Here is a 230,686-nt window from a genome sequence, read left to right as displayed (position 1 = left end):
ATCTCTACGAAACCAAAGCCTTTGCTTCTTCCAGTAAATTTATCAGTGATAATTTTAACTGAATCTACTGCTCCATAAGCCTCGAAAGACTCTCTTAAATCTGCTTCCTCAATACTGAATGGAAGGCTTCCAACAAAAATGTTCATATGTACTTATTTATAATATGTAGCAAATGTAGTCTTATTTTTCTGTAATCTACTATATATTAGTTTATTTATGTTTTTATTTAGATTTACAAATGATCCACTAAATAAAAACAATTGGGCACAAAGGATAAATTTAATATTCTAGCGTTGGCGTAAGAGGAATTTTATAGAACACCCCTTCTGTAAAAGTAACTTTAGGATTTTCAGCATCAGCCGCATCACTATTTATGGCAGTAAACTTAAATGTTCCGGAGATCGTGTTTTCGTTTCCAATATTCGTAACTAAAATCTGTCCGCTCCCTTTGTTTGCCCCTGTATTAAACTCTGCTAATTTACCAGGAAACGTATTTAAATAAGACGCTGTGGTCACATTATCAATTCCAAATACTCTAGTCTTACCTGGTTCTCCGTCATAAGATAATCGCAATATTACTTTTTCATAACCTAATGCTCCTTCAATCACTATATTCCCATTTGTTGTCATACTTGCTTTATAAGTCGCTGCCCTCCAGAATACATTATCTTTCAAGCCTTGAAATGCAGGATTATTAAATTTCACATCTTCTGTGCATGAAGTAGCAACAATAAGAAGCAATAAAAAATAAAAGTATTTTTTCATATTTCGTGGATTTGATGCAAAAGTATTGCATTTGAAATAAATATTTAAAATTTCGAGTCAAAAACAATAAAAAAACAGCCGAAATCTGGATCAACAATATTTAATATTATTTGGAACGTATATTTCATAAAAAAATCATATCTTTGCGCCCTTAATTAACAGAGGTCGAGTACCTCAAAATTTTAATCATAAGATTATGTCAGTAAAAATTAGATTACAAAGACACGGTAAAAAAGGAAAACCTTTTTACTGGGTTGTAGCTGCAGATGCACGCTCAAAAAGAGATGGTAAATACTTAGAGAAAATCGGTACTTACAATCCAAACACAAACCCAGCAACTGTTGAGTTAAACCTTGACAGCGCAGTTAAATGGTTGCACAATGGTGCTCAACCAACTGATACTGCTAGAGCAATCCTTTCTTACAAAGGTGCTTTATTGAAACACCACCTTGATGGAGGTATCCGTAAAGGAGCTTTAACTCAAGAGCAAGCAGACGCTAAATTAGCAGCTTGGTTAGAGGCTAAAGCTGGAAAAGTTGATGCTAAAAAAGATGGTTTATCAAAAGCGCAAGCTGATGTTAAAGCTAAAGCTTTAAAAGCTGAAAAAGAAGTTAATGCTAAGCGTTTAGCTGCTGCAGCTCAGGCTGAAGCTGATGCTATTGCTGCTGCACAAGCTACTGAGGCTACTGAAGAAGTTGCTGAAGTTGAAGCTGCTACTGAAGAAGCACCAGCTGCTGAAGAGAATAACGAAACAACTGAAGCATAATTTTACTTAGCGATAATGCGTAAAGAAGAATGTTTTTATTTAGGTAAAATCGCTAAAAAATTTAGTTTCAAAGGTGAAGTTCTGATCTATCTAGACACAGACGAACCTGAGTTATACGAAAATTTGGAATCAGTGTTTGTTGAACACAACAAACACTTGGTTCCTTTTTTTATTGAAACTAGTTCTTTACATAAAAACGACTTTTTGAGAGTTCGTTTTGAAGATGTAAATACTGAAGAAGATGCAGATGCATTAGTAGGAAATGCCATTTATCTTCCTTTAACTATGTTGCCAAAACTTTCCGGCAACAAATTCTATTTCCACGAAGTTATTGGTTTCGAAATCGAAGACCAGCGTTTAGGTGTTTTCGGAAAAATTACTTCAATTAATGACTCTTCTGCTCAACCTCTTTTTGAAGTTCTAAATGGTGCAGTAGAAATCTTAATTCCAATGATTGACCATTTCTTGGTGAAAATTGATCGAGAAAATAAAAAGGTAATCATGAATCTGCCTGAAGGATTGGTAGAAATGTACTTGTAAAAAGTTGATTTGTTTAATCGGTTAATTGTTTAATCGAAGACCAAACTTCATCTCAAAATTCTCCCGACATAAATCAAAAAATCTTATGTTTCAGTTTAAGCAATTTGCAATTAATCAAGACCGTTGCGCAATGAAAATTGGCACAGATGGAGTATTACTTGGTTCCTGGGCTCCTGTTTACCATAATCCGTTTAGTGTTTTAGACATAGGTGCTGGAACCGGAATTATAGCTTTGATGTTGGCACAGCGAACTCCTGCTGAACAAATTGATGCGCTTGAAATTGATGAAGATGCTTATGAACAAGCCGTTGAAAATTTTGAAAATTCACCTTGGGGCGATCGCTTATTTTGTTTTCATGCTGGTTTAGATGAATTTATTGAAGAACCGGAAGATGAATATGATCTGATTGTTTCAAATCCTCCTTTTTATGCTGAAGATTATAAAACAGAAAACGAACAAAGAGATTTGGCAAGATTTCAAGATGCAATGCCTTTTGAAGAAATTGTTGAAGCTGCCGATTTGTTACTTTCTGAAAACGGAATATTAGCCCTAATTATTCCTTTTAAAGAAGAAGAAAAGTTTATTGCTTTGGCAAAAGAAGCAGAATTATTTCCAATCAAAATTACGCGCGTAAAAGGCACTCCAAAATCCGAAATTAAAAGAAGTTTACTAGCTTTTAGTCGAAATGAAGTTTCTGAAATTGAAATTGATGAATTGACAATCGAAATTGATCGACACGTTTATACGCCTGAATATATTGAGCTGACAAAAGATTTTTATTTGAAGATGTAAAAAACATCTTTGTCAAAGCTTGAACTTTGACAAAGATTTACAATTTATTATTTGCCATTTTTAGCAAAAAGAATCGCTCTATCCAGAATTTCATCTTTTCCTTGCTGAATACCTAAAATTGTCGGTTTTACTTCGATATCTGGAACAATCCCGATACGCTGAACTTCTTTTTTATTTGGATAGAAAACGCCATAACAAGTAAACGTTGAAGAAAACCCTTTAATGATCAAAAATTTAAAATTCGAACCATCTGCCCCTCCAGTCTGAGAACCAATAACAGTCGATTTAGGCACAGTCTGCAATGCCATTGCTGAGTGTTCGGCATGGCTAACCGCGTTTTCGTCAACTAAAACAATTACTTTGCCTTTATAATTATCTGGGTTAACCTTTCCTATTTTTTCTTCACTTTTTCTCCAAATATAACGACCTGGGTAATAAACATCTGGATCAATATATTTACAATATTCCAAAGTTTCAGGATTTAACCAGTTTGCAAGAGAATATATAATATCATGAGGTCTTTTCCTGTCATCAAAAATTATAGCCTTTGTATTTTTAAGCGCGCTTATCAAATTTGGAAGATCTTCTTCGTTAACTCCTCCAAAATTCACATAACCAATATTTCCATCCAAAATTTTCCATTTTTCCTGCTCAGGAAATTGAACTTTTAAATCTTGATATTTATATCGGTTTATTGTTTTTACTGCTGTTTTTCCATCTCTTATGAATTCAATTTCAAAAGCTGCTGTTTTTCCATTAAAGATTGCCCAATAAACATTCCTTAAAACCGAAGGCTCATTTGATCCTTCAACATATTTTGAATTTTCTTTTAAAAGCTGAGCAATCGTTTTTCCTTCTACTTTTGTAATTACATCTCCAATTTTAAGATCATTAATTTTTGCCAAAGAGTCATTTTTCAAACCTATAACAACGGCTTTTTGATCAATAATTTTAACATCAACAGGAATAAATTTATCTCCAAAATAGTCAAACAATTGAGCCATACTAGTCGAAGCATGAGTATCATTTAACTTTACAGAGATCTCGCGCATTGCCAAATTAAAATCCTTTTCAGATTCTGGTGTATAATATCTTGGTAGCATTTCATTTAATACTTTATCCCAATTTTCATCCATTTGATATTTATATGGAAAGAAATATTCGACGTAATTCCAATATCTAAAAAGAGCTAAAAGACGTAAGTTTTTATCACTCCACTTAAAATCAGCATATTTTACTTCATTTTTAAATTGTAATGGAGGCCCGTTACTGCCAAATTCATAGGCAACATAATACTGTTTTTCCTGAATTCTATTTTCTTCAATAAATTTCAATTTTTTCGAAAGTGATTTCGAGAATAATTCATTTTTATTGATCCATGATAAATCGAAGTTTTTATCAAAATAATCTTTTTTAGAAATCGGTTGTACTGTTTTCTCGGCTTTAATTTCTCCCAATGAAGTCAACCAGTTTTCGATTACTAATGAAAATGCTTCTGCAGATTGCGCCTCTTCAATTTTCGGTAAAATCTGAAACAATTGTTCGTCCCAATTCTTACTTCCGTCAGCAACATTCGGATGATAATATTTTAAAAATCCCCAGACTTTGCAGGTTGCTGCTAATTTTTGAGTCTCTGTTATGGATTTTGAAAAAGAATTTTGAAACAATAATAAAAAAACGACAAGAAGAATTTTCTTCATTTAATGAGTGGTTTAGGTTAATTGATAGTTTTAGGTTAAAGCTAAACTTGTTCAAAGATGCTTTTGAACTGATATAATATTCGTTCGATTAAGCGTAAATCTTCGGTCACGATTTCGGCTCTTCCTTTCATTTCCTGTTGAAATACAATTTGTTTTTTGTAGGAAGTTTCTAATCCGTTTGGCAAAGCAACGTCAATAAGTAAATTTCCATCTTTGTCTGGAACCAACGAAATATTCCTTATTTCTCCTTTCAAAACTCCAAATTCTCGATCTGGATAATTTGATAAACGAATATTGACGCGCTGACCAACTTTTATTTTACCCGAATTTAATGCCGGAGCTTTTACTTTCCCGATAAAACCATTTTTTGCATCAGGAATAATTGAAAACACATTGTCGCCCACATTAATGGTCTGATTTTCATTCCAAACTTGTAAAAAAGTAACTACGCCACTAATAGATGATTTAAGCGTATAGGCCAATTCCCAATCTTTGATTACTTTTTTGAGCTGAAAAAAAGACTGCGCCATATTCCGACCTAGGTTTACCTCTTCTTTTGTACTGCTTATTTGCGAATTCTGACTCAATTTTGTGTTGTCAATCAAAGCCGATTTTAACTGCGAAATTGAAGTCAAAAGCCCTTTATAATTCTTTTGCGCCTGAAGATAACCCAGTTTTTTAGCTTCCATTTCCTGAGCCGAAATAATGCCTTTATTGAACAAAGTTTCAAATCTGGCTATTTCATTTTTTTGAAGCTGAAGCTCACTTTCATTAAGCAACTTTTGCTGCTGCAGAATTTCTAATCTTTCTTTTATCTGTACTTTTTCAGAAATCTGTGCTCTGCTTTCGACTTCAAAAGGCTGAAGATCTTCGTTTAATTGTTCAGCTTCATAATCTTTCTGAAACACAGCGTAAGCATTTTCAATTTCGCCCAATTGCGAATTCTTTAGTACTGCAAAAGGAAATGCCTTTTTTGAATCATTAATATTATAGCCGTCAACAATGGTTTTCAGCAAAAAAACATCTTTATAATTGGCCGTATTTTCAATTACAGCAAGCGTTGTGTTTTTTGAAATCGTGGTTTTGTCCTTAACCAAAATAGCTTCAATTCGTCCCGATGATTTAGAAACTATTTTCTCCGGCGGAATATTAGTTGTAATAACAATTTCAGTGTTTACAACATCGGGATATTTTACAAACCAAGAAACAAAAAACAGCATTATGATGATAATAAAAATAAGGACAGTTCCCCATCTGATCATCCAGTGCGGTACTTTAGTGAGAATGTCTTGAACTTCTTCACTTCTTAATTCTAAAGTATTATGATCTTCTGCCATAATTTAATTTCCTAGTTGGAGCTGGTTTTTAACGAGTTCAAAATAATTTCCTTTTTGCTCAACAAGAGCCGAATGATTTCCAATTTCAATGATTTTTCCTTTATCTAAAACCACAATCTGATCTGCATTCATCACAGTACTTAATCGGTGCGCAATTACGATAACTGTTTTGTCTTTGAAGAAGATATCCAGTTTCTGCATGATTTCTTTTTCATTATTAGCATCTAACGCCGATGTTGCTTCATCAAAAAACAATATTTCTGGATTTTTATAAACTGCTCTGGCAATCAATAATCGCTGTTTTTGACCTGTACTCATTCCTATTCCTTCAGCACCAATTTTTGTATTATAACCAAGTGGGAGCTCGCTTATATATTCTTTAATATTAGCAACATCTGCTGCATAAATGAGGCGTTTTTTATCAATTTTATCAACTCCAAAAGCAATATTATTGGCAATTGTATCACTAAAAATAAAACCTTCCTGCATTACCGCGCCAATATTTGATCGCCACGCTTTCTGCGAAATATTTCTAAGTTGTGCATTTCCTATTGTAATTTCGCCTTTTTCGGGTTCGTAGAATTTTAATAATAGTTTCATTAAAGTTGTTTTTCCGCTACCGCTCGTGCCTACAATTGCGGTTACTTTATTGGCAGGAATTATCAAATTTAAATCCTTCAAAACTGGAATATCTGATCCTAAATAACGAAAACTTACATTTTTGATCTCAATAGCAGCATCATACGGAACATCATTCGACTGATGACTTTCTTGCTCTGTTTCGTCTTCTTTTTCATGAATTTCAGATAATCTTGCCAAAGATATTTTCGCATCCTGAAGCTCTCTCACAAATTCAATAAGCTGTGTTATTGGTCCGTTCAAACTCCCCACAATCGAACTAATCGCTAGCATTACCCCCAAAGTTATTGAACCATCGATCACCAACTTTGCTGATAAAAATATAATGAAAATGTTTTTCAGCTCATTAATTACAGATGAGCCAATCGTTTGACTTTGCTCTAAAACCAAACCTTTAATCGAAACCCTGAAAAGTCTGGCCTGAACATATTCCCAGCCCCAACGTTTTTGTTTTTCGGCATTATGAAGCTTGATTTCCTGCATTCCGTTTATCAGCTCTATAACTTTGCTTTGCTCTTGTGAAACCTCAGCAAAACGCTTGTAATCCAAAACTTCACGACGTTTTAAGAAAAGTGTTATCCATCCAAAATAAAGCAAACTTCCAGCAAAAAAGACCAAAAAAATCTTCCAATTAAAATACGCCAAAACTCCACCTAGAACAAACATATTGATAACTGAAAACAAGACATTTAAAGAAGATGTAGTCAAAATTTTTTCGATTCGGCGATGATCGTTAATCCGCTGCATAATATCTCCTGTCATTCGAACATCAAAAAAAGATATCGGCAGATTCATCAGTTTGATAAAAAAATCGGAAATAAGAGAAATATTGATTCGGGTAGAAAGATGCAACAAAATCCAACTTCTGATAAGCTCTAAACCTGTTCTTCCTGCAAAAAGAAATAATTGCGCAAAAAGAATCAGATAAATAAAATGAATATTTTGATTCTGAATTCCGACATCAACAATACTTTGAGTCAAAAAAGGAGCAATTGCCATTATTAAACTGCTTGCCAATAAGCCAATACTCAACTGTAACAAATACGATTTGTATCGCAGTAAATATTGTGCCAATAAGCCAAATCCTACGCCTTTATTGTCTTCTTTATCAAAATCAGATTGAAAAAATTTTGGGGTTGCTTCCATCAATAATGCGACACCTTCTCGAGTCTGTTCGCCGGCATTATTTCCGATCCATAATTTTAAAAAATCCTGTTTATTATATTCCAATAAACCAAAACCAGGATCTGAAATGTAGAAAGTTCCTTTTTTAATTTTGTAAAGAACCACATAATGATTTTTGTTCCAATGCAAAATGCAGGGCAAAGGCGCTTCTTCTAATCTTTCGACACTTAATTTTACACCCAATGTTCTAAACCCGATTTTCTCGGCGGCATCGCTTAAAAAAAGCAAATTGCTTCCTTCACGAGTTGTTTCGCTTGTATCGCGCAACTCCTGAATATTGATTGTTTTTCCGTAATGTTTAGCTATTATTTTTAAACATGTTGGGCCACAATCTTTAATATCGGTCTGTTTATAATGGGTGAATTTTTTCAATTTTTAATCATTTTCTAGCTTTAGTGGTAAATTTTGGCTTTGCTAATGTAATATTTATCGCGCACTTTAAGAATTTTTTTATTTCTCAAATTGTGATTATTCAAAGTATTTAAAAATAAGTGAAACCAATCTCAAATACTATGTAAAAGTAAAAGAAGAAAATCGTCTTTTGCGAAAACAATTGTGCACAAAAAAAATAGAGAGGAAAAATTTTCCTCTCTGTCAAATTTGTAAAAACATGTCAAAAAAAGAAAAGATAATACTCTTTCATTAATCAACAAGTTCATTGTATTTAAAAATGTCTATTCACATGGTTCGTTGGGATCTGTCACGCAAATCCAATACGCTGGCGAGGTTGCTGTTCTCGGACATCTTTTAGCAGTTGTATTTTCTTCACAAACCGGCGCATTACCACCTTTAATTCCTCGTTGCTCTTCTTTACTTAGCTCAGCAGCTCCATGTAATTCAAAAATTTTCTTTAACATAATTGTGGGTTTTTTGGGTTTTTGTTAATGCTCCAATCGTTTTAAGACATTTGAAGCTTCTGTCTTTTCTTTTATATTGTATTTAAGGTAATTTTAAAAAAAAAGCAGTGAGAAAATGTCTTTCTTACTGCTCATAACTATTTCAATTATTTAATAACTTAATTTCTCTAGGATCTGCCACTGGTTAACCTAACCAAATAAAATCAACACAGCGGCCATTTTCCTGAGAATCCCGACACCAATCATCAATGTTGGGATATTTGCTCAATGTTCCACGATCGAGCGCCTACAAGTTCAAAAAAAACATGACTAAATTTTTGATAAGGCTATATTATACTACTTCTGTCAATCCTTTTAGGATATGTGAAGTTTACTTCTATTTAAAAAATAAGAAAAACAATTTTCTCTAGGAGATCTGCCACTGGTTAACCTAACCAAATAAAATTAACACAGCGGCCATTTTCCTGAGAATCCCAACACCAATCATCAATATTGGGATATTTGCTCAATGTTCCACGATCGAGCGCCTACAAATTCAAAAAAAAACATGACTAAATTTTTGATAAGGCTTTATATTGTTTAATCTTAAAACTTACTATTTAGCAACACAAACGTCCGCTGCTACAAATTCCCGGTGTGGTATCCATTGGACAAACACCTCCGGCTGGTATTAAAATGCATCCTGCTTCTATCGCCTGCACCCAGCATTCTGGAATACCTTTTATTGTTTTTTGCTCACTTTTACTGATTTTTTGAGCATGTTCCAGATTTAAAATTTTCTTGATCATAAATTTTCAAATTAATCTTTGTCGTTTCTAAAACATCTCTTACTTCAAAATCACTTCATTTAAGCCTTTTTCCGGTCCAAAAAATGTTATCCCGCAACAAGTGCGTCAGAATAATTCATTTCTAGTGCAAAATAGTCCGTACAGTCCTCATACGACATTGATGACACATAATCCCATGCATTGCATCTCGAAGCTGTTTCTTTTACGTAATTGCCCATGATCAATTTTTGCTCGCTTGCACTTACTTCCTGCGCTCCCTCTAGATTTAAAATATTTTTTAACATAACTCTGAATTTTTAGTTTTGGGGGTGTTTATTCAATTTTTTAAGACTATTGAATTCAAGTCTGTTTCTTTAAATTCTAAGCTGTTTTCTCTAGAATTTCAACTTCTTCAGTAAAATCATTCAAGAAATATTTTAATTCACTCAGCTCATATTCGTTTGGAAATAATTTTTCGTTTACGATTTTAACTGGTGTGTAATTAAAATTATTCTTAGAACACCATTCATACTGTTTATTAATCTCTTGGCTTATCATAATGCTGACAGGCTCAACGTGCCATTTTTTAAGCCATTTTTTAAGGTTCATTTTCTTAATATGCCAGTCTGAAATTGCTTCAACAGTTTTTCCTGGCGTTGCTCTGTTTATTGTTAAAATTCTTTCAACAATTATTTTATATGGATTTTCAGTATTTTCTGGATTGATATTAAACAATACGTTCAAATAAATTTTATCCGGAAATCGTAAAACAAGATCGAATGCTTCGTGAAATGTTTTATGGCAATGTTCACAGCTTGGACTTATAATTACTGATAATTTTATTATAGCGTTACGATTTCCAAAATTCAATCCTCTCAATTCTTCCAACCCATCTATATCAGGTACTTTTTTTGACAAGAAGTTCAATAATGAATAATTTCTCTTGAATTTTTTTAGCTCTTTTAATGAATTTTCGCTGCCTAAAACATTTTTAATCATTGGTTTTACCGCCAACCAAATTGGTATAAGAAGTGCCAATGAAAAAACGAACGGAAAAATACTTTCAAAACTAAAAGACAAGGTGAACAAATCTGATGAAAACCAAATACTGCTTTGTATAAAAATCAATGCCGAAACCACCAAACACATTACACACCACTTTTGAAGTTCAAATTTTTGAATCCAAATTGACGAAACCACAATAGGAATTGCCAGCAAGCTCAAAAATCCAATAAAAATTGCCGAATCTAATGGCTGAATTAACATTGCTATAAAACTTGACGTAAAGAACAGCAATGGCAAATCAGAAAAATTAAACAATTTGTTTTCAGTTCCTTCTGTAGCATTTATAACCGAGTTACAAGACGAATTTGTACTCAAATTGCAAAACTTTGCTATAATGCTGTTTTTGAAACCTAATTTTTCCTGAACAATAAAAATGCTAACGATAAATCCTAGTGTTGATGTTATTAAAAAAACCGTACTAAATAAATCGTATGTGTTATAAAAGAACGACAACCCTATTAATAGTATAAATGGCAAACCATATTTTACCCAGCTGTATTCAACTTTTAAATTATCTCTAGCGATAACATTATTAGGTTCTATAGCTACAATTACTCCATTCCAATCTAAAAGGAATTTTTCGTAAGATATTTTTTGAGCTCCTTTTTTAATAGTTGTAATTCGAACATCATTTTTAGCTTTTTCTACTAATGTAAGTTCATCATTATAGTAAGCTAAAAAGTTTGAAGGCAAATCAACTATTTGTTCTTTCGGAACTCTGATTGCTGCATTCTCTATTGATAATAAATCTAGCGAATCTGTTATCGCAAATAAACTTGGATAATTAGGATGAGAAAGAAACAAATCCTTAAACTCATTTTTTATATCTGAGTATCTATTTATACGTAGAAATTTTTGGACTAGTTTTAACATCTTTTTAGACTGCTTTAAATCATAATTACAGTACAAATATTGTGGTTTTTATCGAGAAAAAACGACTGTTGGTAGACATTTTATCAATTATACTACATACAATTTATAAATTATACCAATCTAACTACGAGTTGTAATTGCTTGAAAAACAATTATTTACACTGAAATTTTTCTTGACAAAAGTGTCAAAACCCAAATCTCGACGAAAGGTTTTGCATTTTGTCTAGCTTTGAATATCAATAAACATAATAAGTAAAATCATGGCAAATAAGACATTAAAATTTGAAGATTTCGAAGCTGAAAAATTAACTAGAATAGAACAAAAATTTGTTCGTGGCGGTGATGGTGAAACCGATCCTCCATATGATCCAAGCAAAGGAAAAGGAGGAAACGGAGATGAAGAAGAACAAGCTTTAAGAATTTCACTACCAAAAATATCCATATCAATATCACTATAAACCTAAATATATTTAATTATGAAAACGATAAAAACAAAATTCGAAGATTTCGAAGCTGAAAAGTTAACTAGAACAGAACAAAAAATTGTTCGCGGCGGAGATGACGGCGACATCACTCCTCCATATGATCCAAGCAGAGGAAAAGGAGGAAATGGATAAATTCTTGAACTAAGAATCAATTTAGCTCTAGAGTTTAAATAGTTTTTTACCACATAAATTCGCAAACTAAACAATTATAAAATCTGCTTAGTTTGCGAATTATTTTTTACATTAAATTCTATATTTCAGTATTGGAACGCTAATAATTCTGAGCTAAAAAGAAATTTATTCCCTTTTAAAAAATGCTCAATCAACAATTTAAATATTACTAGCAAATTGAGCTGGAGAAACACCCGTTCTTTTACGGAATGATTTTGCAAACGAAACGGCATTTTTAAAACCAACACTTTCGGCAATTGCCTGTGTTGAATATTTTCGATACATATGATTCGTAATCATTTGGTTGATTACATAATTGATTTTAAGTTCATTCGAGTATTCTCCAAATGATTTTCCAAATCGTTTGTTTACAACGTAAGACAAATAAGTGGTATTGGTTTTAATTTTCTTGGCCACATACGGCAATGTAAAATCCGCATTTAGATATTCGAGCTTGTTTTCAAGTGCCAATAATTTTTCGACAATCTTATTTTCCTTAGCTTCATCGATACTTAAATTGACATTTTCCTTTTTAAGCTGAATCTCTTCTTCTTCTAAAACTTCGGCCGCCGCAAGGATTGGAGGATTTTCTTTTTTCTCAATATTAGCTTTAAACTCTTCAATTAAAGCATTCATTTTTTTATGCGCTTTGTTTTTGTCTCTGATATTTTTGATCAGAAAAAATACAATTCCCAAAACAAGAACTACATAAAATACTTTTAAAGCTTTGTTTATTAAAACATCATATTTATATTTTTCCTGAATATTAATCATTTCAGTACTCAAATCTTCAACGCCTAATTTATAGTTTACCTCCTGTGCCTCGTCTCTCAATTTTGATTCAGATTTCTCATAAGCACTCAAATAAATTTTTGAATGTTTATAGGCTTCATCTGGTTTATTCATTGCGCTATAAATCTTAGCCTGCAAATAATTAGATTTCAAATAACTATCATCTAGAACTTTGTTTTTAAGTGAAATAGAATCAACTTTTTTCAAACAAACTAAAGCCTTGTCATACTTTTTATTGTAAAAATATAAATCACCTAAATTGTAATTTGCCATTTTATATAAACCTTCTGAATTATTTTGCTTCGATAAAAACAAAATATCATAATATGTTTTTTCAGCATTCTCTTTATCATTCTTCATTAGGTAAATATTCCCTAAACTCATTTTTGCAGCAATTTTATTATTGGTGAAATTTTGAGAATAAGTAACTGCTTTTTTATAAAAAAATTCAGCCGAATCAAGTAAATACTTTTTATCTCGGTTTTTCATATAATATCCTTCATATGAACCGCCTAAATCTAAATTGATATTGCTTTTGCTGTTTTGAAATTGCTCCTTCGGATAAACCCTTTCATTTTTATCAATGAAATCGTTATTTTGTCTTAAATTTTTAATCGCCAACTGATAGTTCCCCACTTCTTCATTAATAAGAGCAATGTTGCTTTTAAACTTAACGACCTGAATAACATCTTCAACTTCTAAAGAAAATTTAACACCTTTTTGATAATTTTCAAGCGCTTCACTTAAGTTGCCTCTTTTCCATTCGGTTAAACCTCTGTAATTATATAGATAGCCTTTTAATTTGGTTTTTTCTTTAGATTCTGGCATTTTGTCTAAATAGAGAAAGGACTTTTTAGATGTTTCTTCAGATTTAGGAAGATTGCCATCCATTTGATACAAATAAGAAGCTGCGCCATTAGCAAAAGCCAAATGCTTGTTATTATTAGATTTCATCAATTCTTTAGCGTATACGATTCCCTGTTCGACATTAGTATTCATACTAAATCGAATTTTATCCTGCAACGCTAAATATTCTTGTTCATTAATTTGAGTCTTTTGGGCAAAGCTCGTATTAAAAACAAAAAGAATTAAAAAAGAGATGATTAGCCTCATTAATATGTTTTTGGATACCAAAAATAGCTTATAAATTTTCAATAAACTAAAATTTATTTACTATAGTCTTGTTAATTTTGCAACAAACCTAAAAAAATATAACAATTTAGCTTTGTTTTGTTATATTTTTATTACGTAAATTTGTTTCTGTAAAACATATCAAAAATGAAACCAGATTTATTTCAAGCTCCAGATTATTACAACCTTGACGATTTATTAACTGACGAACATAAATTAGTTCGAGAGTCGGCACGTGCATGGGTTAAAAGAGAAGTTTCTCCCATTATTGAAGAATATGCTCAAAAAGCAGAATTTCCAAAACAAATTATTAAAGGGCTTGGAGAAATTGGCGGTTTCGGACCATATATTCCTGTGGAATACGGCGGTGCTGGTTTAGACCAAATTTCATACGGTTTAATTATGCAGGAAATCGAAAGAGGCGATTCAGGCGTGAGATCTACTTCATCTGTGCAATCTTCATTAGTAATGTATCCAATCTGGAAATATGGAAATGAGGAGCAACGTATGAAATATTTGCCAAAACTGGCAACAGGAGAATTCATGGGCTGTTTCGGTTTAACTGAACCGGATCATGGTTCTGATCCAGGAAGTATGATTACAAATTTTAAAGATATGGGTGATCATTATCTTTTAAATGGTGCCAAAATGTGGATTTCAAATGCTCCTTTTGCTGACATTGCAGTAGTTTGGGCAAAAAATGAAGAAGGAAGAATTCACGGTTTAATTGTAGAACGTGGTATGGAAGGTTTTACAACTCCTGAAACGCATAACAAATGGTCACTTCGTGCATCATCAACTGGAGAATTGATTTTTGACAACGTAAAAGTTCCTAAAGAAAATCTTTTACCAAACAAATCTGGATTAGGCGCACCGCTTGGCTGTTTAGATTCAGCTCGATACGGAATTGCTTGGGGTGCAATTGGCGCTGCAATGGATTGTTATGACACGGCTTTACGATATGCTAAAGAAAGAATCCAGTTTGGAAAACCAATTGGAGGAACGCAATTACAGCAGAAAAAATTAGCCGAAATGATTACCGAAATCACAAAAGCACAATTATTAACTTGGCGTTTAGGCGTTTTGAGAAACGAAGGAAAAGCAACAACAGCTCAAATTTCGATGGCAAAACGTAATAATGTTGATATGGCGATTCATATCGCACGCGAAGCCAGACAAATGTTAGGTGGAATGGGAATCACAGGCGAATATTCAATTATGCGCCATATGATGAACCTTGAAAGTGTCATCACATATGAAGGAACACACGACATTCATTTATTGATTACCGGAATGGATGTGACTGGAATTCCAGCATTTAAATCATAAACAACTATTAAATTATATACAAAATCAATTTAAAAAGCTTCTTCTAATCGAGAAGCTTTTTATCTTTGCACAAAATTTACATAAATGAATATTGAAACTATAAACAATAGCATTCAACCTCAAAAAGACCAGCTTTTAAACCACTCTTTATACGGCAAAATTCAAAATATTGATGACTTGCATAGTTTTTTAGAAAATCATGTTTTTGCTGTTTGGGATTTTATGTCATTGTTAAAAGCTTTACAAGCCAAATTAACTTGTACAACAACACCTTGGTTTGCCACTAAAAACCCAGAAACAAGATATTTGATCAATGAAATTGTTCTTGCTGAAGAAACCGATTTAACGATTGACGGAAGAAGACAAAGCCATTACGAAATGTATCTTGAAGCAATGGAAGACTGCGGTGCTGATACAACAGGAATCAATAAATTTTTAGCCGAAGTACATTCGCTTCACAATATTTTTGTTGCGATTAAACAGAGTTCACTTCATCCTGAAATAAAAGCTTTCTTGGATTTTACATTTAGAGTTATCGAAGAAGGAAAACCGCATCAAATCGCTGCTGCTTTTACTTTTGGAAGAGAAGATTTGATTCCGAGCATGTTTACTGAAATCTTGAAAAACTTTCAAAAAAATCTTCCAGAAGTTGATTTAGCAAAACTGCTTTATTACTTTGAAAGACATATCGAACTTGATGCAGATGAGCACGGACCAATGGCCATGCAAATGATCACCGATTTGTGCGAAGACGATGCTCAAAAATGGAAAGAAGTGGAAGAAGTTTCTATTTTAGCTCTTGAAAAACGTATCGGGCTTTGGAATGCCATTGAGGAAGAAATTGCCTTAAAAGCAGAAATGGTCTAAAACCGAACACAAATATTTAACGTAACTATTTGTTTAAAATGACTTCAAATTTAATTTGTCAAAATTATGAAACCGCATTTCAAACAAATAGTTATTGTTATACTCTCTATATTCCTATTGAGTTGCAGCGCTGAACAATCAGATTCTGAAAATACTGCAGTACCTCAGCCCACACCTCCAACTTCAGAAGTTCCAACAACTCCAATCGCCTCATCCATAAATTATCTGGCTCTCGGCGACAGTTATACTATTGGTCAAAGCGTTTGCGAAACTTGCCGTTATCCTGAACAGCTTAAAACCAAACTAAAAACAATTTATCCCGAAACTGCTTTTTCCTTAAAAATTATTGCTCAAACCGGATGGTCAACGAGCGATTTAATTTCGGCAATAAACACTCAAAATCCCGATTCCAATTATGATTTAGTGACACTTTTAATTGGCGTAAACAATCAATATCAGCATCAGGATTTCTCGGTTTATGAAAAAGAATTTCCACAATTGCTCACAAAAGCAATTGCATTAGCGAAAGGCGACAAAAAAAATGTAATTGTACTTTCGATTCCAGATTATGCGTACACTCCATTTACCAAGAATTATACGAATGAAAACCGCATGAAAATTTCAAATGAAATAAATCAGTACAACACTTTTGCAGAAAATCATTGTATAGCAAACAATGTTACTTTTATTTCTATAACCGACATTACAAGATTAGGATTAAACAACCCGAATTTAGTCGCTTCAGATGGCCTTCATCCTTCTGAAACAGCTTATAAATTGTTTGTTGATCGTATGTTGCCAAAGGTAAAAATGGCTTTGCAGGATTAGATTTTTTAGAAGCAGAAAAATCAGTTTTCAAAACACGTTTAGTCCCGCTATCCGCTATATTCCCGATAAACAAAAACTACGGCTAAAAAGCCTTATTTTTCTAAATCGGGAGATACCGCTTCTATCGGGGCTAGACTAGATGTTTTCGTTTTTTCATGAAGTTATGAGCCCGGCTTCTTAGATTTCCAGATAAAACCATCCAGCAAATAATGTGTAAACTGCGGCACACTCAAAAGTGGCACCAATAAAAATTGCCAACTAGAAAAATCAAAATTGGTTATCGAAATATTCTCTTTCCAAACAAAAAATTCCCACAGAAATTCTTCTGAAAAAGCAATTATCAATAAAATCAGCACATATACAAATACCGCATTATAACTTTTAATAAAGCTAAAAATTCCTTTTTCGCTATCCGATCTTTTTTCAACTTCTCTAAAATAAATCAATGCCATATACGGAATTCCGTGCGATACAACATTCAGCAAAGTAAAAATTAGATCATCATTAAAATAAACAATCCCAAAATACCACGAAAGCGCAGTTCCTAAAATAATAGCGTTTTTAGGAATATTGAAAAACTGTTTTTGAAGAGAAACAACTATTGTTCGCACGATATATAACGCAAGAATTGCAATATAAATCCAAAACAAAACATCTAAAAGCGCTTTATTCTCAAAATGAAAAAATTCATCTTCAACAAACCAGTTGAACTTTCTTTCAGGTGATAAAAACCAAAACAACATTGGGTAACCCGTCGATGCATAAATTGCAAGATTATCTATCAAGGCCGAAAAGGTCGTTTTCACTTCATTTCTGACATATAATCGCATAAAACCATATTGTTGCCTTATAAAATGAAAAACAGCAACATAAGCCAGAAAAGACCAGAAAACCAAACTTCCAAAAAGAAACAAAACCATACTTATTGCAAAACAAATAAGAGGCAGAAGAATTAGCAATTTCTTCCTTTTTTGAAATTCGTCTTTTACGAAATACGTTTTAAACAAAGTCGCGTAAACGTGCGCCACATCAATAAAAACAATCAAAAAAAGCCAAGTATAAAACGAATAATCATTTTCGATTTTTATGATAGAATCCTGAAAAAGCAAAACAACAGCCAACACAAAAAATGATGGCCCAATTATAAACAGAAAATCTGTTTTGGCTTTATGAATCCACGGTTGTATCATTCAAAATGTGTTTTACGGCATTAATTCCCTGGTGAAAAGCTTCTTCAAAAATCGAAATTCCTGATAAATCAGTATGGGCAAAATAGATTCTGTTTTCAATATTTTGCGCCGCATTTTCTTTGGCTTGACCAAAAATAAAATCAGGAACCGGCGAAATCATTCCGTGTCCTAAAAGAAAAACTTCCATGTCTTCTGTATACTGTTCAATATCCGGATGTGCAATTTTTAAATCAGTAAAAACAAGCTGTTTCCAGTATTCTTTATCTTTTTTATAAATTTCTTTTCGCGTTTTCTTCAAATCTCCAGACGAAAAACTGTAATAATACGTAATCACTTTTTTGTCCTGAATTTGATTCAAAGTCTGATTTTGCGCATAAACATAACCTAAACCTTTTGCATCATAAATTACATTATCCCAAGAAAGCGGAAAACTAAAATTATCCGGCAAATCATTGACAATCAAAGTTGCCAAAAGCCAAGGCGTGTAATGAAACTCTTTTGTAAATTCTTTTCGGTCTTTTATAAGATATTGATTTACAAATTGTGGTGTCGCCATAATTGCTTTGTCAGCAATAATTTCTACAGAAACTTTTCTAACGTCGTCAAAAACTTTTGCCACAACTTTATTGTTTTCAACCTTTACGTCATAAACCAAATGATTTTTTAAGGTTTTCTTTTCGGTATATTTTTTAAGATGAGTTGCTAATCTTGCATTGCCTTCCGGCCAAGTTAAGACGCTGTCATTTTTATCTGAAGCGGCATTCTGTTTCCTTCCGGCAAAATAATGAATTCCCGCCCAGGCCGAAACAAATTCGATTCCTAAACCAAAGTCATCTTTACAGCAATAATCAATATAATTGAACAAAGGTTTTGATTTGAAATTGTTGTTTTCAAACCATTTTTGCATCGTTATTTTATCTAAAGCTCTTGCACTTTGATCTTTAGAAGAAAGTGAAATCGGAATGTCGAATAAGTACTTTTGATCTTCTCCTTTTCCCGCGCGAAAGGCATCCATTTCTTTAAAGAATCTTATAAATTCTTTATCGTCTTCAGCCGAATTTCCTTCTTTCGGAACAACACCTTCCTGCCAATTATTTTTGTAAAACAATCTTTCGTCAGGTGCAAAAGTCAGTTGTAATTCATCAAAAACAGGAAACCCTTTTTCGTTGTAACCTTTGATGATCTTTTCTTCTTCAAGAAAGGCAAGAAGTTCTTTATCCTCCATATTTGGAAGTGGTAAATAATGTGCTCCCAGGGGATATTTAGAATATTTGTTCTCACCATTTGAGGAATTTCCGCCTAAATGATCTGCCATTTCAAGTAATAAAAAATCAGATATTCCTTTTTTATGAAATTCACGCGCAGCACTCAATCCTGATATTCCTCCGCCAATAATTAAATACGGAATCTGGATTTGTTCCGTTGGTTTAGGAAAATCTTTAATCCATAACCGATGCCCCAAAAGATGATTGGTTCCCGATAACCGAAGCATCAAAACGGCTATTTTATCAGAACAAAATTGCAAAAACGGAATCAAAAGCAAAGAAGCTGTAATTCCTTTTACGAAATTTCGTCTTCCTTTATTGTAGTTTTCCCCACTCTTCATCAAAATAGCGTACTAAAATTTGGTTATCCAAACGGTTAATTTCTACTTGATTCGAAACCATATCGGTGGTAAAATAATTAAATCTGTCAAACTGGTAATTGTAGAATTTCAGCCCTGAAGCTTTTCTGTTTACTTCGTTAAAAGTAGTTCCAAAACCATTTATAGCAATCGTATAACCCCATTCTCCAAAAGACGGAACATAAGCATGATAGGCATCAACTTGCGGAAAAACCTGCATTACCGTTTTATTTATGCACCAAAATGATTTTGGAGCAAAATAAGGTGAAGTCGTCTGAATTACAACTGCGGCATCAGGCTTTAAAATCGTTTTTATTGTCTGATAAAAATTCAGAGAATACAATTTTCCTAAACTGTAATTTGACGGATCTGGAAAATCGATAATTGCCACATCAAATTTTTCTTTACAGCTTTTTGCCCAAATATAAGCATCGGTATTAATCACTGTAACTTTGGCATTATTTAAAGAATTCTTATTGAAATTCGTTAATACCGTATTGGTCTTAAAAAGCTTTGTCATTCCAGCGTCAAGATCGACCAAAGTTATTTTTTGAACGTCCTTGTATTTTAGTATTTCACGAACAGCTAATCCGTCGCCTCCTCCTAAAACCAAAACACTTTTTACATTTTTAGCAATCGACATTACCGGATGAACTAAAGCTTCATGATAACGATATTCGTCGGCCGAACTAAATTGAAGATTGTTGTTTAAGTACAATCGATAATCGCTTTTATTATGCGTTAAAACAATTCGCTGATAAGGAGTTGAATTAGTATAAATAATATTTTCGCCGTATAATTTTCCTTCTGAGTAGGCTAAAATTTTATCTGAAAAAATAAAAACAGCAAGCAGTAATAAAAACGAAAAAACAGCTTTTGCTTTTAAAAGTGATACTTTTTTTAATTCATTTTTCAATAAAAAACACAAAGCAATTGCAATACTCACATTAATCATTCCGAAGAAAAGAGAAGTTCCCATGATTCCTAACTTTGGCACTAAAACCAAAGGAAAAAGAATGGAAGCCAGCAATGCTCCGATATAATCAAAGGTAAAAACATTTGAAACCAGATCCTTGAATTCAACTCTGTCTTTTAAAATGTTCATTAAAAGCGGAATCTCCAATCCAACCAAAAAACCGGTTACAAAAACAAATAAATATAAAATGAACTGAAAAGAACCGACACTCTCAAACAACAGAAACAAAACCACTGAACTTAAGCCACCAATGAGCCCAACGAGTATTTCAATTTCTACAAAAGTGTTCAGTAAGTTTTTATGAAAAAACTTCGAAAAAAAAGAGCCAATACCCATTGAAAACAGGTAAACTCCAATTATAAATGAAAACTGTTTTACTGAATCGCCTAATAAATAACTTGCCAAAGTACCTGCAACAAGCTCATAAATAAGGCCACAGGTTGCAATAATAAATACAGCAAACAGTAAAAGAAATTCAAACCTAAAAAATTTTTTACCCATGAATTGCTGCGCTAACAATCATTGAAATTCCAATGATAAATGCTGCCAAAACAATTGCAACAGCAACATTACTTTTTTCTACGACTTCTTTCCATGTATTTTCAGGTGTAATCTTTTCGATAATAAAATAACCTATTAACAAAATGACAATTCCTAAAAAAGAATAAATAATTGAATTTACTATTGGCTGAGCATGAATTAATTCCATATTAATTGATTTTTTATTTGTGATAAAAACGGTTATAAGATGTTCGGCTTCCTGCCGTGCTATATTTTTCGGTTGTTTCGCAATCGCAGATTCTATTTCCTGCGAGAGCAAAGTACATATAAACTCCAAAGCAAAAGAATCCAATTGCTAATGAAGCCCAGTTATTACTAAAGAAATCAGAAATTTTATTCATAGTCGTAAGTTGAATAGGAACTATCTGCCCATCTATTTTTTTCGAATTGATTTTTAAAGAATCTTATAATAAAGAAAATTACAACCATTGCGATAATAACCAGCCAAACATTTCTGCTTGAGGGTTCGTTCCAAACAACATTAATACGCATTTCATTATTACTAGTATCTTCAGGAGCTTTCATTGGCGTTAATAAAAGATGGTATTTTCCTTCCTTTACGCCACAAATATTAAACTCCTCACTTTCACTTCCTTCTCTCCACGATTCTCCGCCCTCATAACCATGATAGAATTCTATATCTTTATTTGCATAAATCTCATCATTAGTTTCTTCATTAACCAAAGCGACATTTAGGTTTGCCCAAGAATTATTGACATCTGTTGAAACTTTAATTGTCATTGGCGCTGAGCCACCTTTTAAGACAAAAGCGTCACTTGTAATTTCTTTATTGTCAAATTTGCTAAATTGTATTGTTTTCGAAAAAACATTCTGTTCAAATTGATCTTTATATATAAACCAGTTAGCGGTAATAATTAGTAAAGCAACACAGCAGAAAATAATAGCTGTATTTTTAAGATCAAAAAGTGACGGCTGAATCATACCTGTTCCAAACTGATACGGAAGCTTTATTCCTGGAAATGCTTTTCTGATTTTACTTTTACTGACATATTCGCCATGAAATGCAGTCTGAACATTATTCACTTTTTCTACCGAAACAATGTACGGTGGGTTTATAAATTCAGCCAAATGCGTTTTTTTGTTTGGAAGCTGAAAATCAAAAAATCCTTTTGCATCGATTATTTCAGCATCTGAATGTTCGAAAAGATCATAATCCAGACCATCATAATCCAGAACTTTAACTCCTTTTTTAAGATCGTCAATCTTTTCCATTTCGGTAAGCATCATCCAATGTCCATTTGAAAGGGACAGATAGAGAAATTCTTTTGCTTCATTTTGCAAAATAAATTCTGTCCATCTATAATCAGGATGTACTTTTTTTCTCAGGATACCAGTTACCTTATATTCGCTTCCTTTTAAGAAACCCTTTTCGCCAATAACTAGCGGATACGTTTCTGTTTCTGCTTTATATTTTGATTTCCTGCGAAATTTTCCTTCATCGTCGGCTTCATATAGACTTCGACATATAGGACAAACAAAATTTACTACTTCAAAACCAACCTCTAATTCGGTTTCTACATTACAATCGTAACAAGGAATCTTCATATCTTAACGGTTAATTTCAAAATCTTTAATAATTTCTGCTTCAAAATAAGCAATATAATCTGCCATTACAGCACGCACTTTTTCTGAATTATCTTGAAGATAATTGCACAAATAAACATCTAAAGTAAGCTGATTATATTCTGGCCAAGTATGTATGCAAATATGAGATTCTTTTAAGCAGAATGAAATGGTAAAACTATTGTTGTCAAAATCATGAACAACTACGCCCACTTTTTCAAGTTCATACTTTTCTAAAATAGATTCAGTTACAGCAACAAAGCTCTGACTGTTGGTTAATTTAGAAATTTCATCGACATGTAATGTTACCAGTTTATGAAGTCCTGGCGAGTAAGGAGGCAAATCCATTTAAATTTATATATTGACAATTGGGCCAAATATATAATAATTTAATTAATATAATAATGTGGAAAACCGTAATGCAAACTTATTTTTTCAAACAAAAATCCCCAACTTCATTACATGAAATTGGGGATTTTATTTCGCAGAAAGGAAGGGATTCGAACCCTCGATACAGTTACCCATATACTAGCTTTCCAGGCTAGCTCCTTCAACCACTCGGACACCTTTCTTTGTTGGTCTGCAAAGAACACAAAAAAAAATGAGTTTCAAAAGTAAAATCAAATATTACTTTAAATGCTTTTTCGAAATTCTTCCATAAACAATTTTACCGCTTTTTTCTGGTAACCGCCTATCGTCAACATAAAAGCTTCTCTTTTAGTTGCAACACCCGTAATTTGTATTGATTTAAGCTGATCCCAGCCTTTTAGCGCCATTTCTGCAACAATTGTCGCCCAATCACTGTTTTCTACCATTTGCAATAATGCATGTATCGAATGCAGTTCTATTGAAATTTTGGGTTTCATATTGAATTTTTGAAATAACTCTTCGACAAATTCTCTCGAATTCGATCCTTTTCCAGGCAATACCAACGGAATTTCCTCTATTTTTTTAAAAGCTATTTTATCTAAGGCTGCCAAAGCATGCGTTCTCGAAACCGCCAAAACCATGTGAGAAGTAAACAAAGGTATTTTCTTAATGGGCAATTCAATTTCATGTGATGAAATAACCAAAACGACATCTAATTGATTATCTAGAAGTTTTTGTTCCAAAGCTTCTGTTGTTCCATATTCAACAACAATTTTTAGGTTTTGATATTTTTTAGCAAATGTGTTGACAACCGGAAGAATCAGTAAACCAAAAATATAAGTGACGCCAATTCGCAATTCACCACCAATCATTTCATTTAAATCTTCGATTGCCTGTTTACCATTCTCGACATTTTCGACCACTTTTTTGGCGTGAATTAAAAAAACCGAACCTGCTTCTGTCAATTGGACTTTTTTGCCAATTCGCTTAAACAAAGGCAAACCAAGTTCTTCTTCCAATTTTTTGATTTGTTGCGAAAGCCCTGATTGCGTTACAAAACACAATTCGGCTGCTTTAGTAAAATGCAATACCTCAGCCGTTTTTATAAAATATTCAAGTTGATAAATCTCCATATTGATAAGTTTTATTACTTATTATCAGTAAAATTATTAATTTTTCTAATGTAATCATAATCCCGACCTTTGTATTAAATATTTCAAGTCATGTTTAAAGCATTAAAATCTAAAAATTTCAAACTGTTTTTTTATGGACAATCTGTTTCTGTTATCGGAACTTGGTTGCAGAAAACTGCGGTAAGCTGGATGGTTTACAGCATTACAGGTTCGGTGTTTTTATTAGGTCTCGCTACATTTTTAAGCATGATTCCGTCTTTGTTTCTCGCGCCTTTGGCCGGAAGTATTATTGGAAGATATGACCGTCACAAAAGCATGATTTTATTGCAATCTTTAGCCATGCTTCAGGCCGGACTTTTGGCTTTGTTGCTGTATCTAAAAATTTATAACATCAATTTTATTTTAGCTTTAAGTCTTTTTCAAGGAATTATAAATTCATTTGACATGACTTGCCGACAAACCATGATGATTGACATTGTTAATGATAAAGAAGATTTGCCAAACGCCGTCGCTCTAAATTCAACTTTGAATAATTTCGCCCGAATTGCCGGTCCAGCGCTTGCCGGAATTATTTTGCACAATTATGGCGAAGACATTTGTTTCATTGGAAATTTCCTAAGCTATATTCCGGTTTTGATTTCGCTTTTTATGATGAAAATCACACCACACATTAAAGCAGAAGATAAATTTAAAATGCTTGATGATTTTCTTGAAGGTTTAGATTATGTCAAAAAAGAAACCGAAATGGCAAAAATGCTTTTAATGCTAATGTGCAGCAGTTTATTTGTAATTTCTTTCAACACTTTGATGCCGGTTTTTGCCAAAGATATTTTTAGCGGCAACGCACAGACTTTTAGCTGGTTTGAAAGTGCTGCCGGAATTGGTTCTATTGTATCGGCAATTTATCTCGCTAATCTAAAAAGAGCTGACAACATGAACAAAATAATGATCGCTGCGAGCTTATTATTAGGTTTTAGCATTATTATACTTGCTTACTCAAATAGTTTGACTATCGCACTTATTTGCATGGCGCTGAGCGGCGTAGGAATGATGGCGCAAACCTCTGCTATAAATATTTATGTTCAAACACAGAGTTCTGTAAATATGCGTTCCAGAAGCATCAGTTATTATTTGATGGCGTATCAGGGAATGATTCCTGTAGGAAGTTTACTTATTGGGTATGTTTCTCACATTATCGGAACTAGAAATACGGTTGCGATTCAGGGAATTATTTGTATTGTTTCGGTGATTGTTTATGTTTATTATAAAAATCGCAGTACTTCTGAAGAATTAGAAACTTGTCCGGTTCAGTATAGAAATTCGAAAAATTAAAATTACAAATTCCAACTGTGCACAATCTTGTCATTTCGACGAAGGAGAAATCTTCGTTAGAAACTCTACAAAGACTGATGTCTTTAGGAACGGAGTTACTTGCGAAGATTTCTCCTTCGTCGAAATGACAAACTTTGCTTAAAAACAATTCTTTGTCGAGTTTCTAGTGTGATTTCTCCCTTCGGTCGAAATGACAAAAAAGCTTAATTAAATGAACTTATATCACTTATATGGTGAAACTCTTACAGTGAAATCTCACCGCGAAGTGCCGTTTCAAAAATATCTTTAAACTCCTTTTGTGGAATATTATGTCCAAGCAAATACATCAATTTTGTAATTGCGGCTTCAGTAGTAATGTCTTTTCCTGAAATAACGCCTAGCGATTTTAATGCTGTACTGGTTTCGTATTGTCCCATGTTTACGCTTCCGCCAGAACATTGTGTTACGTTAACAATGTGCATTCCGGACTTGATTGCTTTTTCAATTAATTTCAAAAACCAATCTTCGGTTGGAGCATTTCCAGAACCATAAGTTTCTAGGACAATTCCTCGCAAACCTTGAGTTGCTAAAATCGAAGCCAAAACAGCTTCACTCATACCCGGAAACATTTTTATAATCGCTACGTGATTGTCTAATTTTTTGTGGACAATCAGTTTAGCATCTGTTTTTATTGGAAGAAATAAATGCTTGTTTAATTTTAAATGAACGCCAGATTCTACCAATTCAGGATAATTTGGCGCTGTAAAAGCTCTAAAATGTTCTGCATTTACTTTTGAAGTTCGGTTTCCTCGGTACAATTTGTATTCAAAATAGAGGCAAACTTCTTTGATAACCGGTTTTCCGTTTTCCTGAAGAGAAGCGATTTGAATAGCCGTAATCAAGTTTTCTTTTGCATCGGTACGCAAATCACCAATTGGCAACTGCGATCCTGTAAACACAACTGGTTTCGCTAAATTCTCCAGCATAAAACTCAATGCCGAAGCCGAATATGACATCGTATCTGAGCCGTGAAGCACTACAAATCCGTCATATTTTGCATAATTATCCTCAATAATTGTGGCAATTTTGGTCCACATTTCAGGATTCATATTTGAAGAGTCAATTGGATGTTCAAATGAAACCGTTTCGATTTCACAATCCAATTGTTTGATTTCAGGAATTTTTTGAAGTAGTTTTCCAAAATTGAACGCTTTAAGCGCGCCTGTTTCAAAATCTTTGCTCATACCGATGGTTCCTCCGGTATAAATTAAAAGTATTTTAGCTTTAGATGACATCTTGGTATTTCAATTTATTGACAACCGGATTCGCGTACATTGATAAAAATCCTTGTCTTGTAACCGGATTATCACTGCCAATTCTCATTTCTAAACGACGCTCAAAAAGTGATTTTTCGCTTTCTTTATACTTGTCGGCAAATCTGTCGGTTTCGTTTAAAATATCGTACGCAATAAAGTTAGTTGGCCATAATTGATAGTTTTTCAAAATGACATCATCAATTGTTTGTGCCAAAGCCTGAACTTGTTTGTTTCCATTGTCATTTTCGGCCACAATTTGATCAATTTCTGTATCAAGAACATCTCCAACAGAAATATGTATTCTTTTTTTAGTTCCCATGATACCACTCAAAATGGTCATGAAATCTTCGTTTTTATCTTTAACATAAACCTCGTTGTTTGCTTCTGCCATTAATTGTGGCATTTTCAAAACATCTGTCGGATCATATTCATAAGAAATAGAAACTGGAACGATTTTTAATTTTTTGAAATAATCCATCAAATTAGGTTCGTCTGATCCCATTCCAATCATTTTTAAAACGCCTGGATTGGTTTCGTCATTTCCATCTTTTGTTCTTCCTTCTCTCTGAGCAATCCAAACCGAACGATTTTCGCGAAGCAATAATTGCCCCATATATTCAGCAAGCAACTTAGAACTTTGAAGCATTTCACGAGGCGTTAATCCTCTTAAAACCAAAAAGTTTCTGTTCAATTTTGCTAAAGTTGCCAAGAACGCTTTTTTAACCAAATTATCACCAATTGCCGATGCCGTCATTACCAAACCATGTTCGAATAAGCAAACATTCAACAAAGTAGTGTCTAAAAGAATATCTCTGTGATTCGAGATAAATAGATAAGAAGTATTTGGTTCCAGTTTTTCAAAACCTGAAGTCGTTAGACCTTCAGAGCTTTTTTCTAAAACTTTTTGGATTGTATTGTAAATAAAATTACATTGAAAATCACGAATCGAATGTGTTTTTCTCAATTGATCCTTCCAAACCTCATCTTCTACTTCCGGAAAAGTAAAGTTCATCATGGTTTTCATCATAGGATGATTTACTACATCATGAAGGGCTTCATTTATTTCGGAATCATAAAACGGTCGAATGGCATCAAATCTCTGCATTATTTATTTGGGTTTAAGTGGGCAAAAGAACAAAAAAAAAATCAAACTTTTGTAAGGCTTGGGTTAAATCCCAAAAACGTCCTTTGAATTTTGTGTTGTAATTGCTGCAATTTCTTCTTCAGAAACTCCGTAAATGTCGCTTAATTTAGCAATAACATTAATCAAATAACTGCTTTCATTTCGTTTTCCTCTATACGGAATTGGCGCTAAATAAGGCGAATCGGTCTCTAATACAATATGTTTTAAATCGATTTGGTTTAAAAACTGATCTATTTTTCCGTTCTTAAAAGTGACAACTCCACCTATTCCAAGCTTCATTTTGTAAGAAATCGCACGCTCTGCTTGTTCTAAAGTTCCGGAAAAACAATGGAAAATCCCAAATAAATCTTCAGATTTTTCTTCTTCCAAAACTTCAAAGATTTCGTCGAAGGCTTCTCGGCAGTGAATTACAATAGGAAGTTTGTATTGTTTTGCCAGTTGAATTTGTCTTTTAAAAGCAATTTGTTGTTCTTTTAAATGGGTTTTATCCCAATATAAATCAATCCCGATTTCTCCAACTGCATAGAATTTTCGTTTTGATAATTCGGTTTCTACATGCGCCAATTCTTCCAGATAATTATCTTTTACATAAGTTGGATGCAAGCCCATCATTAAAAAGATATTTTCGGGATAATTTTTCTCTAAATCGTACATAGACTGCGTTGCCGCTGCATCGATTGCGGGAATAAAAAATCGCGTGATTCCGGCATCAATAGCGCGCTGAATCATTTGGTCACGATCTTGATCAAATTCTTCTGAATATAAATGAGTGTGTGTATCGGTAATTATGGGTGCTGCATTCAATTGTCTAATTTTTAAAGATGTCAAAATTACGACAATATTAAAAGAATAGCAATTTTGAAGGGAATTGGCACACGGATGACACGGATTCACTTCGTGAAAACACGGATGAAAACGGATTTTTTTTCTTAAAAAGGGAAAACCTTTGTCAAAGTTTAAAACTTTGACAAAGGTTTTCCCTTTTATTTTTTTAATTTATCATCCTGATGAACGAAGGACCTCACAAGAAGCTTCGCAGAGAAAACCCCCATTTTTTCTTACGATCACCTAGTGCGATCCCTCGTTCTTCAGGACGAAAAATAATTTTTACTTTCCTGTTTCAATAAAAACCAAAGCGCGGTCTAAAACCTCATCTTTTCCTTCTTGAATTCCTTTTATTGTTGGTTTCACCTCAATATCTGGTACGATTCCAATTCTTTGTGTTTCTCTTCCATCTGGATAATAAACTCCAATTCCTGAATATCTTGTATGAAATGCTTTAAAATCTAATTCTGTTACATTTCCATCTGCACCAGCAGTTTGACTGCCAATAATTGTTGTATTACCTGCCGTTTGGAAACACATTGCAGTCCACTCTGACTGACTTAAGGAATCTTCATTTAGCAAAACAATAACTTTCCCTTTGTAATTTTCCTTATTTTCAGAACCGCACACTGATCCTTTTGTCCAATAAAATCTTCCTGGATAACTAAAATCAGGATACGTATAAATTGCAAAAGTTTTTTGTTCCGCATTTAAAAATTTGGCTATTTCTGCATACGTTCCCTTAGGGTAATTTCTTAAATCAAAAACAATCGCTTTAGTAGATTTTAATGCTTCAATCATACTAGGAACATTTGCGGATTTTAGTATTTCCATATCGACATATCCGATATTGTTGTCTAAAAGCTTAAATTTTTCTTTCTTTTTCTTTGCTCCTTTTTTAAATTCATTGCGATGTGAATCATGAAAATCATGCCAAACCATCGCTTTTGTTGTGTACTTCCCCTCTTTTAAAAACTCAACATTTACATTGTCTGAAGTAGAAACCAAAATTTCCCTAAGTACCTTCTTTAAATAAAAAGACTCATTAGACGCACAAAACAAATCCCTGTATTCTGTAATTAACTCTTTTACTGTTTTATCATTTATTTTGGTTATTACATCTCCCACTTTTATATCATCTGCTTGTGCAAGACTGTCCGCTAAGATTTCAGTAACAACTATTTTGTCCTCAATTATTTTGCATCTTGCCGGAAAAAACTTTCCGTCTCCTTCATATTTTTTATTATTATAAATAAAAAATTCAACGTGACTATCATCCAACTTTGATGACATTTTCCTTACAACTTCGTAAAACTCACCTTCGTTTTTTACATCAAGAACGAGAGGAAGCGTTTTATCTAAAGTAACATTCCATTTCTGATCCATTACATATTTATATGGAAAACGATATTCGATCAAATTCCAATACATAAACAGCCATAATATTCTTGAGTCTTTATTGTCAAACTTAAGATTAAAATAATCTCCATTTTTTAGAGGATTATATCCCGGGCCAATTTCTTCAGTTGTTTGAAACCTGTTTTCTTCAATGAACTTTAATTTCTTCGAAAGTTTTTTTGAAAACACTTTATCATTATTGATCCAAGACAAATCGAAGTTTTTATCAAAAAACTTCTTGTCTTTTGGTTCGGGAATTGGCGCAATTTCTTTTACAGGACCAAGGTCATCAATCCAGTTCTCAAGAATCAATGAGAACTCTTCTTTGGTTTGTGCCTTTTCTATTTTAGGAAGTTTTTCTAAAAGCTGTTCGTCCCAATTTGTTTTACCGCCTGCAACAACTGGATGATAATATTTCAAAAATCCCCAAACTTTGCAGGTTGCTGCAAGTTTTTCGGTTTCTGTGATTTTTGTGGAGCTAAAAATGGTTTGAGAAAAAATAAGAAGTACTACTAAAGTAATTTTTTTCATTTTTGGTTTAGGTTAAAATAAATAGTTTTTGGGGCTATTTCTTTAAAAAAGAAAACCGAATTTAGAACTAAAATTCTAAACTCGGTTACGGTTTTACGTAAATGGATAAAAATTTTCTTAATAATTGAAATTAATCCAATTCATCCAGAAGCAGTTGCACTTCATCATAATCTTCATAATCCTGCGAAATTGTCTGCAATATTTCTTTACATGATTCGTAATCTCTTTGTTTCAATTTTGATAACGCGAGATACCAAATCGCTTTTTCTTTATAAACCGAATTGCCTGCTTTCACTTCATTAAAAACAGCTTCGGCTTTTAAATAATGGCTTTCTTCTAAAAGAGAAACTCCATAATAATATTGAATTTCTGGTGTTTTTCCTTTTGCCAAAACTTCTTCAAAAAACGGAATTGCCAATGAATATCTTTTGGCATTAAACTCTTTCTCAGCATTTTTTAAAGGACCGTCTTCGCTTCCTCTTTCAGCAAATGAAGCTTGTTCAGGATGATTATAATCGGCGAAAACTGGATTCTGATTGTAATTAAAAAAGAATAATCCAAACATTACGGCAACCGAGGCTGCAACGGCAAGATACCAAGGTTTAAGGCCAATAACTTTTGGCTTTTTGTTGAAATATTCTTCGGAGATTTGATTTAGATTTTCTTTGAATGCTTCTCTTTCTTCTTCAAATCCAAATTTATTTTGCAATTGAAGTTGCACTGATTTAAAAGTTTCAAATTCTGAAGCAAATTGAACATCATCTTTCAATTGCTTTTCAAAGTCATTTTTTTGTTCAGCAGTCAGTTCGCCTTCCAGATATTGATCAAATAATATATAGCGTTCTTCGTTCATGACTAATTATTTTTTTAGAGAATTAAAATTTTTGGCTTCTTGAATCCACTGCGTTAACTGACCAATGCATAACGATTTTTTTTTGCGCACATAACCGTAAGTTACATTTAGTTTTCCAGCAACTTCTTCCATCGATTTAACAGAAAAACTGAGTTTTAGCAGCTCTTGGCATTTGTCTCCCAATTTTTGAAACATAGTGTCAAAAAGTTTCTGTTTTTCATCAAATTCTTCAGTCTGAGCAATTAATTCTAATGCAGATTCATTTATAGATACCACGTCTTCATGAATTGTTACCCCTTTATTTGATATTTTTTTGAATTCGTTAAGCCATTTTCTTTTGCACAATAAAAAAAAGTAGGCATCAAAAGGGCAAGTCAATTTTAATGTTCCTGCTTTTGCCTGATTGTAAAGCAATATCATGACTTCTTGAACAATATCCTGCGCCTGCTCTCTATCGCCTGAATTATTCAAGACAAAAAAAACAACTTTGGGAACGAACTTTTTGTAAATAGATTCAATAATCGCCGAATCATTTGCTGCAAGTCCGTCAATATACATTTGGTCATGATGTATTTTAATTTTCTCCATAAAAAAACTTTTGATTAGTTAAAGTTAAAAAAGAATCTCAAATAATTTAACTATCAGGGTAACAATTACAAAATCAATTTGATATAAAACTGTAATACACTTTTAAACTAAAAAAATTAAAAGGAATGGAAACGTATCAATTTACTAAAGAAAAAAGTCTGGAGCAATTTTACGAAATGATTTCGGTCAAAAAACGAAATGGTTTTGTAATTGTCGAACACAACGAAAAATTGCCGTATGTGGTTTTATCCAAAGAAAAAAAAGCCATCAACCATTTTTTTCATCTCTTTCTTACCTGCCTCACATTTGGGCTTTGGTCGATTGTCTGGCTGTATTTGATTGTTACGCTTTCGCGAAAGAAAAGCATTTTAGTCGCCGTAGATGAAGATGGAAATCTTTTTGAAGACAAATGTTTATCGGCCTAAATAAAAAAATCAAAAATAGGGGTAACAAATTTTTAAGCGAATTGATATAGTGTTATACAAGCCTGAAAAAATATTTTGAAAACAAGGGTAACAAAATCAAACCCAAATTGATTTAAGAATATAAATAACAACCAGAATCTGAAAACCACTTGAAAACAATCAAGACAGATTTATAAAAACTAGAAATCATGAACAAAAAATTTAAAACTATCAGTCTATTATTTTTATTATTAATCTCTTTAGTAAGTTGCGACAACAGCGATGGAGACGATATTAAAATTACACCGCCAACAGCGGCAGCTTTTAAAAGCATTAGTGAAAAAGGAGTTAAAGGAAATACCCAAAAATTTACTGTAACAGCCGGAACCGGAATGATAACAGTAACATCGGCAAAAGGAGTTAAACTAAACATTAACGGAAACTGTTTGACCAAAAACGGAAATGCTGTGACAGGACAAATTGATATTGAATACATCGAGCTTTTTGACAAAGGAAATATGCTGATTACCAACAAACCAACAATGGGAATTACAGCAGACGGAAAGAAAAACTTATTAATTTCTGGTGGAGAATTCTTCATCAAAGCGACTCAAGGCGGTGTTGAACTTCAGACTTCTTGCTCGATGAGTATGATTGTGCCTGCGACGCTTACAGACGGCGTAGACAATGCTATGACGTTATGGACTGGCGTAATTGATGACAAAGGAGAATTGGCTTGGAGAGAAGCAAAAGCTGATGCAAACGGCGCAAACGGAAAAGGTGGTGTTCAAGGCGAAGGAACAAATTATTATGTAACTTTTGGAAACTTTGGATGGACAAATGTGGACCGTTTTTACAGTGACCCAAGACCAAAAACTACTATTCTTGCTGATGCTCCTGATGGTTATGACAATAACAACAGTGCAATTTATTTATCCTATGACGGCGAAGGAACAAATGCTCTTGCAAAGTTAGACACTTATACAGCAGCCGGATTATTTACTGAACATTATGGCCAAATCCCGATTGGTCTTAAATGTCACGTGATTTTTGTTACCGAAGACAGTGGTCAATGGCGTTATGCGATTAAAGCTGTAACCGTTGCCGCCAATGACGTTTACACTTTTACGCTTGCCGAAACTACTCTTGGTACCGAAGCGCAATTGGTCGCAGCAATTAATGCGATCCAATAACTTAGAAATGCTTTTTTAAGAAAAAGTGGTGATTTGCTCATCACTTTTTTTTACATTTAATCCTGTTTTAAAATTGATTACTAAGATTTTAGAACCCAAAACTATCTAGTTATGAAACCACAACTGTCTATTTTCTTTCTTCTATTTTCTATTTTTTCAATAGGACAAACCAAAGTAAAAGACACCATAACCCGAAGAGCCAATATTGGTTTTATCCAAAATGGAAATGCCGTCAATTATAAACCTGAAACACCCCCTTTGATTCCAATTGCGGGTGCGCCAAAACCTAGTTATTCGTATTTATGGGAACTCGGCGACGGTCATTACAGCAAAGAAGCGGAGCCTAAACATGTTTATAAAAACAAAGGAACTTTTACCACGCGCCTTGCTGTGACTAACAATTACGACAATGGAAAACCTCCGGCAACACGTCCTAAAAAAGTGGTTGTAAATGATATTACTGACAACAATTATAAAGACATTGCATCAATTGCGGATCAAAATGGTTTTGCCATTATTAAGAACTGTGATCCTATTCCAGATCAGGAAATGATAGTTGTAGTAAGTTATCAAAATTTGGAAAAATACGTTTCAAGCGGCAAACTGTATTTGTTCTTTAATGAGAAACAATTCAAGAACAATAATTTCGAATTGACTGATTTTAGAACCTATGCAAACGAACGTGAAGTAAAGGAAAATCTTGTGGCTTCTGCCGAAGATCTTGACGATTCGAATAATTTTTTGGCTTCCACCGAAGGGAATTTCAAACCTAAAAAATACCGAAATACAACAACCGAAGAAGATCTTGATGCATCGCTTTCAGAGGCTAATAAAACGTATCATAATGTATCTATTTTAGAATTTGACCAGGCTAATCCGGGGGAAACTCGTAATGTTTTTTATACGTTTAAAACTACTCCCGAAATGATTAAGGACACCAGCGCAACGGTTACCATGCGTGGGATTTTTGTTCCGAATCGAAGTTATAAAAACCATAAAATCAAAAACCTTGAAATGGAAATTGTGACTTCTCACGATCCAAATAAAATGGGATCGAACGGAAGTTTTATGAATTACAGATTGGTGCGTTTTAAAAGAGTGAATTTTAAAACCCGTTTTCAAAATAATGGTGAAGGTCCGGCACGAAAAATTCGGTTAGAAACGGATGTTCCTGATATGTTTGACAAAAAAACATTTCAGATTGAAAGCATGTATCCGGAATGCCCGATTTGCCCAAAAGACGAAGAACCAACCGTTAGTTGTCTCGACACGATTATCAAACAAAAACAGATTATTTTTACTTTCAAAAACATTTATTTGCCAGGAAGCGAACAGAAAAATGTTCAGGAAAAAGATTCTACAAAAGGTTTTGTAAAATATTCGATGAAGTTTGCTGAAGATTTTCATAAAGTAAAAACCAAAAGCCGAACGGCGATTATTTTTGACAAAAACGAACCTATAATTACAAACTACGCTACTACCCGATTTCTTCCGGGAATTTCGATTGGTGCAAAAGCGGGTTACAATATCTATCCTGATCTTGACAAATCGACAAGTTATTTTGTTGGAGCCACTATTTCGCCATTTAAATCGTATCGCTTTTATTGGCAGGCCGAATGGCTAAATGCATTAAACCAATACAACAGCGAGGTTAAAGTTGAAGAGGAATTTTTAACAAATCCAAATGGAGTACGACAATTACAACGCACTACAACGACAACCGAAAACAAAAATATCAATTGGGAAATTCCACTTTTGATTCGCTATAACATTAATAATTATATTGGCGTTGGTGCGGGAGTTCAGGTAAATGTCAATGTTTCTTCGGAACAAAATCAGAATATTCAGGTAGATCTTTATGAAGGTGATAAAGGAAATTTTTTAATTGATTCCAAAACAACTCAAAATACTGTAAAAAATTCTTTTACTGATTTTAAAACGGGACTCTTATTTGATTTAACGGCTGGTTTTGCGAGAATTGGGCCGAGTTTAGGCGCACGTTATGTGATTAATTTTGAACAGAATTTCAATTATATTCAGCTTTATGGAATATGGAAGTTTTAGCTTTTTCACCATATAAGTGATATAAGTTCATATTAAAAAGCTGGAGTTTTGTTTTCTCTCCTAAAAACAAGTTCAAGTAAGCTTATATTGCTTATAATGATTTAACTTTAAAACTATACGCAACAAATCAATATGAACTTATATAACATATATGGTTTAATATTCCTTTTTATAAATCTGAATGTTTTTGGACAGCATCAGGAAGATAAAATTTATACTGCAATTGATAGTTTTGTGGCTCATCCTTCCGCGAAAGCGTTACAAAATTTAAACACTATAGAAAGTGATTTTTGGAAAAATCCGAAACCAAAAACCAAAGATGAATTACTAGCAATTGTGGTTTTAAACTGCAATAAGGCGTATTATGAAAATCAATTTGGGCAAACTCAAAACGCGATTTCGAGTTATGAAAAAGCTTGGCAGATTTATCAGAAACAGAAACTTTCCCAATATGATATAGTTGAATTTTGTTTGAAACCTTTGGGAAATTTATATACCGTTTTGGGCGATTATGATAGTGCCGAAAATACTATAAAACAGTATTTTTTTATTGCGAATACGTCTAAAAATTATCCTGACGCAGAAAAGCAAAAGTTTGCGGCGATTCTGAATTTATCAAATGTTTATCAAAATACAGGCAGAATCATGGTAGCAATTGAACTTTTGGAAAACACTCTAAAAACAGAGAAATTATCGCATTCGGAGAAAGGGATTTTATTGAATAATTTAGGAAATAATTATCTGCTGGGTTTTAAAGGAAATATGATGACGCAGCAACTTTACAAAAAAGCCGAAAATGCATTCAAATCAGCCATTACCTATTTAGAAAACGACCAAGATCATATCGAGAATTTATCTAATTCTTATCGAAATCTTGCAAACGTGAGCAGGCAGACACACCGATTTAAAATTGCCGATTCTTATTTGGAAAAAGCAACAGAACTCTTTCTGAAAATCCCAAATCAGCAACCACGAAAAACGGCAAAACTGTACTATGAAAAAGCATTACTCCTTTGTGATGAAAAAAAGTATGTGGAAAGCACAAAGCAAACGACGGCAGCTTTTAAAATTTTAATTCCAAATTATACTGAAAAAAACATCTTCCCAAACGAAAATCAATTATATTCAGAAACCGTTTTAATGGATATATTAGATTTACAGGCTGCAATTTTTACACATCAAAATCAACTAAAAAAAGCACTTGAAGCCTATAAACTCTCTTTTCATATTGAAGATTTATTAATGAACGGTTTAGTGTATGAAAACTCCAAAATCATTTCACAAGTCCGTGCCAGAAATCGTACTGAAAAATGCATCTTGATTTATGATCGATTGTATAAAAAGGAAAACAAAATTGAATATTTAGAAGACGCTTTTCAATTGGCAGAAAAAACAAAATCAGGGATTTTGAAGAGCCATCTTTCAAATATAAAAAAAGCCTTTGCAGAAGAAAAGCATCTTTTGCAGGAATTTCAAAATGCTAATAATTCAATTTTAAAAGAACAGCAAAAAGGGAATTTGGCGAATATTTCAACTATTAATTCGGCCATAAAAAAGCAAAATGAATTGATGCTTTCGTTAAAGAAAATTCAATCTCAAAATCCAAATTTAATTTCAGAGCATTTCGATTTAAAAACTTTATTTTCAAAACTAGAAAATGACAAAGCGATAATGGTCTATTATTTTATGGGTGTTGAAAACCTGTACTATTTCACCATTCAAAATAACCGAATTATCTTAAATCATTTTGATGTTACTAATAATCCAATTCCAAAAGTTTTAAAATTTCTGGATTATTTCAAATCAGCAGATGCCATTACAAATGACATTGTCGGATATAATTATTATGGGAAAAGTGCCTATGATTTATTAAAATTACCGGCTAATAATGTTTATCAAAACCTCATCATTGTTCCAGACGGAATTTTGAATTTTCTTCCTTTTGAAGCTTTGATTACCAAAGAATCTTCGACAACAAATTTTGCCAAAATGCATTATTTATTGAATGATTTTAAGATTGCTTATAATACATCGGCAAATATTTATCTGAACTCAAAACCGATTTCAAAATCAGAAAAAACGGTTTTAGGCGTATTTCCAGTTTTTGAAAATACTGCTTTTGAATTGAGTTATTCTAAGAAAGAATTGGAATTTATCAGAAGTAATTTTAAAGGAAAATATTTAGAAAATTCAGATGCTAGTTTTTCTAATTTCAGAAATAATGCTTCAAATTATTCCATTTTACATTTGAGTATGCACGCATCGTCTGGTGATATTGAAACGCCGGCAAGCATTAAATTTTATGATCAGGAAATTTTGTATTCTGAATTGTACAATCTGCATATTGATCCCGATTTAGTGGTTTTAAGCGCCTGCGAAACCGGAATTGGAAAATTGTATAAAGCCGAAGGCGCAATGAGCGTTGCAAGAGGTTTTCAGTTTGCCGGCGCACAAAATTTATTGTTTTCTTTATGGAAAGTAAATGATTTCACTACCTCAGTTTTTATGTCTGATTTTTATAAAAACATTAAAAACAAAACTTCCTATTTTGAAGCAAATGCCAATGCAAAACTGGATTACTTAAAAGACAAATCAATTCCGAATGCCAAGAAATCACCTTATTACTGGAGTTCTTTTGTCTATTATGGGTCAATTTCAAAAGAAGATCAATCTGGAAATTATATCTATTATGTAATTAGTTTATTGGCTTTAATTGGCTTATTTTTGATAATCAATCGATACCAAAAATGGAAAATCTTCACGAAGTTCTCAGAGAAAAGGGCTATAAAAAAATAAAATTCAAAGTTATCAAAACCCAACATCTTGCTATAAAAGCAAAAATCAACGGTATTGCTGGAAATTTCATTTTAGATACTGGAGCATCAAATTCCTGTGTTAGTTTTGAATCTATCGAACGCTTTGAATTGGCCGCAAAAAAATCAAAAACAAGAGCATCTGGTGCGGGCGGAACAGGAATGAAAACTCAAATTTCGTCGGAGAATAAATTGCAATTAGGGAGTTGGAAAAACAAAGATTTCAGCATTGTTATTTTTGATTTATCACATGTAAATCAAGCTTTGGAGTCGCATAAAGCAAAACCCGTCCACGGCATTATTGGCGCTGATGTTTTATTAGAAGGAAAAGCGATTATTGATTATTATAATCATTATTTGTATTTAAGATAGAATATTAAAACTTACCCTTTTTACGAGAAACCGTAATTTTAACAATATTTATATTATTATATTTGTTAGGCCATTTTAACAAATCTAATACTATGAAAAAAACTCTACTTTGTTTTCTTTTATTGTTTTCCAATCTTTTTTATGCTCAAGTTGCCTTTATTTCTGTCTGCGAAGGAACATCTTTTAATCTGACTTCTCTTAAAACCGACTTTATTGGCAATTTAAATCCAGCAGAAACAACTGTAACTTATTTTTTAAGTGAGAATGATGCTTTAAGTAATACAAATGCAATTGTAAATCCAACAACTTACAAAGGCTCTGTTGGTACAATAAAAATTTATGGCCGAATTGATAATAATGGCACTATTACTTCCAATTATTTTAATCTGACTACATTTCCCGCTATAAATGTAACTGCTTCACATAAACCAATTTTATGTAAAGGCGAGACTACAGCTTTAAGTCTTAGTTCTTCTGGAGGAAATGCACCTTATCTCTATTCTGTAAACGGAAGCGCTTTTACAACAAATGATTATTACAATAATTTACCTGCTGGAACATATAACATAGAAGTAAAAAGTCAAAATGCTATTTGCCTAAATACTAAACTTACCTATGTTGTTCCTGAACCTACAGCTTTAGTGGCAACATATTCAATTGTGAACCAAAACGTAATAATTGTTACGGCCAACGGAGGAACAGGCCCTTACCAATACTCATTAAATGGAGTAGATTATCAATCTAGTAATGTTTTTTCAAATGCAATTCCTGGAAATTATACTATAAGAGTACGCGATAGTGAAGGTTGTGGCACAACAATAAATGCAACTGTTGTTCCTTTTTTAAATGTAACTGCATTTATCACCAAAGATTTAGATTGTTCCGGCAATGGCAATAATGGAATAATAACGGCAACTGCGACAGGTGGTCAAGGACCTTATACGTATTCAATTGATAACGGATTTAACTATCAGTCATTTAACGTTTTTAATAATTTAAGTGCAGGGACTTACACTATAAAGGCCAAAGATGCTTTAAATTCAGTTACAAATCCATTTGCAATAACAATTGCACCACTTATAAATGTAACAGGTGTTGCGTTAGTTACTAACGCTACTAGTTGTAGCAATGCATCAATTCTTGTTCAGGCAACTTCTGGTCAGGCGCCATTTTATTATTCGATCGATAATGGCCAGACTTTTACCAACAGTAATGTTTTTAATAATTTGGCCACTGGCAATTACGTTTTTTTAATTAAAGACAGTAGAGGCTGTGTTTCAGCTACAATATCTAATACCGTCATGCCTCCATTGCCACCGCCAACAATAACAGCAGCAAACACTCCAGTATCATGCAAAGGTGGAACAACGACTTTAACAATTACTGCTACAGGTGGACGATTACCTTATCAATATTCCATAAATAATGGGGCTTACACTAGCAGCAAAGTTTTTGCCAATCTTCAAGCAGGAAATCATATAATTAAAGTAAAGGATGATACAGGCTGTGCAAGTACGCTTCCTTATACAATTACAGAACCAACAGCTGTAAATGCAGACATGGTAATTGACGGAAATAAAATATCAATTCTAAACGTAACTGGAGGAAGCGGATCATATCTTTATTCGCTAGATAATGGTGTTTTTCAAACCAATAATATTTTTACAAATATTGTGACGGGATCACATCTGGTGAGAGTAAAGGATTCTAATAATTGCGAATCGGGCAGTTTTTGGGCGGAGATTACTAGTCCAATTAGTGCTTCTATTGCAATTACAAAACCCCTAGATTGTACAAGCAATGCAGAAATTGCGGTTACAGCAACTGGCGGATTTACTCCTTACGTTTATTCTATCAACAATGGAACAACATTTCAGACAAGTAATATTTTTACTAATCTAGTCGCTGGAACTTATACTATTACTGTAAAAGACAACGATAATAAATTATATACAAAATCGATAACAATTAGTCCGTTAACGCCAATTTATGCCGATTTTTTAATCGACAAACAAACTTTGACTATTAATGGACAGGCTGGAACTGCGCCTTACCAATATTCTGTAGACGGAAGTTCGTTTCAGGCAAATAATGTTTTCACAAATTTGAGTCCTGGCCAACACCAAGTTTATATAAAAGATTCTAAAGGCTGTCAATCTTTCGCCTTTTTAATAACTATTGAAAATGCAAATCCATTAATCGCTAGCGCTGCTCTTACAAAAGAAGCAGATTGTATTAGTAATGCGAATATCGCTGCTACTGCTACTGGAGGAACGCCTCCATACACTTATTCGATAAATGGAGGAGTGACTTTTCAGTCCACTAATGTTTTTAACAATGTAAATGCAGGAACCTATTCGATTGTGGTTAAAGATGCTAACAACAATTTAGCAACTTCAAACAATTTAACTGTTTTAGCCGTAAGCTCTCCTACAATTTCGGTAACCCAAAGAAATATAAGCTGTTACCAATCCAATGACGGTAGTATAAACATAATTGCTCAAGGAGGAAAAGCACCTTATGTGTACTCAATCAACAATAGTACTTTTGTTGCAACAAATGTTTTTACAAATTTGTTCGCAGGTGTTTATAATGTAACAGTGAAAGATGCAAATGGATGCCTAAATTCCTATTTCATTAATATAGGCGAACCTGATCCTATAGCAATTAATTTAAGCACTACAAAGTCGACTAACGGTAACAATGGAAAAATAACCGTTGACGCAACAGGCGGAGTCGCTCCATATAAGTATGCATTGACAAGTAACGGAATACCATCTAACGTTTTTCAATCTTCAAATATTTTTGACGGTTTACAAACTGGATCGTACAGCGTACAGGTTAAAGATGCCAATGGATGTATTGCAATGCAAATGATTTCGATTATTGATGGGCCACCTCAACTTTTAGTAACTGCTACTGCAACTCAAATTACCTGTACTAATACGGCCGGAAGTATAACAATGAATGCAACAGGCGGAACACCTCCTTACATCTATTCTTTTGATAACGGAACTACTTATACCGCTTCGAATACTTATTATGGATTTCAAGGAACTTATTTAATTAAGGTTAAAGATGCTGAAAATGTTGAAGCAACTACAACAGTTGACTTAGTTGCTCCAACTCCTATTACGGCAACAACCGCAACGCTTATAAAAGCAATAGATTGTACAAGCAATGCAACGGTAATAATAAATGTTGTAGGCGGAACAGGAGCTTACGAATATTCTATTAATGGAAGCGTATATTCACCTAGCAATATTTTTACTGATTTAGGTCCAGGAACATATCAATTTTCGGTAAAAGACGGCGCTAGCTGTATTTCACTTACAAATAATCTAGTCATAGAACCACTTGTTCCCTTAACAGCCAGTGCAACGAATACTGTGTTTTGTAGATCGGAATATGGATCGGTAACTATTACTGCCTCAGGAGGTAGAGCTCCTTATCAATATTCTCTAAAGAATGATATCTATACGAGTAGCAACACTTTTGACCAAGTTTCATCAGGAAATTACACAATCAAAGTCAAAGATGCCAATGATTGTATATTCATTTTACCTTATACAATAATTGAACCAGCAAATATGATAGGACGATTAGTTGTAGAAGGAAAAACCGCAAGTATTGTTGATGTAAGAGGTGGCAGTGGCTCTTATCTTTATTCTCTAAATGATGGTGAATTACAGTCCAGTAATGTTTTTACTAACCTCAGTGGTTCTAATTGGATACTGGTTTATGATTCTTTAGGCTGTTTTGGATTTGCACATTCATTTGTTATTGAAGATCCTACTGCTCTTAAAGCCAAAATTACTATTACAAAACCAATAGATTGCACAACTAATAGTGGTACAATTTCCGTTGCTGCTTCTGGAGGTCAGTCACCATATGAATATTCTATCAATGGAGGAACAAACTACCAAACAAGTAATATTTTCAGTAATCTAACAGCAGGAACTTATACTGTTTGGGTAAAAGATGCCAAAGGCACTGTCAATTTAGAAAACAGTATAACTTTAACATCTACCTCACCTATTATTGCAACAACAACTATTACAAAAGCAATAACCTGTATCGAAAATGCTACTGTTACTGTTACTGCAACTGGAGGAGTTTCTCCATATACTTACTCATCAAATGGCAGTGCTTATCAAACCAACAATATTTTTAATAATCTTGCTGCTGGAAGTTATATTTTTTACATAAAGGATGTTAATGGTTGTATTACAGCAAAAAGTATTACCATATTACAGCCCGAACCGTTATCTTTAGCAAATACCGCTACAAATAGTACAACTGTTAATAGTAATGACGGAAAAATAACAATTACTGCTTCGGGTGGAACCGCTCCTTATTTTTATTCGCTTAAAAATGAATCGGGCATTATATTAATTGCTCCTCAAAGCTCCCCTATTTTCGAAGGTTTATCAGTCGGGAAATATACAATTGAAGTAGTTGATGCAAAAGGATGCCTTGCAAATAAAACAGGAATAACAATTACTTCATCAACTCTTTTTGGTAGCCTTATCATAAAACCTATTACTTGTGCAAGTTTAGGAAGCATAACTGTAAATGCTGCGGGAGGTAAATATCCTCATCAATATTCTTTTGATAATGGCGTTAATTATAGTTCATCTAATATCGCTTCAAATTTACAAGCAGGAAATTATACGATAAAAGTAAAAGATGCAGGAGGAGATATTCTTACCCTTTCTGCTTCTCTAACTGCTGTAAGTCAATTGATCGCTACTACGGCCATTACTTCTCCTATACATTGTAATGGAAGCAAGGATGCTGTGATTCAGGTTACAGTTTCTGAAGGAAAAGCTCCATATGCCTATTCGTTAAATGGAAACGCTTATCAAACTAGCAATATCTTTTCTAATCTGTCTGCTGGCACTCATACAATAGCGGTAAAAGATACTAATGATTGTTCTACTATTATGGCGATTACTATAACTGAACCTAATGTATTAATTTCTACGGCTGAAGTTATTAATCAAACCATTAAGGTAAATGCTACTGGCGGAAGTGGAGGCTATAGATATGCAATATCTCCTAATTTAAATCAGTTTTCAGTAAACAATACCTTCTCTAATTTGACACCGGGAACTTATAGCATTATTACTTCCGATCTAAATGGATGCATTGTAATAATGGATGCTGTTGTTGATCCAATTGCGCCAACAATAAATGGACAAAATAAGTCGACAGTAGAATTTAAAGCAGGACAAACATTGGCAGATTTAGTTATTGACGGGCAAGACATTAAGTGGTACAGCACTCCCGGAAATTCTTCAAGTGGTAAAACAAGCAAATCTACCGCTGAAACTCCTTTGCCTCTAACAACCGTTTTAGTTGATGGAACTACTTATTATGCTTCGCAAACTATTAACGGAATTGAAAGCAAAGAACGTCTTGCTGTAACGGCTAAAGTAAATGGTTCGCTTTCGGCACCTGATTTTAATTTGACTGCTTTCCAGTTTTATCCAAATCCTGTGCAGGATATATTGACAATTAAAAACAATTCTATAATTAATGATGTCGAAATTATTGATGTAACTGGAAAATCTGTTGTCTTCAAGAAAATCAATGATCTGCAATCTGAAATTGATTTATCAAACCTTTCTAGCGGAGTTTATCTGATGAAAGTAAAGTCTGAAGGCAGAGAAAAAACAATAAAAATCATTAAGAAATAATATTTCAAAAGATATAAAAAAAGCCTTCATTTTAGATAATGAAGGCTTTTTCTTTTTATTCTGTCTGATCAACTTCCACTTTTGGAGCTGAATGTTTTTTCAACGAAAAATAAGCAACTACAGTACTCAATAACATTAAAAAACCACCTAAAATAAATGGTGCTCCGGCAAATTTAAATGGCGCATCGCTATGGGTAAAAAAGTAAAATGTGTTGGCCATCATTGGCGGACCAATGATTGAAGACGCACTCATTAAACTTGTCAATGTTCCTTGAATTTCTCCTTGTTCGCTTGGCAATACTTTGCTTGAAACGACAGATTGAAGCGCTGGACCGGCGATTCCGCCAAGGCAATATGGAATCAAAAACACAAACATCATCCAGCTTTCTGTTGCGAAAGCAAACAACAACATTCCGATTGTGTATAATCCCAAACCAATATAAATACTCTTTTCGTTTCCTAATTTCGGGTTAATAAAACGAATCAATCCGCCTTGAACAACTCCAACTAAGAGACCGATTATTCCCAATGAAATTCCGATCATTCTTTCATCCCAATTAAATTGGTAAATAGTAAAAAAACTCCAGTTGCTCTGAACGGCATGCGAACCTACATACAAAAGAAATATCGCTGAAATCAATCCAATTAATTCTGGATGCTTTTTTAATCCTAAAATTGCTCCAACCGGATTAGCTCTTTTCCAGTCAAAAGGTCGGCGGTTTTCTTTTTTAAGTGATTCAGGTAAAATGAAAAATCCGTAAAGGAAATTCACCATACATAAAACTGCCGCTGCATAAAAAGGAACTCGAGAACCATATTGACCTAACAAACCGCCAATAACTGGTCCGATAATAAATCCTAGTCCGAACGCTGCGCCAATTAATCCAAAGTTTTTTGCTCTGTTTTCGGCAGTACTTACATCGGCGATATAAGCAGAAGCTGTCGTAATACTTGCTCCTGTTACTCCAGCAATAATTCTTCCAATAAAAAGCCAAAGAATTGTTGGTGAAAATGCCAGCAGAATATAATCCAATGAAAATCCGAAAAGAGAAATCAAGATTATGGGCCTTCTTCCGAATTTATCACTTAAATTTCCAATGACAGGCGCAAACACGAATTGCGTTATCGCATACGCAAAAGTCAGCCAACCGCCAATTTTTGCCGCTTCACTAATGTCGCCGTGAATCAATTCTTCAATTAATTTCGGAATTACTGGAATAATAATTCCCCATCCCGTAATGTCAATTAACATGGTTATGAAAATGAAACCAATCGCCGCAGATTTATCTTTTTGTAGCATCGTAATTTTAGTAAGTTGATACAAATAAACAGATTTTCGATTAACAATATGAAAACTGTCTATAATTTTTTCACGCAGATTTAATAAAGATTTAAGCAGATAAGCGCAGATCTATTTTAATTGAATCTGCTAAAATCTGCAAAATCTGCGTGAAATATTTTTTACTCTTATTCACAAATAATCAATAAAAAAATCCCAAATTCCAATTAAGGAATCTGGGATTTACAAATCAAAAAATTAAATCTATTAATGCGTATGTTTCGGATTAAAACCGTCTTCGCTTAATTCAGTATGCTCATAATCAGCAACCATTTCAGCTTCGTAATCGATTTTTTCTCCTTTAGAGAATTTCTGAATCAATTTCTCCATGATGTTATAAATTACAGGAACCACGATCAAGGTTAAGAATAATGAAGAAATTAATCCTCCAATAATTACCCAAGCCAATCCGTTTTTCCACTCAGCTCCTGCTCCTTTTGCCAATGCAATTGGGAACATACCAAATACCATCGCAATTGTTGTCATCAAGATTGGACGTAAACGAGCGTGGTTCGCTTGAATCAAAGCAGTTCTGATTGATTCTCCTGCTGCTCTTCTTTGGTTGGTATAATCGACAAGCATGATCGCATTCTTACACACAAGACCAATCAACATGATGATACCTAATATAGTAAAGATATTCAATGAGTTGTTTGTCAACGCCAGTGCTAGCATCGCCCCGATAAACGAAAGCGGAATCGCAAACAATACTACAAATGGGTGCGCGAAACTGTCATACAAACTCACCATTACAAGGTAAACCAAAATAATAGCGGCCAATAAAGCGATTCCTAAAGTACCAAATCCTTCAGATTGGTTTTCTTGGTCACCACCCCAAATGTAGTTTACTCCAGCTGGTTTTTTCAATTTATCCAATTTAACTTGCCATTGTTGTACAATTGTTCCAGATGGTACACCAACGTTTTGTCCTTTTACAGTTACAGACGCCGATTTATCTCTACGCTCTAACTGGCTAGGTCCAGAACCTTCAGTAATATCTGCAAATTGAGACAATTTAATTTGCTGACCAGCATTGTTGATGAAAATCAAGTTGCTAACGTCAGTAATACTTTTTCTGTCGAATGCATTGTATCTAATGTTGATATCGTACTCGTATTCTCCAGCTCTGTATTTACCATCTGTATTTCCGCTAAAAGCAGTTTGCATTGTTAAACCAACAGTTTGAAGTGTCAATCCTAAAGCAGCCATTTTATCACGATCCACTTTTACGTTAATTTCAGGGTTTCCGTCTTCAACAGTTAATTTGATCTCTGTTGTTCCAGGAATTGTACGTAATTCTGCTTCAGCTTGTTTCGCAAAAGCCATTGCAGCTTCTGTTGACGGACCTGTTACAATTAATCCTAAAGTTGCATCTTCAGCAGTACCCAAGATACCAACTGGAACCGTTTTTACTTTTGCTCCAACTAATACTTTTTCTAACTTACGTTTGATTTTTGCTGCATAAACATTCGCGTCATCTGTACGGTCTTTTTGTTCGATCATTTTTACGTCGATCTCTGCTTTGTAAGCAGTAGCTTGAGATGCTCCAAAACCTTCAGAAGTTTGTCCTACAGTTGTAATTTGGCTGTGAACATATTCCTGCGCTTTTAAGTACGCTTCGGCTTTTTGCGTCATGAAGTTCGTTTGTTCTAGCGAAGCATCTTTTGGCATTTCGATTTGTACCAAGAACTCTCCACTATCAGAAGAAGCAAAAAACTCTCCTCCAATGAAACCTCCACCCATTAATCCAACAGTCGAAGCAAAGAATAATACAATTACAACAATAAAAGTTTTAATGTAGTGATCTAAACACCAAGTCAATAAATGAGAAACCCAGTCAGTGAAACGTGTTAAATAGCTTTCGAAACCAAGAATGATTCTTCCAAATAAATTCTTTCCTTCAATATGCTCTAATTTCCCGAAACGAGAAGACAACCAAGGAATAATAGTAAACGAAGCTAATAATGATAACATCGTTGAGATAATTACCGTAACACAAAACTGCGTAATGATGTTAGAAACCAATCCAGAACTCATCGCGATAGGCAAGAATACTACAACAATTACTAATGTAATCGAAGTTACTGTTCCACCAATTTCTGCAGTTCCATCATACGACGCACGGATTCGGCTTTTACCCATTTCCATGTGCCTGTAAATATTCTCCAATACCACAATCGCGTCATCCACAAGAATACCAACAACAAGAGATAAACCAAGTAAACTCATTAAGTTTAATGTATATCCCATTAAATAAATTCCGATGAAAGTTGCAATTAACGATGCAGGAATCGAAACCATTACAATTAATGAGTTTCGAATACTGTGCAAGAAGAACAACATTACAAATGCTACCAGAATTACCGCAATCAATAAATCGTGAACAACAGAATCTGCTGCTTCAAGCGTAAAGATTGTACTGTCTTTTGCAACTTCAAGTTTTAAGCTATTTTCTTTATAGTCTTTTTCAAGTGTTGCAATTGTTTTTAATAATTGCTCACTTACCGCAACCGCATTTGCATCAGATTGTTTGATGATTTGCAATACGATTGCACTTTTTTGATCTACACGAGAGATTTTTTCAGCTACTTTTTGAGTATCCTGAACATCGGCAATATCACTTAAACGAATTTGGATTCCGTTTTGAGAAGAAACCACCAAGTTTCTTAATTCGGCAACACTTTTATATTTACCTGCTAAACGAATTAATATTTTTTGATTTCTAGTTTGAATGTTTCCTGTTGGGAAATCCAAGTTTGAAGTCAAAATATTTTGCTGTACCTGAGGAATAGATAATCCGTAACCTTGCATTTTTACAGCGTCAAGGTTCACCTGAATTTCACGCTCAGAACCACCAATAATGTTTACCTGCGCCACACCTTGTACACGAGATAAAATAGGCGCCACTTTTTTGTCAATTAAGTCATAAAAGGCAGCTTCGTCCATTTTTCCGTTGGCACCAAGCGTCATAATTGGTAAATCACTCAGTGAGAATTTGGTCAATGCCGGCGTTTTTACGTCGTCTGGCAAATCACTAATAATCGCGTTGATTTTTCGCTGTGCATCATTCAAAGAGAAATCGACTTTCGCATTTGATGTCAGCGTGATCGAAACAATCGACAAACTTTCATACGACTTTGAGTCAATCTTTTTTACGTTCTCTAAAGATGCAATCGCATCTTCTATTTTTTTGGTTACGGTATTTTCTACCTCACTTGGAGAAGCTCCAGGATAAACAGTAGAAATGGTAATAACGTTTTGTTCAAATTTTGGGATCAGCTCATAGCCTAATTGGCTGTAACTGAACAATCCACCAAGAGTCAGAATTGTAAACAATACAATTACCAGCGACGGACGTTTTATGGATATTTCGGCTAATTTCATATTTTTTTTATTGCTATAGGCTTTAGGCTGTAGGCTTTAAGCTTTAAGGTTTATGTCGTATTTTTTTATTGCTGTAGACTTTAGGCTGTAAGCTATAGGCTTTTGAAAAAGCTTATTGCCTAAAGCCTATAGCTTAAAGCTTAAAAAAGCTTACTTAATAATTTCTACTGTATTACCGTCTTGTAAGTTGATTTGACCTGTAGTGATAACTTTTTCTCCGTCAGATAATCCGCTGATGATTTCTACTTGATCTCCTAAGATTCTTCCTGCTACAACTTTTTTCAATTTTGCAACACCGTTTTCAGCTACAAAAATTTCGTTACTGCTCACACTTCCAACAAATGCATTTCTAGGAACAACTGTTAAGCTTTGTTTTTGCTGTTTAGATGCAAAATTTGCAGTTCCGTACATACCTGCTTTTAAGTCGTTGTTAGTATTGTTTGCAATTTCAATTTCAACAGGAAAGTTTAAACTTGCATCTGCTTTTGCAGCGATAAAAGTAATTTTCCCTGGGAAAGTTTTATCAGGATAAACACTTGCAGTTACGTTGATATTATCATGTAATTTCAAGCTTGCAACTTGATTTTCGTTTACAGTAACTGTCAATTTTAATTTTGCAGTATTTACAATATCAAATAAAGCAGTTGCAGGCATTCCTGTTAAGATAGAACCTGGCTCAATGTATTTTTTATTGATAAATCCGTTGATTGGTGCCTTTACTTTTGTATCACCAACATTAATATTTGCCTGAGTTAAGTTTGACTGAGCATTTGTTAAAGCCAGTTTTGCCTGATCCAATTGTTGTTTTGTAACACCACCTGTTTTAAAAGCATTCTCATATCTTGCATAATCAGATTTTGCATTATTATAAACGGCTTGAGCTTGTTGCGCATTTACATTAATGATATCACCTCTCATTGTCAATAAAGTCTGACCTACTCTTACGTAATCACCTTCTTTAGCTAAAACACTAATTACTTTTCCAGATTTTTCAGCAGAAAAAGTCAATTCCTGAGTTGGAGCAAAGTTTCCGTTAGCAACGAAATCTAATGAAACTACTTCTGTTTTTACAGGAGTAACTTTTACCGAAACTGCAGCATTTTTTTCCGCTACGATATCTGTTTTTGCCTTATTTTCTTTCTTATTGTTATTTAAAACATATCCAATCACACCCAAAGCTGCGATTATGATTACGATTGTTATAATAGTTTTCTTCATTGTAATTAGTTATTTAATAAGAGTTTTAAGTTCGCCTTTTGATTTGATTAATGCCACTTCGGCAATTTTATAATTTAATACCGCTCTAGTGTAATTGTTTTGAGCTTCTTGATGTGCATTTTCAGCATCTAATAAATCTGTTAATGATGCTAAACCTTGCAGATAATTATTTTTTGTATTGCTCAAAATTTCACGAGCCAAACGCATATTTTCTTGTTGGTTTTGGATGGTTACCATATTATTATCGATTTGCGCCATTGCATTTCTATAATCCAGATCAAGAGAAAGTTTTGTGTCTTTGATATCTTCTTGAAGCGTTCTGATATCTACATCAGCCTGTCTTACTCTGGCACGTGTTCCGAAACCAGTAAAGATTGGTACACTTAAGTTTAATCCAATTCCCGAATAATCAGACCAGTAAACGCCTGAAGATGGTTTTGCAAAAAGAGGAAACTCCGGACCTTGACCAATATAATTGTAACCAGCACTCAAAGAAAGTTTTGGATAATATTCAGCCATAACTGCTTTCTTTTGAAACACTAACAATTCTTCTTGTTTTTTCAAAAGCAGGTATTCTGTTCTGTTTTCTACATTCGGAACTTCAGTTAAAGATGCTGGTACAGCTTCAAATTCTTCTTTTGGGATCACGATTTGAGTTTCAATTGGCATACCCATATAAAACTTCAAAGCATTTTCTTGCAATTCAATTTGATTTTTAACTTGCTGACGATCAGTATCAATGTTTGACAATTTTACAATAATACGGTCTAAATCAATTTTCTTAGCTAAACCATTATCAAATTGACCTTTTACAACATCATGAACTTTTGTAGTATTAAAATAAGTACTGTCTAGTAATTTTAATCTTTCACGCTGTACGTATACAGAATAGTAGTTATTTGCTACTCTTTCAATAACTTGTTCTTCTGTTAATTGATCGTTGATTTGATAAAATTCACGAGTTGATTTTGCTGCTCTCAAACCTGTAAATACAGATTGATCAAACAACGCCTGAGTCAAGTTAATTCCTGCTCCCGAAGTCCATTTTTGACCAAAAGTAGCCTGAATACTAGTTCCTGGCTGACCAAAAGATCCTCCATCAATAACACTTGTCTGCAATATTGGATTGTAAGTTAAGTTTCCGTTTGCATGAATTTGTGGTAAAGCTCTTGAACGAATTTCCTGAATTTGATATTCGCTGTTTTCAACCTGTAATTTTGCCTTTTTGGCTTCGGCTTTATTTTGAAGCGCATAATTAAGCGCGTCTTTTAAGGTTAAAGTTACTTGTGCATTGGCTGACAGGCCAAGAGAGCACAAAAGTATTACAATTATTTTTTTCATAAATTATAGATTGACGATTAAGCGGTAATTTTTTTAAGTTGTTTTTCCAATTCTTCTATTCCTTTTTCTGTTGCCATTGCTCTAGTGTGATATTCCAAAGCTTCTAATTCAATTTTTTGTGCTTCTCTTTCAGAAACCGTAGTTTCATTAATATGAAAAATCAAAGTGTAATAAAATTTCACATAGAGATCAATATTCAAATCAGTTCGATATAAGCCTTCTCTAATTCCTTTTAAAATATTGTCTTTAAAATAATGATTGCATTGATCGATTTCGTGCATCATTACATTTTGATAAATCTCTGGGTAATGTTTTTTGAGCTGATAAAGAGGCGAAGTGTCTGTAGCATTTTTAAACATATCACGAAACATTTCTCTAATTTCAAAATTCTCATGAATTGCATTATGTTTTTTCGCCACAATAGTATCGATAACTTCATGCACCTGTTTATGAACCATTGATGTACTCTCTTCAATTAAAACTTCTTTATTACAGAAATATTTGTAAATCGTTTTTTTCGAAATACACATCTCTCCTGCAATATCATCCATCGTAACACTTTTAAAACCGAGTCTTAAAAACAACTCACTCGCTTTTGATATGATTTTCTCTTTCATTTTGATTTTCAGATTGTTATTATAAATATAATTAGAAAACTGAAGCCATAAAAATAGTTTCCGTTATATTTGTAATAATTTTACATTATTATATTCATTGTGTAAGATTTATATGCTAAATTCTAAATTGGCAATAAGTTTAATATCTCTTCCAAGTGCCAAACCTCCGTTATGATTAAATGAATTATAATCTAAGCCAAAGTCCTGACGCTTAATATCTCCCTTAATTTCAAAAGCAACTTTTTTCTCGCCATTGTAGTTGTTAACGCCAATAAATTCAGCATCAAGCTCTACAACTTTGGTAACATCTTTTATTGTTAAATCACCTTTAAAAAAATTGATATTGTTATTCACTTTTTGAAAAGAAGTCGATTTAAAACTAATAATAGGATGCTCATCTACATCAAAAAAATCTTGAAGTTGCAAGTTTGTATCAATTTGCTGAAAGCTTTCGTTTTTATTATTAATATCAAATGAAAACTCTACTGATGCATCTTCAATTTCATTGTCTTCGATATTCACATAACCGCCAAATTTATTTGTAGTTCCTCCTAAATAAGCAATTATCGAATGTCTCATTTTTATTAAAACATCTGATTGTGTAGAATCTAAAGTCCAAGTTGTCTTCATAAATACCTGATTTTGCTGAGCTTAAAAACCGCTCAAATTCTTAAGGAAACTTTTTTAGTGTTCCGAGTTTCCGATTATCGGTGCAAATATAGACAGGAAACTATGAGAACCAAAAAAGTTTCCAAGTTTTTTTTAATTTTTTTTGACATATTTTTTTGATTTCATTTAAAAGCAATCATTAAATGTTTCTTAGCATTTCGTATTTACAAAGCAATTATTCATAATTGAATTGTATCTTTGAGCCTCGTAAATCAGAATTTCATTTTATGCACAATATAAGTCAGTACCAAGATTTTTTTATTAGTTATTTAAAAAAACAAAGCATACAAAAAGAACCCAAAAATCTTTATGAGCCTATTGAATACATATTAGGACTTGGCGGAAAAAGAATGCGTCCGGTGCTGACATTAATGGCTTCGGAGGTTTTTGATACCGATTATAAAATTGCACTTCCGGCTGCAATGGCCGTTGAAGTTTTCCATAATTTTTCGCTTGTGCATGATGATATTATGGACGACGCTCCACTGCGAAGAGGAGAAGAAACGGTTCATGAAAAATGGAATATCAACACCGGAATTTTATCTGGTGACGCCATGCTGATTCTGGCTTATCAATATTTTGAACAATACGAGCCAACTGTTTTTAGAGACTTGGCAAAATTATTCAGCAAAACAGCGCTTGAAGTTTGCGAAGGACAGCAATGGGATGTTGATTTTGAAGAAAGAAAAGATGTTACGATTCCTGAATATCTAAAAATGATTGAATACAAAACAGCCGTTCTAGTTGCAGCAGCAATGAAAATGGGCGCAATTGTTGCCAAAACTTCAGAAAAAGAAGGTGATTTAATTTACGATTTCGGATTAAATTTAGGTTTGGCTTTTCAATTACAAGATGATTATCTAGATGCATTTGGAGATCCAGAAACCTTTGGAAAACAAGTTGGAGGAGATATTATTGAAAACAAAAAAACCTATTTATATTTAAAAGCCTTAGAATTTTCATCTCCTGAAAAAGCTTCAGAATTAGAAAATTTATTCAGCTTACAACTAGAAGACAATTCAGAAAAAATTGAAACAGCCAAAAGCATTTTCAACGAATCTGGCGCTTCAAAAGCAACGCAAGAAGCCATAGAAATGTACACTTTTAAAGCTTTTGAAACTTTAGAAAAAATGGATATTAATTCTGAAAAGAAAAATATTCTGAGAACATTTGGTGAAAATTTAATGGAAAGAAAAGTTTAGTATTCAGTTTTCAGTGTCAGTATTCAGTAAAAAAATCTACAATCTAAAATCAGCAATCTAAAATCAAAAATCAAATGTTTGTAGCACCAGTAAGCACCGAATCACTTTTAGAGCAAGCGCAAGCTGAGACTTTATATTTAAGTTTGATTGAGCAGATTAATAAAGATTTTAATTTGGCCAATGAAGGAATTGATTTCCCATTAAGCATTTCTCCAGAAGAGTTAAAGATTCAGCTTCACGAGAAAATCTACCGAATGATTCAGTACAAATTTGCTGAATATTTGAATCTGCTTTACATTATTGATGTTTCTGAAATCGAAATCAAAAAACTCGATGGTTCTGATTTAGTTATTCTTGCTGAACAAGTTGCCTTTTTGATTTTAAAAAGAGAATGGCAGAAGGTTTGGTTTCGGAAGAACTTTAAATAAAATTAGGTACAAAGTGACAAAGATGCAAAGTGACAAAGGCTTTCTCTCTTCGCGATCACTTTTAAAACATTTTACAAAACCTTTGAACCTTTGTTACTATGAGCCTTTGCGCCTCTAAAAATAAACTCTCACAAAAGGCATAAATCCAGATCCATAAAGACTCTTATTAGGATCGTACAAAACATCGTAACGCGCTCCAATTGTTACATTTCCGGTTCTGTAACCAGCTCCGAGATATAAGGCGGTATTCCAATAAGCATCGGAAAAACCGGGGTGATAATAATTTTCTTCATAATCTGTATCCACACGTACCTGCTCTAATTCGGCAGATAATTGAAGCTGCGGAATTGGGTTCACAAGCGTGATAAAACTTCCGCCATAAACAAAAGATTCATAGTAATCTTTTTGATACAAATAACCAAACTGCAATCCAACACCCATCGAAACTATTGGATTAATGTTATAAATAGCACTCGGCATAACCGAAATATTGGTGTATCCAGATCCGAAACCTAATCCTAATCCTCCTCCAAACTGAACTTTATCCCAAAAATGATTGCTGTTGTCAATGACATAATTTTGTTGTGCGTTTCCAGAGTTGGAAAATAAGACTGTCAAAATCACAAAAAAAGATTTGAAAACGATTGAAATTTGATTTTTATTCATAGTTAAGTCTATTTTTAACAAATTTTTACGTAAAAGTACGTAAAAAAAAGATTTAAATAAATGTGATTGTTGTACTTTTGCGATTCTATTTAACAAAAAGTATATTCACTAATATTATGGATAGGTTTTCATTTTTAAATGCAGCGCATACAGAGTTTTTTGCACAATTATACGATCAATATTTAGTAAACCCAGACAGCGTTGAGCCTAGCTGGAGAAGTTTCTTTCAAGGTTTTGACTTTGGACAAACTGTTTATAATGACGAAAATCCAGTGCAGACAATCGTTGAGTATGTGACTAGCGATAACGCAGATTACAGTCAGATTTCTGAAAAACTAAAAAAAGAATTTAATGTTCTTAAATTAATTGACGGATACCGTACGCGCGGACATTTGTTTACTAAAACAAACCCAGTTCGTGACCGCAGACAGTCTTCTCCAACTTTAGATATTGAAAATTTCGGATTATCAGCAGCAGATCTTTCAACTGTTTTTGACGCAGCACAGACAATCGGAATTCCACCTTCTTCTTTACAAGATATTGTAAATCGTCTTAAAGCTATTTACTGCCAGCATATTGGAATTGAGTATATGTACATCAGGAATCCTGGCGTTGTAAAATGGATTCAAGATAAATTAGCTGTAAATGTTAATCAGCCAAATTTCTCTACAGATGAAAAGAAAACGATCTTAAATAAATTAAACGAAGCTGTTTCTTTTGAGAACTTCCTTCATACTAAATATGTTGGGCAAAAACGTTTCTCATTAGAAGGTGGAGAATCAATCATACCAGCTCTTGACGCTTTAATTGAGCAAGCTGCTGAAAAAGGTGTCGAGCAATTCGTAATGGGAATGGCGCACCGTGGTCGTTTGAACGTTTTGGCAAACATCTTCGGAAAATCAACTCAGGATATTTTTGGTGAGTTTGACGGAAAAGATTACGATCAAGAATATTTTGATGGTGACGTAAAATACCACTTAGGTCTTACAGCTGACAAAAAAACAAGATCAGGAAAAAGCATCAATATCAATTTAGCACCAAACCCTTCTCACTTAGAAACGGTTGGAGCTGTAATTGAAGGAATCACGAGAGCAAAACAAGATAAATATTATGCTGATGATTTCTCTAAAGTATTACCAATCGCCGTTCACGGAGATGCTGCAATTGCAGGTCAAGGTATTCTTTATGAAATTATTCAGATGGCGCAACTTGACGGTTACAAAACTGGAGGAACAATCCATATTGTAATTAACAACCAAGTTGGATTTACAACAAACTACCTAGACGCTCGTTCATCTACTTACTGTACAGACGTTGCTAAAGTAACTTTATCGCCAGTATTACACGTAAATGCTGATGATGCAGAAGCTGTTGTACACGCTGTATCTTTTGCATTAGACTACAGAATGCAGTTTGGACGTGACGTATTTATCGATTTATTAGGATACAGAAAATACGGTCATAACGAAGGTGATGAACCTCGTTTCACGCAACCAGTTTTATATAAAATCATCGCTAAACATAAAAACCCAAGAGACATCTACGCTGAGAAATTATTATCAGACGGTGTAATTGATGCTTCTTACGTTAATGCTTTAGAAAAAGAATACAAATCTGCTTTAGAGGAAAATCTAGAAGCTTCTCGTAAAAAAGATTTGACAATCATTACTCCATTCATGAAAAACGAATGGGAAGGATTTGTTCAGGTAACTGATACACAAATGCTTCAGAAAGTAGATACTACTTTTGATAAAAAAGGATTGGATTCAATCATCAATACCATTTCAACTTTACCATCAGACAAGAAATTTATCAATAAGATAACTAAAATTGTTACGGATAGAAAAGCTGGATACGACAATAATACACTAGATTGGGGAACTGCAGAAGCACTTGCTTACGGATCGCTTTTAACAGAAGGATTTGATGTTCGTATTTCTGGTCAGGATGTTGAAAGAGGAACTTTCTCTCACCGTCACGCTGTTGTTAAAGTTGAAGATTCTGAAGAAGAAGTAATTCTTTTAAATGGTATCGAAAACAAAAAAGGAAAATTCGGCGTATTCAACTCTCTTTTATCTGAATATGGAGTTCTAGGTTTTGATTACGGATATGCATTAGCAAACCCTAAAGCCTTAACAATTTGGGAAGCACAATTTGGAGATTTCTCTAACGGAGCTCAAATTATGATTGACCAATATATTTCATGTGGAGAAGATAAATGGAACAACCAAAATGGTATTGTTTTATTACTGCCTCACGGTTATGAAGGACAAGGTGCTGAACACTCTTCTGCAAGAATGGAACGTTACTTACAACTTTGCGCAAGACAAAACATGTATGTTGCTGACTGTACAACGCCAGCCAACTTCTTCCACTTGTTGAGACGACAAATGAAAACAAACTTCCGTAAACCATTAGTAGTTTTCTCTCCAAAAAGTTTGTTACGTGATCCAAGATGCGTATCAACTGTTGAAGAATTAGCAACTGGAAGTTTCCAAGAAACAATTGACGATAATACTGTAGATAAAAAAGGTGTAAAAACTTTAGTTTTCTGTACAGGTAAATTCTATTACGATATTGTTGCTGAAAGAGAAAACAACGGAAGAAATGATGTTGCAGTGGTTCGTATTGAGCAATTATTCCCTTTCCCAGCAGAACAAATCAAAGAAATCATTGCAAAATATCCAAATGCTGATGATTATGTTTGGGCACAGGAAGAACCTAAAAACATGGGAGCTTACAGCTTTATGTTAATGAACTTTGATCTTGTAAAATGGAGATTAGCTTCATTAAAAGCTTACGCTGCTCCAGCATCTGGAAGTTACACACGTGCAAAACGTCGTCATGCAGATGCAATTAGAATGGTATTCGATAAAAATTTATTTAGATAAAAAGAATGTTTCAAGTTTCAATCCCGATAGCTATCGGGACTGAAACCATAAAAACCTTAAACAAAAACAAAGATGATTTTAGAAATGAAAGTCCCATCACCAGGGGAATCAATAAAAGAAGTTGAAATTGCAACTTGGTTAGTAAAAGACGGAGATTATGTAGAAAAAGATCAAGCTATTGCTGAAGTTGATTCAGATAAAGCTACTCTTGAGTTACCTGCTGAAATGAGCGGTGTAATTACACTAAAAGCTGAAGAAGGTGATACAGTAGCCGTAGGTGCTGTAGTTTGTTTAATTGATACAGATGCTGCAAAACCAGCAGGAAGCGCTCCAGCTGCACCAGCAGCAGAAGCACCAAAAGCAGAAGTAAAAGCTGAGGCTCCAAAAGCGGCTCCAGCTCCAGCAGCAACAAGTTATGCGGCTGGAACTCCATCTCCTGCAGCAAGAAAAATATTAGATGAAAAAAATATTGCTCCAGCAACAGTTTCAGGAACTGGAAAAGGAGGAAGAATCACTAAAGATGACGCTGTAAACGCAGTACCTTCAATGGGAACTCCAACTGGTGGAAGCCGTGGAACTGAGCGTACAAAATTATCTATGTTACGTCGTAAAGTAGCAGAAAGACTAGTTTCAGCTAAAAATGAAACAGCTATGCTTACTACTTTCAACGAGGTAAACATGACGCCAATCAACCAAATTCGTAACGAATACAAAGATGCTTTCAAAGCTAAACATGGTGGTTTAGGTTTAGGGTTCATGTCATTCTTTACAAAAGCAGTTACAAGAGCTTTAGAATTATATCCAGATGTTAACTCAATGATGGATGGTGATTACAAAATCGCTTACGATTTTGCTGATATCTCAATCGCAGTTTCTGGACCAAAAGGATTAATGGTTCCTGTTGTACGTAATGCTGAATTATTAACTTTCCGTGGAATTGAAGCTGAAATCAAAAGATTAGCTTTAAGAGCTCGTGACGGTCAAATTACAGTTGACGATATGACTGGAGGAACTTTTACAATCACAAATGGTGGAGTTTTTGGAAGTATGTTATCTACTCCAATCATCAACCCTCCTCAATCAGGAATTTTAGGAATGCACAACATTATTGAGCGTCCGATTGCTGTAAACGGAAAAGTTGAAATTCACCCAATGATGTACGTTGCCCTTTCTTACGATCACAGAATTATTGACGGACGTGAGTCTGTTGGTTTCTTGGTTGCTGTTAAAGAAGCTTTAGAAAATCCAGTGGAATTATTAATGAACGGCGATGCTAAACGTGCTTTAGAATTGTAATTTCATTAAAAAATCAATACTCAAAAAAAAACCTGTTCATCAATTTGAACAGGTTTTTTTGCTTAAGATTGGCTTAATTTTAGCTTAAGATGTTAATTTTTTGAACAAATGTAAATTTTACCCTTTAAAAAAATTTTATTTAGAATAAATAAGAATAGCTTGTATAGTTGAGATTCAACACTTAAATTTGCGCTATTAAAATCAATTCTAAATAAAAATGAAATATAAATTTACAATTTCTTTTTTAAGTTTTTGTTTTTTCCTTTTAGCGAGCACAACAATCTCAGCACAAGAAAAAGCAACAATTAAAGGTAAAATATCTGTAAGCAATAACGAATCTCCAGAAGGAATTTCTTTAGCTTTAAAAGGCACAAGGTTTGGAACTATCACAGATGACGAAGGTAATTACAAAATAAAAAATGTAAAACCAGGAACTTACACATTAAAAGTTTCAGCTGTTGGATATACCTCCAAAGAAAAAAAGATTACAGTTACTGAAGGACAGGAATTAACTGAGAATTTTAGCCTTACTTCAAACTCAGAAGAATTAACAGAAGTTGTTGTTAATGGCCGTAAAAATCAATTTGTACGCAAAGACAACCAGCAAGTTTCAAGATTGCCTCTTAAAAACCTTGAAAACCCACAAGTTTACACTACCATTACTGGAAGCATTTTAAAAGAACAAGTAGTTACAACATTTGATGATGCATTAAAAAATGCACCTGGTGTAACACAGCTATGGGCTTCAACAGGACGTGGAGGTGACGGCGCAAGTTACTATTCTTTAAGAGGATTTCCAGTTCAGGCAACAATTGTTAATGGTGTTCCAGGTTTGACAAACGGAAGTTTAGATCCTGCAAACATTGACAGAGTTGAAATTATTAAAGGGCCTTCTGGAACTTTATTTGGAAGTAGCTTAATCTCTTATGGAGGATTAATTAATACGACTACAAAAAGGCCTTATAAAGGATTTGGCGGTGACGTAAATTACACCGTTGGAAGTTATGGATTGAATCGTGCAACTGTAGACCTTAATACATCACTTAACGATAAAAGAACACTTAATTTTAGAATCAATTCAGCTTACAACAAGCAAGAAACTTTTCAAGATGCTGGTTTTAGAGAGTCGTTTTTTATTGCTCCATCATTATCTTATGAAGTAAATGACAGATTATCATTCTTAATAAATACTGAATTCATGACTAATGAAACAACAAACCCAACAATGTTGTTTTTAGACAGAGGAAATCCTTTAAGAGTTCACAATATTGCTGAATTAAAATACGATAACAAACGTTCTTACACGAGCGACGAATTAACAATCAAAACGCCTTCTTACAACATTCAGGCGCAAATGAACTACAAACTTTCTAGCCAATGGACTTCGCAAACCATTTTCTCTACAAGTAATGCTAAGTCGACTGGAAATTATGCTTATTTATATGAAGGAACTGCTTATACACCAATTACAGACGGAATTGTATTAGCAAGATATTTTAATTATCAAGATAACAAAAACACCACTTTTGATGTACAGCAAAACTTTATTGGCGATTTTAAAATTGGAAGTTTGAGAAACAGACTTGTAGTTGGTTTAGACTATTACAATAGAGTCGCTCTTGATCGAGGCTCAAGTTACTTCGCAAACGGATATGTTTATGTTGGAGATAATTTAGCACAGTTCAACGCAGTTTTCGGGCCTTCAAATGGCGATACAGGAGATTTAACAAAAGCTGGATCTGACGCGATTGTAGGTGACAGCCCAAGAAACAATAATAAAACAAAACAAGAAGTTTACAGTGCTTATTTCTCCGATGTAATCAACATTACTCCTGCTCTTTCTGCAATGGTAAGTTTGCGTGCAGATCGTTTCATGAACGCTGGAGATGTCTCAACTGACGCTGACGACTATAACCAAACTTCTTTTTCACCAAAATTCGGATTAGTTTACCAGCCAATTATTGATAAGGTTTCGATTTTTGCAAATTACATGAATGGTTTCACAAACGTAGCTCCTGGTGAAAACGTAAATGGAACAGTAAGAACTCCCGTAACTTTTGATCCTGAACACGCGAACCAAATCGAATTTGGAACAAAATTGAACATTTTTAAAGACAAAATATATGCTACTTTAAGCTACTACGACATTAAAGTTACTAATATGGCTTACAGTATTAGACCAAACGCAACTGACGTAATAAACCACCAAGATGGAGGACAACACAATAAAGGTTTTGAAGCTGAATTTATTGCAAATCCAGTTTCTGGCTTAAATATTATTCTTGGATATAGCTATAATGATGCAACTCTTACTCAAGGAGATCCTGATTTTGTAGGATTCAGACCTGAAAGTTCAGGAGCATATAACTTAGCGAACTTATGGGCTAGCTACAAATTTACTTGCGGAACTCTAAGAGGTTTTGGTTTAGGATTTGGAGGAAACTATGTTGGAGATAACAAAATCATGAACAGATCTGTTTCAGGAACATTTACAATTCCTGAATATACAGAACTTAACTCTTCTTTATTTTATAGTACTGAAAGATTTGGCATAACGCTAAAACTAAACAATATTACAAACAAAGAAATCTATGACGGATGGTCAACGATCCACCCGAAAGATCCTAGAACTTTTGCCGCAAGTTTCACTTATAAATTCTAGAAAACTAATAAACAAAAACACCTTTCTAATTAAAGTAAGGTGTTTTTAAATTCTATAAATTATGATAACAATAGCTAGTCTTATCGTTTTTTTAGCTTTTTACACGCTTTATTACACTTCAAAAAAAGCTGTTTTATCGTATGATCTTGGGTTTGAAAAATGGATGAAGAAAAATCCAAAACAAACTAAAATCACAGGATTAATATTGCTTGCTACTGCTTACGCAATGTGGCTTTTTACAAAATCTTTAGGTTGTGGCACTTTAATGTTTTTCATCCAGCTTATGACTGTTGGAAGTCTGATAATTATTCTGACTCCATTAAAAAAAGTAAACAGCAAAGCACTTTTAGCGTTGCTGCTTTTTATTGCAATTTTAGAATTTTACTACAACTAAAACCTGTTTTAACCACGATATGCCAGCAAATCCAAAATATTTAACTCCTGCCTTTTGGCCTCGCTTTTCCAAAATTACAGCTGCTATTTTAGGAGGCTACTTTGTTTCTATCACTTTTCATTTGGCATTAGCTGCTTGGTTCAATCGTGCTGACGTCTTGATCACAATGGCTTTCACTGGATTTATTCTTTGGACAGCATTAATGGTAATCGCTTTTTTAGCAAAAAGTGGCTTGAAAATCTGGGGCATCTACATTCTACTGAGTTTGCTTTTTTGTCTTTTTATCTACCTTGGTCAAACCTATAATCAACCGGCGCACTAATTTATGAACAACCGTAATTATAATATCTATTTTCATACGCATACTGTCAGCGGCATTGTCATAAGTGTGGCTCTATTTGTAATTTTCTTCGCTGGATCTTTTTCTTTTTTTAGAGATGAAATCATCAATTGGGAAAGAAGTGAATCTACAGCTTTAACAAAAGAAATCCAATTAGATTACAACAATGCACTGCAACATCTTGATAAAAAATATATTTTACACGGAAGAAATATTACGATCTCTAAACCTTCTACAGAAGAAAGAGTAGCTGTTTATATGGAAGGAAGTAAAGATACTTTAACTCCAAAAAAGCAGCAAGAAGGACAGTTTTTTTATCTTGATAATAAAAATTACAAATCCTATACTTACGAAGAATCTTATTCGCTAGGCGAACTTTTGTACCGTTTACACTTCTTTGCTCAAATCCCTTATCCTGTTGGATATTATCTTTCTGGATTTACAGCTTTGTTTTTCTTATTTGCAATTATAACGGGAGTTTTGCTTCATTGGAACAAAATTGTATCCAACTTTTATATTTTCCGTCCAAAAGAAAAATTAAAAACACTTTGGACAGATGCGCACACCGCTTTAGGAATGATTGGTCTTCCTTTTCAATTTGTTTACGCTGTTACTGGCGCATTTTTTATGATTAAACTTTTAATCGTTGCACCTGCAGTTATGGCATTATACGGAGGCGATCAAAACAAATTATATAAAGAACTGGAATACACCGATGCCGATTATAAATTTGAAAACAAAAAACTGGCAAATCCTTTTGATATAAATGCAATTGTAGTAAAAGCAAAAAACAATTGGACTGATTTTGAAATAACGCGCGTTTTTATTCAAAACTACGGCGATACGAATATGCATGTTTTGGTTGAAGGCGAAATGCTCAGCCACAAAAAATTTACCGGAATAGGAAAAATTGATTATCGTGTTGCCGATGAAAAAGTAATTGCAAAAAAAGATCCTATTGCACAAACCAGTTATTTAGATGTTGTAAAGAATGTTTTGTACCGAATTCATTTTGGCGATTATGGTGGTTATGCATTAAAAATTATCAGCTTTATTTTAGGAATAATAACGTGTTTCGTAATTATTTCAGGCGTTATGATTTGGTTAGTGGCTAGACAAAAAAACAATCTGCCAGAAAAGAAAAGAAAATTTAATGCTGCTGTTGTCCGAATTTATTTGGCGATCTGTTTGAGCATGTATCCAATTACAGCTTTGGCTTTTATTGGAAGCAAAATATTTTATCCTCTAAGTCAATCTAATTTATTTACACTTTATTTTGGCGGATGGCTGTTACTTACCATCTTTTTTATCATCAAGAAGAATGATTCGTTTACCAATAAATTCTGCTTGATTTCAGGAAGTATTTTAGGTTTCTTAATTCCGGTTACAAACGGAATTGTGACCGGAAACTGGTTTTGGAATTCCTTTATGGAAAACAAAATTCAGATTTTCTTTATCGATGTTTTCTGGATTTTCTTGGCTTCAATATCTTTATATGTTGCTTATCATTTAAAACCGAAAAAAGCAGTTTCTTAATAAGAAATGAAAGTAATTTTTCACGCAGATTCCGCAGATTGAGCACAGAGTATTTTAAAAAAATCTCTCAAATCTGCGGAATCTGCGTGAGAAAAAAACTTTACTATAAACAAAATAATTAGAATTATTTGTCCCATATGAATTTTGCGTATAATTTTACGCTTTTAATCAAAAAATGGGATTTACAACTAAAATACGTTTTCTGCATAAATGGCTCGGTTTAATTTCTGGGCTTATTGTTTTTATTGTCTGTATTACGGGCTGTATTTTTTGTTTTCATGATGAAATAAAGGATATTACCCGAAAAGAATGGCGTTTAGTAGAACCTCAGAATAAACCTTTTTTATTGCCTTCGGTTTTAAAAGAAAAAGCAAGCGAAATTGTTCCAAAAAACAAAATTAGCATGGTCGCTTATTACGGAAAAAATCGTTCGGCCATAGTTTATACTTATTCTGATACAGAAAATCTATATCTTTATTTTAACCCATACACCGGTCAATATTTAAAGACCGAAAACCCGAAAACTGATTTTTTCATTATAGTCGAATACATTCATTTGTATTTGCTTTTGCCTGATTACATTGGAAAGCATATCATTGGAGGCGCAACAATCATTTTTATTTTATTACTGATTTCTGGAATTATTCAATGGTGGCCAAAACGAAAAAGCGATATTAAAAGAAGTTTCACCATTAAATGGAATGCGAAATGGCGCCGCGTAAATTATGACTGGCACAATACATCCGGATTTTACATTGCATTGATAGCTCTTATTCTCGCCATTACAGGTTTAACTTTTACCTACGAATGGGTTGGTGACGGAATTTATAAAAGTTTTAATTTTGGTGGAGACAAAGCAGCCGAAACAAAATTACCAGTAATCGATACCACGAAATTCAAAACAATTTCAGAAACTGCAATTGATAAAGCGTTTATTCAGACCATGAAACTGCAACCAAAAGCCGAAATGTTTTTTGTCATGGTTCCGCAACAAAAAGATGCAATTGTGAGTACGGGCGCGTATCCGCATACACTACGATACGACCAACAGAGCAATTATTATTTTCATCCTTCTGATGGAAAATTAATTCAGAGCCAGACTTTTGATAAAAAAACACTCGGACTGCAAGTTGTCGAAATGAATTATGGAATTCACACCGGACAAGTTTTAGATCTGCCAGGAAAAATAATTGCATTTACCGTCAGTCTACTTGCATCGGCATTGCCTGTAACGGGTTTTATAATTTGGTTTGGACGCCGAAAAAAGTCAAAAAAGAGCATAAAAAAACCGTCTCGTTAAAAACGGGACGGTTTTTTTATAATTTGTCGAAATCAATTAATTTCTGTTTGCTAAAGCATTTTTCTGTAAACTTTTCACTGAGCTAACTTTACTGTCAACATAAGCTACTTCTTTTAGACTGTCTTCATTAAAGAAAATCCATTTTCCAGTTTTCACTCCGTCTGTGTATTCTCCAACGGTTTTTTTATTTCCTTTTTCGTCATAAGATACCCAAACACCATCCAACTTACCATCCTTAAAAAAGCCTTCTTGCTGCACTTTACCATTTTCATAGTAATAAGTAGCTTTTACCTTGTTTCCAACGGCTTCTAATTCAGGTTTAGTTTCCTGCGCAATTAACATTCCAGAGAACAACAACGCAGCTAAAATTACACTCTTTTTCATATCTGTAGGTATTTAATGTTAAGAAATCTTTATCAAATATAGTCAAATGTTTACATTAAAAAAACTTTTGCTTAACAATTTGGTAACATTGAGTAAAAACTTAACATTGGAAATTTCTTCAAAACAAAAAAACCAGTGCTTAAGCACTGGTTTTACTGGTATTTTATGAAAATCAGACGGTTACGATAACGTTATCGATTTCGTAAATAAATTAGTTCAATAATGAATCTAACTGCGTTTGAAGCGCTTGATCAGAAGGTCTTGTAGCATTTGAATTTACAACTTTACCTTGTGGATCAATTAAAATAAATCGTGGAATGGAAACTACATTATAACTTGTTGCGAAATCAGATTTCCACTCATTATCAGCCATAAGTTGGATTCCTCCAAGCTTTTTATCAGTTACAAATTTTTGCCATTTATCATGATCTTTTGGAGCATCTATTGAAACACTTACAAATTCAATATTTTTTCCGTGATATTTCTCTTCTATTTTTTGAAGAAAAGGAATTTCAGCACGACAAGGCCCACACCAAGTTGCCCAAAGATCAATGTAAACATATTTTCCTTTTAATTCTGAAAGTTTGGTTTTTCCTCCTTTGTAGTTTTCAAATTCGAAATCTGGAGATACTGTATTATTCAATTTCGCCATTTTCAACACTTGATCACGATGCTCTGTAATTTCAGCAATCGCTTGTTGTCCATTTTCAGTTTCAATCTTCACAAAATCAGGATCTAGTTTCTTATTACTTAATCGTACTGCATCAGCTGCTTTTTTTTCATCAATCAATTTATTAAAAGCTGCATCATCTAAATTTACAACACTATTATCATAAAGTTTCTCATCGGCCAGAATACGTTGTGCCAAAATATTGTTTTCTAAACTTCCTTTACCTTTATAAACAATTGATTCATCAAATTGCTTAGCGTCCATTTTAAGTTTTAGATCATAGCCATTTTTCAAAAACAATTCGGTTGATTCAACACCATCATACATTTGCCCTCTTCCTCCGTTCAATACTAAAGTATCTTTAAAAATACCTTTTGCATTAACATTAATGGTCTTAACAACTTTTCCGTCATTAATAATTTTGATAATGTCGCTATTTCTATTAGCAATATTGGCTTCAAAAGTGACATATTTTTTAGATTGCGCATTGATATTCAACGCACTGAAAAGAACTAAGCTGGCAATAAAAAGTTTCTTCATAGGTAGCAAGGTTTGTTTTGAGTGTATCAAATCTAAAGAAATTAGAATTGCAAAATTTAACTATTAACAAAATATTTCAAATTTATATGCAGCAACTTAGCACTTTACTATATTATTTTATTTTTTGTGTTTACTTTTGCAGTCTAAAATTGAGATCATGTATAGAAGTCATAATTGCGGCGAATTAAACGCTTCAAATATTAATACCGAAGTTACGCTTGCGGGCTGGGTTCAAAAATCACGCGATAAAGGATTTATGAATTGGGTCGATTTACGCGACCGTTACGGAATTACGCAACTTATTTTCGACGAAAGTCGTACCGATAAAACTGTTTTTGAATTAGCTAAAACACTTGGACGTGAATTTGTAATTCAGGTAAAAGGAACTGTTATTGAACGTGAAGCCAAAAACAAAAACATCCCGACTGGTGAAATCGAAATTTTAGTTTCTGAATTGACTATTTTAAATTCGGCATTAACTCCTCCATTTACAATTGAAGATGAGACTGACGGTGGAGAAGATATCAGAATGAAATATCGTTATTTGGATATCAGAAGAAATCCGGTAAAAAACAGCTTATTGTTTCGTCATAAAGTAGCGATGGAAGTTCGTAAATATCTATCTGATTTGGATTTCTGCGAAGTTGAAACACCTTACTTAATCAAATCAACTCCAGAAGGAGCGAGAGATTTCGTTGTACCAAGCCGTATGAACGAAGGACAATTTTATGCATTGCCACAATCTCCACAAACTTTCAAACAATTATTGATGGTGGGCGGAATGGATAAATATTTCCAAATAGTGAAATGTTTCCGTGACGAAGATTTACGTGCAGATCGTCAGCCTGAATTTACTCAAATTGACTGCGAAATGGCATTTGTTGAACAAGAAGACATTTTGAATGTTTTTGAAGGTTTGACAAGACATTTATTAAAAGAAATCAAAGGTGTTGAAGTAGAGAAATTCCCAAGAATTACCTATGACTATGCCATGAAAACATACGGAAATGACAAGCCAGACATTCGTTTTGGGATGAAATTTGGTGAGTTAAACGAATTTGCACAGCACAAAGAATTCCCGGTTTTCAATTCGGCTGAATTAGTTGTCGGAATAGCTGTTCCTGGAGCAGGAAATTACACTCGTAAAGAAATCGACGGATTAATTGACTGGGTAAAACGCCCTCAAGTTGGCGCATCTGGAATGGTTTACGTAAAATGTAATGAAGACGGAACATATAAATCATCAGTAGATAAATTCTACGACAATGATGATTTGACAAATTGGGCAAAAGCTACAGAAGCAAATCCTGGCGATATGATTTTTGTACTTTCTGGACCTGCAAATAAAACACGTGCACAACTTTCGGCACTTCGTATGGAATTAGCAACTCGTTTAGGATTGCGTAAACCAGAAGAATTTGCTCCATTATGGGTTGTAGATTTCCCATTATTGGAACTTGACGAAGAAAGCGGTCGTTACCATGCAATGCACCACCCATTTACATCTCCAAAACCAGAAGATATGGCTTTGTTAGAAACAGAACCAGGAAAAGTTCGTGCAAATGCTTACGACATGGTTTTAAACGGAAACGAAATTGGCGGTGGATCTATTCGTATTCATGATAAAGCGACTCAGCAGTTAATGTTCAAGTATTTAGGATTTACTGAAGAAGAAGCAAAAGCGCAATTCGGTTTCTTAATGGATGCTTTCCAATTTGGCGCTCCGCCACATGGAGGATTAGCTTTTGGATTGGATAGATTAGTTGCAATTTTAGGAGGTCAGGAAACGATTAGAGATTTTATTGCTTTCCCTAAAAACAATTCTGGACGTGATGTTATGATCGATGCTCCTGCAGCAATTGATGATGCACAATTGAAAGAATTGCATATTAAAATTGATGCTATTTAAGCTTTAAAAAATTAAATCATACCAAAAAAGCAGCTGAAAATTTCAGCTGCTTTTTTTATTTCTATTTTTTTAAGAATAATTGCATTTTTTACACTTATAGAAATAAAAAATTCCTACAATTCCGTTTTTCGTATATTCTTACAATAAACGATTCTCAAATTAGGGTATTTCATATAAAATTTGATGCAATAAACCACGTAAAAACACTGTAAATCAATAATTTTTACAAAAAATTAACACGTACATGTCTTTTGTATTAGTTAATATGTTACATTTGCTTTATTATAAATTATTATTACAATTACAATGCGTACAGGTACAGTAAAATTTTTCAATGAATCTAAAGGTTATGGATTCATTACAGACGAAGAAACAGGAAAGGACATCTTCGTTCACGCTTCAGGAATTAACGCGGAAGAATTACGCGAAGGTGACCGTGTAAGCTATGAAGAAGAAGAAGGAAGAAAAGGGAAAGTTGCTGCTAAAGTAGCAGTAATCTAAGAAAAATATAGCAATTTATTTTTTTTGCCTCTGAATGGTTTTAAAAACGTTTCGATTAATTTCGAGACGTTTTTTTTTGCTCATTTCTTAAAAAAATATTAAAAAAACCAATCGTTATTTATAATCAATAAAAATTACACACAAACAAGGTTTCATAGCATACTTATATCCCCCTTTAGTTTGTGATTTACATAGTTGAAAGTTATCTTTGTGGCTTATTCTTTAAGTAAAAATCACAAGTTTATGCAATCTGATCAATACAGTTACATTCCTATTTTAATGCAGTTCATTCTGGCTGTTGGTTTTGTGGTAGGAACAATCATTATTTCTGGAAAATTAGGCCCTAAAAGAACCTCTGAAGTTAAAGATAAAAACTTTGAGTGCGGTATCGAATCTGTAGGTAATGCCCGTATTCCTTTTTCGGTAAAATATTTTCTAGTTGCCATTTTGTTTGTATTGTTCGACGTAGAGGTAATTTTCCTTTACCCGTGGGCGATAAACTTTAAGGATTTAGGAATTGAAGGAATGTTAAAAATGATTGTTTTCATGGCTTTGCTTTTAGTTGGTTTTTTCTATATCATCAAAAAGAAAGCACTAGAGTGGGAATAAATTGATTTTAGATTCCAGATTTTAGTCCCGATAGCTATCGGGATAGATTTGAAAGATAATTTCTCAACATAAAATATTGAATTTTAAAATATTGATTTCGGTTTCAAGATCAAAAATCTAAAATCAGAAATCTACAATCTAAAATTAAAATGAGCGATTCAAATGTAAATATGGTTGCGCCACCTGAGGGAGTTGTAGGAGAAGGTTTCTTCGCTACAAAACTAAATGATGTTGTTGGTTTGGCACGCGCGAATTCTCTTTGGCCTTTACCATTCGCAACATCTTGTTGTGGAATTGAGTTTATGGCAACAATGGCTTCACATTACGATTTGGCACGATTTGGATCTGAGCGTGTGAGTTTCTCTCCTCGTCAGGCTGATATGCTTTTAGTAATGGGAACGATTTCTAAAAAAATGGCTCCAATTTTAAGACAAGTTTACGAACAAATGTCTGAGCCACGCTGGGTAATTGCTGTTGGAGCTTGTGCTTCTTCTGGCGGTATTTTCGATACTTACTCGGTGTTACAAGGAATTGATAAAGTAATCCCGGTTGACGTTTATGTTCCAGGATGTCCTCCTAGACCAGAACAAATCGTAGACGGTGTAATGAGATTACAAGATTTGGTAAAAAGCGAATCTGTTAGACGCAGAAGCTCTCCAGAATACCAAGAATTATTAGCTTCCTATAACATTTCATAAGATGGCTTTAGAAAATACCCTGATTCAAGATAAACTTATTGAAACATTTGATACAAATGTTTTCAACTTTCAACAAGAAAGAGATATTTTTTCAATAGAAACAACTGCTGACAAAATCACTGCATTGATTCTATTTTTAAAAAATGATGCTGATCTTCAATTTAACTTTTTAACAGATTTATGTGGCATTCACTATCCAGATAACGAATTAGATCGTCAATTTGCAGTAGTGTACCACATGCACAATTGGATCGAAAACAAGCGCATCAGAATCAAAGTTTATTTAGATGGTGAAAAACCAGAAATCAAAACTGTTTCAAATATCTTCTTGAGTGCAAACTGGATGGAGAGAGAAACATACGATTTCTTCGGAATCAATTTTATTGGTCACCCACAATTGAAACGTATTTTGAATATGGATGAAATGGTGTCTTTCCCAATGAGAAAAGAATTCCCAATGGAAGACAGTGGAAGAACTGATAAAGACGACAGATTCTTTGGAAGAACAACAACAAATTGCTAAAAAATAAATAATTCAACATTATAAAATGTCAGAACTATTATTACCACCAGAGCATCGTTATGCTAAAATAATTAAAGAGAAACTAAACGAAGACGGAAGCGAGCTTTCGGTACTGAATTTAGGTCCAACTCACCCTGCGACTCACGGTATTTTTCAAAATATCCTATTAATGGATGGTGAAAGAATTCTAGAGGCTGAACCAACTATTGGTTACATCCACAGAGCTTTCGAAAAAATTGCCGAAAATCGCCCTTTCTATCAAATCACACCTCTTACAGACCGTATGAACTATTGCTCCTCTCCTATTAACAATATGGGATGGTGGATGACATTAGAGAAACTATTAGGTGTTGAAGTTCCAAAAAGAGCACAGTATTTAAGAGTTATTGTAATGGAGCTTGCTCGTATTACAGATCACTTAATTTGTAACTCAATTCTTGGTGTTGATACTGGTGCGTATACTGGTTTCTTATACGTTTTTCAATTTAGAGAAAAAATCTACGAAATCTACGAAGAAATTTGTGGAGCTCGTTTGACTACAAATATGGGAAGAATTGGTGGTTTTGAAAGAGACTGGTCTCCAGAGGCTTTCAAAAAACTAGATGCTTTTCTTGAAGAATTTCCAGTTGCATGGAAAGAATTCGAAAACTTATTCGAAAGAAATAGAATTTTCCTTGACAGAACTGTAAACGTAGGTGCAATCACCGCTGAACAAGCTATGGCTTACGGATTTACAGGTCCAAACTTGCGTGCTGCCGGAGTTGATTATGACGTTCGTGTTGCACAGCCTTACTCATCTTACGAAGATTTTGATTTTATTGTTCCTGTTGGAAAGTCAGGTGACACGTATGATCGTTTCTGTGTTCGTAATGCTGAAGTTTGGGAAAGTTTAAGCATTATTCGTCAAGCGTTGGATAAAATGCCAGCTGGAAACGAATATCATGCAGAGGTTCCTGATTACTACCTTCCTCCAAAAGAAGATGTATACAATTCGATGGAATCATTAATCTATCACTTTAAAATCGTAATGGGAGAAGTTCCTGTACCAGTTGCAGAAATTTATCATCCTGTTGAAGGAGGAAACGGAGAGTTAGGTTTTTATTTAGTTACTGACGGAAGCAGAACTCCATATAGATTACATTTCAGAAGACCTTGCTTTATTTATTACCAAGCATATCCTGATATGATTAAAGGAGCTTTATTATCTGATGCAATTGTTATCCTTTCTAGTTTAAATGTAATTGCAGGAGAATTAGACGCCTAAATGATTGCAGATTTTAGAATTTAGATTTCAGATTGGAAAAATCTAAAATTTAAAGTCCGAAATCTAAAATTTTAAAAGAATGCCGATTATAGATTCAGATTGAAAAGTCTAAAATCTAAAATCTAAAATCCAAAATAAAAAATGGAACGTAAACATTACAAACAAGAAATAAATATGACTGAGGCATTGATCGCTCGTATCAATGAATTAATCAGTCATTATCCGGAAGGCAAACAAAAATCGGCTTTACTGCCTGTTTTGCATGAAGTACAGGATGCTCACAACAACTGGCTTAGTACTGAATTGCAAGATAAAGTTGCCGAAATTCTTCAAATCAAACCAATTGAGGTTTATGAAGTGGTTACTTTTTATACCATGTTCAACCAAAAACCAATTGGAAAATACATGTTTGAGTTTTGCCAGACTTCTTGCTGTTGTTTAAATGGTGCCGAAAATTTAATGGATTATACTTCTGAAAAATTAGGCATTAAAATGGGCGAAACAACTCCAGACGGAATGTTTACCATTGCTGGTGTAGAATGTTTAGGTGCTTGCGGATACGCTCCGATGATGCAGTTAGGAGATTTCTACAAAGAAAAATTGACAGAAGAAAAAATAGATCAGTTAATCGCTGATTGTAAAGATGATAAAATAATATTACACGATAAATAAGATGTCACAAAAAATATTATTAGATAAAATCAATATTCCTGGAATTAAAACCTACGAAGTTTATCGTCAAAATGGCGGTTATGCTTCTGTAGAAAAAGCTTTAAAAACACTTACACCAGATGAAGTTACTGAAGAGGTAAAAAAATCAGGTCTTCGTGGTCGTGGTGGCGCTGGTTTCCCTGCCGGAATGAAATGGAGCTTTATTGATAAAAAATCAGGAAAACCAAGACACTTAATTTGTAACGCTGACGAATCTGAACCAGGAACTTTCAAAGATCGTTATTTGATGGAATTTATTCCTCACTTATTGATCGAGGGAATGATCACTTCTAGTTACGCTTTAGGCGCAAACTTATCATATATCTACATTCGTGGAGAATATATGTGGGTTTTCAAAATTTTAGAAAGAGCAATCGCCGAGGCTAAAGCTGCAGGTTGGTTAGGAAAAAATATTTTAGGTACAGGTTACGATTTAGAGTTACACGTTCACTGTGGAGCTGGAGCTTATATTTGTGGAGAAGAAACTGCACTTATTGAGTCTTTGGAAGGCAAAAGAGGAAATCCTCGTATTAAACCACCTTTCCCAGCGGTTTCAGGACTTTGGGCAAATCCAACAGTGGTAAACAATGTTGAAACTATTGCAACAGTCCCATGGATTGTAAACAATTCTGGTGACGATTATGCTAAAATTGGAATTGGACGTTCTACAGGAACTAAATTAATTTCTGCTTCTGGACACATCAAAAATCCTGGAGTTTATGAAATTGAATTAGGTTTAAGTGTTGACGAATTCATGAATTCTGATGAATATTTAGGAGGAATGTCTTCAAGCCGTCCATTAAAAGCATTTGTACCTGGAGGTTCTTCTGTGCCAATTTTACCAGCTGAATTGATTTTCAAAACAGCAAACGGCGAAGATCGTTTAATGACTTACGAATCTTTAAGTGATGGTGGTTTTGCTACCGGATCGATGTTGGGTTCTGGAGGATTTATTGTTTATAACGATACTGCTTGTGTGGTTAGAAACACTTGGAACTTTGCTCGCTTCTACCACCACGAATCTTGTGGACAATGTACACCTTGCCGTGAAGGAACAGGATGGTTGGAAAAAATCTTATGGAGAATTGAAAACGGTCAAGGCCGTGAAGAAGATATTGAATTATTGTGGAGCATTCAAAGTAAAATTGAAGGAAACACAATTTGTCCTCTTGGTGACGCCGCTTCTTGGCCGGTAGCAGCAGCGATTCGTCACTTTAGAGATGAATTTGAATATCACGTTCGTTTCCCTGAAAAAATAAAAAATAGAGATCACTTTGTTGCTGAACCTTTTTCACAAGTAAAGCATTTAGTAGGCGGTAAAGTAATCGTATAAAAATAAAAAGCAGAAAGTTATAAAGTTCATAATGTTAAAAAGGACAGCAATTCTTTTCAATATTCCGACTTTCAACAAAAAAGTTTAAAATAGTTTAAAGTTTCAAGTTTTTTTAGTTTCAAGTGAAAACGTGAAACCTGAAACCTGAAACTAAAAAAACAAAATAAAGAGATGAAAGTAACCATAGACGGTCAAAGTATAGACGTAGAGCCAGGAACAACGATCCTGCAGGCTGCACGTATGATTGGTGGAGATTTGGTACCGCCAGCCATGTGCTATTACTCAAAATTAAAAGGGAGCGGTGGAAAATGCCGTTGCTGTTTAGTTGAAGTTTCTAAAGGTAGTGAGGCTGACCCAAGACCAATGCCAAAATTAATGGCATCTTGTGTAACAGGATGTATGGACGGAATGGAAGTAAACAGTAAATCTTCTGACAGAGTAACGGAAGCACGTAAATCTGTAACTGAATTTTTATTGATCAACCACCCATTAGATTGTCCAATTTGTGATCAGGCAGGTGAATGTGATCTCCAAAACTTAAGTTTTGAGCACGGAAATCCGAAATCACGTTTTATTGAAGAAAAAAGAACATTTGAACCGGAAGATATTGGTCCAAATATTCAACTGCATATGAACCGTTGTATTTTATGCCAAAGATGTGTGCAAGTTGCAGATCAATTGACAGACAACAGAGTTCACGGAGTATTAGATCGTGGTGACCATGCTAATATTTCAACTGGAATTTCTAAAGCAATCGACAATGAGTTTTCTGGAAACATGATTGACGTTTGTCCGGTTGGAGCTTTAACAGACAAAACTTTCCGTTTTAAATCAAGAGTTTGGTTCAACAAACCTTATAACGCACACAGAGAATGTACTACTCCAGGATGTTGCGGTAAAACTACTGTTTGGATGTTTGGTGGAGAAATTCAGCGTGTAACTGGTCGTAAAGATGAGTATCATGAAGTTGAAGAATTCATTTGTAATTCTTGCCGTTTTGACCACAAAGATGTGAATGATTGGGTTATTGAAGGACCAAGAGAATTCGAAAAAGATTCTGTAATCAACCAAAATAACTACACTCAAAAATTAGAGAAAGTACAAATCGATACGGAAAAGAATATTCTTATGGGTAGAGATATTGACCGTAAAAAAATTAGTATGGCTGAAATTCCATTAAACACTAACAACAAAAATTCTTAATGATGGTAGATGGTGCGTTTATTATAGAAAAAAGTGTTGTAATTGTTGTGGTTTTTGCTGTAACAATGATTATGGCGATGTATTCTACTTGGGCTGAACGTAAAGTTGCTGCTTTCCTTCAGGATCGTGTTGGACCAAACCGTGCAGGTTGGGGAGGTTTATTACAGCCACTTGCTGACGGTATGAAATTATTCTCAAAAGAAGAATTTGAGCCAAATACACCTAATAAATTTTTATTTGTTGTAGGACCGGCAATCTCAATGAGTACAGCTTTGATGACAAGTGCTGTAATTCCATGGGGAGACAAACTTCACGTTTTTGGAAGAGAAGTTATTCTACAAGCCACTGATGTAAATATTGCTTTATTATACATTTTTGGAGTTCTTTCTGTTGGAGTTTACGGAATCATGATTGGTGGATGGGCTTCTAACAATAAATTCTCATTAATGGGAGCTGTTCGTGCAGCATCGCAAATGGTTTCTTATGAAGTTGCAATGGGATTATCAATGATTGCATTATTGATGATGACTGGAACAATGAGTTTAAAAGAAATCTCTTTGCAACAACAAGGTATGAACTGGAATGTTTTCTATCAGCCTTTATCTTTCTTAATTTTCTTAATTTGTTCATTTGCAGAAACTAACAGAACTCCGTTTGACTTAGCAGAATGTGAAAGTGAATTAATTGGAGGTTATCATACTGAATATTCTTCTATGAAAATGGGATTCTATTTATTTGCTGAATATGCTAGTATGTTTACTTCTGCAACTATTATTTCTGTATTATTCTTTGGAGGTTATAACTATCCTGGAATGCAATATATAGTTGAGAATGTTGGTGTAAATACAGCTAACTTATTAGGAATTGCAGTATTGTTTGGTAAAATATGTTTCTTCATATTTTTCTATATGTGGGTTCGTTGGACAATTCCAAGATTTAGATATGACCAATTAATGAACTTAGGCTGGAGAATTTTGATTCCGCTTTCGATTATTAATATTATGATTACGGGTGCTGTAATATTAAGACACGATATCGCAGCAGCATTAGGATTCTAAGAAACGTAATTAGCTTCAAATAAAAAACAAAATAGATTTAAATTTGACTGATCAAAATTTGAATCATAAATTATAATAGTAAAAATGTCAATAGAAACTATATCATTATCGGGTAGAAAAAAGGTGGTCTCTAACAAAGAGATGACTTTTATTGAGCGATTGTATCTTGTGGCGATTGTAAAAGGTTTGGCGATCACGCTTAAACACCTTTTTAGAAAAAAAGTTACGATTCATTATCCTGAACAGGTTAGACAAATGAGTCCGGTTTATCGTGGTCAGCACATGCTGAAACGTGATGAACAAGGTCGTGAAAACTGTACTGCCTGCGGATTATGCGCATTATCTTGTCCAGCTGAAGCGATTACAATGAAAGCTGCTGAACGTAAAGCAGATGAAAAACATTTGTACAGAGAAGAAAAATATGCTGAAATATATGAGATCAATATGCTTCGTTGTATTTTCTGTGGTTTGTGTGAAGAGGCTTGTCCAAAAGATGCTATTTACCTAACTCAGTCTAAAGTTTTAGTTCCTGCCAGCTACGAAAGAGAAGATTTCATTTTTGGAAAGGACAAATTGGTGATGCCTTTAGAAATGGCAATCAAAAATGCTCAACTTAATAACGCTAACTAATGATACATATTCCTGATTTTGCACACGCAACAACTGTACAAGTTATATTTTGTTTCTTAGCGTTTATCACGGTAATTACCGCTTTCTTGACCATTTTTAGCAGAAACCCAATTCACTCAGCAATTTACTTAGTGATTTGTTTCTTCTCAATTGCTGGTCACTATTTACTATTAAATTCTCAGTTTTTAGCAATTGTACATATAATAGTCTACTCCGGAGCCATTATGATTTTGTTCCTGTTTACGATTATGCTTATGAATTTGAATGAACAAAAAGACGTTCACCGACCTAGAATTACGCGTTTAGGAGCTATTGTTTCGTTCTGTTTGATCGTAATTGTTTTGATTACAATCTTCATTAATTCTAAACCAATTGTTGGTGAATACGATTCAACTGGAGAAGATTTCCAATCTATTAAAGTATTAGGTAAAATATTATTAAACGAATATATGGTACCTTTTGAATTTGCTTCAGTTTTACTTTTAGTAGCAATGATTGGAACTGTATTATTGTCTAAAAAAGAAAAATTAAATAAATAATGGGTAATATATTAAATCAAATAGGTATTGAAAATTACATCTTTTTAAGTGTTGTACTTTTTTGTATTGGTGTTTTTGGTGTATTGTACAGACGAAATGCTATTATCGTTTTCATGTCTATCGAAATCATGCTAAATGCTGTAAACCTTTTATTTGTTGCATTTTCAACTTATCATCAAGATGCTCAAGGACAGGTTTTCGTATTCTTTTCGATGGCTGTAGCTGCTGCCGAAGTAGCAGTTGGATTAGCAATTTTAGTTTCTATTTTTAGAAACATTGGCTCAATTAGTATCGATAACTTAAAAAACTTAAAAGGATAAATAGAAATGGATACCAATTTAGCTTTACTTTTAGTACTAACTCCTTTTTTAGGATTTTTAATCAATGTTTTCTTTGGAAAAAGCTTAGGAAAAACAGTTTCTGGAGCAATCGGGACTGTTGCTGTAGCGATCTCTTTTATAGTTACGCTTGTTCTTTTTAATCAAATTACTTCAACTGGAAAAGCAATTGAAGTTACTTTATTTGATTGGATCCAAATAAGCAATCTTAAAATCAATCTTGGATTTTTATTAGATCAATTATCTGTTCTTTGGTTATTGTTCGTAACCGGAATTGGATCTTTGATTCACTTATACTCTATCAGTTACATGCATGATGATGAGAATATGCATAAGTTTTTTGCATATTTAAATCTGTTCGTGTTCTTTATGATCACGCTTGTAGTTGGAAGCAACTTATTAGTTCTTTTCATTGGATGGGAAGGTGTTGGACTTTGCTCTTATTTACTTATCGGATTTTGGCATAAAAACCAAGATTATAACGATGCTGCAAAGAAGGCTTTCATTATGAACAGAATTGGAGATTTAGGTCTTTTAATTGGTATGTTCATCATTGGTTCAATGTTCTCCACTTTAGATTATGCAACTTTAAAAACTGCAATTGCTGGAGCTACTAATTTAAACATTTCTCTACTTTCAGTAGCTGCATTATGCTTATTCATTGGAGCTTGTGGTAAATCTGCACAAATTCCATTGTATACTTGGTTGCCTGATGCGATGGCTGGACCAACTCCAGTTTCGGCATTAATCCACGCTGCTACGATGGTAACAGCAGGTATTTTCATGGTAACAAGATTAAATTTTGTTTTTGATTTAGCTGTTGATGTACAAACTGTAATTGCAATTATTGGAGCTATAACTTCATTAGTAGCTGCAACAATCGGTTTAGTTCAAAATGATATCAAAAAAGTACTGGCTTACTCTACAGTTTCTCAATTAGGATTAATGTTTTTAGCATTAGGATTTGGCGCTTATGAAGTAGCCGTATTTCACGTAATCACACATGCTTTCTTCAAAGCTTGTTTGTTCTTAGGATCTGGATCTGTTATTCATGGTTTACATGGAGAACAAGATATGCGTAAAATGGGTGGATTGCGTAAAGCAATGCCAATCACTTTCTGGACAATGTTAATTTCTTCATTGGCAATTTCAGGAGTTCCATTTTTCTCAGGTTTCTTCTCTAAAGATGAAATTTTAATGACAGCTTTCCACCACAGTATTCCATTATACGTTGTAGGATCTATTGCTTCAATCATGACAGCTTTCTATATGTTTAGATTGATGTTCTTGACTTTCTTCAAAGAATTTAGAGGAACTGAAGAGCAAAAACATCATTTACATGAAAGTGGTGCATTAATCACTATTCCACTTATCATTTTAGCTATATTGGCAACTTTTGGCGGATTAATTAGTTTGCCAGGAAACAGCTGGTTAAATGAATATCTTGCTCCTCTTTTCACGAAAGTAGCTGGCGAAGAACACCATCTAGGAACAACAGAATATACTTTAATGGGTGTTGCTGTTTTAGGCGGATTATTAGGAATTCTAATTGCTTATGTGAAATATTTCAAACAAGACAATGTTCCTGAAGCAGATGAAAACATTACAGGCGTAGCAAAAGTTTTATATAACAAATATTATGTTGATGAAGCTTATGATGCAATATTTGTTCGCTCTATAAACGGATTATCAAGATTCTTTAGAGACTATATTGAAACTGGTTTATCAGCTCTTGTTTTCGGATTAGGAAAAGTAACAAATGAATTAGCTTTCCAAGGCAAAAAACTACAGACTGGAAGTATCGGATTATATCTTTTTGCTTTCGTTATTGGTCTTTGCGCGATTGTTTCTTATATATTTTTAGCTCAATAATTTTATAACTATGAACGTTTCTCTTATATTAATTATTCTTTTAGTTGGTGCATTTATCACCTATTTTGTTGGTGACAAACTCGCTTCAAAAGTAGCTTTGTTCTTTAGTTTGGCAGCTTTGGGCTGTTCGGTTGTATTGTTGAATCATTTTAATGCTGGTGAAAGCATCAGCTTAGTAAATGCTTGGATCAATCAGCCTAAAATTTCATTCGCTTTAAACGCTGATGGATTGGCAATTGCAATGCTTTTATTGACTACAGCTTTGACCCCAATTATTATATTTTCTTCTTTTGGAAATGAATATAAAAACGCAAAAGCTTTTTATGCATTAATTCTATTTATGGCTTTTGCAATGACAGGAACTTTCCTTGCTGCAGATGGCCTTTTATATTATATTTTCTGGGAATTAGCACTTATTCCTATTTATTTTATTGCTCTTATCTGGGGCAATGGAGATGCTGAAGAACGCAGAAAAGCAGTTGTAAAATTCTTTATTTACACACTTGCAGGTTCTTTATTCATGTTAACTGCTTTCATCTATTTATATACAAAAGCACACAGTTTCTTGATTGAAGATTTATACAAATTAAATCTTTCTGCAGATGAACAGCTTTGGATTTTCTTGGCTTTCTTCTTGGCTTACGCAATTAAAATTCCAATTATCCCTTTTCACACATGGCAGGCAAATGTGTACCAAAAAGCACCAACTGTTGGAACAATGCTTTTATCTGGTATCATGTTAAAAATGGGATTATACAGCGTTATTCGTTGGCAATTGCCAATTGCTCCTCTTGCAGCAAAAGAATACATGAATATTTTTATTGCTTTAGGAATTGCTGGCGTAATCTACGGTTCAATCGTTGCTTTAAGACAAAAAGATTTAAAGAAATTATTGGCTTATTCATCTCTTGCTCACGTTGGATTAATTGCTGCAGGAACTTATACTTTGACAGTTGATGGTTTCCGCGGAGCAGTTTTACAAATGATCGCGCACGGTTTTGTGGTAGTTGGATTATTTTATGCTGCAGAAATTATCTACAGAAGATTTGAAACAAGAAATATTTCAGAATTAGGCGGAATCCGTACGCAATCTCCAAAATTCACTTCAATGTTTTTAATTTTGGTTTTGGCTTCTGTTGCTTTGCCAACTACATTTAACTTTGTTGGAGAATTTACAGTATTATACAGTCTTTCTCAAATTAATATTTGGTTTGCTGTTTTAGGTGGAACAACTATTATTTTAGGAGCTTACTATATGTTGAAAATGTTCCAAAACGTAATGTTAGGTGAAACCAATTCTAAAACTTTTGCAGATGTTTCTGTAAACGAAGGAATTTCTATGGTAGCAATTATTGCTGTTTTGATTTTCTTTGGATTCTATCCAAAACCAATAACAGATTTGATTACACCAAGTTTAGAAACAATACTAAACATTATCAATAAAAACTAAGGTTTTAGAATGCAGATTAACGAATTTTGATTTCAGATTTATCCGAAACTAAAAGAGTTAAAATGCCAAAAAAAATAAAACATATTTTAAATAAAATAAATTAGGGCGTTTTAGATTTCCTAAATCAAAAAAACAAAAATGAATACATTAATAGCTATAACAGGATTGGGTATTTTTTGCCTATTGTTTGAAATTCTAAATTTTAGAAAAGGCATTGTTCCGTTTACCATTTTAGGTTTATTGGGCGTTTTGGCACTTAACTATTATGAATTTGGATCAACAGCAAGTTATTACAATAATATGATTACAGTGAGTAAATTCTCTACTGCCTTTTCATCATTATTCATTATTCTAACTATTTTCCTTGTAGCATTAAGTCACAATTTCTACGAAAATCATCAAACAAAAATCTCTGATTATATTGCTATAAAAATCTTTTTATTAGCTGGAGCAGTTGCTATGGTTTCTTTTGGGAACTTGGCAATGTTTTTCTTAGGAATCGAAATTTTATCAATCGCATTATATGTTCTTGCTGCGAGCGATCGTTTGAATATCAAAAGTAACGAGGCTGGTATGAAATATTTCTTGATGGGATCTTTTGCATCAGGAATTATCTTGTTCGGAATTTGCTTGATTTACGGAGCAATGGGAACTTTTGATGTTACTGAAATTTACGAAAGTTCTTTATCTGCTGAATTGCCAATCTGGTTTCCTATTGGAATGATTTTAATGACAATTGGAATGTTTTTCAAAGTTGCTGCTGTACCATTTCATTTCTGGGCTCCAGATGTTTATGAAGGTTCTCCAGCTTTAACGACTGCTTTAATGAGTACATTGGCAAAAGTTGTAGCCATAGCAACTCTTTATAAATTAGTAGCTGGCTTAAACTTAATTCCGTCTTTAGAAAACCAAGATATGTTAGGAACATTTGAACATATTATTGTAATCATTTCAATTGCTTCTATGACAGTTGGAAATATAATGGCTTTGCGTCAAGTAAATGTAAAACGTATGTTGGCATTTTCAGGAATCTCTCACGCAGGTTTCATGTTAATGACATTCTTATCAATTGCAACATCTGCAGGAGTTTTATTGTATTATGCTGCAGCTTATGCATTGGCGGGAATTGCTGCATTCAGCGTTATCTTATACGTTTGTAAAAATCAAGATAACGAAGATATTACGAACTTTCATGGTTTAGGAAAAACAAATCCGCTTTTAGCTGCGATCTTAACAGGTTCATTATTATCAATGGCCGGAATTCCAATTTTCTCTGGATTTTTTGCTAAATTATTTTTATTCAATCAAACTATTCAATCTGGTTATATTGCTTTAGTTATTGTTGCCGTTATCAACTCTATTATAAGTGTTGGTTATTATTTCAAACTTATATTGGCAATGTACTCTAAAGAACCAAATGAAGAACGTACAGGAAAACCATTTCTTATTTATGCAGTTGCAATCATTTCAATTACTTTAAATATTGTTTTAGGTTTATTTCCATCTTTAGTTTTAGATTTATTAAGCTAAAAAATAGAATTCTATATATAGAAAACCATTCGTTTGTTCGGATGGTTTTTTTATTTTAAATCCGTTTTATTTAGAAGAAAAAATCATGTTAAAAATTTAACTCAAATTGTTTCAGATAAAAAAAACTCCATATATTTGAGTTCACTAAAAGCATAAAAAACTATGGCCTTCAATTCAAAAAATCCATTTTTAAGCAGCAAACGTTTTTCATCAAATGCTGTTTCTAGAGCTGAAGAAGTACACGAAGCGCAAATTATTGACTACAATCAAGAAATGACTTTGTCTGGTACGATCAATAAAACAGCTATTTTATTTTTAATATTATCTGCGGCATCAATGATTACTTGGTGGATGGCGTTTAATGGAATGAATCCTATTTTGCCTGCATTCGGTGGTGCAATAGTAGGCTTAATTCTAGTTTTAATTGCCTCTTTCAAACCTCAGGCTTCTCCATATTTAGCTCCAGGTTATGCCTTTTTTGAAGGTTTATTCATTGGTGGAATTTCAGCAATATTTGAAGCGAGATATCCAGGAATTGTGATTAATGCTGTTGGTGCAACATTAGTAACTTTTTTAGTTTGCCTTGGCTTATATAAATTCAAAATTGTAAAAGTTAATGAGCAATTCAGATCAGTTGTTATTGCAGCAACGTTAGCAATCGCAACGTATTATTTGATTTCTTGGCTAGCTTCTTTGATCTTTAACTTTACTCCTGTTCATTACGGAAACGGAATGATGAGTATTGGAATCAGTGTTTTTGTAATTATTATCGCTGCCTTAAACTTATTCTTAGATTTTGATCAAATCGAACAAGGAGTTCAACAAAGAATGCCAAAATTCATGGAATGGTTTGGTGCGATGGGACTAATGATCACATTAGTTTGGTTATATGTAGAATTCTTAAGATTACTTGCTAAACTATCTTCTAATAAAAATTAAAAGATTTATAAAATATAAAAAAAGCCTTTTTGAGTTTTCAAAAAGGCTTTTTTTTTTGCCTTTATATCTTCTGAAAGCTTGACTAAAAACTTTCAGAAAATAGCTTTCTTTTGGGAACTTAATCAAAAGAAATTAAATCTATTTTAAATCATTCAATTATGCTTTTTCAAGCAAAAAGAAATCCCAAACTATTTTAAGGAAAGGTAAAATTCTCATCATTATTTTTAAAAAGTAGTATATTTCTTATTTTTGTAAAGTAGGCTAAAAAAATTTTAAAATTCCTTAGAAATTTAAAAATCTTAATAATCTATCTTTTCTCGTTTAAGGAAAACGTAGTAAAATTAAGACTTAACGAAACTTACTTTTATTATGTAATAAATTACAATTAATGCAATTTATTACATAATACTAAAAATTATAGCTAATTTTTTATACAATTATATTTTTATTATCCAAATAATTATGAATATAAAAAATTTATATATTTTTGTGTAATCGATTACAATTAACCAATGTAAAAGATATTTCAAAACCACAAATTACTATTACTAACTTTTTAACCTAAACAATTATGAAAAAAAACCTACTTTTCATTTTCATTTTACTTGCGAGCGTTCAAATGTGGGCGCAACAAGTTTCAATCACAGAAGCATCAGGGTGGCTTGAATCTGCTTTTGTAAAATGGCAGCCAGTAAGTGGCGCACAAACCTACAATGTTTATTATTCTGGAAATGGAATCACTGATCAAAAAATTGACGACCAGCTTATTAGAAGCTACGGAAGTTATTTTCGTGCTGACATTCCAGGATTAAAAGCTGGATCCTACACGATCAAAGTAAAACCTGTAATTTCTGGAGCAGAAGGAACGGGATCAACAACAAGCGCTTTAAATGTTATTGCACACGACAGAAATGGATTTGCATTCGAAAGCGGAAGAGTTCCAGGCGGGTACAAAGCAGATGGAACTCCAAAAGACAATGCGGTAATTCTTTACATCACGCAAAACACAAAAAACACCATTTCGATGAATATTACGGGAGCAAGCGCAAATCCGTGCGTGGGTCTTCAAAATATTTTATACGCAATTAAAAAAGGAAAAGATACGCGTCCGTTTATCATCAGATTAATTGGGGATATTACCGATATGAGTGTTATGGAAGGCGGTGATGTTGTTATTGAAAATGCAAACAATGTATCAAGTTATGTAACAATCGAAGGAATTGGAAATGATGCCGTTGCTAATGGTTGGGGCGTACGTCTTAAATCGGCTTCAAATATAGAAGTAAGCAACCTTGGTTTTATGAACTGCAATAGTACCGCAGGAGATAATGTTGGTATGCAACAAGACAATGATCATATTTGGGTTCACAACTGCGATTTATTTTATGGAAATGCAGGAAGCGATGCCGATCAAATTAAAGGCGATGGAGCATTAGATAATAAATCTTCGACTTATATTACATTGTCATACAATCACTTTTGGGACAATGGAAAAGCAAGTCTTTTAGGTTTAAGCGAAGGAACCACAACTGGTTTATACATAACGTATCATCACAACTGGTTTGATCATTCTGATTCTCGTCATCCGCGTGTTCGTTATTATTCTGCTCACATTTACAACAATTATTACGATGGAAATGCAAAATATGGCTCTGGATCAACAATGGGATCTTCACTTTTTGTTGAAGGAAATTATTTCCGTAATGCTAAACATCCAATGCTGACTTCGTTACAAGGAACAGATATTTGGGATGAAGCCAATCAGGTTAATAATGCCGGAACAATGGGAACATTTTCTGGTGAAGCTGGCGGATTTATTAAAGCTTACAACAATACTTTTGATGCTTCAAACGGAACAAATAATATGCGTTTTGTAGCTTATAATGATCCGAATCCATTATACAATATTTCTGGAAAAATAAGTTCCGCAACAGATTTTGATGCTTACGTGGCAACAACAAGAGGAGAAACTGTAAGCAGTTCTATCAAATCAAAATCGGGTGCAAATTCGTATAATAATTTTGATACTGATGCTTCTTTATACGTAAAAAACCTTGTAATTGATCAGCCTGCAGCGGCTAAAACAAAAGTAACACAATACGCAGGACGCGTTTCTGGAGGAGATTTGCAATGGACATTTAACAATAGCGTTGATGATACTTCATCGCTTGTAATTACAGCATTTAAATCGGCACTTACAAACTATAGTGGCACTTTGGTTGCTGTTCAAGGCGAAGGAAATCCTCCCGCGAGTTCTCAGACACTTACTTCAACAGGTAATCAAAACCAAACAGTAACAAGCGGAACAGCAATTGCTTCTATTGTATTCACTTGGGGCGGAGATGCTACTGATGCAACTGTAACTGGATTGCCTGCCTCTGGACTTAGCTTTGTAAAAAATACTGCAGCAAAAACAATCACGATTACAGGAACTCCAACTGCAACGGTTTCGTATTCAATTGCAACAACCGGAACTGGAACACCTGCAACAGGTTCAGGAACAATAACTGTCACTACAGCGGGAAATCAAACTTTGACTTCAACTTCAAACAACAATCAGACCGTTGCCAGCGGAACTGCAATTAGCTCAATTGTATTTACCTGGGGAGGAACAGCCACAGATGCAACAGTAACAGGTTTGCCAGCATCGGGAATTAGTTTTGTAAAAAACACTACTGCAAAAACAATTACGATTACAGGAACTCCAACTGCAACAGTTTCCTATTCAATTGCAACTTCTGGAACTGGTACAATTGCAACTGGTTCAGGAACTATTACAGTTACTACAGGAACACCTAGCGGAGATGAAATTCACAATTTCACAACCTCTGGAAAAACAAGTTCATTTTATAGTATTACAGGAAATATGAATTCAACAGCTGGCTCTGTAACCTATAACGGACTAACATTGACTGCGCGTTTAAAAATCGAATCAAGCACCTCTATAACTTATACAACAACAAGTGCATCAACACTAACCTTAGTATTTGATTCTAATTTTACAGGAACAATCAAAGTTGACAATGTTTCTTATACGGCTTCTGCAGGAATCGTGACGGCGTCAATTGCAGCGGGTTCGCACAGTATTACAAAAGGTTCTGTTGCAAATCTATTTTATATTAGTACAGCGTATAATTCAGGAAGTACTTTACGAATGGCTAAAACAACCGAAGTTACTGCAGAGCCAGAAACTTCAAAAGTTCTTTTATATCCAAATCCAGTTTCTGACGTTTTATATATTTCGAAATCAACTCAAACAATAGAACAAGTTTTTGTCTATAATATGTCTGGAATTTTAGTAAAAAGCGCGGGCAAAAATGCTGAAAGTATTGATTTAAGTCAATTGATTTCGGGAACTTATTTGATAAAAGTTTCCACAACCGACGGTTCTATCAATCAAACTATTTTGAAAAAATAAACTAACTAACCTAACTTAACTAACTTAATTCTAAAAGCAAAAGGCTTCCCATATCAGGAAGCCTTTGCTATTTAATCTTTTATTTAAAGAAATATTACAAATCGAATTTGATTCCTTGTGCCAATGGAAGATTCGTTGTATAATTGATCGTATTAGTCTGACGTCGCATATAAATTTTCCATGCATCAGAACCTGATTCACGGCCTCCTCCAGTTTCTTTTTCTCCACCAAAAGCACCGCCGATTTCTGCACCAGAAGTTCCGATGTTTACGTTTGCAATTCCGCAGTCAGAACCAGTAACTGATAAAAATCTTTCGGCTTCACGTAGATTATTCGTCATGATTGCAGAAGACAATCCTTGAGCAACTCCATTTTGAATTTCAATTGCATTATCAACTTCTCCAGAATATTTAATTAAATATAAAACCGGAGCAAAAGTTTCGTGCTGTACGATTGCAAATGAATTTTCAGCCTCAGCAATTGCTGGTTTAACGTAACAGCCACTTTCGTAACCTTCGCCAGAAAGAACACCGCCTTCAACCAAAACTTTTCCACCTTCGGCCACTACTCTATTTAAAGCGACAGCGTACTGCTCAACTGCGTGCGTATCAATAAGCGGTCCAACGTGATTATTTTCGTCAAGCGGATTTCCAATTCTTAATTGTTTATAAGCAGCAACCAACGCTTCTTTTACTTTGTCATAAATACTTTCATGAATGATCAGTCTTCGAGTTGAAGTACAACGCTGCCCAGCAGTTCCAACAGCTCCAAAAACAGCACCGATAACCGTCATTTTAATATCAGCATCAGGAGTTACAATAATGGCATTATTTCCTCCTAATTCTAATAATGATTTTCCTAATCTTCCGGCAACGGCCTGCGCTACAATTTTACCCATTCTGGTAGAACCTGTTGCAGAAATTAGAGGAATACGAGTGTCTTTTGTCAATAACTCTCCTACTTGATAATCTCCATTTATTAAACACGAAATTCCTTCAGGAAGATTGTTTTCTTTGATAACCTGAGCGATTATGTTTTGACAGGCAATACCACAAAGTGGCGTTTTTTCAGAAGGTTTCCAAACGCACACATCTCCAGAAATCCATGCCAAAGCCGTATTCCAAGACCAAACCGCAACCGGAAAATTAAATGCCGAAATAATTCCGACAATCCCTAACGGATGATATTGCTCGTACATTCTATGTCCAGGTCTTTCAGAATGCATTGTCAGTCCATGTAATTGACGTGATAAACCAACAGCAAAATCACAGATATCGATCATTTCCTGAACTTCACCATAACCTTCCTGCAATGATTTTCCCATTTCATAAGAAACCAGTTTTCCTAAAGCTTCTTTATTCTGACGTAATTTTTCTCCAAACTGACGTACAATTTCACCACGTTGCGGTGCAGGAATTAGTCTAAACGTTTTAAAAGCTTCTGTAGCTGAACGCATTACTTTTTCGTAATCTTCAAGCGTTGAAGTTTTTACTGATGCAATTAGTTTTCCGTCAACAGGCGAAAAACTATCTAAAATCTCTCCTGATGAAAAATTTTCTGTTCCAGTTGAAGTACCGTCGTTAACCAGCTTAATGCCAAGTTTTTCGAGCGCTTCGTTCATGCCAAATTGTGATGCTATTGTTGTCATTGTAACTTTTTTAGTTAAAATTGTTATATTTTTTTATGTAAAGATATTCTTTTCGAATTAATTTCAAACTCAAAATAAAATCCTAAGCGAGAGTAAATTTAAGATTAATTAATACTAATAACAGCTTTAAAGCCTTATTTATTGGATTTATTTGATGAAATTTGCACTTCTAAATATTTCTAATATGACCAATTTAAGTCGCCTTTTACTTTGTTTTGTATTAATTTCCTTTAACGCATTTTCTCAAAAAGAACAGAAGCCATCTTTTCAAGTTGTTCCGCTAGGAATAAAAGGGGGAATTGACGAAAAAAATCTATCAGCTTATTTACTAGCTCCAACTAATACTAAAGATTTTATTTGTTTGGATGCTGGGACAGTAAATACTGGAATCGAAAAAGCTATTGAAAATAAGGTTTTCAAAGTTTCAACAAGTGAAGTTTTACGAAAATACATTAAAGGATATTTAATTTCGCATGCCCATTTAGATCACGTTTCAGGATTAATAATTAACTCTCCTGCCGATTCTTCTAAAACGGTTTATGCTACTGAAAAATGTATGGAAATGATGGAAAACCATTATTTCAACGATCAAACTTGGGCAAATTTTGGAGATAAAGGAGTAGGTTTTCCATTAAAAAAATATCATTTTCAAACTTTGAATTTAGGTGAAGAAACTCCTATTTCAAACACAAAAATGACGGTTAAAGCTTTTCCTTTAAGCCATGTCAATCCGTTTGAAAGCACTGCCTTTCTAGTTAAAAGTGAAGATTCTTATGTTTTATATTTAGGTGACACTGGCTCCGATTCTGTTGAAAAAAGCGATAAATTGAAAGCTTTATGGACTGCTATTGCGCCGTTGGTTCAAAGCAAACAATTGAAAGGGATTTTTATTGAAGTTTCTTTCCCTAATGAACAACCAGACAAATTTTTATTTGGTCATTTGACTCCAAATCATTTAATGACTGAACTTCACATTTTAGAAGATTTAGCTGGAAAAGGTTCTTTGAACAACTTCAAAATTATTATTACGCATTTGAAACCGCCTGCTAAAAATATTGCTAAAATTAAGGAACAGTTAAAAAATCAGAATGATTTAGGCTTGAAGATTATTTATCCTGAACAAGGGAAAAAGTTTGAGTTATAGATATTATTTTGTAAGTTATTTTTTATATTTTAGCCGAATAAATTTTTAAAAATGAAAATTGTTTGGTCTTCACAATCTAATTATACATTTAATTCCACACGAAATTATTTAATACATTATCGCACTATTGAAATAGCTGAAAAATTTGTAAATGAGGCACTTATTACTATTGACTTAATTTCAAAAAATCCGCATTTAGGAAAATTTAGAGATGATTTAACTTGTAACGAAATATTGGTATGGAAACATATATCACTTTATTATATAATCAATGATAATTTTATCCATTTAATTAGGTTCTATGATAATCGCCAAAGGCCTCTGACAATTTTAACTCTTTAAATTATTTTTTTTCTTTTTAACTCAAGCAACATTTCTTCATGGGTTATAAAATTCCCTTCTTCATATTCTCTTTTTGCCTGTTCAATATCAGCTTTTAATTCTAGTCTAAAATTTTCTTCTGGAGAAAGTATTTTTGCTATTGAAAGCATTTCGTCTGCGGAAAAAGTTTGAGTTTTTAACTTACGATAAAATGTTGGGCTTGGAATACCTATTTGCTCAATAATATAGCTTTTTTTAAATGGAGACTTATTCATTAAATCTTCAATATCATTAACGATATTTTTATAAGCAATAATTTCCTGTATCATAATTGAATTGTTTTTATATCATTTATGATACAAATATACATCAAAAACAACACAAAATATATTATTTGAATGAAAATTCATAAAAAAACCCGACAAGCTTTAAAAAACCTGTCGGGTTTGATATTTGTACTCCGACTCAATAATATTATTTCTTAGCTGTGAATCTAGGATCAGTTTCCATTACAGTTCCGCATTTATCACAAGTTCTCAATTCTTCTGAATTGTAAAAATGCTCGAAATGAGGAAGAAAGTCTTTCTCTATATTATGCAATTCAAAATACACTTCGTAAAGTTTATGATTGCAATTGTCACAATGCCAAAGCAGTCCATCAGTATAGCCTTTTCCAGCACGTTTACGCTCAATAACCAATCCGATTGAACCTTCGGAACGAACAGGAGAATGCGGAATTTTAGCAGGATGCAAATACATATCTCCGGCTTTTAATTCCATTTCCTTGCGCTCGCCATCTTCCTGAATTACAACTTTTATACTTCCTTCTAATTGATAAAAAAGCTCTTCGGTTTCGTTATAATGATAATCTTTTCGTGCGTTTGGTCCGGCGACAATCATTACAATATAATCACCTGAATCAACATATAGATTTTTATTTCCAACTGGCGGTTTTAGTAAGTGTCGGTTATCTTCAATCCATTTTGTTAGATTGAATGGTTTTGTTATAGCCATTTTTATTAGATTTTATGAAAAGCTAAGGTAACGAAAAGTTTTCAGTCGCAGTCTCAGTATTCAACTGAAAACTGAGACTGAAAACTGCGACTCATTTTAATTCGCGTATTAAATAAATATAAACTGGAAAATGATCGCTAAATCCAGCTTCTGTCAATGAATTTCGCAACGGATATCCTTTGTACTTTCCTGAAGCCTGAATTAAATATGGCTTGTTAAAAATCCCTGCTTTCCAAAATTCATAACTTGCAAAATCGGGTTCAATAAAAGATTTCGTCAATATAATTTGGTCAAAAATATCCCAGGAATCACGGAAAGCGAGAGTCCCCATTCCTCTTCCTGCCATTTCTTCAAATGGATTATAAACGCCAAATTCAGGAACTTCAGCCTTTTTTGCTTTTGCTCCCAATGCCATTTTTACGCTTTTATTAAAAGGTCCGTCGTTTAGATCTCCCATAGTTATAACTTTCGCATCTGGGTTTATTTGCTGTAAGGAATCAATTATTTTTCGGTTTAATTTTCCAGCCGCTTCACGGTACGGACTGCTGGCTTTTTCCCCTCCAGATCTCGAAGGCCAGTGATTAACGATAATGTGAATTTCTTCATCGTCCAAAAAACCCGTTACCAAAAGCTGATCTCTCGTAAAAACTCGGTTTTTAATATCAATTTTGACTTCGACATCTCCTAAATCTTCATTGTTATTTTCCTGAAGAACAGATTTATTTTTATAAATTAATAATGGAATATTAGAAAAAGAAGTCGGTCTGAAATATTTTTTTTGATACAAAAGCGCTACGTCAATTCCACGCTGATCAGGTGAATCAAAATGGATAATTCCGTAATCATATCCGGCGATTTTTTCTTGTTTTATTAAATCTTCCAGAACGCCTCTGTTTTCAATTTCAGAACAGCCAATTAAAGTTGGTGCAGTCGAATTTTCAGGAGTTCCAATTTCAGAAAGAACTCGGGAAAGATTTTTCAGTTTTTGCTCATACTTTTCTTTTGTCCAATGCTGTGCTCCTGTGGGAGTCCATTCATCATCATTTGTATTTGGGTCATCAATAATGTCAAAAAGATTTTCGAAGTTGTAAAAAGCAACAGTATGAATAGCATACTTTTTAGATTGAGCGTTTAGAATATAAATTCCAAAAAAAGCAACCAAACAAAAATGAAATTTAATAATTTGCATAACTTTAAAAATTAAATGCCCAAATTAAACAAATTGTAAGAAAATTCAATACTTTTATTGCTATGAATACTTAAATTTGTTTCTGACTAATATTAAACAGCAAAAGAAAACCATGAGCAACCTCTTTACTATCAAGAAACGTTTTACCTTTTGTAAAATCGCATTTCTTACTTTTGCTTTACAAACATTCAACTGTCAATCTCAACAAATCATGATTACACCGCCTTATTTACAAAAAGGAGATACTGTAGCTCTTTTAGCAACTGCTAGAAAAAATATCGATGACAACTTAAAACCAACTATTGATTTACTACACAGTTGGGGATTAGAAGCTGTAGTTGGAAGCACTATTGGGCTTGACTATCATCAGCTGGCTGGAACAGATGAACAGCGCGCTGTCGATTTTCAAAAACAATTAGACAATCCTAATATCAAAGCTGTTTGGTGTGTTAAAGGCGGATACGGAACTGTAAGAATGTTAGATTTATTAGATTTTACCAAATTCAAACAGCATCCAAAATGGATCATTGGATTTAGTGATGTTACCGTTTTGCATAATCATTTAAACACAATGGGCTATAAATCAATTCATGGTATTATGCCAATTACAGTTGCGCGTGCGACTCCTGCGGCGGTTAGTTCTATGAAATCGAGTTTGTTTGGCGAACCTATTTCCTACTCTATTGGTCCTGATAAAATGAACCGTTTCGGTAAAGCAACTGGTGAATTAGTTGGCGGAAATCTTTCTATTTTATATAGTTTGTTAGGTTCTCCTTCGGCAATTGACTGTAAAGACAAAATCTTGTTTATTGAAGATTTAGATGAATATCTGTATCATATTGATCGTATGATGATGAATTTAAGACGTAATGGTTGTATTGAAAACCTAAAAGGAATCATTATTGGTGGCATGACTAAAATGAAGGATAATGAAGTGCCTTGGGGTAAAAATGCACTAGAAATCATTGATGATGTTACTAAAAAATACAACATTCCGGTTATTTTTAATTTTCCTGCAGGACACATTCAAGATAATCGTGCTTTAATTATGGGAAACACAATTTCTATTGATGTGAATGCATCTGGAAGTATCGTTACTTTTCAAAAATAAATGTCCATTTTCCTTGAAGTAAGGAAATAATACCACATAAAAATCTCGCAAAGACGCGAAGTCGCAAAGTAGAATAAAACTTTGCGACTTCGCGTCTTTGCGTGCAAAAAACTTGATCCCGTCCCGAAATTTCGGGATCGGGAGAAACCTGAAACTTGATACTTGAAACAAAACTATGGCAGAACATAATGAACTAGGAAAAAAAGGAGAAGAACTGGCGGTAGAATTTCTTCAACAAAACGACTATAAAATTTTAGATCGAAACTGGACTTTTCAAAAAGCCGAAATAGATATTATTGCACAAAAAGATTCCATTCTAGCCATCGTTGAAGTTAAGACAAGATCGAGTTTAGATTTTGGTTCTCCACAAGATTTTGTCAAGCAAAAAAAGATTCAGCTACTGATTAAAGCAGTAAATGCCTACATAAACGATAGGGAAAAGGATTTTAATGATGATCTAAATATTCGTTTTGACATAATTGCGATTCATAAAACCGAGGAAACATTTGCTATTGAGCATATTACTGATGCTTTTTATCATTTTTAACATATTTTTTTATTGTTATAATTGTAACATTTTGTTTTTTTATTTATCTTTGTCAAGATTTATAACATCAAATTAACTAAACCAACACAATTAAGTTACAAAAAAAAAGAAAAAAAATTATGAAAACCGTTTCATCAATCGTCGAAAATTACATTAAAACAAAACCATTTTTATTGAATGCATTATCGCTCGGGATTATCAACCTAACTTCTCTTTCTCGGAACATTATGACCGAGCTGGAAAGTGAGTTTGGAAAAGAGGTAAAACAAGGTGCTGTTGTAATGTCTCTTAAAAGGCTGACTGAAGAATTAGATTTCAAATTAAACCACAAAATCAATAAAGTAATCAAGAATATTGGTGAAATTACGGTTCGTTCTGAATTGACAGATTACACTTTTGCAGCATCTGAAACTGTTTTAAACAAACAAGCCGATTTGATTTCTGACATTAATGCTTTATCTGATATTTTTTATACCTCATCTCGTGGCGTGAATGAAACAAATATTGTAGTGAGCAGCAGCGTTAATCATTTGGTTGAAAAACACTTTATGCGTGAAAAACTAATTCAGAAACTAGATAATTTAGCTTCAATTACTGTAAAACTTCCTAAAGAAAATATTGTAGTTCCAGGTATTTATTATTTCATTTTCCAACGTTTAGCTTGGGAAGGAATTATTATAAATGAAGTAATTTCGACTTCAAATGAATTTACAATTTTAGTTGGAGAAGATCAAGTTGATGTTGCTTTTAAAGTAATCAAAGACCTGAAAAACTAATGAAATAAAATTTAATTTTTAAATCTTATTAATATTCAATTTCTACAAATCCTTCTGAGTTTTTTAATTAAAACACAGAAGGATTTTTTCATTTTTATGAATTGAAAAATCTTCAATTCATTTATATCAAAATAAGAATATTCTCAAAAAGAGAAATTCACAATAGTTAATTTTTAATATTTCTGCCAAAAAGTTATTAACTTGATAAAAAGCATTTTACCTCTTTATTTATTGACATTTAAACGATGCACAATTTGAAAAAAAAGAAATAAGTGTAATTTTTGACTTTTTTATGCGAATAATATTTTTATATATTTGCTAACCACTCAACACATTAGAGTATCTATTTTGATAGTATCGTAATATAATTAGATTTAAATACAAACTAATTAATTTAATGTTGGAAGCCAAAGATCATAGCGACAAATTATTGGTAAGCGAACTTAAAAATGGCAGCGAAAAAGCATTTCGTGCTCTTTTTGATTTGTATTACCAAGATATCTATGGCTACAGCATAAGTCTTTTAAAGTCGAAGGAAGCTGCCGAAGAAAATGTTCAGGATGTTTTTATGAAAGTTTGGCTGCATCACCAAAACCTAAATTTGGACCAGTCGTTTAAAGCTTTCATTTTTACAATTGCGAGAAATCAGGCTTTCAATACACTAAATAAGGCCGCAAATGATAAGGTTTTAAAAGAAGCTGTTTTTTATGAGAGTCAGAAATCTCATGAATATGGCGATTATTCGATTCGCGAAGAAGATTGCAAAAAACTTCGCAAACAAGCTATAAAACAATTACCCCCCAAGCGAAAGCAAATTTTTAAAATGTCCAGAAAGAAAGGCATGAGTTACGAAGAAATAAGTCAGGAACTCGGCATCTCTATAAGCACTGTCAAGAACCAAATGAGCAAAGCACTGGAATCCATGCGAGTCTTTTTTCAAGTTCATGATGAGATTATCTAAACCAAAAAACCATAAACCATTAAAATCACTCTTTCGGAGTGATTTTTTTTTGTATTTAACCGTAAATTCAAAACTTACACCAATCTTGTCATTTCGATTTTTGAAAAAAAATCAAAAAAAATTAGCTAAAAAATCTCAACAAAATCAGTACTTCCCGTGTTTTTCATTTTACAAAACTGTTAAAATTTAAAAATTTACAACGTTTGAGTAGTACTCAACTTTCATTGAGCTGTATTATATCAGAACCCCGACTTAAAAACAATTCGTAATGAATTCAAATTCTGAAATAAAAGGCCTTTTACAAAAGTTTGTTTTGAACCAATGTACACTCGACGAAACAAACGAGGTGATCGCCTATTATAAAAAAAATCAGCTTACAGATGATTTTCCAACGGTAGAAGATGTTCAAAATCTTTTGGATGAAATGCCAAAAATGGACAAACAAACTGCTGATGATATTTTCATGAATATTTTATCTACTTCGAAAGAAGAAAAAGAGGAATCTGTAATTGAAATGCCAGCAAGAAAATCGAATTATAGAAAATACATTTCGATTGCGGCTTCGGTTGTTGTTTTATTAGGAATTGGCTTTTTCTACAAGCAAAGCCTTTCAACTAAATCAGCTGAAAAAGAATTCGACTTCAAAAGCAATGACATTGTACTGCAATTAGAAAATGGTGACATTCAGGTAATTTCTGAAAAAAACTCATCAATTGTAAAAGATGCTAACGGAAATATTGTTGGAAATCAGAACGGAGATAAATTAGTTTACGAAAACAGTTCAGATCCTGAAAAATTAGTTTACAATACAATCAAAATTCCGTATGGCAAAAAATTCCGCCTTCAATTATCTGACGGAACATTTGTTCACTTAAACTCGGGAACAACTTTAAAATATCCTATAAAATTTATTGCCGGCGAAAACAGACAAGTATTTCTTGATGGAGAAGCTTTTTTTGAAGTTGCCAAAGACAAAAAACATCCGTTTATCGTAAACGCTGACAATTTAAATGTTCGAGTTTTAGGAACGCATTTCAACGTTTCAAATTATCCAGAAGATGCTTTAACCGATGTTGTTTTAGTTGAAGGTTCAGTAGGAATGTACAATTCAAATGAAGAATTTGATGCCCTTAAAAACACCATTTTGAAACCAGGATTTAAAGGAAGCTTCAATAAAGAAAATGCTAAAATTTCGACTAAACCTGTAATCACAGATATCTATACTTCGTGGATAAATGGCGGTTTGACGTTTAGAAATATGGCTTTCAAAAACATTATTACAAAACTGGAAAGACGCTATAATGTTACAATTGTAAACAAAAATGAAAAACTAGCCAACGAAAAATTCAATGCTAGCTTTAAAGAAGAATCTATTGAAAATGTTATGAGCTACTTCAATGATATTCACGGCATTAATTACACCATAAAAAACAATCAAATACTAATTAAATAACCACTAAAACCAACGAAAAACTTATGAGGAACTAAATTACGGGAATAAAAAAATCGGAAAGAGCTGCGAACAATTTCCGATTAACTAAGTGATTGAATATAACGAATTAACTACAATCAATTAACAAAATTATGAAAAAAAAATCAAAGAATACTGGGTTTTTATACCGAGTGTTCCAAAATGACCTAAAATTGAAACTAACTACACTACTTATTTTGGTCGCCATGTTCAATATCAGAGCAAATACTTATGCCCAAAAGACAAAAGTAACGCTGGAATTAAACAATTCAACAATCGAGAAGGTTATTGAGACCATAGAACAAAAAACAGATTTCAGATTTATTTACAAACTGAATGATATCGATCTAGATCGAACAATTTCAATAAATGTAAAAGATCAATCGATTTATGTTGTTCTAGATAAGCTATTTAAAGGAACTCCAACCGAATTTAAAATTCGTGATACCCAGATTATCTTAAAAAAGCCGGAGCTTAAAACACAAATTATTGAATTTCAAAAACAAACCGTTTCAGGAATTGTCACCGACGAAAAAGGGATTCCGCTTCCGGGTGCTTCTGTAAATGAAGAAGGAACAAAAAACGGAGTTGCTACTGATTTTGACGGAAAATTTTCGATTACTGTTGCAAGTAATCAATCTGTAATTGTGGTGTCATTTGTTGGTTACAAAGACAAAAAAGTAACGGCAAACCAAAGTTCAATTACTGTTCAGCTTGAACCAGATGCAACAAATCTGCAGGAAGTTGTTTTAATTGGATATGGTTCTTTATCTAAAAAAGATGTAACAGGTGCGGTTTCATCAATAACTTCTAAAGACATGAATCAGGGGGCAATTGTAAATCCATTGCAATTAATTTCTGGTAAAGCTGCGGGTGTAAACATCAATCAAATTGGTAGCGAACCAGGTTCAGGGCCAAGTGTTCGTATTCGTGGAATTTCGTCATTACTTGGAGGAAATGATCCTTTGGTTGTTGTTGATGGTATACAAGGAGGTTTGGATTTATTAAACCAAATTCCACCAACAGAAATCGAAAATATTGACATCTTGAAAGATGCATCAGCTACTGCTATTTATGGTTCAAGAGGTGCTGCTGGTGTACTTATTGTTACCACAAAAAAAAGTAAAGCAGGAAGAACTACTATCGAGTATATCGGGAATGCTTCAATCGATTTTATTCCGAAAAAATTGGATATGCTAGACTCAAATCAGTGGTGGGAAGCTGCTCAAAAAGTAGGTGTTCCAGCTTCTGCAAATCATGGTTCAGATACAGATTGGTATGGAATTTTAACTAAAACTGGTGTAACTCAAAATCATACTTTAGCATTTGGTGGCGGTGCAGAAAACTTTAATTACAGAGGGTCTATCAGTGCTATTTTGCAAGATGGAGTCGTAATTAACTCAAACAATAAAAAATATATTGCTCGTGTTCAAGCAACTCAAACTGGACTTGATGGAAAATTAAAATTGACTTACAACTTAAACAACGGAACGAGTTATACAGATAGCAGTATTCAAAGTATTGGTCGTGTAAACACGGTTTCAAACTTAATTACAAATGCATATTTAATGCGTCCAACAGATCCTGTTTTTAATACTGATGGAAGTTATTTTACTGATCCTGCAATCTTTCAATATTTAAATCCTTATGCAGCTGCAGAAACGGTTACAAATGAAGGTCAATATGACAACTTATTTGCAAGTTTAAAAGCTGATTTAGATTTATATGACGGATTAACGGCAAGCTGGTTTGGAAGCTGGAGAAAAACAAATAATACAATTGGTTTTTACATGCCGGCAGAATCAACATCTTCTAAAGCTATTGATGAAAAAGGTTTTGCTAACATTAAAAATGACAGACAAAACGAAAGATTAATGGATATTAGTCTTAACTATAAAAAGACTTTTGGAGCGCACTCGATAAATGTTTTAGCATTGTACGAATGGCAAAAACAAGTTTATCAAGGAGATTATGCACAAGTTCGCGGTTTCATTAGTGACATGACAACTTACAATAATCTTGAATTGGGAGACATGTCTAAAGTACTTCCTGGAGACATGAAATCATACAAAAACGACAGGACTTTAGTTTCTTTCTTAAATCGTATCAACTACTCTTACATGGATCGCTATATGTTGACAGCAAGTCTTAGAAAAGATGGTTCATCTGTATTTGGAACTAATAACAAATGGGGTTACTTCCCGTCTGCATCTGTTGCTTGGCAAATTACGAAAGAAAATTTCATGTCACAACAAACGCTGTTTAGCGACTTAAAATTACGTGTTGGATACGGAGAAACGGGTAATCAGCAAGGACTTAACCCACAAGGTTCATTGTTATTAGTTGGAGGATCAGGAACTACTTATTTTGGAGGTTCACAAATTACCAATTTCAACACTACACAAAATGCCAATCCTGATTTGAAATGGGAAACTAAAAAACAAACCAACATTGGTCTTGATTTCGCCCTATTAGATAGCAGATTGAGAGGAACAATCGATGTATATACTTCTACAACTGACGATTTATTATTTGATTATACTGTACCTCAGCCTCCTTATCCTTATGATAAAATTAAAGCAAACGTAGGAAGCATTAGAAACAAAGGTTTAGAAGTTGCTTTGGGCTATGACGTAATCAAAAACGAAAACACTACGCTGACTTTAGCCGGAAACGTTTCTTTAATGAAAAACGAAGTACTTAATTTAAGTGGAAGCATCAACGGAGTTCCTTTAAATACAGATTATGTGGCTTGGGGGGCAAGTGGTTCAAATTCTTACTTGATAAAAGGACAACCAGTTGGAACTTACAATATTTTACATCACACTGGCGTAGATGCTGCAGGTATTGAAACTGTTGAAGATCGTGATGGAAACGGTATTATTGATCAAGGTGACAGAAGTCCAGATAGAGTTATTAGAGGATCTGCTTTACCAAAATATACTTATGCATTTAACCCAACATTTGTTCACAAAAATTTTGATGCTTCAATGTTATGGAGAGGTTCTGGAGGAAACAAAATCTACAATCAAGTGCGTGCTAACATTAGCCGACTTGAAAACATTGGTAAGTCAAACATTTTAGCAAGTGCTGTAGAAGAAGGAATTTATTCTTCTCCATATGCCTCTGACATGTATTTAGAAGATGGTTCTTTTTTACGTTTAGAGAATGTTACTGCTGGATATAATTTTCGTTTCAAAGATGTTAAATACATCGAATCTGTTAGATTATCGCTTACCGGAAACAATCTTTTACTTATTACCGACTATTCTGGTATAGACCCAGAGGTAACCTTAAGCGGAAGTGGAAAACCTGAAGATAATTTTGCGTCAGATAAAGGAATTTATCCTCGTACAAGAAGTGTCGCTATAGGTTTAAATGTAAAATTTAAATAGTAAAAAGAAATGAAAATCAAAAATATAGTATTATTAGGAACCTTAACTTTCCTATCTCTTGTTGGCTGCACCAATGTCGATGAGAATGTTTACGACAAATATCCAGCAGAAGACTTTTACGGAAGCCCAGAAGGTGCTGATGTTGCACTTGCAAGTGTTTACGCACAAGTTGGCGGAAACTGGAATGGTGTAGGTTATGCTGGAGCAGATAACGGTTGGTATGATTTAAACTGTATGTCTGCAGATGAGCAGGTTATTCCGCATAGAAATACAGGTGACTGGCAATTGGATTTTGCTCGTGTTTATACACATAAATGGTTGCCAACAGATTTAATGGTAAACAATACTTGGAACTGGCTTTACAAATCTATTTTTAATGCCAATCTTGCGGTTTCTCAATTAGAAACTGCAAAAGCTGATGCTTCAAAGATTGCCGAAGCTAAAGTTTTGCGTGCCTTTTTCTATTATTTATTAATGGATGATTATGGAAGCGTTCCTTTCTACACAGACAATAATACTACAGTAGACAAAATTCCGCAGGCTAGCCGTAAACAAGTATATGATTTTATTGTAAAAGAATTGACTGAAAATGTTGACTTGCTTTCTGGAGAAAAAGGAGGGAACTATTACGGAAGATTCAATAAATGGGCAGGTTACACTTTATTAGCAAAAGTATATTTGAATGCTCAAGTTTACACTGGCGAAGCAAAATGGAATGAATGTTTAGCTGCTTGTAACAAAGTAAACGAAGGCGGATTTAGCTTGCATCCAGCAAATTCAAATGCTGCAAGCGCACTTGGAAATACGTATTATGATTTATTTGGAGACGTACTTCCTACTGATGAAACAATCCTATCTATCTACACTACTGTAGATATTGTTTCTCGTAACATTTTTACAGTTCGTAGTTTATTTGGTCCACATTGTCAGGCTTTATTTGGCTACAGCGGATGGAATGGGACTATTGTTCCTAAAGATTTTTATCTAAAATATGCTGACAGTGATATTCGTAAAAAGCAGTTCTTAGTTGGTGAACAGCCAGGAGGAACTAACTACACACTTGACATCAGTTCTTTGGATAATCCTGGTGCTGGTGCTCAGGAAGGTGTTCGTAATGTGAAATTCTACCCTGTAACGCCAAGAAACGGTGGAGGTGCATCAAACGATTTTCCTATTTACAGATACGCAGACGTGCTTTTAATGATTGCTGAATGTAATGTTCGCTTAAATAATGCTGGAGCTGCAAAACCTTTTGTAGATCAGGTAAGAACTCGTGCGGGTGTTGCAGCTTTAGCAGGAAATCCAACTCTTGACGATATTTATACGGAAAGAGGTCTAGAATTGAACTGGGAAGGTCACAGAAGACAAGATATGATTCGTTTTGACAAATTTTTACAGCCAAAACAATTCAAAGAAACTTCAGAAGCTTATAGAAAAATATATCCTATACCAACTTCTGCTTTGAATGCAAATCCAAGTCTGAAACAAAATCCAGGTTATTAAAAAGATAATGATTATGAAATCGTCATTGCTATAAATCAAAAATGACGGTTTCGTATTTCTTAAAAAACAAATAGTAAAGACATATGAAAAAATATATAAGTACATTATTTGCGCTTGGCTCCCTGCTTTTTTTGGGCGTATCTTGCGATAATGATGCCGAATTGACTTACTTGAAAGAGGTTAATTTTCCGGCAGACATTAAAATTGCACCTAGCACTACCATCGTTTTACTCGAAGATAATGCCGATAAAAATGCAATAACCATTTCATGGGATGCTGTTACTTTTCCTATTGAAGCTCCGGTTACATATGCAGTACAATTTGATGTTCCTTCAGATATTACAGGTGCAAATGCTTGGCTAAAAGCAACTCGTATAGAAGTTGGTCAGGACGTTTTAACCAAATCTTTCTCTGTAAGAGACTTAAATAAAATTGCAACAGATTTAGGAATGCAACCTAGCAAAGCCAATAAACTTGTTGTTCGTGTTGAAGCTCAAATGGACAGAAAAGTATTTTCTAAAAATGTCGAACTAACGGTTACACCTTATGAAAAAGCAATTGCTTTTGGCGAAATTTATATGCCCGGAGATTATCAAGGTTGGGCCGTTGAAACTGCAGCAGCTTTACCTGCAATTGAAAAAGGAATCTATCAAGGATATATGACTGCTGAAGGTACTGCACTAGCTTTCAAATTAAATACTGCCAGAACATGGGCTGAATTTTATGGTGCAGGTGCTACTAATGAAGATTTAGTTAGAATGGATGATGATAATTTATTTCTTCCGAGTGCAGGTTCATACCAAATCAAAGTAAATCTTAACACCTTGAAATGGTCTGCAACGCCTTATTCATGGGGAATTGTTGGTACAGCTCAATCTGGAGGTTGGGATAACAGCACTCCTATGAGTTATGATCATAAAACAAAAACATGGAAAGTGACTGCCGATTTAGTTCCGGGAGCTTTAAAATTCAGATTAAACAATAAATGGGACGTTAATTACGGACCAAAAGATGCAACAACAAATACAATTAATCGTGACGATCAAGGCGCTTACACAATTACTGAAGCGGGAACTTACAACGTTACGTTCACTATAGAAGAAACTGATCCGGCAACAAAAGGTTATCCGGCAACAGCAACTTGTACTATAGTTAAAAAATAATCTAACCTATATTCATATAAGCTAGATTAGTTTGAGTGATACCTGCCTTTTTTGAGCGAAAGGCAGGTTATCTAAAAAATGCTTCTAAAAAACTGTATTCTAGTCTTGAAAAATTTAATTTCTAAAATCATGAAGTCTAAAACCAACATCGTTTTTATTTTGCTGTTTGCTTTGGCATTTATTTCCTGCAGTTCATCCGATGACAATCCTAAAACTGATCCAAAACCGGATCCTGGAACGGGATATCAACAATACGGAACTGCTTTTGACAAAGTTCCTGCAAACGAAGATGCTGTTATTTATCAAGTAAATATCCGCTCTTTTAGTCCGGAAGGAAATCTGAAAGGAGTTCAAAACCGTCTTGATTCTATTCGGAAATTAGGTGCGAATGTAATTTACTTAATGCCTATTTATCCTGTTGGACAGGTAAAAATGGCTGGTAAATTAGGTTCTCCTTATTCTGTAAAAGATTACAAAGCCGTTAATGCTACTTTTGGAACACTTGACGACCTGCGCTCTTTGGTTACAGAAGCGCACAGTAAAAACATGGCGGTCATTTTAGACTGGATTGCCAATCACACTTCATGGGACAATCAATGGATTACAGCACATTCGGATTGGTACCAAAAAGATGCAAACGGAAATATCATAATTCCGCCGGGAACCAACTGGCAAGATGTAGCGCAATTAAACTACACCAACAATGACATGAAAAAAGCCATGATAGACGCAATGTCATATTGGGTTTATAATGCTAATATTGATGGTTTCAGATGCGATGCTGCCGATTTTGTTCCGCAGGCATTTTGGTCTCAAGCTATTACTGAAATTCGTAAAATCAAAAACCAAAAAATGATCATGATGGCAGAAGGTACAAGAGCCAATCATTATGATGCTGGTTTCGATTATACTTTTGGTTTTTCTTATTTTGATGCTCTAAAAAAGGTATTTTCAGAAGCGCAGCCTGCTTCGTATTTGCAAACTGAAAGTTCTAAAGAATATGGTCAATTAGACAGTTCAAAACGTATTGTTCGTTATATAACAAACCATGACGTGAATCTCTCTGATGGAACTCCGCTGGAACTTTTTGGAGGCAAAAAAGGATCTTTAGCAGCTTTTGTGATTGCTTCAAGCATGAAATCTGTACCAATGATTTATGGTGGGCAAGAAATTGGTTATGCAAAACGAATCGATTATTTTGATAAAATTGCAATTGATTGGTCAACCACCGATTTTGAAATGCTGAAAGAATATAAAAAAATCATCGCTTTCAGAAATACAAGTGAAGCACTCAGAAAAGGAAAAATTACAGGATACAGCAGCAATGATGCGACTGTATTTACTATGGAAACAACTGCTGACAAAGTTTTAATCGTAGCAAATGTTAAAAACAAAGCGGTTAAATATACAACTTCAACTGCATTAGCAAATACAAGTTGGGTTGATGCCTTGACAGGAAGTCCAATAACAATTGGAGCTGAAATAAACTTAGCTGCTTATCAATATTTAATACTCAAAAAGCAATAAAAAGCCTCTAATAGAACTAGATTTGCACAAAACCAAATAACATGAATTTTCAATCCAAAAAAATCCTGCTTCAAATTAATTGGGGCAAAAAAACTGCGCTCTTATTTTTTGTATTCGCAAACACCTTTTGGCTTCAAGCACAAGAAATAACTTCGCCAGACAAAAACCTTTCTTTAAAATTTGAATTAAAAGAAGGCGGTGTTCCATCATATCAATTATCATACAAGCAGAAAGCAGTTATTAAACCGAGTACTTTAGGTTTAGAACTTCAAAATATGGCTTCGTTTATGGACGGTTTTACGGTAACAAATACAGCACAATCTTCTGTTGATGAAAGTTGGAATCCTGTTTTAGGAGAAGAAAAAACAATTCGAAATCATTATAACGAATTGGTTGTCACTTTGGCTCAGCCAAAAAACAACAATAGATTTATCAGAATCCGTTTTCGTTTATTCAATGACGGATTAGGTTTTAGATATGAATTTCCGAAACAAAACGATCTGAGTTATTTTGTAATTAAAGAAGAGCGCTCTGAATTTAATTTGGCTGGAAATCATAAAATTTTCTGGATTCCGGGAGATTATGACACAAATGAATATGCTTATACAACGTCTAAAATTTCTGAAATTCCTTCGTTGATGAAAAAAGCAACGATTGAAATCAATGCGCAATGTCCGATAAAAGAATTGTCAGTACAGACGCCTTCAATGATGAAATCTGATGACGGTTTATACATCAACATTCACGAAGCTGGATTAATCAATTATCCGGCAATGTATCTGGAAGTTGATGCTGCAAACAATAAAATGATAAGTCATTTGGCTCCAGACGCACTTGGAGCAAAAGGTTATATGCAGACGGATGCGCAATCGCCTTGGCGAACTATTGTAGTAAGCGATAAAGCGACAGATATTTTGGCTTCAAAACTAATTCTAAATCTTAACGAACCAACAAGTTACAAAGATGTTTCATGGATTAAACCCGTAAAATTCATCGGAATTTGGTGGGAATATTTTGTGGCTGGAAGAAGTACATGGGCTTTTGGAAAAGAAAATAATGTAAAACTGACCGATGATTTCACAAAACTAACTCCAAACGGAAAACATGGAGCTACAACAGAAAGAGCAAAAGAATATATTGATTTTGCTTCTAAAAATGGTTTTGATGCAATCCTAATTGAAGGCTGGAACATTGGCTGGGAAGACTGGATTGGAAACTGGAAAGAAGAAGTTTTTGATTATGTAACTCCTTATCCCGATTTTGATGTAAAAGCCGTTCATGAATATGCCGCTTCAAAAGGTGTAAAAATCATCATGCATCACGAAACTTCGGGATCTGCAACGAATTACGAAAGACGTTTAGATCGTGCTTTTCAGTATATGAATGACAACGGTTATGATGCTGTAAAAACCGGTTATGTTGGAAAAATTATTCCGCGTGGCGAACATCACGACGGACAATGGATGGTGAATCATTATATCAACGTAGCAAAACGTGCCGCTGATTACAAAATCATGATTGACAGCCACGAAGCAGTTCGTCCAACAGGTTTAAATAGAACGTTCCCAAACTGGATCGCTCAGGAATCTGCACGCGGAACAGAGTTTGAATCGATGGGAGGTTTAGCGCCAGATCATACAACTATTTTACCTTTTACAAGATTAATGGGCGGACCAATGGATTATACACCAGGAATTTTCCAAACTGATCTTTCATATTACGGAACTGGAAGTTCACAACGCGTTAATACAACCTTGGTAAAACAATTGGCTTACTATGTTACCATGTACAGTCCCTTGCAAATGGCGGCTGATATTCCGGGGAATTACGAGCGTTTTCCAGACGCTTTTCAGTTCATTAAAGATGTGGCTGTAGATTGGGATAACAGTTATATTTTAGAAGCTGAACCAGGAGATTATATCACGATTGCGCGTAAAGCAAAGGGTAAAAACGAATGGTTTATTGGCGGAATTACAGATGAAAATGCAAGAACAGCAAACATTTCTTTTGATTATTTGCCAGCTGGAAAAAGTTTCATCGCCACAATTTATGCTGATGCTAAAGAAGCAAATTGGAAAGAAAATCCACAAAAATATACGGTTACAAAAGTTATTGTAAACTCAAAAACTAAATTGAAGCAATATCTAGCTCCGGGTGGAGGTGTTGCAGTCAGTATTAAAGAAGGAAACAATTCTGAATTAAAAGGATTGAAGAAAATATAAAGATTTGGTTAGTTAGTAGTAAGTAAAAATGGCGCATGAAATTTTCGTGCGCCATTTTTTAAATATAAAATAAGCTATAAATGAGGTTTCCCGTATAGATTACTCCATATAATTTCATTTTTTTACAGGAGAAAATCTAATTCCTAAATAATGAAAAGAAAATTACTTTTAATCACCATTCTCTTAGTCGGAGGATTATTTGTTTCGTGTTCTAGCGATGAATCCGGTGAAAAAAAAACCGAAACTCCTGTTAAAGCTGCTCCGTTACCAATTACAATTACAAGCACTTCTTCAGAATTCCTTATTAATGGAGAAAATTTAGAAATTAATGGATCTAACTTTGTCAATAAAGATTATCCAACTAAAATTTTTCTTAATGGTATAGAAATAACGGCTAAAGAAATTACAACCAATAAAATTACATTATCAAGTCCTAATGTAGCTTATGGTGTTAATACTTTAAGAATACAAATTCAAAATGTAGAAAGTACTCCTTTAAGCTTTTTTGCTATCGCAAAAGGATGGAATACACTAAATGTGTTAGGAACTGCTGAAATTACTTCATCTTCCGTATTTGACGACAGTAAAACTATATTTTCGCTTATCGACTCTGGTTCTCCTAAAAAACTAGAAGCTAAAGCAACTGGGTACACACAAACTTCACTAAATATTGGTAATTTCTTTGGAGATTTTAAAATGTTTGATGAAAAAACTGGTGTAATAACAGCTACTTATCGAGTTCTCCACACAGATAATGCTTTTGAAACTATTAATGAAACTGTAGCAGATAATGCTTTTACTAAAGAAATAAATGGACTGAATATTGGCTATCAAAATGGAAAAAGCTCTATTCTATACACCATCGTAGGAAGCCAAATTTATACCGGCGACAATGGCAAAACTGTTATAAAAAATCCTCCTCCTGTATGGTGTACTGGTGTTAATGGCAAACAAATTAGATTAAATGTTGGGGCTTTTGGTAAATCAACTTCCGATGATAAATTTTATCAATTGGGTATTATAAATGATTCTAAAAAATATGGCAACAATAAATATAAAAATGTTGTAATGCAATCTGCAACCGGATACAGCGATTGGATAGTAAAAGACACAATTTCTGATATCGTTTTGAACCAATCTTTTTATTATAAATTTCAGAACATTAACCGTATTCTTTCAATTGGCACAAATAAAACACTGGTTGAATCTACAGATATGTTAAAAACATGGAATGTAATAAAAACAGATGTAAGTGCGGTGTTTCTTAGAACTGAAACGCAATGGTACATCCAGTCTGGAGATAAATTGTTCGTAACAAAAGATTCTGGAAAAAACTGGGAATTTGAATTAGAATTACCAACAGGCTCAAAAGTGAATGACATATCTTTCTCTAAAAACAAGATAATTGTTTCAGGAAGTAAGGGTTTACATTATCTGAAAATAGAATAGTTTTCAGAACTATAAAAAAGGCGCCTGAATTTTCATGCGCCTTTTTGCTTTTTTTATTGTTTTTCCTCAAACAACTCCATCAATTCCAACGCACGTTTAATCGACTTCACATTTTCGAAAGTCAATAATAAACGTAATCCATTAACGGTTTGTTTTTCTTTCATTTTACAGATATTGCTATGCTTCTGAACAAAGTTTAAAACATTCCTAAACTTCACCGATTGGTAATAATCAGATTGTTGATCTGAAACGAAATAACCAATCATTTTGCCTTGTTTCAAGACTAATTTCTCAATTCCGACTTTCGTTGCTATCCATTTTATTCGGATACTGTTTAATAACGAAACAGCTTGTTTTGGCAACGGACCAAAACGGTCAATCAGTTTCTTTTCGAATTCTTGTAATCCGGCTTCGTCTTTTATCGCGCCTAATTCGTTGTATAAAACCAAACGTTCTGAAACATTATTGATGTACTCATCTGGGAATAATAATTCAAAATCAGCATCGATTTGAATGTCTTTTACATATTCTTTGGTATCGATATCATTTTCTTCAGGATATAAATCTTTGAATTCGTTTTCCTTCAATTCTTCAATCGCTTCGTTCATGATTTTTTGATACGTATCAAAACCAATTTCGTTGATGAAACCGCTTTGTTCTCCTCCCAATAAATCTCCTGCACCACGAATTTCAAGATCTTTCATGGCAATATTGAAACCACTTCCTAATTCGCTGAATTGTTCCAATGCCTGAATACGTTTTCTAGCATCTTCAGTCATTGAAGAATACGGTGGACAGATGAAATAACAGAATGCTTTTTTATTGCTTCGTCCTACTCGACCGCGCATTTGATGCAGATCTGATAATCCGAAATTATTGGCATTGTTGATGAAAATCGTGTTGGCATTTGGAACGTCCAAACCGCTTTCGATGATTGTAGTTGCTACCAAAACATCAAAATCTCCGTTCATGAAACCTAACATCAATTCCTCAAGTTTGGCACCGTCCATTTGTCCGTGACCAATTCCGACTCTCGCATTTGGAACCAAACGCTGAATCATTCCGGCCACTTCTTTTATATTTTCGATTCGGTTATTGATGAAGAAAACCTGTCCGTTTCTTTGAATTTCATACGAAATCGCGTCGCGAATAATCTCTTCATTAAAACCAACAACATTTGTTTCAATAGGATATCTATTTGGCGGAGGCGTTGTAATTACCGATAAATCGCGCGCCGCCATCAAAGAAAATTGCAAAGTTCTCGGAATTGGCGTTGCCGTCAATGTCAGCGTATCAACATTCGCAGCAATCGTTTTTAATTTATCTTTTACGTTAACGCCAAACTTTTGTTCCTCATCAACAATCAATAAACCTAAGTCTTTAAAAACTACATTTTTGTTTACCAATTGATGTGTTCCAATAACAATATCTAGTTTTCCTTCGGCTAAATCTTTTAAGGTTTGCGTTTTTTGTTTTGCGGTTCTGAATCGGTTTAAATAACCAATTGTAACTGGCATATCTTTTAAACGTTCTGAAAAAGTTCTATAATGCTGATACGCCAGAATCGTTGTCGGAACTAAAACCGCAACTTGTTTACTATTATCAACTGCTTTAAAAGCTGCACGAATCGCAACTTCTGTTTTTCCAAAACCAACGTCGCCACAAACCAAACGATCCATTGGGCGATCGCTTTCCATATCAGCTTTTACTTCTGCGGTCGATTTGGTTTGATCTGGAGTATCTTCATAAATAAAGGAACTTTCTAATTCGTTTTGCAAATAACTATCAGGTGCAAATTGAAAACCTTTTTCTAATCTTCGTTTTGCATACAACTGAATTAAATTGAATGCAATATGTTTGACACGCGCTTTGGTTTTTTGTTTTAAAACTTTCCAAGCGTTCGAACCTAGTTTGTAGATTTTTGGAGGCGTTCCGTCTTTTCCGTTGTATTTCGAAATTTTATGAAGCGAGTGAATACTTACGTATACAATATCATTATCGGCATAAACCAATTTTATGGCTTCTTGTGTTTTGCCTTCCACTTGAATTTTCTGCAAACCGCCAAACTTTCCAATTCCGTGATCAATATGTGTTACATAATCGCCAACAGAAAGTGCGGTTAATTCTTTAAGCGTAATATTCTGTTTTTTAGAATAGCCGTTTTTGATGTTGAATTTATGATAACGCTCAAAAATCTGATGATCTGTATAAGCCGTAATCTGATTTTCTTCGTCAATAAATCCTTGGTACAAAGGCAATACAATTGTGTTATATTGTTTGCGGATATTCTCTGAATTGGCTTCGTCTAAGCTTTCAAAAATATCATGAAAACGTTTTGCCTGTGTTTCATTCGAACAGAATAGGTAATTTATATATCCATTAAAATGATTTTCACTCAGATTATTCAGCAATAAATCAAATTGTTTATTGAAAGATGGCTGAGGCTGAATATGAAATTCGAACTTTTTAGTGGTTTTAAAAATGGGTCTTGAAGCCAATTCTACAACCGAAAAATCCAAAGATCTTTTTATAAATGATGCCTGATTTAAGAATAATTGTTCTGGCGTGGCATGTTTTATTTCTTTCGACAATTTCTCAAAAGCTTCTTCTGCTCTTGCAAATTGTTTGTCCAACTGACTAAAAAGTCCTTCGGTATTTTGGATAAAAATAACTGTTTTCTCAGCAATATAATCTAAGAAACTTTCACGGTTTTCCTGAAAAAGTTTGTTTTCGACATTCGGGATAATCGTGATTTTTTTATGCGTTTCGACAGACAATTGCGTTTCAACATCAAAAGTTCTGATGCTGTCTACTTCGTTTCCGAAAAATTCAATTCTATAAGGATGATCATTTGAAAAAGAGAAAACATCGACAATTCCTCCACGAACCGAAAATTCTCCAGGTTCAGTAATAAAATCAACTCTTTTGAATTCATATTCGAACAAAACTTCGTTGATAAAATCAATCGAAATTTTATCATTCAAAGCGACTTTTAAAGTATTTTTATCTAGTTCTCTTCTCGTTACTACTTTTTCAAAAAGTGCTTCGGGATACGTAACAATTACGGCTGGTTTTTTTCGGGAATTAATTCGGTTTAAAACCTCAGCACGAAGGAGAACATTGGCGTTATCGGTTTCATCAATTTGGTACGGACGTCGAAATGAAGCCGGATAAAACAAAACATCCTGCTCGCCAATCATTTGCTCCAAATCATTTAAATAATAAGCCGCTTCTTCTTTATTGTCTAAAACAATCAAAAAAGGCAGTTCGGTTTTTTTGAAAACAGAACGAATTATAAATGAAACGGCAGATCCCAGCAATCCGTGAAGGTTCATTTTTATCTGATTTCCTTCTAGCAGACTTGCCGCAATCTGCTGCGCTTTTGGCAAATTGTCGTACGTTGTATATAATGCGTTTTTACTCAACTTTCGGTAAATTTTTATCTAATGGCGGTGCCGAATTCGGGATGGCACGCGTTGTATCTAACATTCTTAAGAAATCTTCTTCTCCCTGTTCTTTCGGGATTTTGGCTTTCTCAACAATTTTATCCATTTGTCTTTCCAGTGAAATAATTTCTTTATTGATTTCACCAATTAACAAAGCCACTTTATCATCTGGAACGGTGCTCAGATTAATAAATAATTCCATCATTTTGATTTTTGTAATCAAAATTGATATTCGGCTTTTGATTGCAGGCTGGTTAAGTTCGGCCGGAATATTATTGTTTAAAGCCAATGCTTTTTTTGAAATTGCTTTTGACTTTTTTTGAAATGCTCCGATTGTTCTTCTAGGCTTGTCGCCAATTTCTTTTAAGAATTCGCGCCACTCTGTCCATGTACTCGCATTCTTCTCTGCAGCCTCATTAATTGGCTCATCGATAAAAGTCCAAGCTTTATTTATATTATTGAAGATTTTCTCATTCTTTTTGGCTACTTTTTCTTGTTCTGCAAGGCGTTTTGCATTTTCATCCTGACAGGATTGCAGTACAAAAATCAAAAGTAAAAAAAGAGATATTTTATATTTCATCTGATAAAACATTAAGCTGCAAAGTTACGAAGTAAATTTACAATTTCGAATTCTGATTTTTGCCAAAGATTCTCTAAATCATTGTTGTTTTTTTGCCACCGATTAACTGAATAAAAATGATTTTCTTTTTACGATTTAACCGAGAAAAATAAACTTTTCTGTCAATTTTTTCAAAGGCACAAGGGCACACTCTTGCAGACACAAAGACACACCTCTGAAAAAGAGAATTATCCAACAAACAAACTTTTTCGTTATTGAATTTATAATTTATGATTCTAAAAAACGTACGTAATTGCGAAAACGTTATATTTGTCTCTCTAAAACTCACACAAATGAATCCGAAAATATTGATCATTGGCGCTTGCGGTCAAATTGGGACCGAATTGACCCAAAAATTACGCAAGCTGTACGGAACAGAAAATGTTATTGCTTCTGATATTAGAAAATTAAATACTGATGTTGTTAATTCAGGGCCTTTTGAAGTGGTCAATGCTTTAGATTTTAACCAAATCGAACATCTTGTAGAAGTACATAAAATTACTGATGTTTATTTGATGGCAGCACTTTTGTCTGCAACTGCTGAAAAAAATCCTGCTTTTGCTTGGGATTTAAATATGAATTCTCTTTTTCACGTTTTGAATTTGGCGAAAGCAAAAAAAATTAAAAAGATTTTCTGGCCTTCAAGTATCGCTGTTTTTGGCCCAACAACTCCAAAAGAAAATACACCACAATATACTGTAATGGAGCCTTCAACTGTTTACGGAATCAGCAAACAAGCGGGAGAAAGATGGTGCGAATACTACCATAATATTTATGGTGTTGATGTACGCAGTATTCGTTATCCAGGTTTGATCAGCTGGTCAACTCCTCCGGGCGGCGGAACGACAGATTATGCTGTTGATATTTTCTATAAGGCTATTGCCGATAAAAAATACGAGTGCTTTTTATCATCTGAAACCAAAATGCCGATGATGTATATGGATGATGCAATTGATGCAACCATCAATATCATGAAAGCGCCAGTTGAAGAAATTAAAATTCATTCTTCATACAACTTAGCCGCAATGAGTTTTACTCCGACAGAAATTGCTGCTGAAATCAAAAAACATATTCCAGATTTTGAAATTACTTACAATCCAGATTTCCGCCAGAAAATTGCGGACAGCTGGCCGGCAAGTATTGACGACAGTTCTGCCAGAGAAGACTGGAACTGGAAACATACTTTTGATCTTGAAACTATGACAAAAGATATGATTGAGCATTTGAGTTAAAGCTTCTAAAATATTTTCAATTAAAAAAATTAAAGCATTTCTAGATTTTTAGAAATGCTTTTTTATTTAAAATAAAACTTATATTTGAAAGAAAAAACTTTCAAATAATAATGAAGCGCTACATTTTCATTCTTTTTTTCACTTCTGCAATTTTATTTGGCCAAACTGAGATAGACAATAAATTAAAAGATACCCTTACTTCTCAAATTCTTGATCCACTTCGTCCGGCAAAAGCAGGTTTCTATTCTGCGGTCTTACCTGGACTTGGCCAAGTCTATAATAAAAAATATTGGAAAGTTCCATTAGTTTATGGAGCAATTGGTACAAGCATGTATTTCTATATTGATAACAAAAAGCAATACAATATTTACAGAGATGAATATAAAAACAGACTTGCCGGAAATAAAAGCAATTCAGAATATTTGTCGAGATTAAGTGAATCTCAACTTATGTCAGCACAAAAACAATTTAGGCGAAATAGTGATTTGTCTTTATTATGTGCTGTTGGGTTTTATGCTTTAAATATTATTGATGCAAATGTTGATGCTTCTTTATCACAATTCAATGTAAACAATCAATTAGCATTTAAACCTCTTATTATTAAAGACACAACTTTAAAAAATGATTTAATAATTAGTTGTATTTATACATTTTAAAATAAAAAAGTCCCGTTTAAATTAATAAACGGGACTTTCTTTTTATTCTTTTTTGAAAATTACTTCACTTCAAAAACATTATTTGTCTGCTTAACATCCGCCATTAATCCACTTGGATCGATGATGATTTTTTTGATTGCTGTTTTGTTTTTATCAATTGAAAAACTGTAGTTTGACTGCGCCCAAGCCCAATCTTCCAGAACTGTTCTTTTTTCGTTTGGATTTGGATTTGGTTTGATGAAATTCATCATTCTTAATGGAATGTAGAACGTTTCAGAAGTTCCGTCAGTGTAATCTACTTTCAAGTCAATTGGCATTGGCATTCTTCCAATTCTTTCTAAAGTAACTGTTGTTTTTCCTGCATTATCCGCAACATCTTTGATTCCGTAATCAATTGTGTTTGCTGTTTGTGCCCAATCTACTAAATACCAATCTAACTCAGCACCAGAAACTCTTTCTGCAGTTCTTTTGATATCGTTTGGAGTTGGATGTTTAAATTTAAAATCGTTGTAATATCTTTTTAAAGTTGCATCAACATTTTCTTTTCCAATAACATATTCTAACTGCGAAAGGAAAATACTTCCTTTTACATAAGATGAAATACTGTAAGGACGGTTTTCATCGTAACGATCTCCGTGCGTAGTTTGTGGTTGTTCTTTTCCAGAATTTACTAAACTGTAATAAGCAGTATAATTTCCTTTAAATGGATTTACCTCTTTTTTATCGCCTTTTAATTCGTTCAAAGCACTGTCTTCAATGTAAGTTGTAAAACCTTCGTCCATCCAAGGATGTTTCGATTCGTTTGAAGCCAAAATATGTTGGAACCAAGAGTGTCCTAATTCGTGCGTTGCAGTTCCTAGAATTCCTTCAAGTGTGCCGCTTCCAAGCATCAAAGTACACATAGCATACTCCATTCCGCCATCGCCACCTTGAATAAATGAATATTGTTTGTACGGATATTGTCCAACTCTATGATTGTAATATTCCATAACTTTTACCATTAAAGGCTCTAACTGTTTCCAGTTTCCAGTTGTTTTTTCATCATTTTTATAGAAGAAATGCAAATCAACATCGTTTGGTCCTTTTACAATATCGTGCGTGTATGCTTTATCAGCTGCCCAAGTAAAATCGTGAACATTTGGCGCGATAAAGTGCCAAGTCAAAGTTTTTGCTTTTTTTGGATAAATCACTGTTACGCCAGCATCTTCATAACCGTGACCAATTGAATTTTTATCCTGAAGATATCCTGAACCACCAAGCGTATAGTCTTTATCGATTGTGATTTTTACATCAAAATCACCCCAAACACCGTGAAATTCTCTTGCGACATAAGGATCTGCGTGCCATCCTTCAAAATCGAATTCGGCTAATTTTGGATACCATTGTGACATCGAAAGTTCAACACCTTCTTTGTTATTTCGTCCAGAACGACGAACTTGAACTGGAACCTGACCGTCAAAATCTAATGTGAAAGAAGTTTTAGATCCAGGCAAAATTGGCTTAGCCAAAGTAACTTCTAAAATAGTTGAAGAAAGTCTTGTTTGAGCTACAACTCCGTCTTGTTTAAAATTAGTCACTTTTAAGAAACCAATTTCATTCGGCTTTAAAGTTTCAATTCGGCTTTGTTTGATTTCTTTTCCATCAGCATCTTTGGTTTTATTTACCATTCTTGCATCTGGATCTTTTATCGAATGCAAACGAGCATCCATTTCACTTCCAGGCTGAAAAGCATTTGGATATAAATGATAGAAAACCTTTTTTAAAGTATCAGGAGAATTATTAGTGTAAACTAATTCTTGTTTCCCTTTGTACTGATAATTTTTTACATCCATCGATACTTCCATTTTGTAATCGACGTGTTGCTGCCAATAAGGAGCGCTTTGTGCAAAAGCTGAGTTTAAACCCAAACTCAGAAAGGATAATAGTATTATTTTTCGCATGGTTATTTTAATAAAAATGGAAGGGCTGCCGCCCTTCCACCGGATTAGTGTATTTTATTTGATTATTTTTTAGACATTTTTTCGGCCATCAATAAAGCATTATATGCGTTTACCATTTTAGCCGTTTTTGAAGATTCTGCTGATGAAACTACTGCAGGTTTTTCGCCTGTCTCTTCGTTTTCACCCAAAACAACTTTTGAAGGAAGCGCCACACCAGAATCCATTAAAATTTGTTTCACCTGAGCTGCTTTTAATTTTGGATAATAAGAACGGATCAAAGCTGCTACTCCTGCAACGTTTGGCGCTGCCATTGAAGTTCCCTGCAAATATTTGTATTTATTGTTTGGAACTGTTGCGTAAATCTCTTCGCCTGGAGCAAAAACGTCAACATTTATTTTTCCGAAATTTGAGAAACTTGCCACTACATTTTCGCCATATTCTTTTTTGATTGCGCCAACAGTGATTACATTATTTGTAAATTCTTTTACGTTATCTTTAGAATCATTTGGATAATTGATGTTTTTAGTTTCATCAATATTGTATCCGTCATTTCCTGCTGCATGAACAATTAATACATCTTTTTTTGCTGCATATGCCAACGCTTCATAAACCCATTCTTTATGTGGCGAAAAGCTTTTTCCGAAACTTCCGTTGATTACTTTTGCTCCGTTGTCAACTGCATAACGAATTGCCAATGCGATGTCTTTGTCATATTCATCTCCATCAGGAACCGCTCTTACCGTCAAGATTTCAACATTATTTGCTACACCGTCGCCACCTAAATTATTGCCACGAACTTGTGCAATAATTCCAGCAACGTGTGTTCCGTGCAGTGCTTTTTCTTTATCTGGACCGTAAACAACATTATTTCCGTAATGATTGTTTTTGATATCATCAGGATTGTCACCTACGACTTTTCTTCCGTCATAATCTTTATTTAGATTATAATCTATTTCGTCATAAACTTGTTCTCTGTATTCTTCAAAATCAGCTTCAGGATCAAAAGTTGGTCCTGCATTTGTAAAAATTTGCGTCATGACCATTTTAGATCTTGCTACTTTTGGATCTGTAGAAGTCAAAGTGCTTAAATCCTCAATTTTATATGTTTTTTTATTAAGCTCTTTTTGAATGGTTTTATGAACTTCCAATAAAAAATCAACTTGTTGTTTATTTTTTAAAGCCTCTTCATATTTCTCATTGTATTGTGCTAATGCTGCTTTGTATTGTGCTGAACCATCATCGCCTTTTCTAACAATACGTGTCAATTCAAGGTTTTCATGAACAGCATTTCCTAGAAAATTCCATCCGTGTACATCATCGATAAATCCATTTTTATCGTCATCAATTCCGTTTCCAGGAATTTCTTTTGCGTTTGTCCAAATTTTTCCTTGTAAATCTTCATGCTCAATATCGATACCAGAATCTACAATCCCTACAATTACTTTTTGACCCGTTTTGCCTTGTAATAATTCGGCATACGCTTTGTCAACACTCATTCCCGGAATAGAATCTTTTATTAAATCAAGATGACTCCATCTTTTCAGTTCATTTTCAGTAACAGGTGCCTTTTTAACAACTGCCAAAGGTGCTTTGATAAACTCTTTAGAAGCAGCTGATTGTGCTTGCAAAGTTGTTCCGCAACCTGCCAAAACCAATAAAGCAAAAGCAGATAATTTAATAGGTTTAGTATAACTCATGTAATCTTAATTTAATATCAAAGTTAAAAGATGGGCCTAAATTAGGACTTTTTGTTACAAAAAACTAACGATTAACACTGTCTTATGATTATTTAAATTTACTTTAAGGAAACTAAAAGCTAACAAAAGAAGCTTTGTATCAAATAGTTAAAAATATTCTTATAAAAAACAAACACTGTTATCATAGGTAAATTTTCAAGGAATTAGAAAAAAAACGCGCCATTACGTTTTTCCGTAAGGAAACTCGGCTTAAAACAGGTATTATTGCGCGACGTTATTTCTAAAATTATTCTATGAAAACAAAACTACTCTTGTTGCTGTTTCTGGCAAATTTTTCTCTTTATGCGCAGATTAACCTTGTTCCGAACGGTGATTTTACTGCATCGAACGGAGTGATACAAAATTGGACCATAGCGAATGTTGTTAATTCAAGTTATGATTATACGACATTACAATATAGTGCAAGATTGTATTACACAACTAAATCTCCTAAAATTACCACCCAAGTACCAATGAAGGCTGGTGTAACTTATACTATAAAGTATAAATACAAATATGTCAGTGCAAATTACAGTGGAGACCATCCTATTGCGCTAAATATTTCGCAAACAGGGAGCGCAGCCACTTTGTCTAGCAGCACATTTGCAACAAACAATTTATGGACAGAAAAAACGGCTACTTTTACGGCGGATAAAGATTTATCATACGATTTATCGCTTTCTACTTTTAGCTTTGACAGTGCATCTTTCGAAGTTTTGATTGATGCAGTTCAAGTCTATGTACAAGGTACAGAACAATACACAAAAATTCCTAATCTTAATTTTGAAAAAAAATTAATTGCGCTTGGTCTTGATTCTGGTACTACAGATGGTCAAGTCCCAACAATAAACATCAACTCACTAACATATCTGGATGTTTCAAATAGCTCCATAACTGATTTGACTGGTATTGAAGATTTTACTGCTTTGACAGCTTTAAATTGCAACCAAGCAGGCTTAACAAGTCTTGATCTTAGCAAAAATCTTAATTTGCTTAAATTAAATTGCGGGGGCAATTACAATTTAGCAAAGTTTGACGCAAGCAAAAATCCTAATTTGGTTTATCTAAACTGCAGTAATCTTAGTTTATCGACTTTGAACTTAACTTCGAATACGGCTCTTCAATATCTTGACGCGTCAAATAACAGCTTAACGACTTTAGATCTGTCAAACAATACAAATCTTCTGGAAATACAAGTAAGAAGCAATAAATTAACGACTGTAGATCTATCTAAAAATACAGCTTTAAAACAAATAAATTTCACAAGCAATCTTATTACATCTTTAAATGTATCTAATAATACGGCATTAACTGTCTTGGAATTAGGCACTAATCAATTAAAGAGCATTGACCTTTCAAAAAACAAATTATTAACAGATCTAGGCATCTACACGAATCAATTGACTTCTTTGGATCTTAGCAATAATAATGCACTTGTTACCTTGAATTGTAGCGCTAACAAACTTAGCAGTCTGAATTTAAAGAATGGCAATAATTCTAATTTTTTATTAAGTCGTAATATTGGCTACACTAATATTAATGGCAATTTAACCGGTGGCGGTATTGAATTATCATTTGCAAGCAATGCATTAAGTTGTATTCAAGTTGATAATACTGCTTATTCTAATACGAACTGGTCAACACTAAAAGATAAAGAAGCGAATTTTACTTCATTAGATTGTTCACTTTCAACTCTTATTCCAGATCCAAAATTCGAAGATCAGTTAATGACTTTAGGCATTGATACTGATGGAAAAAATGGTGCAGTTCTAAACTCTAGCATCAAAACGGTTACCGTATTAGATGTTTCGACAAAAGGAATTACAAACTTAGCAGGAATTGAAGGTTTTACGGGATTGACAAATTTAAATGTCTCGGGCAACACTTTAAAAAGATTAAATCTTTCTAAAAACACAGCGTTGACGACTTTAAATACGTCAAACAATCCAGCATTGACTTGTATTGAAGTTCCAGATCTTGCTCTTGCTGCTACTTGGATTGTTACTAGAGATGCAACAACAAGTTTTAGTTTAGACTGTAATGTTTACACGCTAATTCCAGATCCTAAATTTGAAGATTTTTTGATCAATAATAATATTGATAAAGATGGTAAAAACGGAAAAGTATTAACAGAAAATATTGACAAAATCACTATTTTAAGTCTATATAATCTGGGTATTTCAGACATAACAGGAATCCAAGATTTTACTTCTTTAGTCCAACTACAAGCTTATGGCAATGGTATACAAACAATAGACGTTTCTAAAAACATCGCTTTGACAAGTCTTGATCTTGGCAATAATAAAATATCAGAAATTAATTTGTCAAAAAATACGGCATTAACCTCTATCGATTTAAGCAATAACCTTATTTCAGATATTAATCTGACAAATAATTTAAACCTAAAAAGTATACGAGTTGGCGGAAACAAATTAAGCAAAATTGATGTCTCTGCAAATACAAAACTAGGTTACATCCTTGTTAACAACAACAAATTAACCTCTTTTGATATCTCAAAAAATCCAGAGGTGTATCAAGTTTGGTGTCAAGACAATCAAATCAGAAATTTAGATTTCTCAAAGCATCCAAAACTTACTCAAGTATTAGCTAGTAACAACAAACTTGTCAATCTAAATTTCAAAAATGGAGCCAATAACTTAATCGACGTTTCATCAGGAAACAATGGAGGTGTGCGTTTTACAGGAAATCCAGACTTAAAATGTATACAAGTTGACGATGTTGCTTATTCTGATACAAATTGGGGAGCAAAAAAAGATGCATCTGCAACATTCTCTTCAGTTGCATGTCCAGTCGTGATACCTTATACTTTAATTCCTGATGCCAATTTTGAAGCTAAATTAATTGCATTAGGCATTGATAAAGATGGAATAGCAGGAAAAGTTGAAACCATGAATATTATTGCATTGACAAGTTTAAATGTGTCAAATAGTAACATTAAAGATTTAACAGGAATTGAAGACTTTACAGCCTTGACTTCACTAAATGCTAGTACAAATAAATTGACCGCGATCAATGTTTCTAAAAATATTGACTTGAAAACATTAAATGTCAGCGATAATCTATTGACTTCTCTAAATGTTGAGACCAATCTATCGCTAAACACTTTAAATTGTGCCTACAATACTATTACTGCTTTAAATGTTACAAAAAATACAGAATTAAGCAGTTTAAGCTTTAATTCTAATGCTATTGCAACAATTGATCTTTCAAAAAACACGAAACTTACTTTGTTGAGCTCTAGTTTTAATAAATTACAATATTTAGATGTTTCAAAAAATACGCTTTTGAAAGAAGTAGATTGTGCATCTAATGATCTTTATAATCTTAATTTGAAAAACGGTAATAACGCAAACATGCAACGAATGACTTTTGGTAATTTTACCTTAAATCCACATTTAGTATGTATTGAGGTTGATGATGCTGTATTCTCAAAAGATAATTGGATTGCAAAAGATGCAACTGCAAATTATTCATCACAAGCTTGTCCGTTAAACGAACAGCAAACATTAATACCTGACGTAAGTTTTGAAAGAATATTAATTGCTCAAGGTTTAGACAAAGATGGTGAAAATGGAAAGGTTCGTACTGCAAACATTTCAAAATTAACATCTTTAACATTAAATGACAGCAAAAACAAAGTTTCTGATCTTACAGGTATTGAAGATTTTAAAGCCTTAACTTCATTAAATGCAAACAGCAATACTCTTAAAACTATTGATCTTTCCAAGAACACGGCGTTAACCAATGTAAGTCTTAACAGTAATCAATTAACGAGCGTTGATTTTTCAAACAACACTTTGTTATCTGTTTTAACTATGACAAACAATCAGTTAACCACTCTTGATTTTTCAAAAAACTTAGATTTGAATTCGCTAACTATTGACCGTAATCAATTGACAGCTCTTAATGTTTCGAAAAACATTAATTTATATCGTTTAGACGCCGGTGACAATAAATTCAAAAGCATCGATTTATCTCAAAACACAAAATTGGATTATTTAGCTATTTATAACAATTCATTAGCTTCTTTAGATCTATCAAATAATCCGCTTTTACGCGTATTGTCGTGTTCTCAAAATCAGATCAACACTCTGGATTTGTCTAAAAACAACAAACTTTCTCAATTAAATCTGTCTTACAATAAACTGTATAATTTAAATTTGAAAAATGGAGCTAACGGTTTAATAAATATCAATTATACTAGCTTAAGAGACAATAAGTATCTAACTTGTATTGAAGTTGACGATGTTGTTTTTTCAAATGCAAATTGGAGCACAATCAAAGATGTAACGTCAAATTTTTCAGCAGAAGCATGTCCAAATGGAGAACCTTTCACATTAATTCCTGATGTTAATTTTGAAAACAAATTAATAGCTTTAGGAATCGATAAAGATGGTCCAAACGGAAAAGTGGCAACATACAGCATCGATAATGTAACTTCTCTAAATGTAGCCAAAAGCAATATTGCTGACTTGACTGGAATTCAAAATTTTGCTGCTTTGACTACATTAGAAGCAGCTGATAACAAATTGACAACAATTGACGTTTCGAAAAACCGATTCCTGTCTAATTTGAATGTTAGCAAAAATCAATTGACTTCTCTTGATGTTGCTGCAAATCCAAACTTAGTAGTTTTAAATTGTAGCACAAATGCAATTGCAACTTTAAACGGTCTTTCTAATACAACCTTATTAAACAATTTCAATTGCAGTAACAATGCAATTAAAACGTTAGACGTTTCTAGACTTTTACAATTAAACACTTTAAACTGTAGCACAAATGCGCTTACTGTTTTAGATGTTTCTAGAAACACAAAACTAGTAGTCTTAAGTGCTAGTATCAATCAATTAGAGAATTTAGATATTTCTAAAAACATACTGGTAAAAGAAATTGATTGCTCCTCTAATAATTTGTACAACTTAAACTTGAAAAACGGAAACAATGTGAACTTTGAAAGAGTATTTTTTGGAAACTTCACACAAAATCCAAACTTGCTATGTATTCAAGTTGATGATGCTGCTTTCTCAAAAGATAATTGGATTGCAAAAGACGCAACTGCTACATATTCATCTGAAGCTTGTCCTGTAAACGGAAAATACACATTAATACCTGATGCAAATTTTGAGAAATTATTAATTGCCCGAAATATCGATAAAGATGGTGAAAACGGAAAAGTATTTACCTCTAGTATTTCAAACGTAACCTTCCTGAATATAAACGATACTAAATTAAAAGTAGCTGATTTAACAGGTATTCAAGACTTCACTGCATTAGAAACTTTATACTGTTATTCTGCCGCGTTGACAACTTTGGATCTTTCTAAAAACGTAAATTTAACAGCTCTTGACTGTTCAGGCAATAAATTAACTTCTTTAGATCTTTCAAAAAACAACAAGTTAAAGTCATTGAATTTTTCTTATAATGCTTTAACAGCAATTGATCTTTCTGCAAATGTTAATTTAACTAGTTTATCTGCTTACGGCAATGAGCTTTCAACATTAGATCTTTCAAAAAATACAGCTTTGCTAACAATGTCAGCAAATGCTAATAAATTAACAAGTGTAGACATTACTAAAAGCATCAATTTAACTAGTGTATCGGTTTCAAATAACCTTTTAACATCTTTAGATGTTTCAAGCAATACAAAATTAGCAGCCTTAACAATTGCTGAAAATCAACTGACAACTCTTGATCTTTCTAAAAATTCATTGTTATCCTCATTGTATGCAAATACAAACAAATTAGAAAGTTTAGATGTCAGCAACAATACTTTGCTTGGTACATTGGAGTTAAAATCTAACAAATTTACGACGATAGATCTTTCCAAAAATACAGCTTTGAAATATTTAGTTTTGGCTGATAATAAGCTTACGACGCTAGATTTATCTCAAAATCCAGCGTTAATCAACTTGAATTTGAATACCAATCAGCTAACAAGTCTGAATTTAAAGAATGGAAAAAACACGTTAATAAATTCTTCTTACTTAGATTTCTTCGGAAACCCAAAATTATACTGTATCCTTGTTGATGATGTAGTATATTCTAATACTAATTGGGCTTCTGCAAAAGGCGTAGTTTCGAAATACAACACAGAATGTACTGGCGAACTGACTTTACCTGCAAACAACTTTAGTATAACAACTAAAGGAGAGTCTTGTTTAGGAGAAAATAACGGAGAAATTAGTGTTATTGGAGTTGCTACATTTGCTTATACTGCAACAATAAACAATAAAACTTACGCTTTTACAAACAATTCTTTAAAAGTTACTGCTCTAACTCCAGGAAATTATGCCGTTAAAATTACTATCCCTGGTGAAATTTTCGAGCAAAATTTTAATGTAACCATCCAAAAAGGTGCAACTATCACTGGAAAATCTAGTGTAAGTGCTAAAAAAGTTGATGTTGAAATTACAGAAGGAACTGCACCATTTACCGTATTTATTGACGGTCAGGCACAGTTTGAAACAAGTGACTCTAATTTCTCTTTAGATTTAGAAAAAGGCAGTTTATTAGAAGTTGTAACATCAAAAGCCTGCGAAGGAGTTTATTCTAAAAAAATCGCAACATTAGATCTTTTCGGAACTTTAGCAGCGTATCCAAATCCAACATCTGGAAGTTTTGAAATCGAAATTCCAACACAGGATAAAGAAGTTACAATTGAATTGTACAACATCGGTGGTCAATTGGTTTCGGCTAAAAACTATAGTATCGAAAATGGAAAAGTGCAGTTGAGTCTTGAAAACCGACCTTCAGGAATTTATGCTGCTAAAATCTATTTTGAAACTCCAGAATTCATTAAAATTATAAAAAAATAAAAATGAAGAATTTTATATATCTCTCAATTATCAGCTTAGTTTTTATTTCTTGCGGAGGTGGTTCAGATGATCCGGATACACCAACACCTAACCCGCCATCAGCAAACACAGCTCCAACTGTTCCAACGCTAGTTGGTCCGGTTGATAATAAATTATGTCTAGACAATACTGTTTCGTTCCAATGGAATAGAGCCACAGATACAGAAAACGATGCAATAACGTATCAAATACAAGTTGCAAAAGACAATGCTTTCTCGCAAATTGAAAAAACTTTTGATGGTGCAGACAACACGGCTTCTTTTGTATTAAGCAAAAACACTGCTTATTACTGGAGAATAAAAGCAACAGATGCTAAGGGTCTTGCAAGTGCTTATTCGTCTACTTTCAAATTTTATACTTCTGGAGATGCCGTGGTAAATCATCTTCCATTTGCGCCAGATTTAGTTGCGCCAGTTTTAAATGCTGCTTTAAATGCTGGAACTGTTTCTTTAAAATGGACAGCTTCTGACGTTGATGCTACTGATGTTCTAACGTATGATATTTATTTTGGAACAACTAATCCACCAACAGCAAAAATTAGCGAAAACAAATCTGAAAAAATGCTTGATACTGCAATCGAATCTGGCAAACAATATTTCTGGAGAGTTGTCGCGAAAGATGGCAAAGGAGGTGAAACTATTGGCCAAGTTTGGAAATTTAAAACCAACTAGAATTTCAAAAAATTGAATTAGTAAAAAGATCCCATTTTCGATAAACTGAAAATGGGATTTTTTTTATAATGCTTCTTTAGTTTTCATTTTTATTTCTAACTTTAATCTTACAAGTTGATTGCCAAAGAAATAAAACCAATATGAAGAAAATCATACTTCTATTTTTTCTTTTATTTTTCTTCAAAACTAGTGCGCAGACTTCTGACACATTGGTTCTAAAAAACAATGACATTCTTGTTGGTAAAATAAAAATGATGAATAAAGGTGTTGTACAAATCGAAACCGATTACAGCAAAGATGACTTTAAACTGGAATGGAAACATGTAAAAAACATAGGATCAGAAAGAATTCATATTATAAGTCTGACCAACGGTGTTTTACTGAATGGAAAAATATCGAATGTAAAGGCTCCCAACAAATGCGAAATTACTAACATAGAAACGCAGACCAAATCTATAGTTGATCTGACAGATATTGTATACATTAAACCTGTTGATGAAAGCTTTTGGGACAGACTCGATGCCAGTTTTGATGTGGGAATAAAATTGACTAAAGCGCAAAACTTACAGCAATTAACGGTAAACGTAAATTTAGGATATACTGCAAAACGTTGGTACGGAACCGCAATGTACAAACAAATCCAGTCCGTTCAGGATGATAGCGATCCCATTCGCAGGATTGATACAGAGTTGAGCTATGTTCATTTACTCCCGAAAGATTATTTTGTACCACTTTCAGTTACCACTTTATCTAATACCGAGCAAGATATCGAATTGCGTATCCTTTCAAAAGCAGGATTCGGAAAATATCTTATGCACAGCAATAAAAAATATTGGGGAGTTGCCTCAGGATTATCTTTTAACCACGAACGTTTTACAGAAACTACAGAAGCCAATAAAAGTTTGGAGCTTTTTATTGGAACCGATTTTAACTTGTATGATATTGGCGATTTCAGCATACAAACAAAAGCTACTGTTTTTCCAAGTATTACAGAAAGCAAAAGGGTTCGTACCGATTTTTCTTTAGACACAAAATACGATTTGCCTTTAGACTTCTTTATCAAGCTGTCGTTTGTTTACAATTATGACAATAAGCCAAAACCGGGAGCTTCAAAAGACGATTATGTTTTCCAGACTACCTTTGGCTGGAAATTAGATTAAAAAACTTTAGAATAAAAAAAGGGCTGTCAAAATTGACAGCCCTTTCTTCAAATTGTAATTAAACAGTAAATTATGAGTTACCACATAATTTAGTGTAATCGTCGAACATTTTGATGTACGTTTCTTTGTTTTCAAAATCGTAATCTCCTTTGTCAATACCCTCAATCATTTTAGGGCAATCAGAGAAATATTCTTTTAATGCTTTTCTTCTTCCTAAGAAAACTGGAGGCAAGAAGAACTCATCTTCAATTGATTTTTTCAAAGTATAAGCATCTTGTGGGAAGAACTCATGATATAAAGAAACTTTTCCTCCTTTTTTAACTTCTTCGAACATTGAGTATCTTTTTGAGCTTGTTTCTTGTTTGTTCATGTCAAATGAAACCAAAGAAACTCCTCTTCCTGTTTTACCTACAATGTACATTCTTCCTTCTTCATCCTTGATGTTAACCACTTTTTTCAAGTTAGTTCTTTCAGGTTTTTTCTGTCCTTCAATATAAATGTAAACGCTGCTTTTTTCAGAACCAATACCATCCATCATAGATCTTAATCCAGATACTGTTTGCTCTGTTCTTAAATCTACCAATTCAGGATAATCACTTATAATTCTAACTTTACCTTTCCAAACTTTTGAATCTGTATCTAAAACTTCACCTGGAAATTCTGCATATCTAAACGCTGTTGGCGCTTTTTTGTATGATGCTAAAACAGGTTCTTGAGGTATAGCTTCGATAGTAAATGTCTTTTCAGTAAGTTTTTTGTATTTTTCAATATCCTCAACCAAAGTCGACATGTATGGATAATCATTTCTCATACCCAAAAAGCTTTTTTCATTTTCTTTTATTCCTGGTAAATATTTTGAAGCTTCTTCAACATTTCCTAAAAGGATATAAGTAGCTGCTAAGTTGTAGTTAGCACTAAATCTAATTTGTTTTGCTAAATCTTCATCATCTTTATCTTGAAAATTTACAAGATCTTTCCAGAATTTTTGAGCTTCTCCAAACAAATCTGCCCAGTTTTGTCTGTCTACATCAACTAATGTTGGCATTACTTGAAGCGACTGATTGTATTCTTCTATATTGAAAGTAGATTTTGATTTTTTCTTCTTTTCAATATCAGAATATCTCATTTTTGTGATTTTTGGTCCGTACAAATAGAAACCTTCAAATTCCTCAATCATGCTGTAGAAATTGTCAGTCAAAATTTTATACGTCAAATTCTCATAAGTCTCTGTTGGGTTTGTAACATACATACAAACTTTAGGAGTTGTATATCTTTTATAGATTACTTTTCCCGCTTTATCTGTAATTTCCAAATTAGACTCTAAACCAATATAATAAGCTGGTGCTTTTTGGTAGTACGTCTGTACATATTCTTCATCGTTTACAAGTTCAAAACGAGTCAAGTTGTATTTTACTTTAAACTCACCTTCTTTTTGTTTTTTCAATCCTGAAATCGAAAAAGCTTCGTAAAACTTCTCTGAAGAGTAAGGCGCTTTTTTGTTATTCATACTACTTTCCAAACCTGGTGCAAGATTCAAAATCATTTCATATGATTTGTAATTTCCGTATTCAGGATTTGTTGGAGGCACAGGACCTCTTAAATTTAGTGGATTACTTATAGTAGCTTTACCAAACCAACCAGTAGATTGACCACTAGCAATTTGATTGATACCTGTAAGCATTAACAATAAAACAACTTGTGTAATTTTTTTCATAGTATATTATTTAAGAACTGGATTATGCGTAGTATTCGTTTTCGCCGCTTTAAAACTTGCAATTAATTTATTCGCTTTTTCAATTATTGCTTTTCCATCATTTTTGTCATAATCATTCTCGATTAATTTTTCAGATTCAACAATAGCTTTATCTGGCTGATCTAACATTAAGTAAATAACAGCTAAATTAAAGTAAGCTGAATATCTCATTTTTCGAGATGCTTTATTGTCCTCCGTATATTTTGTTTTCAATGAATCAAAATACTCAATTAAAGGTTGCATATTAGATTTCAAGTCATCTATTGGCTCATCAGCTTTCATGGTAGCAAATAAAGCTTTCACAGCCTGAATTGCTTCAATTTGTGTTTTTCCTTCATCACTTTTAGCATCTAAAATCCAAAGAATTTCATTGTCGCTTTTAGCTCTATAACCATAAGTTGAATTAACATTATAACTGAAAGTGCTCAATGAATTATCTGAAAAACTTCTCAGCATTTGATCACGAATAGCGCCTTTATTGATATAAAAATCTTTTAATGCAGCTGATGAAGTTTCATATTCTGAAGATTTATACTCCAATTCTCCATTAAAGCTCAAGTTAAAACCTTCCGTTGCTGCAGCAACTACTGATGCTGAAGTGGTATCTTTTTTGATTATGGCATTTTTCAAAAATCTGTTTGTTGTTGGTGGTGCTTCTGCTGGTTTTGCCAGCTCAACCGGCTTTGCAACTACAGCTACTGGAGTAACTGGTCCTTTTACCTTAGCATAACCTCTAGTTGCGTATTTTGCTGTAACAAAATGGAAATCTCTTCTGCTGATTACTTTACCATCTTTATCTTTTTTCTCCTCGGTTCTTACTCCTGGAGTAGCTCCTTTTTCAACAAAATCTTCTAGATTAAGTTCAATTTGTACAGTACCGCCGCTCTCTACTTTTTTCCAGCCAGCGATATGAATTTTATCATTAAGAGTAGCCGGATCAACGTAAGATTGTATTGCGCCTCCACATTTTACTGTTGAAGAATAAGTTCTTTTTTCATAAGGAACTCCTTCTTTAGGAAGAATTTGATAATTCACATTAAAATAAAAACGATCCAAATCTACTTTTTGTGCTTTTACGCCAAAAAAAGACATGAACAAAACGAAAAGTATTGCTTTTTTCATAGGTTAAGTATTAATAAATTTTGATGCACAAACCTATTTATAATATTTCTAAAAAGCAACTTTATATGACTATCAATTGAAGAATATTGTGTTAAATTTCACACATACTAAAACTTTGAGGCAATGACACTTGTAAGAATTTACCTTGCTAAAACCATATTCAAAAATTAACCAAAAATAACTTACTATGGAGCTATGTCGCTACAGACTTTTCTTAGTTAAAAAACAATAAAAAACTCCTGCTCTTTCGATTCAAAAAGCAGGAGTTTTACTTTTATAAAATAGTTTAAAAAATATCTTCGCAAGTATATACTTCTTTCAAACGAACTCCTTTTTCTGTGTGCTCAACCGTTATAATTTGGTTATGAGCATCATGTTCTAAAAATAAATAATAATTCTGATCAGCCGCCGAGTTCAGTAGTTTTGCTTTTTCAGGCATTGTTAATAATGGTCGTGTGTCATAACCCATTACATACGGAAGCGGAATATGTCCGGCTGTCGCCAATAAATCAGCACAAAAGACAATTGTTTTGCCTTTATATTTAATATGCGGAATCATTTGTTTTTCGGTATGGCCATCAACATAAAAAATATCAAAACCAAGTTCATTCGAAAAACCAAAACCATTTCCTGGCCTTTCAACAAAATTCAATTGTCCGCTTTCCTGCATCGGCAAAATATTTTCTGCTAAAAAAGAAGCTTTTTCTCTTGGATTTGGTTTTGTTGCCCATTCCCAATGATTTTCATTCGTCCAGAATTTTGCATTTTTAAAAGCGGGTTCATAACCCGTTTTATCTGAGTTCCATTGAACACTTCCTCCACAATGATCAAAATGCAGATGCGTCATAAAAACATCAGTTATATCATCTCGGTGAAAACCATACTTTGCCAATGATTTATCGATAGAATGCGAACCCCAAAGTGAATAATAACCAAAAAATTTCTCTGATTGCTTGTCTCCCATTCCGGTATCAATCAAAATCAAGCGGTTTTCATCTTCAATCAGAAGACAACGCGCTGCAATATCAATTAAATTATTAGCATCGGCAGGATTGGTTTTGTTCCAGATTGTTTTAGGAACAACGCCAAACATTGCGCCACCATCTAACTTAAAATTTCCAGATTCTATTGGGTAAAGTTTCATAAAAAATAATTTCTAGTAAAGAAACAAAGCTAGCAATTCCTGCTGCTTTAAACTAAAAATTCTTTTTAAAACTTTTGCAAAAACTATTCTAAAGTAATCGAAGAACTGCCCATTATTTCTTGTTTGTCGAAGAAGTTGACAAAATATGTTCCTTTTTTGAACTTCGCTAATTCATCATTTAAAACACCATAAACATTGGCCATTTTGCCTTGATAATCAACCCCAACTAAAAAGCTGTAAACTAACGCCTTGTCATTGCCAAATTCGATTAGCCTGTTCTCTCCTAACACCGTATTTTTTTGATCTAAAACCTGAACGTAATAGACTCTTTTTCCTGTTTTTGCAGCCGAATTTCCGTTAACAGAAAAACTAATTTTGAGTTTATCTGTATTTTTTGCTTTTGTAGTTTCTTGCTCTTTTCCAGAACTTTTTTCGTTTAGAGCCGTCACTTTAAAATTCCCCAAAGAAAGTCTTGAAGCATCTTTTAGGGTAGATTCCAGTTTTCTCTGTTTTGATATTAATGTATCATTTTCGGCCTTTTGCTTGTACATGACAACATTTTGGCTTTCAATTTCATTTAACAGATTTTTATTCTGGGATTTTAATTTTTTAATCTCAGCTATTTTCGTGTCTAATGTAACTTTCAGATCTGAAAGCTGTTTTCGATAAATTTTAATCTGTTCGCCCGATGGATTTTTAGAAGCTTTAATGATTTCCATCAAATTTTCAATATTCTTTTTTTCTAATTCCAACTCTTGAGAAAGCGCTGTTTTTTCGAAAATAGCAACATCATAAGCTAATTTCAAATTATTCAAAGAATCTAATATATTTTCCTGATCAATTGACTCTGAAACAGGGTCAACGATTTCTAATTTGGAGGCAGAAGACTGATCAATCACGTCATTTGGCTCGTTGCTAAAAATCAAGTAGGTCGCTCCAACGCCAAAAATAAAAATTACTGCAAAAAGTGCTTTGATCCAGCTATCTTTGTAATTTTTTTTCATAATTACTCATAATTTTCTGCAAAAATAATACAAATTTAAAACTACAAGCAGGTAAAACTACGGGATTTTAACTCTTTTATAGTGTTTTTAATGATTTGATAACAAGCGAATTAATTTTTTGTAAGTTTCTTTTTATTTCCTAAAAAAACGCACCATTCTAAAAGATTTTTAAGCAACAAAATAACTTCTATCTATTTTAACATTTGTTATAATAATGTGAACCGTTATGGAAAAAGGTTTTTAAGTCGTATCTTTGCAGACAATTTCATTTCAACATTGACAGACAGCACTTTAAAATGTAATAATTTAATTACTTTTTAATAAATATTAAAGGAATGTTGAAAAGATAAATACCATAAAAACAATGATAAAAGTTTCTGATACAGCCAAAAAGAAAATCATCGATTTGATGACAGACGATGGTTTTGATGCCGCTCACGATTACGTACGTGTTGGAGTGAAAAGTGGCGGATGCTCTGGTTTGTCATACGATTTAAAATTTGACAAAACCAAAGGAGATGATGACAAAATTTTCGTAGATAATGATATCCAAATAGCAGTTGAAAAAAAATCATTCCTTTATTTAGCCGGAACAATTCTTGAATTTTCAGGCGGATTAAACGGAAAAGGATTTGTTTTCAACAATCCAAATGCAAGCAGAACTTGCGGATGCGGAGAATCATTCTCTCTTTAGTCAAAAGCCGAAAGTCGTAAAGTCATAAAGACTAAATTGACTTCAAACTTTGGACTTTAAAACTACTTAGACAATAAAAAAATAATGAGCAAATACACAGAAGACGATTTAAAAATCGAACTCGAAACTAAAGAATACGAATACGGATTTTACACCAATATAGAATCTGAGACGTTTCCTATTGGCTTAAACGAAGATATCGTGAGAGCTATTTCTCTTAAAAAAGAAGAACCTGAATGGATGACCGAATGGCGCATCGAGGCTTTCCGTGCCTGGAAAGAAATGATCGAGCCAGAATGGGCAAATGTTCGTTACGAAAAACCAGACTTTCAGGCGATTTCTTATTATTCAGCTCCAAAACAAGTAGATCCTAATAAAACTTTGGATGATGTAGATCCGGAATTGTTAGAAATGTACAAAAAACTTGGAATTTCTGTTGATGAACAAAAAATGATGAACAATGTCGCTATGGATATTGTGGTCGATTCTGTTTCTGTAGCTACAACTTTCAAGAAAACATTGGCAGAAAAAGGAATTATTTTTTGTCCAATTTCTGAAGCTATCAAAGAACATCCTGAATTAGTAAAAAAATATTTAGGAACTGTTGTACCTCAAAAAGACAATTTCTATGCAGCGTTAAACTCAGCCGTTTTCTCTGATGGAAGTTTCTGTTATATTCCAAAAGGCGTTAAATGCCCAATGGAACTTTCAACTTATTTCAGAATCAATCAAGCAGGAACTGGACAATTCGAAAGAACTTTGGTAATTGCAGATGAAGGAAGTTACGTTTCTTACCTTGAAGGGTGTACAGCACCAAGCCGTGATGAAAACCAATTACACGCTGCTGTGGTTGAATTGATCGCTTTGGATGATGCTGAAATTAAATATTCTACCGTTCAAAACTGGTTCCCTGGAAACAAAGAAGGAAAAGGTGGAGTTTTCAACTTTGTAACGAAAAGAGGTTTATGCGAAACAAACGCTAAAATTTCTTGGACACAAGTTGAAACTGGTTCTGCAGTAACTTGGAAATATCCTTCTTGTGTACTTAAAGGAGATAATTCGGTTGGAGAATTCTATTCAATCGCTGTAACCAATAATTACCAGCAAGCTGATACGGGAACTAAAATGATCCATTTAGGTAAAAACACTAAATCGACTATTATTTCTAAAGGTATTTCGGCTGGAAAATCACAAAACAGTTACCGTGGTTTAGTGCAAATCTCGCCAAGAGCAGAGAATGCAAGAAACTTTTCGCAATGTGATTCATTATTAATGGGTAACAATTGTGGTGCGCATACTTTCCCTTATATTGAAAGTAAAAATCCATCGGCTAAAATTGAGCACGAAGCAACTACAAGTAAAATTGGAGAAGACCAAGTTTTTTATTGCAACCAAAGAGGTATCCCGACTGAAAAAGCGATTGCCTTAATTGTAAACGGTTTCAGTAAAGATGTATTGAACAAATTGCCAATGGAATTTGCTGTTGAAGCTCAAAAATTATTAGAGATTTCTTTAGAAGGTTCTGTAGGATAATTTGACGATGGAAAATAAAAAAGTCATCATTTTAGGTTCTTCAAGAAAAAACGGAAACACAACTAAAATTGTGGATGAAATTTCTAAGGAGCATCACATCGATGTAGTGAATCTAAGTGATTACAATATTTCGTATTACGATTACGAAAGCAAAAATATAGACGATGATTTTCTTCCTTTAATAAGAAGAATATTGGAAGAATATGACACTTTACTTTTTGCAACGCCGGTTTATTGGTACAATATGAGCGGTATTATGAAGGTCTTTTTCGATAGGATTTCAGATTTGATCCGAATTGAAAAAGAAACCGGAAGAAAACTAAGAGGAAAGAAAATTGGAGTGATTACAAATTCACACGATAATGAAATCGAAGATAGTTTTTACATCCCGTTTCAAAAATCAGCCGATTATTTAGGCATGGAATATTTAGGACATGCGCATTTTAATGCCAACATCCTAAACCAACAAACAAAAATAGAATTGACATTTATATAAAATAAAAAACAATGTTATCAATAAAAAACCTTCACGCCTCAATTGGTGATAAAGAAATCCTGAAAGGAATTAATATAGAAGTTAAAGCTGGCGAAGTACACGCTATCATGGGACCAAACGGTTCTGGAAAAAGTACACTTTCTGCTGTTATCGCAGGAAACGAAAACTACGAAGTTACAGATGGAGAGGTAATTCTTGACGGAGAAGATCTTGCTGATTTAGCTCCTGAAGAAAGAGCGCATAAAGGTGTTTTTCTTTCGTTTCAATATCCTGTAGAAATTCCTGGAGTTAGCGTAACTAACTTTATGAAAACGGCGATCAACGAAACTCGTAAAGCAAACGGACAAGAAGAAATGCCGGCAAACGAAATGTTGAAAGTAATTCGTGAGAAATCGGAATTATTAGAAATTGACCGTAAATTTTTATCTCGTTCTTTAAATGAAGGTTTTTCCGGAGGAGAGAAAAAAAGAAACGAAATTTTCCAAATGGCAATGTTAGAGCCAAAATTAGCAATCCTTGACGAAACAGATTCTGGTCTTGATATCGACGCTTTAAGAATTGTGGCTAACGGAGTGAACAAATTAAAAAGCGACAAAAACGCTATTATCGTTATCACGCATTACCAACGTTTGTTAGATTATATCGTTCCTGATTTCGTTCACGTTCTTTACAACGGAAGAATCGTAAAATCTGGCGGAAAAGAATTGGCATACGAGCTAGAAGAAAAAGGATACGACTGGATCAAAGCAGAGAACTAAAATTTGTTTCAGGTTTCATGTTTTTTTAGTTTCAAGTTAATTTACATTTTGTAAGTTTAAACTTAAAATTATTAAACAGGAATTATGGCTACAATAACTCGATTTGAGGATTTAGAAATCTGGAAAGAAGCTCGACGATTAGCAAAAGAAATTCATCTCATTGCAGTTCATACAGACTTAAGATCAGATCTCAGATTCAAAAATCAAATAAAAGATTCTTCGGGTTCTGTAATGGACAATATTGCAGAAGGTTTTGAAAGAGATGGAAATTTAGAGTTTCGACAATTTTTATCTATCGCAAAAGGTTCCGCCGGAGAAACAAGATCTCAGCTATATCGCGTTTTTGATTTTGAATATATTTCAGAAGAGAAATTCGAAGCTTTAAAAAAGGATTATGAAAATTTAAGCGGTAAAATAAAAAACTTTATCACTTACTTAAATAAAAAAGATTTCAAAGGGAATAAGTTTCATTAGAAAAACATGAAACAAAAACCTGAAACAAAATGGATTTCAAAGGAATTAAGTTCCAACAGGCAACCTGAAACTTGAAACCTGAAACACCGAAGGAAACAAAAGAACAATGGATTTAAAAGAAAAATTAGTATCGTCTTTTATGGCTTTTGAAGAGCGTGTCGATGTACATTCAGATTTACATGACATACGCACAAATGCTTTAAAAAACTTCGAAAATAAAGGTTTCCCAACCAAAAAAGAAGAAGCTTGGAAATATACATCGCTAAATGCCATCTTAAAAAATGACTTTACGGTTTTTCCAAAGCAGGAAAATGCAATCGAATTTAATCAGGTAAAAAAATACTTTTTACACGAAATTGATACTTACAAATTAGTATTTATCGACGGTGTTTTCAGTTCGCATTTGTCTTCTACAACGCATGACGGAATCGATGTTTGTTTGATGTCATCGGCATTGACCAAACCAAAATATAAAATGGTTATTGATACGTATTTCAACCAAATTGCAAGTAAAGATGACAGTTTGACTTCATTGAATACTGCTTTTGCAATGGAAGGTGCATTTATCAATATTCCGAAGAAAAAAGTGGCTGACAAACCAATCGAGATTATGTATTTCTCAACTGGAAACGAATCGGCTTTAATGGTTCAGCCAAGAAATTTGGTTATTGTGGGCGAAAATTCACATGTTCAGATTATTGAGCGTCACCAAAGTTTGAATGAAAATCCGGTTTTAACCAATTCGGTTACAGAGATTTTTGCTCAAAAACGTGCCATTGTTGATTACTACAAAATTCAAAACGACAATAGTGAAGCCAATTTAATTGACAACACTTACGTTTCGCAACAACAGGAAAGTCATGCTTATGTACACACTTTCTCTTTTGGTGGAAATTTAACTCGTAACAACTTAAACTTTTACCATTTCGGAGAAAGATTGACAAGTACGTTAAACGGAATTTCAATTTTGAATGATAAACAACACGTTGATCATTATACTTTGGTAAACCACGCAACACCAAACTGCGAAAGTTTCCAGGATTATAAAGGAATTTTTTCTGATCGCTCAACTGGAGTTTTCAACGGAAAAGTTTTGGTAGAAAAAGAAGCTCAAAAAACAAATGCTTTCCAAAAAAGCAACAATATTTTATTGAGTGACAAAGCTACAATCAATGCAAAACCACAATTAGAGATTTTTGCTGATGACGTAAAATGTTCTCACGGTTGTACAGTTGGACAATTGGATGAAACAGCAATGTTCTACATGCAGTCTCGTGGTATTCCTCAAAAAGAAGCTAAAGCTTTATTGATGTACGCATTCTCAAATGCTGTTATCGAAAGCATTAAAATACCGGAATTAAAACAAAGAATTACTAAAATCATTGCCATGAAATTGGGTGTGAATTTAGGATTTGATTTGTAGATGATTTAACCGCAAAGAGCGCAAAGAATTACGCAAGGTTCGCAAAGTTTTTATATAAGCTTTGCGAACTTTGCGCTTTTATACCTTGCGTTCTTTGCGGTTAAGTCTACTTCCCAACAGAAGCAATAACTTCTTTCAAAAACCCATTAAAATCAAATCCAGGTTCTTCTTCCTTCACTCCCATTCTCACTATTACCATATCCAAAGACGGAATAATCGCCACCATTTGACCTTGGTAACCACTGCAATAAAACATATCACGAGGAACATCAGGAAATTTTCCTCCTGCGTTTAGCCAAAATTGCGCTCCATATTTTCCCTCAGAAGTATTGGTTGGTGTTGCTGTGTATTTTACCCAGCTTTCATCTAAAATTTGTTCGCCATTCCAGTTTCCTTTATGAAGATACAATAATCCAAATTTTGACCAATCTCTTGGTGTAGCCCATCCGTAAGATGAACCTACGAAAGTTCCTGACATATCTTGTTCGACAATCATCGAGTTCATTCCGATTTTGTCGATTACAGCGCTGTACCAAAAATCAAGATATTCTTGTTGGGTTTTAAATTGACCTCTCAAAATTCTCGATAATAAGTTTGTCGTTCCTGACGAATAATACCAATGTGTGTTTGGTTTATATTTTGCTGGTTTGTCCATTTGCACTTTTCCCATATCTTCAGACTGAAAAAGCATTTGAGTCGCATCACAAATTGTGCTGTAGTTTTCTTCCCATTCTAAACCAGAATTCATGTGAAGCAAATCATTCACAGTAATATTTTTGCGTTCGTCATTTTGCCATTCTTTGATTGGCGCGGGTTTATTAATATCAATTTTTCCTTGTTTCGCTAAAACGCCAAAGGCCGAACTGGTGATACTTTTTGTCATCGACCAACCCAGAATTTTACTGTCTTTATTGAATCCCGTATCATATTTTTCGCCGATTAATTTGTCTTTGTATAAAACGACAACGGCGCGCGTGCGTTTTGCTTTTCCGCCATCTTTATCAAATGAGTCATCAATTGCTTTTTTTAGTTTTGCGTAATCCACATTCGCGAAAGCGGTATCTTTTGGTTCGTTATTTCCATATGGAAAAGGAAGATTATTAACCAATTTTGTTCTTTTTGGAAGCAAATACGGTTTCGAAATATCATAATCGTCATTAATTAATAAAGCACCCAAACCATCTCTGTAAATCGCTTTTCTCTCTTTCAAACCGTAAACTGCCGATGTCGCAAATTTTCCCGCATCATCAATAGAGTTTGTCGCAAGATCTAATAAATGAATATCATTATCAGTTTTTTGGATTAAATCCAGTGATCGATGATCCATAAAATGTCCAGATGCGACACTTTTAGCAGAAAAACCGGAAATCAAATCCAATTTCGGATACGTTGTAAATCCGAAATACAAGAAAGCAAGAACCAAAACAAGCGCCAATACTTTGAGAAACTTTTTCATAATGATGTTAGATATTTTTAATGCAATATAAATAATTTATGTTCACGTTTTTAGAACTCAAATTACAAATACAATTCGGATACTGCAGAAAACCTTGTCAATTTTTAAGGATTCAGCATTTACGCCTTGTAACAATGGCATCATAAAAGGAAATTATAGAATTGCCGTGGAAACAAATTTAGTTTTAGTACTTTTGTAAATAGATTTTTTCTAAATAAGACATGCTAGATATTCAAAAAATAAGAGCTGATTTTCCTATACTTTCGCAAACTGTAAACGGAAAACCTTTAGTATATTTCGACAACGGAGCTACTTCGCAAAAACCGCAAATCGTGATTGATGCTGAAGTAAAATATTATCAGGAAATAAACGCCAATATTCACCGTGGTGTTCACACTTTAAGCCAATTAGCGACTGATGCTTACGAGGTTTCTCGTGGCAAAGTGAAAGATCATATCAATGCAAAACATGCGCACGAAGTCCTTTTTACTTCGGGAACGACACACGGAATCAACTTGGTGACAAACGGTTTTGCTTCTGTTTTAAAACCGGGCGACGAAGTAATTGTTTCTTCATTAGAGCATCATAGTAATATTGTGCCTTGGCAAATGTTATGCGAAAAAACCGGAGCTACTTTAAAAGTAATTCCGATGAACGAAAACGGCGAATTGATTTTGGAAGAATTTGATAAGCTTCTTTCAGAGAAAACAAAAGTCGTTACGGTAAATCATATTTCAAACGCACTCGGAATCATCAATCCGATTAAATATATTATTGATAAAGCACATGCTGTTGGTTCTGCAGTTTTGATTGACGGCGCACAGGCTGTTCCGCATTTAAAACCAAATGTTCAGGAATTGGATTGCGATTTTTATGCTTTTTCAGGACATAAAATGTGCGGTCCAACTGGAACTGGAATTTTATACGGAAAAGAAGAATGGTTAAATAAACTTCCTCCTTATCAAGGTGGTGGCGAGATGATCAAAGAAGTGACTTTCGAAAAAACAACTTACGCTGATCTTCCGCATAAATTTGAAGCTGGAACTCCAAATATCGCTGGCGGAATTGTTTTAGGAACTGCTATCGATTATTTGAACAATATTGGTTTCGACAATATTCAGGAATACGAACACGAACTTTTAGAATACGCGACAAAACGTTTATTAGAAATTGAAGGTTTGAGAATCTATGGAACCGGAAAAAATAAAGCATCGGTAGTTTCGTTTAATATTGATGGAATTCATCCTTATGATATTGGTTCGATTATCGACAAATTAGGAATTGCAGTTAGAACCGGTCACCATTGTGCACAACCTATTATGAATTTCTTCTGTATTCCGGGAACGATTCGTGCTTCTTTTTCTTTCTATAATACAAAAGAAGAAATCGATCAAATGGTTGAAGCCGTTAAGAAAGCGCAAACAATGCTAAGCTAAAAAACACTTTTATGAGAATATTATCTTTATTGCTCTTAACTATTTTTATTGGAACGAGCTGTTCTAGTCAAAAAAAAGCCGACATGACTTCAGCACAAATTGAATATTCAGCAGTTTCCAGAGGAGTTTTTAAAAAGATAATTGTTCAAAATAAAATAGCAACAGTTACAAACAGCAGAAATGCTGAACCTGTAGAAAAGAAAATTGACGAAACAAAATGGAAACAAATTGTAGCTGAATTTTCAAAAGTGAATTTAGATAATATTCCAAATTTAAAAGCTCCGACAGAAAAACGTTTTTATGACGGTGCCGCAATTGGAAATTTAAAAATAACTCAAAATCAAAAAACCTACGAAACAAAAGGCTTCGACAATGGTTTTCCTCCAAAGGAAATAGAAAAACTGGTAAATTTGCTGGTTGATTTTGCTAAAGAATAATTATGACAATTAAAGAAATACAAAACGAAATAATAGACGAATTTTCAATGTTCGACGACTGGATGCAACGTTATGAATACATCATCGAACTAGGAAAAACGCTTCCGCTAATAAAAGAAGAATACAAAACCGATGAAAATTTAATCAAAGGTTGCCAATCGAAAGTTTGGTTGCAAGGTGAGCAAAACGATGATAAAATTGTTTTCACAGCAGACAGCGATGCTATTTTGACTAAAGGAATAATCGCAATTTTAATTCGCGCTTTCTCCAACCAAAAAGCATCTGATATCATAAATGCAGATACTGATTTTATTGACGAAATTGGATTAAAAGAACATTTATCAGCAACACGCGCCAACGGATTGGTTTCGATGATCAAAAACATCAAAATGTACGCTTTGGCTTTTGATGCAAAAAACAAAAATTAGAAAATTTTAAACCATATAAGTTATATAAGAAAATTTAAGTATTACGCCTAAATTAATTGTGTTGATAAGCATAAGAAATATAAGTACCTATTTAAATGAACTTATATAGTGAAAAATAAATATTGTAAGCTTTATCTTTCTTTTTTATTTCTTATTATTGCTAAAAAAGCAGATGATGACAAAGAAATATTTGACGGATTTAATTTATCAAGTTAACGGAGCGGCGATTGAAGTTCATAAAAGTATTGGGTCGGGACTTTTAGAAAGTATTTATCATCAATGTATGATTAAGGAATTATCATTACGAGGAATTAATTTCAAATCTGAGTTAGTGATTCCTGTGGAATACAAAGGATTAGAATTAGAGTCAGATTTAAGATGTGATTTGTTTATTGAGAATTGTTTAGTTCTAGAATTAAAATCAGTCGATCAAATTATACCGATTCATGTTGCAAAACTGATGTCTTATATGAAACTTTTAAAATCACCAATAGGTTTAATGATAAACTTCAACGTAACAAATATTTATCAAGAAGGACAAAAAACATACGTCAACGAATTATACCGCTGGCTAGAAGATTAAAAACAAAATTAAATTTAAAACCATATAAGTAATATACGAAATTATAAGCGCTGTTATCCACACAGTAAACACAATGTTTAAATGAACCTATATAACTTATATGGTGGAAAAAATAAAAAACAATGGAACAAGAAATAGACACAAATGAATTAGGAGAATCAATCGTAAGAGTTTTAAAAGGAATTTACGATCCTGAAATCCCTGTTGATATTTATGAATTAGGATTAATTTACGACGTAATGGTTAATACTGATTATGAAGTAAAAATCTTAATGACATTAACATCTCCAAACTGCCCGGTAGCAGAAAGTTTACCAAGAGAAGTAGAAGAAAAAGTAAAAACTATCGAAAACATCAAAGATGTTGACGTAGAAATCACTTTCGATCCACCTTGGAGCAAAGATTTAATGAGCGAAGAAGCGAAGTTAGAATTAGGAATGCTTTAATAAAAAGTGTTCAGTATTTAGTTTTTTAGTGGTCAGTTATTAGCTGAACACTAAAAAACTGAACACTGCTTACTACAAAAATCATGGAAGAAATCATCAATAAAGTTGCCAATAGTGCTTTAGAAGTTTTTGATCTTGAGGATTATTATCCAAAAGGAATGCGTGTTCAGATTGACATTTCGCAATGGCTTTTGGAAGGATTTTTATTGAAGGAAAAAGACTTTAGAGAACATTTAAAAAATCACGATTGGTCGCAATATCAAGATCAATATGTAGCTGTACATTGCAGTACAGATGCTATTGTTCCGGCATGGGCATTGATTTTAGTAAGTGTTCATTTAGCGCCTTTTGCTAAAAAAGTAGTTAACGGAACTATTGAGGATCTTGACGCTAGTTTGTACGAAGAAATCTTAAAAAATATAGATTATTCAGCGTACAAAAACAAAGCTGTTATTGTGAAAGGATGTTCAAGAAAACCTGTTCCTATGCGTGCTTATATTTTAGCAACAACCTATTTACAGCCATTTGCAAGAAGCATAATGTATGGCGAAGCTTGCTCTGCAGTACCTTTATATAAAGAATCTAAGAAATAACCTGCTATTACAATCAATTAACACTTAAGCTTTTATCGGTTTTTAGTATATTTGTTTATATACTTCTAAACTAAAAACCATGAGAAAGCTAACCTTATTACTTTTCGTTTTAGTAAATTTCACATTTGTACAAGCCCAAAATTCTGAAAAAGAATTAATCACAAACACTGAAAAAGCAGTAAAAAAAATTAACGACACCATCGAAGGCGAAGGCTGGAAAACAAAAGGAACAGTCTCGCTTTTATTAAATCAATCGAGTTTTAACAACTGGATTGCCGGTGGAGAAGACAGCTTTTCAGGAACTTTAGGAATCAATTACGACTTCAATTATAAAAAAGACGACGTAACTTGGGACAATAAAATCCTTGCATCATATGGACTTCTGCAAACCAAAAATGATGACTTCACAAAAAAAACCGATGACCGTTTAGAATTCAACTCGATAGTCGGAAAAAAAGCTTTTGGGCAATGGTACTACTCTTACTTCCTCAATTTTAGAACGCAGTTTTCTACAGGTTACATTTATGGTCAGGATCCTAACGGAAAACAAATCAGGACGGAACAAACTAAATTTATGTCCCCAGGTTATCTTACTACGGGTCCAGGTATTTATTGGACAAAAGATGCCAATTTAAAAATAAATTTTGCGCCTCTAACCTCAAAATTCACTTTTGTAGACAACGCCTATACAACTGGAATCGATAGGTTTACAGGACTTCCTTATGTTGATGGTGCTTATTTTGGAGTTGATGAAGGCAAAAGCATGCGTTACGAACTGGGTTTCTATGCATCGGTTTATTACAAACTAGCTATTATGACCAACGTAACAGCCGAAAACACTTTAAATTTATATTCTAATTATCTTGAAGATCCACAAAATGTCGACATCGATTATTCCTTAAATATTGTGATGAAAGTAAATAAATTTTTATCAGCCAATTTATCTTTCCAAGCTATTTATGACGATAATGCTTTTGAAGGATTACAAACCAGAGAAGTTTTTGGTTTAGGAGTTAACTTCGGATTTTAATTTGAAATTGTAAACCGCTTATATTTTAACGCAAAGAACGCTAAGTTTTTTATAAATTAGATTTTATATAAACACAAAGTTCGCAAAGCTGTATGTAGATTTAGCTTTGCGAACTTTGTGTTTTGTAAAGACATTTTAAATATAATCTTCGCGTTCTTTGCGTTAAATTAATTTATTCCTGCTCCTCTTCTTTTTCGATTGCATCTTTATAATCTGGATACAAAAACTTATTGTACGGAAATCTCGTGATATGAATTTGACGAACAGCTTCATAAACCATTTCTCTAAATTCCTCAAAATTTTGTTTTTGTGTCGCCGAAATAAACAATGTTTTATCATGACCAACATTGCTCATCCAGGTTTGCTTCCATTCGTCTAGCGTCCAGTGTTTTCTGGTTTTCTCTGTAATCAAATCATCTTCCTCTATTGTCAAATGTTTGTAGGCATCAATTTTATTAAAAACCATAATAACCGGCTTTTCATGTGCTTTAATATCCTGCAAAATCTGGTTCACAGATTCAATATGATCTTCAAAATCTGGATGCGAAATATCCACGACATGCAAAAGCAAATCGGCTTCACGAACCTCATCTAATGTACTTTTAAAAGAATCTACCAATTGTGTTGGCAATTTTCTAATAAATCCAACCGTATCTGAAAGCAAAAATGGCAAGTTTTTAATTACCACTTTTCGAACTGTTGTATCTAAAGTCGCAAACAATTTATTCTCAACAAAAACTTCACTTTTACCAACAGCATTCATCAAAGTCGATTTCCCAACGTTTGTATATCCAACCAAAGCTACTCGAACCATTGCACCGCGATTGCTTCGTTGAATACTCATTTGTTTGTCAATCGTTTTGATTTTATCTTTCAATAACGAAATTCGGTCACGCACAATACGTCTGTCCGTTTCAATCTCCGTTTCACCAGGTCCACGCATACCAATACCCCCTTTTTGACGCTCAAGGTGTGTCCATAAACCGGAAAGTCTTGGTAATAAATAGATACACTGCGCAAGTTCAACCTGAGTTCGTGCATAAGAAGTTTCGGCTCTTTGCGCAAAAATATCTAAGATTAAGTTGGTTCTGTCTAAGATTTTTGCATCAATAATTCTTGAAATATTTTTTTGTTGTGAAGGTGTTAATTCATCATCAAAAATAACTGTCGATATTCCGTTTTCTTTTACAAAAAGATTGATTTCGTCTATTTTTCCCGTACCCACAAAAGTCTTCGGATTCGGGCGTTCCATTTTTTGCGAAAAGCGTTTAATAACTTCACCTCCAGCGGTAAAAGTCAAAAACTCTAATTCGTCTAAATATTCGTGAAGTTTTTCCTCACTTTGACTTTGAGTTACGATACCAACAATGGCCGTTTTCTCAAAATTTATAACTTCTTTCTCTAACATATCTTAAAATAAGCTACAAATTTAATCATTTGTAAACTACTTACAATTATAGAATTCCAATTTTAAATTCGATTTAAAAAAATAAACCATTTATAAATCAGGCACAAAACCTAATTTATAAATGGCATTAAAATTTATTCTAAACAATTTATTCGTAAATAAATGTTGATTCTGTTTTTACAATTCCGTTTTCTTCAATTTGAGAACATGAAATTGGGAAGTTCAGTTTGTTGTATTTGTACTTTCTGCTTACGGCAACTAATGCAGTAGATGACGGACTAAAATTCATTTCGTTATTATAAGAAATCGATTCAAAAGCAAATTCTTCTTCATGATACGAAATCATTGGTACAATAATCTTATAATTGTCACCAAAAAGATTCTGAACAATTAATTGATCAACCGACTTTTTATCATCATAAGTGAATGATTTTGAGATTTTATCTCCAACCAAACCTTTATGCTTTGAAACATTATCGTTTACATAAACGTATTCGATTTTACCAATAATCTGCTTGTTTCTATCGCGCGAAGTACGTCTCACAATAATTCCGTTTTCAACAATATATTCAATATCATCAACTAAATTTTGGTGATTTGTACTTTTTTTAGTCGTTACTTTTACTCTAGCTCCTTCGTAAAAAAACGTTACCACTTTTGTAATATAATCTGGTCCTTCTTGATATTTTTTTACAAATTTGATGATATTGTTATCGGCATTATACGTGTAGTTTACAATTTCTTTCCAGTCACTTCCTATTTTATCTTTTACGGTCATGTCCAGAAGGCCATTTTTATTATACGAAAAATGCTGTACAACATCTGAAGTCGTAATGGTTTGAACTTTACCATCTTTAAATACAAACGTTTTGTTTACAATTTCACCATCTTTCGAGTTTTGGTAATTGGTTTTTACAACGTTGATTTGCTTTAATTTAACCGCATCGGGCTGATCCTGGCTGTGCATCAGGAATGGAGATACCATCATCAAGATGGCGATAAAGTAGGTTTTCATTTTGTTTTTGTATTGATTTGGGATGACCAAAATACAAAATTCTGACAAATTCTAATCGTTTAAAATCTCAAAATTTGTAACCAATAAAATTATAAGCTAAAAACCAGAAAAACTTGACTGAATTTTACAAAATAAAATCCCCTACTTTTCACCATAAAATTTAAACTCCTTTTCTAAAATTTATTATAGTGTATTTCATTTTATATTCGATTATTTACACAATCATCTTATAAAAATTTAAATAAACTATATCTTACTTTTTTTGATTGCAATATAGGTTTTTTATTACAATATATCATTTTTTTATTGAGATCTTTATACTATTACAACCCTGATAATTTGTCGAAAAACTTCGATTATATAGTAGAAAGAACCTAAGAACTGATAAACAACATTTAAAAAAGAATACTAGTCCAGAAGAGCTTGTCTAATAATTAAAAAAAACGTCTTATTCAGACGGTTTTGCTTTAAACATTTTTATTAATTATAATTTTCCTAAAAGTAATACTAAATCTTTCATTCTTTTCACCAATATCAACTGGTAAAATAGAATGCAACCATTCTTTTTGAATTTCTTGTGACATATAGAGATAACTATTATTTTCTAATAGGATATCATAAATAATATTAAAATCACTTTTATTTTTGAATCTCATTGTCCTTGATGATCCAAACGAGAAAATAGCAATCCCTGTATTTTTATACAAGATATCGATTTGATCAGAATGAAATCCCATTTTTGAATTACTATCATAATAAAAGTTTATCAAACAATTATTTGGCATAAATCCATTTGAAGATTTTACCACATTAATTAAAACTTCAAGAAAATCCGGAATTTCATTTCTTGCATAATATACATTGGAATAATTGTATGGAATACCAAAGCTTGCTGTTTTACGTGAAATCATAGAATTATCCCAATCAATGTTATTTTTTAAATGATATAACATTGTCGTAGAATCTTGCAAAATATTGTTTTTCACAATAATTTCATCTCTTAATTCCTTGATTTTCATTTTATAATATTTGTTATCTAAATTAATAAATAATTAATTAGATTTGTTCAAATATATTTAATTATGCCAATATTAGATAAAAACGGAAATCCAATTGCATATCATGAAATTTTCCCCGGTGACGTGGAAGTTAATAACATTGAGTTTGGTGCCGGTAGAAATAACTACGGTAAAATAGAATACCCTAATTGCTACGTTACGGATTTGTCCTATCCCGCTGAACTAAAATCTTATTTTCAAGAGTATGAAGATGATAATACAGATTATCATTATTTAGACAATATATGCGATTTTTATAATACTAACTTCGGAAGGCAATTTGAAAATATTATTTTATGTAATCCATATGGCTATGGTTTTTACGGATTAGCAGCTGCGAAGAAATTTTTTGATCGAGCTGGAGAAATATTAATTGAAAATGGCCTTATACATATCTTAGGAAAGAATAATAATAAATGGTCTAAAAAAGAATCATTTGACAAGTTTATTAAAAATGATGTAATAACGGTTTATCAATCCAAATATGATTTCAAATTAGAGAGTTTTGAAACATTAGATAGTGAGCATGATATAAATGTCAAATATAAATTCTATACGACAGGCTTATTAACAGAAACAATACCAAATGAAAGATTAATTATTAAAAAGTTATAAAAATGGAACAATTAAATATATTTGAAGATATTTCATTAACTAACAGTTATAATAAATTATCATACAGAAATGATTTTAATAATCATATTGTTTCAGTTTTAGATTTTGCACTAGAAAATACAGGATCTGAAGTTTTAAAAAATAAAGATTTAAAATTTAGTAAAGGATTATATTGGGAATGTTTAAATTCAATATACGAAAATAACCCAATAATTAGAAACGAAGAGGAAAAAGAACAAAACAGGTTATTTGAGCAAAGTTTGTATCTAAATATTATTACTAAGTTAGATGGTTATTTTGACGAAGATGATGATTTACTTCTTGAGAGTATCGATTTTACCATTAGTAATTATACCGATGATCTTAATTACGGACAAAGATTAGATTTTAATCCTTGGAGTTACAGTAATAAGATTTTCACGGAAGACAATTTATTATATACATTTACCGATAATAAAGATGAGTACAAACATCTTTTGAAGCATAAAAAGAAGGAAAGCGAATTGTCCAAATATTTAACAATTGGAGTATTAGGAAAAGGTCAAAGGAAGGATTATGCACAATCTTACATCAAAGATATTTATGCATTAAGGACATTGTTTTTAAATTTATTGGAAGAAAATAAACATGATAGCGACAACCCTATAAAATTTTATAATATAATTAAACAATTTAGAGATTTAGGAATTTCAAAAACTGATTTAACAGACGGTAATATAAAGTATTGGATTGTAAAACCGCTTAAAAATAGTGTGAAAATTGGTTCTAATAAAAACGGATATTTTGCTATCCTAACAGAAGCTGATTTATACGAATCCTATAAAAGCCATTACAGTAATTTTATTGGATTTCATAAAACTTTAGAAAAACATAAAAAACATTCCATTTCAACTTTCTTATCTTTAGATGAAAAATTTAATAAACATAATAATTTTTTAAAATAAATGAGATTCCATGATATTACATATTGATCTAAAAAAATCGGTCTACTTTTAAGTAGACCGATTTTGTATTTAATAACATCTTTATTCTTTTTTTATTATACAGTACAACCCTAATGATCTCATATATCTGCCTACTGTTGTAGATGAAATATTATATCCTCCTTTTTGAAGTTCTATACTAATCCGTTTCGCTCCATAGCGTTGCTTTACATTGAAGAATATTTCAATTATCTTGCCTTTTATTAAGAACTTTTGCTTCTGAGTTTCTGAAACAAACTGATTTTTCCATTTTCGATAAGTATTTGGACTCACTCCTAAAACTCTACACATTTGCCTTATAGAATACACTTTTTCATTCTTCGCAATAAAATGAAAAACACCCTTTTTTTCTTGATTAAGATAGCAAATTGATTTTTTTAAAATCTCAAAATTTAAATCTGCATTTTTAATTTTTTTTTCAAGATCATATATTTTTTTCTGGTTTGGATCTAATTTTAAGTTACCTCCTCCAGGGAAACTTCCACTTCCATATTTATTATAATCCTGTCTCCATCTATTTAATAATGACTTTGTTATTCCAAGTTCTCTTTCTACTTGTTCAATATTATCTTTTTCAAAACTAATCAAGACAGCTTTTTCTTTGAAATCACGATCATATTTTTTTAATTTCTTTTTCATATCTAAACATAATTTCCGTTTTTATGTTTCACCATTTATATTTAAATCAAGAGAATATAAACAAATTGAAGTGAGTTAAGACTTAAATTTATCAATTGCATTAAACTCTTCAATTGTTTTATAATTCAAGGTTGAATGTATTCTTTGTTTGTTATACCAATTTTCTATAAATTCAAACATTTCTTTTTTTATTTGCCCCTTTTTCAGAAGCTTATTTTGTTTATATATAAATTCTCTTTTTAACGTACAAAAAAAACTCTCCGCTACTGCATTGTCAAGAGAATTGGATTTTCGGCTCATGCTTCTTACGCAATTATATGAGTCAAGCTCCTCAGTAAATATTTTGTTAGCATACTGAACCCCTCTATCAGAATGAAAAACTAATCCATCCAAAACTTTTCGGTTAATTATAGCCATTTCCCAAGCTGCTAAAGTTGTTTTTTGAGTAGTAAGTCTTGAACTCAAACTCCATCCTATTACTTTTCTATCATACAAATCCATAATAATAGTAAGATACATAAATCCTTTATGAATCTGTATATAAGTAATGTCTGAAACCCACACTTTAGAAGGTTTACTAATTTTAAATTTTCTATCTAAAACATTTGAGGAAGTGTAGTAATTATGCTTTGAATCAGTTGTTATCTTAAATCTTCTTATTGGCTTATATTTTAAATTTAACTGTTTCATGTAAAAACCCACTTGCGCATCAGATATTTTATAACCAATTGCATGAAGTTCTTTCGCAATTTTAAATCTGCCGTAATGTTTTTTAAAATTATAAAATATTGAAGATATTTTTTCTTTTAGAAGTATTATTTGTTTTTGTTTATTGGAAATACCAGAGTTTTTCCATCTTCGATATTTTCCCTCTCCAACGCCTAACACTTTACACATTCTCGTTATGGTGTGTTTTTTTTCATTATCCTTTATGAATTGAAAAATAGCTATATCTCCTTTTAAAAGATGCTTAATTCCATCCTTTAAAATTTCAAATCTAAGGACTGATTCTTTTAATCTTTTTTCAAGTTCGACAATTTTTTCTTCTTCAGGATGCACTCTTACATTTCCTGACCCAAGAAAACATCCATTTCCAAATTCTTGATATTCCTGACGCCATCTGGTAAGAAGACTGGAATCTACACCTATTTCATTAGCAAGTTTTGATAGATTGGGATTTTCATAACTCGATATTACCGCATTTAGTTTAAAAGTACGGTCATATTTTTTACGTTTCCCTTCCATAACTTAAACTTTTTCATATTTAAATAACAGACTCTTAAAACACCAAAGCTACTCCGCAGTTCTAATTTTAGAAACCATAAAAGCAATTAAAACACCAAAGATTCCGATAAAAGCAAAAGAGAATTGAAGTCCAAAATTCTCTGCAATGTGACCAATAACAGGCGGTCCCATTAAAAACCCTAAGAAACTTACGCTGGAAACTATTGTCAAAGCTTCACCTGGAGGAACTGTTGGGTTTTTTCCTGCCATACTGTAAACTGTAGGAACAATAGTTGCCACGCCCAAACCAACTGCCATAAAAGCAATGGTACACGGAATTAAATAAGGAAGAAAAACAGCTGTGAAAAGTCCGCCGGATATCATGACACCGCTTATCTGCATGACGCGCTCACGCCCGAATTTATTGATTAATCCGTCGCCTAAAAATCTTCCGCTCGCCATCATGATCATGAATGAAGTATATCCTAAAATCACCAATGGCCCAGGAGCTTTTACAATATCTTTAAAATAAACACCACTCCAATCAAACATTACGCCTTCGCTGGCCATACTGCAAAATCCAATTACGCCAAGCCAAATTAAAGTGCTGTCTGGTTTTGTGAATAATTTTTTCTTCTCGCCTTTATGTTTGATTTTTTCTTTGGCTTTGACCAAAAACTTAAAATTAAATACAATCATTAAAAGCACTATACCAGCTACAATCATAAAGTGATGCAATGGCGACAAATTTAAAGCTAACATTCCTAGTCCAACCAAAGCACCAGTAAAACCAGCAAAACTCCACATTCCGTGAAACGAAGACATGATTGTTTTTCTAAAAAGTACTTCGGTATAAACACCTTGAGTATTTACCGCGATATTGGCCAAGTTTCCGAACAAACCAAATAAAAATAAACCCAGTGACAATTGAAGCGCTGTTGTTGCCAAACCTAAATTAATCAGACACAAAACATACATAATTAGCGAAAAAACTAAAATGCGATGGCTTCCAAATTTGGTCACCATTTTCCCTGAAAAAGGCATGATGATCAATTGTCCCATTGGCAAAGCAAAAAGTATCGAACCTAGATCGCCTTCACTTAAATGCAAAGCGGTTTTTATATCTGGAATTCGGCTTGCCCAAGTAGCAAAACTTAATCCCATTCCGAAATAAAACATTCCCACTGCAAAACGAATTCGGTTTAAATAAGAAGCCTTTGCTTCTCTAAAAACTTTCTTGATTTTTCCTTTTGTCTGAAAAAGTTCTAGCGGATTGAAATTTATCAAAATAGATGCGTTTTTGGGATTATACTATAAAAGTACAAAAAAGCTATGTATTTTTTTCAAGGTTCAAATTGTTCCTTTATTTACAACGTTATTGTTTATAAATTGCTGTGTTTTTGGCCCACGGATTAGACTGATTAAACGGGTTTAAACAGATTATAATTATTCTTTGACATAAAAAAAGACGCACTGCTGTGCGTCTCTACGATTTATATTATTTCATTTTTAACCGCACATTATAAAATTAAAACCAGCGAAAACCCGTTTAATCCGTACAATCAGCGGGCCATAATTTCTACAAATTAATTACAGTTCTCTGCGCATTACTTGCGATTGCAGCTTCAATAATTTGCATAACTTTTACTCCGTCTTGGCCTGTAACGGGTTCTGTTGTATCGTTTATAATCGAATTATAAACTCCGTCAAAAAAGGAGAAATAATTCCCTTGTAATGTCGGTACTTTTTTGCGAATTATTTTTCCATCGATTTCAGTATGTAGAAGGCCTTGAAGTTCTTCCGGTTCTGTTCCCCACGATTCTAAATTTGGTTTTTTGCCAATTTTCAATTCGTCTTCTTGTACATCGCCTCTTGGTTTTAAAAATGAACCTTTTTTACCGTGAATCGTATAAGCTGGATTGGCTTCTCTCACAAAAAAACCAGCTTTTAAACGTACTCTGACATTCTCATAAATCAATAGCAAATCAAACCAGTCATCGACCAAAGAATTTTGTCTGGTATAACGAATATCCCCAAAAACTGATTTTGGTGAACCAAACAAGCAAACCGCTTGATCAATTAAATGCGGACCTAAATCTTTCAGAATTCCGGCTCCGTCATTGGCTGTTTCTTTATGAGCTTTTGGGCTCAATACAGGATTGTAACGGTCAAAATGAAATTCGGCTTCGACCAATTCTCCTAAAGCTCCTTCATTAATTACTTTTTGAATAGTTTTAAAATCACTATCCCATCTTCTGTTTTGAAAAACGGCTAGTTTTAATCCTTTATCTTTTGCAATTTGAGTCAGCTCTTCGGCCTCTGCAACTGTTGTTGTGAACGCTTTTTCGACAACAGCATGTTTCCCTGCCAAAAGTACTTTTTTAGCATATTCGTAATGCGTACCAACGGGTGTGTTTACGATTACCAAATCAACATCATCGGCCAATAAATCATCAATTGAAGGATAACTTTTAACGTATGGATAATCTTCCTGAATTAAATTTTTAGTTCTTTCCCAAGAACCTAATAATTCAAATCCTGGATGAATATCTAAAAACGGAGCATGAAAAACTTTCCCCGACATTCCGTATGATAATAGTGCTGTTTTTATTTTTTGCATGTTGTTTTAGTTTTTTTTTTGCCACAGATTATTATGATTGAAAGGATTTTTCTTTTTGCCACGACCCGAGCGATAGCGAACAGGCGAAGCAATTTCACTAATTTACACAAATCAGTGCGTTTGAAAAGCTTTAAAATTCGTGAAAATTCGTGTAATTCGTGGCGACAAAATCTGTTTAATCTGTAAAATCTGTGGCTAATAAATTATAGTTTAGCTCTTTCGTATTGTTTTGGCCAATGAATATCGTCGTTTAATTCCTTGGCGAAATCTAAAGGCAAGTTCGGATTTCTTAATGATTCTCTGGCAAACAAAATTAAGTCGGTTTGACCATTATTCAAAATTTCTTCTGCTTGTTTTGCGTCTGTAATTAAACCTACAGCTCCGGTCAAAATATTGGCTTCTTTTTTAACTTTTTCTGCAAAAGGAACTTGATAACCTGGTCCAATTTCAATTTTTTGATGCGAAACCAATCCGCCTGACGAAACATCGATTAAATCTACTCCTTTTTCTTTTAATATTTTAGAAAGCTGCACTGATTCTTCTGGATTCCATCCACCTTCTGCCCAATCTGTTGCCGAAATTCTAACAAACAAAGGCAAACTTGAAGGCCATTCGGTTTGAACCGCTTCTACAATTTCTAATGTAAATCTAATTCTATTTTCAAAACTTCCTCCATATTCATCGGTTCTCACATTTGTTAAAGGCGATAAAAATTGGTGCAGTAAATAGCCGTGCGCCGCATGAATTTCTAAAACCTGATATCCCGCTTCAACAGCTCTTTTTGTCGCGATTTTAAAATCAGAAATCACTTTTTGAATTCCGTTTTTATCTAAAGCTTCAGGAAGAAACGGTTCGCCATCGTGATACGGAATCGCACTTGCGGAAACGGTCTGCCATCCGCCTTGAGCGAAATCTAATTTTTTATTTCCTTCCCACGGAGAAGAGACACTTGCTTTTCGTCCTGCATGTGCTAATTGAATTCCGGGAATGGAATTTTGCGAAACAATAAATTCGTTGATTTCTTTCAGTTTTACGATATGCTCGTCTTTCCAAATTCCGAGATCAGCAGGAGAAATTCTGGCCTCTGGAGAAACGGCAGTTGCCTCTTGAATAATCAATCCGGCGCCTCCACTTGCACGACTTCCTAAATGAACGAGATGCCAGTTGTTTGCAAATCCGTCTTCCGCAGAATATTGGCACATTGGCGAAATGACAATTCTATTTTTTAAAGTGATATTTTTTAATGTTAAAGCAGAAAATAATTGTGAAGCCATAATTGTAACTTTTAATGGATTTAGACTACCAATTGAAGAAGGCAGCCTTATAAAAAGTAAAGTTACGGCATCCTTATAAAAGGAGAAATCTAAATGTTTATTAATTAACAAACATTTAAAACCTTAAGTATTATATTGCGGTCTTAAATTAAATAAGAAAACGTTACTTTTGTGCGTTAAATACGAACTAAAATTATAAAATGGATATAGTTATCAAACTCTCTCAATTTCTATTGAGTTTATCTTTACTTATTATTCTTCACGAATTAGGGCATTTTATCCCTGCAAAATTGTTTAAAACAAGAGTCGAAAAATTTTACTTATTTTTTGATGTTAAATATTCTCTACTAAAAAAGAAAATCGGCGAAACAGAATACGGAATTGGATGGCTTCCATTGGGAGGTTATGTAAAAATCTCTGGTATGATCGACGAAAGTATGGACAAAGAACAAATGGCTTTGCCACCTCAGCCGTGGGAATTCCGTTCTAAACCAGCTTGGCAACGTTTGATTATTATGCTTGGTGGTGTTACTGTAAACTTCATCTTGGCTTTTATAATATATATAGGAATGGCTTTTGTTTATGGTGACAATTATATTGCAAATGCTGATTTGAAAGATGGTGTATGGGTAACTAATCCTGCAATTGAAAAAGCTGGAGTTCAAACTGGAGATAAAATTATTGCTGTTAATGGCAAAAAAATGGATCGATATGATGATATCGCCAAAAATTTGTACATGGCAAATGAAGTTACTATTGAAAGAAACAACGAAGAGAAAACAATTAAGTTTCCTATCAATATCATTAACAAAATCAGCAACTCTGGAGTAAAACATTCTTTAGTTGAAATGAGAATTCCGTTTATTGTTTCAGGATTCGAAAAAGATTCTCCAAACAATAAAGATTTAAAAACTGCTGATATTATCACACATTTTGATGGCGCTCCTTTAAATTATGCCGATGAAGCTGCAGCAAGATTTAAAAATCATGAAGGAAAAATAGTTCCAATTACAATTAAAAGAGGTGATAAAATCATTCAGACTACTTTAAAATTTAACAACAAGTCTAAATCTGGAGTAGCTTACGCAATGAGAATACCTTATTCTAATATTGAAAAATTGAATATCTATAAAGTAAACCGTCAAAAATTTGGCTTTTTTGAATCAATTCCAATTGGAATCAACACAGGAATAAACGGCCTTATTGATTACGGAACGCAACTTAAAAAGATATTTAATCCTAAAACCGAAGCTTATAAAGAAGTGGGTGGTTTTGCGGCTATTTTTAATGTTTTTCCAGATTCTTGGAGCTGGGAAGCTTTCTGGTCGATCACTGCTTTATTGTCAATTATGCTTGGTGTAATGAATTTATTGCCAATTCCGGCTCTTGATGGAGGTCATGTGATGTTTTTATTATACGAAATTATCAGTGGCAAAAAACCAAGCGATAAATTCCTTGAAAACGCCCAAATGGTTGGCTTCGTACTACTTATAGCGTTACTTTTGTTTGCAAATGGAAACGACATTTATAAGGCAATTATGAAGTAGAAAAAAAAATGAATAAAAAGAGTTAAAATATTTTTGAGAAACTAAAAATTCGATTATATTTGCACTCGCTAAAAAGAGCAACACTTTCCTCCTTAGCTCAGTTGGTTAGAGCATCTGACTGTTAATCAGAGGGTCCTTGGTTCGAGCCCAAGAGGGGGAGCAACTTTTTTTAGCAAACATATTTACCTTTAAGGTGATTCCTCCTTAGCTCAGTTGGTTAGAGCATCTGACTGTTAATCAGAGGGTCCTTGGTTCGAGCCCAAGAGGGGGAGCTTATTAAATACCACTTACAAATTGTAAGTGGTATTTTTTTTGCTGTTAATCAGAGCCCCGATGGCTATCGGGGTTGGTTCGAGCCTCAGAAGGAGCTTCAAAAAGAAATATCAAATTGTAAATCGTACTATGAACGTTGTTTATATTATTTTTTCTCCCAAATTAGATCGATACTATATTGGATTTACATCTAATTTTGACACTCGAATGGAATTTCACAAAAATGCTGAATCAAGAAAATTTACAGCAAATGCTCAAGATTGGGATTTATTTTTCAAAATAGAATGCGAAAATAAATCGCAAGGCTTAAATATTGAAAAACACATTAAAAAAATGAAAAGCAAAACCTATATTGAAAATTTAACTAAATACCCAGACATTATTCTAAAACTTAAAGAAAAACACAAATAAAACTGTTAATCAGAGCCCCGAAAGCCTTCGGGGTTGGTTTCTCCCGATAGCTATCGGGACAAGAGGGGGAGCTTAAAAAAAAAAGACTATCATTACGATAGTCTTTTTTTTGTTTTATATCAAAAAAGTAAAGTTCATTCCTTCATTCTTTCTGCTTTTTATTGTTTAGCTACTTTATTTGCCAAGTTTTTACTTTCAAACAATACCATCATCTCATTTGCTTTTTCGGGCTTGTTAATCGCTTTTAATGATTCTGCACAGCGATAATAGTAAATAGGATCTAGATTTTTGCCTACTTCCAGAAGTTCTGAATAATATTTAGCTGCCGATTCCATGTCACCTTCAAAATACGATTTGTCTGCTACTTTTTTAAGCATATCAGTATTTTTATATCCTTTATCCACCACTTTTGTGTAGGTTTTTGAGATATCGATATCAATGTATTTTGTAGTTTCTGCAGGGCGTGCTACCGCAACTTTTACTGGTTCTACTTTTTCGTCAGGAATATCGATAACTACTTTTGACATTAACGGCACTTCAGTTTGTTTCAATTTAGGTTTTCTGTAAATTGGAGTTACCGTTCTGGTATTATTTGGACCGAGATCGTACGTATTGACCATGTCTAGTTTTGAAACTTCATATTTTGTAACTCTTCTTCCAAAAGTCATATTGATTGTTTCTTCAACGTAGTAAGCTTCTATGACAAGACCATCATCTATTTTCTTGTCTGACTGTAAATGTGTACTTCCAGCTGCTGCAATGACAGGAGCTTTTGAAGCCGCCCGCTGTGCAAAACAGCAAAATGGAACCACACACACAATTGTCATAAAAATTTCTGCATAATTTTTCATGATAAATTGATTAAGTTGCTGTTTATTTCAAAAAACTATAGTAAAGTTAGTCATAGTTCCATTTTTATGTTTATTTCACCCGTAAACAACCTTAAAAGACGTTTAAGTACGGTTTTTATACAATAGAAGTGGCAAAAAATCAAAAAAAAGCGCCACAATCCAAAAATTGCAGCGCTTTCTTATTTTATTAAAAACGACCCTAAACTTACACCCCCAATTTCTTAGCAATCTCAGCAGGAATTCCGCCTTTGTTTACCATTAAGGCAGTTGTTTTGTATTTTACGAAATTTTTGGTTACAAACAAGAAACCTTTGTAATCATTTGTTTCTCCCCAAGAATTTTTTACGATATAATATTCCTTTCCGGTTTGATCTTTTGCAAGACCAATAATGTGCATTCCGTGGTCATCCGTTGTTGTGTAATTATCAAACGCTGCCTGACGCATTTCTGGCGTAATTTCTGGCTCTGCTTTTGGTCCGTTAAACATATCTGCTTTTTCTTCAGCCGTCATGTCATCGAATTTTTTTGTCGGAACATAAGCAACACCATTTTTCCAGCTAAAGCTTTTCTCGCTTACGTCTGTTGCCCAAGCTACAGTGTATCCTTTTTTCAAAGCATTATCGATAACATCAGTCATGTCATTTACTTTTACATTGTAAACTTGATCTAATGACCAGTTGTCCGGCACCATTAAAGTTGTTTTTTGGTAATATGGAGAAGTTGTAAAAGAAGACATTTCAACATATTCATCTGGGTTGATTCCTACCACTTCTTTTGCAAAAGATTGTGGCGTATAATTTTTCCCTTTGTAAGTGAAATTATCCGGCACTTTTCCTAAATAAGAATCAATAACTGCAGCATACGCTTTTTGCCAGTTTGGAGTCAATTCTCCATTTGGATTTTTAACAACCGCTGCAAGAACACCTTCTATAAGTGCAGCCATTTCGGCAAATTTATTTTTATCTGTTCCGTAGTTTAATCCTGTATAAACTTCTCTTGGAACAGTACCGTATTTTTTATACATATTGATTACATCATGAAGTGAACCTCCGTCACCTAATGTAGTTGCACCGTGCATACGCACATAATTTACCCCTTTGTCAACATATACATTTCTTGCAGAAAAAACCTGAGACAACTCGACTGGCTGTTTTCCTAAACGAATCATTTCTGATTCTAAAAATGAGTTTGAAGCATAACTCCAGCAAGTTCCCGAAGATCCTTGAGCCTTTACTGATGTTGTTCCTAAGTTAACTACTTCGGTGAATTTAAAGTTCTCTTTACTTTTATCACTTGCATTTAACTTTAATGAGTTTACCAAAACGTCTTGTGCAAAACAGCCGCCCACACCAACTAAAAAAGCAGATGCTGCAAAAACTGATTTCATTGTATTTTTATACATAATCAAAAGATTTAAAAAGTTAACTTATTAGTAGCCTAATTTTATTTTTGTTACAAATCAATTAAATATCAGGTAAAAAAACTATTGTTTTTGCGTTAATTTTTATACAATGTTTTTATTAAGCATCAAAACCTTACAAATAATGCAATCCGATTTTTTTTTAATTGGATATTGTGGCAATTAGATAATTAGATAATTTCCTTAAAATCTTAATTTTAAAATATTCATTATTATTTGCAAATAAGTAGTATTTTGGTTTATGTTTTTGACACGCAAAAAACAGAAAATGTACGAACTGGAAAAAGAAACTTATTTAGGAAATACTAAAAACATCTTCAATACTCAAGAGGGAATTGCGGTTGTTGAAACGGAGTATCAAAACAAAGTTTACGAAGGCTGGCATTCGCACAACAACGCACACATCACACTTTTCTTGAAAGGCGGTACAACCGAAAAAAGAAAAAATTCAAGCGAAACCCTTGGCCCTGGTTCTTTATTATTTTATCACAGCGACGAACTGCATCTGAATCAAAATACGCTTTTTCCTTCCCGAAATATTAATATTGAAATTGAAGAAAACCTTTTAAAGGAACTTTTTATTAATGAAGCCGAAATTGAAAAATCAATTCAGAATAGTGTTTATGCTAAATCGTTGATTCTGAAAATTTTCAAAGAAACTCAATCTGCAGATAGTTTTACGAATGATAACGTCAAGATGTTATTCTCTCAATTATCAAATTCTAATGTGCATTTAGAACGATTTGAGAAAAGTCCGTTTTGGGTAAAAAGTTTAAATGAATTGCTCAATGATTGTTGGAATGAAAATCCGAATTTAAAAGATCTTGCTCAGGTTTTAAATCTTAATCCAATTACTATTTCGAAGCATTTTCCAAAATATTTTGGCTGTACTTTGGGCGAATATATGCGCCGAATTAAAATCAACCGTTCGCTTTCGCTGATACATTCGAATGAAATTAATTTAACCGAAATTGCTTTAGAATGCGGTTTTTCAGATCAAAGTCATTTTATCAGAACGTTTAAAAACCAAACCGGATTTCTGCCCAAACAATTTCAAAAATTATAGCAGAGGCAAATTTCATTCTATTTTTTGTTTTTGATGCCACCTACTTTTGTCTCATCATAAATCACTAAATACAATCAAATGGAAACGCTTACTTTAAAACAAAAAACGTTTAATTCTCCTATAACAAAGATCATTCTTGCCTTGCTTACTTTTATGGCAGTTGTTATTATAAGTCAACAAATTGCTGTAAAATTACTAGCCTTAACGCCGCTTGAAAAAGAGTACCGAAATCTTTTAAAAGGGCTTTTTGTTTCTGCTTTATGCGTTTTCAGTTATATTCTTTTCTTTAAAAAATACGACAAAAGAACAATTACAGAGTTTTCGACAAAAGGACTTGCAAAAAATCTTTTCATCGGTTCTCTGATTGGTTTTACTTTACAATCTCTCACTATTTTAGTAATCTATCTTAACGGAAGTTACAGTGTTTTGAATATCAATCCAATTTCATTTATTCTGATTCCGTTTACCATTATGTTTACGGTTGCTATTATTGAAGAAATATTGGTGCGTGGCATTATCTTTAGAATAGTGGAAGAAAAGCTTGGAAGTTACATTTCGCTTACTATCTCTTCAGTACTGTTTGGCATTTTTCATTTGGCAAATCCAAATGGTACTTTGATTTCATCAATATGCATAACTATGGCTGGTTTTATGCTTGGAGCTGCTTTTATTTACAGTCGTAATTTATGGCTTCCAATCGCTTTGCATTTTGCTTGGAATTTTACACAATCGGGAATTTTCGGAGCAATAACATCTGGAAACGAAAAAACAAATAGTTTATTGGATGCCAAAATACAAGGTCCAGAATTCATTACTGGAGGTGAATTTGGTCCCGAAGGTTCTATTCAGGCTATTTTATTTTGTACCGTTGGAGCTCTTTTACTCTTGGTTTTAAGCCATAAAGAAAACAAAATTATTAAGCCTTACTGGAAAAAATAAAAAAGCAAACTCCCGACAATTATTGCCGGGAGTTTCACTTTTTATTATTCACTCTTTACTGTTTACTCTTTACTAAAAAAGCTATCTCATCCAATTGCTTCCAAAAACAATGTAATACGCCCAATCTTCATTTCCTTTTGCAACATCAACTCCCATTCGAAGTTTAAATTTTCGGGCTATTAAATACCTAAAACCTGTTCCGTAACTGTAAACAACAGGTTTAGCAAATGCCTTATCCCAATCATCAAATGCACTAGCAAGGCCTCCAAATCCCATTAAACTCCATCTTCGATATAAATCCCAGCGAAACTCAAGTTCATTTACAATACTGGTGTTTCCCATATATCTAGCTGTCGGAATTCCTCTTAAATTAATTCCTGGTTTAAGATAAAAAGGCGGACTCCCCAACGCCTGTTCTCCTTCAATCCTTAGTCCGCCAATTAATTTATCAGTGATTGGGTAATATCCTATTGCAGACAAATTAATACGCCAGGAATTATAATCACTGCCTATTGCTTTATCTGACCAAAAGAAATCGGATTGAATTCGGATTCCTTTATCTGGTGTAAATATATTATCGCGCCCGTCAAATTGAAGTGCTCCTCCTAACTGACTTACAGTACTTTTAATATCGCCCGGCTTAACAAACGGAGGCGGAAGATTTAAGTCGGGTAAATTTATTTTAGAATTTAAAAACAAATATTGCGGTCCGGCGCTCCATTTTGCATTGTTAAATTGCTTGAGCCATTGTGTGTAAAAAACAGAAGTTCTGAAGTTCAATTTAAATTCCTGATCATTTCCAGTTGGGAGATTATTAGCATAAAAAGACAAATTGACATCTCCGTAAGCCGCTCCAACACGGTATAATATTTTTGGTTTTATTAAAGTTGCAGAACGAAACGCTCCGGCCATCCAGCTGTTATTTGCCGTATACATTCCAAATCCTCCTGTTATATCTGGATTTATAAAACGTTTTTTTCCATCTTCATCGATTACAGGGGCGTGTTTTTTAAGAAATATTGGCGCCAAAGCACCTCCAAAACCTCCTAAAGCTGGCTCAGATATAATAGCAGGAACTACAAGAAAACCATTTGCATAAATTAAAAAATTACTCAAATCGATCGCTCCATCAAGAGAATCTTTGAAGCGCATATTTTTAGGTGTCGATGTTGTTGCTGTAGTTGTTTGTGAAGTCATTCCTGTATAAGACAAGAGAAACACCACAATAATCAATCTGGTTTTCCAAATACTTTTACGATTAAAATGGCGCTTTTTTTTCATTGCAAAATTGTTTTTATCTGTAAATAGAAAATTGATTATTTAGGTTGCTCTTTTTCAAAACTAAAAACATGCGCAAGTGTTATGAAAAATGTATTTCCCTGAAATCTATTTATGGCATCAACCTCAGCTATCCATCTAAATCCTGCCGAAGTTTTGCATCCAATATGAAAATAGTTTACCTCGGCTCCAATACCTCCAACTCGGTCTTTCTCACCTTCAACAACTCCAATAACAGGAACAGGAATTTCATCGTGACTTACTTTGTATTGCAAGTAATAAATCAAACCGGCATTAAAAATTCCGGCTGGTGCTGTTTTTTCAGCATTCATTTGATAGAATGTTTTACCTAAACCTCCTTCAATACTTAAAATATCTCCGGTTTTAATATCGGTATCTTTCTTTCTTCCATTTATTTCGTAAGACGCTAAAGCTGAAAAATGAAAGGTTTTTTTATCATTAAAATATAAAGTTGTTCCGGCTGAAAATTCATTCATAAACATTCCCAAACCGCTGTTGTCTGGAGCTCCAGCTGTAAATTTTCCTGTTGGAAGATAAAGTTGATAACTAAAAACAAAATCGGCTTTTTTATGATGCCAACCTAACTGCACTGGAACAATGTACATATCTGTAAATGCCAATGAATTGTCAATGTTTGCATTGTTTCCTTGAATCGTGTTTTTTGCAAAAGCAAGCAGAATCGTAGCTCCATAATTGGCACCCAAAATTTTAAAATCACTTACGTACGATGCTCCTGCTCCAACCAAATACATTGTCAAATCAGGATTTGTAAGCGCTTTGTCGCCATCAGCATCACGTAATGTTGAAGCGGTGTAAATGTAATTTGGAACATAAACACTAAGCGTATTTGCTGGCGTTTGCGTTCCAGATTGCAATCCCATAGCGCCCAGAATATGTCCGCCTTTGAGCTGTGCATAGCCTGAAAAACACGATATCATTATTAAAAATATACCAACTGATTTTTTGATAGCGCTATATTGATAAAATTTTATTTTCATTGTCTTTCTATTTAAAAATTAATGAGTCATTACAATCGTATCTATAAACTACCTGGCTATTTGCATGTTGCTCTTTTTAAATGATACGAATGTGTTTTTCTGGATTCAATCTAATTACTTTAAAATATTCTGAAGGCGATTTCCCGGTGTGTTTAAGAAAAGCTCTAAAACAGGTTGTTCTTGATTTAAAACCAGAACCCCAAGCCATTCCTTCTAACGAAAGATCTTTCCATTCTGGATCATTAATTTTTTCTTTAAAATATTCGATTCTTTTCAAGTTTACATAATCTTGAAAATGAAGGTTAAATTCAGAATTAATTAAATTGGAAAGGTGGTGTACCGATATTCCTGTTTCATCAGCAATGTCTCTGATCACCAAATCTTTTTTTAGAAAAAGTTCTTTTGCAGTAAAAATTTCCTCCAATTGAAGCAAGTACTGATGTTTTTTTTCGTTTGTCAATTCTTTGATTAACGGCAATGCATTTTTCGATTCATCTTCTTTAATCACCAGTCTTTTTTCTTCAACAATCTGAAAGTTGTCATTAATCTCATTTGTGTTTACATCATAGAATATTTGAGGCTTAAAATAAAGCGACCCAACTGTAAAAATAAGCACAAATGAAATTAGCACATAACAAGATAAATCGATTGTATTGACACTGCTAACTAAAAAATAATGAACAAAAAGAGCCGAAAACAAGAACAAAATCATCAGATTATAAATTCGGATCCAGTTTAAGATTTTAATTCTGTTGAAATGATTTTTCTTCAATTTTTCCAAATCATAATTTAAAACCATCATCGTTTGGCAAAAAGCATAAAGCAACCAAACGGTCAAACTCAGCATTGAGAATGGGTTTTGTATTTTAGGAGAGATACTTTGTGCAAAAGGGAAATGAGCAAAATTTCCAATCCATACACAAAATGTCAAACTAAAATAAATTAAGAAAGGAACAAAATGAAGCCAGTCATATTTTTGAAATGTATTATCTGTAAATAAGAGATTTCGAACATACAAAAAAGCACATGGCGCTACTAAAAATATAAAAGGTTTCGTGATCATAAACAGATCAGGGAAAAAATTAAGGACATTTGCTGACAAGTAAAAATTATATACACTGACAACCGCGAGGCTAAATAAAAACAGCCCTAAAAAGAAACTTTTTGAATAGTTTTTTTTAGAAAACAGCACCATAAATGATGTTGCAAAGCCAATCATTGTAGCCATGAAAAAGAAAAGAGAGAGTACTATATCCAGCATATATTAGTTATTTATATTAATAATAGCTCTTTCTTAAAAAAATGAATTTTAAAAGAAAGTAATGTACCATAACTCCTAAAGGCTATACTTATCTTCAATGAGATAAGTATAACTGCCTTTGTAGAATAAATTTGATAAGTTATTTTTTAGCGAGACCTGGGGGAAAGCCTTCTAAGATTTTTTTAATTGCACCTGCAATAAATTCTTCTGGGTTATCTGGTTTGCTGTCAATTTGAGCATTCCCTATTCCTTGCCAAAGCAGTTTTTGTGTTTTTGAAGAAACAATATCAATTACAAGTGATCCATCAACATAATCATAAGAATTAAATGTTGTTGTACCGCCGCCCATCATGGCGCCACCGCCCCAATATCCGTATGGACGATACATTCCTCCATAACCATAAAAATTAGTATCGGCAGTAACTTGAGTTTTGTTTTTTAATATAGAAACCGCATTGACTTTTAAATCAGGATTGTCTGTTGATTCTACAAACCCTTTGGCGGTCATTTCGGCGCGAATTGCTTTTGCAACACGATCTGCATTTAGCTGATTTACTTGACCTTCCTGGGCTTTTAAGTCATAGACAGTAAAAGTTTTGTATTGGCTGAAATTAGCAGAGTGATCGTAATCTGTGGTGACTTTTACTGTAGGCGAACAGCTGTAAAATAATCCCAATAAAACTAACGGAATTAGGCGAAGATTTGTTCTTTTAATATTCATTGTTATTGTATTTAAATTAATAATTAAATTAGTTTAACTCGAATGTATTAAAATCAAAAAAAATCTTTGGGGCATTAAAGCAATGTAAATAAATTGTAAAACCAACACTAACAACACTTTAATATCTCCTAAAGGTATATTTTTTTCTTTAATTAACATAGTTTATTGCAAAAAATCTTACTTATCATCTTGATGTATTTTGATTCAAAATGTAATTTTTTTGCAACTTATACTTCGGTCGAAATTGGCAATCGTCCTTCTTTTACCGCTTCGACCATTTTATTGTAATCCAATTCATTTTGATGCGCATACAACATTGAAAATTTAGAAATTGCATTGGCAAATTCATTATTATTCCCAATATATCCCGACAAAAGCGACGGATCGCCAGATCTTGCATGTGCGCGTGCAAGTGCCCAACCGCAGGCTTTGGCATAATCTGTCATATTTTCGGCTTTCATTATTTCGATGACTGGTTTTATCTTGGCATCACGAAGCTGGCGGATATAAAAATATTTGCCTTTATCATCATTTGTCCAGCCTAAAAACATATCTGGAGCTGATTGCATTAATTTTTGTCCCATTACAATTCGCTCTCCCTGATGCGGATATTTCCCTCTGTTTTTTACGTTTGATTCTAAGACGCTTTTTCTTGCTTCTTTAAACTGTAAAAAAATAGGTTCTCCAGTAGCCGACATCAATAAACTGATACCGCAGAGTGTTCCAACACTTCCAACGCCTACAACTTTTACCGCAAAATCATGCATTGTATATCTGCTCAGCAAAACTTGTTTGTCTTCTGGCAATGATTCTATGTATCGTTTATGAACCTGTTTCGCTTCTCTTAACGTATAACTTGCCTCATTCCCCGAAGGATGATAAATCAACGGAGGATCGTCTTTGATTCTGGCCCGAACCCCATCTAAATAGGTCATTTTTGCAAATTCTTTTTCGTGCGCAATTGATTCTGCTGCTTTTTTTATTCGCTTTTGCTGAAATTCTTTCAGCTCCTCATCTTTTCCCAAATCAATAAGCTCTGCCAAATCAATATCAGCATACCAAATTTGAAGTGCTGATAATTTACTGTAATCTAGCATGTGCCGTTTGTAACTGTCTGCTACATGCCATGCAAATTCTTTACACTCTTTAGCAGAAAATTTTCGCCACTTTCCTGCAATTGCAAAACTTGTTGCTAATCTTTTTATATCCCATTCCCAAGGACCAGGAAACGTTTCGTCAAAATCATTTATATCAAAAACCAATTTACGTTCAGGAGTTGCAAAACCGCCAAAATTCATTAAATGACAATCGCCACAAAGCTGGAGCTGTATTCCTGTATTTGGCGTATTTGCTAAATCTGCCGCCATAATTGCCGCTGCTCCTCTGTAAAAAGCAAATGGCGATTCGATCATTCGTCGATATCGAATGGGAAGTAAACTTTCAAGTCTTCCAATACTTGTTTTAATCAAAATCGCAACAGGATCTTCACGATCTTCAGGTTCTGTCCATTCTTGATGAGAAGAACGTGGCACCTCTTTCCTGATCGCTGCACCATTATCATAGCGTTCTGCTTTCGATGCTAATCGATCAAAAAAACTTTCGGCGCTATCTGATGCTTTTTCTGTCATGATAATACTTTATTTCACTTCTTTAATATCATCCATTTTCCAGCTTTTATCAAAGTAAGCTGTCGTTGGTCCGTAAAAACGCATGTAGGTAAACCAATGTTTTCCTGGCAATGTCTGAACCCAGTTTTTCTCTTTTCCTACCGGAGCTTTTGGTCCAAAATATAAATCAACAGAACCATCGGCATTTTTTATCAAATCTTTTCGAGACGATAAATCGGCATTTTGCTGCGGATTATCAATCAAACAGCGAGTTGCCGAATCATAAACTGTTATTGACCAAAAATTAACTGCTGGTGGATTTGCCGGAACATTTAAAGTGTAATTTTTCCCTCCATCGAGCCAGTTTCCATTGCTGTCAGTGTAATTTCCTAAATAAGCCTGACCTAGATTCGGGGTTTTTGATATCATTGCGTTAGAAAAAGTTACGGCTTCGAAGAAATAAGCTGATCTCTCAAAAAATTCGTCAAAATTTTCTTCACGCTGAGCAGAATTTTTCATCGTAATGACATAATCCCATTTTTTATCTGCCCAGTGTCTAACGTCTTTAAAACGTTTTTCATAAGAATTAGCCATTGCCATTTGTTCTCCTTTTTTTGCAGCGGCAATTAAAATATTCTTCTGACGTTCATCTGGTGCAAAAGGTTTTCCTTTTTCTATACCAAGATTTTTAAGCCAAGCCATAAAAAAACGATCACGTTCCTCAACTGGTTCATCTTGTAAAATGGCATGTAGACATTCCCAATATTTAATTCCCGATGGCTGAATTCCGTACCAATTTTTATCGGCTGGCGGACTTACTATTTTTGTTGGAGTCGGATTTGCTCTTTGTGCGTAAGGATATATTTTGACTTTTTTTACTAATTCTTCCGTCACTTTAGGATCAGGATCCAATGTTCTAAAACCGAAGAAATTATTTACTGTCGTACACGGAATTATAAAATACCCATCGGCTTTAAAATCTTTCATAGTTGGCGGTACTAAAATATATTTTCCTCCTTTTCCCTTATCTGGCCCCATTTCTCCAATTACAGCCTCTTCTCTTTGCCAAAAATCACTCAACCCTCCAGCAGTGCGTCCGGCTGGCATTTCGATAACTGTTGGTCCGTTTGCTTTCAAATCAATAAATGACATTATATAAGGAGTTGTGGCATTTGCTGTTAAAATTCCTAATCGGTCATGATAAGTATTGTACAATACTAGATCATTACTCGTTGCACCGAATGTTTTATAATGCTGTTGCTGCCATTCAGCGAAAGCCACAATTGGCAATCCCCACAGATAACATTGTGTTGCTTGTTGAAAATCCATTTCATCAAAAAGTGCAGGAATTGATTCTTTTGAAGGCAATTCACCATCCATTTTTATACCAGAACCTGATTTTACTACTCTTTCTGAATCTGGATTTGTTGTCGTTGATTCTTTGCATCCAAAATTTAAAATCAAAGAAGATACTGCTAAAATTATAAGGCATTTACTTTTCATAATGATTAATTATTTTAGTTTAAAATCAGAGAATTATTTCACTTCCGTAACGTCTCCCATTTTCCAAGTTTTATCAAAAAATCCTTTTTCTGGACCATAAAAACGAGCCAATAATTCAAATTTTCCTTTTGGATCTGTTGGAACCCAGTTCGATTCTTTTCCAGCAGGAGCTTTGGCACCAAAATAAATGTCTACAGATCCATCACTATTTTTTTGAAGTCCAGGCGAAGTCGAAGCTCGGCTAAAATATTTCATACCTTTAATTAAAGCGTGCGTTTCACGATCGTAAGCCGTTACCGACCAATATAATTTTACTGGAACATTTGGAGGCAAATGCAATTGATACAATTTTGATCCGTCAAATTCTTCACCTTTCTCATCTTTAATTGTCATTAAATAAAACTGTCCTGTGCCTAAATGTTTTGCACTGAAATAAGCCATTGAATAACTTATTGCTCTTTCGCTAACTGGATAAATATTAGGAGCTGTATAATTAGACATTATGGCCTTTACAACATCTTGAGAAGCTGGTAAAGCCCAATTTGTACCGTCATAATAAGGGGGAGTAAATATCTCTTCGTACTTTTTATCAATCCAATTATGAGCATCTTTTATGGCTGCGTTCAAAATCTCTTTTCTTCTAGCATCTGCTTCAAAAGGTTTTCCTTTTTCGATTCCAATTGACTTTAGAAAATCAACCATAACTAAATCACGTGTCAACCAAGGTTCTCGTTGCACAAACTGATTTAGAATTTCAAAAAAATGGAAATTGTATGGAATGGTATTGCTAAAATTAACTTCAAGCAAATCAGTAAATTTTGTAGCTGGTGGATTTGATGCCTGAGAATAAGGATAAATTTTGATTTTCTTTCCGTAATCAATTGCACGTTTAAGATCATTTGGGCTTCCGTCTGTAAGATTGGAACGCAAAATTGCAAAACCTGTATAGGTGGATGAAGGCATTGAAATATATCCTTGCGGTACTTTATCTTTATAATTTGGAGGAAGAATTAAATATTTTCCACCTTTTCCTTTATCTAGACCTGCGGGGCCAATATCTTCAATAGCAGTTTGCCAGCCATCATCAAGACTTCCTGTTAAAGATGAGGCACCTTCAGCTGGCGGAATTTCTAATACAATCGGTCCTTGTCTAGTGTCGTATAAAGGATTTATATAAACAACATCAGGATTTGGAGTCAAAGTTTGATTTTTTGAATTTATTAATCCTGACCAATAAATAATCTCATTAAAACTGCCCTTTGTAGTCGTCAAACTTTCATTAAGGAGTTCAAAATTAACAGCGGGCATTCCCCAAATAACAGCTTCAACAGCTCGATTATAAATTATTTGTTCATCGAGATTTGCAGGTTTGAAATCACTCGAAGCTGATGTTACAGAAGTCGTTTCTGTTTTTTCTGACGAAGTTTTATTGCATGAAATAAATAACGCAATAAGAAAAAGTGAAATTATTTTGGCCTTCATGTTGTATCCGATTAAAAATTAAAATGATATTTTCTGAGAACTCTTACGAAATATTATTGCGGAAATATAAAGGCAACGACCGCTCTTAATCCCCAGTCAGGTTTTATAGATTGATGCCCAACAACTGGTATTAAAGGCATAACAGCAAATTGCATAGTTTGACCTCCCAATTTTGTAATCGCACCTACATTTGGACTCACTGTAATTAGGGTTGTATTTCCTTGCCAGTTTTGCGTAATTTCTGAAGTGATTCCTAAACTGGCACCGCTTTTATAACTATGTGTTAGAAATATTTGTGTATAAAACTGGTTGAAATCGGCTCTGTCGGCATTTCCGGCCACAGACCAAATTTGATTCGCCAAGAAACCTATAGAAAGTCCTTTTCCTTGATGCATTACCAAAACACTTGGTCCAATTCCGAATTTTTCTGTTCCTAAAAATTTTTCTGTAGCAGTTGGCACTAAAAAAGCAGGCCCAACTCCCAAGATAATTCCTTTAGTTTTAGGAGCAAAAAAAGCGGTTACTGTTGCATCGCTTAAACCAAATTCATGTGTGTTTTCTCCCGTTACATCTTGCTGATCAACAACTGGAAGAATATAACGTGTAATTAAGTTTAGATTTTCACTTAATTTAAATGGAACAACGGGCTGTATATTGATCTGATATTTAATTCCGTTATATGGGCCAATTCCATAAGTAAGATTATTTTGTAATGGAACACTAATTAAACTTGCAACCGGATTTGCCATTTTATCGGCAAGTTCTTGTGCGCTTGATCCAGCTTTTTCTTCTTGGGCAAAAGCTGAAAAATTTAAAAGAATTAAAAATATACTGAGTGAAAATTTTATGGTGATATAAATTCTTGTGCGTTTCATAATTAATTCTCTTAGAGATTGATATTAATTTCTTAAAATAAAAATGAAACAACTTTCAACTCGTAAAAGTTATTTCACTTCGGCTTTAATTCAAATTATTTATCTGCAAAGACTTTTTTCCAATCGTCTTTCATGCTTATTACATGATACTTGTATTTTGCTGCCGTATTTAAAGAAAGATTATCTTTTTCCTGATAATTGTATTCTCTGATCGAATCGTTATGATTTACAATTAATTGAAAAGATGGGTATTTACTTCCAGAAGAATATCTTAACATGGCAAGATCTCCAGCTCCACCTTCGTTTCCGCAGGCAAAAACTGGTCGCTGACCAATGTGTAATTGTATACCGACAGGTTTTCCTTCTTTATCATTAAAATGATCTAAAGCGGGTTCTCTTAAAACTGCATTTTTAGCATCATCAAATTTATATTTGAAAGAAGTTCCAACAACTTGATCTTTTGGAATCCCATAAAAATCCTGTGATATTGCACGTACTACTTCTACAGTTCCACCTGTCACAATGAAAGTTTTGAAACCATTTGCACGCAAATAAGTCAAAAGCTCCAATTGAGGCTGGTATCTGATTTGTTTTAGTGGCACATTTTTGCCAGGATATTGGGCACCAGAGAAAAACTCTTTTGTTGATGCTTCAAATTCATCTTCGGTCATTCCAGTGTGAGTTGCTGCAACTAATTCAATTAGTGCCTTATCTCCACCTTTTTCAAAATAAGTTTTGTCTTTTTCAATTACAGCTTTAAAAGGTTGTTTTTGAGCCAAAGAAGGATTTGCTTCTACCATTTTTTTTACTCGATAAAAAGCAAATAATTCCTGAACATAAGGTTTTTCAGCCCATAGTGTTCCGTCATTATCGAAGGTTGCAATTCTATTTTCAACGGGAATAAAATCTGGACTTCCTTCTTTTGTTACTTTTTCAACGTAAGCAATAATGTCTTTTTTCAAAGTTCCGTCATTCCAGCTTGGCAATGGATCACCGCTGGTTGCAACAACTGTTGTGCTGTCTTTAGGATTTGTAGTTGTAGTAGTTTCAGATTTTTTACACGAAACCAGTAAAAATAAAAACAGAGGCACTATATATATTTTTCTATACATGATGTTTATTTTTAAATTAATAGAGCTTGAACTATGAAAAATTCAAGCTCTATTTTATTAGATATTTTTATTTTTTCTTTTTTGGAGCGTCTTCTGCGTCTTCTTTCAATTTAGGAAGCACATTTTTCTCTATATATTTCTGCGCTTTGATATCTTTCATCGCTTCTTCCATAATAGTATAAGCTGAGAAACTTGGTGGAATTGATCTTGGAGGATATTCTTTAAATGTTTCTGCAAAAACAACTACATCTTGTATCACGCCATACATAGCGCCAACGTGATTCAATTGCCAATCCCAGAATGTATTTGAAGTTATATCTGCTCTTTCAAAAGGATCTTGATATAAATTGAAGATCTTTTGTAAACGAAGTTTAGTAAAAGGTTCTGCCCAAACTCCCATTGTTCCACCTAAACGTTGCTCTGCAAAAACATATTTATAATCTCCTTCTCTTAAACCAACCAAAAGACCATCGTCATCTGTATAAAAGAATTTATCTCTGGCACTTTTTGGTGTTTTGCCTTCTAAAAATTTACTTTGGTCAAAACCATCTAAATGCACTTTGTACGTTTTTCCGTTTGCAGAGTATCCTTTTAAAAGTTTATTAACGATATCTGGCTCACCTGCAATTGAAGCAAAAGTTGGAATCCAGTCATTATGGCTCATCAATTCTGTAGTTACAGTTCCTGGTTTAATATGCCCTGGCCAACGAACGATACAAGGTACACGGAAAGCTCCATCCCAGTTCGTGTTTTTTTCTGAACGATATGGGGTCATCGCAGCATCAGGCCAAGTGTTCATGTGTGGTCCATTATCTGTAGAATAAACCACGATAGTATTATCTGCAATTCCTAGATCATCTAAAGCTTTTAAGATGCTTCCGATAGTTTCGTCATGCTCAATCATACCATCAATATATTCACTGTCTCCGTGTGTATATCTTCCTCTGTGTTCTGCTCTTACGTGCGTACGAAGGTGCATACGTGTAGCATTAAACCAGCAGAAAAATGGTTTTCCAGATGCACTTTGTCTTTTAATAAAATCAATAGCAGCTGCTGATGTTTCATCATCTACAGTTTCCATTCTTTTTTTAGTAAGCGCTCCTGTATCTTCTATTTTTTGTTTTCCAACTCTTCCAAAACGAGGATCAGTTGTTGCGTCATCAACATTGGTTGCAGTACATCTTAAAACTCCTCTTGGCCCAAATTTTTTCAAATATTCAGGATCTTTTGGGTAATCTGGCAATTCTGGTTCTTCTTCAGCATTTAAGTGATAAAGATTCCCGAAGAATTCATCAAAACCATTTACAGTTGGCAAACTTTCGTTGCGGTCACCAACGTGATTTTTACCAAACTGGCCTGTTACATAACCCAGACTTTTCATGATTCCTCCCACTGAAGGATCCAACTGACTCATTCCCATTGGTGCTCCAGGGAAACCAACTTTTGTAAGTCCAGTTCTAAGACCATGCTGTCCGGTTAAAAAAGCAGCACGTCCTGCAGTACAGCTTTGTTCTCCGTAATAATGAAGAAAACGTAATCCTTCATTAGCTAAACGATCAATATTGGGTGTGGTGTAACCCATAACTCCATCACTATAAGCACTAATATTAGTAGTTCCAATATCATCGCCCCAAAGTACCAGAATGTTTGGTTTCTTGTTTTGGGCCGAAAGTGACAGGCTCGAACATATTAATGCAAATATTATCATCGCATTATTAAATCTGCAGTAAAACTTAAATTGTTTCATGGTAATAAAATTTGTTAATAATTAGTGTTATAAAGAGATGTGCTTAGAAAAGCAAAAATTTCAGGGCTTTTTCCTTATTAAAAATTATCCTAAGAAATTGATGTTTCAAATTTTATTGTCCGTAAAAAATTGCTGGAAATGAAAACAAAATTTTCTTAATTTTTATTTAAGTAACTCAAAATTAAAGAATAAAAGTCCGGAGAATCGTGTTTTTGGGCCACGACATGGTTTCATTTTATAAAATGAAACATTAAAAAAAGAGTTTTGAAACAAATTGTTATAGCATTTAACAAAATTTGTTGAACAAAAGAGATGGTTTTGATTATCGTAAATTATTACTCTCGTAAAAGATTTTTTTTATTCCAATGCTCCAATTTCACTTACGATTTTGAAAAAGAGCAAAAAAAAAAGCCATTCTTTCGAATGGCTTTTTAGGTATATTTTGAAAAGAAAACTATTCTATTTCAGAAACTCTCATGGTATTCACCATTCCTTTATCTTTAATAGGCATCGCTGCAAGGTTGATCAAATAATCACCTTTTGTAGCATATTCTTTTTCAATTGCAATTTTATTTACATCTGTTACAGTATCATCTGTACTCTCTTCATTATCATAAAAGAAAGATTTAACTCCCCATAATAAATTCAATTGTGTCAAGATTCTTCTGTTTGAAGTAAACACTAAAATATGTGCAGTTGAAGGTCTCCAAGCTGAAATCTGGAAAGCAGTGTAACCACTGTTTGTTAAAGTACAAATTGCTTTTGCACTGATTTCGTTAGCTAATAAAGCTGCTTGGTGACAAACTGTTTTAGTAACAAAACGTTTTGTTTTAATTTGTGGTGTATTTTGAGGAACATGAATAAGTTCAGAATCTTCTACAGCCTCACAAATTTGAGTCATTCTTTGAATTACTTGAACTGGATAGTTTCCTGTTGCAGTTTCTCCAGACAACATTACAGCATCTGCACCATCCATTACTGAGTTAGCAACGTCATTTACTTCTGCTCTTGTTGGAGTCAAACTTGTAATCATTGTTTCCATCATTTGTGTAGCAACGATAACAGGAATTCTAGCTGTTTTAGCTCTACGGATCAAGTCTTTTTGTACCAATGGTACTTCGTGAGCAGGAAGTTCAACTCCAAGATCTCCACGAGCAACCATTAAACCATCGCAATATGCTACAATTTTATCCATGTTCTCAAGAGCTTCTGGCATCTCGATTTTAGCAATAATTGGAATTTTAACATCTGAATGCTTAGCGATCAATTCTTGTAAATCTTGTAAATCGCGTGGTGTTTTCACAAATGAAAGTGCGATCCAGTCAACTTTTTGCTCAATTGCAAAAATCGCATCAGCAATATCTTTTTCAGTTAAAGCTGGCAAAGATATTTTAGTGTTTGGAAGATTAACCCCTTTTTTTGATTTTAATTCTCCACCCTGAATAACTTTAGCAACAACTTCTGTATTTTTATCTGTAGAAACGATTTCAAAAATAAGTTTACCATCGTCAAGCAAAATACGCTCTCCAACATTTACATCATTTGGGAAATTTTGATATTTCATGAATGCTTTTTTTGCATTTCCGATAATATCTTCTGCTGTTGTGAAAGTAATTTCATCACCATCATGTACAACAGTTCCCTCTTCCATTACACCAACTCTAAGTTTTGGTCCTTGCAAATCTCCTAAAATTGCTGTAGTGTAACCAAACTCTTCGTTTAGACCTCTAATGATATCGATTTTTTCTTTTACTCCTTCGTAATCTGCATGCGAAAAATTGATTCTAAACACATTAACCCCTGCCTCGATCATATCCTTGATAATCTCTCTTGTACTACATGCGGGACCAAGTGTAGCAACAATTTTGGTTTTCTTGTTTGTTAACATTTTTTTTAAAAAATTAGATTGTTTTTTGATTTTATTTTATTTGTATCGACAGCATAAATAGCTGCAACACTCTCTATGGTATTTAATTGTTGTTGAATTTCTGAAAAATCTAGAGTTTCCTCGCTATTCTCTATTTTCAGGAAAAAATCTACTTTTTTGAATTCAGGAAGTAAATGAATTGTTGTTGAAACCTCACTTGTTTCATTAGAAAACAAATTCTGAAAATCACTCGTACTCACTGAAATGATTTCATTTTTATTCTGAATTAAATTCCATGAAACTGCTTTTTCGGAATCATAATAATAAAATCTAGAAAAATTTGCCTCTCCTTCTTTAGTCTGAGCATGTATCTCGTTTTTGCTCTTACTTAAGTTTATCGGAAGGATTTTATTGATAAAATAGGCCAGTCTATAATCTTCTAATGAAGTATGAATTGCCATTAAATAATAATCAATTTCGTCAAATTCGTCTAAATCCAATCTATGAATAGCCATGTCATGAAAAATCAAGTTGTAAATATACTATTTCTAACGGAGCATCAATAGTTATGACGTGGTTGTTTTTGTTAATTTATAAACGAAAACGTTATAGCTTTAAGATAGTTACAGCATTTTTGTAGCTATTTCTTGTCTATTTTCTCCTGAAATGCAAAATAAGCTCTTTGTGATGCTTTCTCTTCTGCCTTCTTTTTTGAAGTTGCTCGCGCTCTTGCGATTACTTTATTGTCAATACTTAATTTTACGCCAAATAAGCGCTGACCGTCAATACCGTTATCCTCAAAAATGTCATAATGAAAGATTCTTTTTTCCTTCTGACACCATTCGATAACCAAACTTTTGTAACTAATTACTTTTCCTTCAAGTCGGGCAATATCGACATAAGGCGTGATCACTCTCTTTTGAATAAAACGCTCGCAGAAAGAATATCCTTTGTCTAGATAAATGGCTCCAACTAAAGATTCAAAAATATTACCGTGTATATTTTCGCCAAAATGCTGAATTGGCACTTTGCTTTCCACAAAGCGAACCAGATTTAAATCCTTACCAAGTTCATTCAAATGTTCACGGCTTACAATTTTTGATCGCATTTTAGTCAAATAACCTTCGTCTCCGTTTGGTGCTTTATTAAATAAATGTGCAGCAATTACGGCACTTAACATCGCATCGCCTAAAAACTCCAACCTTTCATAATTAATCGGCTGTCCGTTTTCATCGAGCTTATTTGATGATCGGTGTGTAAAGGCTTTTCTATAAAATTCAATATTTACCGGCGGAAAACCAAGAATTTTCTGAATAGTGTCAAAAAAAATCCCGTCTTCTAGAGAACGGGATTTAGAAAATATTTTTTTGATAATATTCATATACGAAAATTAGTCAACTAATTTTTTAAACAATACACAAGCATTGTGTCCACCAAAACCAAACGTGTTGCTCATTGCAACATTAACTTCTCTTTTTTGAGGTTTGTTTAAAGTAAGATTCAATGATGGATCAATTTTTTCGTCTACAACAGTATGATTAATCGTTGGAGGAACAATTCCGTGTTGCATTGCTAAAATAGAAGCAATTGCTTCAATAGCTCCAGCAGCACCAAGTAAGTGTCCTGTCATTGATTTTGTTGAATTGATATTGATGTTTTTAGCATGACTACCAAAAACTGCACTAATTGCTTTTAATTCAGCTACATCTCCAAGTGGCGTAGAAGTTCCGTGAGTATTGATATGATCAACATCTTCAGGGCTCATTCCAGCATCTCTTAATGTGTTTTCCATTACGGCAATAACTCCAATTCCTTCTGGATGTGGTGCTGTTAAGTGGTAAGCATCAGATGACATTCCTCCACCGCCAATTTCGCAGTAAATTTTTGCACCTCTAGCTTTTGCATGTTCGTAATCTTCAAGTACTAAAGCTCCTGCTCCTTCTCCTAAAACGAAACCATCTCTGGTTGCATCAAAAGGTCTTGAAGCTGTTTCTGGGCTTTCATTTCTTGTTGATAAAGCATGCATCGAGCTAAAACCACCCATACCTGCAATTGTAACCGCAGCTTCAGATCCGCCAGACACAATAACATCACACATTCCTAAACGAATGTAATTGAAAGCATCAATTAAAGCATTTGCAGATGACGCACATGCAGAAACTGTTGTGTAGTTTGGTCCCATATAACCATTACGCATAGAAATATGTGCAGGAGCAATATCAGCGATCATTTTTGGGATAAAAAACGGATTGAACTTTGGCGTTCCATCACCTTTCGCATAATACATTACTTCTTCTTGAAAAGTCTCTAAACCTCCAATACCTGCTCCCCAGATAACACCAACTCTTTGTTTGTTTACGTTATCATTTGTAATTCCAGCATCTTTAATAGCTTCATCACTGGCAGCAATTGCATATTGAGCAAATTTATCTAGTCTTCGAGATTCCTTGCGATCCATGTAATCTTCAATATTGAAGTTTTTTACTTCGCAGGCAAATTTCGTTTTATGCTTCTCCGTATCATAATATGTGATAGGAGCGGCTCCGCTTACTCCATTCACAAGTGCATTCCAATATTCCTGGATATTATTCCCTATAGGAGTAAGTGCACCTAATCCTGTTACAACAACTCGCCTTAATGCCATAAATATGTATTTTGTACTTTAAACAAATAAAACCCACGCTTTCTTAACAGTAATGTTACTTAAGAGCCATGGGCATTACAATATAAATATATCTTTTTGATTGAAAATCAATCGAAATTTAAATTTTAAAAAAATAATAACACCCGACTTATATATAATATATAAAGTCGGGTGTGGTATTATTATTTTTTAGCTTCCTCGATATAAGAAATAGCTTGACCTACAGTAGCAATGTTTTCTGCTTGATCGTCTGGAATTTGAATATCAAATTCTTTTTCGAATTCCATAATAAGCTCAACAGTGTCTAATGAGTCAGCTCCCAAATCATTAGTGAAGCTTGCTTCTGTTACAACTTCGTTTTCGTCAACACCTAATTTGTCTACGATAATCGCTTTTACTCTTGATGCAATGTCTGACATAATCTTTAATTTTAGAATTTAATTTGTTGGCAAAAATAAAAAACTTTATTTTAAAACCACGATTTAGTTTATAAATGTAACACTAATTTATAAAATTAATTTCAAGAAAGCCCTTTTAAAGCTATTTATTTTCGTTTTTTATTCCGTTTTTTGCATTCTCAAAACACAGCGCATTATGAAAAAAATTATCGTTTTTGCCTCAGGATCAGGAACTAACGCAGAGAACATTATAAAATATTTTTCGAATACCGAAATTGCAAAGGTCGTTTCTGTTTTTACGAATAATGCTTCGGCAAAAGTCATCGAAAGAGCAAAAAATCATCAAATTCCAGTCGAAATCTTCTCAAAAAACGAACTTTTAGAACGAAATGTACTACAAAAAATACAAGAAATCGACCCAGATCTGATAGTCCTTGCCGGATTTTTGCTAAAATTCCCTGAAAATATAATCGAGAAATATCCTAATAAAATTATCAATATTCATCCTGCACTTTTACCTAATTATGGAGGCAAAGGAATGTACGGAATGCACATACACAGAGCTATAGTAAATAATAAGGAAAAAGAAACCGGAATTTCTATACATTATGTAAATGAAAACTATGATGAAGGTGGCATTATTTTTCAAGCTAATGTAGCACTAACAGACGAAGACACACCAGAAACAGTGGCAGAAAAGATCCATGAACTGGAACAAAAACATTTTCCTGAGATTATTCATAAAATCCTTGAAGATTCAAATTCTAAAATTTAAACCATATAAGTCATATAAGAAAATTTAAGTTTTACACATAAATAACTATTATCATATTTTACAAAGTAATATAAGACATAGGCATAAATGAACTTATATCACTTATATGGTGAAAAAATAAATAAATGAATCACGAAGTACATATATATACAGATGGCGCGGCAAAAGGAAATCCAGGAAATGGCGGATATGGCGTTGTGATGGAATTGGTTGGAACGCCACATAAAAAAGAATTCTATGAAGGTTTTCGCTTGACGACTAATAACCGAATGGAACTTTTAGCTGTAATTGTTGGTTTGGAGAAACTAAAAAACCCAAATATGAAGGTTTTAGTTATTTCAGATTCTAAATACGTTGTCGATTCTGTCGAAAAAAAATGGGTTTTGGGCTGGGAGAAAAAGAAATTTGCCGGCAGAAAAAATCCTGATTTATGGAAACGCTTTTTAATTGTTTACCGAAAACATCAGGTAGATTTTAAATGGATCAAAGGCCACAACAATCATCCGCAAAACGAACGCTGTGATCAATTGGCTGTCATGGCATCAATGCAACCGAAACTTTCTGTAGATGTTTATTACGAAACTATCGGATCAAAAGAATAAAAAAAACGCATCAAATAGTTGATGCGTTTTTTTGTACTAACTTAAATTCCTGCTTACGATTTATTCTTTGTCTAAATCTTTTGCTCTATGAAATCCTACTAGCAACCCAACTCCAGACATTGTAATAATTGTTGCCGGATAAATGACATCAGAATTCATATCTGTGTATGTTGAAAGCAATAAAGCAATAAAAAAGCCAAGTCCTATTCCAATTAAAAGAAAAGCTGAATTCAAAATAAAGATTTTCCATGCAGGAACTCCATTTGTTTTGCCCTTTAAAAATATGCTGGCATCTGCACCTTTTTCTATAAGAGCCAAACGCTCTCTGTTTCTTGTTGAGTAAAAAAGATAGACAATCCCAAAGATCATCGCAAAAAGGCTAAGTGGTACTAAAATTTGTGGTCCCATAATTTTTATGTTTTTATAATTGATTGATACTCCATATGACGACACCTTTTAAATTGAGGTTACAGCTTTTGGGGGAAAATTTCAAAAAATAAATTCGAAATTCCAAAACTTGCTGATTATGAGTTAATTTTGAGTACCGAAACTAGTAAACGCTATTTTTGCCATCTCGACGGAGGAGAGATCACACGCGAAAATCGACAAAGATTGGCGATTTACTTTGCGGAGCTTCTAGTGTGATCTCTCCTCCATCGAGATGACAATATTGTGATTAAACTTTAACAAATTTCAATCCTTATTATATATGTAAAATCTTGAAGTTGGAATTTGGGATTTATTTTTTGAAATTTTTCCCCAAAAGCTGTAACCTAAAATAACAAACTGTCGTCCTATATAATATGAGTACTTTGAATGATCAACATTATATCGATAGAATCCTGCAGGGCGAGACCAATTTGTTTGCCGTGCTGGTTGATCGTTATAAGGATATGATCTTTACATTGTCAATCAAAATGATCAAAAACAGAGAAGAGGCCGAAGAAGCCGCACAAGATACTTTTATTAAGGTATATAATTCTCTGAACAAGTTTAAAGGCGATTCTAAATTCTCAACTTGGATTTATAAAATTTCTTATAATAATTGTTTAGACCGTTTGAAGAAAAACAAAAAAGAAGATTTAAATATTTCTATAGATGAGTTTTCATCGCATTTAGTCAAGACAATGGACAATGCTTTGAGTGCTTTAGAAGACAAAGAACGAAAGCAGGCCATTCAGAATTGTTTAAATTTGTTGCCGAGGGAAGATAATTTCCTGCTGACTTTGTTTTATTTTGAAGATCAGAATTTAGAGGAAATTGGCAAAATCATGAATATAAATGCTAATAATGTCAAGGTGAAATTATTTAGAAGCCGACAAAAATTAGCCACAATTTTAAAAAAGCAGTTAGAACCCGAAATAGTGGAGTGTTATGAAAGAGGAAGATAAAAATTTAGAAAATCTTATTGAGAAAATGATGGCCGAAAACACTTTGCAATCGCCATCTGCCGACTTTACTTCGAACTTAATGTCGCAAATTCTTGTTGCTGAAAAAGCAAAAATTAAACCTTACAAACCTCTAATTTCCATCTCAACATGGATTTTTATTGGAGTTGCTTTGGCTCTTTTAATTGCTTACAATGTATTTTTTGCTGGAACTCAGAACAATCTAGAAATAGGAAAATCATACACTGATAAAATTTCAGCAATCGTTTCTGGAATTCATATTTCTAAAACTTTATTGTATTCTATCTTGATAGTTCCTTTTATGATTTTGATTCAGGTTGGAGTTTTGAAGAATTATTTTGATAAGAAGTATGAGTTGTAAATTATATTTAATTGAAAATATTTTAAGCATTTTTCCAAAATAAATATTGCAATTTAATTCTGAAAATGATATTTTGAGCATTCAAAAGAACCTCAGATAATTTACTCATTTACAATAGTTTTAAGCTCGAAAACGATATCTTTTTTTTAAGAAAATTTTGAGAACCTAAAGCATTGCAATATTGTAACTTATAGAGTATCTTTGCACCCTAATTCGAAATTCATAAAATGAATAAATTATTGATTGTTGGAACGGTTGCTTTCGACGCGATTGAAACTCCTTTCGGAAAAACAGATAAAATATTAGGTGGTGCTGCAACGTACATTGGTTTATCAGCATCCTTTTTTAACTTGCAATCGGCTATTGTTTCAGTAGTTGGCGATGATTTTCCTCAAGAACATTTAGATCTTTTAACTTCAAAAAATATTGATATCTCTGGTATCGAAATTGTAAAAGGCGGAAAAACCTTTTTTTGGAGCGGGTTATACCACAACGATCTAAATTCTAGAGACACTCTTGTAACTGAATTGAACGTTTTAGCTGATTTTCAGCCAAAAGTTCCTCAAAACTACAAAGATGCTGATGTTGTGATGTTAGGAAACTTACACCCATTAGTACAAAGCAGTGTTTTAGATCAAATGGAGAAAAAACCAAAATTAGTTGTTTTAGATACAATGAACTTTTGGATGGATTGCGCTCTTCCAGAACTTTTAGACGTTATCAAACGTGTAGATGTTATTACAATCAATGACGAAGAAGCAAGACAACTTTCTGGTGAATATTCATTAGTAAAAGCAGCTGCTAAAATCCAAGATATGGGACCAAAATATGTGGTAATCAAAAAAGGAGAACACGGCGCACTTTTATTCCATAACAGAGAAGTATTCTTTGCACCAGCTTTACCGCTAGAAGATGTTTTTGATCCAACAGGAGCTGGGGACACTTTTGCCGGAGGATTTTCTGGATTCATTGCACAAAGCGAAAACATTTCGTTTAACAATATGAAAAACGCAATTATTTATGGTTCAAATTTAGCTTCGTTCTGCGTAGAGAAATTTGGAACTGAAAGGATGGAAACATTAAGCAAAGCCGAGGTGGCGATTCGATTACAGCAATTTAAGTCGTTAACTCAGTTTGACATAGAAATATAATGCCTAAGAGCCTCGGTAAAACGGGGCTTTTTTATTACGTTAATACACACAACTTACAACACACAAAAAAATAAAAAAACAATGAGCGACGCGTTAAAACACGAATGTGGTATAGCCTTAGTTAGACTTCTTAAACCGCTTGAATATTATAAAGAAAAATACGGAACTGCTTTTTACGGAATTCAGAAAATGTATTTAATGATGGAAAAACAGCACAACCGAGGACAAGACGGAGCTGGTTTTGCAAGCATTAAATTGGATGTTGATCCTGGACAACGCTACATAAGCAGAGTTCGTTCGAATCACGCACAGCCAATTCAAGATGTCTTTAAACAAATCAATGAAAGAATCAGCGAAGAATTAAAAGCGAATCCAGAAATTGGTGATGACATCAATAAAATAAAATCACAAATCCCGTATGTAGGCGAATTGTTTTTAGGACATGTTCGTTACGGAACTTTTGGAAAAAACAGCATCGAAAGTGTTCACCCGTTTTTACGTCAGAGCAACTGGATGCACCGCAACTTGATTTTAGCAGGAAACTTTAATATGACAAATGTTAAAGAACTTTTCGAAAATCTTGTTGAGCTTGGACAGCATCCAAAAGAAATGGCGGATACTGTTACCGTAATGGAAAAAATTGGTCACTTCTTAGACAAAGAAGTAATGCAACTGTACCAAGACTGTAAAGCTGAAGGTTATTCTAAAAGAGAAGCTTCACCAGTTATTGCAGAAAGATTAGATATTGCAAAAATCTTAGCTCGTTCTGCTAAAAACTTAGACGGAGGTTACGCAATGGCTGGATTATTAGGTCATGGTGATGCCTTTGTTTTTAGAGATCCAGCAGGAATTCGTCCAGCCTACTTTTATCAAGATGACGAAGTAGTTGTAGTAGCTTCTGAAAGACCAGTTATTCAAACGGTATTTAATGTACCTTTTGAAAGCGTACAGGAAATCGATCCAGGAAATGCTTTGATTATCAAGAAAAACGGAAAAGTTTCAATGAATCAAATCCTGGAACCAACCGTTAAAAAAGCTTGTTCGTTTGAAAGAATCTATTTCTCAAGAGGAAGTGATGCAGAAATTTATCAAGAGCGTAAAAACTTAGGAAAATTAATTTTACCTGCAGTTCTTGACGCAATTGACAGTGATACAGATAACACCGTTTTCTCCTATATTCCAAATACAGCAGAAACTTCATTTTACGGTTTAGTTGAAGCTGCTCAGGATTTCTTAAATCAGAGAAAAAACAATTATATTCTGGAAAACAGAAATACACTAACTACTGAAACACTTCAGGAACTTTTAGCTGTAAAAATACGTACCGAGAAAGTTGCGATTAAAGATGCTAAACTTAGAACCTTTATTACGGAAGACAGCAGTCGTGACGATTTAGTTGCACACGTTTATGATGTTACCTACGGCGTAATCAAACCAGAAGATAATTTAGTTATTATTGACGATAGTATTGTTCGTGGTACTACTTTAAAAATGAGTATCATTAAAATGATGGATCGTTTAAATCCTAAACGTATCGTGATTGTTTCATCGGCACCACAAATTCGTTATCCAGATTGTTACGGAATCGATATGGCAAAACTAGAAGGACTTGTTGCTTTTAGAGCTGCGCTAACTTTATTGAAAGAAAGAAACTTATATCATATTGTTGACGAAGTTTATGCAAAATGTAAAGCACAAGAAAATTTCGCAGACAAAGATGTTGTAAATTATGTTACAGCTATCTACGACCAATTTACGCCAGAAGAGATTTCAGATAAAATTGCAGAAATGTTAAGCTCTCCGGAAATTAATGCCGAAGTAAAAATCATCTTCCAAAAAGTAGAAGATTTACATATTGCATGTCCTAAAAATTTAGGCGACTGGTATTTTACAGGAGACTACCCAACCCCTGGTGGAAATCGAGTTGTAAACCGTGCATTTATGAATTTTTACGAAGGAAAAGACGCTCGAGCGTACTAAGAAAATACTAATAAAAAGTTAATTTGTGCATTTCATCGATTATTTTTGCCGTTCATCCTGTTTGTTTGGTAAAAATGAAAAGCTACAATACTTTTGGGAAACCATAACATTAGTAGGTTAAGTTTATGGTAGATTTGGGGCAAAAAGGGTGGAAGCAATTCCACCTTTTTTATTTTATTCAGATAAGTACTTACAAAGCAGACTTCTAGAATCACTTCATCGAAAATATTGACCATTCATCTAAAAAGTTTTTTTCATAAATATAACTGCCATACATTTACTGAACCATAACATTAGTAGGTTAAGTTTATGGTAGATTTGGGGCAAAAAAGGCGGAAGAGATTCCGCCTTTTTTATTTTCTTTTTTTTAGAGAAAAGAACAAAGAGTCAAGATGAAAGATAAAATCTATTGATAAAAGTTAAAACTTAAAAAAATAAGCAAGATTCATCTTCACTCTTTACTCTTTACTCTTTACTCTTTACTCTTTACTCTTTACTCTTTACTCTTTACTCTTCACTCTTCACTCTTTACTCTTCACTCTTCACTAGTTTTACTTCATCGGATATATTTACCATTCGTCTAAAAAGTTTTTTTCATAAATATAGCTGTCATACATTTACTAAACCATAACATTAGTAGGTTAAGTTTATGGTAGATTTGGGGCAAAAAAGGCGGAAGAGATTCCGCCTTTTTTATTTTCTTTTTTTTTAGAGAAAAGAAACAAGATTATAGAAGCAAGACGAAATGAATAGATAAAAAAAAAGACGAGTAACCTTTCGGCACTCGTCTTTTTCTTTATTCTTTACTTTATCTTCTTATTTATCTAAAGCAAATCTTCTTGCAACTTCTGTCCAGTTGATTACGCTGAAGAAAGCTTCAATATAATCTGGTCTTCTGTTTTGGTAGTTTAAGTAGTAAGCGTGTTCCCAAACATCCATTCCTAAGATTGGGGTTCCACCGTTACCAGCAACTTCTGGCATTAATGGATTGTCTTGATTTGGAGTACCTACAACTTCTAATTTCCCTCCTTTTTGAACTGTTAACCAAGCCCATCCAGAACCGAATTGTGTTGCACCAGCTTTAGCAAATTTTGCTTTGAATTCTTCGAAAGTTCCAAAAGAAGCTTCGATAGCAGCTAATAAATCACCTGTTGGCAATCCGCCTCCGTTTGGAGACATTACAGTCCAGAATAAATTGTGGTTGTAGAAACCTCCACCATTGTTACGAACTGCTGCATTTGATTTATCTAAGTTGATTAAGATGTTTTCAATTGTTTTTCCTTCTAAATCTGTTCCTGCAATTGCAGCGTTTAGATTTGTTGTGTATGCATTGTGGTGCTTAGTATGGTGGATTTCCATTGTACGAGCATCAATATGTGGTTCTAATGCATCATATGCATAAGGTAATTGTGGTAATTCAAAAGCCATGATATTAGGATTTTTATGGTTTATAATAATTTATTCCAAATTTAGACATTTAACTTTGTAATTGAAAATACTATTTCGTTATAATTCAATTAAATTAATCAATAAATGGATTTTTTAAAAGTTAAACAGCTATAAATCTTTACTTTCCGTTGAAAGTTGTCATTGTATTTTCTAATCCGGCAGTTCCAAAAGATTTTATAATTTCTGATGCTACCTCTAAACGTTCTGGCAATTTTGCTTTTTCATCTTCATCCCAATCACCCAAAACATAATCAACTTGTTGTCCTTTTTTGAATTCGTCGCTGATTCCGAATCTAAAACGGGTGTATTCCTGCGTGTTTAATATTTGGTTGATGTTTTTGAGTCCGTTATGACCTCCGTCGCTTCCCTTTTTACGGATGCGAATAGTCCCGAAAGGAAGATTCAAATCATCGGTAATGACAAATATGTTTTCTAACGGAATATTTTCTTTGTCCATCCAGTATTTTACTGCTTTTCCGCTCAAGTTCATATACGTGTTTGGCTTTAAAAGAAAAAAAGTTCTTCCTTTAAATTTATATTCTGCAAGTGCGCCTAATTTTACTGTTTCGAATGAAAGACTTTCTTTTCGAGCTAAAAAGTCGAGTACTTTAAATCCGATATTGTGTCTGGTGTTTACGTACTCTGCACCAATATTTCCTAAACCTACGATTAAATATTTCTTCATATTATCTATGTTCTCTTCTTTTTTTGTTGATGAAAACAGTTTTGTTATCCATTTTATCATGTCTGCAAAAGTAAGATTAATTAGAGAATGTGGCAATTGGTTAATTAGATTATTTGTGAATGTGGCAATTAGATAATTGCTTGTTGGCCGTGATTTAACCGCAAAGTTCGCAAGGGTTTTTCGCAAAGGTCGCTGAGAAAATGTTTCTCGCAGATTTATCTGATTAGGCAGATTCATCATGATTTCTTATTGTCATCCTGAGCGAAGTCGAAGGACCGCAAAGAAGATCGACAATCTAAATTTCATACTATGCGCGGGCTTCGACTTCGCTCAGCCTGACATATCTAATGTTTCTTTCGAATCTTATGAAAAAGATATTTTCTAGTTAGCCCTGACAGAAGCGGCATCCTTTTTCCTGCTCCTTTAGCAGGGAAAAGATATAGCGGATGGCAGGAATGTCACTTCTTGAAAAAACGAAGAGTTTCTGCTTCTAAAAAAACAATTAGATAATTAGGGAATGTGGCAATTAGATAATTTTCTTTGAAGGGCTTCGACTTCGCTCAGCCTGACATAAGAAAACTTAGAACCTTAGAATCTCAGCACCTTAGAACCTTTCAAAAAAAAAAGCCCCAATCGAAAGATTGAGGCTTTTTGTATTGATTTGAAAAAAATTATTTTTTCTTTCCTTTTGCAGGAGCTTTTGCAGCTTTTGCAGCTTCTTGAGCAGCTTTCATAGCAGCACGAGAGATTCTTACTTGACAAACAACTGTGTTGTCTGGGTGCATAATTTTGTACTCTGGTTTTCCAACTTTAGTAACGTATAATTTGTTACCCATTTCAAGTGGAGTGATGTCAGCTTCAACAAAATCAGGAAGATTTGATGGTAAAGCTTTAACTTTTAATTTACGTTGGTTCAAACGTAAAACACCTCCCGCAAGAACACCTTTAGATGTACCAACGATTTTCACAGGAACTTCCATTGTGATTTCTTTATCATCAAATAATCGGAAGAAGTCAATGTGTAAAATTTTGTCAGAAACTGGGTGAACTTGGATATCTTGCAAAATTGCATTGAATGATTTTCCTTTTCCAAGCTCAATCACAACTGTGTGTGCGTTTGGAGTGTAAACCAAGTTTTTGAACGCTGCAGCGTCTGCTGAGAAGTGTACTGCTTGATTTCCTCCGTATAACACGCAAGGAACCGCTCCAGCATTACGTAAGGCTTTAGTTGACACTTTGCCCACGCTTTCTCTTTCTGATCCTTTAATTGTAATCGATTTCATTGTAAAAAAATATAGTTATTAAATAAATATTCTAATTTGCTTTAAGCTTTAGGCCACCGGCTTTAGGCTTTTTTCTGTAATTTCTAATAGCTTATGGCTTACCGCCTAAAGCTTATAGCTTTTACATAATGAATTTTCCACTAATGGAATTGTTGTGGTGCACCATGTGCATAACTTCTGCAAAAAGCGGTGCACAACTCACTACTTTTATTTTGTTTGATTCTCTCTTTAACGGAATAGAATCGGTTACGATTAATTCGCTTAATTTCGAATTTTCGATTTTATCATATGCACCGCCAGATAATATAGCATGTGTACAAATTGCTCTTACACTTAGCGCTCCTTTTTCGATCATCAAGTCGGCTGCTTTTGCTAAAGTTCCTCCTGTATCGATCATGTCGTCTACTAATATTACGTTACGTCCTTTTACTTCACCAATTAGTTCCATAGTGTCGATAACGTTGGCTGCTTTTCTTTGTTTGTAACAGATTACTACATCTGATTCTAAAAACTTAGAGTAAGCATATGCTCTTTTTGATCCTCCCATATCTGGAGACGCGATAGTTAAATTTTCTAAATTTAAACTCTGCACGTAAGGCAAAAAGATGGTAGATGCAAATAAATGATCTACTGGTTTTTCAAAGAATCCTTGAATCTGGTCTGCATGCAAATCCATTGTCATGATTCTTGTTGCTCCGGCTGCAGTTAATAAGTTAGCTACTAACTTTGCTCCAATCGGGACTCTTGGTTTGTCTTTTCTATCCTGTCTTGCCCAACCAAAATAAGGCATAACAGCTGTAATATGTCTTGCTGATGCGCGTTTTGCAGCATCAATCATTAGTAACAATTCCATCAAATTATCTGCCGATGGAAAAGTTGAACACACGATAAAAACGCGTAAGCCTCTAATTGATTCTTCATACGATGGTTGAAATTCTCCATCACTGTACGTTGACATCGTTACTTTTCCTAACGGAATTCCGTATTGTTCTGCAATTTTTTCTGCAAGATAAACACTTTGTGAACAAGCAAAAATTTTAGCTTCTGGTTCTAGGTGCGACATTATAATTTGTTGTTTTTGCTCCGCTGCGTTCTCTACATTTTAACTTTATTTTTTACTTAAAGCAAAAGATGCATAAATGCCTCGGGTGTAGTTAGTTGTGTGTGCGTCGTTTTAACGAGGTGCAAATTTATAAAATTTATTGGACACTGAAAGGAAAAATTTAAGTATTTTTAGTAGCACATTTAATTTTATTTTTTACATTTGCACCGTGTTAAAGGAATAAGCACAGTTATGACATCATCATTACTTATTCTATTGCGTTAAAATAATCAGATTTTTGATTGTTTTTTCGTCTGCTAAGCCCGGATGGCGGAATTGGTAGACGCGCTGGTCTCAAACACCTGTGGGAAACCGTGCCGGTTCGACTCCGGCTCCGGGTACGTAAAAAGTCTGTAATCACTTGTTTTTCAAGAGTTACAGGCTTTTTTATTTTAGAGTTGCCCGCTATTTGCCCGATAATTTTCAAAATGCTGAAATATTATACCTTTGTAAAGGTTTACGATGTCATTATAAACTAACATTTGGAACAAAATAAAAACAGGAGCCTGAACAGCTCCTGTTTCATTATTGCCTTTAATTCACTCACTTCTTTTTCTTAGAACAAACACTTATTTCATAAATTGTCATAAAGAACACAAAATGTTTGTTTTTAAACAAACTTGCGCCGTGTTTATAATCATCCACTAAATTTAATCACACATTTATCTAAAATATAAATTCATATTAATCCTTTTTTATATAGACGTTTTAGATTCATTTAAACATTAAAAATATCTTACACAATTGATCAATAATTCATTGATCTATAAAACCACGTACTACTTAATATTCAAAAATCGATGTTTATAGAGTAATATTGCAAAAACACTGTGTTTACTAGAATAGGTTATACAGATACGAATTTGCTTTACGTAAAAAAGGTAAAAGTTTAAAAAAAACCAGTAACTCAAAAAGCCCCCCACCCTTTCTTAATAAAGACTTTCTTTTTTTCTTTTTGGTTATTTAAACGGGGGTATAACCTCATCTAAGCCACTTCAAGATATTAAATTGCATAAACTTTATACTAATTATTTTACGATATAATATTTTTTTCTTTTAATGCTCATTAACTTTTTTTTACCATAATACAGTAAAAATTGATTTCATTTTAAGTGTTCTACTATTCATTATTTTTTAATCCAATCAATACTTGGCCTCTCATAAAAACCAGCATCTCCAATTTTAATCACCTTTTCAAAGAAAAACTTACTTAATGTGCTTTCTGGGCATTCTTTGTTTCTAATGTGCTTTTTAAATTTCAAATTTTTCACTTTAACCTTTTTTCCAATACTTTGTATTTCTTGGTTAATTTTTTTTGATACATCATTTTTGGATGTCTTTTTCACTGCTTGATGTCTTAATGTACTATTTGTTGCCTTATTTATTATGCTATAAATTTCAGCAACCGAATAACAATCCAACATTTTGAATAATTCCTTTTTTGTCTTCTTTTTTATTTTGTTATTCATTTTAAAGAATTTTTGAGCGTTAAAATTATAATATTCTATCAACTCGTGAAGTGCAATTCTTTTCCACAACTGAAGCATTTTCAAATAATCTTTTTCACATAATTCTTTTGGATTTAAAAGGCGATTTATCATTTCACTACTATTATAGAAATCACTTTCTACATTTACACTCCAGTAGATATTTCTCGTCGAATATGCAAAATTACTACGATTATAGTCCTTAATTTCAGGAAACTCATCCTCTGCTCGATGATAGATTGCTATGATATTTCGTTTATATAGTCTATCAATTATTTTAAGAGAAAATTTGTCTGTTGGAGCAAATGCGTCAGTAAAAACAATTAGAGGTCTCCTATAATTAGAATTCTTAAAAGAATATTTGATTAACATTACGGCCAAATATATCTCGTCTTTAAGAGATAAGGAATGAATATTTATTCTTTTTTTTTTATTTTGCTGCAACCAAACATCTGTCATCTCAGGATTATTAAGGCTTTCTTCGTCCCAATCTTCAATTTCTTCTTTTCTTCTACAATGTTGGCAATAACAAAACCTTTCCTCAGTATGCTTGCATTTTGAACAATATTTTCTATAATCACCAATCGCATTAGCATTATTTCTTGGCAATCGCTTCCTTATCAGCACTTCACCACACATACCGCAACTTTCGTTTAATACTTCCGGCGGTAAATTCATAAAAAGTTGTTTGGGATGAAGATCTAAATTGAAGTCGTCTATTATATTAGAAATCGGTTCATTGTTATAGTATCTTTTCACGACTTCATCTTGTTCATCTTCGGTTAAATTTAAAATTTGATTTTTCATCTTGAAGAATTAAAATAAGGCAATATTCAGTTATCTTTTATGATAACCAAATTAGACAAATATAGAGCAAAATTTGAATTATCATAAAAGATAATTTAATTTGAAGCAGACCCTACAGCAAAAAGTCGGTAAACGAATTCAAGAAATTAGAATGCAGCAAAATCTTTCTCAACAAGATTTAGCTGCAAAATGCAATTTCGAGAAGAGTAATATGTCCAGGCTGGAAAAAGGAAATGCAAATGCAACACTTTCCACATTAGAAAAAGTGTGCAATGCTTTACAAATTGATTATATTGAATTATTTAGATTTTAAATCTCTTTATTAAACTTCTACACCCCAAAGAATCTATTCTTCTTGTGAATCATGGATATCAATACATGCAAATAAGATTTTTCTACTAATCTTCACTTTCTTCAATATTTCCATCTGAAGTAAATTTCAATTTTCCTTCTATCTTTTTTTAGCAATCGTCTACCATGTTTACTCAACTTTAAAAAAATATATTTCAAAATGTGGAAAACCGTAAAGTTTTAATAAATCAGACAATTAGATTTGCCGGCAAAAACTTACTATTTACCCAGATCGAAACCTATATTGTATGAAAAAACTCTACTTACTGATTCCTTTGCTCTTACCGTTATCAAACTATTCCCAAGATATTCAATGGGAAAAATCGTATGGTGGTATTCATGCGGACTATCTTTTTGATGCCCAGCCAACTGCTGATTATGGCTTTATTCTGGCAGGAAGTTCTGTATCCGATAAAACAGGAAATAAAACCGATGACAACCATGGAGATTTGGATTATTGGATCTGGAAAATGTCTGAAAAAGGGGATCTTGTCTGGCAAAAAAGCTTTGGAGGTAATGGCTTTGATCTGCTTCAAAGCATAAAAGGAACCAGAGACGGAGGTTTTATCATTGCAGGAACATCAAGTTCTGGAGCCAGCTTTCAGAAAGGCGAGGATTGTAAAGGTATTACTGATTTTTGGGTTCTAAAATTGGATGCTGCTGGAGGAGAACAATGGCAGAGAACCATTGGAGGAAACGGGCAGGATGAGCTTTTGTGTGCTTTCCAGACTAAAGATGGTGGCTATATTTTAGGAGGTTCTTCAAGCTCAAGCCCTCAGCCAATTTCAAATACCAAACTTGACGGAAAATCGACAGCAACTTCAAAGTCGGATTTATTCAGCAAATCTGACAAAAGCCGAGGCAATATGGATTATTGGATCGTAAAGCTTAATAAAGAAGGCAATATTGAATGGCAGAAAACATATGGTGGCCAATATGCTGATTTATTAAGAAGCATGGAACAGACTACTGACAATGGTTTCATTTTGGCGGGATATTCGAATTCTCCTATTTCGGGAGAAAAAACGGAAAATAATAATGGAGCTGGAGATTATTGGATTGTAAAGATTGACGATTCTGGAGCAATTCAATGGCAGAAATCGTATGGCGCAGACGGCGATGACCAGCCCTACATTATTCATCAAACTGCTGATGAAGGATATATTGTAGGTGGAAACTCTGACAGCAAGAACGCTCTGACTACCCAAGGCGGTATTGTAACCAATGGAACTGATTTTTGGCTTCTTAAGCTCGATAAAGAAGGAAGTGTTGACTGGAGCAAAACATATGATTTTGGAAAAACAGACATACTGACTTCTTTGGTTGAAAATCCAGATCACAGTTTTTTAATTGGCGGCTATGCAAAATCTGAAATTGTAAGATCAGCGGCATCAACTATTGCAAAAGCAGTTGGTGCAAGCCTTGACAAAGATGGAGTTAATGACTATATCGCACTGAAAACAGATGAAAAAGGCGAAGAAATTTGGAACAAGACTGTAGGCAGCGGAGGCGAGGATATTCTCAGAAAAGTAATCGAAACCCGTGACGGTGGCTATATTATGGCTGGTACCTCAAATTCAAATGCTTCTAAAGATAAGAACTCAAACATTGGGAGCAATGATTTCTGGATAGTCAAATTAAAAGACAAACAGAAAGTTGAGAAAGTCAAATCAAGTATAGAAGCGATTCCGAATCCAGTCAAAACATATACAAACGTAATTATTGGATACGATTTCAAAGAAGGAACTGCAACTCTTGTAGACATCTCAGGCAGAATATTACAGGAATTCAAAATCGAAAGCAGAACTGTGCCTGTTGATTTAAGCCACTATGCAGAAGGAATCTACATCATCAACATCAAGACTGATGTAAAAAAGGAATCTGTTAAAGTTATAAAATCTGTTAATTAAGATAAAATGTATCAAATCAATATAAAATCCTCAGTCAAATTCTTAGGCTGTTTTTTTCTTTTTACTTTTTTGGTAGCAAATGCTCAGACAAATGATTCGAGCAAATTCTTGCCTAACATAATTCCTCCTTCTCCTGTATCCTATGATTTAGGGAAATACGGTAACCAGCCTGTCGGCATGTTTACTGGAGCGACAAATATAAACATCCCAGTCATCTCTTTTAAATCTTCAAACATTGAAGTGCCAATAAGTATGTTCTACACTAATGATGGTATTAAAGTTGACAACACTTCTGGTCAGGTGGGGTTAGGCTGGGGAATTAACATGGGAGGAGTTATCAATCGTGTTATTCGTGACAAAAAAGACGATGCCGGCATCATGCTTCCAACTGAAAAAGTCTTAGAGCCGGGAATAAATGCAGATAAATATGACTTTTATCAAAAAATTGGAGACCCAATGGCAGACAGTGAGCCTGATTTATTCAGTTTCAATTTCAATGGCTATTCAGGGCAATTTGTATATGACAGCGAAGGCCAGGTATTGATGCTTAAAGCAAATAATATTAAGATCGAATATCTTAATATTGATTCTTCTTTTGGATTTATGGCAACAGCTCCAGATGGTGTCCAGTATTATTTTTTTGCTACAGAAACTACACTTCCAACTGGAGGAACAGGTGGCGGTGGAGGAGGAACTGGTGCAAGTGTCACATCATGGTATCTTACTAAAATTAAGCATCCGAAAGGAGATGAAGTTTATTTTGCTTATGAAAACTATGATTATCAGTACCTATCATCAAAATCGCAATCGCTGACAGTTCCAACTGGGTATTTTGCTGTTTCCTGTTCAGATCCTGGGTTCAATCAGTCTTCTTTAAGTCTTCAAAACATTGCTGACAATTACTTGGAAATTTTTGGAAAAAGAGTGACGCAGATAACAACCAATAATCCAAAAAATGGGAATTTGGAATTTACCTACGGCACTATTGATCCAGATATTACAGGATTCAATAAGCTCTCGCAGATTGTATTAAAGAATGATCAGGGAACTGTTATTGAAAAAATCAATTTTAGCTACGCCAGTAATCCAAATAAAAGAACCTTTCTTAAAGAGATCGTTTATCTGGATCCAGCCAAAAAATATGCTTTTGAATATTTGAATGAATCCAGTTTTCCTGCCCGACTTTCATTTGGTCAGGATTTATATGGATATTATAATGGAAAAAACAATACGAATATTATACCATCAGGATTAAGAGGATATGGAGTAGAGAATATGACTTATAATGGTGCTGATCGCGATATAGTAACTGCAAATGCACAGCAGGGAATGCTCTCTAAAATTATATATCCAACAAAAGGATATACAAAAATTGATTACGAATCGAATGATTATTACGGAGAAAAAACAACCTATCCTTCTGTGACTTCAGCAAGATGCGAGAGTGTGCTCCCTGGAAATGAATTTGGCTATAAAGAAATTATTTCGCCAATACAGCAGGATATTAAAATTTCTGGAAAATCAAGTTTTAATGACAGTTGTGCACCAAATATGAATACAGGACATGATACTGCAAGTTTTCAGATATTGGATGTCCAGGCAAATCAAATGGTTAATTTTTACAAATTAACCAGCAATGGTCTTGAATCCAGTTTAGGAAATGCAGTTACTATAACAAATAGTGTGACTACATTTTATTTTCATGCAGCAGCAGGCAAGACTTATAAAGGCATCATACAGTTGAATGCACCATGCACCAAAGCATACTGTGATATGAGTTATTATGCTACTGCTCCAGTTACTGTTATGGCAGATATAATAACTGGCGGAGTAAGGGTGAAAAAACAGACTGATTATCACTATGACAATACTGTTAAGAACAAAAAAACATATTATTATACAGATTCAACAGATCCATTGACAAGACATTCATCTGGAAAGCTTATGATGACAAAGCCTTTTTTTGGAGATGTAGTAACTATTAGAGGAGGCTGTGGCATAACTGGACAATTTAATGAAAAAAGGGATTGGATTGTAACTTCAAGCAGTTTCATTGTGCTTTTTAATGAGCAAGGAAATAATGTCGTTTATGGAAAAGCAATTGAAAGTTTCGGAGGCGATAATTATGAAAATGGAGCTTTAGAGCATCAATACAGGATCAACAAAAATACAACGGGCAATCTTTTGGCAGGCACTGACATTCAGAGTTCTCCAAATGTAAACGATGGATGGGATCATGGAAATGAATTAAAAACAATTACTTATTCAAAACCGCAGGGTACTCTTGTGAAAGTGAACGAGAAAACCAATCAATATAGCCTTGATGCCAGAAGTGCGAGAGTTGTCACTGCATTTTCATGCAGAAAAAACTTTGAACTTTATGCTGAAGGCAGTGCAGTTTATTATTGCCAATCTGGCGATATTGGCAAGTCATATTATATTGGATATACTTGTACAGCAACTCATGCCCATAATACATGGCTTCCTTCAGGCAAATGTTTTGCTTCAGGAAACAACAATGTCAGACAATATTTAAATAATTCATGCTTTAGCGCCTCCGCAGGAGCACCAGTTTATTTTCCAAACAATCTGGAAAATCTTTCAATAAAAAGCTTCACCATCAAAAGCAACTGGAGCTATCTACAGAGCAGTACGGAAATTCAGTATGACTTGAATGGATCAAACCCTATTACGACGGTGACAAATTATACTTATAATAACCCAGATCATTTACAGTTGTCGGTACAAAGCAGTAAAAATTCAAAAGCAGAAACGGTTGAAACAAGATTTTTCTATGCAAAAGATCCTGAAGTATCTGGCCTCTCATTTGTAAATGATATGAAAACTGCAAATATGGTTGAAGCTCCAATTGATACGCAGACCTACAATGGAGCAACTAAGCTTTCAGAACAGCTAACTGTATATGAAAAAAGTACGGCAACAAGCAATATACTGCTTCCTAAATCTATTTACACAGCAAAATTTCCTAATTCCCTACCCGCAGTTTTAGATAACCGAAACATCGAGAGAAAAGTCACTTTTGACAAATACGACGATAAAGGAAATGTTTTGCAGTACACTTTAGAAAGTGGTACTCCGGTTTGCATAATCTGGGGTTACAATAAAACACAGCCGATTGCCAAAATAGAAAATGCAACTTATGCACAGGTAGAATCATCAGTAGCAAATTTGGAGACAGTTTCAAGTTCAGGCAATGAAGCCAATTTGATTGCGGCATTGAACAATTTAAGAAACACGCTTCCAAACGCGATGATGACAACCTATACTTATAAATTATTAGTGGGAGTAACAACAATTACAGACCCGAAAGGATATACGACCTATTATGAATATGATCAGTTCAATCGTTTGAAGCTAGTAAAAGATAATGCTGGGAAAATTTTATCTGAGAACCAATACCACTATAAAAACTAAAAATACAATTATGAAAAAAATTACTTTTACTTTCTTTTTGCTGTTTTTGGTATCCTTTGGCTATTCTCAGATAAATGAAAAAATAATTGCAGCTCCAATGGCCGCACCTCCTCCGGGTGGTGGCTCCTATAAATGGTATCGTGATTTTGATGGTGACGGTTATGGACATTTTACTTCCTCGGTAATGAGCGATACCAAGCCCGCAGGTTATGTTTCAAATAATAAAGACTGTGATGACAGCAATGAACTGATAAATCCCAATACGACTTGGTATCAAGATGCAGACGGTGATGGATATGGAACTTCGACTGTAACTGTAAAAAGCTGTACTGCTGTAGGAGGATATATACTTTATGCAGGGGATTATGATGATTCAACAGCAAATATTACAAACATTGCACCACAATATTTTTATTATGATTCAGATGGCGACGGTTTCGGAAATCCATCCATTTATGTATACTACAGCAACAGACCGGGAGGCTATGTTACAAACGGATCTGATTGCAACGACGGAAATCCTGGCCTGAATCCTAACACGGTATGGTATCAGGATTCTGATGGCGATGGTTATGGAAATGCTGGAGTTGCAGCAAACAGCTGTATACCACCAGGAGGCTATGTTGGAAATGGTGCCGATTACAACGATGGAACAACCAATATTACTAATATTGCTCCTCAATATTTTTATCAAGATGCAGATGGAGACGGATATGGAAATCCATCCGTTTATGTATACTATAGCTATAGGCCTGGCGGTTATGTATCTAATTCTGCCGACTGCAACGATGGGAATGGAGCCTTAAATCCTAATACTCCATGGTATCGCGATGAGGATGGTGATGGATACGGAAATGCCGGAGTAATTGCCTACAGTTGTACGCAACCATATGGTTATGTATCAAATCCTATGGATTGTATTGACTATATGGCGGAATTAAATCCAAATACAATTTGGTATCGCGACAGCGATGGTGATGGTTTTGGTGACAGAAATGTGACAACCGTTAGTTGCAATACTCCTTATGGATACGTTTTAAATAAGAATGATTATAATGACTCTACGGTGAATATCACCGACATTGCACCACAGTATTTTTATCAGGATAGTGATGTGGATTCCTTTGGTAATCCATCGGTATCAGTTTATTACAGCAACAAGCCCAATGGTTATGTCAGCAATAATAGTGATTGTAATGATGGGGATGCAACACTGAATCCGAGTACGATTTGGTATCCCGATAATGATGGAGACGGTTTTGGAGCAACAACTCCAACGTTGATACAATGCTCACAGCCACAAGGTTATGTTCGAAATTCATATGATTATAATGATTCAACGGCAAATATCACCAACATTGCGCCGCAGTATTTTTATCAGGATAGTGATGTAGATTCCTTTGGTAATCCATCGGTATCAGTTTATTACAGCAATAAGCCTAATGGTTATGTCAGCAATAATAGTGATTGTAATGATTCAGACGCTACACAGAATCCTAATACAATCTGGTATCTCGATAATGATGGAGACAGTTATGGAGCAGCAACTCCAACATTGAGACAGTGTTCGCAGCCGCAAGGTTACGTTCGAAATTCATCTGATTACAATGATACAACGGCAAATATCACCAACATTGCACCGCAGTATTTTTATCAGGATAGTGATGTAGATTCCTTTGGTAATCCATCGGTATCAGTTTATTATAGCAATAAACCCAATGGTTATGTTAGCAATAATAGTGATTGTAATGATGGGGATGCAACATTGAATCCCAATACGATTTGGTATCTCGATAATGATGGGGACGGTTATGGAACAGCAACTCAAACATTAAAACAATGTTCGAAGCCACAAGGTTATGTTCGAAATTCATCCGATTATAATGATGCAACGGCAAATATCACAGACATTGCGCCACAGTATTTTTATCAGGATAGTGATGTGGATTCCTTCGGTAATCCATCAGTATCAGTTTATTACAGCAACAAGCCCAATGGTTATGTCAGCAATAATAGTGATTGTAATGATTTAGACGCTACTCTGAATCCCAATACAATCTGGTATCCCGATAATGATGGAGACGGTTATGGGGCAGCAACTCCAACATTGAAACAATGCTTGAAGCCACAAGGTTATGTTCGGAATTCATCTGATTACAATGATACAACGGCAAATATCACCAACATTGCGCCGCAGTATTTTTATCAGGATAGTGATGTGGATTCCTTCGGTAATCCATCAGTATCAGTTTATTACAGCAACAAGCCCAATGGTTATGTCAGCAATAATAGTGATTGTAATGATTTAGACGCTACTCTGAATCCCAATACAATCTGGTATCCCGATAATGATGGAGACGGTTATGGGGCAGCAACTCCAACATTGAAACAATGCTTGAAGCCACAAGGTTATGTTCTAAATTCTTCTGATTACAACGATACAACTGCCAATATTACTAATATTGCACCTTCTACTTTTTACAAGGATAATGATAATGATACATTTGGAAATCCTAGTGTAACCGTGTATTACAGTACAAAACCCGCGGGATATGTAACAAATAGTACCGACTGCAATGACGCAGATGCTGCTTTAAATCCAAATACAAAATGGTATGCCGATAATGATTTGGACGGATTAGGCGATCCTATGAGCTTTATACAGCAATGCACGGCTCCTGCCGGGAATTATGTCCGTGACAATACAGACAACTGTCCACTATTGCAAGGTACAAGTCCTGACTGTTCAAATGTTGCAAATCCATCTTCTGATCACAATTATGTAATCAGCAAAACTTATAAAGAACCAACAGGAACACCTTTGGTTTCACCAGCAGTCGACAAAGTCCAGACTAATATTACCTATTTTGACGGATTGGGAAAACCTATGCAGCAGATTGCAAATCAGCAGTCTTCTTCAGGAAAAGATATTATCACGCATATCGGTTATGACGATTTTGGCCGCCAGATTCAGGAATATCTTCCTTATGAGGCGACTTCAACCAACATGGCTTACGAAACGAATGCAGCTGCAAATACCGTGACCTTTTATAATACCGTAAAATATGAAAACACATCCAACCCGTTTTCAGAAAAGAAATTAGAGTCTTCCCCGTTAAGCAGAGTGCTAAAACAAGCTGCGCCGGGAACTTCGTGGGCCATGAGCGGAGGCCATGAAATAAAGATGGACTATCAGACCAATACGGCCAGCGAGGTAAAATTATACAAAGCGACAACAACGTGGAATTCTGGCTCAGGATTATACGATATTGCTTTTTCTGATGATGGAAATTACTATGCTGAAAACGAATTGTATAAAAGCATTACTTATGATGAAAATACAAGTGCAAATCCAGCCGAAACATCAGGATCGACAGTAGAATTCAAAAACAAGGAAGGACAGGTTGTCTTGAAAAGAACTTATGACGCAGGAGTGAAGCATGATACGTATTATGTGTACGACATATACGGAAACCTGACTTATGTACTGCCTCCAAAAGCAGAAGGAACTATCAATACGCAGATCTTGGATGATTTATGTTATCAGTATAAATACGATTACAGAAATCGTTTAGTCGAGAAAAAACTTCCAGGCAAACAATGGGAGTTTATCGTTTATGATAAATTAGATCGACCTGCCGCAACCGGACCAGCTTTTTCTCCTTTTAAGGACGATACAGCAGTAGGTTGGATGATTACCAAATATGACGCTTTTGGAAGACCGATCTATACGGGCTGGAGCAGTCAGGCTGTGAGCTCTTCAACAAGAAACACTTTGCAGATAGCTCAGAATTCAGCAGCTTTGTTCGAAACCAAACAGACGTCTGGAACTATTGACGGAATTGCAGCTTATTACACCAACGCCAATACACCAATAAGTTTCAAACTGCTGACAGTCAATTATTATGATAATTACACCTTCCCGAGTGCGCAGGCAGTTCCTTCTGCAGTAGAAGGGCAGACTGTTCTAGCAAACATAAAAGGACTGGCTTCAGGTACATGGACAAGAGCGCTTTCAACTGCTTCTTCAATTGCAGGAGAGACAACTACTACTTTCTATGATGCGAAGTCAAGACCAATAAGAACACATCAACAAAATCATTTGGGAGGTTATACTTATACCGACTCTAAACTTGATTTTGGAGGAAAAGCAACTTATACCATTGCCAAGCATAAACGTACCTCTGGAGATACAGAACTTACAATAAGAGAAGATTTTGTTTATTCGCCTCAAGATCGTCTGCTTACGTACACGCATCAAATAAATGGAGGCGCAGTCCAGCTTATGGCGGCCAACACCTATGATGAATTAGGCCAATTAACAAGCAAGAATGTTGGAAACAGCACGGGAAGTCCATTGCAGAAAGTAGATTTTACCTATAATATTAGAGGATGGCTTACTGAAATCAACAAGACAGCAAACCTGCAGCAGGGTTCAGAGCCAAAAGATCTTTTTGCTTTCAAAATCAGTTACAATACTCCTTTGGCTTCAATTGCAGGTGTAACCGGATTGTACAACGGAAATATCTCTGAAACACTCTGGAAAACAGGTGCAGACAACACAGACCGCGGTTACGGATTCAAATACGACAATCTGAACCGATTAAAAAATGCTGTATATGAAAAGAGCGGTCTGACAACAAATGCCTACGATGAGAATTTGACTTATGACAAAAACGGCAATATAATTTCATTGGCTAGAAACGGCGATATCGATCCGCAGACTGGTATTATTGTTATAGATAATCTTGCCTATACATATCCATCTAATTCAAACCAGCTTTCCAAAGTAACAGATAGTTCAAATAATACAAGTGGTTTTAATGATGTCAATAAAACTGGCGATGATTACACGTATGATGCCAACGGCAATATGATTACTGACAAAAACAAGAACATTACTGCTATAGTTTACAACCAGTTGAATCTTCCAAAGAAAATAACATTTGGAACAACTGGCAGTATTGAGTACATTTACAACGCAGCAGGACAGAAACTGGAAAAAATCGTAACACAGGGTACAGTTACTGACAACACTAATTATCTAGGTGGTTTTCAGTACAAAAACAATGTTTTGGAGTTTTTCCCTACTGCTGAAGGTTATGTGAAAAACACTAGTGGAGCGCTTTCTTATGTTTTCCAGTATAAGGATCATTTAGGGAATATACGTTTGAGTTATGCCAAAAACCCGACAACGCAAGTTCTTGAAATTATCGAAGAGAATAATTATTATCCTTTTGGTTTGAAACATAAGGGATATAATGATTATGTGTCGACCGGCTATAAGTATAAGTACAATGGAAAAGAGTTCCAAGACGAGCTGGGACTTGGACTTTATGACTATGGCTGGCGAAATTACGACCCAGCAATTGGTAGATGGATTAATCCTGACCCGCTATTAAACGATTTGAAGTTTAATTTTGATGACAGCCAAGTTGACGAAGATGACGACGATGAAGTTTTAGAAGCAATAGTTACAAAAATAGATACTGGAGGAGGAATTTACAATCCAGATAATCTAAATCCTTATGGATATGGTTATGATAATCCTGTAAGCTTTGCTGACCCAGATGGTAGATGTCCAATTTGTCCATTTATTCCACTTGCCATGTTACTTTTTGCTTCCGAGCCTGCTATGGCACCCACGAAAGACCATGCTGGTGATTCAAGAAAAATGTCAGAGGCAAAAGAAGCAAAAGGAGCGATGATTTTATCAACGATTCCAATAGCAAGAGGAGCTTCTGCTTTTAATAAACTTTCGAATGCTACCAAAGGTAAAGCTGTTGAAGAAGGTTCTCAAAAAAAAGTGCCTAATCCAAATGGAAAAAATGGTGGTCAAAAGCATCAGGAAAAAATAAATGAGTATGGAAAGAAATTGGAACAAAAAGGATACGAAGTAACTAAGGAAAGAAGGGTTAATACGGAAGGTGGTCATAAAAATACCCGTTATACAGACATAACCGCCAAAAAAGATGGGAAGACCGTAAATGTTCAGGTGGGAAAACAAAATAAAAACGGAACACCTGTAGCGAGAGAGCGAAGAGCCATTGAAGATATAAATAATTCAACAAAAGGTGCGCCAAATGGTAGCAATAGGACGATATTTGTTCCATATAATTAATTAAAAATTATGATTTCAAAACAAATTAATTTTTTTCATTCTAATGACGACGAGGAAAGGTTTGTTGCTTTCTTTAAAAGTAAAGGCTTCGAATTATATCCAAACTTAATAAAGCATTTAGACGAAATAAAACAAGAAAAAAATTTATCAAACCAAAGTAAGATAGAGATTGTGTTTGATTCAAATCAAACTGAATATAAATTTATTGAAAAGCAAGGTTATTATCTATGTAATCCTGAAAAATCATATGTGGTAGAGTTTTTAAAATGTATTCCATCGAAAGAAAGCACAATCGAAGCGGGTCGATTATATTACACACCGAAATATTACGAAGATGGAAAATTTATATTAAAGAGTGACGATTTTGTAAGTGAAGCTAATAAACTTTTAAAAGAGTTTAAAAAAGAGTTTTTAAAGAAAACTGAGTATAGTGGTAATTGGTTTTTTACAGAAGATATAAATGATTTATTTAAAAAAAATCTTGCTGAATGGAGGCAAAACAAGAATGTTATAAAATTTGAATAAAAGGAATAAAGCTGAGTAAGTTCTTGCTAGCTAGCGTAGGCGTTCTTTCATGAACTCAATCAAAAAAAAGCCACTCATTACGGAGTGGCTTTTTACTGTTTATGGAGTTGCTACATGTTTAGGGAATAGCCGTAAATGTACCTGTGGTGATATTGAATCTTTTTTCTACTATTTTAGTACCGTCACAGTAACCTAATGGAAAACCATTATCATTGGTTAAGTTACTAATATTGAATTCGCCTTTTAAGGTTTTTCCATCAAAACTAGTGATTTTTATTGTTCCAGATGTTTCATCTGTGTTCCAAAGACCTACTTCTTTATAACAAAGTGAGGGGTCATTTAGGGGTAAAAAGTAATAGGTTTTTTTTGTGTATAAGTTGTATGTTTTATTTACAACTAAGACCTTATCTGTTGTCCTGATTGTCAAACTAAATATTTCTAAGATATCAGAAGTCTTTCCTTTTACTTTTGGGGATGCAGTAATTTCAAACTCATTAGTACTAGTTGTTGTATTATCGTTTTTTGTCCAATTTACATCAGACATCAAGTAGTTTTGTTCGTACTCGATTTGGTTTAATTTGAAATTTATTGCCGAGGACTTTACTGGATTGTTTGCATCATCAGTAGACTCATCAGAGTTTGAGCAATTGATAAATAGGAAGCTGGCTAATAACAGTAATAAAATTTTTTTCATAGAATTTGTTTAAATTTAATATTAAGAGTTTAAAAATCGTATTATCAATACTTCCAACCTCTGTCGGAATGATTAGATTATTGGCATTTATCTATTTCTGTGTTAACATAGTGGAATAATTCGTCAGCGTAACTGTCAGGTAAATCATTATCCTCAATGACATTTCGAACCATTTGCGGAACATACAAATATCTGCTGTTATCGACACGGCTTAGTTCCCGCTGTTGGCTTGTTTCGTTGTTAATGGTTTTTACATAAGAATATCTTTCGCAATAGTCTTTAACGATTGCTGTCTGCGCCCATGTTTTTAGGTCTTCTAGGCTTTTTGTTTTTGGATGCTCTTGTCTGTATTCATTGTTAATACGAAGACTGTACATGTAGCCCCCAAAGCAAAGAAGTGCAAATACAAGAACTGACCCCCTTACAATAATTTTTAATGGATTATTCATTTTTTGGTTTTTAGGATGTGTTAAAATTCGGGCAAACTTAGCATAAAAAATTCAATTCGGCAAATATGCCGATGATTTAGAACGGTATTATTCGACTTTTGAATGATGTCAGAAGAAATTTTAATAAAATTAGGTGATAACATAAATGCCAGAGCTAAAGCTAAGTTCAAAACTAATTTGGAGTTTGCATCTGCATGTGAAATTGATGAAGCAAGTATCAGACGTATATTGAAAGGAAAGCAGAATTTCTCAATTAAAATCTTTTTAAAAATCTGTAATGCGCTAGATATTAAAATGTCAGAACTACTTTCTGAACTCAATATGTAATGTTCGATAGCTTACAAATTAATTAAAACTCCTATAATGAATATGCGTCGATCCTGCGGAGCAGGATTAACGCATATTTGGTTATTTAAGGTTTTATAAAACTTTTTAATTTTGAAATTGTGGTAGTTGTTATCGGCACTCCATCATAATCATTATACTTTTGCTGAGTATTCTGTCTTTTAAAATAGTCCATAAGTTCAGCCATTTCTACGTTGGAGTTATCAATCCCAGAAATGATTTTCAAAATGTCTTCAACGTCAAACGACAATTGAGGCAAAACATCGTAAAGACTTACCATTTCATCCAAGGCATATTTTGAAATATGAGCCGTTGCCGGCTCATGCCTTGATTCAATCAAATCAACATTGCTTACTAAGGAATCATTTTTAACGCTTGTCTTAACTCCATGCTCCAGAATGATACGGTTCATGGTCTGGGCTACAAGTTCTCTGTCTTTTTCTTCACACATCAACGCATCATACACGTACAGCACATAAACGTCTTTAGCGTTCAAATCCCTGATAACTGCGCTCATAATATCCACTTCAACGGCAAACATCTTCTGCGAGGTAATCTTGTGACCATGTTCGTTTTTGTCCTTGTAGATTCTAGCTAGCATATCAGGCTCATTGGTCGCATAGTAACCAAACAACGGAGATTTGCGCATATCGTCCCATTTTTTATTGAAAAAGCTTAGGTGTTCAATCTTAACATCTTTAAGGTCAATTCCTGTACGTTCAGCCACCATTTGATGTGTGAGGTAGCTTGCTGAACCATTATATAACTTGATGATTTCATTGGGATGCAAGCAGATAAAATCGAACTCAGGCAGTTTCTTTCCATCAATGGTAATCTGTTCCCGAATCCAAGCTGGCATAAGGCTAAAGCTATCCACAACACGACCACCGCTTGACATATCGCCAGCACTGGGAATCATAAAACCACGCCCCGTAAGGAACTCGAAGAGCTTGATGTTATCTTCAACAAAGCTCCTGTTTTTCACATCTAACCAATAGTGGTCTTTGTGTTTGTTACGCATGGTTAGGATTTTGCCCTTTTTGGTAGTGCGACCTTCGTTGACCAATTGTTTTCCAATAAGGAGCAGTTCTTCGCTGGTCGGCAAATCAATCTTAGGATACATCTTAATGAGGTTGGAACAGATTGGATGTGCCAAGGCTTCACAGAACTGCTTATAGTATATCTTATTGCGGTTCTGGATAATCCCAGCATCCTTGATGATGTACTCAACGAGTCTCACTTTTAGATAAGTCTGGGTTAATCGGAACTTTTTGGACTCGAAACCCACTTGATAGCTCTTGTCAACTTCGATAAACGCACCTGTGCGTGTTCCAGTGGTCAACACGTCGATTATCTTGGTATAGATATAGGTGTTGTCGCCATTTTTGGATTGCTCGTGCAGTATCGTAGCGTTAAGGGCTTTCCATTTGGAATCCGTGTAATAGGTGCTTGCTAGGTTGGATAGGAACACCAGACACTTTTCAACGGCTATGTCAACATTTGGGTCTACGGTTCTAAGCAAGTCTTTGCAGTATCTTCTTAGGTTGTATTCGGCTTTCTTTGGGATTAGGATAGAATTTACGTTTGGGAAACGCATTGCTGATTCTGACAGCTTGTAATCATTTAGGAGCACGTCTAAGTCTCCAGTATCGCCAGTAAAGGCAATGTAATCATTTGTAAGGTTCATTGTGATATTCTCTTATTCTCGTTCCATCACGTGGATGGATTATTGTCTCTTAGATTGTACTTGGTAAGAGAAGCTGGGGCATGACTCCCAGCAACCAAGGATTTTAGTGAGTTATTCTCTCAGTTATTTCTTTATTATCAAGTATAGGTCTAAATCATGAGATAGTCAAGTGCTTTGTAGGGTCATTTTTTAAAATATTTATGTTAAATTTTTAGACCAACATTTTTGAGTAGCGCAAACTGCGCATAAAGTTATGGTCAAAATACGTCTGTATCCCTTGCTATTTCTGGTGTTATTGCATATCTGTAATAAGTAACATATATGATAGAAGGATGAAGAGAGATAGAAAACCTTCTCGGCATTGTCAATAGCGCAAACTGCGCATAGAGCGACAGGAAGTAATACTCTCTTAAGTCTTGCTATTAATGGCGTTAAGCTCATATTCTTCTATGCGATATTAAGTAACATATATGATAGAGGATTGAAGAGATAGAAATAAATAGAGAAATAACAATACATACTATCAATCCTTTATGTACCGTAAACACTACGATAGCCCTCCCATAATGCACCACGTTATCCTGCAAGCATTGGAGGGGTCTAAAAATGGAGCAATCTAGCTCAACAGACCTCACCATGACCACGGAGACCTCCGCACCCCCTGCAAACACTAATGCTCCAGAGCCAAGTTACCCGCCCGTGTACATCCGAAAAAGTGTACTTTCCCTGACCCGTAGCTCGGATATGTCCGTAAACTGCGCTACCAAAATGGAGCAAAAAAAATATGGAACAAAAATTTCTAAAAAATTTCTGATAAAAAAAATCAGGTTTCATTCTATGACCATATTTATAGAAAAAGAGACCATGAAAATAGTAATAAGCTTATCCCAACTAAAACAGATACTTAAGACCCAAGCAGTCAGATATCCGCTGTCATTCAAAGCAGGGAACTTCACGGACAAGGAACTTGAAGAGTTTTCACGATTGATACAATCCAAAGAACGAGGCTAACGACCTCGTTTTTTTGTGCTCTGAAATGACCCAAAAAGCTGTGAGCCCAGGAAAACCAGGATTTTTCTTGTTTAATCCAAAATATCCCTGGACATTTGTTTCACTTTCAGGAAGAAGTGAAAGCAACCATGTAAACCCAATGAAATCAGTGGTTTACAGAACATGAAGAATCGACCGCTTTCAGATACATTTATTAAGGTAGAAAAGTGAAACTAAAATAGAGCATTATGGCATTAAAAGGACAAAAGACAACAAGTGATTTTTTAGAGTGGGACAAGATGCAGAGCATCGTTTTGAAACTGGAGCGTGATAATGACCTGAAATTTGCGCTACTCATTGCAACAGGCTCTTACATTGGTCTGAGAATTTCCGACCTGCTCCAGCTTCGTTGGAATCAGGTTCTGAATCAGGATTACTTCACCATCACGGAGAAGAAGACCAAAAAGACCAGAAAAGTGACCATCAACCCAGAATTGCAGAGCATCCTGAGCCGTCTATTTATCGAGCTTAAAGCAGGCGAAAGCGATTTGATGTTCGCCAACCGCTCTGGAGATAAGCCGTTCAGCATCCAATACGTGAACAGCAAGCTGAAAGATATTTTTGCCAAATACAAAGTACGTGGTCAGTATTCGAGCCATTTTATGAGAAAAACCTTAGGCAGGAGAGTCTGGGAGGTTAACAAGTACAGTGACCAAGCTTTGCTGTTGCTGTCTCAATTATTCAACCATTCGAGTGTTTCGACCACCAAAATCTATCTTGGAATCCGAGAACAGGAAATCAGCAACTTGTATTTGAGTGTCTAAATGTAAGAAATGGATTTCTTTAATTCTACATAACTAAATTGAGTTATGCATTTACGGAATTAAATCGAAAATTTGGCTATTTAATTACGTTAATTATTTGTTAAAATATGTTAAATATAATTAAGATGTTTTAACAAATGAAAAAATCATGAAAAATTAACTTATTTAAAATCAGTGTTTTATTTTTCTGAGAGACTTAAGTCAATTAAGTTAAGCCGTTTTACATAACGTGATTGAGTTAGGTAATTTTACCAAAAAAAATATCTCAAAAATATCACTTACCTTTGTCAAACAAAACAAAAGGAAAAAGATTATTGCAAGAATCTTTTCGCCATTCTGACAGCTAAAGAATGGAATAAGAGCAAGTTGTAAAGCTGAACAGCAAGCCCTAAAAATCACAAACATGTTTCAATTGAATATTCGACCTAATAATCGAAGCAGGATACCTATGTCTATACGTTACTGCCAAAACCTAAAAAACTAAACTTATGAAAAATACATTAGAAACACTTTTCCAGTCTTTTGAAACTGGCATCAGAAGTTCGAAAGCGATAAAACCGAAAGATTATCTAAAAAGCATCGGATTGGATTATGCAGAGCTTAGAATAGGCTTCAATTCAGGACAATTCCATCATAGAGAAACCCAAGAGTCCAAAGATGAATTTGAAGCTCTAGGAATGCTTAAAAAGAGTGATGCAGGCGTGAGAAAAGAAGACCTGACAGCCTACACTGCATTTGGCAGATACGGACTTATTTTTCCGCTATTGGACAAGGAAAACAGAATCGTAAACTATTTCGCTCTCCGCATCAAGCTCGAAACCGCAAAAGAAGAATACCTCAACAGTGAGGGCATTTATCCAGCATATCCCAGTCCCCTGACCAAAAGGCTCTATCTCGCTCCAACTGTCATCGACTGCGCCAGCCTCATGCAGTCCAAAGCACTGGAAAATAGGGATGCTGTCATGGCGATGCACAATGGAGAGCTTCTGCCACAGCACATAGAAGCCTTAAAATCACTATACGAACTTGAAGAAATCATAATCATAAAAAACTAAAACGATGCAAAACATACAAACCAAGATACAGAACATCAGACCAGAACTGCCAGTAAGCATGATTCAGCTCCCAGACGGGCACAGCATGAATGACATGTGGCTGAATTACGGAACAAGCGGAATTACTGACATGTTGCAGAATCCAGTAAAAGAAAAGATAGTTGCAACACTGGAGATTCTAAGTGACTACAAAATCAGTTTCAAAGGAAAAACGGGAACTCTCTATGTGATTGGAAGCCTGCCGATGGATTTGGGAAACCTGAGGCTTACCATCCAGATAGTTCCAAATGACAGCCAGAAGAGACTGCGTGTAAAGATTGATTTGTTTGACTTTACAAGCGTAGAGAACCAGTGCAGGGAACTAAGCGAGAAACATGGATTTGACAGCACGCTTTTAGAGGCTGACCTCTTGCAGTTCACTGACCTTCTGGAAGACTACAGGGAAAATCTCTTCAACGCTGAAATGAGTCCAGTAACCGACCAGTACTCTGAAAAGGAACTCACACCGCAAGCCAGTGAAAAAGCAGTGCAGTTCCTATCCAAGCCCAAGCTTTTTGAAAGTATCGACAAACTGCTCGGACAAAGCGGAATTGTTGGAGAAGAAGAAAACAGGATTCTGCTGTTCACGCTTGCTTCAAGCTACAAAATGCCCAATACCCTGCACGGACTCATACAGGGAAGCTCTGGAGAAGGAAAATCGCACCTCATCAACGGAATTGCCCAGTGCATGCCTCAGGAAGACGTTCTTAACATGACCCGAATTACCAGCAAATCCCTGTATCACTACAGAGATAAGGAACTTATCAATAAGCTGATACTCATACAGGATTTTGACGGTTTGGATGAAGATGCTCAGTTCGCATTCAGGGAAATGCAGTCTGCTGGACTTCTGAGCAGTTCAACGGTAGTCAAAGACCCGCTAGGCAAAAGCAGGGCAAAGTTGAAAAAGGTTGAAGCTCATTTTGCAAGTCTGACCGCCACGACCAAAGCAGAGGTTTACTACGATAACATGAGCCGTTCGGTAGTCTTGGGAGTAGACGAAAGCCTAGAACAGACCCTTAGAATTATACATGTTCAGAATCAAAAAAATGCAGGCATCAACAACGCAGAGCGTGAACAGGAAGCCAGACAGTTACTGAGAAACTGCATGCGTGTTCTAAAGAGCTATGAAGTCGTGAATCCGTTTGCAGATAAACTTATGTTACCGCTGGAAGCCAAAATGCTCAGAAGACTCAATGCCCAGTTTCAGAGTTTTGTCGCTCAGATTACAATCCTGAACCAGTACCAGAGAAAGGCTGATGATAAAGGAAGACTGATAGCCACCGAAGAAGATGTGAGAAAAGCCGTTGAGATTTTTTTTAGCTCGATTATCATCAAAGTGGATGAACTTGACAAGAGCACCAGACAGTTTTTTGAAAAGCTGAAAGGATATGTAAAAAGCCAGATGAGCGGTACAACGCACAAATTTACGACCCGTGAGATAAGACAGGAACTCAATATCAGCAAAACGTCAGCCTTCAAGTACATGCAGACGTTGCAGGAGCTGGAGTACGTTCAGGCGGTTGAAGGCTCGCCAAACAAAGGATTCAAGTATGTAATCAGCTATTGGGACAATCTGGAGAAGATGAAAGCCAAGATTAAGGAAGACCTCAGCAGGCAGTTAGACCAGCTGAAAACCGCCTAAAAGAACACGCCAGCACCAGCAATTACTGGTAATATAACGCTGGTGTTCCCTAAATTGGAAAATACGCATAAGGAAAGTTTTCAAATGATGATTAAAAACAGCAACAGACAAATGACAAAAACGATAAAAAATACAGCATTTCAAAATCTTCTGCGTGATTTTGACAGCTATGTAAAAGTGAAGAATTACAAGCAGGGAAAAGGCACAATGTACCAGAATGCGGTATCGGAATTTCTTATCTGGCTGGAAGATTCGGGAGTTACCAAGATTAAGAGCGTAACGGGTAAAGAATCAGTAAGCTATTTTGAACATCTGATAAGCAGACCCAAACATAGAGGAAACGGAACGCTCTCAGGGAAAACCATCAAATTTCATCTTTTTGCTCTGGGTCTTTTTGTTCTGAACCTTTTGGAGAACAAGCAGATTGAAAAAGCTTTCTACATTCCAAGCTATTCAGGAGACAGCGGAAATTCCAGAAATGCCCTGAGCGTTGAAGAAATCAAAATGCTTTACCAGCACTGCGAAAATGATTTACAGCAGGCTTTATTATCAGTGGCTTACGGTTGCGGACTTCGCAGGTCGGAATTAGTGGCTTTGAATACACGGGATATTCAGCTCTCCAGAGGTATGCTCATTGTCAGAGAAGGTAAAGGAAGCAAAAGACGTGAAGTTCCCATGAGCGATATGGTAGCGGGTCACATCAAAAGATACATAGCCGAAGAGCGATATGAAAAGCTGAAAGGCAGTAACCAGATGGAAGATGCATTTTTTATTCATGACAGCGGTAAACGAATGAATGGCGAATACCTCAACGATACCTTAAAGAAAATCACGGAGCAGACCAGCAGTTATGAGCTAATCCAGAAAGACATAACGCTCCACTGCCTCAGGCATAGCATTGCCAGCCATCTGATGGAAAAGAACGCAGGTATTGATTTTATACGAGGATTTTTAGGTCATTCACAAATCAATACAACGTACATCTATGCCGTTAAAAACAAGAGAAGAAAACCAGTTACCACCTTTTAAACAAACCCGCCTATGACTAAACTCAAAATTGAAGATTTCCTGCTCCAGAACTACAGCGAGCAGACCGTAAAGAGCTACATGTTTGCTATTAATCACTTTTTAGCGATGAATCCTAAAGCGAAACGATACAAATACAGGAATATCGTTCAGTACATGGAGCAAATCAGCCATCAACAGCCTAATGCCAAATATCGGGTCGTTATCCTCTCGGCTATCAAGAAGTACTACGATTATCTGGTCATGAGCGGTTACAGAGAAGACCATCCGTGCAGAAAACTCAATATCAAGGTTAACAGCAATCAGGCAGTACAGGTTCAGGATTTATTCAGCTCAGAAGAACTTCAACTGCTCACGACCCGTGAGAACAGATATGAGAATCTGGACACCAGAAACCATGTTCTTATCAATCTGCTAATTTATCAAGGTTTGACCAGTGATGAAATTATAAGACTAACTGTTAAGGATGTCGATTTAGATGAAGGAACAATCTATATCAAAGCTTCCAGCAACCTCAACAGCAGAAAACTGCAACTACTGGCAAAGCAAATACTCTTGTTCTCCAAGTACGTCAACGAGGTCAGACCCAGAATGCTCAGAAGCGCAACCGATAAGCTAATCATCACAAAGCTCGGAAAACCTATTGCAGTAAACAGCATCCACGCCATGATTGAGCCTTTAAAACCATTGTTTCCAGATAAAAACCTCAACCCTCAAACTATCCGAATGAGCGTTATTTGCAACTGGCTCAATGAACAGAAACTGCCTCTGGAACATGTTCAGGAGCTGGCAGGACATAAGTGGCCTGGAACCACCGAGAAGTATTTCAAGATAGATAGTTTGCAACAAAGAGAATTGATTAATAAGTTCTTTCCATTGTAAATTAAATTATATGATAGTACTTTTATAAGAATGTCAAGTTTTGATACTATTCGTTCTTATGGCTTTTTTCATATTCCGTTAACAGTCGGTGTTTGATGGAGTCTATTTTATTTTTTTGTGTTCGCCACTTGTCAAGATATCGTTTGTTGCCATTGTTGTAATCGTGTTGTAATTCACCAGTGAGGTCAGCTTTAAAAATGTCAATGTCAATGCAAATACTTATAAGGGGGATAATTTCTTCCTTACTTTGAGATTTCCATTTATTGGCTATATCAAGAAGCTTGTCAGCATAATTTTCCAAATAGTAAATTGAAGGTCTTTTCAAATAAGATTCGTCTTTATGAGCCAATAAAAAGCTTTTGATTTCCTGCGAAGGATTGAATTCATTTTGCATACTAGTTGTTTTATAATTTGTTAAGTACAAAGCTAAGAAATTAAACAATTGCCCATTTTTTAACCTATCATTCTCATGATAGGTTTTTTTATTCTCCATAATCAGATTTTAATCCTACTATGATTAGGTTATTTAATAAACTACCTCTATTTTCGTAATGAAAAGCAAGTTCTTTGAATCACACTAATACAGGTAAAACCCACTAATTACGATTAAGGAAATTTTGTAAATCCTTATAAGTATAAGTTCAGCGGAAAAGAGCTTCAAGACGAGCTAGGACTTAACATGTATGATTATGGTGCAAGAAATTATGACCCAGCGCTAGGTAGATGGAACGTAATAGATGAAAAAGCAGAAAAGTATAGTGGTGTATCTCCTTATGTTTATTCTTCTAATAATCCAACTCTTTTTGTTGACCCTGACGGTAAAGATGTGTACATTACGATTGGTAACAAACCAGTCGGTACAACTTCTATCAGACTTATTGGAACAAACGGAGAAGCTCCTAGACAAGTCCAAGTTGCATTATATGAAATGAAGGTTACAGATGATGTAACAGGTAAAACTACAACATATCAAGTTACGAGAGATGCTCCAGTTTTAAATAGTAAAGACCCAGTCAATGAAGCAAATGGTATTTTAGAATTTTTTGGTCTTGACGAAGATACTTATAATGTCGATAATACAGCTTTTGAACCTGCTGAAGGTGATGGGAATTATATTGGAATTGCATTAGGTTATCCTGAAGGTACGGATTTAGAAGCAATTGCCTTGCGTAATCCTGATGGTTCAAATAAACTTGATGCTGTTGAAAATAAAAGCCCTGAGCGTAAAAAAGGAGAAGAAAATGTAGCTCGAGGAGTAATGATTCATGTCGGAGGTCAATATGTAAAAGATGGAAAATCTCGTTTAGTTGGTTCTTTTGGTTGTTTTGGAATAGCTGGAAAAAACGCTGGAAATAAAGGAGCAAAAAAATTCATCAATGATATTGTCAAGAGATTAGAAAAAAATAGAAAAGCTAAAAAAGGCGATGATATAAATATCAAACTTAAAAAAAGAAATGATGTTGATTGGGAATGGGAAGTTGATGAAGACGGAGAAAAAGTAGATTAACTTAATAAATAAAATATATGTCTTTTAAAATGTTGTTTTTAGTTCTAATAAGTTTTTTTTCATGTCAACAAAAAAAAACTTTTACTAAAGAAGAATTGATTGGAAAGTGGAATACTGTAGATAAAAAACAGTCATCAATAGTTCTTGAAATCAATAAAAAAAGTATTTCAAGAATAGAAAATGGAAAAAAAATAATTTATAGTAATTATTCAATTTCTGGAGATACTTTGATATTAGTTAATTCTAAATTCAAAGAAAAACATTTAATTGAAATTTTAACCGATAGCAAATTGAGACTTGGTGCAATCAATCCTTATCAAAAAGATATTGAATTGATTGATGCTGTTGAGTTTGAAAAAAAATAATAATAGTAAACATAAATCAACAATATGATTAAAGCCATTCCTTAAACGGAGTGGCTTTTGCTTTTTATACCACTTTAAGTGTACCAAACTGTTAAAATAGAATCCAAGTTATCCTGTATTTGCTAAGTAATCTCAACAGTATGAAAAAATAGCACTCAGAGCATCCTCCCTCCCTGTATCGGCGGTTTCGATACCAAAAGCCGATATTTTTAGTGCCAAGTTACCTCCCCATACTGTAAAATTGTGTACCTGTTCCAATCGATACCATCGATGCTCTAAGCGAAAATTTTCTAATTTTTGAAACTTCACTGACCAGTGTCTCATTTTGGAACACATATTTTCCCATCCAAAAAATATTTTTGAAAAAAAAGTGCCAAAAAGCTACACTTTTCGAGATTCGTTAGTATTTATTGTAAAGATGCTTGACTAACCTCCTTGTATGGACTTCCTGTATCTAACCAATAACGAGATACTAACGAAACTAAGAAATGAAATATGAAAACCTAAAGAAATTTATAATAAGCACAAAAGCAAGCAAAAGCACCATTTACAGATTCTACAATAAGAATGAAGACCTATTTGCTGAAACCAGCCTAAGAAGCGGAAAGAGAATGTTCCCAGTTGACCATGCCAGATACTTTGACAGTGAAATCATGTTTGATGAGAACAAAGCCTTAAGACAGGAAAACCTATCTATGAGAAACCTCATAGACTGTCTGGCAGATAAACAGAGCCTGCAACATACCTTCTGGCAGATGGACTGGAGCTTTTTCTTTACGGTAGCCTACAGAGCAGACCGCAATAAGACAAGCTGTTTTAAGCAGATGCACGGACTTTATGATTATCTGAACCAGAAATACGGAGCATCAACAGAAATCCGACTGTTCTTTACAACCGAACCGTTCCCAAACCGAAAAGGCTGTCACAATCATTTTGTGGTCTACGCTTCTGATAAGAAACTTCATGAGCAGATTGTAACGGATATTCAGGACTACTTCAACTACGACAGAACCGATGTAAGTATTTATGACCGATACAAAGCTGGATTGTTCTACATGTCCAAAGATGGTCTGAGCGGAGAAGATTGGGATTTTATCAGTAACACCACAAATACTACAGCCGATGAGAATTAAGCTTAAACTTTCTCAGCTCAAAGAGGTTTTGAAGTCACAACCGCTCAAACTGCCAATCAGTTTTAAAAGGGAAGATTTTACCGACCATGAATTTTCAGAGTTTTCACGATTGATACAATCCAAAGAACGAGGCTAATGACCTCGTTTTTTTGTGCTCTGAAATGACCAAAAAAGCTGTGAGCCCAGGAAAACCAGGATTTTTCTAGGATAATCCATTTTAGACCTGGACTTTTGGAGTGTAATAAATCACAAACGACCGTTTAAGGTTTAAAATCGTAAGTATCATGAAAAAATTTATCGCCTATTATCGTGTGAGCAGAAAAGAGCAAGGAATCTCTGGATTAGGATTATCAGCCCAGCAAAGTTCAGTAGAAAAGTATGTGACCTCACAAGACGGAATTATCTTAAAGAGTTTTACGGAAATTGAAACGGGTACAAATAAGCGTGAGCGTGTTGAAATCCATAAAGCAATCCAATTGGCAAAAGATAAAGGCGCAATTTTGGTCATAGCAAAATTAGACCGTTTAGCAAGGCAAGTGACCTTCGTAAGTTCTTTGATGGATTCAGGAATTGAGTTTCTGGCGGTTGACATGCCATCAGCCAATAATTTCACTATCCATATTTTTTCAGCACTAGCCGAGCAAGAAGCCAAGCTTATAAGTTCCAGAACTAAGGTTGCACTTGCAGAACTTAAGAAAAAAGGAGTAAAATTAGGGAATCCGCAAAATCTAACTAGTGAAGCAAGAGCCAAAGGAGTTAATAAAATCAAGGAAAATGCCATGAATAACGACAGAAATCGTCAGGCTCATTCAATAATCCTTAATTGCAAAGAGAAAGAAATGAGTTACAGACAAATTGCAGATTATCTTAACCAGCTAAACTTCAAAACCAGACATGGCAATAAGTTTTATGCTCCAACGGTTCTTCAACTCTACAATAGGATGCAATTACAGCAAGTCGCTTAAAAAAATCGCTAATTTTAAGCAAGTAACTCTATGTTGAAGCATATAGCCAAAAAATTATTCGCAAAAATTCAATGCCTTTTTTATTGTTTTTTAAGAATTATTCAAGAAATAGCGAAATACATAAGTAAATTAAGTTATGTATTGGTATTAATATTCTGATTATCATTTATTTATGCTCTATTTTAGGCTTTGTATAACGTAATTGAGTTAGCAAACTGAGAAATCAATATTTGGGTCTTTTTGGGCATTTTTGAGTTACATTTTAATCACTTACCTTTGTCAAACAAAACAAAAGGAAAAAGATTATTGCAAGAATCTTTCGCCATTCTGACAGCTAAAGAATGGAATAAGAGTAAACTGTAAAGCTGAACAGCAAGCTCTAAAAATCACAAACATGTTTCAATTGAATATTCGACCTAATAATCGAAGCGGGATACCTATGTCTATACGTTACCTGCCAAAACCTAAAAAAACTAAACTTATGAAAAATACATTAGAAACACTTTTCCAGTCATTTGAAACTGGCATCAGAAGTTCCAAAGCGATAAAACCAAAAGACTATCTAAAAAGTATAGGACTGGATTATGCAGAGCTTAGAATCGGCTTCAATTCAGGACAATTCCATCATAGAGAATCCCAAGAGTCCAAAGATGAATTTGAAGCGTTAGGAATGCTTAAAAAGAGCGATGCAGGCGTAAGACAGCAAGACCTGACGGCATACACAGCATTTGGCAGGTATGGACTGATTTTTCCGCTGTTGGACAAAGAGAACAGAATCGTAAACTATTTTGCTGTACGATTCAACCTTGAAACGCCTAAGGAAGAATACCTCAACAATGACGGAATCTATCCAGCTTATCCGAGTGCAAACACCAAAAGGCTCTATCTCGCTCCAACAGTCATTGACTGCGCCAGCCTGTTGCAGTCCAAAGCACTCCAGAACAGGGATGCTGTCATGGCGATGCACAACGGAGAGCTTCTGCCACAGCACATGGAAGCCTTAAAATCACTGTACGAACTTGAAGAAATCATAATCATAAAAAACTAAGAAAATGCAAAACAACATACAAACCCAGATACAGAACATCAGACCAGAACTGCCAGTAAACATGATTCAGCTCCCAGACGGACACAGCATGAACGATATGTGGCTGAATTACGGAACAAGCGGAATTGCTGACCTATTGCAGAATCCACTTAAAGAAAAGACAATCCCAGCACTGGAGATTCTAAGCGACTACAAAATCAGCTTCAAAGGAAAAACAGGAACTTTCTTTGTGATTGGAAGCCTGCCGATGGATTTGGGAAACCTGAGGCTTACAATCCAGATAATTCCAGCCGACAGCCAGAAAAGACTGCGTGTGAAAATTGATTTGTTTGACTTTACCAGCGTAGAGAGCCAGTGCAGGGAGCTGAGCGAGAAGCACGGATTTGACAGCACGCTTTTGGAAGCTGACCTCTTGCAGTTCACTGACCTTCTGGAAGACTACAGGGAAAAGCTCTTCAACGATGAAATGAGTCCCGTTACTGACCAGTATTCCGAAAAGGAACTCACACCGCAGGCAAGCGAAAAAGCAGTGCAGTTCCTTTCCAAACCGAAGCTTTTTGAGAATATCGACAAACTGCTCGGACAAAGCGGAATTGTTGGAGAAGAAGAAAACAGGATTCTGCTGTTCACGCTCGCTTCAAGCTACAAAATGCCCAATACCCTGCACGGACTCATACAGGGAAGCTCAGGAGAAGGAAAATCACACCTCATCAACGGAATTGCCCAGTGCATGCCTCAGGAAGACGTTCTTAACATGACCAGAATCACAAGCAAATCGCTATATCACTACAGAGATAAGGAACTTATTAATAAACTGATACTGATACAGGATTTTGACGGTCTGGATGAAGATGCGCAGTTTGCGTTCAGGGAAATGCAGTCTGCTGGACTTCTCAGCAGTTCAACGGTAGTGAAAGACCCGCTTGGCAAGAGCAGAGCAAAAGTAAAAAAGGTTGAAGCCCATTTTGCAAGCCTGACCGCCACGACCAAAGCAGAGGTCTACTATGACAACATGAGCCGTTCGGTAGTCTTGGGAGTGGATGAAAGCCTTGAACAGACCCTTAGAATCATACATGTGCAGAACCAGAAAAATGCAGGCATCAGCAACGCAGAACGTGAACAGGAAGCCAGACAGCTCCTGAGAAACTGCATGAGAGTCCTAAGGAGTTATGAGGTTGTGAATCCGTTTGCCGATAAGCTTATGCTTCCGCTGGAAGCCAAGATGCTCAGAAGACTCAACGCCCATTTTCAGAGTTTTGTCGCCCAGATTGCAATCCTGAACCAGTACCAGAGAAAAATGGATGATAAAGGAAGACTGATAGCCACCGAAGAAGATGTGAGGAAAGCCGTTGAGATTTTTTTCAGTTCCATCATCATCAAAGTGGACGAGCTCGACAAAAGCACAAGACAGTTCTTTGAAAAGCTGAAAGGATATGTAAAAAGCCAAACCAACGGAACAACGCACCGATTTACGACTCGTGAGATAAGACAGGAACTCAATATGAGCAAGACCTCAGCCTTTAAGTACATACAGACCTTGCAGGAGCTCGAGTACGTTCAGGCAGTTGAAGGCTCGCCAAACAAAGGATTCAAGTATGTAATCAGCTATTGGGACAATCTGGAGAAGATGAAAGCCAAGATTAAGGAAGATATGAGCAGACAGTTAGACCAGCTGAAAACCACCTAAAAGAACACGTCAGTACCTGCAATTACAGGCAATATAACGCTGGTGTTCCCCAAATTGGAAAATACGCATAAGGAAAGTTTTCAAATGATGATTAAAAAAAACATAGACAAATGATAAAAACGATAAAAAATACAGCATTTCAGAATCTTCTGAATGATTTTGACAGCTATGTAAAGGTTAAGAACTACAAGCAGGGAAAAGGCACAATGTACCAGAAAGCCGTATCTGAATTTCTTATCTGGCTTGAAGATGCAGGAATAGCCAAGATAAAAAGCGTAACAGGCAGAGAATCGGTAAGCTATTACGAACATCTGATAAGCAGACCCAAACACAGAGGAAGCGGAACACTGGCAGGAAAAACCATCAAATTCCATCTTTTTGCTCTTGGTCTTTTTGTTCTGAACCTGTTGGAGAACAGGCAGATTGAAAAAGCGTTCTACATTCCAAGCTATTCAGGCGACAACGGAAATTCCAGAAATGCCCTGAGCGTAGAAGAAATCAGACTGCTTTACCAGCACTGCCAAAGCGATTTACAGCGGGCTCTGCTGTCAGTGGCTTACGGTTGCGGACTTCGAAGGTCTGAGATTGAAGCTCTGAATACCAGAGATATCCAACTCTCCAGAGGAATGCTTATTGTCAGGGAAGGAAAAGGAAGCAAAAGACGTGAAGTTCCTATGAGCGATATGGTTGCAGGTCACATCAAAAGATATATAGCTGAGGAACGTTATGAGAAGCTGAAAGGCACAAATCAAAGTGAGGATGCATTTTTTATCCATGACAGCGGTAAACGTATGAATGGCGAATACCTCAACGATACCTTGAAGAAAATGACCGAGCAGACCAGCAGTTATGAGCTAATCCAGAAAGATATCACGCTTCACTGCCTAAGACACAGCATTGCGAGTCATTTGATGGAAAAGAACGCAGGAATTGATTTTATACGTGGATTTCTAGGTCATTCACAAATCAATACCACCTACATCTATGCCGTCAAAAACAAGAGAAGAAAACCAGTTACAACCTTTTAACCAACAAGCCTATGACTAAACCGACAATTGAAAATTTCCTGCTCCAGAACTACAGTGAGCAGACCGTAAAGAGCTACATGTTTGCCATCAACCACTTTTTAGTGATGAATCCTAAAGCTAAACGATACAAATACAGAAACATCGTTGAGTATATGGAAGAAATCGGAAAGCAACAGCCTAACCCAAAATATCGTGTCGTTATCCTCTCGGCTATCAAGAAATACTACGATTATTTGGTTATGAGCGGTTACAGAGAAGACCATCCGTGCAGAAAGCTCAATATCAAGGTCAACAGCAATCAGGCTGTGCAGGTTCAGGATTTGTTCAGCTCAGAAGAACTTCAACTGCTAATGACCCGTGAGAACAGATATGAAAATCTTGATACACGAAACAGCGTTCTTTTGAATCTGCTGATTTATCAGGGATTGACCAGCGATGAGATTATTCGGCTGAGTGTTCGGGATATTGATTTGGATGCGGGAACAGTGTATGTCAAAGCATCCAGCAACCTCAACAGCAGAAAACTCCAACTGCTGGCAAAGCAGATACTGCTGTTCTCCAAGTATATCAATGAAGTCAGACCCAGAATGCTCAGAAGCGCAACTGATAAGCTCATCATTACAAAGCTGGGAAAGCCTATAGCAGTGAACAGCATCCACGCCATGATTGAGCCGTTAAAACCGTTATTTCCAGACAAGAACCTCAACCCAAAGACCATCCGCATGAGCGTTATCTGCAACTGGCTCAATGAACAGGAACTGCCTTTGGAGCATGTTCAGGAACTTGCGGGACATAAGTGGCCTGGAACGACCGAGAAATATTTCAAAGCGGACAGCCAGCAACAGAGAGAGCTGATAAACAGATATTTTCCACTTTAATGATTTGATTTAAGAGCATAAAAAAAGAGAGATAAATCCCTCTTTTTCAAACTTAGAATAACTGTTTATTCAATCACAGCAGTCAGATTGCCTTTTGAAATGCTGAATGATTTCTCAGTTATCCTGCTTCCGTTACAGAATCCAAAATCGGAATACGGATTCTTGTTGGTCAGATTATCAATTGAAAATTCAGCTTTAAGAGTTGTTCCGTCAAAGCTGGTTATCTTGATTTTACCTGCCGTTTTACTGCTTTCAAACAAATCAGTGCTGGTGTAGCAGACCGCTGGGTCATAAGCCAGAGGAATGCCATTAACGCCAGAGTTTAGATAAGTAAAAGAAATATCGTATGTTTTTCCCGCAGTCAGTCTGGCATCAGAAGTTACGATTTGAAAATACATGTCTCCAGAATCACGGTTGTCATTTGATGCAGGATTTTTGATGATGAAACTGCCGTAAATGCTGTATTCGTTCTCAGCGTTGGCAGTTGCCTCGCTTTTCGCCCATGTAACGTCAATTGCAGAACCAGAAACATCAGTAGCGGTCACATACTGTGTTTTATCATTCAATATGAAGCTGATGGATGATTTTGAGTTATCCGCATTTCCCTGCTCGGAATCATCAGATTGGCAGTTCGTGAATAAGACGCTTAGCAATGCAAAAAGTACAATTTTTTTCATGTTTTTAAGGTAGTTGGATTAATTAATTTCTTGTTTTATTGGCATTTATCTATTTCCTTGTCAACGTAGTGGAATAATTCGTCTGCGTAGCTGTCAGGCAAATCATTATCCTCAATGACGTTTCGAACTAATTGCGGTACATACAAATATCTGCTATTATTGACACGGCTTAGTTCTCGTTGCTGGCTTGTTTCGTTGTTAATGGTTTTTACATAAGCATATCTTCCGCAATAGTCTTGAATGATTTGTGTCTGCGCCCATGCTTTCAGGTCTTCTAAGCTTTTTGTTTTTGGATGCTCTTGTCTGTATTCATTGTTCATACGAAGACTGAACATGTAGCCCCCAAAGCAAATAAGTGCAAATACAAGAACAGCACCTCTCACGATAATTTTTAATTGATTATTCATTTTTTGGTTTTTAAGATGTGTTAAAATTCAGGCAAACTTAGCATTAAAAATCTAATTCGGCAAATATGCCGATGATTTAAAACGGCATTATTCGACTTTTGAGTCATGTCAGAAGAATTTTTAATAAAGTTAGGAGATAACATAAATGCCAGAGCGAAAGCTAAGTTCAAAACTAATTTGGAATTTGCATCTGCATGTGAAATCGATGAAGCAAGCATCAGACGAATATTGAAAGGAAAACAGAACTTCTCAATTAAAATCTTTTTAAAAATCTGCACCGCACTTGACGTTAAAATGTCTGAACTGCTTTCGGAAGTAAGTCTTTAGCATTTAGAACTCTATATTCTTTGTAGTAGTTTTTTTCTTATGATATGTTAAGAAAAATTGATATCTTGGTTACTTAATTTATTAACATAACCAAAAACTCTATGGAAACAATTACGGCAAACATTAAGCCAGGTCCAAAAAGACAGACCGATGAAGGAAAAGACGACAGAAGACAACGTGTTAATCCTGAAAATCAGCCTAAGCACCCAAAATTAAAACCTCACGACCATAAAAAAGGTAAGTAGTTTGTGAAAAACCTATCATTGATTTGATAGGTTTTTTTTATGTCTTATAGTTAGGATTTTCGTAAGATTACTTCTATTTTCGTCACGGAAAGTAAGTTCTTTGAATTGTGTCATGATAAGCAAAGCCCATTAATTAGCATTAAGGAAATTTTGTAAATCCTTATAAGTATAAGTACAATGGCAAGGAGTTCCAAGACGAGCTGGGGCTTAACATGTATGACTATGCAGCAAGAAATTATGATCCCGCGCTAGGACGCTGGATGAATATAGATGCATTGTCAGAATTGTCTAGAAGGTGGTCGCCGTATTCTTATTGTTATAGTAACCCAGTAAGATATGTTGACCCTGATGGAATGTTGGCAAAGTCTGTGATAGATGATTTAATTAGTAAATCGGATAATGACAAAGAAACAAAATGGACATTCAATAGTGATGGTACGGCGACAGGAAGCAATGGACAGACTGCCAATACAGGTGAAAATCAAGAAGATGCTGATGGTCCTTGAGATGGTCCTGGTTTTGGACATAAACCGAAACAACCGACGACAGTGGTGGGTAAATTTTTTCAAAAAATAGGTTCACAAATAGACAAGAAAAAAACGGCGTTAGCTAATAAACTTGCTGATAGACATGCTTTTAATGAAAAATTAATTATGGCTTATTCATTTGTTGCGGAAGGTTTAGCGGAGACTACTGAAGTGGGTGATCTTTTAACAAATATTAGGGAATCGATGGTTGATACATATGGTAATCAATCAACAAAAGAAGCTAGTGAAGTTTACAGTAATGTTCTTTCAATTGTTAAACAAATCAAAGAAGACCTCCAAGGTGAAAGTGGAAAATTAGTGGATAGCTATGTTATAAGAATTTCCGCTGCTATAGCAGCAAAAGCTATTGGTTTACAGATTCAAAATAATTCCATTGCTTTGACAATAAAAGGATTAGATAAAAATGTTTACTATAATAGAAGAATAGATCCTACCGACAAAGGCCCTGAGGGTGGAGGATATAGTGGTGGCGGATCTGGGGGCTATTATGGGGGGAAATAGTTAAAATAATTGATAATCAAAAATATGAAAAAGACTTTTAAATACTTATTTATAATAATTGTTAGTATAATAATAATTATTTATCTATCAGTTCATTTTTATAAAAATGTCGTAGTTGAAAATTTAACTGATAAAAATAAAATCGCAACTCAAAAATGGTCAGAGCTATATAATTATAGTAATAATCGACAAAAACTACTAGAAACTTTATTAGAATCTACTAATAAAGACTTAAATGATACTTTAAAAGATGTGTTACGTAAAAATAAAGAAAAATATAAGTTATATAAGGAGAATTGCTCAATACAATTCGTTAAATTACAGTACGATATAAATAAGGAATACTTGAAAATTTTGAGAAGACATTCGGTTGATAGCATTTCGAGTCAAACTATTGATTATAAAATTTTACAAGAATTGCAAGAATTAGATATAAAATCTAATTATGTAATAGCACAATACAACGAAGCTACATTAGATTATAATAAATATATATCAATTTTTCCAAATTTTTATTTTGCGAAGAGTGGTGGATTTCATAAAAAGAAGTATTTTACGATAAAATATGGAGTAAAAAATGATGATCCAATAGTTAAAAGTAAAGAGTTGCCTGCTTGGGCTAAGGATCAAGATACTTTATAGTGTCTAATTTTGGAAACGAGAGAATTGGGTAGTGTTACAGATTAGGTGTTTTGATAATATATCCATGTAACTAACTGAAAAAGAATATTAAAATTAAATTATTGAATAGAAAAAGAGACGACCATCAGGTCGTCTCTTTCGTTTTTTGTCTTTTAATAAGCCTTAAAATGCTTTTGCCTTACCTTAGTGTTTCAAATTAGGTCATGAAAATAAAATGTAATTTTTGCAATGGTAAATGCAGAAAGAATGGATTTCAATCTAACGGTAATCAGCGTTATAAATGTACTATTTGTCAAAAACGACAGCAGATTAACTATAGGTACAATGCTTATAAAAGAGATATCAATCAGGAGATAGTGCTGTTCACCAAAGAAGGTTTAGGAATAACAAGCACGGCAAGAGTATTAAAAATATCAGCGACAACATTATTGAAAAGAATTGTCTCCATTGCGAGAAATATAACCAGACCAATTGTCAGCAGAGGCAAAACTTACGAAGTAGATGAACTGTGTACATATATCAGACACAAGAAAAATTATATCTGGCTGGTTTATGCTTTGGAAAAGAATTCTAAAAATGTGGTTAGTTTTAATGTAGGCAAACGAACTAATAAAACTCTGAATCGCGTTTTGGAAACTCTGAAATTGGCAGAAGCAAAAAAGATATTTACGGACAGACTTAAAAACTACAGGTATCTGATTAATGAGAAAATGCATTCTGTAAAGCGTTTTGGAACAAACCATATTGAAAGAAAGAATTTGACGCTCAGAACCCATCTGAAAAGACTCAACAGACGTACAATCTGTTTCAGTAAAAGTTTAGCTGTTTTTATTGCTGTTTTGAAGATTTACTTTTGGAGTTGATTAATAAATCTCCTTGCTTTTAATCTCAATTTTTCAAAAAACAACAGCACTAGAAACATAATACTTTTTTAAGCTAAGTAATATTTGACAATCTGTTGTTGTTTTTTTTACAATACTACCTAAATTTACCCTTTAATTATAAGGTAAATTTAGGTAGTATTGTTATTCAGAAAGTCGATCTTTTCGCTCAGTAATCTACATACCACATTCTGAATTTTATTCCCTTTTTGCATAGCCATCTTGTTTAACTGTTTTTTATGGTACTTGAAATTTTCATTTTGTTTTTGATCTAGTAGTCCTGTCCAATAATTAGGATTTGAATATTTCAGTAATCTTTTTTCAACATCTTTTGTATTTGCTAGAATCGTTTTATCAAAAAACAGAACATTGTGCCACTCCTTTAATAATTCTTTTTTAAAATTATGAAGCCCATAATCCATTAAATCCTGTAATGTAAAAATTCCAAGTCTGTTCAATTTCTGCATTTTGGTATATTTAATCTCAAACCTCATTATTTCGGTTTCAATTTTAATACCTTTTGAAAGATATTGAAGTGCTTTATTGTAAATTTTGACAAAATATTGAGCATGTTGGACTTGCTTATATTTACCTTCAAACGAATTCTTTTGGCTCTCGAAAGGTTTTGTTTTATGTAAAAAACAGTTGTCTAAAATAGAGTTTGTTTCAATTGGTGGAGTTATATTTATTCCTATTTCCAAACATTTCAAGACACATTGTTTGGGATCGATTCCAAATTTTTCTTTTAAGTCATTTAAAACCTCCCTGACCTCATCAATACCAAAATCATTATAATTGTGTTCTCCACCATTCCAATACTTGTGCAAACTTCCCACCATAATAATTGTTCCAGTTTCATAAATTTTGAATTCTAAACCTCTGTAATATGCTGTTTTTGATGGAGTTATTTTATTTCCGATTTTATTGGTGCTTTTTATTTCTCCTGTAACAACGTTTATATTATCAAAAAAATTCAATAAAGGATTTGCTTCCAAAATATCTGGTAGCATTCCTATAATTAGATTTTTAGTGTAATCAATCAAGTGAATATCTTATTGAAATAATTAGATTAACGACAAAGCGCATAAATAAAAAAAACGAGAGCTAGAGTAAACTCCCGTTTTTTTGAATTTTTTACTTTCGTTCAGGTTTATTTTGAAGATCTACCTGCACTTACAAGCATCTTTAAAAGCAATTCTACTTTTACGGGTTCGCATTTTCTCAACCCATCAAATAAGGATTGGATTCTGGATTTTTTTCGGAAACGTTTCATCTTTTAAACATCCAAAGGTTTAAGACTAGCTTCTATATCGGAACGCAAAAAATAAACACGTGAACCGATGCCCAGCCGCCGGATTTTTCCCGCGTTAGCCCAATTATTTACCGTACAAATATTCACGTCAAACATTTTTGCTACTTGTTGACGTGTTAAATACTCGGAAGGTTGAACCGGTTTGTAGTGTTTTAAAAATTCCTCTAATTGAATTTTTACACTCTCATTAAACTTCTTTTGAAACTGCTCGGGATTGCAGCCAATGAATTGAATTTTTTTCATAAGAAATATTATTTGAGTTAATACTTCTGTAAAATTCAATCTAAATAATCTGCACTTAATTGCTGCACTTGTGCAGTTTTTTAGTGCAGATTATCTTTTAGAGTTGTTTTTCCTTTAAATGGTTGAATTTTTTTAAAAATAAATCATCAACATCAATCATTTTGGAATTGCAATAAGTAATAACACTTTCCATAATATTAAGGTTCAAATAAAGATTATGAGCCGATATATTTCCATGAAGGGTATCATTAAAATACTGTCGAGATAAGCCCAAATAAGATGACAATTTGCTTACGCTGTTAAATTCTTTACCCAAATGATAATATTTATAACTCTTATTTTCTTCTGTTTTTTTTACATATACCTCCCCTTTAGCAAAGAGCAATGCGATTTTAAAAGGGATTTTTTCAACTTGTTGAGTTTTAATTTTACCATAATATTTAGCAAATATCTTTTCAAATAAAGATATATTATTTAGTATAATAGCCCATGCACGCATAAAAGTACCAACTTCATATCCATAATCGTATAAGTGCCTTTCGATAAGGCTTAATTCATTATAAACCGAAATATTTTTTTTAAACGATGAAATTGCTGGATTAAAAATCGAATTTAACTTTTTATGTACGCGAGAAAACACTTCAAAAATTTGATCTTCTTCCTTTGTGATACCAATCAAAAAATTCTCCTCAAAAAAAGCATCCGAAAATCCTTCTCGGTAAAAATCCATTGAATCTCTAAGGTTTTGATTAAATTCCAGTCTTTGATTGATTACCTTTTTGTTAAAGTAAAAACTAATCTCAGCATACAGTCCATTAAAAGCCTCTCTGGAAAAGTAAGTTCCATCTATTTCCGTATCAAATCGGAATTGAAATTTATTGTATTCCTCTGCCATTATTGGCGGAAGCATCTCAAGGTTTATTTTATCAATGTTTTTTAAATATTCAATATTCATACAAAACTGCTTTCAAATTATTTGTTTTTATTTTAAACTATAAATCAATTTGATTTTCTTTCATCTTTTACTATTTTGAGCTCAGGCTTTTTATCTTTATGTATTTCTTTGTAAAACTTTATAAATAAATCAGCGTTTTCATCTTTATCATCTGGAGCATTGATATATGCGCGGAAGATACTCTCTTTAGAATGCGCGCTTATTCCCATCAACACTGGAGTAGGTATTTTCTTGTAGTAGTTTGTGCAAAATGATCTCCTGAAGCTATGCGTGGTTATCAGTTTATATTTTTCATACATTCCATGCTCTTTACGTCCGGTTTTTACATCAAATATTTTACCTTCTGTCAACGTATTTATTCCTGCAATCTCGCAAACCTTTTTGATATGTTCGTTTAGTTTTTGAGTTGTAATTTTATAAGGAAAACTGTTTTTAAGAATTTCAATAATATATTGGGAACCAATTGGAATAGTAACAGCTTTTTTTGTTTTCTGCTGAACAAGGTCGATATATATCTTTCCGTCTTTATCCCGAATATTATCTTTTGTAATATTCAGAAGATCCCCGCCCCTCTGGCCGATT

At 34.0% G+C, this 230,686-nt stretch carries 196 protein-coding genes, 4 tRNA genes and 1 pseudogene (2 of these 201 running past the window's edge); 113 read left to right on the top strand and 88 right to left on the bottom strand.

What is annotated here, in order from left to right; translation table 11 throughout:
• Together RB619_RS06325 and RB619_RS06320 are read right to left on the bottom strand one after the other, a co-directional pair.
• Positions 1–146, bottom strand: the beginning of a protein-coding gene (locus RB619_RS06325; RefSeq protein ID WP_035646091.1) for an RNA-binding protein. 205 nt of this gene lie to the left of the window's left edge; 146 of the gene's 351 nt are visible here — the first part of the coding sequence; the start codon lies at positions 144–146; the stop codon falls past the left edge of the window.
• Positions 147–279: 133 nt separating this feature from the next.
• Positions 280–765 (bottom strand): DUF6252 family protein, encoded by a 486-nt coding sequence (locus RB619_RS06320; protein ID WP_308095509.1) that lies wholly within the window; start codon positions 763–765, stop codon positions 280–282.
• 196 nt (positions 766–961) lie between these two features.
• On the opposite strand from RB619_RS06320, the gene RB619_RS06315 reads away from it, so the two are divergent.
• The 3 genes from RB619_RS06315 to RB619_RS06305 all read left to right on the top strand — a co-directional run bounded on the left by RB619_RS06315 (position 962) and on the right by RB619_RS06305 (position 2,864).
• Positions 962–1,531, top strand: coding sequence for a 30S ribosomal protein S16 (locus RB619_RS06315; RefSeq protein ID WP_308095506.1), 570 nt, complete (start codon positions 962–964; stop codon positions 1,529–1,531).
• Between the two features lie 15 nt (positions 1,532–1,546).
• Positions 1,547–2,071, top strand: a complete 525-nt coding sequence (gene rimM / locus RB619_RS06310) for a ribosome maturation factor RimM (protein ID WP_308095503.1) — start codon at positions 1,547–1,549, stop codon at positions 2,069–2,071.
• Between the two features lie 85 nt (positions 2,072–2,156).
• Positions 2,157–2,864: a methyltransferase gene (locus tag RB619_RS06305; protein WP_308095501.1), complete on the top strand. Its 708-nt coding sequence runs from the start codon at positions 2,157–2,159 to the stop codon at positions 2,862–2,864.
• Positions 2,865–2,911: 47 nt separating this feature from the next.
• On the opposite strand, the gene RB619_RS06300 is transcribed toward RB619_RS06305, so the two are convergent.
• The 7 genes from RB619_RS06300 to RB619_RS06270 all read right to left on the bottom strand — a co-directional run bounded on the left by RB619_RS06300 (position 2,912) and on the right by RB619_RS06270 (position 11,287).
• Positions 2,912–4,564, bottom strand: coding sequence for a S41 family peptidase (locus tag RB619_RS06300; RefSeq protein WP_308095499.1), 1,653 nt, complete (start codon positions 4,562–4,564; stop codon positions 2,912–2,914).
• A 41-nt stretch (positions 4,565–4,605) separates the two neighbouring features.
• Positions 4,606–5,901, bottom strand: coding sequence for an HlyD family efflux transporter periplasmic adaptor subunit (locus RB619_RS06295; RefSeq protein ID WP_308095497.1), 1,296 nt, complete (start codon positions 5,899–5,901; stop codon positions 4,606–4,608).
• 3 nt (positions 5,902–5,904) lie between these two features.
• The gene (locus RB619_RS06290) at positions 5,905–8,097 is read right to left on the bottom strand and encodes a peptidase domain-containing ABC transporter (protein WP_308095495.1); all 2,193 of its coding nucleotides are present in this window, start codon (positions 8,095–8,097) and stop codon (positions 5,905–5,907) included.
• A 302-nt stretch (positions 8,098–8,399) separates the two neighbouring features.
• Positions 8,400–8,582: a hypothetical protein gene (locus tag RB619_RS06285; RefSeq protein WP_308095493.1), complete on the bottom strand. Its 183-nt coding sequence runs from the start codon at positions 8,580–8,582 to the stop codon at positions 8,400–8,402.
• Positions 8,583–9,181: 599 nt separating this feature from the next.
• Positions 9,182–9,370, bottom strand: a complete 189-nt coding sequence (locus RB619_RS06280) for a hypothetical protein (RefSeq protein WP_308095491.1) — start codon at positions 9,368–9,370, stop codon at positions 9,182–9,184.
• Positions 9,371–9,456: 86 nt separating this feature from the next.
• Complete coding sequence (locus RB619_RS06275) at positions 9,457–9,654, bottom strand: hypothetical protein (protein ID WP_308095489.1); 198 nt, start codon at positions 9,652–9,654, stop codon at positions 9,457–9,459.
• A 76-nt stretch (positions 9,655–9,730) separates the two neighbouring features.
• A complete protein-coding gene (locus tag RB619_RS06270) occupies positions 9,731–11,287 on the bottom strand; it encodes a vitamin K epoxide reductase family protein (RefSeq protein ID WP_308095487.1) in 1,557 nt (518 codons plus the stop codon).
• Positions 11,288–11,547: 260 nt separating this feature from the next.
• Here RB619_RS06270 and RB619_RS06265 point away from each other — a divergent pair, with 260 nt between their 5' ends.
• Entirely contained in the window at positions 11,548–11,745 is a 198-nt protein-coding gene (locus RB619_RS06265) for a hypothetical protein (RefSeq protein WP_308095485.1), read from the top strand.
• Between the two features lie 18 nt (positions 11,746–11,763).
• Complete coding sequence (locus tag RB619_RS06260; RefSeq protein ID WP_308095483.1) at positions 11,764–11,904, top strand: rSAM-modified peptide; 141 nt, start codon at positions 11,764–11,766, stop codon at positions 11,902–11,904.
• A 198-nt stretch (positions 11,905–12,102) separates the two neighbouring features.
• On the opposite strand, the gene RB619_RS06255 is transcribed toward RB619_RS06260, so the two are convergent.
• Positions 12,103–13,848 (bottom strand): helix-turn-helix domain-containing protein, encoded by a 1,746-nt coding sequence (locus RB619_RS06255; protein ID WP_308095481.1) that lies wholly within the window; start codon positions 13,846–13,848, stop codon positions 12,103–12,105.
• A 165-nt stretch (positions 13,849–14,013) separates the two neighbouring features.
• Here RB619_RS06255 and RB619_RS06250 point away from each other — a divergent pair, with 165 nt between their 5' ends.
• The 3 genes from RB619_RS06250 (at position 14,014) to RB619_RS06240 (ending at position 16,890) form a co-directional block, all read left to right on the top strand.
• A complete protein-coding gene (locus tag RB619_RS06250; RefSeq protein WP_308095479.1) occupies positions 14,014–15,195 on the top strand; it encodes an acyl-CoA dehydrogenase family protein in 1,182 nt (393 codons plus the stop codon).
• 84 nt (positions 15,196–15,279) lie between these two features.
• Entirely contained in the window at positions 15,280–16,062 is a 783-nt protein-coding gene (locus tag RB619_RS06245; RefSeq protein ID WP_308095477.1) for a DUF3050 domain-containing protein, read from the top strand.
• A gap of 66 nt (positions 16,063–16,128) precedes the next feature.
• Positions 16,129–16,890, top strand: coding sequence for an SGNH/GDSL hydrolase family protein (locus RB619_RS06240; protein ID WP_308095475.1), 762 nt, complete (start codon positions 16,129–16,131; stop codon positions 16,888–16,890).
• Positions 16,891–17,051: 161 nt separating this feature from the next.
• Here RB619_RS06240 and RB619_RS06235 read toward each other — a convergent pair whose 3' ends face one another.
• From RB619_RS06235 to RB619_RS06195, 9 genes are all read right to left on the bottom strand, one after another.
• A complete protein-coding gene (locus RB619_RS06235) occupies positions 17,052–18,080 on the bottom strand; it encodes a hypothetical protein (RefSeq protein ID WP_308095473.1) in 1,029 nt (342 codons plus the stop codon).
• On the bottom strand, positions 18,058–19,686 hold the full coding sequence (locus tag RB619_RS06230) for an NAD(P)-binding protein (protein WP_308095471.1): 1,629 nt from the start codon (positions 19,684–19,686) through the stop codon (positions 18,058–18,060). Before RB619_RS06230 ends, RB619_RS06235 begins: the two co-directional genes overlap by 23 nt.
• Positions 19,661–21,181: a polyamine aminopropyltransferase gene (locus tag RB619_RS06225; RefSeq protein ID WP_308095469.1), complete on the bottom strand. Its 1,521-nt coding sequence runs from the start codon at positions 21,179–21,181 to the stop codon at positions 19,661–19,663. Before RB619_RS06225 ends, RB619_RS06230 begins: the two co-directional genes overlap by 26 nt.
• The gene (locus RB619_RS06220; RefSeq protein ID WP_308095467.1) at positions 21,174–21,389 is read right to left on the bottom strand and encodes a DUF350 domain-containing protein; all 216 of its coding nucleotides are present in this window, start codon (positions 21,387–21,389) and stop codon (positions 21,174–21,176) included. Before RB619_RS06220 ends, RB619_RS06225 begins: the two co-directional genes overlap by 8 nt.
• A gap of 13 nt (positions 21,390–21,402) precedes the next feature.
• Positions 21,403–21,582, bottom strand: a complete 180-nt coding sequence (locus RB619_RS06215; protein ID WP_229353191.1) for a hypothetical protein — start codon at positions 21,580–21,582, stop codon at positions 21,403–21,405.
• Positions 21,575–22,807: a DUF4178 domain-containing protein gene (locus RB619_RS06210; protein WP_308095463.1), complete on the bottom strand. Its 1,233-nt coding sequence runs from the start codon at positions 22,805–22,807 to the stop codon at positions 21,575–21,577. The genes RB619_RS06215 and RB619_RS06210 overlap by 8 nt, the downstream gene beginning before the upstream one ends.
• 3 nt (positions 22,808–22,810) lie before the next feature.
• Complete coding sequence (locus RB619_RS06205) at positions 22,811–23,173, bottom strand: S-adenosylmethionine decarboxylase (RefSeq protein ID WP_308095461.1); 363 nt, start codon at positions 23,171–23,173, stop codon at positions 22,811–22,813.
• Between the two features lie 137 nt (positions 23,174–23,310).
• Positions 23,311–23,397 (bottom strand) — tRNA-Ser (locus tag RB619_RS06200).
• Positions 23,398–23,457: 60 nt separating this feature from the next.
• Positions 23,458–24,327 carry a LysR substrate-binding domain-containing protein gene (locus tag RB619_RS06195; RefSeq protein WP_308095458.1) on the bottom strand — a complete coding sequence of 290 codons (870 nt, stop codon included), beginning with the start codon at positions 24,325–24,327 and terminating at the stop codon, positions 23,458–23,460.
• A gap of 90 nt (positions 24,328–24,417) precedes the next feature.
• Between RB619_RS06195 and RB619_RS06190 the strand changes: the two genes are divergently transcribed.
• Positions 24,418–25,659: an MFS transporter gene (locus tag RB619_RS06190; RefSeq protein WP_308095456.1), complete on the top strand. Its 1,242-nt coding sequence runs from the start codon at positions 24,418–24,420 to the stop codon at positions 25,657–25,659.
• Between the two features lie 242 nt (positions 25,660–25,901).
• Here the strand turns inward: RB619_RS06190 and RB619_RS06185 are convergent, their stop codons facing one another.
• The 6 genes from RB619_RS06185 to RB619_RS06160 all read right to left on the bottom strand — a co-directional run bounded on the left by RB619_RS06185 (position 25,902) and on the right by RB619_RS06160 (position 32,293).
• Entirely contained in the window at positions 25,902–26,933 is a 1,032-nt protein-coding gene (locus tag RB619_RS06185) for an asparaginase (protein ID WP_308095454.1), read from the bottom strand.
• Positions 26,923–28,059, bottom strand: a complete 1,137-nt coding sequence (locus RB619_RS06180) for a 1-acyl-sn-glycerol-3-phosphate acyltransferase (protein ID WP_308095451.1) — start codon at positions 28,057–28,059, stop codon at positions 26,923–26,925. Before RB619_RS06180 ends, RB619_RS06185 begins: the two co-directional genes overlap by 11 nt.
• Before the next feature lie 63 nt (positions 28,060–28,122).
• Positions 28,123–28,902 (bottom strand): TatD family hydrolase, encoded by a 780-nt coding sequence (locus RB619_RS06175; RefSeq protein WP_308095449.1) that lies wholly within the window; start codon positions 28,900–28,902, stop codon positions 28,123–28,125.
• Positions 28,903–29,205: 303 nt separating this feature from the next.
• Positions 29,206–30,852, bottom strand: coding sequence for a S41 family peptidase (locus tag RB619_RS06170; protein WP_308095447.1), 1,647 nt, complete (start codon positions 30,850–30,852; stop codon positions 29,206–29,208).
• 130 nt (positions 30,853–30,982) lie between these two features.
• Complete coding sequence (locus RB619_RS06165; RefSeq protein WP_308095444.1) at positions 30,983–31,705, bottom strand: tetratricopeptide repeat protein; 723 nt, start codon at positions 31,703–31,705, stop codon at positions 30,983–30,985.
• A 6-nt stretch (positions 31,706–31,711) separates the two neighbouring features.
• Complete coding sequence (locus RB619_RS06160; RefSeq protein ID WP_308095443.1) at positions 31,712–32,293, bottom strand: sigma-70 family RNA polymerase sigma factor; 582 nt, start codon at positions 32,291–32,293, stop codon at positions 31,712–31,714.
• Between the two features lie 125 nt (positions 32,294–32,418).
• On the opposite strand from RB619_RS06160, the gene RB619_RS06155 reads away from it, so the two are divergent.
• The 6 genes from RB619_RS06155 to RB619_RS06130 all read left to right on the top strand — a co-directional run bounded on the left by RB619_RS06155 (position 32,419) and on the right by RB619_RS06130 (position 44,841).
• On the top strand, positions 32,419–32,718 hold the full coding sequence (locus tag RB619_RS06155; protein WP_308095441.1) for a hypothetical protein: 300 nt from the start codon (positions 32,419–32,421) through the stop codon (positions 32,716–32,718).
• A gap of 188 nt (positions 32,719–32,906) precedes the next feature.
• Complete coding sequence (locus RB619_RS06150) at positions 32,907–33,890, top strand: hypothetical protein (RefSeq protein ID WP_308095438.1); 984 nt, start codon at positions 32,907–32,909, stop codon at positions 33,888–33,890.
• 111 nt (positions 33,891–34,001) lie between these two features.
• Positions 34,002–35,954 carry a PKD domain-containing protein gene (locus tag RB619_RS06145; protein ID WP_308095435.1) on the top strand — a complete coding sequence of 651 codons (1,953 nt, stop codon included), beginning with the start codon at positions 34,002–34,004 and terminating at the stop codon, positions 35,952–35,954.
• 132 nt (positions 35,955–36,086) lie between these two features.
• Complete coding sequence (locus RB619_RS06140; protein ID WP_308095433.1) at positions 36,087–38,750, top strand: CHAT domain-containing protein; 2,664 nt, start codon at positions 36,087–36,089, stop codon at positions 38,748–38,750.
• Complete coding sequence (locus tag RB619_RS06135) at positions 38,702–39,139, top strand: retropepsin-like aspartic protease (protein ID WP_308095430.1); 438 nt, start codon at positions 38,702–38,704, stop codon at positions 39,137–39,139. Before RB619_RS06140 ends, RB619_RS06135 begins: the two co-directional genes overlap by 49 nt.
• Positions 39,140–39,231: 92 nt before the next feature.
• Positions 39,232–44,841, top strand: coding sequence for a T9SS type A sorting domain-containing protein (locus tag RB619_RS06130; RefSeq protein ID WP_308095428.1), 5,610 nt, complete (start codon positions 39,232–39,234; stop codon positions 44,839–44,841).
• Positions 44,842–44,896: 55 nt separating this feature from the next.
• Here the strand turns inward: RB619_RS06130 and RB619_RS06125 are convergent, their stop codons facing one another.
• From RB619_RS06125 to RB619_RS06100, 6 genes are all read right to left on the bottom strand, one after another.
• Complete coding sequence (locus RB619_RS06125) at positions 44,897–46,141, bottom strand: TCR/Tet family MFS transporter (protein WP_308095425.1); 1,245 nt, start codon at positions 46,139–46,141, stop codon at positions 44,897–44,899.
• A gap of 246 nt (positions 46,142–46,387) precedes the next feature.
• Positions 46,388–49,564 carry an efflux RND transporter permease subunit gene (locus RB619_RS06120; RefSeq protein ID WP_308095422.1) on the bottom strand — a complete coding sequence of 1,059 codons (3,177 nt, stop codon included), beginning with the start codon at positions 49,562–49,564 and terminating at the stop codon, positions 46,388–46,390.
• Between the two features lie 150 nt (positions 49,565–49,714).
• Positions 49,715–50,782, bottom strand: coding sequence for an efflux RND transporter periplasmic adaptor subunit (locus RB619_RS06115; RefSeq protein ID WP_308095419.1), 1,068 nt, complete (start codon positions 50,780–50,782; stop codon positions 49,715–49,717).
• Between the two features lie 9 nt (positions 50,783–50,791).
• Positions 50,792–52,123 (bottom strand): TolC family protein, encoded by a 1,332-nt coding sequence (locus RB619_RS06110; protein WP_308095417.1) that lies wholly within the window; start codon positions 52,121–52,123, stop codon positions 50,792–50,794.
• A 17-nt stretch (positions 52,124–52,140) separates the two neighbouring features.
• The gene (locus RB619_RS06105) at positions 52,141–52,740 is read right to left on the bottom strand and encodes a TetR/AcrR family transcriptional regulator (RefSeq protein WP_308095414.1); all 600 of its coding nucleotides are present in this window, start codon (positions 52,738–52,740) and stop codon (positions 52,141–52,143) included.
• Positions 52,741–52,848: 108 nt separating this feature from the next.
• The gene (locus tag RB619_RS06100; protein ID WP_035646176.1) at positions 52,849–53,370 is read right to left on the bottom strand and encodes a YceI family protein; all 522 of its coding nucleotides are present in this window, start codon (positions 53,368–53,370) and stop codon (positions 52,849–52,851) included.
• Between the two features lie 266 nt (positions 53,371–53,636).
• On the opposite strand from RB619_RS06100, the gene RB619_RS06095 reads away from it, so the two are divergent.
• Both RB619_RS06095 and RB619_RS06090 read left to right on the top strand, forming a co-directional pair.
• Complete coding sequence (locus RB619_RS06095; RefSeq protein WP_308095409.1) at positions 53,637–54,611, top strand: polyprenyl synthetase family protein; 975 nt, start codon at positions 53,637–53,639, stop codon at positions 54,609–54,611.
• Positions 54,612–54,685: 74 nt separating this feature from the next.
• Positions 54,686–55,039, top strand: coding sequence for a hypothetical protein (locus RB619_RS06090; protein WP_133523501.1), 354 nt, complete (start codon positions 54,686–54,688; stop codon positions 55,037–55,039).
• A 114-nt stretch (positions 55,040–55,153) separates the two neighbouring features.
• Here the strand turns inward: RB619_RS06090 and RB619_RS06085 are convergent, their stop codons facing one another.
• Entirely contained in the window at positions 55,154–55,705 is a 552-nt protein-coding gene (locus RB619_RS06085; RefSeq protein WP_308095405.1) for a hypothetical protein, read from the bottom strand.
• A 116-nt stretch (positions 55,706–55,821) separates the two neighbouring features.
• Between RB619_RS06085 and RB619_RS06080 the strand changes: the two genes are divergently transcribed.
• From RB619_RS06080 to RB619_RS06050, 7 genes are all read left to right on the top strand, one after another.
• Positions 55,822–58,596, top strand: coding sequence for a 2-oxoglutarate dehydrogenase E1 component (locus RB619_RS06080; protein WP_308095403.1), 2,775 nt, complete (start codon positions 55,822–55,824; stop codon positions 58,594–58,596).
• A 72-nt stretch (positions 58,597–58,668) separates the two neighbouring features.
• Positions 58,669–59,892 (top strand): 2-oxoglutarate dehydrogenase complex dihydrolipoyllysine-residue succinyltransferase, encoded by a 1,224-nt coding sequence (gene odhB, locus RB619_RS06075; RefSeq protein ID WP_308095401.1) that lies wholly within the window; start codon positions 58,669–58,671, stop codon positions 59,890–59,892.
• Positions 59,893–60,109: 217 nt separating this feature from the next.
• Entirely contained in the window at positions 60,110–62,554 is a 2,445-nt protein-coding gene (locus tag RB619_RS06070; RefSeq protein WP_308095399.1) for a TonB-dependent receptor, read from the top strand.
• A 61-nt stretch (positions 62,555–62,615) separates the two neighbouring features.
• A complete protein-coding gene (locus tag RB619_RS06065) occupies positions 62,616–62,948 on the top strand; it encodes a hypothetical protein (protein WP_308095397.1) in 333 nt (110 codons plus the stop codon).
• Positions 62,949–62,967: 19 nt separating this feature from the next.
• The gene (locus RB619_RS06060; protein WP_308095394.1) at positions 62,968–63,270 is read left to right on the top strand and encodes a hypothetical protein; all 303 of its coding nucleotides are present in this window, start codon (positions 62,968–62,970) and stop codon (positions 63,268–63,270) included.
• A 3-nt stretch (positions 63,271–63,273) separates the two neighbouring features.
• A complete protein-coding gene (locus RB619_RS06055) occupies positions 63,274–64,824 on the top strand; it encodes a PepSY-associated TM helix domain-containing protein (protein WP_308095392.1) in 1,551 nt (516 codons plus the stop codon).
• A 175-nt stretch (positions 64,825–64,999) separates the two neighbouring features.
• Positions 65,000–66,124, top strand: a complete 1,125-nt coding sequence (locus RB619_RS06050) for a PepSY-associated TM helix domain-containing protein (RefSeq protein WP_308095390.1) — start codon at positions 65,000–65,002, stop codon at positions 66,122–66,124.
• 36 nt (positions 66,125–66,160) lie between these two features.
• On the opposite strand, the gene RB619_RS06045 is transcribed toward RB619_RS06050, so the two are convergent.
• Both RB619_RS06045 and RB619_RS06040 read right to left on the bottom strand, forming a co-directional pair.
• Positions 66,161–66,508: a membrane-binding protein gene (locus RB619_RS06045; protein WP_308095387.1), complete on the bottom strand. Its 348-nt coding sequence runs from the start codon at positions 66,506–66,508 to the stop codon at positions 66,161–66,163.
• Between the two features lie 211 nt (positions 66,509–66,719).
• Positions 66,720–67,718: a TlpA disulfide reductase family protein gene (locus RB619_RS06040; RefSeq protein ID WP_308095385.1), complete on the bottom strand. Its 999-nt coding sequence runs from the start codon at positions 67,716–67,718 to the stop codon at positions 66,720–66,722.
• Positions 67,719–67,875: 157 nt separating this feature from the next.
• Between RB619_RS06040 and aspS the strand changes: the two genes are divergently transcribed.
• The 18 genes from aspS to RB619_RS05950 all read left to right on the top strand — a co-directional run bounded on the left by aspS (position 67,876) and on the right by RB619_RS05950 (position 88,243).
• Entirely contained in the window at positions 67,876–69,627 is a 1,752-nt protein-coding gene (aspS, locus tag RB619_RS06035) for an aspartate--tRNA ligase (protein ID WP_308095383.1), read from the top strand.
• Positions 69,628–69,933: 306 nt separating this feature from the next.
• The gene (locus RB619_RS06030; RefSeq protein WP_007137066.1) at positions 69,934–70,128 is read left to right on the top strand and encodes a cold-shock protein; all 195 of its coding nucleotides are present in this window, start codon (positions 69,934–69,936) and stop codon (positions 70,126–70,128) included.
• A gap of 243 nt (positions 70,129–70,371) precedes the next feature.
• Complete coding sequence (locus RB619_RS06025; RefSeq protein WP_155101580.1) at positions 70,372–70,737, top strand: NADH-quinone oxidoreductase subunit A; 366 nt, start codon at positions 70,372–70,374, stop codon at positions 70,735–70,737.
• Positions 70,738–70,886: 149 nt separating this feature from the next.
• Positions 70,887–71,435: an NADH-quinone oxidoreductase subunit B gene (locus RB619_RS06020; protein ID WP_133523515.1), complete on the top strand. Its 549-nt coding sequence runs from the start codon at positions 70,887–70,889 to the stop codon at positions 71,433–71,435.
• A gap of 1 nt (position 71,436) precedes the next feature.
• Positions 71,437–71,958: an NADH-quinone oxidoreductase subunit C gene (locus RB619_RS06015; protein WP_133523516.1), complete on the top strand. Its 522-nt coding sequence runs from the start codon at positions 71,437–71,439 to the stop codon at positions 71,956–71,958.
• Positions 71,959–71,983: 25 nt separating this feature from the next.
• Complete coding sequence (locus tag RB619_RS06010; protein ID WP_308095374.1) at positions 71,984–73,222, top strand: NADH-quinone oxidoreductase subunit D; 1,239 nt, start codon at positions 71,984–71,986, stop codon at positions 73,220–73,222.
• Positions 73,223–73,363: 141 nt separating this feature from the next.
• Positions 73,364–73,894: an NAD(P)H-dependent oxidoreductase subunit E gene (locus RB619_RS06005; RefSeq protein ID WP_291151072.1), complete on the top strand. Its 531-nt coding sequence runs from the start codon at positions 73,364–73,366 to the stop codon at positions 73,892–73,894.
• A gap of 1 nt (position 73,895) precedes the next feature.
• Complete coding sequence (gene nuoF / locus RB619_RS06000) at positions 73,896–75,266, top strand: NADH-quinone oxidoreductase subunit NuoF (protein ID WP_308095371.1); 1,371 nt, start codon at positions 73,896–73,898, stop codon at positions 75,264–75,266.
• 171 nt (positions 75,267–75,437) lie between these two features.
• Complete coding sequence (locus tag RB619_RS05995) at positions 75,438–76,469, top strand: 2Fe-2S iron-sulfur cluster-binding protein (RefSeq protein ID WP_155101585.1); 1,032 nt, start codon at positions 75,438–75,440, stop codon at positions 76,467–76,469.
• On the top strand, positions 76,469–77,527 hold the full coding sequence (gene nuoH / locus RB619_RS05990) for an NADH-quinone oxidoreductase subunit NuoH (RefSeq protein WP_308095366.1): 1,059 nt from the start codon (positions 76,469–76,471) through the stop codon (positions 77,525–77,527). The genes RB619_RS05995 and nuoH overlap by 1 nt, the downstream gene beginning before the upstream one ends.
• A gap of 84 nt (positions 77,528–77,611) precedes the next feature.
• Positions 77,612–78,157 (top strand): NADH-quinone oxidoreductase subunit I, encoded by a 546-nt coding sequence (locus RB619_RS05985; protein WP_308095364.1) that lies wholly within the window; start codon positions 77,612–77,614, stop codon positions 78,155–78,157.
• On the top strand, positions 78,157–78,696 hold the full coding sequence (locus RB619_RS05980; protein WP_308095361.1) for an NADH-quinone oxidoreductase subunit J: 540 nt from the start codon (positions 78,157–78,159) through the stop codon (positions 78,694–78,696). Before RB619_RS05985 ends, RB619_RS05980 begins: the two co-directional genes overlap by 1 nt.
• Positions 78,696–79,016 (top strand): NADH-quinone oxidoreductase subunit NuoK, encoded by a 321-nt coding sequence (gene nuoK, locus RB619_RS05975; protein WP_133523522.1) that lies wholly within the window; start codon positions 78,696–78,698, stop codon positions 79,014–79,016. The genes RB619_RS05980 and nuoK overlap by 1 nt, the downstream gene beginning before the upstream one ends.
• 6 nt (positions 79,017–79,022) lie before the next feature.
• Complete coding sequence (nuoL, locus tag RB619_RS05970; RefSeq protein WP_308095358.1) at positions 79,023–80,906, top strand: NADH-quinone oxidoreductase subunit L; 1,884 nt, start codon at positions 79,023–79,025, stop codon at positions 80,904–80,906.
• Between the two features lie 10 nt (positions 80,907–80,916).
• The gene (locus tag RB619_RS05965; protein ID WP_308095356.1) at positions 80,917–82,356 is read left to right on the top strand and encodes an NADH-quinone oxidoreductase subunit M; all 1,440 of its coding nucleotides are present in this window, start codon (positions 80,917–80,919) and stop codon (positions 82,354–82,356) included.
• A gap of 138 nt (positions 82,357–82,494) precedes the next feature.
• Positions 82,495–83,886, top strand: a complete 1,392-nt coding sequence (locus RB619_RS05960; RefSeq protein ID WP_308095353.1) for an NADH-quinone oxidoreductase subunit N — start codon at positions 82,495–82,497, stop codon at positions 83,884–83,886.
• A 162-nt stretch (positions 83,887–84,048) separates the two neighbouring features.
• Positions 84,049–84,825, top strand: a complete 777-nt coding sequence (locus RB619_RS05955; RefSeq protein ID WP_308095350.1) for a Bax inhibitor-1/YccA family protein — start codon at positions 84,049–84,051, stop codon at positions 84,823–84,825.
• Between the two features lie 571 nt (positions 84,826–85,396).
• Positions 85,397–88,243, top strand: coding sequence for a T9SS type A sorting domain-containing protein (locus RB619_RS05950; protein WP_308095347.1), 2,847 nt, complete (start codon positions 85,397–85,399; stop codon positions 88,241–88,243).
• Between the two features lie 94 nt (positions 88,244–88,337).
• Here RB619_RS05950 and RB619_RS05945 read toward each other — a convergent pair whose 3' ends face one another.
• Entirely contained in the window at positions 88,338–89,891 is a 1,554-nt protein-coding gene (locus tag RB619_RS05945; RefSeq protein WP_308095345.1) for an aldehyde dehydrogenase family protein, read from the bottom strand.
• 184 nt (positions 89,892–90,075) lie between these two features.
• Here RB619_RS05945 and RB619_RS05940 point away from each other — a divergent pair, with 184 nt between their 5' ends.
• The gene (locus RB619_RS05940; protein ID WP_308095342.1) at positions 90,076–91,035 is read left to right on the top strand and encodes a 3',5'-cyclic-nucleotide phosphodiesterase; all 960 of its coding nucleotides are present in this window, start codon (positions 90,076–90,078) and stop codon (positions 91,033–91,035) included.
• A 338-nt stretch (positions 91,036–91,373) separates the two neighbouring features.
• Here the strand turns inward: RB619_RS05940 and RB619_RS05935 are convergent, their stop codons facing one another.
• From RB619_RS05935 to RB619_RS05925, 3 genes are all read right to left on the bottom strand, one after another.
• A complete protein-coding gene (locus RB619_RS05935; protein ID WP_308095339.1) occupies positions 91,374–91,685 on the bottom strand; it encodes a hypothetical protein in 312 nt (103 codons plus the stop codon).
• A gap of 145 nt (positions 91,686–91,830) precedes the next feature.
• Positions 91,831–92,370 (bottom strand): 3-hydroxyanthranilate 3,4-dioxygenase, encoded by a 540-nt coding sequence (locus tag RB619_RS05930; protein WP_308095337.1) that lies wholly within the window; start codon positions 92,368–92,370, stop codon positions 91,831–91,833.
• A 91-nt stretch (positions 92,371–92,461) separates the two neighbouring features.
• Positions 92,462–93,559, bottom strand: coding sequence for an endonuclease/exonuclease/phosphatase family protein (locus RB619_RS05925; protein WP_308095335.1), 1,098 nt, complete (start codon positions 93,557–93,559; stop codon positions 92,462–92,464).
• Between the two features lie 211 nt (positions 93,560–93,770).
• On the opposite strand from RB619_RS05925, the gene RB619_RS05920 reads away from it, so the two are divergent.
• The 11 genes from RB619_RS05920 to RB619_RS05870 all read left to right on the top strand — a co-directional run bounded on the left by RB619_RS05920 (position 93,771) and on the right by RB619_RS05870 (position 109,684).
• Positions 93,771–94,670 (top strand): LD-carboxypeptidase, encoded by a 900-nt coding sequence (locus tag RB619_RS05920; protein WP_308096168.1) that lies wholly within the window; start codon positions 93,771–93,773, stop codon positions 94,668–94,670.
• A gap of 175 nt (positions 94,671–94,845) precedes the next feature.
• The gene (locus RB619_RS05915) at positions 94,846–95,217 is read left to right on the top strand and encodes a YraN family protein (RefSeq protein WP_133523535.1); all 372 of its coding nucleotides are present in this window, start codon (positions 94,846–94,848) and stop codon (positions 95,215–95,217) included.
• A 119-nt stretch (positions 95,218–95,336) separates the two neighbouring features.
• The gene (locus tag RB619_RS05910) at positions 95,337–95,993 is read left to right on the top strand and encodes a hypothetical protein (RefSeq protein WP_008466087.1); all 657 of its coding nucleotides are present in this window, start codon (positions 95,337–95,339) and stop codon (positions 95,991–95,993) included.
• A gap of 397 nt (positions 95,994–96,390) precedes the next feature.
• Positions 96,391–96,954 carry an RNA polymerase sigma-70 factor gene (locus RB619_RS05905; protein ID WP_308095330.1) on the top strand — a complete coding sequence of 188 codons (564 nt, stop codon included), beginning with the start codon at positions 96,391–96,393 and terminating at the stop codon, positions 96,952–96,954.
• A gap of 268 nt (positions 96,955–97,222) precedes the next feature.
• Positions 97,223–98,407, top strand: a complete 1,185-nt coding sequence (locus RB619_RS05900) for a FecR domain-containing protein (RefSeq protein WP_308095327.1) — start codon at positions 97,223–97,225, stop codon at positions 98,405–98,407.
• Between the two features lie 191 nt (positions 98,408–98,598).
• Entirely contained in the window at positions 98,599–101,820 is a 3,222-nt protein-coding gene (locus RB619_RS05895) for a TonB-dependent receptor (protein WP_308095325.1), read from the top strand.
• Between the two features lie 9 nt (positions 101,821–101,829).
• Positions 101,830–103,323, top strand: a complete 1,494-nt coding sequence (locus tag RB619_RS05890) for a RagB/SusD family nutrient uptake outer membrane protein (protein ID WP_308095322.1) — start codon at positions 101,830–101,832, stop codon at positions 103,321–103,323.
• 83 nt (positions 103,324–103,406) lie between these two features.
• Positions 103,407–104,486, top strand: a complete 1,080-nt coding sequence (locus tag RB619_RS05885) for a SusE domain-containing protein (RefSeq protein WP_308095319.1) — start codon at positions 103,407–103,409, stop codon at positions 104,484–104,486.
• A gap of 129 nt (positions 104,487–104,615) precedes the next feature.
• Entirely contained in the window at positions 104,616–106,013 is a 1,398-nt protein-coding gene (locus RB619_RS05880; protein ID WP_308095316.1) for an alpha-amylase family glycosyl hydrolase, read from the top strand.
• A 41-nt stretch (positions 106,014–106,054) separates the two neighbouring features.
• On the top strand, positions 106,055–108,235 hold the full coding sequence (locus RB619_RS05875) for a glycoside hydrolase family 97 protein (protein ID WP_308095313.1): 2,181 nt from the start codon (positions 106,055–106,057) through the stop codon (positions 108,233–108,235).
• A 150-nt stretch (positions 108,236–108,385) separates the two neighbouring features.
• The gene (locus RB619_RS05870; RefSeq protein ID WP_308095309.1) at positions 108,386–109,684 is read left to right on the top strand and encodes an IPT/TIG domain-containing protein; all 1,299 of its coding nucleotides are present in this window, start codon (positions 108,386–108,388) and stop codon (positions 109,682–109,684) included.
• Between the two features lie 53 nt (positions 109,685–109,737).
• Here the strand turns inward: RB619_RS05870 and mfd are convergent, their stop codons facing one another.
• Entirely contained in the window at positions 109,738–113,109 is a 3,372-nt protein-coding gene (gene mfd / locus RB619_RS05865; RefSeq protein WP_308095305.1) for a transcription-repair coupling factor, read from the bottom strand.
• The gene (locus tag RB619_RS05860; protein WP_308095303.1) at positions 113,102–113,710 is read right to left on the bottom strand and encodes a hypothetical protein; all 609 of its coding nucleotides are present in this window, start codon (positions 113,708–113,710) and stop codon (positions 113,102–113,104) included. Before RB619_RS05860 ends, mfd begins: the two co-directional genes overlap by 8 nt.
• 332 nt (positions 113,711–114,042) lie before the next feature.
• Here RB619_RS05860 and RB619_RS05855 point away from each other — a divergent pair, with 332 nt between their 5' ends.
• Both RB619_RS05855 and RB619_RS05850 read left to right on the top strand, forming a co-directional pair.
• Complete coding sequence (locus tag RB619_RS05855; protein ID WP_308095300.1) at positions 114,043–114,981, top strand: L-threonine 3-dehydrogenase; 939 nt, start codon at positions 114,043–114,045, stop codon at positions 114,979–114,981.
• Positions 114,982–115,091: 110 nt separating this feature from the next.
• The gene (locus RB619_RS05850; RefSeq protein ID WP_308095298.1) at positions 115,092–115,637 is read left to right on the top strand and encodes a DUF5683 domain-containing protein; all 546 of its coding nucleotides are present in this window, start codon (positions 115,092–115,094) and stop codon (positions 115,635–115,637) included.
• 59 nt (positions 115,638–115,696) lie between these two features.
• Here the strand turns inward: RB619_RS05850 and RB619_RS05845 are convergent, their stop codons facing one another.
• Both RB619_RS05845 and RB619_RS05840 read right to left on the bottom strand, forming a co-directional pair.
• On the bottom strand, positions 115,697–117,577 hold the full coding sequence (locus tag RB619_RS05845) for a M1 family metallopeptidase (RefSeq protein ID WP_308095296.1): 1,881 nt from the start codon (positions 117,575–117,577) through the stop codon (positions 115,697–115,699).
• 62 nt (positions 117,578–117,639) lie between these two features.
• The gene (locus RB619_RS05840; protein ID WP_308095294.1) at positions 117,640–119,274 is read right to left on the bottom strand and encodes a S8 family peptidase; all 1,635 of its coding nucleotides are present in this window, start codon (positions 119,272–119,274) and stop codon (positions 117,640–117,642) included.
• 293 nt (positions 119,275–119,567) lie between these two features.
• Between RB619_RS05840 and RB619_RS05835 the strand changes: the two genes are divergently transcribed.
• The 3 genes from RB619_RS05835 (at position 119,568) to RB619_RS05825 (ending at position 128,019) form a co-directional block, all read left to right on the top strand.
• Positions 119,568–126,149, top strand: coding sequence for a T9SS type A sorting domain-containing protein (locus RB619_RS05835; protein ID WP_308095291.1), 6,582 nt, complete (start codon positions 119,568–119,570; stop codon positions 126,147–126,149).
• 2 nt (positions 126,150–126,151) lie between these two features.
• Complete coding sequence (locus RB619_RS05830; RefSeq protein WP_308095289.1) at positions 126,152–126,859, top strand: hypothetical protein; 708 nt, start codon at positions 126,152–126,154, stop codon at positions 126,857–126,859.
• Positions 126,860–126,999: 140 nt separating this feature from the next.
• Complete coding sequence (locus tag RB619_RS05825; RefSeq protein ID WP_308095287.1) at positions 127,000–128,019, top strand: DUF481 domain-containing protein; 1,020 nt, start codon at positions 127,000–127,002, stop codon at positions 128,017–128,019.
• Between the two features lie 70 nt (positions 128,020–128,089).
• Here the strand turns inward: RB619_RS05825 and RB619_RS05820 are convergent, their stop codons facing one another.
• The 4 genes from RB619_RS05820 to RB619_RS05805 all read right to left on the bottom strand — a co-directional run bounded on the left by RB619_RS05820 (position 128,090) and on the right by RB619_RS05805 (position 133,042).
• Entirely contained in the window at positions 128,090–129,733 is a 1,644-nt protein-coding gene (locus RB619_RS05820) for a hypothetical protein (protein WP_308095285.1), read from the bottom strand.
• A 6-nt stretch (positions 129,734–129,739) separates the two neighbouring features.
• The gene (locus tag RB619_RS05815; protein ID WP_308095283.1) at positions 129,740–130,894 is read right to left on the bottom strand and encodes a hypothetical protein; all 1,155 of its coding nucleotides are present in this window, start codon (positions 130,892–130,894) and stop codon (positions 129,740–129,742) included.
• 286 nt (positions 130,895–131,180) lie between these two features.
• Entirely contained in the window at positions 131,181–132,038 is an 858-nt protein-coding gene (locus RB619_RS05810) for an MBL fold metallo-hydrolase (RefSeq protein WP_308095281.1), read from the bottom strand.
• An 83-nt stretch (positions 132,039–132,121) separates the two neighbouring features.
• A complete protein-coding gene (locus tag RB619_RS05805; RefSeq protein ID WP_308095280.1) occupies positions 132,122–133,042 on the bottom strand; it encodes a hypothetical protein in 921 nt (306 codons plus the stop codon).
• A 364-nt stretch (positions 133,043–133,406) separates the two neighbouring features.
• Between RB619_RS05805 and RB619_RS05800 the strand changes: the two genes are divergently transcribed.
• The 6 genes from RB619_RS05800 (at position 133,407) to sufD (ending at position 138,420) form a co-directional block, all read left to right on the top strand.
• Positions 133,407–133,736 (top strand): iron-sulfur cluster assembly accessory protein, encoded by a 330-nt coding sequence (locus RB619_RS05800; protein ID WP_026727150.1) that lies wholly within the window; start codon positions 133,407–133,409, stop codon positions 133,734–133,736.
• Between the two features lie 84 nt (positions 133,737–133,820).
• Entirely contained in the window at positions 133,821–135,269 is a 1,449-nt protein-coding gene (sufB, locus tag RB619_RS05795; RefSeq protein WP_308095276.1) for a Fe-S cluster assembly protein SufB, read from the top strand.
• Positions 135,270–135,276: 7 nt separating this feature from the next.
• Entirely contained in the window at positions 135,277–135,765 is a 489-nt protein-coding gene (locus RB619_RS05790) for a flavodoxin family protein (RefSeq protein WP_035646320.1), read from the top strand.
• An 11-nt stretch (positions 135,766–135,776) separates the two neighbouring features.
• On the top strand, positions 135,777–136,523 hold the full coding sequence (gene sufC, locus RB619_RS05785) for a Fe-S cluster assembly ATPase SufC (protein WP_029271512.1): 747 nt from the start codon (positions 135,777–135,779) through the stop codon (positions 136,521–136,523).
• A gap of 84 nt (positions 136,524–136,607) precedes the next feature.
• The gene (locus RB619_RS05780) at positions 136,608–136,997 is read left to right on the top strand and encodes a four helix bundle protein (RefSeq protein WP_308095272.1); all 390 of its coding nucleotides are present in this window, start codon (positions 136,608–136,610) and stop codon (positions 136,995–136,997) included.
• A gap of 106 nt (positions 136,998–137,103) precedes the next feature.
• Positions 137,104–138,420 (top strand): Fe-S cluster assembly protein SufD, encoded by a 1,317-nt coding sequence (gene sufD / locus RB619_RS05775; RefSeq protein ID WP_142450010.1) that lies wholly within the window; start codon positions 137,104–137,106, stop codon positions 138,418–138,420.
• A 106-nt stretch (positions 138,421–138,526) separates the two neighbouring features.
• On the opposite strand, the gene RB619_RS05770 is transcribed toward sufD, so the two are convergent.
• Entirely contained in the window at positions 138,527–139,876 is a 1,350-nt protein-coding gene (locus RB619_RS05770; protein WP_308095268.1) for a serine hydrolase, read from the bottom strand.
• A 221-nt stretch (positions 139,877–140,097) separates the two neighbouring features.
• Between RB619_RS05770 and RB619_RS05765 the strand changes: the two genes are divergently transcribed.
• From RB619_RS05765 to RB619_RS05735, 7 genes are all read left to right on the top strand, one after another.
• On the top strand, positions 140,098–141,312 hold the full coding sequence (locus RB619_RS05765; RefSeq protein ID WP_308095266.1) for a cysteine desulfurase: 1,215 nt from the start codon (positions 140,098–140,100) through the stop codon (positions 141,310–141,312).
• Between the two features lie 11 nt (positions 141,313–141,323).
• Positions 141,324–141,749 carry a hypothetical protein gene (locus RB619_RS05760; protein WP_308095265.1) on the top strand — a complete coding sequence of 142 codons (426 nt, stop codon included), beginning with the start codon at positions 141,324–141,326 and terminating at the stop codon, positions 141,747–141,749.
• Positions 141,750–141,751: 2 nt separating this feature from the next.
• Positions 141,752–142,177, top strand: coding sequence for a SufE family protein (locus RB619_RS05755; RefSeq protein ID WP_308095263.1), 426 nt, complete (start codon positions 141,752–141,754; stop codon positions 142,175–142,177).
• Positions 142,178–142,349: 172 nt separating this feature from the next.
• A complete protein-coding gene (locus RB619_RS05750) occupies positions 142,350–142,760 on the top strand; it encodes a GxxExxY protein (RefSeq protein WP_308095261.1) in 411 nt (136 codons plus the stop codon).
• Positions 142,761–142,882: 122 nt separating this feature from the next.
• Positions 142,883–143,206, top strand: coding sequence for an SUF system Fe-S cluster assembly protein (locus tag RB619_RS05745; protein ID WP_012023258.1), 324 nt, complete (start codon positions 142,883–142,885; stop codon positions 143,204–143,206).
• Positions 143,207–143,289: 83 nt separating this feature from the next.
• A complete protein-coding gene (locus RB619_RS05740) occupies positions 143,290–143,799 on the top strand; it encodes a DUF2480 family protein (RefSeq protein ID WP_308095258.1) in 510 nt (169 codons plus the stop codon).
• Between the two features lie 79 nt (positions 143,800–143,878).
• Positions 143,879–144,829 (top strand): DUF3078 domain-containing protein, encoded by a 951-nt coding sequence (locus RB619_RS05735; protein ID WP_308095256.1) that lies wholly within the window; start codon positions 143,879–143,881, stop codon positions 144,827–144,829.
• Positions 144,830–145,001: 172 nt separating this feature from the next.
• Here RB619_RS05735 and hflX read toward each other — a convergent pair whose 3' ends face one another.
• From hflX to RB619_RS05720, 3 genes are all read right to left on the bottom strand, one after another.
• Positions 145,002–146,237, bottom strand: a complete 1,236-nt coding sequence (gene hflX / locus RB619_RS05730; protein ID WP_308095254.1) for a GTPase HflX — start codon at positions 146,235–146,237, stop codon at positions 145,002–145,004.
• 148 nt (positions 146,238–146,385) lie between these two features.
• Positions 146,386–147,252, bottom strand: a complete 867-nt coding sequence (locus RB619_RS05725) for a hypothetical protein (RefSeq protein ID WP_308095252.1) — start codon at positions 147,250–147,252, stop codon at positions 146,386–146,388.
• Between the two features lie 467 nt (positions 147,253–147,719).
• Entirely contained in the window at positions 147,720–148,271 is a 552-nt protein-coding gene (locus tag RB619_RS05720; RefSeq protein ID WP_308095250.1) for an alpha-ketoglutarate-dependent dioxygenase AlkB, read from the bottom strand.
• Between the two features lie 63 nt (positions 148,272–148,334).
• On the opposite strand from RB619_RS05720, the gene RB619_RS05715 reads away from it, so the two are divergent.
• Positions 148,335–148,925, top strand: coding sequence for a hypothetical protein (locus RB619_RS05715; protein WP_308095248.1), 591 nt, complete (start codon positions 148,335–148,337; stop codon positions 148,923–148,925).
• A gap of 2 nt (positions 148,926–148,927) precedes the next feature.
• Positions 148,928–149,869: a hypothetical protein gene (locus RB619_RS05710; protein ID WP_308095246.1), complete on the top strand. Its 942-nt coding sequence runs from the start codon at positions 148,928–148,930 to the stop codon at positions 149,867–149,869.
• Positions 149,870–149,950: 81 nt separating this feature from the next.
• On the opposite strand, the gene RB619_RS05705 is transcribed toward RB619_RS05710, so the two are convergent.
• From RB619_RS05705 to RB619_RS05685, 5 genes are all read right to left on the bottom strand, one after another.
• Complete coding sequence (locus tag RB619_RS05705) at positions 149,951–150,547, bottom strand: transposase (protein ID WP_308095243.1); 597 nt, start codon at positions 150,545–150,547, stop codon at positions 149,951–149,953.
• Between the two features lie 75 nt (positions 150,548–150,622).
• Positions 150,623–151,792 (bottom strand): IS3 family transposase, encoded by a 1,170-nt coding sequence (locus tag RB619_RS05700; protein WP_308095241.1) that lies wholly within the window; start codon positions 151,790–151,792, stop codon positions 150,623–150,625.
• A 48-nt stretch (positions 151,793–151,840) separates the two neighbouring features.
• A complete protein-coding gene (locus RB619_RS05695) occupies positions 151,841–153,058 on the bottom strand; it encodes an MFS transporter (RefSeq protein ID WP_308095239.1) in 1,218 nt (405 codons plus the stop codon).
• 292 nt (positions 153,059–153,350) lie between these two features.
• Positions 153,351–154,391, bottom strand: coding sequence for a Gfo/Idh/MocA family oxidoreductase (locus tag RB619_RS05690; RefSeq protein ID WP_308095236.1), 1,041 nt, complete (start codon positions 154,389–154,391; stop codon positions 153,351–153,353).
• Positions 154,392–154,594: 203 nt separating this feature from the next.
• Positions 154,595–155,665: an NADH:flavin oxidoreductase/NADH oxidase gene (locus RB619_RS05685; RefSeq protein WP_308095234.1), complete on the bottom strand. Its 1,071-nt coding sequence runs from the start codon at positions 155,663–155,665 to the stop codon at positions 154,595–154,597.
• A 200-nt stretch (positions 155,666–155,865) separates the two neighbouring features.
• On the opposite strand from RB619_RS05685, the gene rseP reads away from it, so the two are divergent.
• The 4 genes from rseP to RB619_RS05665 all read left to right on the top strand — a co-directional run bounded on the left by rseP (position 155,866) and on the right by RB619_RS05665 (position 157,896).
• Positions 155,866–157,212, top strand: a complete 1,347-nt coding sequence (rseP, locus tag RB619_RS05680; RefSeq protein ID WP_308095231.1) for an RIP metalloprotease RseP — start codon at positions 155,866–155,868, stop codon at positions 157,210–157,212.
• An 86-nt stretch (positions 157,213–157,298) separates the two neighbouring features.
• Positions 157,299–157,372: transfer RNA gene (locus RB619_RS05675), tRNA-Asn, on the top strand.
• Between the two features lie 38 nt (positions 157,373–157,410).
• Positions 157,411–157,484, top strand: a tRNA-Asn gene (locus RB619_RS05670).
• Between the two features lie 61 nt (positions 157,485–157,545).
• Complete coding sequence (locus RB619_RS05665; RefSeq protein WP_308095227.1) at positions 157,546–157,896, top strand: GIY-YIG nuclease family protein; 351 nt, start codon at positions 157,546–157,548, stop codon at positions 157,894–157,896.
• Positions 157,897–158,054: 158 nt separating this feature from the next.
• On the opposite strand, the gene RB619_RS05660 is transcribed toward RB619_RS05665, so the two are convergent.
• A complete protein-coding gene (locus RB619_RS05660; protein ID WP_308095224.1) occupies positions 158,055–158,747 on the bottom strand; it encodes a hypothetical protein in 693 nt (230 codons plus the stop codon).
• Positions 158,748–158,952: 205 nt separating this feature from the next.
• Positions 158,953–160,149: a C1 family peptidase gene (locus tag RB619_RS05655; RefSeq protein ID WP_308095221.1), complete on the bottom strand. Its 1,197-nt coding sequence runs from the start codon at positions 160,147–160,149 to the stop codon at positions 158,953–158,955.
• Positions 160,150–160,435: 286 nt separating this feature from the next.
• Between RB619_RS05655 and RB619_RS05650 the strand changes: the two genes are divergently transcribed.
• A complete protein-coding gene (locus tag RB619_RS05650; protein WP_308095218.1) occupies positions 160,436–161,233 on the top strand; it encodes a helix-turn-helix transcriptional regulator in 798 nt (265 codons plus the stop codon).
• A gap of 78 nt (positions 161,234–161,311) precedes the next feature.
• Complete coding sequence (locus RB619_RS05645; RefSeq protein ID WP_308095215.1) at positions 161,312–162,172, top strand: type II CAAX endopeptidase family protein; 861 nt, start codon at positions 161,312–161,314, stop codon at positions 162,170–162,172.
• Between the two features lie 81 nt (positions 162,173–162,253).
• On the opposite strand, the gene RB619_RS05640 is transcribed toward RB619_RS05645, so the two are convergent.
• The 15 genes from RB619_RS05640 to RB619_RS05570 all read right to left on the bottom strand — a co-directional run bounded on the left by RB619_RS05640 (position 162,254) and on the right by RB619_RS05570 (position 179,707).
• Positions 162,254–163,453: a BamA/TamA family outer membrane protein gene (locus RB619_RS05640; RefSeq protein ID WP_308095213.1), complete on the bottom strand. Its 1,200-nt coding sequence runs from the start codon at positions 163,451–163,453 to the stop codon at positions 162,254–162,256.
• A gap of 35 nt (positions 163,454–163,488) precedes the next feature.
• Positions 163,489–164,469: a transporter gene (locus RB619_RS05635; RefSeq protein WP_308095210.1), complete on the bottom strand. Its 981-nt coding sequence runs from the start codon at positions 164,467–164,469 to the stop codon at positions 163,489–163,491.
• A 76-nt stretch (positions 164,470–164,545) separates the two neighbouring features.
• On the bottom strand, positions 164,546–165,532 hold the full coding sequence (locus RB619_RS05630; protein ID WP_308095206.1) for a helix-turn-helix domain-containing protein: 987 nt from the start codon (positions 165,530–165,532) through the stop codon (positions 164,546–164,548).
• Positions 165,533–165,869: 337 nt separating this feature from the next.
• Positions 165,870–166,451, bottom strand: coding sequence for a DUF4136 domain-containing protein (locus tag RB619_RS05625; RefSeq protein ID WP_308095204.1), 582 nt, complete (start codon positions 166,449–166,451; stop codon positions 165,870–165,872).
• A gap of 227 nt (positions 166,452–166,678) precedes the next feature.
• Positions 166,679–168,079, bottom strand: a complete 1,401-nt coding sequence (locus RB619_RS05620; RefSeq protein ID WP_308095202.1) for a DUF2252 domain-containing protein — start codon at positions 168,077–168,079, stop codon at positions 166,679–166,681.
• 9 nt (positions 168,080–168,088) lie between these two features.
• Entirely contained in the window at positions 168,089–169,561 is a 1,473-nt protein-coding gene (locus RB619_RS05615) for a DUF1254 domain-containing protein (protein ID WP_308095200.1), read from the bottom strand.
• Between the two features lie 33 nt (positions 169,562–169,594).
• Positions 169,595–171,043 (bottom strand): DUF1254 domain-containing protein, encoded by a 1,449-nt coding sequence (locus tag RB619_RS05610; protein WP_308095197.1) that lies wholly within the window; start codon positions 171,041–171,043, stop codon positions 169,595–169,597.
• Positions 171,044–171,096: 53 nt separating this feature from the next.
• Positions 171,097–171,918 (bottom strand): hypothetical protein, encoded by an 822-nt coding sequence (locus tag RB619_RS05605; RefSeq protein WP_308095195.1) that lies wholly within the window; start codon positions 171,916–171,918, stop codon positions 171,097–171,099.
• 95 nt (positions 171,919–172,013) lie between these two features.
• On the bottom strand, positions 172,014–173,030 hold the full coding sequence (locus RB619_RS05600) for an HAD family hydrolase (protein WP_308095192.1): 1,017 nt from the start codon (positions 173,028–173,030) through the stop codon (positions 172,014–172,016).
• Between the two features lie 67 nt (positions 173,031–173,097).
• Positions 173,098–174,777, bottom strand: coding sequence for an arylsulfatase (locus RB619_RS05595; protein WP_308095190.1), 1,680 nt, complete (start codon positions 174,775–174,777; stop codon positions 173,098–173,100).
• Positions 174,778–175,231: 454 nt separating this feature from the next.
• Positions 175,232–176,665 carry a pyruvate kinase gene (gene pyk, locus RB619_RS05590; protein WP_308095189.1) on the bottom strand — a complete coding sequence of 478 codons (1,434 nt, stop codon included), beginning with the start codon at positions 176,663–176,665 and terminating at the stop codon, positions 175,232–175,234.
• 5 nt (positions 176,666–176,670) lie between these two features.
• The gene (locus tag RB619_RS05585; protein WP_308095186.1) at positions 176,671–177,159 is read right to left on the bottom strand and encodes an IPExxxVDY family protein; all 489 of its coding nucleotides are present in this window, start codon (positions 177,157–177,159) and stop codon (positions 176,671–176,673) included.
• 125 nt (positions 177,160–177,284) lie between these two features.
• Positions 177,285–178,025, bottom strand: a complete 741-nt coding sequence (gene rnc / locus RB619_RS05580) for a ribonuclease III (protein WP_308095180.1) — start codon at positions 178,023–178,025, stop codon at positions 177,285–177,287.
• Between the two features lie 9 nt (positions 178,026–178,034).
• Complete coding sequence (gene fabF, locus RB619_RS05575; RefSeq protein WP_308095178.1) at positions 178,035–179,288, bottom strand: beta-ketoacyl-ACP synthase II; 1,254 nt, start codon at positions 179,286–179,288, stop codon at positions 178,035–178,037.
• A 182-nt stretch (positions 179,289–179,470) separates the two neighbouring features.
• Entirely contained in the window at positions 179,471–179,707 is a 237-nt protein-coding gene (locus tag RB619_RS05570) for an acyl carrier protein (RefSeq protein WP_007137004.1), read from the bottom strand.
• A 175-nt stretch (positions 179,708–179,882) separates the two neighbouring features.
• On the opposite strand from RB619_RS05570, the gene purN reads away from it, so the two are divergent.
• Positions 179,883–180,461, top strand: coding sequence for a phosphoribosylglycinamide formyltransferase (purN, locus tag RB619_RS05565; RefSeq protein WP_308095176.1), 579 nt, complete (start codon positions 179,883–179,885; stop codon positions 180,459–180,461).
• 125 nt (positions 180,462–180,586) lie between these two features.
• Complete coding sequence (gene rnhA / locus RB619_RS05560; protein ID WP_127338180.1) at positions 180,587–181,063, top strand: ribonuclease HI; 477 nt, start codon at positions 180,587–180,589, stop codon at positions 181,061–181,063.
• A gap of 60 nt (positions 181,064–181,123) precedes the next feature.
• On the opposite strand, the gene RB619_RS05555 is transcribed toward rnhA, so the two are convergent.
• On the bottom strand, positions 181,124–181,471 hold the full coding sequence (locus RB619_RS05555) for a DUF6249 domain-containing protein (protein WP_133523594.1): 348 nt from the start codon (positions 181,469–181,471) through the stop codon (positions 181,124–181,126).
• Between the two features lie 395 nt (positions 181,472–181,866).
• On the opposite strand from RB619_RS05555, the gene RB619_RS05550 reads away from it, so the two are divergent.
• From RB619_RS05550 to RB619_RS05535, 4 genes are all read left to right on the top strand, one after another.
• Positions 181,867–182,454 (top strand): sigma-70 family RNA polymerase sigma factor, encoded by a 588-nt coding sequence (locus RB619_RS05550; RefSeq protein ID WP_308095172.1) that lies wholly within the window; start codon positions 181,867–181,869, stop codon positions 182,452–182,454.
• On the top strand, positions 182,438–182,833 hold the full coding sequence (locus RB619_RS05545; RefSeq protein WP_308095170.1) for a hypothetical protein: 396 nt from the start codon (positions 182,438–182,440) through the stop codon (positions 182,831–182,833). Before RB619_RS05550 ends, RB619_RS05545 begins: the two co-directional genes overlap by 17 nt.
• 227 nt (positions 182,834–183,060) lie before the next feature.
• Positions 183,061–183,984 (top strand): PfkB family carbohydrate kinase, encoded by a 924-nt coding sequence (locus RB619_RS05540; RefSeq protein ID WP_194656315.1) that lies wholly within the window; start codon positions 183,061–183,063, stop codon positions 183,982–183,984.
• 81 nt (positions 183,985–184,065) lie between these two features.
• Entirely contained in the window at positions 184,066–185,964 is a 1,899-nt protein-coding gene (locus RB619_RS05535) for an amidophosphoribosyltransferase (RefSeq protein ID WP_308095166.1), read from the top strand.
• 816 nt (positions 185,965–186,780) lie between these two features.
• Here the strand turns inward: RB619_RS05535 and RB619_RS05530 are convergent.
• The 4 genes from RB619_RS05530 to RB619_RS05515 form a co-directional block, all read right to left on the bottom strand.
• Complete coding sequence (locus RB619_RS05530) at positions 186,781–187,392, bottom strand: superoxide dismutase (RefSeq protein ID WP_035646435.1); 612 nt, start codon at positions 187,390–187,392, stop codon at positions 186,781–186,783.
• 139 nt (positions 187,393–187,531) lie between these two features.
• Complete coding sequence (gene pth, locus RB619_RS05525) at positions 187,532–188,158, bottom strand: aminoacyl-tRNA hydrolase (protein ID WP_308095163.1); 627 nt, start codon at positions 188,156–188,158, stop codon at positions 187,532–187,534.
• Positions 188,159–188,769: 611 nt separating this feature from the next.
• Positions 188,770–189,381 (bottom strand): 50S ribosomal protein L25/general stress protein Ctc, encoded by a 612-nt coding sequence (locus RB619_RS05520; RefSeq protein WP_308095161.1) that lies wholly within the window; start codon positions 189,379–189,381, stop codon positions 188,770–188,772.
• Positions 189,382–189,502: 121 nt separating this feature from the next.
• Positions 189,503–190,444: a ribose-phosphate pyrophosphokinase gene (locus RB619_RS05515; RefSeq protein ID WP_308095159.1), complete on the bottom strand. Its 942-nt coding sequence runs from the start codon at positions 190,442–190,444 to the stop codon at positions 189,503–189,505.
• Positions 190,445–190,744: 300 nt separating this feature from the next.
• Here RB619_RS05515 and RB619_RS05510 point away from each other — a divergent pair.
• Positions 190,745–190,824 (top strand) — tRNA-Leu (locus RB619_RS05510).
• A gap of 786 nt (positions 190,825–191,610) precedes the next feature.
• On the opposite strand, the gene RB619_RS05505 is transcribed toward RB619_RS05510, so the two are convergent.
• Positions 191,611–192,777 (bottom strand): hypothetical protein, encoded by a 1,167-nt coding sequence (locus tag RB619_RS05505; protein ID WP_308095156.1) that lies wholly within the window; start codon positions 192,775–192,777, stop codon positions 191,611–191,613.
• A 100-nt stretch (positions 192,778–192,877) separates the two neighbouring features.
• On the opposite strand from RB619_RS05505, the gene RB619_RS05500 reads away from it, so the two are divergent.
• The 5 genes from RB619_RS05500 to RB619_RS05480 all read left to right on the top strand — a co-directional run bounded on the left by RB619_RS05500 (position 192,878) and on the right by RB619_RS05480 (position 205,119).
• Positions 192,878–193,090: a helix-turn-helix transcriptional regulator gene (locus RB619_RS05500; RefSeq protein ID WP_308095154.1), complete on the top strand. Its 213-nt coding sequence runs from the start codon at positions 192,878–192,880 to the stop codon at positions 193,088–193,090.
• A gap of 286 nt (positions 193,091–193,376) precedes the next feature.
• Positions 193,377–195,038 (top strand): T9SS type A sorting domain-containing protein, encoded by a 1,662-nt coding sequence (locus RB619_RS05495; protein WP_308095152.1) that lies wholly within the window; start codon positions 193,377–193,379, stop codon positions 195,036–195,038.
• Positions 195,039–195,044: 6 nt separating this feature from the next.
• The gene (locus tag RB619_RS05490) at positions 195,045–198,473 is read left to right on the top strand and encodes an RHS repeat domain-containing protein (RefSeq protein WP_308095149.1); all 3,429 of its coding nucleotides are present in this window, start codon (positions 195,045–195,047) and stop codon (positions 198,471–198,473) included.
• 10 nt (positions 198,474–198,483) lie between these two features.
• Positions 198,484–204,594, top strand: coding sequence for a DUF6443 domain-containing protein (locus RB619_RS05485; RefSeq protein WP_308095147.1), 6,111 nt, complete (start codon positions 198,484–198,486; stop codon positions 204,592–204,594).
• A 9-nt stretch (positions 204,595–204,603) separates the two neighbouring features.
• Positions 204,604–205,119 (top strand): hypothetical protein, encoded by a 516-nt coding sequence (locus RB619_RS05480; protein WP_308095145.1) that lies wholly within the window; start codon positions 204,604–204,606, stop codon positions 205,117–205,119.
• Positions 205,120–205,237: 118 nt separating this feature from the next.
• On the opposite strand, the gene RB619_RS05475 is transcribed toward RB619_RS05480, so the two are convergent.
• Positions 205,238–205,813 (bottom strand): hypothetical protein, encoded by a 576-nt coding sequence (locus RB619_RS05475; RefSeq protein WP_308095143.1) that lies wholly within the window; start codon positions 205,811–205,813, stop codon positions 205,238–205,240.
• A 77-nt stretch (positions 205,814–205,890) separates the two neighbouring features.
• Positions 205,891–206,262: a hypothetical protein gene (locus RB619_RS05470; protein WP_308095140.1), complete on the bottom strand. Its 372-nt coding sequence runs from the start codon at positions 206,260–206,262 to the stop codon at positions 205,891–205,893.
• A 102-nt stretch (positions 206,263–206,364) separates the two neighbouring features.
• On the opposite strand from RB619_RS05470, the gene RB619_RS05465 reads away from it, so the two are divergent.
• Positions 206,365–206,589 (top strand): helix-turn-helix transcriptional regulator, encoded by a 225-nt coding sequence (locus RB619_RS05465; RefSeq protein ID WP_308095136.1) that lies wholly within the window; start codon positions 206,365–206,367, stop codon positions 206,587–206,589.
• Between the two features lie 85 nt (positions 206,590–206,674).
• On the opposite strand, the gene RB619_RS05460 is transcribed toward RB619_RS05465, so the two are convergent.
• On the bottom strand, positions 206,675–208,294 hold the full coding sequence (locus tag RB619_RS05460; protein ID WP_308095134.1) for a hypothetical protein: 1,620 nt from the start codon (positions 208,292–208,294) through the stop codon (positions 206,675–206,677).
• Positions 208,295–209,330: 1,036 nt separating this feature from the next.
• On the opposite strand from RB619_RS05460, the gene RB619_RS05455 reads away from it, so the two are divergent.
• The 6 genes from RB619_RS05455 to RB619_RS05430 all read left to right on the top strand — a co-directional run bounded on the left by RB619_RS05455 (position 209,331) and on the right by RB619_RS05430 (position 214,755).
• Positions 209,331–209,471 (top strand): hypothetical protein, encoded by a 141-nt coding sequence (locus tag RB619_RS05455; RefSeq protein WP_308095132.1) that lies wholly within the window; start codon positions 209,331–209,333, stop codon positions 209,469–209,471.
• Between the two features lie 61 nt (positions 209,472–209,532).
• On the top strand, positions 209,533–210,108 hold the full coding sequence (locus tag RB619_RS05450) for a tyrosine-type recombinase/integrase (protein WP_308095130.1): 576 nt from the start codon (positions 209,533–209,535) through the stop codon (positions 210,106–210,108).
• Between the two features lie 488 nt (positions 210,109–210,596).
• On the top strand, positions 210,597–211,163 hold the full coding sequence (locus tag RB619_RS05445) for a hypothetical protein (protein ID WP_308095126.1): 567 nt from the start codon (positions 210,597–210,599) through the stop codon (positions 211,161–211,163).
• 4 nt (positions 211,164–211,167) lie between these two features.
• Positions 211,168–212,847, top strand: coding sequence for a hypothetical protein (locus RB619_RS05440; RefSeq protein WP_308095124.1), 1,680 nt, complete (start codon positions 211,168–211,170; stop codon positions 212,845–212,847).
• A 54-nt stretch (positions 212,848–212,901) separates the two neighbouring features.
• Entirely contained in the window at positions 212,902–213,876 is a 975-nt protein-coding gene (locus RB619_RS05435) for a tyrosine-type recombinase/integrase (protein ID WP_308095120.1), read from the top strand.
• Between the two features lie 12 nt (positions 213,877–213,888).
• The gene (locus RB619_RS05430) at positions 213,889–214,755 is read left to right on the top strand and encodes a tyrosine-type recombinase/integrase (protein WP_308095117.1); all 867 of its coding nucleotides are present in this window, start codon (positions 213,889–213,891) and stop codon (positions 214,753–214,755) included.
• Between the two features lie 46 nt (positions 214,756–214,801).
• On the opposite strand, the gene RB619_RS05425 is transcribed toward RB619_RS05430, so the two are convergent.
• Positions 214,802–215,248: a hypothetical protein gene (locus tag RB619_RS05425; protein WP_308095115.1), complete on the bottom strand. Its 447-nt coding sequence runs from the start codon at positions 215,246–215,248 to the stop codon at positions 214,802–214,804.
• Between the two features lie 147 nt (positions 215,249–215,395).
• Here RB619_RS05425 and RB619_RS05420 point away from each other — a divergent pair.
• The 8 genes and pseudogenes from RB619_RS05420 to RB619_RS05385 form a co-directional block, all read left to right on the top strand.
• Positions 215,396–216,262: pseudogene (locus RB619_RS05420) on the top strand (RHS repeat-associated core domain-containing protein); the annotation flags it as partial.
• A 17-nt stretch (positions 216,263–216,279) separates the two neighbouring features.
• On the top strand, positions 216,280–216,627 hold the full coding sequence (locus RB619_RS05415; protein WP_308095113.1) for a hypothetical protein: 348 nt from the start codon (positions 216,280–216,282) through the stop codon (positions 216,625–216,627).
• Positions 216,628–217,322: 695 nt separating this feature from the next.
• Positions 217,323–217,760 (top strand): hypothetical protein, encoded by a 438-nt coding sequence (locus tag RB619_RS05410; protein WP_308095110.1) that lies wholly within the window; start codon positions 217,323–217,325, stop codon positions 217,758–217,760.
• Positions 217,761–218,044: 284 nt separating this feature from the next.
• Positions 218,045–218,725: a recombinase family protein gene (locus RB619_RS05405; RefSeq protein WP_308095107.1), complete on the top strand. Its 681-nt coding sequence runs from the start codon at positions 218,045–218,047 to the stop codon at positions 218,723–218,725.
• A gap of 481 nt (positions 218,726–219,206) precedes the next feature.
• Positions 219,207–219,773, top strand: a complete 567-nt coding sequence (locus tag RB619_RS05400) for a hypothetical protein (RefSeq protein ID WP_308095105.1) — start codon at positions 219,207–219,209, stop codon at positions 219,771–219,773.
• Positions 219,774–219,777: 4 nt separating this feature from the next.
• Entirely contained in the window at positions 219,778–221,460 is a 1,683-nt protein-coding gene (locus RB619_RS05395) for a hypothetical protein (RefSeq protein WP_308095103.1), read from the top strand.
• A gap of 110 nt (positions 221,461–221,570) precedes the next feature.
• A complete protein-coding gene (locus tag RB619_RS05390) occupies positions 221,571–222,488 on the top strand; it encodes a tyrosine-type recombinase/integrase (protein WP_308095100.1) in 918 nt (305 codons plus the stop codon).
• 11 nt (positions 222,489–222,499) lie between these two features.
• Positions 222,500–223,366 (top strand): tyrosine-type recombinase/integrase, encoded by an 867-nt coding sequence (locus RB619_RS05385; protein ID WP_308095098.1) that lies wholly within the window; start codon positions 222,500–222,502, stop codon positions 223,364–223,366.
• Positions 223,367–223,431: 65 nt separating this feature from the next.
• Here the strand turns inward: RB619_RS05385 and RB619_RS05380 are convergent, their stop codons facing one another.
• Both RB619_RS05380 and RB619_RS05375 read right to left on the bottom strand, forming a co-directional pair.
• Entirely contained in the window at positions 223,432–224,043 is a 612-nt protein-coding gene (locus RB619_RS05380; RefSeq protein ID WP_308095095.1) for a hypothetical protein, read from the bottom strand.
• 35 nt (positions 224,044–224,078) lie between these two features.
• Positions 224,079–224,426 carry a hypothetical protein gene (locus RB619_RS05375; RefSeq protein ID WP_308095092.1) on the bottom strand — a complete coding sequence of 116 codons (348 nt, stop codon included), beginning with the start codon at positions 224,424–224,426 and terminating at the stop codon, positions 224,079–224,081.
• Between the two features lie 129 nt (positions 224,427–224,555).
• Between RB619_RS05375 and RB619_RS05370 the strand changes: the two genes are divergently transcribed.
• The 6 genes from RB619_RS05370 (at position 224,556) to RB619_RS05345 (ending at position 227,576) form a co-directional block, all read left to right on the top strand.
• Positions 224,556–224,777 carry a helix-turn-helix transcriptional regulator gene (locus tag RB619_RS05370; protein ID WP_308095090.1) on the top strand — a complete coding sequence of 74 codons (222 nt, stop codon included), beginning with the start codon at positions 224,556–224,558 and terminating at the stop codon, positions 224,775–224,777.
• A gap of 101 nt (positions 224,778–224,878) precedes the next feature.
• On the top strand, positions 224,879–225,022 hold the full coding sequence (locus RB619_RS05365) for a hypothetical protein (RefSeq protein ID WP_308095088.1): 144 nt from the start codon (positions 224,879–224,881) through the stop codon (positions 225,020–225,022).
• Positions 225,023–225,234: 212 nt separating this feature from the next.
• Positions 225,235–225,528: an RHS repeat-associated core domain-containing protein gene (locus tag RB619_RS05360; RefSeq protein WP_374119665.1), complete on the top strand. Its 294-nt coding sequence runs from the start codon at positions 225,235–225,237 to the stop codon at positions 225,526–225,528.
• Between the two features lie 42 nt (positions 225,529–225,570).
• Positions 225,571–226,071, top strand: coding sequence for a hypothetical protein (locus RB619_RS05355; protein WP_308095086.1), 501 nt, complete (start codon positions 225,571–225,573; stop codon positions 226,069–226,071).
• 24 nt (positions 226,072–226,095) lie between these two features.
• Entirely contained in the window at positions 226,096–226,713 is a 618-nt protein-coding gene (locus tag RB619_RS05350; protein WP_308095084.1) for a LemA family protein, read from the top strand.
• Between the two features lie 203 nt (positions 226,714–226,916).
• Complete coding sequence (locus tag RB619_RS05345; RefSeq protein WP_308095082.1) at positions 226,917–227,576, top strand: IS1 family transposase; 660 nt, start codon at positions 226,917–226,919, stop codon at positions 227,574–227,576.
• A 149-nt stretch (positions 227,577–227,725) separates the two neighbouring features.
• Here RB619_RS05345 and RB619_RS05340 read toward each other — a convergent pair whose 3' ends face one another.
• The 4 genes from RB619_RS05340 to RB619_RS05325 form a co-directional block, all read right to left on the bottom strand.
• Positions 227,726–228,604, bottom strand: a complete 879-nt coding sequence (locus tag RB619_RS05340) for a hypothetical protein (protein ID WP_308095080.1) — start codon at positions 228,602–228,604, stop codon at positions 227,726–227,728.
• Between the two features lie 266 nt (positions 228,605–228,870).
• The gene (locus tag RB619_RS05335; protein WP_308095073.1) at positions 228,871–229,149 is read right to left on the bottom strand and encodes a helix-turn-helix domain-containing protein; all 279 of its coding nucleotides are present in this window, start codon (positions 229,147–229,149) and stop codon (positions 228,871–228,873) included.
• 97 nt (positions 229,150–229,246) lie between these two features.
• Positions 229,247–230,104: a hypothetical protein gene (locus RB619_RS05330; protein WP_308095072.1), complete on the bottom strand. Its 858-nt coding sequence runs from the start codon at positions 230,102–230,104 to the stop codon at positions 229,247–229,249.
• Positions 230,105–230,148: 44 nt separating this feature from the next.
• Positions 230,149–230,686 carry the 3' portion of a tyrosine-type recombinase/integrase gene (locus tag RB619_RS05325; protein WP_308095070.1) on the bottom strand. Its footprint extends 788 nt past the window's final position, so the window shows 538 of its 1,326 coding nt (coding positions 789–1,326); its start codon lies off the right edge, out of view — the gene reads right to left on this strand; its stop codon occupies positions 230,149–230,151.

Source organism: Flavobacterium sp. LHD-80 (assembly GCF_030929605.1).
Taxonomy (GTDB): Bacteria; Bacteroidota; Bacteroidia; order Flavobacteriales; family Flavobacteriaceae; genus Flavobacterium.
Note: the sequence above shows the minus strand (reverse complement) of the source record. Positions and strands in the feature narration are given on the sequence as shown.

Excerpts from the sequence above, each read along its gene's own strand:
- RB619_RS06065 (WP_308095397.1), top strand. The coding sequence starts at position 62,616 with ATGATAACAATAGCTAGTCTTATCGTTTTTTTAGCTTTTTACACGCTT.
- RB619_RS05805 (WP_308095280.1), bottom strand. The coding sequence starts at position 133,042 with ATGAAAAAAAATTACAAAGATAGCTGGATCAAAGCACTTTTTGCAGTA.
- RB619_RS05330 (WP_308095072.1), bottom strand. The coding sequence starts at position 230,104 with ATGAATATTGAATATTTAAAAAACATTGATAAAATAAACCTTGAGATG.
- RB619_RS06010 (WP_308095374.1), top strand. The coding sequence starts at position 71,984 with ATGTCAGAACTATTATTACCACCAGAGCATCGTTATGCTAAAATAATT.
- RB619_RS05725 (WP_308095252.1), bottom strand. The coding sequence starts at position 147,252 with ATGAAAACCTACTTTATCGCCATCTTGATGATGGTATCTCCATTCCTG.
- RB619_RS06145 (WP_308095435.1), top strand. The coding sequence starts at position 34,002 with ATGAAACCACAACTGTCTATTTTCTTTCTTCTATTTTCTATTTTTTCA.
- RB619_RS06205 (WP_308095461.1), bottom strand. The coding sequence starts at position 23,173 with ATGGATTTGCCTCCTTACTCGCCAGGACTTCATAAACTGGTAACATTA.
- RB619_RS05920 (WP_308096168.1), top strand. The coding sequence starts at position 93,771 with ATGATTACACCGCCTTATTTACAAAAAGGAGATACTGTAGCTCTTTTA.
- RB619_RS05790 (WP_035646320.1), top strand. The coding sequence starts at position 135,277 with ATGGAAAATAAAAAAGTCATCATTTTAGGTTCTTCAAGAAAAAACGGA.
- RB619_RS06090 (WP_133523501.1), top strand. The coding sequence starts at position 54,686 with ATGTTTGTAGCACCAGTAAGCACCGAATCACTTTTAGAGCAAGCGCAA.
- RB619_RS05595 (WP_308095190.1), bottom strand. The coding sequence starts at position 174,777 with ATGAAACAATTTAAGTTTTACTGCAGATTTAATAATGCGATGATAATA.
- RB619_RS06055 (WP_308095392.1), top strand. The coding sequence starts at position 63,274 with ATGAACAACCGTAATTATAATATCTATTTTCATACGCATACTGTCAGC.
- RB619_RS06070 (WP_308095399.1), top strand. The coding sequence starts at position 60,110 with ATGAAATATAAATTTACAATTTCTTTTTTAAGTTTTTGTTTTTTCCTT.
- RB619_RS06015 (WP_133523516.1), top strand. The coding sequence starts at position 71,437 with ATGGCTTTAGAAAATACCCTGATTCAAGATAAACTTATTGAAACATTT.
- RB619_RS06045 (WP_308095387.1), bottom strand. The coding sequence starts at position 66,508 with ATGAAAAAGAGTGTAATTTTAGCTGCGTTGTTGTTCTCTGGAATGTTA.
- RB619_RS05985 (WP_308095364.1), top strand. The coding sequence starts at position 77,612 with ATGTCAATAGAAACTATATCATTATCGGGTAGAAAAAAGGTGGTCTCT.
- RB619_RS05750 (WP_308095261.1), top strand. The coding sequence starts at position 142,350 with ATGATGACAAAGAAATATTTGACGGATTTAATTTATCAAGTTAACGGA.
- RB619_RS05615 (WP_308095200.1), bottom strand. The coding sequence starts at position 169,561 with ATGAAAAGTAAATGCCTTATAATTTTAGCAGTATCTTCTTTGATTTTA.
- RB619_RS06260 (WP_308095483.1), top strand. The coding sequence starts at position 11,764 with ATGAAAACGATAAAAACAAAATTCGAAGATTTCGAAGCTGAAAAGTTA.
- RB619_RS06135 (WP_308095430.1), top strand. The coding sequence starts at position 38,702 with ATGGAAAATCTTCACGAAGTTCTCAGAGAAAAGGGCTATAAAAAAATA.
- RB619_RS05445 (WP_308095126.1), top strand. The coding sequence starts at position 210,597 with ATGAAAAATACATTAGAAACACTTTTCCAGTCTTTTGAAACTGGCATC.
- RB619_RS05515 (WP_308095159.1), bottom strand. The coding sequence starts at position 190,444 with ATGTCGCACCTAGAACCAGAAGCTAAAATTTTTGCTTGTTCACAAAGT.
- RB619_RS05390 (WP_308095100.1), top strand. The coding sequence starts at position 221,571 with ATGATAAAAACGATAAAAAATACAGCATTTCAGAATCTTCTGAATGAT.
- RB619_RS06195 (WP_308095458.1), bottom strand. The coding sequence starts at position 24,327 with ATGGAGATTTATCAACTTGAATATTTTATAAAAACGGCTGAGGTATTG.
- RB619_RS06120 (WP_308095422.1), bottom strand. The coding sequence starts at position 49,564 with ATGAAATTAGCCGAAATATCCATAAAACGTCCGTCGCTGGTAATTGTA.
- RB619_RS05650 (WP_308095218.1), top strand. The coding sequence starts at position 160,436 with ATGTACGAACTGGAAAAAGAAACTTATTTAGGAAATACTAAAAACATC.
- RB619_RS06230 (WP_308095471.1), bottom strand. The coding sequence starts at position 19,686 with ATGAAGAGTGGGGAAAACTACAATAAAGGAAGACGAAATTTCGTAAAA.
- RB619_RS05620 (WP_308095202.1), bottom strand. The coding sequence starts at position 168,079 with ATGACAGAAAAAGCATCAGATAGCGCCGAAAGTTTTTTTGATCGATTA.
- RB619_RS06265 (WP_308095485.1), top strand. The coding sequence starts at position 11,548 with ATGGCAAATAAGACATTAAAATTTGAAGATTTCGAAGCTGAAAAATTA.
- RB619_RS06255 (WP_308095481.1), bottom strand. The coding sequence starts at position 13,848 with ATGAGGCTAATCATCTCTTTTTTAATTCTTTTTGTTTTTAATACGAGC.
- RB619_RS05360 (WP_374119665.1), top strand. The coding sequence starts at position 225,235 with ATGTATGACTATGCAGCAAGAAATTATGATCCCGCGCTAGGACGCTGG.
- RB619_RS06115 (WP_308095419.1), bottom strand. The coding sequence starts at position 50,782 with ATGAAGAAAACTATTATAACAATCGTAATCATAATCGCAGCTTTGGGT.
- RB619_RS05745 (WP_012023258.1), top strand. The coding sequence starts at position 142,883 with ATGGAACAAGAAATAGACACAAATGAATTAGGAGAATCAATCGTAAGA.
- RB619_RS05910 (WP_008466087.1), top strand. The coding sequence starts at position 95,337 with ATGAAAACCGTTTCATCAATCGTCGAAAATTACATTAAAACAAAACCA.
- RB619_RS05490 (WP_308095149.1), top strand. The coding sequence starts at position 195,045 with ATGTATCAAATCAATATAAAATCCTCAGTCAAATTCTTAGGCTGTTTT.
- RB619_RS06270 (WP_308095487.1), bottom strand. The coding sequence starts at position 11,287 with ATGTTAAAACTAGTCCAAAAATTTCTACGTATAAATAGATACTCAGAT.
- RB619_RS05770 (WP_308095268.1), bottom strand. The coding sequence starts at position 139,876 with ATGAAAAAGTTTCTCAAAGTATTGGCGCTTGTTTTGGTTCTTGCTTTC.
- RB619_RS05555 (WP_133523594.1), bottom strand. The coding sequence starts at position 181,471 with ATGGGACCACAAATTTTAGTACCACTTAGCCTTTTTGCGATGATCTTT.
- RB619_RS06060 (WP_308095394.1), top strand. The coding sequence starts at position 62,968 with ATGCCAGCAAATCCAAAATATTTAACTCCTGCCTTTTGGCCTCGCTTT.
- odhB (WP_308095401.1), top strand. The coding sequence starts at position 58,669 with ATGATTTTAGAAATGAAAGTCCCATCACCAGGGGAATCAATAAAAGAA.
- RB619_RS06305 (WP_308095501.1), top strand. The coding sequence starts at position 2,157 with ATGTTTCAGTTTAAGCAATTTGCAATTAATCAAGACCGTTGCGCAATG.
- RB619_RS05350 (WP_308095084.1), top strand. The coding sequence starts at position 226,096 with ATGAAAAAGACTTTTAAATACTTATTTATAATAATTGTTAGTATAATA.
- RB619_RS05930 (WP_308095337.1), bottom strand. The coding sequence starts at position 92,370 with ATGGCTATAACAAAACCATTCAATCTAACAAAATGGATTGAAGATAAC.
- RB619_RS05455 (WP_308095132.1), top strand. The coding sequence starts at position 209,331 with ATGACCCAAAAAGCTGTGAGCCCAGGAAAACCAGGATTTTTCTTGTTT.
- RB619_RS06225 (WP_308095469.1), bottom strand. The coding sequence starts at position 21,181 with ATGGGTAAAAAATTTTTTAGGTTTGAATTTCTTTTACTGTTTGCTGTA.
- RB619_RS05385 (WP_308095098.1), top strand. The coding sequence starts at position 222,500 with ATGACTAAACCGACAATTGAAAATTTCCTGCTCCAGAACTACAGTGAG.
- RB619_RS05450 (WP_308095130.1), top strand. The coding sequence starts at position 209,533 with ATGGCATTAAAAGGACAAAAGACAACAAGTGATTTTTTAGAGTGGGAC.
- fabF (WP_308095178.1), bottom strand. The coding sequence starts at position 179,288 with ATGGCATTAAGGCGAGTTGTTGTAACAGGATTAGGTGCACTTACTCCT.
- RB619_RS05800 (WP_026727150.1), top strand. The coding sequence starts at position 133,407 with ATGATAAAAGTTTCTGATACAGCCAAAAAGAAAATCATCGATTTGATG.
- RB619_RS05965 (WP_308095356.1), top strand. The coding sequence starts at position 80,917 with ATGAACGTTTCTCTTATATTAATTATTCTTTTAGTTGGTGCATTTATC.
- RB619_RS05540 (WP_194656315.1), top strand. The coding sequence starts at position 183,061 with ATGAATAAATTATTGATTGTTGGAACGGTTGCTTTCGACGCGATTGAA.
- RB619_RS05945 (WP_308095345.1), bottom strand. The coding sequence starts at position 89,891 with ATGACAACAATAGCATCACAATTTGGCATGAACGAAGCGCTCGAAAAA.
- rseP (WP_308095231.1), top strand. The coding sequence starts at position 155,866 with ATGGATATAGTTATCAAACTCTCTCAATTTCTATTGAGTTTATCTTTA.
- RB619_RS06280 (WP_308095491.1), bottom strand. The coding sequence starts at position 9,370 with ATGATCAAGAAAATTTTAAATCTGGAACATGCTCAAAAAATCAGTAAA.
- RB619_RS05530 (WP_035646435.1), bottom strand. The coding sequence starts at position 187,392 with ATGGCTTTTGAATTACCACAATTACCTTATGCATATGATGCATTAGAA.
- nuoF (WP_308095371.1), top strand. The coding sequence starts at position 73,896 with ATGTCACAAAAAATATTATTAGATAAAATCAATATTCCTGGAATTAAA.
- RB619_RS05855 (WP_308095300.1), top strand. The coding sequence starts at position 114,043 with ATGAATCCGAAAATATTGATCATTGGCGCTTGCGGTCAAATTGGGACC.
- RB619_RS05405 (WP_308095107.1), top strand. The coding sequence starts at position 218,045 with ATGAAAAAATTTATCGCCTATTATCGTGTGAGCAGAAAAGAGCAAGGA.
- RB619_RS06170 (WP_308095447.1), bottom strand. The coding sequence starts at position 30,852 with ATGAAAAAAATTACTTTAGTAGTACTTCTTATTTTTTCTCAAACCATT.
- RB619_RS05660 (WP_308095224.1), bottom strand. The coding sequence starts at position 158,747 with ATGAAAAATTATGCAGAAATTTTTATGACAATTGTGTGTGTGGTTCCA.
- RB619_RS05465 (WP_308095136.1), top strand. The coding sequence starts at position 206,365 with ATGATGTCAGAAGAAATTTTAATAAAATTAGGTGATAACATAAATGCC.
- RB619_RS05480 (WP_308095145.1), top strand. The coding sequence starts at position 204,604 with ATGATTTCAAAACAAATTAATTTTTTTCATTCTAATGACGACGAGGAA.
- nuoL (WP_308095358.1), top strand. The coding sequence starts at position 79,023 with ATGGATACCAATTTAGCTTTACTTTTAGTACTAACTCCTTTTTTAGGA.
- RB619_RS05840 (WP_308095294.1), bottom strand. The coding sequence starts at position 119,274 with ATGAGTTATACTAAACCTATTAAATTATCTGCTTTTGCTTTATTGGTT.
- sufD (WP_142450010.1), top strand. The coding sequence starts at position 137,104 with ATGGATTTAAAAGAAAAATTAGTATCGTCTTTTATGGCTTTTGAAGAG.
- rnhA (WP_127338180.1), top strand. The coding sequence starts at position 180,587 with ATGAATCACGAAGTACATATATATACAGATGGCGCGGCAAAAGGAAAT.
- RB619_RS06180 (WP_308095451.1), bottom strand. The coding sequence starts at position 28,059 with ATGCAGAGATTTGATGCCATTCGACCGTTTTATGATTCCGAAATAAAT.
- RB619_RS05570 (WP_007137004.1), bottom strand. The coding sequence starts at position 179,707 with ATGTCAGACATTGCATCAAGAGTAAAAGCGATTATCGTAGACAAATTA.
- RB619_RS06005 (WP_291151072.1), top strand. The coding sequence starts at position 73,364 with ATGGAACGTAAACATTACAAACAAGAAATAAATATGACTGAGGCATTG.
- RB619_RS05820 (WP_308095285.1), bottom strand. The coding sequence starts at position 129,733 with ATGAAAAAAATTACACAAGTTGTTTTATTGTTAATGCTTACAGGTATC.
- purN (WP_308095176.1), top strand. The coding sequence starts at position 179,883 with ATGAAAAAAATTATCGTTTTTGCCTCAGGATCAGGAACTAACGCAGAG.
- RB619_RS05600 (WP_308095192.1), bottom strand. The coding sequence starts at position 173,030 with ATGTATAGAAAAATATATATAGTGCCTCTGTTTTTATTTTTACTGGTT.
- sufC (WP_029271512.1), top strand. The coding sequence starts at position 135,777 with ATGTTATCAATAAAAAACCTTCACGCCTCAATTGGTGATAAAGAAATC.
- RB619_RS06100 (WP_035646176.1), bottom strand. The coding sequence starts at position 53,370 with ATGAAGACAACTTGGACTTTAGATTCTACACAATCAGATGTTTTAATA.
- RB619_RS06185 (WP_308095454.1), bottom strand. The coding sequence starts at position 26,933 with ATGTCATCTAAAGCTAAAATACTTTTAATTTATACCGGAGGAACCATC.
- aspS (WP_308095383.1), top strand. The coding sequence starts at position 67,876 with ATGTATAGAAGTCATAATTGCGGCGAATTAAACGCTTCAAATATTAAT.
- RB619_RS05605 (WP_308095195.1), bottom strand. The coding sequence starts at position 171,918 with ATGAAACGCACAAGAATTTATATCACCATAAAATTTTCACTCAGTATA.
- RB619_RS06040 (WP_308095385.1), bottom strand. The coding sequence starts at position 67,718 with ATGAAGAAACTTTTTATTGCCAGCTTAGTTCTTTTCAGTGCGTTGAAT.
- RB619_RS05335 (WP_308095073.1), bottom strand. The coding sequence starts at position 229,149 with ATGAAAAAAATTCAATTCATTGGCTGCAATCCCGAGCAGTTTCAAAAG.
- RB619_RS05905 (WP_308095330.1), top strand. The coding sequence starts at position 96,391 with ATGTTGGAAGCCAAAGATCATAGCGACAAATTATTGGTAAGCGAACTT.
- RB619_RS05880 (WP_308095316.1), top strand. The coding sequence starts at position 104,616 with ATGAAGTCTAAAACCAACATCGTTTTTATTTTGCTGTTTGCTTTGGCA.
- RB619_RS05720 (WP_308095250.1), bottom strand. The coding sequence starts at position 148,271 with ATGAAAATCAAGGAATTAAGAGATGAAATTATTGTGAAAAACAATATT.
- RB619_RS05440 (WP_308095124.1), top strand. The coding sequence starts at position 211,168 with ATGCAAAACATACAAACCAAGATACAGAACATCAGACCAGAACTGCCA.
- RB619_RS06020 (WP_133523515.1), top strand. The coding sequence starts at position 70,887 with ATGAGCGATTCAAATGTAAATATGGTTGCGCCACCTGAGGGAGTTGTA.
- RB619_RS05870 (WP_308095309.1), top strand. The coding sequence starts at position 108,386 with ATGAAAAGAAAATTACTTTTAATCACCATTCTCTTAGTCGGAGGATTA.
- RB619_RS05735 (WP_308095256.1), top strand. The coding sequence starts at position 143,879 with ATGAGAAAGCTAACCTTATTACTTTTCGTTTTAGTAAATTTCACATTT.
- RB619_RS05460 (WP_308095134.1), bottom strand. The coding sequence starts at position 208,294 with ATGAACCTTACAAATGATTACATTGCCTTTACTGGCGATACTGGAGAC.
- RB619_RS05430 (WP_308095117.1), top strand. The coding sequence starts at position 213,889 with ATGACTAAACTCAAAATTGAAGATTTCCTGCTCCAGAACTACAGCGAG.
- RB619_RS05885 (WP_308095319.1), top strand. The coding sequence starts at position 103,407 with ATGAAAAAATATATAAGTACATTATTTGCGCTTGGCTCCCTGCTTTTT.
- RB619_RS05890 (WP_308095322.1), top strand. The coding sequence starts at position 101,830 with ATGAAAATCAAAAATATAGTATTATTAGGAACCTTAACTTTCCTATCT.
- RB619_RS05690 (WP_308095236.1), bottom strand. The coding sequence starts at position 154,391 with ATGCAAAAAATAAAAACAGCACTATTATCATACGGAATGTCGGGGAAA.
- RB619_RS06285 (WP_308095493.1), bottom strand. The coding sequence starts at position 8,582 with ATGTTAAAGAAAATTTTTGAATTACATGGAGCTGCTGAGCTAAGTAAA.
- RB619_RS06155 (WP_308095441.1), top strand. The coding sequence starts at position 32,419 with ATGGAAACGTATCAATTTACTAAAGAAAAAAGTCTGGAGCAATTTTAC.
- RB619_RS05400 (WP_308095105.1), top strand. The coding sequence starts at position 219,207 with ATGAAAAATACATTAGAAACACTTTTCCAGTCATTTGAAACTGGCATC.
- RB619_RS06190 (WP_308095456.1), top strand. The coding sequence starts at position 24,418 with ATGTTTAAAGCATTAAAATCTAAAAATTTCAAACTGTTTTTTTATGGA.
- RB619_RS06105 (WP_308095414.1), bottom strand. The coding sequence starts at position 52,740 with ATGAAAGAGAAAATCATATCAAAAGCGAGTGAGTTGTTTTTAAGACTC.
- RB619_RS05470 (WP_308095140.1), bottom strand. The coding sequence starts at position 206,262 with ATGAATAATCCATTAAAAATTATTGTAAGGGGGTCAGTTCTTGTATTT.
- RB619_RS05700 (WP_308095241.1), bottom strand. The coding sequence starts at position 151,792 with ATGGAAGGGAAACGTAAAAAATATGACCGTACTTTTAAACTAAATGCG.
- RB619_RS05860 (WP_308095303.1), bottom strand. The coding sequence starts at position 113,710 with ATGAAATATAAAATATCTCTTTTTTTACTTTTGATTTTTGTACTGCAA.
- sufB (WP_308095276.1), top strand. The coding sequence starts at position 133,821 with ATGAGCAAATACACAGAAGACGATTTAAAAATCGAACTCGAAACTAAA.
- RB619_RS05760 (WP_308095265.1), top strand. The coding sequence starts at position 141,324 with ATGAGAATATTATCTTTATTGCTCTTAACTATTTTTATTGGAACGAGC.
- RB619_RS06320 (WP_308095509.1), bottom strand. The coding sequence starts at position 765 with ATGAAAAAATACTTTTATTTTTTATTGCTTCTTATTGTTGCTACTTCA.
- RB619_RS06295 (WP_308095497.1), bottom strand. The coding sequence starts at position 5,901 with ATGGCAGAAGATCATAATACTTTAGAATTAAGAAGTGAAGAAGTTCAA.
- RB619_RS05585 (WP_308095186.1), bottom strand. The coding sequence starts at position 177,159 with ATGGCTATTCATAGATTGGATTTAGACGAATTTGACGAAATTGATTAT.
- RB619_RS06050 (WP_308095390.1), top strand. The coding sequence starts at position 65,000 with ATGGGATTTACAACTAAAATACGTTTTCTGCATAAATGGCTCGGTTTA.
- RB619_RS05705 (WP_308095243.1), bottom strand. The coding sequence starts at position 150,547 with ATGAAAAAGAAATTAAAAAAATATGATCGTGATTTCAAAGAAAAAGCT.
- rimM (WP_308095503.1), top strand. The coding sequence starts at position 1,547 with ATGCGTAAAGAAGAATGTTTTTATTTAGGTAAAATCGCTAAAAAATTT.
- RB619_RS05710 (WP_308095246.1), top strand. The coding sequence starts at position 148,928 with ATGGAACAATTAAATATATTTGAAGATATTTCATTAACTAACAGTTAT.
- RB619_RS05610 (WP_308095197.1), bottom strand. The coding sequence starts at position 171,043 with ATGAAGGCCAAAATAATTTCACTTTTTCTTATTGCGTTATTTATTTCA.
- RB619_RS05535 (WP_308095166.1), top strand. The coding sequence starts at position 184,066 with ATGAGCGACGCGTTAAAACACGAATGTGGTATAGCCTTAGTTAGACTT.
- RB619_RS05475 (WP_308095143.1), bottom strand. The coding sequence starts at position 205,813 with ATGAAAAAAATTTTATTACTGTTATTAGCCAGCTTCCTATTTATCAAT.
- rnc (WP_308095180.1), bottom strand. The coding sequence starts at position 178,025 with ATGAATATTATCAAAAAAATATTTTCTAAATCCCGTTCTCTAGAAGAC.
- RB619_RS05365 (WP_308095088.1), top strand. The coding sequence starts at position 224,879 with ATGGAAACAATTACGGCAAACATTAAGCCAGGTCCAAAAAGACAGACC.
- RB619_RS06215 (WP_229353191.1), bottom strand. The coding sequence starts at position 21,582 with ATGAATAAAATTTCTGATTTCTTTAGTAATAACTGGGCTTCATTAGCA.
- RB619_RS06250 (WP_308095479.1), top strand. The coding sequence starts at position 14,014 with ATGAAACCAGATTTATTTCAAGCTCCAGATTATTACAACCTTGACGAT.
- RB619_RS05635 (WP_308095210.1), bottom strand. The coding sequence starts at position 164,469 with ATGAAAATAAAATTTTATCAATATAGCGCTATCAAAAAATCAGTTGGT.
- RB619_RS05520 (WP_308095161.1), bottom strand. The coding sequence starts at position 189,381 with ATGAAATCGATTACAATTAAAGGATCAGAAAGAGAAAGCGTGGGCAAA.
- pyk (WP_308095189.1), bottom strand. The coding sequence starts at position 176,665 with ATGTTAACAAACAAGAAAACCAAAATTGTTGCTACACTTGGTCCCGCA.
- RB619_RS05410 (WP_308095110.1), top strand. The coding sequence starts at position 217,323 with ATGAGAAACCTCATAGACTGTCTGGCAGATAAACAGAGCCTGCAACAT.
- RB619_RS06165 (WP_308095444.1), bottom strand. The coding sequence starts at position 31,705 with ATGAACGAAGAACGCTATATATTATTTGATCAATATCTGGAAGGCGAA.
- RB619_RS05940 (WP_308095342.1), top strand. The coding sequence starts at position 90,076 with ATGACCAATTTAAGTCGCCTTTTACTTTGTTTTGTATTAATTTCCTTT.
- RB619_RS05645 (WP_308095215.1), top strand. The coding sequence starts at position 161,312 with ATGGAAACGCTTACTTTAAAACAAAAAACGTTTAATTCTCCTATAACA.
- RB619_RS05665 (WP_308095227.1), top strand. The coding sequence starts at position 157,546 with ATGGCTATCGGGGTTGGTTCGAGCCTCAGAAGGAGCTTCAAAAAGAAA.
- RB619_RS05685 (WP_308095234.1), bottom strand. The coding sequence starts at position 155,665 with ATGGCTTCACAATTATTTTCTGCTTTAACATTAAAAAATATCACTTTA.
- RB619_RS05550 (WP_308095172.1), top strand. The coding sequence starts at position 181,867 with ATGAGTACTTTGAATGATCAACATTATATCGATAGAATCCTGCAGGGC.
- RB619_RS06125 (WP_308095425.1), bottom strand. The coding sequence starts at position 46,141 with ATGCTACAAAAAGATAAATCTGCGGCGATTGGTTTCATTTTCATAACC.
- RB619_RS05845 (WP_308095296.1), bottom strand. The coding sequence starts at position 117,577 with ATGCGAAAAATAATACTATTATCCTTTCTGAGTTTGGGTTTAAACTCA.
- RB619_RS06110 (WP_308095417.1), bottom strand. The coding sequence starts at position 52,123 with ATGAAAAAAATAATTGTAATACTTTTGTGCTCTCTTGGCCTGTCAGCC.
- RB619_RS06030 (WP_007137066.1), top strand. The coding sequence starts at position 69,934 with ATGCGTACAGGTACAGTAAAATTTTTCAATGAATCTAAAGGTTATGGA.
- nuoK (WP_133523522.1), top strand. The coding sequence starts at position 78,696 with ATGGGTAATATATTAAATCAAATAGGTATTGAAAATTACATCTTTTTA.
- RB619_RS06300 (WP_308095499.1), bottom strand. The coding sequence starts at position 4,564 with ATGAAGAAAATTCTTCTTGTCGTTTTTTTATTATTGTTTCAAAATTCT.
- RB619_RS05935 (WP_308095339.1), bottom strand. The coding sequence starts at position 91,685 with ATGATACAGGAAATTATTGCTTATAAAAATATCGTTAATGATATTGAA.
- RB619_RS05395 (WP_308095103.1), top strand. The coding sequence starts at position 219,778 with ATGCAAAACAACATACAAACCCAGATACAGAACATCAGACCAGAACTG.
- RB619_RS05715 (WP_308095248.1), top strand. The coding sequence starts at position 148,335 with ATGCCAATATTAGATAAAAACGGAAATCCAATTGCATATCATGAAATT.
- RB619_RS05425 (WP_308095115.1), bottom strand. The coding sequence starts at position 215,248 with ATGGAGAATAAAAAAACCTATCATGAGAATGATAGGTTAAAAAATGGG.
- RB619_RS05625 (WP_308095204.1), bottom strand. The coding sequence starts at position 166,451 with ATGAATATTAAAAGAACAAATCTTCGCCTAATTCCGTTAGTTTTATTG.
- RB619_RS05810 (WP_308095281.1), bottom strand. The coding sequence starts at position 132,038 with ATGAAACTTTACCCAATAGAATCTGGAAATTTTAAGTTAGATGGTGGC.
- nuoH (WP_308095366.1), top strand. The coding sequence starts at position 76,469 with ATGATGGTAGATGGTGCGTTTATTATAGAAAAAAGTGTTGTAATTGTT.
- RB619_RS05340 (WP_308095080.1), bottom strand. The coding sequence starts at position 228,604 with ATGCTACCAGATATTTTGGAAGCAAATCCTTTATTGAATTTTTTTGAT.
- RB619_RS05655 (WP_308095221.1), bottom strand. The coding sequence starts at position 160,149 with ATGTATAAAAATACAATGAAATCAGTTTTTGCAGCATCTGCTTTTTTA.
- RB619_RS06220 (WP_308095467.1), bottom strand. The coding sequence starts at position 21,389 with ATGGAATTAATTCATGCTCAGCCAATAGTAAATTCAATTATTTATTCT.
- RB619_RS05495 (WP_308095152.1), top strand. The coding sequence starts at position 193,377 with ATGAAAAAACTCTACTTACTGATTCCTTTGCTCTTACCGTTATCAAAC.
- RB619_RS05380 (WP_308095095.1), bottom strand. The coding sequence starts at position 224,043 with ATGAAAAAAATTGTACTTTTTGCATTGCTAAGCGTCTTATTCACGAAC.
- RB619_RS05955 (WP_308095350.1), top strand. The coding sequence starts at position 84,049 with ATGGCCTTCAATTCAAAAAATCCATTTTTAAGCAGCAAACGTTTTTCA.
- RB619_RS05485 (WP_308095147.1), top strand. The coding sequence starts at position 198,484 with ATGAAAAAAATTACTTTTACTTTCTTTTTGCTGTTTTTGGTATCCTTT.
- RB619_RS05740 (WP_308095258.1), top strand. The coding sequence starts at position 143,290 with ATGGAAGAAATCATCAATAAAGTTGCCAATAGTGCTTTAGAAGTTTTT.
- RB619_RS06130 (WP_308095428.1), top strand. The coding sequence starts at position 39,232 with ATGAAAAAAACTCTACTTTGTTTTCTTTTATTGTTTTCCAATCTTTTT.
- RB619_RS05825 (WP_308095287.1), top strand. The coding sequence starts at position 127,000 with ATGAAGAAAATCATACTTCTATTTTTTCTTTTATTTTTCTTCAAAACT.
- RB619_RS05640 (WP_308095213.1), bottom strand. The coding sequence starts at position 163,453 with ATGAAAAAAAAGCGCCATTTTAATCGTAAAAGTATTTGGAAAACCAGA.
- RB619_RS05875 (WP_308095313.1), top strand. The coding sequence starts at position 106,055 with ATGAATTTTCAATCCAAAAAAATCCTGCTTCAAATTAATTGGGGCAAA.
- RB619_RS06025 (WP_155101580.1), top strand. The coding sequence starts at position 70,372 with ATGCAATCTGATCAATACAGTTACATTCCTATTTTAATGCAGTTCATT.
- RB619_RS05925 (WP_308095335.1), bottom strand. The coding sequence starts at position 93,559 with ATGCAAATTATTAAATTTCATTTTTGTTTGGTTGCTTTTTTTGGAATT.
- RB619_RS05980 (WP_308095361.1), top strand. The coding sequence starts at position 78,157 with ATGATACATATTCCTGATTTTGCACACGCAACAACTGTACAAGTTATA.
- RB619_RS05505 (WP_308095156.1), bottom strand. The coding sequence starts at position 192,777 with ATGAAAAATCAAATTTTAAATTTAACCGAAGATGAACAAGATGAAGTC.
- RB619_RS06140 (WP_308095433.1), top strand. The coding sequence starts at position 36,087 with ATGAACTTATATAACATATATGGTTTAATATTCCTTTTTATAAATCTG.
- RB619_RS05345 (WP_308095082.1), top strand. The coding sequence starts at position 226,917 with ATGAAAATAAAATGTAATTTTTGCAATGGTAAATGCAGAAAGAATGGA.
- RB619_RS05830 (WP_308095289.1), top strand. The coding sequence starts at position 126,152 with ATGAAGAATTTTATATATCTCTCAATTATCAGCTTAGTTTTTATTTCT.
- RB619_RS06235 (WP_308095473.1), bottom strand. The coding sequence starts at position 18,080 with ATGATACAACCGTGGATTCATAAAGCCAAAACAGATTTTCTGTTTATA.
- RB619_RS05545 (WP_308095170.1), top strand. The coding sequence starts at position 182,438 with ATGAAAGAGGAAGATAAAAATTTAGAAAATCTTATTGAGAAAATGATG.
- RB619_RS06085 (WP_308095405.1), bottom strand. The coding sequence starts at position 55,705 with ATGAATAAAAATCAAATTTCAATCGTTTTCAAATCTTTTTTTGTGATT.
- RB619_RS05780 (WP_308095272.1), top strand. The coding sequence starts at position 136,608 with ATGGCTACAATAACTCGATTTGAGGATTTAGAAATCTGGAAAGAAGCT.
- RB619_RS06315 (WP_308095506.1), top strand. The coding sequence starts at position 962 with ATGTCAGTAAAAATTAGATTACAAAGACACGGTAAAAAAGGAAAACCT.
- RB619_RS05415 (WP_308095113.1), top strand. The coding sequence starts at position 216,280 with ATGTCTTTTAAAATGTTGTTTTTAGTTCTAATAAGTTTTTTTTCATGT.
- RB619_RS06095 (WP_308095409.1), top strand. The coding sequence starts at position 53,637 with ATGCACAATATAAGTCAGTACCAAGATTTTTTTATTAGTTATTTAAAA.
- RB619_RS05815 (WP_308095283.1), bottom strand. The coding sequence starts at position 130,894 with ATGAAAAAAGCAATACTTTTCGTTTTGTTCATGTCTTTTTTTGGCGTA.
- RB619_RS06160 (WP_308095443.1), bottom strand. The coding sequence starts at position 32,293 with ATGGAGAAAATTAAAATACATCATGACCAAATGTATATTGACGGACTT.
- RB619_RS05950 (WP_308095347.1), top strand. The coding sequence starts at position 85,397 with ATGAAAAAAAACCTACTTTTCATTTTCATTTTACTTGCGAGCGTTCAA.
- RB619_RS05630 (WP_308095206.1), bottom strand. The coding sequence starts at position 165,532 with ATGATCACGAAACCTTTTATATTTTTAGTAGCGCCATGTGCTTTTTTG.
- RB619_RS05370 (WP_308095090.1), top strand. The coding sequence starts at position 224,556 with ATGTCAGAAGAATTTTTAATAAAGTTAGGAGATAACATAAATGCCAGA.
- RB619_RS05960 (WP_308095353.1), top strand. The coding sequence starts at position 82,495 with ATGAATACATTAATAGCTATAACAGGATTGGGTATTTTTTGCCTATTG.
- RB619_RS06275 (WP_308095489.1), bottom strand. The coding sequence starts at position 9,654 with ATGTTAAAAAATATTTTAAATCTAGAGGGAGCGCAGGAAGTAAGTGCA.
- RB619_RS05850 (WP_308095298.1), top strand. The coding sequence starts at position 115,092 with ATGAAGCGCTACATTTTCATTCTTTTTTTCACTTCTGCAATTTTATTT.
- RB619_RS06150 (WP_308095438.1), top strand. The coding sequence starts at position 32,907 with ATGAACAAAAAATTTAAAACTATCAGTCTATTATTTTTATTATTAATC.
- RB619_RS06245 (WP_308095477.1), top strand. The coding sequence starts at position 15,280 with ATGAATATTGAAACTATAAACAATAGCATTCAACCTCAAAAAGACCAG.
- RB619_RS05900 (WP_308095327.1), top strand. The coding sequence starts at position 97,223 with ATGAATTCAAATTCTGAAATAAAAGGCCTTTTACAAAAGTTTGTTTTG.
- hflX (WP_308095254.1), bottom strand. The coding sequence starts at position 146,237 with ATGTTAGAGAAAGAAGTTATAAATTTTGAGAAAACGGCCATTGTTGGT.
- RB619_RS06240 (WP_308095475.1), top strand. The coding sequence starts at position 16,129 with ATGAAACCGCATTTCAAACAAATAGTTATTGTTATACTCTCTATATTC.
- RB619_RS05835 (WP_308095291.1), top strand. The coding sequence starts at position 119,568 with ATGAAAACAAAACTACTCTTGTTGCTGTTTCTGGCAAATTTTTCTCTT.
- RB619_RS05755 (WP_308095263.1), top strand. The coding sequence starts at position 141,752 with ATGACAATTAAAGAAATACAAAACGAAATAATAGACGAATTTTCAATG.
- RB619_RS05765 (WP_308095266.1), top strand. The coding sequence starts at position 140,098 with ATGCTAGATATTCAAAAAATAAGAGCTGATTTTCCTATACTTTCGCAA.
- RB619_RS05915 (WP_133523535.1), top strand. The coding sequence starts at position 94,846 with ATGGCAGAACATAATGAACTAGGAAAAAAAGGAGAAGAACTGGCGGTA.
- pth (WP_308095163.1), bottom strand. The coding sequence starts at position 188,158 with ATGATAAAATGGATAACAAAACTGTTTTCATCAACAAAAAAAGAAGAG.
- RB619_RS06080 (WP_308095403.1), top strand. The coding sequence starts at position 55,822 with ATGGATAGGTTTTCATTTTTAAATGCAGCGCATACAGAGTTTTTTGCA.
- RB619_RS05995 (WP_155101585.1), top strand. The coding sequence starts at position 75,438 with ATGAAAGTAACCATAGACGGTCAAAGTATAGACGTAGAGCCAGGAACA.
- RB619_RS06210 (WP_308095463.1), bottom strand. The coding sequence starts at position 22,807 with ATGAAGATTCCTTGTTACGATTGTAATGTAGAAACCGAATTAGAGGTT.